The organism is Enterobacter cloacae complex sp. 397G4 (assembly GCF_050031515.1).
Lineage (GTDB): Bacteria > Pseudomonadota > Gammaproteobacteria > Enterobacterales > Enterobacteriaceae > Enterobacter > Enterobacter hormaechei_C.
The window spans coordinates 1,031,253-1,261,938 of sequence record NZ_JBLGWE010000001.1 but is presented as its reverse complement, the minus strand read 5'-3'; the positions used below and the strand labels follow the sequence as shown (position 1 = coordinate 1,261,938).

General features: G+C 55.3%; 210 protein-coding genes, 1 tRNA gene, 1 other RNA gene, 4 pseudogenes and 1 other annotated feature (2 of these 217 only partly in view). Of the genes and pseudogenes, 94 read left to right on the top strand and 122 right to left on the bottom strand.

All coding sequences use genetic code 11. The features are described from left to right. From pheP to ACQG1Y_RS05965, 5 genes and pseudogenes are all read right to left on the bottom strand, one after another. Window positions 1–885: the 5' portion of a phenylalanine transporter gene (gene pheP, locus ACQG1Y_RS05985; protein WP_047063268.1), read on the bottom strand. The gene continues 501 nt to the left of window position 1, outside the view; the window shows 885 of its 1,386 coding nt (coding positions 1–885); the start codon lies at window positions 883–885; its stop codon lies off the left edge, out of view. A 102-nt stretch (window positions 886–987) separates the two neighbouring features. Beyond that, window positions 988–2,961 (bottom strand): PhoX family protein, encoded by a 1,974-nt coding sequence (locus tag ACQG1Y_RS05980; RefSeq protein ID WP_047063267.1) that lies wholly within the window; start codon window positions 2,959–2,961, stop codon window positions 988–990. Window positions 2,962–3,088: 127 nt separating this feature from the next. Further along, window positions 3,089–5,272 (bottom strand): annotated as a pseudogene (locus tag ACQG1Y_RS05975) (TonB-dependent receptor). 200 nt (window positions 5,273–5,472) lie between these two features. Next, window positions 5,473–5,748 (bottom strand): DUF1471 family periplasmic protein YahO, encoded by a 276-nt coding sequence (gene yahO / locus ACQG1Y_RS05970; RefSeq protein ID WP_015571217.1) that lies wholly within the window; start codon window positions 5,746–5,748, stop codon window positions 5,473–5,475. A 393-nt stretch (window positions 5,749–6,141) separates the two neighbouring features. Further along, a complete protein-coding gene (locus ACQG1Y_RS05965; protein ID WP_368740676.1) occupies window positions 6,142–6,528 on the bottom strand; it encodes a S24 family peptidase in 387 nt (128 codons plus the stop codon). 95 nt (window positions 6,529–6,623) lie between these two features. Here ACQG1Y_RS05965 and ACQG1Y_RS05960 point away from each other — a divergent pair, with 95 nt between their 5' ends. The 5 genes from ACQG1Y_RS05960 to ACQG1Y_RS05940 all read left to right on the top strand — a co-directional run bounded on the left by ACQG1Y_RS05960 (window position 6,624) and on the right by ACQG1Y_RS05940 (window position 10,913). Continuing rightward, window positions 6,624–7,844: an ISL3-like element ISKox3 family transposase gene (locus tag ACQG1Y_RS05960; protein ID WP_000343760.1), complete on the top strand. Its 1,221-nt coding sequence runs from the start codon at window positions 6,624–6,626 to the stop codon at window positions 7,842–7,844. Window positions 7,845–7,973: 129 nt separating this feature from the next. Then, window positions 7,974–8,336, top strand: a complete 363-nt coding sequence (locus tag ACQG1Y_RS05955) for a GtrA family protein (protein ID WP_368740675.1) — start codon at window positions 7,974–7,976, stop codon at window positions 8,334–8,336. Beyond that, the gene (locus ACQG1Y_RS05950; protein ID WP_414234605.1) at window positions 8,333–9,250 is read left to right on the top strand and encodes a glycosyltransferase family 2 protein; all 918 of its coding nucleotides are present in this window, start codon (window positions 8,333–8,335) and stop codon (window positions 9,248–9,250) included. Before ACQG1Y_RS05955 ends, ACQG1Y_RS05950 begins: the two co-directional genes overlap by 4 nt. A gap of 3 nt (window positions 9,251–9,253) precedes the next feature. Then, the gene (locus ACQG1Y_RS05945; protein ID WP_368740674.1) at window positions 9,254–9,715 is read left to right on the top strand and encodes a hypothetical protein; all 462 of its coding nucleotides are present in this window, start codon (window positions 9,254–9,256) and stop codon (window positions 9,713–9,715) included. A gap of 124 nt (window positions 9,716–9,839) precedes the next feature. Then, window positions 9,840–10,913 carry a hypothetical protein gene (locus ACQG1Y_RS05940; RefSeq protein ID WP_368740673.1) on the top strand — a complete coding sequence of 358 codons (1,074 nt, stop codon included), beginning with the start codon at window positions 9,840–9,842 and terminating at the stop codon, window positions 10,911–10,913. Between the two features lie 47 nt (window positions 10,914–10,960). Here the strand turns inward: ACQG1Y_RS05940 and ACQG1Y_RS05935 are convergent, their stop codons facing one another. Beyond that, the gene (locus tag ACQG1Y_RS05935) at window positions 10,961–11,869 is read right to left on the bottom strand and encodes a hypothetical protein (RefSeq protein WP_426736696.1); all 909 of its coding nucleotides are present in this window, start codon (window positions 11,867–11,869) and stop codon (window positions 10,961–10,963) included. A gap of 184 nt (window positions 11,870–12,053) precedes the next feature. Beyond that, a protein-coding gene (locus tag ACQG1Y_RS05930; RefSeq protein ID WP_087451024.1) for an IS3-like element ISSen4 family transposase occupies window positions 12,054–13,174 on the bottom strand; the annotation gives its coding sequence in 2 pieces (ribosomal slippage) (window positions 12,054–12,916 and window positions 12,916–13,174; 1,122 coding nt in all). 702 nt (window positions 13,175–13,876) lie between these two features. Here ACQG1Y_RS05930 and ACQG1Y_RS05925 point away from each other — a divergent pair. Then, window positions 13,877–13,972, top strand: a pseudogene (locus ACQG1Y_RS05925) (helix-turn-helix domain-containing protein); the annotation flags it as partial. Between the two features lie 131 nt (window positions 13,973–14,103). Next, window positions 14,104–15,267: an integrase gene (locus ACQG1Y_RS05920; RefSeq protein WP_368740666.1), complete on the top strand. Its 1,164-nt coding sequence runs from the start codon at window positions 14,104–14,106 to the stop codon at window positions 15,265–15,267. Window positions 15,268–15,282: 15 nt separating this feature from the next. Here ACQG1Y_RS05920 and ACQG1Y_RS05915 read toward each other — a convergent pair. Continuing rightward, window positions 15,283–15,359, bottom strand: a tRNA-Arg gene (locus ACQG1Y_RS05915). A 303-nt stretch (window positions 15,360–15,662) separates the two neighbouring features. Between ACQG1Y_RS05915 and ACQG1Y_RS05910 the strand changes: the two genes are divergently transcribed. From ACQG1Y_RS05910 to fimZ, 3 genes are all read left to right on the top strand, one after another. Continuing rightward, window positions 15,663–16,325 (top strand): EAL domain-containing protein, encoded by a 663-nt coding sequence (locus ACQG1Y_RS05910; RefSeq protein ID WP_033486630.1) that lies wholly within the window; start codon window positions 15,663–15,665, stop codon window positions 16,323–16,325. A gap of 24 nt (window positions 16,326–16,349) precedes the next feature. Next, window positions 16,350–17,066 (top strand): helix-turn-helix transcriptional regulator, encoded by a 717-nt coding sequence (locus ACQG1Y_RS05905; RefSeq protein ID WP_017383240.1) that lies wholly within the window; start codon window positions 16,350–16,352, stop codon window positions 17,064–17,066. A gap of 809 nt (window positions 17,067–17,875) precedes the next feature. Beyond that, the gene (gene fimZ / locus ACQG1Y_RS05900) at window positions 17,876–18,508 is read left to right on the top strand and encodes a fimbria biosynthesis transcriptional regulator FimZ (RefSeq protein WP_003858901.1); all 633 of its coding nucleotides are present in this window, start codon (window positions 17,876–17,878) and stop codon (window positions 18,506–18,508) included. A 50-nt stretch (window positions 18,509–18,558) separates the two neighbouring features. Here the strand turns inward: fimZ and sfmF are convergent, their stop codons facing one another. The 6 genes from sfmF to fimA all read right to left on the bottom strand — a co-directional run bounded on the left by sfmF (window position 18,559) and on the right by fimA (window position 24,565). Next, complete coding sequence (sfmF, locus tag ACQG1Y_RS05895) at window positions 18,559–19,080, bottom strand: fimbria assembly protein (RefSeq protein WP_096205470.1); 522 nt, start codon at window positions 19,078–19,080, stop codon at window positions 18,559–18,561. Window positions 19,081–19,089: 9 nt separating this feature from the next. Beyond that, window positions 19,090–20,097 (bottom strand): type 1 fimbria D-mannose specific adhesin FimH, encoded by a 1,008-nt coding sequence (fimH, locus tag ACQG1Y_RS05890; protein WP_023296054.1) that lies wholly within the window; start codon window positions 20,095–20,097, stop codon window positions 19,090–19,092. Further along, window positions 20,090–22,648: a fimbrial biogenesis usher protein gene (locus tag ACQG1Y_RS05885; RefSeq protein WP_015571221.1), complete on the bottom strand. Its 2,559-nt coding sequence runs from the start codon at window positions 22,646–22,648 to the stop codon at window positions 20,090–20,092. Before ACQG1Y_RS05885 ends, fimH begins: the two co-directional genes overlap by 8 nt. Window positions 22,649–22,662: 14 nt before the next feature. Further along, entirely contained in the window at window positions 22,663–23,355 is a 693-nt protein-coding gene (fimC, locus tag ACQG1Y_RS05880) for a type 1 fimbria chaperone FimC (protein ID WP_015571222.1), read from the bottom strand. Window positions 23,356–23,389: 34 nt separating this feature from the next. Further along, window positions 23,390–23,932 carry a type 1 fimbrial protein subunit FimI gene (gene fimI, locus ACQG1Y_RS05875; RefSeq protein WP_017383235.1) on the bottom strand — a complete coding sequence of 181 codons (543 nt, stop codon included), beginning with the start codon at window positions 23,930–23,932 and terminating at the stop codon, window positions 23,390–23,392. Between the two features lie 69 nt (window positions 23,933–24,001). Further along, complete coding sequence (gene fimA / locus ACQG1Y_RS05870) at window positions 24,002–24,565, bottom strand: type 1 fimbrial major subunit FimA (protein ID WP_003858911.1); 564 nt, start codon at window positions 24,563–24,565, stop codon at window positions 24,002–24,004. Window positions 24,566–24,875: 310 nt separating this feature from the next. Between fimA and folD the strand changes: the two genes are divergently transcribed. From folD to ACQG1Y_RS05845, 5 genes are all read left to right on the top strand, one after another. After that, on the top strand, window positions 24,876–25,742 hold the full coding sequence (folD, locus tag ACQG1Y_RS05865; protein ID WP_006809817.1) for a bifunctional methylenetetrahydrofolate dehydrogenase/methenyltetrahydrofolate cyclohydrolase FolD: 867 nt from the start codon (window positions 24,876–24,878) through the stop codon (window positions 25,740–25,742). A 2-nt stretch (window positions 25,743–25,744) separates the two neighbouring features. Next, window positions 25,745–25,957 carry a ribosome-associated protein YbcJ gene (ybcJ, locus tag ACQG1Y_RS05860; RefSeq protein ID WP_017694378.1) on the top strand — a complete coding sequence of 71 codons (213 nt, stop codon included), beginning with the start codon at window positions 25,745–25,747 and terminating at the stop codon, window positions 25,955–25,957. Window positions 25,958–26,239: 282 nt separating this feature from the next. Then, entirely contained in the window at window positions 26,240–27,739 is a 1,500-nt protein-coding gene (locus ACQG1Y_RS05855; RefSeq protein WP_003858916.1) for a PTS transporter subunit EIIC, read from the top strand. An 83-nt stretch (window positions 27,740–27,822) separates the two neighbouring features. Then, window positions 27,823–28,839 (top strand): Mal regulon transcriptional regulator MalI, encoded by a 1,017-nt coding sequence (malI, locus tag ACQG1Y_RS05850; protein WP_023303216.1) that lies wholly within the window; start codon window positions 27,823–27,825, stop codon window positions 28,837–28,839. Window positions 28,840–28,912: 73 nt separating this feature from the next. Then, window positions 28,913–29,434 carry a metal-dependent hydrolase gene (locus ACQG1Y_RS05845; RefSeq protein WP_015571226.1) on the top strand — a complete coding sequence of 174 codons (522 nt, stop codon included), beginning with the start codon at window positions 28,913–28,915 and terminating at the stop codon, window positions 29,432–29,434. Window positions 29,435–29,525: 91 nt separating this feature from the next. Here ACQG1Y_RS05845 and cysS read toward each other — a convergent pair whose 3' ends face one another. Continuing rightward, a complete protein-coding gene (cysS, locus tag ACQG1Y_RS05840; protein WP_017383232.1) occupies window positions 29,526–30,911 on the bottom strand; it encodes a cysteine--tRNA ligase in 1,386 nt (461 codons plus the stop codon). 175 nt (window positions 30,912–31,086) lie between these two features. Between cysS and ppiB the strand changes: the two genes are divergently transcribed. The 5 genes from ppiB (at window position 31,087) to mnmH (ending at window position 35,155) form a co-directional block, all read left to right on the top strand. Continuing rightward, window positions 31,087–31,581, top strand: coding sequence for a peptidylprolyl isomerase B (ppiB, locus tag ACQG1Y_RS05835; protein ID WP_000256009.1), 495 nt, complete (start codon window positions 31,087–31,089; stop codon window positions 31,579–31,581). Window positions 31,582–31,584: 3 nt separating this feature from the next. After that, window positions 31,585–32,307 carry a UDP-2,3-diacylglucosamine diphosphatase gene (lpxH, locus tag ACQG1Y_RS05830; protein WP_017694382.1) on the top strand — a complete coding sequence of 241 codons (723 nt, stop codon included), beginning with the start codon at window positions 31,585–31,587 and terminating at the stop codon, window positions 32,305–32,307. A 119-nt stretch (window positions 32,308–32,426) separates the two neighbouring features. Further along, window positions 32,427–32,936: a 5-(carboxyamino)imidazole ribonucleotide mutase gene (purE, locus tag ACQG1Y_RS05825; RefSeq protein WP_006809824.1), complete on the top strand. Its 510-nt coding sequence runs from the start codon at window positions 32,427–32,429 to the stop codon at window positions 32,934–32,936. Continuing rightward, window positions 32,933–34,000 carry a 5-(carboxyamino)imidazole ribonucleotide synthase gene (gene purK, locus ACQG1Y_RS05820; protein ID WP_003858922.1) on the top strand — a complete coding sequence of 356 codons (1,068 nt, stop codon included), beginning with the start codon at window positions 32,933–32,935 and terminating at the stop codon, window positions 33,998–34,000. The genes purE and purK overlap by 4 nt, the downstream gene beginning before the upstream one ends. A gap of 84 nt (window positions 34,001–34,084) precedes the next feature. Continuing rightward, entirely contained in the window at window positions 34,085–35,155 is a 1,071-nt protein-coding gene (gene mnmH / locus ACQG1Y_RS05815; protein WP_015571228.1) for a tRNA 2-selenouridine(34) synthase MnmH, read from the top strand. A gap of 125 nt (window positions 35,156–35,280) precedes the next feature. Here mnmH and ACQG1Y_RS05810 read toward each other — a convergent pair whose 3' ends face one another. The 3 genes from ACQG1Y_RS05810 to ybbA all read right to left on the bottom strand — a co-directional run bounded on the left by ACQG1Y_RS05810 (window position 35,281) and on the right by ybbA (window position 39,706). Further along, complete coding sequence (locus ACQG1Y_RS05810; protein WP_017383228.1) at window positions 35,281–36,426, bottom strand: porin; 1,146 nt, start codon at window positions 36,424–36,426, stop codon at window positions 35,281–35,283. Between the two features lie 182 nt (window positions 36,427–36,608). After that, a complete protein-coding gene (gene ybbP / locus ACQG1Y_RS05805; RefSeq protein ID WP_332944081.1) occupies window positions 36,609–39,023 on the bottom strand; it encodes a putative ABC transporter permease subunit YbbP in 2,415 nt (804 codons plus the stop codon). Next, window positions 39,020–39,706: a putative ABC transporter ATP-binding protein YbbA gene (gene ybbA / locus ACQG1Y_RS05800; RefSeq protein WP_368740664.1), complete on the bottom strand. Its 687-nt coding sequence runs from the start codon at window positions 39,704–39,706 to the stop codon at window positions 39,020–39,022. Before ybbA ends, ybbP begins: the two co-directional genes overlap by 4 nt. On the opposite strand from ybbA, the gene tesA reads away from it, so the two are divergent. The 3 genes from tesA to ACQG1Y_RS05785 are packed head-to-tail and all read left to right on the top strand — an operon-like array spanning window position 39,677 to window position 42,012. Beyond that, window positions 39,677–40,309, top strand: a complete 633-nt coding sequence (tesA, locus tag ACQG1Y_RS05795) for a multifunctional acyl-CoA thioesterase I/protease I/lysophospholipase L1 (RefSeq protein WP_003858933.1) — start codon at window positions 39,677–39,679, stop codon at window positions 40,307–40,309. The two genes, ybbA and tesA, sit on opposite strands and share 30 nt — an antisense overlap. Continuing rightward, window positions 40,290–41,099 carry an SDR family oxidoreductase gene (locus ACQG1Y_RS05790; RefSeq protein ID WP_006809829.1) on the top strand — a complete coding sequence of 270 codons (810 nt, stop codon included), beginning with the start codon at window positions 40,290–40,292 and terminating at the stop codon, window positions 41,097–41,099. Before tesA ends, ACQG1Y_RS05790 begins: the two co-directional genes overlap by 20 nt. Window positions 41,100–41,157: 58 nt before the next feature. Then, window positions 41,158–42,012 carry a co-chaperone YbbN gene (locus tag ACQG1Y_RS05785; RefSeq protein WP_368740663.1) on the top strand — a complete coding sequence of 285 codons (855 nt, stop codon included), beginning with the start codon at window positions 41,158–41,160 and terminating at the stop codon, window positions 42,010–42,012. A gap of 51 nt (window positions 42,013–42,063) precedes the next feature. Here ACQG1Y_RS05785 and fetB read toward each other — a convergent pair whose 3' ends face one another. Both fetB and fetA read right to left on the bottom strand, forming a co-directional pair. Next, a complete protein-coding gene (gene fetB / locus ACQG1Y_RS05780; RefSeq protein WP_017383223.1) occupies window positions 42,064–42,846 on the bottom strand; it encodes an iron efflux ABC transporter permease subunit FetB in 783 nt (260 codons plus the stop codon). Next, window positions 42,839–43,510, bottom strand: a complete 672-nt coding sequence (gene fetA, locus ACQG1Y_RS05775; RefSeq protein ID WP_015571235.1) for an iron efflux ABC transporter ATP-binding subunit FetA — start codon at window positions 43,508–43,510, stop codon at window positions 42,839–42,841. The genes fetB and fetA overlap by 8 nt, the downstream gene beginning before the upstream one ends. A 142-nt stretch (window positions 43,511–43,652) precedes the next feature. Between fetA and ACQG1Y_RS05770 the strand changes: the two genes are divergently transcribed. From ACQG1Y_RS05770 to ACQG1Y_RS05760, 3 genes are all read left to right on the top strand, one after another. Then, a complete protein-coding gene (locus tag ACQG1Y_RS05770; RefSeq protein ID WP_015571236.1) occupies window positions 43,653–44,507 on the top strand; it encodes a hypothetical protein in 855 nt (284 codons plus the stop codon). Window positions 44,508–44,661: 154 nt separating this feature from the next. Continuing rightward, on the top strand, window positions 44,662–45,576 hold the full coding sequence (locus tag ACQG1Y_RS05765; protein ID WP_003858941.1) for an SPFH domain-containing protein: 915 nt from the start codon (window positions 44,662–44,664) through the stop codon (window positions 45,574–45,576). Next, window positions 45,573–46,025 (top strand): NfeD family protein, encoded by a 453-nt coding sequence (locus tag ACQG1Y_RS05760; protein ID WP_015571238.1) that lies wholly within the window; start codon window positions 45,573–45,575, stop codon window positions 46,023–46,025. The genes ACQG1Y_RS05765 and ACQG1Y_RS05760 overlap by 4 nt, the downstream gene beginning before the upstream one ends. Here ACQG1Y_RS05760 and cueR read toward each other — a convergent pair. Beyond that, window positions 46,022–46,432, bottom strand: coding sequence for a Cu(I)-responsive transcriptional regulator (cueR, locus tag ACQG1Y_RS05755; protein ID WP_017383222.1), 411 nt, complete (start codon window positions 46,430–46,432; stop codon window positions 46,022–46,024). The genes ACQG1Y_RS05760 and cueR overlap by 4 nt on opposite strands. A gap of 108 nt (window positions 46,433–46,540) precedes the next feature. On the opposite strand from cueR, the gene copA reads away from it, so the two are divergent. The 3 genes from copA to ybaK all read left to right on the top strand — a co-directional run bounded on the left by copA (window position 46,541) and on the right by ybaK (window position 50,562). Beyond that, the gene (copA, locus tag ACQG1Y_RS05750; RefSeq protein WP_414234650.1) at window positions 46,541–49,039 is read left to right on the top strand and encodes a copper-exporting P-type ATPase CopA; all 2,499 of its coding nucleotides are present in this window, start codon (window positions 46,541–46,543) and stop codon (window positions 49,037–49,039) included. A 50-nt stretch (window positions 49,040–49,089) separates the two neighbouring features. Then, the gene (locus ACQG1Y_RS05745; RefSeq protein WP_017383220.1) at window positions 49,090–49,884 is read left to right on the top strand and encodes a TraB/GumN family protein; all 795 of its coding nucleotides are present in this window, start codon (window positions 49,090–49,092) and stop codon (window positions 49,882–49,884) included. Between the two features lie 198 nt (window positions 49,885–50,082). Then, window positions 50,083–50,562 (top strand): Cys-tRNA(Pro)/Cys-tRNA(Cys) deacylase YbaK, encoded by a 480-nt coding sequence (gene ybaK / locus ACQG1Y_RS05740; protein WP_010428207.1) that lies wholly within the window; start codon window positions 50,083–50,085, stop codon window positions 50,560–50,562. 89 nt (window positions 50,563–50,651) lie between these two features. Here the strand turns inward: ybaK and ushA are convergent, their stop codons facing one another. Continuing rightward, window positions 50,652–52,304, bottom strand: a complete 1,653-nt coding sequence (gene ushA, locus ACQG1Y_RS05735; protein ID WP_032670451.1) for a bifunctional UDP-sugar hydrolase/5'-nucleotidase UshA — start codon at window positions 52,302–52,304, stop codon at window positions 50,652–50,654. 164 nt (window positions 52,305–52,468) lie between these two features. On the opposite strand from ushA, the gene ACQG1Y_RS05730 reads away from it, so the two are divergent. Both ACQG1Y_RS05730 and ybaL read left to right on the top strand, forming a co-directional pair. Beyond that, window positions 52,469–53,689: an MFS transporter gene (locus ACQG1Y_RS05730; RefSeq protein ID WP_015571242.1), complete on the top strand. Its 1,221-nt coding sequence runs from the start codon at window positions 52,469–52,471 to the stop codon at window positions 53,687–53,689. A gap of 232 nt (window positions 53,690–53,921) precedes the next feature. Then, the gene (gene ybaL / locus ACQG1Y_RS05725; protein ID WP_017383218.1) at window positions 53,922–55,598 is read left to right on the top strand and encodes a YbaL family putative K(+) efflux transporter; all 1,677 of its coding nucleotides are present in this window, start codon (window positions 53,922–53,924) and stop codon (window positions 55,596–55,598) included. Between the two features lie 93 nt (window positions 55,599–55,691). Here the strand turns inward: ybaL and ACQG1Y_RS05720 are convergent, their stop codons facing one another. The 9 genes from ACQG1Y_RS05720 to ACQG1Y_RS05680 all read right to left on the bottom strand — a co-directional run bounded on the left by ACQG1Y_RS05720 (window position 55,692) and on the right by ACQG1Y_RS05680 (window position 65,082). Next, window positions 55,692–56,996: an inosine/guanosine kinase gene (locus tag ACQG1Y_RS05720; protein ID WP_032104066.1), complete on the bottom strand. Its 1,305-nt coding sequence runs from the start codon at window positions 56,994–56,996 to the stop codon at window positions 55,692–55,694. Between the two features lie 62 nt (window positions 56,997–57,058). Further along, the gene (gene hemH / locus ACQG1Y_RS05715) at window positions 57,059–58,021 is read right to left on the bottom strand and encodes a ferrochelatase (RefSeq protein ID WP_017383216.1); all 963 of its coding nucleotides are present in this window, start codon (window positions 58,019–58,021) and stop codon (window positions 57,059–57,061) included. Window positions 58,022–58,145: 124 nt separating this feature from the next. Further along, window positions 58,146–58,790 carry an adenylate kinase gene (gene adk, locus ACQG1Y_RS05710; protein ID WP_368740660.1) on the bottom strand — a complete coding sequence of 215 codons (645 nt, stop codon included), beginning with the start codon at window positions 58,788–58,790 and terminating at the stop codon, window positions 58,146–58,148. A 218-nt stretch (window positions 58,791–59,008) separates the two neighbouring features. Continuing rightward, complete coding sequence (gene htpG, locus ACQG1Y_RS05705; protein ID WP_368740659.1) at window positions 59,009–60,883, bottom strand: molecular chaperone HtpG; 1,875 nt, start codon at window positions 60,881–60,883, stop codon at window positions 59,009–59,011. 110 nt (window positions 60,884–60,993) lie between these two features. Continuing rightward, window positions 60,994–61,599 (bottom strand): recombination mediator RecR, encoded by a 606-nt coding sequence (recR, locus tag ACQG1Y_RS05700; RefSeq protein WP_006809843.1) that lies wholly within the window; start codon window positions 61,597–61,599, stop codon window positions 60,994–60,996. Further along, entirely contained in the window at window positions 61,599–61,931 is a 333-nt protein-coding gene (locus ACQG1Y_RS05695) for a YbaB/EbfC family nucleoid-associated protein (protein WP_003858972.1), read from the bottom strand. Before ACQG1Y_RS05695 ends, recR begins: the two co-directional genes overlap by 1 nt. Window positions 61,932–61,984: 53 nt before the next feature. After that, the gene (gene dnaX, locus ACQG1Y_RS05690; protein ID WP_017383214.1) at window positions 61,985–63,913 is read right to left on the bottom strand and encodes a DNA polymerase III subunit gamma/tau; all 1,929 of its coding nucleotides are present in this window, start codon (window positions 63,911–63,913) and stop codon (window positions 61,985–61,987) included. Then, window positions 62,591–62,655 (bottom strand) — a sequence feature (DnaX frameshifting element). It overlaps the preceding gene by 65 nt. An 88-nt stretch (window positions 63,914–64,001) precedes the next feature. After that, window positions 64,002–64,553: an adenine phosphoribosyltransferase gene (gene apt, locus ACQG1Y_RS05685; protein ID WP_000127359.1), complete on the bottom strand. Its 552-nt coding sequence runs from the start codon at window positions 64,551–64,553 to the stop codon at window positions 64,002–64,004. 151 nt (window positions 64,554–64,704) lie between these two features. Next, complete coding sequence (locus tag ACQG1Y_RS05680) at window positions 64,705–65,082, bottom strand: DUF454 family protein (RefSeq protein WP_015571246.1); 378 nt, start codon at window positions 65,080–65,082, stop codon at window positions 64,705–64,707. Between the two features lie 50 nt (window positions 65,083–65,132). On the opposite strand from ACQG1Y_RS05680, the gene priC reads away from it, so the two are divergent. Both priC and rsmS read left to right on the top strand, forming a co-directional pair. Further along, window positions 65,133–65,660, top strand: a complete 528-nt coding sequence (gene priC, locus ACQG1Y_RS05675) for a primosomal replication protein N'' (protein ID WP_017383213.1) — start codon at window positions 65,133–65,135, stop codon at window positions 65,658–65,660. A gap of 12 nt (window positions 65,661–65,672) precedes the next feature. Beyond that, window positions 65,673–65,849, top strand: coding sequence for a pleiotropic regulatory protein RsmS (gene rsmS / locus ACQG1Y_RS05670; RefSeq protein WP_017694394.1), 177 nt, complete (start codon window positions 65,673–65,675; stop codon window positions 65,847–65,849). A gap of 1 nt (window position 65,850) precedes the next feature. Here the strand turns inward: rsmS and mscK are convergent, their stop codons facing one another. Together mscK and acrR are read right to left on the bottom strand one after the other, a co-directional pair. Continuing rightward, complete coding sequence (gene mscK / locus ACQG1Y_RS05665) at window positions 65,851–69,198, bottom strand: mechanosensitive channel MscK (protein WP_232960047.1); 3,348 nt, start codon at window positions 69,196–69,198, stop codon at window positions 65,851–65,853. A 113-nt stretch (window positions 69,199–69,311) separates the two neighbouring features. Beyond that, window positions 69,312–69,965: a multidrug efflux transporter transcriptional repressor AcrR gene (gene acrR, locus ACQG1Y_RS05660; RefSeq protein WP_015571247.1), complete on the bottom strand. Its 654-nt coding sequence runs from the start codon at window positions 69,963–69,965 to the stop codon at window positions 69,312–69,314. Window positions 69,966–70,106: 141 nt separating this feature from the next. Here acrR and acrA point away from each other — a divergent pair, with 141 nt between their 5' ends. The 6 genes from acrA to ACQG1Y_RS05630 all read left to right on the top strand — a co-directional run bounded on the left by acrA (window position 70,107) and on the right by ACQG1Y_RS05630 (window position 76,944). Then, window positions 70,107–71,300, top strand: coding sequence for a multidrug efflux RND transporter periplasmic adaptor subunit AcrA (gene acrA / locus ACQG1Y_RS05655; RefSeq protein WP_017694395.1), 1,194 nt, complete (start codon window positions 70,107–70,109; stop codon window positions 71,298–71,300). Window positions 71,301–71,322: 22 nt separating this feature from the next. Next, window positions 71,323–74,469 (top strand): multidrug efflux RND transporter permease subunit AcrB, encoded by a 3,147-nt coding sequence (gene acrB, locus ACQG1Y_RS05650; RefSeq protein ID WP_015571248.1) that lies wholly within the window; start codon window positions 71,323–71,325, stop codon window positions 74,467–74,469. 510 nt (window positions 74,470–74,979) lie between these two features. Next, window positions 74,980–75,354 carry an Hha toxicity modulator TomB gene (tomB, locus tag ACQG1Y_RS05645; protein WP_006809850.1) on the top strand — a complete coding sequence of 125 codons (375 nt, stop codon included), beginning with the start codon at window positions 74,980–74,982 and terminating at the stop codon, window positions 75,352–75,354. Between the two features lie 27 nt (window positions 75,355–75,381). After that, on the top strand, window positions 75,382–75,600 hold the full coding sequence (locus ACQG1Y_RS05640; RefSeq protein WP_015571250.1) for an HHA domain-containing protein: 219 nt from the start codon (window positions 75,382–75,384) through the stop codon (window positions 75,598–75,600). Between the two features lie 208 nt (window positions 75,601–75,808). After that, window positions 75,809–76,360: a maltose O-acetyltransferase gene (gene maa / locus ACQG1Y_RS05635; protein WP_015571251.1), complete on the top strand. Its 552-nt coding sequence runs from the start codon at window positions 75,809–75,811 to the stop codon at window positions 76,358–76,360. A gap of 116 nt (window positions 76,361–76,476) precedes the next feature. Then, complete coding sequence (locus ACQG1Y_RS05630) at window positions 76,477–76,944, top strand: YlaC family protein (RefSeq protein WP_015571252.1); 468 nt, start codon at window positions 76,477–76,479, stop codon at window positions 76,942–76,944. Here ACQG1Y_RS05630 and ACQG1Y_RS05625 read toward each other — a convergent pair. Further along, complete coding sequence (locus ACQG1Y_RS05625) at window positions 76,916–78,376, bottom strand: PLP-dependent aminotransferase family protein (RefSeq protein WP_045334455.1); 1,461 nt, start codon at window positions 78,374–78,376, stop codon at window positions 76,916–76,918. The genes ACQG1Y_RS05630 and ACQG1Y_RS05625 overlap by 29 nt on opposite strands. A 101-nt stretch (window positions 78,377–78,477) precedes the next feature. Between ACQG1Y_RS05625 and ACQG1Y_RS05620 the strand changes: the two genes are divergently transcribed. Further along, window positions 78,478–79,188, top strand: a complete 711-nt coding sequence (locus ACQG1Y_RS05620; RefSeq protein WP_032670463.1) for a GNAT family N-acetyltransferase — start codon at window positions 78,478–78,480, stop codon at window positions 79,186–79,188. On the opposite strand, the gene ykgO is transcribed toward ACQG1Y_RS05620, so the two are convergent. Together ykgO and ACQG1Y_RS05610 are read right to left on the bottom strand one after the other, a co-directional pair. Next, window positions 79,185–79,325 carry a type B 50S ribosomal protein L36 gene (ykgO, locus tag ACQG1Y_RS05615; RefSeq protein WP_003859006.1) on the bottom strand — a complete coding sequence of 47 codons (141 nt, stop codon included), beginning with the start codon at window positions 79,323–79,325 and terminating at the stop codon, window positions 79,185–79,187. The two genes, ACQG1Y_RS05620 and ykgO, sit on opposite strands and share 4 nt — an antisense overlap. A gap of 2 nt (window positions 79,326–79,327) precedes the next feature. Next, window positions 79,328–79,588 carry a type B 50S ribosomal protein L31 gene (locus ACQG1Y_RS05610; protein WP_015571255.1) on the bottom strand — a complete coding sequence of 87 codons (261 nt, stop codon included), beginning with the start codon at window positions 79,586–79,588 and terminating at the stop codon, window positions 79,328–79,330. 217 nt (window positions 79,589–79,805) lie between these two features. Here ACQG1Y_RS05610 and ACQG1Y_RS05605 point away from each other — a divergent pair, with 217 nt between their 5' ends. Continuing rightward, window positions 79,806–81,374 (top strand): EAL domain-containing protein, encoded by a 1,569-nt coding sequence (locus tag ACQG1Y_RS05605; RefSeq protein WP_045907188.1) that lies wholly within the window; start codon window positions 79,806–79,808, stop codon window positions 81,372–81,374. Here ACQG1Y_RS05605 and ACQG1Y_RS05600 read toward each other — a convergent pair. After that, window positions 81,367–81,639 carry a metal-sensing transcriptional repressor gene (locus ACQG1Y_RS05600; RefSeq protein WP_015571258.1) on the bottom strand — a complete coding sequence of 91 codons (273 nt, stop codon included), beginning with the start codon at window positions 81,637–81,639 and terminating at the stop codon, window positions 81,367–81,369. The two genes, ACQG1Y_RS05605 and ACQG1Y_RS05600, sit on opposite strands and share 8 nt — an antisense overlap. Window positions 81,640–81,773: 134 nt before the next feature. On the opposite strand from ACQG1Y_RS05600, the gene ACQG1Y_RS05595 reads away from it, so the two are divergent. Further along, window positions 81,774–82,589: a nickel/cobalt efflux protein RcnA gene (locus ACQG1Y_RS05595; protein ID WP_045907189.1), complete on the top strand. Its 816-nt coding sequence runs from the start codon at window positions 81,774–81,776 to the stop codon at window positions 82,587–82,589. A gap of 35 nt (window positions 82,590–82,624) precedes the next feature. On the opposite strand, the gene ACQG1Y_RS05590 is transcribed toward ACQG1Y_RS05595, so the two are convergent. From ACQG1Y_RS05590 to ACQG1Y_RS05580, 3 genes are all read right to left on the bottom strand, one after another. Then, window positions 82,625–85,714 carry a beta-galactosidase gene (locus ACQG1Y_RS05590; protein WP_414234651.1) on the bottom strand — a complete coding sequence of 1,030 codons (3,090 nt, stop codon included), beginning with the start codon at window positions 85,712–85,714 and terminating at the stop codon, window positions 82,625–82,627. Between the two features lie 103 nt (window positions 85,715–85,817). Next, window positions 85,818–86,888, bottom strand: a complete 1,071-nt coding sequence (locus ACQG1Y_RS05585; protein WP_017694402.1) for a LacI family DNA-binding transcriptional regulator — start codon at window positions 86,886–86,888, stop codon at window positions 85,818–85,820. A gap of 77 nt (window positions 86,889–86,965) precedes the next feature. Next, window positions 86,966–87,577, bottom strand: coding sequence for a YczE/YyaS/YitT family protein (locus ACQG1Y_RS05580; protein WP_015571261.1), 612 nt, complete (start codon window positions 87,575–87,577; stop codon window positions 86,966–86,968). A gap of 84 nt (window positions 87,578–87,661) precedes the next feature. On the opposite strand from ACQG1Y_RS05580, the gene ACQG1Y_RS05575 reads away from it, so the two are divergent. Further along, window positions 87,662–89,083, top strand: coding sequence for a PLP-dependent aminotransferase family protein (locus ACQG1Y_RS05575; protein ID WP_032671370.1), 1,422 nt, complete (start codon window positions 87,662–87,664; stop codon window positions 89,081–89,083). Window positions 89,084–89,153: 70 nt separating this feature from the next. On the opposite strand, the gene ACQG1Y_RS05570 is transcribed toward ACQG1Y_RS05575, so the two are convergent. The 3 genes from ACQG1Y_RS05570 to ffs all read right to left on the bottom strand — a co-directional run bounded on the left by ACQG1Y_RS05570 (window position 89,154) and on the right by ffs (window position 89,961). Next, on the bottom strand, window positions 89,154–89,369 hold the full coding sequence (locus ACQG1Y_RS05570) for a hypothetical protein (protein ID WP_023303197.1): 216 nt from the start codon (window positions 89,367–89,369) through the stop codon (window positions 89,154–89,156). Beyond that, complete coding sequence (locus ACQG1Y_RS05565; RefSeq protein WP_006809862.1) at window positions 89,366–89,617, bottom strand: hypothetical protein; 252 nt, start codon at window positions 89,615–89,617, stop codon at window positions 89,366–89,368. The genes ACQG1Y_RS05570 and ACQG1Y_RS05565 overlap by 4 nt, the downstream gene beginning before the upstream one ends. Window positions 89,618–89,864: 247 nt before the next feature. Beyond that, window positions 89,865–89,961, bottom strand: an RNA gene (gene ffs / locus ACQG1Y_RS05560) — signal recognition particle sRNA small type. A 170-nt stretch (window positions 89,962–90,131) separates the two neighbouring features. Here ffs and ACQG1Y_RS05555 point away from each other — a divergent pair. Next, the gene (locus ACQG1Y_RS05555; RefSeq protein WP_003859016.1) at window positions 90,132–90,443 is read left to right on the top strand and encodes an MGMT family protein; all 312 of its coding nucleotides are present in this window, start codon (window positions 90,132–90,134) and stop codon (window positions 90,441–90,443) included. Window positions 90,444–90,480: 37 nt separating this feature from the next. Here ACQG1Y_RS05555 and ACQG1Y_RS05550 read toward each other — a convergent pair whose 3' ends face one another. Continuing rightward, on the bottom strand, window positions 90,481–91,008 hold the full coding sequence (locus tag ACQG1Y_RS05550; protein WP_023296032.1) for a YbaY family lipoprotein: 528 nt from the start codon (window positions 91,006–91,008) through the stop codon (window positions 90,481–90,483). 203 nt (window positions 91,009–91,211) lie between these two features. On the opposite strand from ACQG1Y_RS05550, the gene tesB reads away from it, so the two are divergent. Beyond that, on the top strand, window positions 91,212–92,072 hold the full coding sequence (tesB, locus tag ACQG1Y_RS05545; protein WP_032652717.1) for an acyl-CoA thioesterase II: 861 nt from the start codon (window positions 91,212–91,214) through the stop codon (window positions 92,070–92,072). A gap of 95 nt (window positions 92,073–92,167) precedes the next feature. Here the strand turns inward: tesB and amtB are convergent, their stop codons facing one another. From amtB to ACQG1Y_RS05520, 5 genes are all read right to left on the bottom strand, one after another. Further along, window positions 92,168–93,454 (bottom strand): ammonium transporter AmtB, encoded by a 1,287-nt coding sequence (amtB, locus tag ACQG1Y_RS05540; protein ID WP_015571265.1) that lies wholly within the window; start codon window positions 93,452–93,454, stop codon window positions 92,168–92,170. 35 nt (window positions 93,455–93,489) lie between these two features. Next, entirely contained in the window at window positions 93,490–93,828 is a 339-nt protein-coding gene (glnK, locus tag ACQG1Y_RS05535) for a P-II family nitrogen regulator (RefSeq protein WP_006809867.1), read from the bottom strand. Between the two features lie 211 nt (window positions 93,829–94,039). Further along, complete coding sequence (locus tag ACQG1Y_RS05530; protein ID WP_023296031.1) at window positions 94,040–95,821, bottom strand: SmdB family multidrug efflux ABC transporter permease/ATP-binding protein; 1,782 nt, start codon at window positions 95,819–95,821, stop codon at window positions 94,040–94,042. Continuing rightward, the gene (locus ACQG1Y_RS05525) at window positions 95,814–97,568 is read right to left on the bottom strand and encodes a SmdA family multidrug ABC transporter permease/ATP-binding protein (protein ID WP_017383197.1); all 1,755 of its coding nucleotides are present in this window, start codon (window positions 97,566–97,568) and stop codon (window positions 95,814–95,816) included. Before ACQG1Y_RS05525 ends, ACQG1Y_RS05530 begins: the two co-directional genes overlap by 8 nt. Before the next feature lie 30 nt (window positions 97,569–97,598). Beyond that, window positions 97,599–98,057, bottom strand: coding sequence for an Lrp/AsnC family transcriptional regulator (locus ACQG1Y_RS05520; RefSeq protein ID WP_015571267.1), 459 nt, complete (start codon window positions 98,055–98,057; stop codon window positions 97,599–97,601). A 115-nt stretch (window positions 98,058–98,172) separates the two neighbouring features. Here ACQG1Y_RS05520 and ACQG1Y_RS05515 point away from each other — a divergent pair, with 115 nt between their 5' ends. After that, on the top strand, window positions 98,173–99,219 hold the full coding sequence (locus tag ACQG1Y_RS05515; protein WP_017383196.1) for a PLP-dependent cysteine synthase family protein: 1,047 nt from the start codon (window positions 98,173–98,175) through the stop codon (window positions 99,217–99,219). Window positions 99,220–99,260: 41 nt separating this feature from the next. Here ACQG1Y_RS05515 and cof read toward each other — a convergent pair whose 3' ends face one another. After that, entirely contained in the window at window positions 99,261–100,079 is an 819-nt protein-coding gene (cof, locus tag ACQG1Y_RS05510; RefSeq protein ID WP_408626897.1) for an HMP-PP phosphatase, read from the bottom strand. Between the two features lie 101 nt (window positions 100,080–100,180). On the opposite strand from cof, the gene ACQG1Y_RS05505 reads away from it, so the two are divergent. Both ACQG1Y_RS05505 and queC read left to right on the top strand, forming a co-directional pair. Next, window positions 100,181–101,881, top strand: a complete 1,701-nt coding sequence (locus ACQG1Y_RS05505) for an SgrR family transcriptional regulator (protein ID WP_426736694.1) — start codon at window positions 100,181–100,183, stop codon at window positions 101,879–101,881. Between the two features lie 66 nt (window positions 101,882–101,947). Next, entirely contained in the window at window positions 101,948–102,643 is a 696-nt protein-coding gene (gene queC / locus ACQG1Y_RS05500) for a 7-cyano-7-deazaguanine synthase QueC (RefSeq protein WP_015571271.1), read from the top strand. 3 nt (window positions 102,644–102,646) lie between these two features. Here the strand turns inward: queC and ACQG1Y_RS05495 are convergent, their stop codons facing one another. From ACQG1Y_RS05495 to ACQG1Y_RS05440, 12 genes are all read right to left on the bottom strand, one after another. Beyond that, window positions 102,647–102,976 (bottom strand): DNA-binding protein, encoded by a 330-nt coding sequence (locus tag ACQG1Y_RS05495; protein WP_414234652.1) that lies wholly within the window; start codon window positions 102,974–102,976, stop codon window positions 102,647–102,649. Next, complete coding sequence (locus ACQG1Y_RS05490; protein WP_032670484.1) at window positions 102,963–103,313, bottom strand: type II toxin-antitoxin system RelE/ParE family toxin; 351 nt, start codon at window positions 103,311–103,313, stop codon at window positions 102,963–102,965. Before ACQG1Y_RS05490 ends, ACQG1Y_RS05495 begins: the two co-directional genes overlap by 14 nt. Window positions 103,314–103,360: 47 nt before the next feature. Beyond that, the gene (locus tag ACQG1Y_RS05485; RefSeq protein WP_017694410.1) at window positions 103,361–103,759 is read right to left on the bottom strand and encodes a YbgC/FadM family acyl-CoA thioesterase; all 399 of its coding nucleotides are present in this window, start codon (window positions 103,757–103,759) and stop codon (window positions 103,361–103,363) included. Between the two features lie 97 nt (window positions 103,760–103,856). Continuing rightward, window positions 103,857–104,237: a helix-hairpin-helix domain-containing protein gene (locus ACQG1Y_RS05480; RefSeq protein ID WP_368740655.1), complete on the bottom strand. Its 381-nt coding sequence runs from the start codon at window positions 104,235–104,237 to the stop codon at window positions 103,857–103,859. A 148-nt stretch (window positions 104,238–104,385) separates the two neighbouring features. After that, window positions 104,386–106,257, bottom strand: a complete 1,872-nt coding sequence (gene ppiD, locus ACQG1Y_RS05475; RefSeq protein WP_368740654.1) for a peptidylprolyl isomerase — start codon at window positions 106,255–106,257, stop codon at window positions 104,386–104,388. 212 nt (window positions 106,258–106,469) lie between these two features. Further along, complete coding sequence (gene hupB / locus ACQG1Y_RS05470) at window positions 106,470–106,742, bottom strand: nucleoid-associated protein HU-beta (RefSeq protein WP_002444653.1); 273 nt, start codon at window positions 106,740–106,742, stop codon at window positions 106,470–106,472. A 210-nt stretch (window positions 106,743–106,952) separates the two neighbouring features. Further along, window positions 106,953–109,307, bottom strand: a complete 2,355-nt coding sequence (gene lon / locus ACQG1Y_RS05465; protein ID WP_014882775.1) for an endopeptidase La — start codon at window positions 109,305–109,307, stop codon at window positions 106,953–106,955. 184 nt (window positions 109,308–109,491) lie between these two features. Then, window positions 109,492–110,766: an ATP-dependent protease ATP-binding subunit ClpX gene (clpX, locus tag ACQG1Y_RS05460; protein WP_015571275.1), complete on the bottom strand. Its 1,275-nt coding sequence runs from the start codon at window positions 110,764–110,766 to the stop codon at window positions 109,492–109,494. A gap of 127 nt (window positions 110,767–110,893) precedes the next feature. Then, window positions 110,894–111,517, bottom strand: coding sequence for an ATP-dependent Clp endopeptidase proteolytic subunit ClpP (clpP, locus tag ACQG1Y_RS05455; protein WP_006809880.1), 624 nt, complete (start codon window positions 111,515–111,517; stop codon window positions 110,894–110,896). A gap of 260 nt (window positions 111,518–111,777) precedes the next feature. Continuing rightward, entirely contained in the window at window positions 111,778–113,076 is a 1,299-nt protein-coding gene (gene tig, locus ACQG1Y_RS05450) for a trigger factor (protein ID WP_015571277.1), read from the bottom strand. 331 nt (window positions 113,077–113,407) lie between these two features. Continuing rightward, entirely contained in the window at window positions 113,408–113,749 is a 342-nt protein-coding gene (gene bolA, locus ACQG1Y_RS05445) for a transcriptional regulator BolA (RefSeq protein WP_426737141.1), read from the bottom strand. After that, window positions 113,746–114,866, bottom strand: a protein-coding gene (locus tag ACQG1Y_RS05440; protein WP_087451024.1) for an IS3-like element ISSen4 family transposase whose coding sequence is annotated in 2 segments (ribosomal slippage) — window positions 113,746–114,608 and window positions 114,608–114,866 — 1,122 coding nt in all. Because the reading frame shifts where the segments join, the coding sequence is not laid out codon by codon here. Before ACQG1Y_RS05440 ends, bolA begins: the two co-directional genes overlap by 4 nt. Before the next feature lie 387 nt (window positions 114,867–115,253). Here ACQG1Y_RS05440 and ACQG1Y_RS05435 point away from each other — a divergent pair. The 7 genes from ACQG1Y_RS05435 (at window position 115,254) to cyoE (ending at window position 122,616) form a co-directional block, all read left to right on the top strand. Continuing rightward, window positions 115,254–115,832, top strand: coding sequence for a lipoprotein (locus ACQG1Y_RS05435; protein ID WP_003859052.1), 579 nt, complete (start codon window positions 115,254–115,256; stop codon window positions 115,830–115,832). A 45-nt stretch (window positions 115,833–115,877) separates the two neighbouring features. Then, entirely contained in the window at window positions 115,878–117,353 is a 1,476-nt protein-coding gene (ampG, locus tag ACQG1Y_RS05430; protein WP_017383190.1) for a muropeptide MFS transporter AmpG, read from the top strand. 478 nt (window positions 117,354–117,831) lie between these two features. Then, window positions 117,832–118,779: a cytochrome o ubiquinol oxidase subunit II gene (cyoA, locus tag ACQG1Y_RS05425; protein WP_006809886.1), complete on the top strand. Its 948-nt coding sequence runs from the start codon at window positions 117,832–117,834 to the stop codon at window positions 118,777–118,779. Between the two features lie 16 nt (window positions 118,780–118,795). Continuing rightward, the gene (gene cyoB, locus ACQG1Y_RS05420) at window positions 118,796–120,787 is read left to right on the top strand and encodes a cytochrome o ubiquinol oxidase subunit I (protein WP_017383189.1); all 1,992 of its coding nucleotides are present in this window, start codon (window positions 118,796–118,798) and stop codon (window positions 120,785–120,787) included. Then, window positions 120,777–121,391: a cytochrome o ubiquinol oxidase subunit III gene (locus ACQG1Y_RS05415; protein WP_003859057.1), complete on the top strand. Its 615-nt coding sequence runs from the start codon at window positions 120,777–120,779 to the stop codon at window positions 121,389–121,391. The genes cyoB and ACQG1Y_RS05415 overlap by 11 nt, the downstream gene beginning before the upstream one ends. Beyond that, a complete protein-coding gene (locus ACQG1Y_RS05410) occupies window positions 121,391–121,717 on the top strand; it encodes a cytochrome o ubiquinol oxidase subunit IV (RefSeq protein ID WP_006809888.1) in 327 nt (108 codons plus the stop codon). The genes ACQG1Y_RS05415 and ACQG1Y_RS05410 overlap by 1 nt, the downstream gene beginning before the upstream one ends. 11 nt (window positions 121,718–121,728) lie before the next feature. Then, on the top strand, window positions 121,729–122,616 hold the full coding sequence (gene cyoE, locus ACQG1Y_RS05405; protein WP_017383188.1) for a heme o synthase: 888 nt from the start codon (window positions 121,729–121,731) through the stop codon (window positions 122,614–122,616). 41 nt (window positions 122,617–122,657) lie between these two features. Here cyoE and fucU read toward each other — a convergent pair whose 3' ends face one another. Genes fucU through fucI form a run of 3 tightly spaced genes read right to left on the bottom strand, consistent with a single transcriptional unit; the run spans window position 122,658 to window position 126,310 of the window. Beyond that, entirely contained in the window at window positions 122,658–123,086 is a 429-nt protein-coding gene (gene fucU / locus ACQG1Y_RS05400; protein WP_022650472.1) for an L-fucose mutarotase, read from the bottom strand. Then, window positions 123,079–124,482, bottom strand: coding sequence for an L-fuculokinase (gene fucK, locus ACQG1Y_RS05395; RefSeq protein ID WP_058689286.1), 1,404 nt, complete (start codon window positions 124,480–124,482; stop codon window positions 123,079–123,081). Before fucK ends, fucU begins: the two co-directional genes overlap by 8 nt. A 49-nt stretch (window positions 124,483–124,531) precedes the next feature. Further along, window positions 124,532–126,310, bottom strand: a complete 1,779-nt coding sequence (gene fucI, locus ACQG1Y_RS05390; RefSeq protein WP_368740651.1) for an L-fucose isomerase — start codon at window positions 126,308–126,310, stop codon at window positions 124,532–124,534. 407 nt (window positions 126,311–126,717) lie between these two features. Between fucI and ACQG1Y_RS05385 the strand changes: the two genes are divergently transcribed. The 7 genes from ACQG1Y_RS05385 to ACQG1Y_RS05355 all read left to right on the top strand — a co-directional run bounded on the left by ACQG1Y_RS05385 (window position 126,718) and on the right by ACQG1Y_RS05355 (window position 135,010). Then, entirely contained in the window at window positions 126,718–128,217 is a 1,500-nt protein-coding gene (locus ACQG1Y_RS05385) for a sugar ABC transporter ATP-binding protein (RefSeq protein WP_017383184.1), read from the top strand. Window positions 128,218–128,219: 2 nt separating this feature from the next. Next, entirely contained in the window at window positions 128,220–129,203 is a 984-nt protein-coding gene (locus tag ACQG1Y_RS05380) for an ABC transporter permease (RefSeq protein WP_426736693.1), read from the top strand. A 46-nt stretch (window positions 129,204–129,249) separates the two neighbouring features. After that, window positions 129,250–130,200 (top strand): ABC transporter substrate-binding protein, encoded by a 951-nt coding sequence (locus ACQG1Y_RS05375; protein WP_000858088.1) that lies wholly within the window; start codon window positions 129,250–129,252, stop codon window positions 130,198–130,200. 11 nt (window positions 130,201–130,211) lie between these two features. Continuing rightward, complete coding sequence (locus tag ACQG1Y_RS05370; protein ID WP_368740679.1) at window positions 130,212–131,801, top strand: FGGY-family carbohydrate kinase; 1,590 nt, start codon at window positions 130,212–130,214, stop codon at window positions 131,799–131,801. A gap of 61 nt (window positions 131,802–131,862) precedes the next feature. After that, entirely contained in the window at window positions 131,863–132,858 is a 996-nt protein-coding gene (locus ACQG1Y_RS05365; protein ID WP_015571284.1) for a LacI family DNA-binding transcriptional regulator, read from the top strand. Between the two features lie 28 nt (window positions 132,859–132,886). Further along, window positions 132,887–133,534: an L-fuculose-phosphate aldolase gene (gene fucA, locus ACQG1Y_RS05360; RefSeq protein ID WP_017383181.1), complete on the top strand. Its 648-nt coding sequence runs from the start codon at window positions 132,887–132,889 to the stop codon at window positions 133,532–133,534. A 114-nt stretch (window positions 133,535–133,648) separates the two neighbouring features. Beyond that, a complete protein-coding gene (locus ACQG1Y_RS05355) occupies window positions 133,649–135,010 on the top strand; it encodes an MFS transporter (protein WP_017694418.1) in 1,362 nt (453 codons plus the stop codon). A gap of 32 nt (window positions 135,011–135,042) precedes the next feature. Here the strand turns inward: ACQG1Y_RS05355 and ACQG1Y_RS05350 are convergent, their stop codons facing one another. Next, the gene (locus tag ACQG1Y_RS05350) at window positions 135,043–135,534 is read right to left on the bottom strand and encodes a YajQ family cyclic di-GMP-binding protein (RefSeq protein ID WP_368740650.1); all 492 of its coding nucleotides are present in this window, start codon (window positions 135,532–135,534) and stop codon (window positions 135,043–135,045) included. A gap of 125 nt (window positions 135,535–135,659) precedes the next feature. Between ACQG1Y_RS05350 and panE the strand changes: the two genes are divergently transcribed. Then, window positions 135,660–136,571 (top strand): 2-dehydropantoate 2-reductase, encoded by a 912-nt coding sequence (gene panE, locus ACQG1Y_RS05345; protein WP_033486684.1) that lies wholly within the window; start codon window positions 135,660–135,662, stop codon window positions 136,569–136,571. Then, window positions 136,534–137,127: a protein deglycase YajL gene (yajL, locus tag ACQG1Y_RS05340; RefSeq protein ID WP_047637563.1), complete on the top strand. Its 594-nt coding sequence runs from the start codon at window positions 136,534–136,536 to the stop codon at window positions 137,125–137,127. The genes panE and yajL overlap by 38 nt, the downstream gene beginning before the upstream one ends. Window positions 137,128–137,221: 94 nt before the next feature. On the opposite strand, the gene thiI is transcribed toward yajL, so the two are convergent. Further along, window positions 137,222–138,670 carry a tRNA uracil 4-sulfurtransferase ThiI gene (thiI, locus tag ACQG1Y_RS05335; RefSeq protein WP_006809903.1) on the bottom strand — a complete coding sequence of 483 codons (1,449 nt, stop codon included), beginning with the start codon at window positions 138,668–138,670 and terminating at the stop codon, window positions 137,222–137,224. A 178-nt stretch (window positions 138,671–138,848) separates the two neighbouring features. Between thiI and xseB the strand changes: the two genes are divergently transcribed. From xseB to ACQG1Y_RS05315, 4 genes are all read left to right on the top strand, one after another. Then, window positions 138,849–139,091 carry an exodeoxyribonuclease VII small subunit gene (gene xseB, locus ACQG1Y_RS05330; protein ID WP_003859094.1) on the top strand — a complete coding sequence of 81 codons (243 nt, stop codon included), beginning with the start codon at window positions 138,849–138,851 and terminating at the stop codon, window positions 139,089–139,091. Next, the gene (gene ispA, locus ACQG1Y_RS05325) at window positions 139,092–139,991 is read left to right on the top strand and encodes a (2E,6E)-farnesyl diphosphate synthase (protein ID WP_017383172.1); all 900 of its coding nucleotides are present in this window, start codon (window positions 139,092–139,094) and stop codon (window positions 139,989–139,991) included. It begins immediately after the preceding gene. A 24-nt stretch (window positions 139,992–140,015) separates the two neighbouring features. Next, the gene (gene dxs, locus ACQG1Y_RS05320) at window positions 140,016–141,878 is read left to right on the top strand and encodes a 1-deoxy-D-xylulose-5-phosphate synthase (RefSeq protein WP_015571294.1); all 1,863 of its coding nucleotides are present in this window, start codon (window positions 140,016–140,018) and stop codon (window positions 141,876–141,878) included. A 62-nt stretch (window positions 141,879–141,940) separates the two neighbouring features. Further along, window positions 141,941–142,915 (top strand): aldo/keto reductase, encoded by a 975-nt coding sequence (locus tag ACQG1Y_RS05315; protein WP_045907206.1) that lies wholly within the window; start codon window positions 141,941–141,943, stop codon window positions 142,913–142,915. Between the two features lie 90 nt (window positions 142,916–143,005). Here ACQG1Y_RS05315 and thiL read toward each other — a convergent pair whose 3' ends face one another. The 5 genes from thiL to nrdR form a co-directional block, all read right to left on the bottom strand. Beyond that, on the bottom strand, window positions 143,006–143,977 hold the full coding sequence (thiL, locus tag ACQG1Y_RS05310) for a thiamine-phosphate kinase (RefSeq protein ID WP_017383170.1): 972 nt from the start codon (window positions 143,975–143,977) through the stop codon (window positions 143,006–143,008). A 78-nt stretch (window positions 143,978–144,055) separates the two neighbouring features. Then, the gene (nusB, locus tag ACQG1Y_RS05305; RefSeq protein WP_006809908.1) at window positions 144,056–144,475 is read right to left on the bottom strand and encodes a transcription antitermination factor NusB; all 420 of its coding nucleotides are present in this window, start codon (window positions 144,473–144,475) and stop codon (window positions 144,056–144,058) included. A 21-nt stretch (window positions 144,476–144,496) separates the two neighbouring features. After that, window positions 144,497–144,967, bottom strand: a complete 471-nt coding sequence (gene ribH, locus ACQG1Y_RS05300) for a 6,7-dimethyl-8-ribityllumazine synthase (protein ID WP_003859098.1) — start codon at window positions 144,965–144,967, stop codon at window positions 144,497–144,499. Between the two features lie 87 nt (window positions 144,968–145,054). Then, window positions 145,055–146,158: a bifunctional diaminohydroxyphosphoribosylaminopyrimidine deaminase/5-amino-6-(5-phosphoribosylamino)uracil reductase RibD gene (gene ribD / locus ACQG1Y_RS05295; RefSeq protein ID WP_368740649.1), complete on the bottom strand. Its 1,104-nt coding sequence runs from the start codon at window positions 146,156–146,158 to the stop codon at window positions 145,055–145,057. 4 nt (window positions 146,159–146,162) lie between these two features. Beyond that, window positions 146,163–146,612 (bottom strand): transcriptional regulator NrdR, encoded by a 450-nt coding sequence (gene nrdR, locus ACQG1Y_RS05290; RefSeq protein ID WP_003859099.1) that lies wholly within the window; start codon window positions 146,610–146,612, stop codon window positions 146,163–146,165. Window positions 146,613–146,764: 152 nt separating this feature from the next. Here nrdR and ACQG1Y_RS05285 point away from each other — a divergent pair, with 152 nt between their 5' ends. Both ACQG1Y_RS05285 and ACQG1Y_RS05280 read left to right on the top strand, forming a co-directional pair. Next, on the top strand, window positions 146,765–147,304 hold the full coding sequence (locus ACQG1Y_RS05285; protein ID WP_032649957.1) for a DUF3251 domain-containing protein: 540 nt from the start codon (window positions 146,765–146,767) through the stop codon (window positions 147,302–147,304). A gap of 268 nt (window positions 147,305–147,572) precedes the next feature. Beyond that, window positions 147,573–148,457, top strand: a complete 885-nt coding sequence (locus tag ACQG1Y_RS05280; protein ID WP_426736691.1) for a nucleoside-specific channel-forming protein Tsx — start codon at window positions 147,573–147,575, stop codon at window positions 148,455–148,457. An 88-nt stretch (window positions 148,458–148,545) separates the two neighbouring features. Here the strand turns inward: ACQG1Y_RS05280 and ACQG1Y_RS05275 are convergent, their stop codons facing one another. The 7 genes from ACQG1Y_RS05275 to queA all read right to left on the bottom strand — a co-directional run bounded on the left by ACQG1Y_RS05275 (window position 148,546) and on the right by queA (window position 155,204). Then, on the bottom strand, window positions 148,546–149,226 hold the full coding sequence (locus tag ACQG1Y_RS05275) for a helix-turn-helix transcriptional regulator (protein ID WP_017694425.1): 681 nt from the start codon (window positions 149,224–149,226) through the stop codon (window positions 148,546–148,548). Between the two features lie 10 nt (window positions 149,227–149,236). Further along, window positions 149,237–149,602, bottom strand: coding sequence for a VOC family protein (locus ACQG1Y_RS05270; RefSeq protein WP_017383165.1), 366 nt, complete (start codon window positions 149,600–149,602; stop codon window positions 149,237–149,239). A 138-nt stretch (window positions 149,603–149,740) separates the two neighbouring features. Next, a complete protein-coding gene (gene secF, locus ACQG1Y_RS05265) occupies window positions 149,741–150,712 on the bottom strand; it encodes a protein translocase subunit SecF (protein WP_003859105.1) in 972 nt (323 codons plus the stop codon). 10 nt (window positions 150,713–150,722) lie between these two features. Then, a complete protein-coding gene (secD, locus tag ACQG1Y_RS05260) occupies window positions 150,723–152,570 on the bottom strand; it encodes a protein translocase subunit SecD (RefSeq protein WP_017383164.1) in 1,848 nt (615 codons plus the stop codon). 27 nt (window positions 152,571–152,597) lie between these two features. Next, window positions 152,598–152,930, bottom strand: coding sequence for a preprotein translocase subunit YajC (gene yajC / locus ACQG1Y_RS05255; RefSeq protein WP_003859109.1), 333 nt, complete (start codon window positions 152,928–152,930; stop codon window positions 152,598–152,600). A 22-nt stretch (window positions 152,931–152,952) separates the two neighbouring features. Beyond that, the gene (tgt, locus tag ACQG1Y_RS05250; protein ID WP_015571303.1) at window positions 152,953–154,080 is read right to left on the bottom strand and encodes a tRNA guanosine(34) transglycosylase Tgt; all 1,128 of its coding nucleotides are present in this window, start codon (window positions 154,078–154,080) and stop codon (window positions 152,953–152,955) included. Window positions 154,081–154,133: 53 nt separating this feature from the next. Next, window positions 154,134–155,204, bottom strand: a complete 1,071-nt coding sequence (queA, locus tag ACQG1Y_RS05245; RefSeq protein WP_015571304.1) for a tRNA preQ1(34) S-adenosylmethionine ribosyltransferase-isomerase QueA — start codon at window positions 155,202–155,204, stop codon at window positions 154,134–154,136. Between the two features lie 92 nt (window positions 155,205–155,296). Between queA and acpH the strand changes: the two genes are divergently transcribed. Next, a complete protein-coding gene (gene acpH / locus ACQG1Y_RS05240; protein ID WP_015571305.1) occupies window positions 155,297–155,878 on the top strand; it encodes an ACP phosphodiesterase in 582 nt (193 codons plus the stop codon). 127 nt (window positions 155,879–156,005) lie between these two features. Further along, entirely contained in the window at window positions 156,006–156,608 is a 603-nt protein-coding gene (locus tag ACQG1Y_RS05235) for a peroxiredoxin C (protein WP_003859113.1), read from the top strand. 48 nt (window positions 156,609–156,656) lie between these two features. Here ACQG1Y_RS05235 and ACQG1Y_RS05230 read toward each other — a convergent pair. From ACQG1Y_RS05230 to phoB, 7 genes and pseudogenes are all read right to left on the bottom strand, one after another. Next, a pseudogene (locus ACQG1Y_RS05230) lies at window positions 156,657–158,036 on the bottom strand (DUF3999 domain-containing protein). Continuing rightward, window positions 158,033–160,642, bottom strand: coding sequence for a DUF2339 domain-containing protein (locus ACQG1Y_RS05225; protein ID WP_368740648.1), 2,610 nt, complete (start codon window positions 160,640–160,642; stop codon window positions 158,033–158,035). Before ACQG1Y_RS05225 ends, ACQG1Y_RS05230 begins: the two are co-directional and overlap by 4 nt. A gap of 91 nt (window positions 160,643–160,733) precedes the next feature. Continuing rightward, window positions 160,734–162,551, bottom strand: coding sequence for a maltodextrin glucosidase (gene malZ, locus ACQG1Y_RS05220; RefSeq protein WP_414234653.1), 1,818 nt, complete (start codon window positions 162,549–162,551; stop codon window positions 160,734–160,736). A gap of 163 nt (window positions 162,552–162,714) precedes the next feature. Then, a complete protein-coding gene (proY, locus tag ACQG1Y_RS05215) occupies window positions 162,715–164,088 on the bottom strand; it encodes a proline-specific permease ProY (protein ID WP_017383160.1) in 1,374 nt (457 codons plus the stop codon). 81 nt (window positions 164,089–164,169) lie between these two features. Continuing rightward, window positions 164,170–165,489 (bottom strand): branched-chain amino acid transporter carrier protein BrnQ, encoded by a 1,320-nt coding sequence (brnQ, locus tag ACQG1Y_RS05210; protein ID WP_003859118.1) that lies wholly within the window; start codon window positions 165,487–165,489, stop codon window positions 164,170–164,172. 409 nt (window positions 165,490–165,898) lie between these two features. Further along, entirely contained in the window at window positions 165,899–167,194 is a 1,296-nt protein-coding gene (gene phoR, locus ACQG1Y_RS05205; RefSeq protein ID WP_032647398.1) for a phosphate regulon sensor histidine kinase PhoR, read from the bottom strand. A gap of 21 nt (window positions 167,195–167,215) precedes the next feature. After that, window positions 167,216–167,905: a phosphate response regulator transcription factor PhoB gene (gene phoB, locus ACQG1Y_RS05200; RefSeq protein ID WP_003859122.1), complete on the bottom strand. Its 690-nt coding sequence runs from the start codon at window positions 167,903–167,905 to the stop codon at window positions 167,216–167,218. A gap of 187 nt (window positions 167,906–168,092) precedes the next feature. Here phoB and sbcD point away from each other — a divergent pair, with 187 nt between their 5' ends. Both sbcD and sbcC read left to right on the top strand, forming a co-directional pair. After that, on the top strand, window positions 168,093–169,298 hold the full coding sequence (sbcD, locus tag ACQG1Y_RS05195) for an exonuclease subunit SbcD (RefSeq protein ID WP_368740646.1): 1,206 nt from the start codon (window positions 168,093–168,095) through the stop codon (window positions 169,296–169,298). After that, window positions 169,295–172,426, top strand: a complete 3,132-nt coding sequence (gene sbcC / locus ACQG1Y_RS05190; protein ID WP_368740645.1) for an exonuclease subunit SbcC — start codon at window positions 169,295–169,297, stop codon at window positions 172,424–172,426. The genes sbcD and sbcC overlap by 4 nt, the downstream gene beginning before the upstream one ends. Window positions 172,427–172,942: 516 nt before the next feature. Here sbcC and mak read toward each other — a convergent pair. Next, window positions 172,943–173,848, bottom strand: coding sequence for a fructokinase (mak, locus tag ACQG1Y_RS05185; RefSeq protein WP_368740797.1), 906 nt, complete (start codon window positions 173,846–173,848; stop codon window positions 172,943–172,945). Between the two features lie 123 nt (window positions 173,849–173,971). Here mak and rdgC point away from each other — a divergent pair, with 123 nt between their 5' ends. Beyond that, window positions 173,972–174,886, top strand: coding sequence for a recombination-associated protein RdgC (gene rdgC, locus ACQG1Y_RS05180; RefSeq protein ID WP_368740798.1), 915 nt, complete (start codon window positions 173,972–173,974; stop codon window positions 174,884–174,886). Window positions 174,887–174,933: 47 nt separating this feature from the next. On the opposite strand, the gene ppnP is transcribed toward rdgC, so the two are convergent. The 5 genes from ppnP to ACQG1Y_RS05155 all read right to left on the bottom strand — a co-directional run bounded on the left by ppnP (window position 174,934) and on the right by ACQG1Y_RS05155 (window position 177,570). Continuing rightward, window positions 174,934–175,221, bottom strand: a complete 288-nt coding sequence (gene ppnP, locus ACQG1Y_RS05175; RefSeq protein WP_003859131.1) for a pyrimidine/purine nucleoside phosphorylase — start codon at window positions 175,219–175,221, stop codon at window positions 174,934–174,936. Between the two features lie 71 nt (window positions 175,222–175,292). After that, window positions 175,293–175,970, bottom strand: coding sequence for an AroM family protein (locus tag ACQG1Y_RS05170; RefSeq protein ID WP_368740799.1), 678 nt, complete (start codon window positions 175,968–175,970; stop codon window positions 175,293–175,295). A gap of 236 nt (window positions 175,971–176,206) precedes the next feature. Then, window positions 176,207–176,398 carry a protein YaiA gene (gene yaiA, locus ACQG1Y_RS05165; protein WP_032624771.1) on the bottom strand — a complete coding sequence of 64 codons (192 nt, stop codon included), beginning with the start codon at window positions 176,396–176,398 and terminating at the stop codon, window positions 176,207–176,209. Between the two features lie 44 nt (window positions 176,399–176,442). Next, window positions 176,443–176,967 carry a shikimate kinase AroL gene (gene aroL / locus ACQG1Y_RS05160; protein ID WP_017383154.1) on the bottom strand — a complete coding sequence of 175 codons (525 nt, stop codon included), beginning with the start codon at window positions 176,965–176,967 and terminating at the stop codon, window positions 176,443–176,445. A gap of 144 nt (window positions 176,968–177,111) precedes the next feature. Continuing rightward, window positions 177,112–177,570 (bottom strand): YaiI/YqxD family protein, encoded by a 459-nt coding sequence (locus ACQG1Y_RS05155; RefSeq protein ID WP_003859141.1) that lies wholly within the window; start codon window positions 177,568–177,570, stop codon window positions 177,112–177,114. Window positions 177,571–177,667: 97 nt separating this feature from the next. Between ACQG1Y_RS05155 and proC the strand changes: the two genes are divergently transcribed. Further along, window positions 177,668–178,477, top strand: coding sequence for a pyrroline-5-carboxylate reductase (proC, locus tag ACQG1Y_RS05150; protein WP_015571314.1), 810 nt, complete (start codon window positions 177,668–177,670; stop codon window positions 178,475–178,477). A 16-nt stretch (window positions 178,478–178,493) separates the two neighbouring features. Here the strand turns inward: proC and adrA are convergent, their stop codons facing one another. The 5 genes from adrA to ACQG1Y_RS05125 form a co-directional block, all read right to left on the bottom strand. Beyond that, entirely contained in the window at window positions 178,494–179,597 is a 1,104-nt protein-coding gene (adrA, locus tag ACQG1Y_RS05145; protein ID WP_414234655.1) for a diguanylate cyclase AdrA, read from the bottom strand. 102 nt (window positions 179,598–179,699) lie between these two features. Then, window positions 179,700–180,020 (bottom strand): phosphate starvation-inducible protein PsiF, encoded by a 321-nt coding sequence (gene psiF, locus ACQG1Y_RS05140; RefSeq protein WP_015571316.1) that lies wholly within the window; start codon window positions 180,018–180,020, stop codon window positions 179,700–179,702. A 294-nt stretch (window positions 180,021–180,314) separates the two neighbouring features. Then, the gene (iraP, locus tag ACQG1Y_RS05135) at window positions 180,315–180,575 is read right to left on the bottom strand and encodes an anti-adapter protein IraP (protein ID WP_003859148.1); all 261 of its coding nucleotides are present in this window, start codon (window positions 180,573–180,575) and stop codon (window positions 180,315–180,317) included. A gap of 208 nt (window positions 180,576–180,783) precedes the next feature. Further along, window positions 180,784–181,998 (bottom strand): multidrug efflux MFS transporter, encoded by a 1,215-nt coding sequence (locus ACQG1Y_RS05130; RefSeq protein ID WP_015571317.1) that lies wholly within the window; start codon window positions 181,996–181,998, stop codon window positions 180,784–180,786. 169 nt (window positions 181,999–182,167) lie between these two features. Further along, on the bottom strand, window positions 182,168–182,851 hold the full coding sequence (locus ACQG1Y_RS05125; protein ID WP_368740801.1) for an extensin family protein: 684 nt from the start codon (window positions 182,849–182,851) through the stop codon (window positions 182,168–182,170). Between the two features lie 103 nt (window positions 182,852–182,954). Here ACQG1Y_RS05125 and ddlA point away from each other — a divergent pair, with 103 nt between their 5' ends. Next, window positions 182,955–184,052 (top strand): D-alanine--D-alanine ligase, encoded by a 1,098-nt coding sequence (gene ddlA, locus ACQG1Y_RS05120; RefSeq protein WP_061855963.1) that lies wholly within the window; start codon window positions 182,955–182,957, stop codon window positions 184,050–184,052. Between the two features lie 3 nt (window positions 184,053–184,055). Here the strand turns inward: ddlA and ACQG1Y_RS05115 are convergent, their stop codons facing one another. Further along, on the bottom strand, window positions 184,056–184,277 hold the full coding sequence (locus tag ACQG1Y_RS05115; protein WP_015571318.1) for a DUF2754 domain-containing protein: 222 nt from the start codon (window positions 184,275–184,277) through the stop codon (window positions 184,056–184,058). Between the two features lie 248 nt (window positions 184,278–184,525). Between ACQG1Y_RS05115 and ACQG1Y_RS05110 the strand changes: the two genes are divergently transcribed. Beyond that, the gene (locus tag ACQG1Y_RS05110) at window positions 184,526–184,828 is read left to right on the top strand and encodes a DUF2755 family protein (RefSeq protein WP_003859159.1); all 303 of its coding nucleotides are present in this window, start codon (window positions 184,526–184,528) and stop codon (window positions 184,826–184,828) included. On the opposite strand, the gene ACQG1Y_RS05105 is transcribed toward ACQG1Y_RS05110, so the two are convergent. Beyond that, window positions 184,829–185,926, bottom strand: a complete 1,098-nt coding sequence (locus tag ACQG1Y_RS05105) for a DUF1615 domain-containing protein (protein WP_017383149.1) — start codon at window positions 185,924–185,926, stop codon at window positions 184,829–184,831. A gap of 12 nt (window positions 185,927–185,938) precedes the next feature. Continuing rightward, window positions 185,939–187,159, bottom strand: coding sequence for a peptide antibiotic transporter SbmA (gene sbmA / locus ACQG1Y_RS05100; protein WP_003859162.1), 1,221 nt, complete (start codon window positions 187,157–187,159; stop codon window positions 185,939–185,941). A 351-nt stretch (window positions 187,160–187,510) separates the two neighbouring features. On the opposite strand from sbmA, the gene ampH reads away from it, so the two are divergent. Further along, entirely contained in the window at window positions 187,511–188,671 is a 1,161-nt protein-coding gene (gene ampH, locus ACQG1Y_RS05095; RefSeq protein ID WP_045339045.1) for a D-alanyl-D-alanine-carboxypeptidase/endopeptidase AmpH, read from the top strand. Between the two features lie 2 nt (window positions 188,672–188,673). Here the strand turns inward: ampH and ACQG1Y_RS05090 are convergent, their stop codons facing one another. Both ACQG1Y_RS05090 and ACQG1Y_RS05085 read right to left on the bottom strand, forming a co-directional pair. Continuing rightward, complete coding sequence (locus ACQG1Y_RS05090; RefSeq protein ID WP_015571320.1) at window positions 188,674–189,300, bottom strand: helix-turn-helix domain-containing protein; 627 nt, start codon at window positions 189,298–189,300, stop codon at window positions 188,674–188,676. A gap of 88 nt (window positions 189,301–189,388) precedes the next feature. Beyond that, window positions 189,389–192,163: pseudogene (locus ACQG1Y_RS05085) on the bottom strand (autotransporter outer membrane beta-barrel domain-containing protein). Between the two features lie 452 nt (window positions 192,164–192,615). On the opposite strand from ACQG1Y_RS05085, the gene hemB reads away from it, so the two are divergent. Both hemB and ACQG1Y_RS05075 read left to right on the top strand, forming a co-directional pair. Further along, window positions 192,616–193,590 (top strand): porphobilinogen synthase, encoded by a 975-nt coding sequence (hemB, locus tag ACQG1Y_RS05080; protein WP_015571323.1) that lies wholly within the window; start codon window positions 192,616–192,618, stop codon window positions 193,588–193,590. Between the two features lie 128 nt (window positions 193,591–193,718). Continuing rightward, entirely contained in the window at window positions 193,719–195,419 is a 1,701-nt protein-coding gene (locus ACQG1Y_RS05075) for a lysophospholipid acyltransferase family protein (RefSeq protein WP_426736690.1), read from the top strand. A gap of 79 nt (window positions 195,420–195,498) precedes the next feature. Here ACQG1Y_RS05075 and tauD read toward each other — a convergent pair whose 3' ends face one another. The 4 genes from tauD to tauA are packed head-to-tail and all read right to left on the bottom strand — an operon-like array spanning window position 195,499 to window position 198,911. Next, window positions 195,499–196,350, bottom strand: a complete 852-nt coding sequence (gene tauD / locus ACQG1Y_RS05070; protein ID WP_033487708.1) for a taurine dioxygenase — start codon at window positions 196,348–196,350, stop codon at window positions 195,499–195,501. Then, the gene (tauC, locus tag ACQG1Y_RS05065) at window positions 196,347–197,174 is read right to left on the bottom strand and encodes a taurine ABC transporter permease TauC (RefSeq protein ID WP_017383144.1); all 828 of its coding nucleotides are present in this window, start codon (window positions 197,172–197,174) and stop codon (window positions 196,347–196,349) included. Before tauC ends, tauD begins: the two co-directional genes overlap by 4 nt. Then, complete coding sequence (gene tauB / locus ACQG1Y_RS05060; RefSeq protein WP_015571326.1) at window positions 197,171–197,938, bottom strand: taurine ABC transporter ATP-binding subunit; 768 nt, start codon at window positions 197,936–197,938, stop codon at window positions 197,171–197,173. Before tauB ends, tauC begins: the two co-directional genes overlap by 4 nt. 10 nt (window positions 197,939–197,948) lie before the next feature. Then, a complete protein-coding gene (tauA, locus tag ACQG1Y_RS05055; RefSeq protein WP_017383142.1) occupies window positions 197,949–198,911 on the bottom strand; it encodes a taurine ABC transporter substrate-binding protein in 963 nt (320 codons plus the stop codon). A 240-nt stretch (window positions 198,912–199,151) separates the two neighbouring features. Here tauA and ACQG1Y_RS05050 point away from each other — a divergent pair, with 240 nt between their 5' ends. The 6 genes from ACQG1Y_RS05050 to fbpC all read left to right on the top strand — a co-directional run bounded on the left by ACQG1Y_RS05050 (window position 199,152) and on the right by fbpC (window position 206,958). Continuing rightward, the gene (locus ACQG1Y_RS05050; protein WP_010427966.1) at window positions 199,152–199,781 is read left to right on the top strand and encodes a response regulator transcription factor; all 630 of its coding nucleotides are present in this window, start codon (window positions 199,152–199,154) and stop codon (window positions 199,779–199,781) included. Further along, window positions 199,781–201,322, top strand: coding sequence for an MASE1 domain-containing sensor histidine kinase (locus ACQG1Y_RS05045; RefSeq protein WP_047735174.1), 1,542 nt, complete (start codon window positions 199,781–199,783; stop codon window positions 201,320–201,322). The genes ACQG1Y_RS05050 and ACQG1Y_RS05045 overlap by 1 nt, the downstream gene beginning before the upstream one ends. Window positions 201,323–201,407: 85 nt before the next feature. Then, window positions 201,408–202,709 carry an MFS transporter family glucose-6-phosphate receptor UhpC gene (gene uhpC, locus ACQG1Y_RS05040; protein ID WP_077579992.1) on the top strand — a complete coding sequence of 434 codons (1,302 nt, stop codon included), beginning with the start codon at window positions 201,408–201,410 and terminating at the stop codon, window positions 202,707–202,709. A gap of 13 nt (window positions 202,710–202,722) precedes the next feature. After that, a complete protein-coding gene (locus ACQG1Y_RS05035; RefSeq protein ID WP_033487712.1) occupies window positions 202,723–203,754 on the top strand; it encodes an ABC transporter substrate-binding protein in 1,032 nt (343 codons plus the stop codon). Between the two features lie 74 nt (window positions 203,755–203,828). Further along, window positions 203,829–205,907: an ABC transporter permease gene (locus ACQG1Y_RS05030; RefSeq protein WP_368740802.1), complete on the top strand. Its 2,079-nt coding sequence runs from the start codon at window positions 203,829–203,831 to the stop codon at window positions 205,905–205,907. 4 nt (window positions 205,908–205,911) lie between these two features. Continuing rightward, entirely contained in the window at window positions 205,912–206,958 is a 1,047-nt protein-coding gene (fbpC, locus tag ACQG1Y_RS05025) for a ferric ABC transporter ATP-binding protein (protein ID WP_033487714.1), read from the top strand. Between the two features lie 46 nt (window positions 206,959–207,004). Here the strand turns inward: fbpC and ACQG1Y_RS05020 are convergent, their stop codons facing one another. From ACQG1Y_RS05020 to mmuP, 13 genes are all read right to left on the bottom strand, one after another. After that, window positions 207,005–207,451 carry a hypothetical protein gene (locus tag ACQG1Y_RS05020; protein ID WP_033487746.1) on the bottom strand — a complete coding sequence of 149 codons (447 nt, stop codon included), beginning with the start codon at window positions 207,449–207,451 and terminating at the stop codon, window positions 207,005–207,007. Window positions 207,452–207,684: 233 nt separating this feature from the next. After that, the gene (locus tag ACQG1Y_RS05015) at window positions 207,685–208,170 is read right to left on the bottom strand and encodes a hypothetical protein (protein WP_033487715.1); all 486 of its coding nucleotides are present in this window, start codon (window positions 208,168–208,170) and stop codon (window positions 207,685–207,687) included. After that, window positions 208,133–208,903 (bottom strand): winged helix-turn-helix domain-containing protein, encoded by a 771-nt coding sequence (locus ACQG1Y_RS05010; RefSeq protein WP_223230158.1) that lies wholly within the window; start codon window positions 208,901–208,903, stop codon window positions 208,133–208,135. Before ACQG1Y_RS05010 ends, ACQG1Y_RS05015 begins: the two co-directional genes overlap by 38 nt. 130 nt (window positions 208,904–209,033) lie before the next feature. Next, window positions 209,034–209,834, bottom strand: a complete 801-nt coding sequence (locus ACQG1Y_RS05005; RefSeq protein WP_033487717.1) for a cyclic diguanylate phosphodiesterase — start codon at window positions 209,832–209,834, stop codon at window positions 209,034–209,036. A 5-nt stretch (window positions 209,835–209,839) separates the two neighbouring features. After that, on the bottom strand, window positions 209,840–210,661 hold the full coding sequence (locus ACQG1Y_RS05000; RefSeq protein ID WP_223230159.1) for a hypothetical protein: 822 nt from the start codon (window positions 210,659–210,661) through the stop codon (window positions 209,840–209,842). Between the two features lie 43 nt (window positions 210,662–210,704). Then, window positions 210,705–211,181 (bottom strand): fimbrial protein, encoded by a 477-nt coding sequence (locus ACQG1Y_RS04995; protein WP_154123176.1) that lies wholly within the window; start codon window positions 211,179–211,181, stop codon window positions 210,705–210,707. Next, on the bottom strand, window positions 211,174–211,755 hold the full coding sequence (locus ACQG1Y_RS04990) for a fimbrial protein (protein WP_033487719.1): 582 nt from the start codon (window positions 211,753–211,755) through the stop codon (window positions 211,174–211,176). Before ACQG1Y_RS04990 ends, ACQG1Y_RS04995 begins: the two co-directional genes overlap by 8 nt. A gap of 16 nt (window positions 211,756–211,771) precedes the next feature. Further along, entirely contained in the window at window positions 211,772–212,518 is a 747-nt protein-coding gene (locus ACQG1Y_RS04985; RefSeq protein ID WP_033487720.1) for a fimbria/pilus periplasmic chaperone, read from the bottom strand. A gap of 31 nt (window positions 212,519–212,549) precedes the next feature. Beyond that, window positions 212,550–215,033, bottom strand: a complete 2,484-nt coding sequence (locus ACQG1Y_RS04980; RefSeq protein WP_426736688.1) for an outer membrane usher protein — start codon at window positions 215,031–215,033, stop codon at window positions 212,550–212,552. A gap of 1 nt (window position 215,034) precedes the next feature. Continuing rightward, window positions 215,035–215,463, bottom strand: a complete 429-nt coding sequence (locus tag ACQG1Y_RS04975; protein WP_223230160.1) for a fimbrial protein — start codon at window positions 215,461–215,463, stop codon at window positions 215,035–215,037. 211 nt (window positions 215,464–215,674) lie between these two features. Continuing rightward, window positions 215,675–216,190 carry a fimbrial protein gene (locus tag ACQG1Y_RS04970; protein ID WP_033487723.1) on the bottom strand — a complete coding sequence of 172 codons (516 nt, stop codon included), beginning with the start codon at window positions 216,188–216,190 and terminating at the stop codon, window positions 215,675–215,677. Between the two features lie 595 nt (window positions 216,191–216,785). Further along, window positions 216,786–217,718 (bottom strand): homocysteine S-methyltransferase, encoded by a 933-nt coding sequence (gene mmuM, locus ACQG1Y_RS04965; RefSeq protein WP_033487724.1) that lies wholly within the window; start codon window positions 217,716–217,718, stop codon window positions 216,786–216,788. Continuing rightward, window positions 217,705–219,105 (bottom strand): S-methylmethionine permease, encoded by a 1,401-nt coding sequence (gene mmuP, locus ACQG1Y_RS04960; RefSeq protein ID WP_023303171.1) that lies wholly within the window; start codon window positions 219,103–219,105, stop codon window positions 217,705–217,707. Before mmuP ends, mmuM begins: the two co-directional genes overlap by 14 nt. Before the next feature lie 157 nt (window positions 219,106–219,262). On the opposite strand from mmuP, the gene ACQG1Y_RS04955 reads away from it, so the two are divergent. The 7 genes from ACQG1Y_RS04955 (at window position 219,263) to ACQG1Y_RS04925 (ending at window position 227,107) form a co-directional block, all read left to right on the top strand. Next, window positions 219,263–220,372, top strand: a complete 1,110-nt coding sequence (locus ACQG1Y_RS04955; RefSeq protein ID WP_368740803.1) for an AI-2E family transporter — start codon at window positions 219,263–219,265, stop codon at window positions 220,370–220,372. A 114-nt stretch (window positions 220,373–220,486) separates the two neighbouring features. Further along, the gene (locus ACQG1Y_RS04950) at window positions 220,487–222,271 is read left to right on the top strand and encodes a diguanylate cyclase (protein WP_040117250.1); all 1,785 of its coding nucleotides are present in this window, start codon (window positions 220,487–220,489) and stop codon (window positions 222,269–222,271) included. A 380-nt stretch (window positions 222,272–222,651) separates the two neighbouring features. Continuing rightward, the gene (locus tag ACQG1Y_RS04945; RefSeq protein WP_023303170.1) at window positions 222,652–223,146 is read left to right on the top strand and encodes a molybdopterin-dependent oxidoreductase; all 495 of its coding nucleotides are present in this window, start codon (window positions 222,652–222,654) and stop codon (window positions 223,144–223,146) included. Between the two features lie 17 nt (window positions 223,147–223,163). Next, the gene (locus ACQG1Y_RS04940) at window positions 223,164–225,101 is read left to right on the top strand and encodes a putative bifunctional diguanylate cyclase/phosphodiesterase (RefSeq protein WP_063135464.1); all 1,938 of its coding nucleotides are present in this window, start codon (window positions 223,164–223,166) and stop codon (window positions 225,099–225,101) included. Between the two features lie 259 nt (window positions 225,102–225,360). Beyond that, entirely contained in the window at window positions 225,361–225,618 is a 258-nt protein-coding gene (locus ACQG1Y_RS04935; protein ID WP_003863178.1) for a YjhX family toxin, read from the top strand. Between the two features lie 10 nt (window positions 225,619–225,628). Further along, on the top strand, window positions 225,629–226,375 hold the full coding sequence (locus ACQG1Y_RS04930) for a cyclopropane-fatty-acyl-phospholipid synthase family protein (RefSeq protein ID WP_368740810.1): 747 nt from the start codon (window positions 225,629–225,631) through the stop codon (window positions 226,373–226,375). A gap of 372 nt (window positions 226,376–226,747) precedes the next feature. Further along, complete coding sequence (locus tag ACQG1Y_RS04925; protein ID WP_426736687.1) at window positions 226,748–227,107, top strand: hypothetical protein; 360 nt, start codon at window positions 226,748–226,750, stop codon at window positions 227,105–227,107. On the opposite strand, the gene ACQG1Y_RS04920 is transcribed toward ACQG1Y_RS04925, so the two are convergent. The 3 genes from ACQG1Y_RS04920 to ACQG1Y_RS04910 all read right to left on the bottom strand — a co-directional run. Beyond that, the gene (locus ACQG1Y_RS04920; protein WP_033146201.1) at window positions 227,100–227,642 is read right to left on the bottom strand and encodes a plasmid pRiA4b ORF-3 family protein; all 543 of its coding nucleotides are present in this window, start codon (window positions 227,640–227,642) and stop codon (window positions 227,100–227,102) included. The two genes, ACQG1Y_RS04925 and ACQG1Y_RS04920, sit on opposite strands and share 8 nt — an antisense overlap. Before the next feature lie 649 nt (window positions 227,643–228,291). Next, on the bottom strand, window positions 228,292–228,903 hold the full coding sequence (locus ACQG1Y_RS04915; RefSeq protein WP_426736686.1) for a hypothetical protein: 612 nt from the start codon (window positions 228,901–228,903) through the stop codon (window positions 228,292–228,294). Window positions 228,904–229,559: 656 nt separating this feature from the next. Continuing rightward, on the bottom strand, window positions 229,560–230,686 hold the end of the coding sequence (locus tag ACQG1Y_RS04910; protein ID WP_411326508.1) for a tail protein (tape measure). Its footprint extends 1,807 nt past the window's final position; the window shows 1,127 of its 2,934 coding nt (coding positions 1,808–2,934); its start codon lies beyond the right edge, outside the window; the stop codon is at window positions 229,560–229,562.

Sequence of the window (230,686 nt, the reverse complement as noted above, 5' to 3'; positions counted from 1 at the left end):
CACGTTGCTGTTCAAATCGTGGAAGATCATCACGAACGGGCTACTGTCAGATTTCACTTCTACCCACGGATAGAGCGCCAGCAGCACCACCAGCGAGCCGATATAGAACAGCAGGATACGGTACACCACCTGGTTGACCGCTTTCGGAATGCTTTTGTGCGGATCGCGCGCTTCAGCCGCGGTGATGCCAATCAGCTCCAGCCCGCCGAAGGAGAACATAATGACCGCCAGCGACAGGATCAGCCCTTTCCAGCCGGTCGCCAGAAAGCCGCCGTGCTGCCACAGGTTGTCGATGCTTGCACGCTCGCCGCCGTGACCGGAGAACAGCAGCCACAGGCCAAAGCCGATCATGCCAATAATCGCCAGCACCTTGATCAGCGCAAACCAGAACTCGGTCTCGCCATACAGGCGCACGTTCACAAGGTTAACGGCGTTAATGATGATGAAGAAGGCCGCGGCCCAAATCCACGTCGGCACGTCCGGGAGCCAGTACTGCATATAGATGCCGGCGGCGGTCAGCTCTGCCATGCCCACCAGCACGAACATCACCCAGTAGTTCCAGCCGGAGAGGAAGCCTGCGAACGGCCCCCAGTATTTATAGGCAAAGTGTGCGAAGGAGCCGGACACCGGCTCTTCAACGACCATCTCGCCGAGCTGGCGCATGATCAGGAAGGCGATAATCCCGGCGATAGCGTAACCCAGCAGAACCGCCGGGCCAGCCATTTGAATGGCGGGGCCGATGCCGAGAAACAGCCCGGTACCGATCGCGCCGCCAAGGGCAATTAACTGAATATGTCGATTTTGCAAACCACGTTGCAGCGTCGGACTCTGATCCGACGAAGCTTCAGCGCTACCATGGCCTGAAGCGGATGACGCGTCTTTCACGCCCTACCCCTGTCTCTTTTTTAGAAGGGGCACGTTTTAACACTTCATGCTGGTGGTAGCAAGCTTAACGCCGGGCCAGCGCATGCGCCCGGCGGATAAACGTCACGACCCGATGATCCCGCCGTCCGCTTTGGTAATCACCACCGTTGACGATCGCGGACGCCCGTTCGGGCTGGCGTCTGGCCAGTTGGAAACAGCGCGCGGATTGGCCGGGTCGGTAATATCATCCCCGCCCTCCCCCGGATGCTGAATGTTGATAAACAGCGTGCGGTTGTCCGGCGTAAACGCAATGCCGGTGATTTCACATCCGCGCGGCCCGGTCAGAAAACGGCGATACTCGTTGGTGCCCGGAATGGTGGCGACCATCTGGTTATTGCCCATCCCCTCGTACGCTTTCTTATTGATGGTGCTGGAGGAGACGTCGGTCTGGATCCACAGGACGCCCTGGTGATCGAACGACAACCCATCCGGGCTGCCGAATGCCGCGCCCTGCATGGAGCCTTTGGCCTTCGGATCGTCGCCGTCGGTACGCCCGGCCATAACCAGAATATCCCACTTAAAGCGTGCGGCGGCAGGATCGGCACCCTCTTCGTGCCAGTGCATGATGTGACCAAACACGTTGTTGGCGCGCGGGTTAGCGGCATCGACCGGTGCCTTCCCCTCTTTACCGCGATCGCTGTTGTTGGTGAGCGTACAGTAGACGCTGCCGCTGGCGTGCGGATCGACGGCAATCCACTCGGGACGATCCATTTTCGTTGCCCCCACCGCGTCGGCCGCCAGGCGGGTTTTGATCAGCAGATCGCCCTGGCTTTCAAACCCGTTGCTTTTATCCAGGCCATTTTGCCCGAAGATCAGCGGCAGCCAGTCGCCGCTTCCGTCCTGGTTGAACCTGGCGACGTACAGCGTGCCGGACGTCAGCAGCTGCATATTGGCTTCCCGGTTCGCGGGATCGTATTTTTTGTCGGAGACAAACTTATAGATGTACTCAAACTTCTGGTCGTCGCCCATGTAGACCACCACGCGATTATCGGCGGCGAGCGTGACGGCGGCCCCCTCATGCTTGAAGCGGCCCAGAGCGGTGTGCTTGCGCGGGGTGGAGGTCGGGTTGTAGGGATCGATCTCCACCACCCAGCCGAAACGGTTGGGTTCGTTAGGGGTTTTATCGACGCTGAACCGCTCATCCTCCTCGTTCCAGCGATAGGACTCATCGCTGTCGCTAATGCCGTAGCGTTTTTCCAGCGGATTGAGATCGGCTTTTTTCACAAAAATGTCCGACCAGTTCTCCTCGCAGGTGAGATAGGTGCCCCAAGGCGTGTGGCCGTTGGCGCAGTTCTGCATGGTGCCCAGAACGCGTTCCCCCTGCGGATCGGCGGCGGTTTTCATTAAATCCTGATGCCGCGCCGGGCCGGTAAGCTGCATCGGCGTATTGACGGTAATACGCCGGGCGAAGGAAGACGGACGCACCACCTCCCAGCCGCTGCCCGTTTTTTTCACTTCCACCACCGACACGCCCATCGCGTTCTGCCCCTTGCGGGCTTTATCGAGGCTCCAGTTCGCCGTACCGTCGGTAAACAGCATCCCGTTATCGATGTATTCATGGTTCAGCGCCAGCAGGCCATGTTCCGGGTTTTGCGCCCCCTGCGGCAGGCTAAACCACGCCATGCCATCGTGGTGCATACCCGCCTGCACAGCCTGTTCGTCTGTGGTATTGCTGGCGTCCGGCTTAAATGCCGGCATGTTGTCTTTGATTCCCGTCGGATCACCCCAGCGATAGAACGGGCGGGCAATATAGCCTTCTGGCACCCTGACCGTGTCTTCTGTGGAGACGTCGATGCTGGTAAAGCCCAGGGAAACCGCTTTTGCCAGCGCGGAAGGCTTCGATACCGCGGCAATGGCATTTTCGGGTGTGATCAGATACGGGAATGATACGGCGGCCCCCGCTACGGCCCCCATCTGGAGAAAACGGCGGCGGGAGAGGAACACCTCTGCAACCTCGGAGAATACCGGGTTAGCGCTGCGGTTACTGATATCGTCGCGATGTTCTTTTTTAAATACGGATTTGAGGGGTCTGCCCATAGCGGCTTCCTGTCATTGGCCAAGAGGTAAGGATGTGGCGACCAGTGTAAGAAGCTTTTATTACAATTTTATAACACGACAACGAAGGGATTGGGGCGTCCCTGCCCCGGATAACGAGGTGGAACGCTTAGAACTCGTAGCCAACCGAGACCTTAAAGGTACGCGGCTCGCCCTGAGTGATGTAAGTACCGGAATCGTCCACGCTTGACCAGTAGTTCTCGTTGGTCACGTTGTCGATGCCTGCCCGCACGGTCATCTGGTTTTCATTGTGGTTCACCGCGAAGCGATAGCGCATGCCCAGATCCAGCGTGGTGTAGCTGTCCAGCTTTTTGGTGTTCGCAAGATCGGCATACTGCGTGCCGGAGTGGTTAACGCGTGCGGTCGCCGTCAGGCCTTCAATCGGCTTGATATCGTACTCTGCGCCCAGCACGGCGTAGAAGCTCGGAATACCGATCGCATCGTTGCCCTGATTGACGCCGTTTTTGGTTTTGGTCAGCTCGGCCTGCAACCAGGTGGCGCTGGCATTCAGGCGCATCCCAAGCATTGGCTCGCCGAAGACGTTCAGCTCCACGCCGCGGTTACGCTGTTCTGCATCCAGGCCGTAGTGACCGCTGTCGTCAAGGATCGCCGACGGCATTTTGATCTCAAACAGCGCCAGGGAGCCGCCCACGCGGCCAAAGTCCGCCTTTACGCCCACTTCGTTCTGCTTAGAGTGCACGATACCGGTGCTCTGGCCGTAGTTAGTAGCAGTGTTCGGCGCAGTTTCACCGGGCTGTAACGCCTCGGTGTGGTTGGCGTAGAGGGAAATTTCCTCCCACGGTTTATAGACTACGCCGTAGGTTGGCATCCAGCGGCTGCCGTCGAAACCGTCCGCGTCGTTTTCCGCGCCGGTGATTTTGTTGTACCCGCGGATGACAACTTTCTGATGACGTGCGCCTGCGGTGAACAGCAGCTTGTCGTCCAGTACGCCCAGCGTATCGCTCAGCAGCCAGCCCTGGGTACGGGTGCGCCCGCTGGTCAGCGGATCGCTGTATTTCCCGCCTAAGCCGTTGAAGTTAGTGCTGTCCGGCATATCAACGCCGGTGTTGTGATAGATGTTGGTGGTCGGGTTATCTGCCGCCGCCGACATTTTCCACGCGATTTTTTCGTTTTTGGTCATCGCTGAATACCCGACGTTGACCTTGTGCGAGACAAAACCGGTGTCAAAGTTACCGCGAATGCCCGCCATGCCGCTGACGGAATCGCTGATGCGGTTGGTATCAAGGCGGCTGACCGTCGCATTACCGCTCTTATCGAGGAGCTTCGGCGCGCTGTAGATCCCTTCTTCGTGCGCGTGCTGCGCGCCGAGACCGGTATATGCCGTCCAGCTATCGGTGATGTCATACTCGCTGCGCCACATCCCGAACTCGTTTTCGATATCGCTGTAGGCCCACTTCTGCGAGAAGTTGCGATCGTTCTTCGGCGGCTCAGGCACAAAGTCCACCGCCGAGATGTTGACGCTGGTTGGGCTGCCGTGGAAGGTTTTTTTCTGGTAGCCCAGGTCCAGCGAGGTGCGGAAGCGGTCGCCTTTGTAATCCAGGCCGGTGGAGAGCAGCGTGGTGCGGCGGCGGTCGTTCGGCACGCCGGTTTCCCCTTCGCGATGCACGAGGTTCACGCGCGCGCCAAACTGGTCGTTATCGCCAAAGCGACGACCCGCATCCAGCGTGGTGCCAATCTGGGAATCCGAGGTGTAGTCAACGCCCACTTTCGCCTGCGGGGTGTCGCCCGCGTGTTAGGGCTCAAGGTTGATCATCCCGCCCACGCCGGAGCTTGCGGCGCCGTTCATCAGGGAGTTGGCCCCTTTGAAGATCTCGATACGGTCGACCATCTGGGCATCCACCACCTGACGCGGCAGCACTTCGGACAATCCGCCAAAGGTCATATCGTCGCCGTCAAACTTCAGGCCGCGAATGCGGAAGGTTTCCGCGCTGTTGCCGTAACCCTGAACAAATTGTACGCCCGCGTCGTTGGCAACCACGTCAGCAATGGTTTTTGCCTGCTGATCTTCCACCAGCTTCGAGGTGTAGCTGATGATGTTGAACGGCACGTCCATGGCGTTCTGCTGACCGAGCATACCCATGCGCCCGCCGTTCGCCACCTGGCCGTCGAGGAAGGCTGGAAGCAGCTGGTCACCACCGGGTTTGAAATCACTCCCCGCCGTGGACTGGACCACGATGGTGTCCTCTTTTTTCTCATCCGCCGCAAAAGCGGAGTGTGTAACCGCGCCGATGGCAATCGCCAGCAGCGTTTTGTGCATTGTGGTGTTGTTCATAATGAGCTCTTAACGTGCGCGCAAAAATGACCCGTTGTCGGGCCTTAAAAGTTATTAAAAGAAATGCAAATGAGAACTATACGCATTATGAATGCGTAATCAAGTGTCAACGGACATCTCTGAGCGAGAAGAGACAAGAAACAAGGCTGGCGGGAGGTATGGCGCGCAACCACCCCGAAACAGGGGTGGTTGCTAAGGCATTATTTTTTCTTGAAAATATCGGCGGTACCGTGAATTTTGTTGTTGGTGTTGCCGGAAGTCAGCACCAGAACATCAGCACCTTCTTTATCGGCTTTCTCGATCAGCTCTTTTTTCGCGTCGTCTACCGAGACTTCATTGGAAGTGCTAACCGTACCGATTTTTTCATACTGTGATTCCACTTTCTCAAACTCGTTTTTCGTCAGCAGTTCAGCCGCAAAGGTATTGGTGGTAAACAGAAATGCAGCGCCCATCAAAATAGCAGTCGTTTTTTTCATAACCTTTTTCCTTGAGATTAATCAGCAACTACGAAAAGCCCCACGAGTAAGAGTGAGGTGATATGAGCATGGTAGAGGAATAGCAAAATTGCCATAGGGTAAGAAAAATACTGTTATAACAGTCAATTGTGCTGTGAAAAATGTGCGTTAACGCTACTTTCGCGAGGGGTATTTCATGGAGAAAATCAGCAGGACGTCGCGCAGGCGGCAATCTGTGAAATTTAATGGCACGCCCTGTAGGATTCGAACCTACGACCTACGGCTTAGAAGTTCCTGGAACTACCTGAGCTAACAATAACTTACCCCATCACTACGGCGCTCACACGTCCCATCTTCGAAAAACATGCAAAGCCTTGCAAACCGATGCAAAGCTTTGTGTGTCCCATTTCTGTCTCACATAACAGGACAATCATCAAACTCACCAGAACGCGCATCGTTGATGATGTACGTAATCACCCCAAAGATTGCATCAGGGCTCGTGCCGTCTTCGTACGCCGGGATATCTTCGCGCCTGCCTGTCTGTAAATCCTCAATTTGGGGATTTGGATGATTGCGGTATCGCTTAATCCTGAGCTCACTTTCCATTCTGCATACCAGCAATGAGCCGTCGCATGGCGTAAGTGACGCATCAACGACTAGCAAGGCACCATTGAGGATTCCTTCACGGTAATGTGTCGCACCGGATCTCATGAAGTACGTAGCCGCTGGCCTGGTTATTATGCGCTTGTCTAGAGATATGCGCTCTTCAACGTAGTCTTGTGCAGGGCTAGGAAATCCCATAACCACCTCCTGTTTACTGTATGTATATGGGTCTTCCCTTGTTGTGGTGGCTGAAGGCATGATAATGGTGTATTTAATCGCCAGAGGTCACCGCCATGGACGAAAAGTCCCTCTACGCTCATATTCTCAACCTGTCCGATCCGTGGCAGGTAAAGTCCCTTTCTCTCGATGAAAATGCCGGTTCTGTTACTGTCACTATTGAGATCGCTGAAAACACCCGGCTAGCCTGTCCGACCTGCGGTAAATCCTGTTCTGTTCACGATCACCGTCATCGTAAATGGCGCCATCTTGATACCTGCCAGTTCACCACTATTGTTGAAGCCGATGTTCCACGAATTATGTGTCCGGAGCATGGCTGCCTGACGTTGCCTGTTCCGTGGGCTGGCCCCGGAAGCCGGTATACGTTGCTATTCGAATCGTTCGTTCTCTCATGGCTGAAAATCAGCACCGTTGATGCTGTCAGGAAGCAACTTAAGCTCAGTTGGAATGCGGTTGACGGCATTATGACCCGGGCAGTTAAGCGAGGTCTTGCCCGGATAAAAAAGCCATTATCCGCCCGTCATATGAATGTGGATGAGGTCGCCTTTAAAAAAGGACATCGTTACATAACGGTGATCTCCGATCGCGATGGTCGGGCGCTGGCCTTAACGGATGATCGCGGCACAGAGAGTCTTGCCGGCTATCTTCGCACGCTCACTGATGGGCAGTTGCTGGCTATCAAAACGCTCTCAATGGACATGAACGCGGGCTATATAAGAGCAGCGCGTATCCACTTACCCAGTGCGGTTGAGAAAATCGCCTTTGACCGCTTCCATGTGGCGAAGCAACTGGGCGAGGTAGTTGATAAAACCCGTCAGAATGAACATCCGCACCTCCCTGTTGAAAGCCGACACCAGGCAAAAGGAACCCGCTTCCTGTGGCAGTACAGCGATAAGTGGATGACCGAATCCCGGCAGGAAAAGCTGATGTGGCTGCGTGCACAGATGAAGCTGACGAGCCAGTGCTGGGCGCTGAAAGAGCTGGCAAAGGATATCTGGAACAGGCCATGGAGCGAGGAAAGACGGAGTGACTGGCAGAGATGGTTGGCGCTGGCGGCTAACAGTGACGTTCCCATGATGAAAAATGCCGCGAAAACGATAGGAAAAAGGCTGTACGGGATCCTGAATGCGATGCGACACAGTGTCTCAAACGGAAATGCGGAGGCACTTAACAGCAAGATCAGGCTGCTGAGGATAAAAGCCAGGGGATACCGAAACCGGGAGCGCTTTAAACTGGGGGTGATGTTCCACTACGGAAAGCTGAATATGGCGTTCTGAGCCTTCCCACCATGATCGGGGAAGACCCATGTATATACAGTATTCTAACCTTTAAAATTGATCAAGTGCTGATCAGATTGGTCTTAAGTGGTAAACTCCGCTAAATTCTAAAACAACCAAAATACTCATATGCTTAAGCTATTCTCAAAATATTTGACTGTAGGCGTGTTCAACACCGCGATTCACTGGTTTGTCTTCGCTGTTGGTGTCTATGCATTCTCTGTTAATCAGGCTACGGCAAATTTTCTGGCCTTCTCCGCTGCTGTAACATTCTCTTTCTTTGCTAATGCAGCGTTTACTTTCAAGTCAAAGCCTAAGGTGAAGGGGTATTTTCTGTTTGTTGGATTTATGGGGATAATGAGCATACTAGTTGGAAAATTGTCTGACTATTATCAGATAGCACCAGTCATTACCTTGGTTGAGTTCTCGTTGATAAGCCTGATTTGCGGTTTTTTTTATTCAAAACACATTGTATTTAGGGAAGAAAAATGAAGATTTCTCTGGTAGTTCCCGTCTTCAATGAAGAGGACGCAATTCCAATTTTCTATAAAACCGTTAGAGATTTTGAGGACCTCAAGCCATACGAAGTAGAGATAGTCTTCGTCAATGACGGTAGCAGGGATGCAACTGAGGCTATTATAAATTCAATCGCCGTTTCTGACCCATTGGTGAAGCCGTTATCCTTCACTCGCAATTTCGGCAAAGAGCCTGCGTTATTCGCCGGGCTTGACCATGCAACCGGTGATGCGATTATCCCGATAGACGTAGACTTGCAGGACCCCATAGAGGTCATCCCGCACCTTGTAGCGAAGTGGCAAGCAGGATCTGATATGGTGCTGGCTAAGCGCACAGACCGCTCAACTGATGGCCGACTTAAGCGCAAGACAGCAGAATGGTTCTACAAACTCCATAACAAAATCAGTAATCCGCAGATTGAAGAGAACGTTGGTGATTTCCGTCTGATGTCTCGTGAAGTAGTGGAAAACATCAAGCTCATGCCTGAGCGCAACCTTTTCATGAAGGGTGTATTGAGTTGGGTTGGTGGAAAAACTGATGTCGTTGAATATGCTCGTGCAGAACGCGTGGCGGGTAATTCCAAATTCCACGGCTGGAAGCTTTGGAACCTTGCCCTTGAGGGAATAACGAGCTTCTCTACTTTCCCTCTCCGGATGTGGACATATATTGGGGTGGCAGTAGCTGGAATGGCCTTCCTATACGGGGCATGGATGATCATAGATACTTTAGCTTTCGGTAATCCAGTAGATGGATACCCATCTTTGCTTGTTTCAGTCCTTTTCCTTGGTGGCGTGCAATTGATAGGCATTGGAGTGCTTGGAGAGTATGTCGGTAGAATATATATAGAGGTAAAATCAAGACCTCGATACATTATCAAAAGAAATGGGTAATTCATGGTTATGCTTATCTTTCAACGTAGATTTTTAGCTAGTGCATACTATGCTTCATTATCACTGTGCTTTATTATTCCATTTGTGTTTTTTTTATCGTGGAATAATATAGATTTTGGTGTAGATGATGAAATGGCTTTGCCGATAAGCTCTTTTCATGTTGACTCGTGCGCTTTATCAGGCAATTCTGCATTTATTTCTGGATGGGCCGTTGCAGATGGCGTAACGAACAGCCAAATAAGAGTTTATTTACTTTCTGGCTCAAATAGTAAAGTAGAGCTATTCACCTCTATGCAACGTAGACCGGATGTGAGCGCATACCTTAACAGCCCGGGAACATATGATAAGTCTGGATTCTATTCTTCCAGAATGTCACTGAAAAATGAGTTTAACTCAAAATACATTCTAATTTCACTTACTGATCTTAATGGTAAAACATATGAAGCTAAGTATGAATGCGTCTAGCATTAGGTCTGCGTTACTTTTATCTATTGTTTTCGCTTATCTGTATAGCTACGCTTCTACTATAGGCCTGTCACCAACAAATGACGACCATGTATTCCTTTCTGTTTTTAATAGCGGAAGGGTTATGGGTTTTATCTATGATAATTATCACATATGGAGTGGAAGGACAGCAATTGAACTCCTAATGGTTTCCACTATAGGATATTCTCTATTCTGGAAATTGGGGATTCCTTTATCTATAGTTTTGCTTGCATACTCTTCATGCCGCATATTAACTGCTAGACCATCAGCCACTTATATTGCTATTTTTGTTTTACTTTTCAGCCTGATCCCAGCAGCTATAAATGGAGACGCTTCTTGGTGGGTTACTGGATTTTATAATTACTTACTTCCCCTATCTGTGGCTGTGTATATTTTTTCTGTTTTATTTAAAGCTGATAGCGGTTATATTGTTAAAATCATATGCATACCGCTTGCTATATACGTTTCATACATGGAGCAGGTTGCTTTATGTCTTATTATTTGCTCTGCCATAATGACTGCATCTATGCCATCTACAAGGTGTAGATATTTTTATTTGTTGCTTACGTTAATTTCAATTAACTTTGCAATATGCATTTCTGCCCCAGGTAACATTAACAGACTGCATTTAGAAACTATTAATTGGATGCCGCTATTTGATCATTTTTCTCTGGTACAAAAGGTGTCGCTTGGATTTGATAAGGTGTATCAGTTCATTACATTCAAATACAATTATCCGCTACTCATTGCCTCATTGCTTACTGTGCTTTTAAGGCTCAAGAGGCAAATAATATCATTTCATGCTCTCCTTATGTTGATTATTGTATCCTCATTTGCCCCCCTTATGGTATATCACTCTTTGTGCGGTGGGTTGTTTTTTGAGGGTAACATTGTTGATAATGGGAATGTCTCACGATTAATTGTCTATTTTAACTATGCTTATTGCATTGTCTTTATAGTTTCTATGTTATTTCTAATCATAGATATGATGCTTGATAAAACAATATCCGGATTGCCGCTTGCCGGCATTCTGTGTGGCTTTGCATCAATTATGATTATGGGGTTTTCTCCCACCGTATACGCTTCTGGGGTTAGAGTTTACTTTGTCTTTGAGATTCTTTTGATAATTTCTTCATTGTACATGTTGAAGTGCTTTCATTTTCTCAATGAGCGGTAGGTGATGCATGTAGGCCGTTAAAGACACAATGTTAACGGCCTATATAATCATCTTATATTTGAAGCTGATGCTATAATTCTTGCTGATGCATTTGTTGTTACTGGGCCTCCTGTTCCATTTTTTGCTTCAAATTCTATAACTGATCCAACAGGTATCATTTCTTTAGTGAGGGTTACAAATCCACTATTTGAACATCCAAATACCTCAACACCATTAACTTTAACTGTGATTGCTAATACGTCCGTGGCTGGAACAGATATAGAAAGATTTAGCATGTTTAGATTGTGTATTAGCACTATGCCACCACTGCTTGTATCTCCATAATAGAAGGTGTAATCTCCAGTCGCCTCCCTGGATGAAAAGCTTAGCGGAGCAGTTCCTGTTGATGGGATTGTTACAGTGTTGACCAACATCTTGATGATTGGCTGGACGTCGTGAATCCAGTTAACATTACCGCTTCCTATTTCTGAGGAGAGCACTCCGAAACCTTTCCTGAATGCTCTGGCAGAAACATCAAAGTTAAATTTTGTTGAGATGCTATATACTATTCTGGCTGTTCGTGTGGCGCTTGTATAGAAGTTACAGGTATCATCAGCAGAAAATGTACCTTCATAGGGATCAACTCGTATTGCTATTAGCTCCCCAACACCATTTAGCATGCTCCCCTGACAGTTAGAGAATGAAACACAGCTATATTTACTATCTGAGTCTCCAACAATTCCTGAGTTGTTATCAACAGCCATCAGAAGCCCTGCACACTCAACATGTGTGCATGATACTTTAACACTCCCAAATGGATTTCCATACATTGACGAGCTCACCTGCTTGATTTGTGCAATCACACCGTCATTGTCAACGCTTGATACTGTTTCTCCAGAGGTTTGGTAAATTACGCCTCCAATAGCATTAAAAAGAGCTTTTGGGTATGTGAAATCAGTCTCTGGTTCACTTAACAAACTTCCGTTAATAGTAACTATTGCTTGCGACCCGTTTACTTCGCAAGCGCAATTGCAACGGTTGGTTTGTGCGTTGAGTTGTATCTCAGATATTTGCAGATCACTACCATCTCCAACCCTAAAAGCGCACGGAAATCTACGGAATCTTATGGTATTGACCTGCCCCCACGATTAGATACAACACTCAGTTAGTAACGTCGGAATCTTCATTCTCAGAATGACCCTTTCTCCAGCCCGCTGCAAATTCAGACGGTGTCTGATAATTCAGCGTGGAGTGCGGGCGGCATTCGTTATAATCCTGCCGCCAGTCATTAATAATTTTCCTGGCATGAACGATATCGCTGAACCAGTGCTCATTCAAACATTCATCGCGAAATCGTCCGTTAAAGCTCTCAATAAATCCGTTCTGCGTTGGCTTGCCCGGCTGGATTAAGCGCAACTCAACACCATGCTCAAAGGCCCATTGATCCAGTGCACGGCAAGTGAACTCCGGCCCCTGGTCAGTTCTTATCGTCGCCGGATAGCCTCGAAACAGTGCAATGCTGTCCAGAATACGCGTGACCTGAACGCCTGAAATCCCAAAGGCAACAGTGACCGTCAGGCATTCCTTTGTGAAATCATCGACGCAGGTAAGACACTTGATCCTGCGACCGGTGGAAAGTGCGTCCATGACGAAATCCATCGACCAGGTCAGATTGGGCGCCGCCGGACGGAGCAGCGGCAGACGTTCTGTTGCCAGCCCTTTACGACGTCTTCTGCGTTTTACGCCCAGGCCACTGAGGTGATAAAGCCGGTACACGCGCTTATGATTAACATGAAGCCCTTCACGGCGCAGCAACTGCCAAATACGACGGTAGCCAAAACGCCTGCGCTCCAGTGCCAGCTCAGTGATGCGCCCTGATAAATGCGCATCAGCAGCCGGACGGTGAGCCTCATAGCGGCAGGTCGACAGGGATAAACCTGTAAGCCTGCAGGCACGACGTTGCGACAGACCGGTCGCATCACACATCAACATCACGGCTTCCCGCTTCTGGTCTGTCGTCAGTACTTTCGCCCAAGAGCCACCTGAAGCGCCTCTTTATCCAGCATGGCTTCGGCAAGCAGCTTCTTGAGTCTGGCGTTCTCTTCCTCAAGCGACTTCAGGCGCTTAACTTCAGGCACCTCCATACCGCCATACTTCTTACGCCAGGTGTAAAACGTGGCATCGGAAATGGCATGCTTGCGGCAGAGTTCACGGGCGGGTACCCCAGCTTCGGCTTCGCGGAGAATACTGATGATCTGTTCGTCGGAAAAACGCTTCTTCATGGGGATGTCCTCATGTGGCTTATGAAGACATTACTAACATCGGGGTGTACTAATCAACGGGGAGCAGGTCACGACCATCCGAAAGTGTGGTGTAAATGGGATGACGGAAACTACTCGGTGCATCACGAACACGAACTACGCGCGGCTGCTGTTGATGAGCCTCGCGTGTATAAGAAATTAGCGTAAAATGAAACAATCAGAGGGAAACTAGACGGGGCTATTATGTGTAACTACTGCGGTGGTTCTGGAGTGGTTAATTTTGCATCCTACAGACATGTGTTATCACCATTATCTGGCATTTCTTACTGCCCATACTGCTCAACTGGAAGAGAAAATGCTGCAAAGCATAAATTACCGGAAAGGCAAGATATGCAGACAAAAAGCAATGGCATTGAGTTAATGCTCCAGAATGCGCAACGGAATTCAATAAAGTTGTGAGTTCAAACATGTTCAACAGGAGGTCGCTTAGGCGGCTTTTTTTACGCATCGACTAGACCGCCGCAATGGCGGTTTTTTATTGGAGATAGATATGACTCGTGAAGAGGCGATAGTAAAGCTCAGGGCTCTACATACAAGCTACGACCCTGAAAGTGACCATGCTGAGGCAGATAAGGTGCTTTGCGAACTTCTAACAACGCTTGGGTATGAGGATGTAGTTATTGAGTCCGACAATGTAGATAAGTGGTATGCATAGGGGTGACCATGGAATCACACAGCCTCACACTCGATGAGGCCTGTGCATTTCTCAAGATATCCAGACCTACCGCAACCAACTGGATTCGCACAGGCCGCCTTCAGGCAACACGCAAAGACCCTTCCAAACCAAAATCACCATACCTCACTACACGGCAAGCCTGCATTGCGGCGCTTCAGTCTCCGCTGCATACTGTCGGCGTGAGCGCGGGTGATGGCATTAAAGAGGAAACGAAATGTCACTCTTCCGCAGAGGTGAAATATGGTACTCATCGTACTCGCTCCCGGGCGGGAAGCGAATTAAGGAAAGCCTTGGGACTTCCGACAAGCGGCTCGCTACTGAGTTACATGACAAGCGCAAAGCTGAACTGTGGCGAGTAGACAGGCTTGGCGATTTCCCTGATGTAACGTTTGATGACGCGTGCATGCGGTGGCTTGAGGAGAAAGCCGAGAAGAAGTCACTGAAAGACGACCGCAGCCGCATGGCGTTCTGGTTGGCGCATTTCGAAGGGATTCGATTAAAGGATGTTACCGAGCAAAGGATTTACTCAGCAGTAAACAAGATGAGCAACCGCAAGCTGCTTGAAATATGGAAAATTCAGGCAGCAGCAGCGAAGAAGAATGGTCAGCCAGCACCGTTATATTCAGCCTCTCCTGTCACGACTTCCACCAAAGCCAAACACCTGGCGCTGATGAAAGCCATTCTGCGTGCGGCAGAACGTGACTGGAAGTGGCTGGAAAAGGCACCTGTGATTAAAGTGCCGGCCGTAAGGAATAAGCGGGTACGCTGGCTTGAGCATGAGGAAGCGAAGAGGCTTATTGATGAATGTCCTGAGCCACTGAAGTCGGTTGTTAAGTTTGCGCTGGCAACCGGTCTACGTCGTTCAAACATCATCAATATGGAATGGCAGCAAATCGACATGCAGCGTCGTGTTGCCTGGGTGAATCCTGAAGACAGTAAATCAAACAGAGCTATTGGTGTAGCACTGAATGATACGGCCTGTAAGGTACTACGCGATCAGATTGGCAATCATCATAAATGGGTGTTCGTCCATATGAAAGCCGGTGTTCGACCTGACGGGTCAAAGACTCCATCGGTCAGGAAGATGCGGGTTGATGACCAGAGCGCATGGAATGCTGCTTGTCGTCGTGCAGGTATTGAAGATTTTCGTTTTCACGATCTGAGGCACACCTGGGCGAGCTGGTTAATTCAGTCTGGCGTTCCGTTGTCTGTCTTGCAGGAAATGGGAGGCTGGGAAAGTATCGAAATGGTCCGTCGATATGCCCACTTAGCACCTAATCATTTAACAGAGCATGCGAAGCAAATTGACTCAATTTTTGGAGTTGATGTCCCAAATATGTCCCACATCGGAAAAGATGAGGAAGTGAAAGAGGCGTAAGTACATGATTCATAATGGCACGCCCTGTAGGATTCGAACCTACGACCTACGGCTTAGAAGGCCGTTGCTCTATCCAACTGAGCTAAGGGCGCACGGAGAAGAGTGTACTTCGCGGTGGTGAAACGCCTGGAATTATACGGTCAATGCGTAGTGAGTCAATGCCTTTTCCGCCTTCTCTGGCGATAATGACTAGCTGATTGTAAATACGGCTGTTTTTTCAACATTTATCCCTCTTTTACGGGCTGCGAAAAGGCTTAGCCGCTTTTAAGTAACGCCTGCTGTTTTCCTGTTTACTTCACCTTCACACTGTCCAGCGGTAACCCGGCCGCCTGGAGGCTGGAAGTGAACAGGACGACGGAGTGACAGCGCCAGACCAGACAGGTTTTCCCTCGTGCGTGCAGCACATCTCACACGATATTACAGGCATTAAGCTTGAACCCATTGTCGCCCTCTCATCTTCGCGCACGGTGGGGGCCGAAGTGCTCAGCGTGCTGTCGCCGCATCAGCAAAACGAAAGCTTTTTCCAGGACTGGTCCGCCGCCCGGGCGCTTATGCTGCTGGAAGCACAGATCGCCGCGTTAAAAAACCCCTTCCCCTGTGACAACCTTTTCATAAATTTGCCGATAACCGTTCTGACCATACCGGAAATGTTCCAGCGTTTACTGCAACTTAACAGCCCACCGCTGAACATTGAACTCGTGGAGCCTGCCTCGTTCTTTACACTCTCAGACCCGGCGCGTCTGAGGGTGAGTTGTGCGCTTCAGCAGTTGACCGCGCGAGGACACCGGATCTGGCTGGATGATATTGATGAAGCGTCAGGACAAGCATTTTTATCCTGCCGCCTGCCATTAAGCGGAATAAAAATCGATAAGATCGCTTTCTGGCGTTTACGTGAAACGCCGGCGCTGACACAGCTGGTCACCCTTTGTTCAAAAATCGCTGCGAATGTGCTTATTGAAGGCATTGAAACAGAACGGGACCGTACTTGCGCGCTTCATGCTGGCGCGCGCTTCGGTCAGGGATATTATTGGCCATCCTGGAGATGGCAGGAGGACTGAACGGTCATCGCCAAGAGGGAAGCTATGCGAATGACAGTGCGCCGTTACCGGCGTCGTCGGACAGGAAGTGATTCACTGGGTTCTACGCACTCGCCTTTTGCTCTCCCATTTTTTGATCGTCTCGAATATTTGAGCCAGTCAATCAACCAGACCCGCAAAACCGATGCTCCCTTTATCATTCTGGTCACACAGGATAATTTTTTCCGTTCCGGTTTACTGAGCGGGCAGTCGCCCCTGAGCAATTGCTGCGACTATTCCACGCTGGAAGCCGCCCTCAGTGATTTAAATCACTGGCCTTCATCGCGTCTGGTAATAGACATTGAGAGCCGCGCCTCGCCGCTCATCGACCTGCTGGACCGATTACGCCGCCACAGCCTGTTCGCCCCCTACCTGACACCCTACCTGCTCGTCCGCGCCGATGATTATGATGCTCGCCTGTTTTGTAAAGCGGCTGGCCCTTTTCATGTGCTTGAACGCCAGCTAACGGCGCTGGCTATGCAACAAACCTTGCTGGAAGCACCGTCACCCGCCGGCAACCGCAAAGAGTGGTTTTCACGGGATGAATGGCCGATCTTACAGGCGCTGTCGCAGGGGAGCTCCTTGCGGCAGATCGCGCAGTTACAGAACCGCCCCTACAGCCGCATTATTTACCGTCTCAGCTGCATCCTGGCGAAACTTGGGCTGAATCATCGTCATGAGTTGCTACATCTTCTCAACAACCTCTCAGATTTCACGTATTAACGTATTCAGTAACTTCTTAATTCCTAAAGACCTTTAGGAAATTACTTAGGATGCATGTTAAATTTTTGTGTTTTTTAACAAAACTTTCGATTTTATAACTATTCCTAATTCCAGCTCTTAAACCATGCGAAATGCTGCCGGTACGCTCAACGAGAGTGATTTTATCCATGCGTTAAGGTTCTGGCGCTTCAGTTAACAGGATGATAATGGTGTAAAAACAAGCGATTCACCTGTAAAAGAATGCGATGAGAGGTGAAGAAAACAGCAGATAGTACTGTTCTGTTGTTGGGAACGGCAATTTGCCAGGAGGCGTTTGAAACGGAGAGATGACGCACGAAATGGCGGATTTCAGGGATGGCAGGCAGGCGGGATGCTGGTTGTCACAGCCTGCTTGCTGTTAACATTCATTTAACATACAGTAAAATCGTTTATTTTTTGTTATTACATAAAGATGAAAGTGTGTGGTAAATGCAATATCAGGACATTTTTGCTAATTTTAAAAAGTTAGTGATTCAGATCCAGAACATAATAATCAGCAATATATGGATATTAATTTACAGGCTTTTCGGACAATACTTAAACGGTATAATAAGACGTGTTTGACACGCGAATAAGAAAAATCATTTTGCCATAACCAGCCTTATGAGATAACTGCGCTGAGGCATTGATATCACCACTACGTAAACAAGGATGCTTTCGCTCTTCCCAGGGACATTTACCGTACAAGGATCTGCGCAATTATCCTTCCGGCTTTTCGAGAGTTTTAACAAAACTCAGCATAACGCTTTTAACAATCTGAGGCATAAAAAATGAAACCGGCATCCGTTATCATTATGGACGAACACCCTATCGTCAGAATGTCGATAGAAGTCCTGCTACAGAAAAATAAAAACATCCAGGTCAAACTGAAGTCAGGCGACAGCCACGAGGTGCTTGACTGTATACGCAACCACCCCATTGACCTGGTCATTCTCGATATTGAAATGACGGGCACGGATGGGTTCGTATTACTGAAAAGAATCAGGAACTTAAATAAAGACATTAAGGTTCTTTTCCTCTCTTCGAAATCTGAAGCCTTCTACGCAGGACGCGCCATCCGCGCCGGGGCAAATGGTTTTGTCAGTAAGCGAAAAGATCTGGGGGAAATTTATAACGCGGTGGAAATGATCCTGACGGGCTATTCCTTCTTCCCCTCAGAAACATTGAGTTTTATAAACCACCTGGGCTCGCGGACGGGCGCCGCCGTGGATATGCCATTATCGAATCGTGAAGTGACGGTTCTGCGATATCTGGCGAACGGATTATCTAATAAGGAGATTGCGGATCAATTATTACTTAGCAACAAAACAATTAGCGCCCATAAGTCTAATATCTTTTCCAAGCTGGGCGTGCAAAGTATCGTTGAATTAATTGATTACGCGAAAGCGCACGAATTACTATAATCCTACCCTCTCCCTGCAACATATAACCGTTACAGGGAGAGTGGATACGATTAATTATAATTAATCATGAAAGTTGCATCGGCGTCAGCCCGTCCCGGCTGCGGGTTATCCGCCGTGGCGATATAATTGGCATAAAACGATAGTTCGGCATTTCCCTGCGCATCTACCGCCACCGTCTGGCTGGTCTGCTGCAACGCGAGGCGCGTTTTATCCCGGTCGAGGATCTCCACGGCCACGTTGCTGGCCGCGCTGGCATCATTCAGCGCCAGCAGGCTATTATCATGCCCGTCCATCTTCCCCGTAAATGTGACCGAAGCCGCCCCCGGCGGACATCCGGTCAGCTTCAGGGTGAACGGTACAGGCTGCGTCCGGCTCCCCGTTGTGCGAAGCTGTTTCGTGGGCCAGGTGCCGAGCGTGACGGTTTTATTGCTGTCGTCCCCCTCCGCCACGCAGGTAAAATCCACGATATTGCCGTAGAGCTGAATGTTAATTTCCCCAAGCGCCGTCTCTGCGTGTGCAGGGGAGCAAAGCGCAAAGAGCGCGGCGGCTAAATACCGCATTCCGTTTCGCATACCTGCTCCTTAGTCGTAGTCGACGCGTAAATAGCCGCGAGAGGTAAAACGCCCCTCGGCAGGTTTTTTACCGGTTACGCTGACGGGCCACGCGCGGATCCCCACCTGCGCCTGAGCGCTGTCGTCCAGACGGAACGGGATTTTGCTGGTCAGGTTGTTGGGCGTCAGCGGCACGCCATTACTGTTGGCAATCACAAAACCCACATCCGCGTTATCGGAAACCAGCGTACTGCCTGAAACCTTCTCCGCTTCAACACGCATCGTGAGCATGGCGTTCGCCTCGACGTTGGTGCATTTGATGCCGATGGTTTTGCTTTGCGCTGAGATCCCCTCCGGCTTATTCCCGATGCCTGCTTTACTGAACAGGGAGGCGCCGATGTCGCCGAAATCGAACTCCACCACATTCCCGGCATTAATTTCACAGCTCTGAGGTACCTGAATAGTCCCGCTGTAGCTGATGGTATAAACCGGCGTGGTGAGCGGATCCGAGGAGGTCGTGGTGACGTAAACCCGGAACATGGTCGCCCGGGGGATCACCACCATATTGATAAAGCGTCGGGTCACTTTAAGCCGGAAGACGAGGCTGGAATCCTGTACGCCAAACGGTTTGTTTTTAGACACATTCGGGTGGCTCCCCATCTGGATGTAGCTTTTGGGCGGATAAAACGTGCCAGCGTAGCTGTCGGTAATTTTCATCGCCCCGTCCAGATAGTCGTTTAGCTTCAGATACTGGTAGCCATCGCTGGTGCCCGTAACAGGGAAATCGGTAACATAGCTGCGCTTGGTGGTGTTCCCGGACGTTCCCTTAGGGCAGACGGCGTTGACGCCCACCCACTGGGACTTCTCGCTGAGCGTGACAATCTGCCCCACCTGGTTATTGGAGCTGTTAAATTTATCCGTCAGGTCGTAATACACCTCCGTCGGCACGCCATTTTCATTGACGCAGACCGTGGCGAAGGCCTCAGATAGCGGAAAAAACGCCAGCAGGGATAGCCCCAGATAATGGATTTTATTCACAGCGGATCCCCTTAAGTGTGATCGCCTGTTGCAGGCTTTGTTCTGGCAGGCTGTAGGGCGCACGACACTGGGACTGTTTCCCGTCTCCCCACTGAATCAGCAGTTCTCCGCTCAGCGGCAGCCCGCTCAGGTAAATCTGACCGTCATCTCCCACCATGCTGGTTACGCCGCTCTGCGTCTCACGCACCACCGCCCCAAACGGTACAGGCTGGTTATCACGCTTCACGGTGAGCAGCGCACGCACGCCGATGCGGGTGTCAAAACTGGCGCGCACCAGCGCACCGTTCGTCGGCACGACGCTTGAAACGTTATTTTCAATGTCGGTGTTGTTGCTCATGGTGTTGGTGTCGAGCGCCACGCGGTTGTAACGGTACACCGTGGCGTACGGCATCACCGCATAGCCACGCCAGTCTGTTTTGACGCCGGTCTGGTTTTCGACGCTCACGCCTGACGCGCCCGGCGCTTTGATCAAGACGTTGGTATCGCCCAGCGGCTGACTGAATGTGATGCCGTCTGAATGCCCTACCACGCCGCCGGAGAGCTGCCAGTTGAGGTCGTGCTGATCCCGGGCGTAGTTGTAGCCCACGCCCAGCGTGCCGTACGTCGCCTGCCAGTTAGCGCTGGCGCTGCCGCTGGCACCGTTATTGCTGGTGTGACCCTGCGTGACGCTGTAGTTCAGGTTACGATCCTGGAGCAGCGTTCCGCTGATCCCGGTCTGCCAGCTGGTATCACCGTCGCTGTTGCGGCTGGCTGAGGCCGTGGCATAGGCCCGGTCGATCGCGTTATCGCGACGGTAGCCGTGACGGGTGAACAGGCTGAACGGGACGGAGACGTTGAACGAGGCGATCCGGTCGGTTCCGTCAATGCCGACGGCCTTGTTCCACGACCAGGATAAGGCGTAGCTGACCCCTTTCACCCCGCCCGCGTAGCCAAGCTGATACCAGACGTTGGATTCGCTGGTGCCCCAGTAACTCTGCTGGCTGCCCGACACGTACACCGAGCCGTAATCGCCGAGAGACTGGGAGATATTGAGCTGGAAACGCCCTTTTTTATTCAGCGTCAGGTTGTGATAGCTCTGCACGTCCGGCACGCCGTCATCGTCCTGATCGTCGCCATACTGGTAGCCTTCCATTGTGCGCCAGGCCACATCGTCGAGGGTGTAGAAGCCTTTGGTCGAGTAGCGATAGCCCAGCAGCTGGAAGTTGGTGCCGAATCCGTTAAGGGATTTTGCGTACAGGAACCGCAGGGACTGCCCTTCATGGCGGCTGTCATCGGCAAGCTGGCTGCGGGCATGGGTGAGATCAAGTGAAACCGCCCCCCAGTCACCGAGGTTTTTACCCGCGCCAATGGCGATGGCGGTATAGCGCGAGGCCAGCTGCGTTCCGCCGTACAGCGTGTAACCGTCGGCAAGACCCGCAATCATCGTACCCTGAGTAAAGAACGGCGTGTCCTGCTCGCTGTTGCCGCTGCGATAGTCCCCTGCCACCAGATCGTATTTCCAGCGTCCTTCACGCTGGAGCAGCGGAACGGTGGAATACGGGACGGTGTAGCGCTGCTGGCTGCCGTCCTTCTCTTCCACCGTCACCTCCAGGTCACCGCTTGAGGAGGTCGGGTTAAGATCAGTTATCGCAAAAGCCCCCGGCTGCACATAGCTCTGGTAAATCACGTATCCGTTCTGGCGGATCACCACTTTGGCAGGGGTGCGGGCGATTCCGCGCACGGTAGGCGCGTAACCTTGCAGACTGTCCGGGTACATACTGTCGGACGAATAGAGGCGACCACCGCGAAAACCGACGCTGTCGAAGACATCGTTACCGGTGTTGCTGTCGCCAAGCACCAGCTCGCTTTTCAGCGGGATGATCGTACGCTGCGCCCAGGTACCAATATTTTGCCAGCTGCTGTGCCGCTGGCCGTTGCTTTCGGTATAACGCCACGCGCCGTTATTGCGTAATCGCCAGGCGCCATAGTTCAACCCGCTTTGCAGGTTCAGATAGTAGCTGTCGTCGTCGCTGCCCCGGTTGCCGGTAAAGCTGTAGTTCAGCAGCGCGGCGGGGATGCCTTCATCCCACTGTTCAGGTGGAATATACCCGCGGGCGCTGTTTTGCATCGCCACCTGAGGCAGGCTGACGTTCAGGCGCAACGAGGCGAAGTTGAACGCCGTTTCGCTGCCCGGAATAGCCGTGGTGAGCGGAACGCAGGTATCGCCCTGCACGTTGCTCAGTTCCGGGAAGGCGGCGATATTGACGCCAAAGCGATCGAGCATCGCGCGCGTAATGCACGGCGACAAACCGCCCGCGACCGGCGGCGTGTTGTCAGCTTGCTCAAACCGCACGTCCTGCGTGCCGATAAACTCATCGTTACGCCAGATATCGACGCGATAGACGCCCGGTGCCTGCTGGTGGCCTTTTTCAAAACGCGACAAATCCGCCACGTTCGCCGTGTCATCGGAGAGAAACGCCGGGTTAAAGTAGCTTTCGCCCCAGCCAGCGAGTGGCCAGAGCGTTGCCATCAGTGCCAGCGCAACCGGGCAGTAACGCCATTGAGTGTTCATCGCCCTGTCTCTGCTCACAGGCTGACGCTACGCGCCGGCGTAATGGCGCCATAGTCATTCACACTCTGCCAGGAGAGCGTGCCGCTCGCAGCGGCAGGCAGCACCTGCTGCGCCGAGCTTTTAGGAGCAACCATCAGGTTATCCAGCGTCTGGCCGCCGAGCTTCAGATTGACCAGCGTGACGTAATACGGCGAGGCATTGCTCACCTTAAGATGGTTGCCGACGCGCTCAAAGCGCAGCTGTGAGAGCGCCTCTTCCGGCGGCATCGCCAGGTTAGCCGGGCGAACAAACAGCTTGATACGTGACAGAATAGCCAGTTGCAGGACGTTGTTGCCGTCCTGATGTTTTTTGCTGACGGAGGGAATCGCTTTGACGTTCATGTAAAAGAGCGATTCGCGATCGGCAGGCAGCGCCGGGCCTGCGTAGATAATGCGCAGGGTGTTTTCGCTGGCCGGCTCGCTGACAAACAGCGGCGGCGTGACGGCAAAGGTTTTTTCCTTTTGCCCGTTGGCATTTTCTATCCACGCGTTAATTAAATAGCGCTCTTGTTTATTGCTGTTGGTGATCGCCAGCGACGTTTGTTTGGCATCGGCCGGATAAATAACGCGCGTCGCACCCAGCGCAATTCCGCCGGACGCATTCGCGCTGGCAGAAACCATCATCAAAATAAAAGCTAAAAACAGTCCAGGTTTAATCAGGGTGTTCATCACAACCGTACCTTTAATAATTAGTTCGCAGGCGTCAGGGATAAATCAACGTAAACCAGACATTCGACTGAATAGTGCCTGGTACAAGGTGTTCGGAAATTGCCCGGTAGCGGGCGCTGAAATGAAATACCAGCTCGCGGGTGTCAATGGGTAACCAGCTCACCGCCGTCGCGTTCGGGATGATCTGACGTTGCTGTTCGTCAAAAAGCGCCAGCCCGACACCACTGCTGACCGCATTTTCCCCCGGCCGCGATGTCGCCAGGAAAACCTGCGGATCTTCTGCCGGTGTCACTCCCTGGAACTGGATCCCCACGGTGCGGGAGACGTCCACGCTGCAATCCAGCAGACGTACGGTGAAAGGCACATTAACCGTGGAAAAGCTGCCGACGCCGGAAAAGGCGTTTGTGCGGTATTGCCCCATATCCACGCGCATATTCTGGCTGTCCGGGGCCACGGCGCAGCCGCCGTTAACCAGCTCTCCCCTGAGGTGTACTTTGCCGCCGTCTATGACCACGGTATGTGCGTTTACCGCTGAGGCAATCGCAAGGGCACACAGCAGTATCCCAGTCCTTGTCATCCTTCGCTCCCGGTATAGGCGATCAAAAGACCTCTTCCCTGAGGCCAGCCACATCCCTGTACTCAGGCATTACTCGTATTTCATTACGAATGTTGCGTCCGCGTTTGCCTGGCCTGGCTCGGTGGTCGCCGCCGTGGCTTTATAGCGCGCGGTGAAGTTCAGGGTGTTAGTCCCTTCAATCAGGTTCTGCGCCGCAGAGAAGGTGGCGCCGTCCGGGGTCAGCGTGGAGGATTTGCTGTCGAGGATCTCAATACCCACGCCCTTCGCGGAGTTGTCGTTGTTACCGGAGCTTACCGCCAGCAGCGTTTTGTCGGTGGCGTCGATCTGGCCGGTAAACGCGACAGCAGCGGTTTTCGCGACCGCAGGATCGCAGTCGTTCAGTTCGATGGTGAACGGAATATTGGAGGTGGTGTCACCTACTTTAGTGAATTTCGCGGTACGGTACTGGCCAAGATTAACCGTCTGCTCTGAAGAGTCAGTATTCACTGAACACGCGGCATTCACTAATTCACCTTTAAAATGCACCGTACCACCGTTTACAGATACAGGCGCTACCGGATCTTCTGCGTGAGCGGCACCCGCGACCAGGGCCAGAGTTGCAATAACAGTAGAAGCAATGTTGCTGAGTTTCATGTCTATTCCTTTAAAATGTAAATAACCCTTCCCGCGCATATTCGGGAATAAGAAATACGATCAATTAAAAAATTGAAGGCTTATTTCGGAGAGGACAAAGTAGCTCAGGAATTTATTTTGTAATATGTCAAAACGCTGTCATTTTGCCAGGTCACATCCTAATCACCTCTAAGAAATTGACCATGCCCTGAGAAGGGATTTTGCAGGCCATCGATGAAATCTCGTAAAGGGTGACTGACAGCGGCGCTCGCTTCTGACAAAATACAGGCAATCCCCCCTTTCTAACGTTACAGACGGAATCTTCTCTCTGATGGCAGCAAAGATTATTGACGGTAAAACGATTGCGCAGCAGGTGCGCTCTGAGGTTGCGGAAAAAGTGAAGGCGCGTAAAGCCGCCGGATTTCGCGCCCCCGGGCTGGCCGTTGTGCTGGTTGGCAGCAACCCGGCTTCGCAAATTTATGTCGGCAGCAAACGCAAAGCGTGTGAAGAGGTGGGGTTCGTCTCCCGCTCTTACGATCTGCCGGAAACCACCAGCGAAGCGGAACTGCTGGAACTGATCGACACCCTGAATGCCGATAAAGAGATCGACGGCATCCTGGTTCAGCTGCCGCTGCCTGCGGGCATTGACAACGTGAAGGTGCTGGAGCGCATCGCGCCGGACAAAGACGTTGACGGTTTCCATCCGTATAACGTAGGCCGCCTGTGCCAGCGCGCGCCGCGCCTGCGTCCGTGTACCCCGCGCGGCATCGTGACGCTGCTGGAGCGTTATAACATCGACACCTACGGGCTGAACGCCGTGGTGATTGGCGCCTCCAACATCGTGGGCCGCCCGATGAGCATGGAGCTGCTGCTGGCGGGCTGCACTACCACCGTTACCCACCGCTTCACTAAAAACCTGCGTCACCACGTCGAAAACGCCGATCTGCTGATCGTTGCGGTCGGCAAGCCGGGCTTTATTCCGGGCGAGTGGATCAAAGAGGGCGCAATCGTCGTGGACGTGGGTATTAACCGTCTGGAAAACGGCAAAGTGGTCGGCGACGTGGTGTATGAAGATGCCGCAGCGCGCGCATCCTATATCACTCCGGTCCCGGGCGGCGTAGGCCCGATGACGGTAGCAACACTGATTCAGAATACCTTGCAGGCGTGCGAGGAGTATCACGACGTAGAGGACGCGTAATCATGGCAACTTTTTCTTTAGGTAAACACCCGCACGTTGAGCTGTGCGATCTGCTGAAGCTGGAAGGCTGGAGCGAAAGCGGCGCGCAGGCGAAGATCGTCATCGCCGACGGGCAGGTAAAAGTAGACGGCGCGGTGGAAACCCGCAAGCGCTGCAAAATTGTCGCGGGTCAGACCGTGAGCTTTGCAGGACAGAGCGTGACCGTGACGGCCTGAGCTGTCTGATGCCCGGTGGCGCTGCGCTTACCGGGCCTACGTACTGTCTCCGTTTGTAGGCCGGGTAAGGCGAAGCCGCCACCCGGCAATTTCTCTCACAATCCCCTCACACCCATCACGGTTAATTATCGATCAACTTCAAATAATCACTATTCACTCTGGCGAAATGTGAAAATTAAGTTGCGCGATTTTCAGACTTTCCCCACGATAAGTAGAACGTTCTACTAAAACGTTCTACTTACAATAACAGCGCGAAAAAAGCGCTACTCGGGGGAAATCAGCATGAGCCTGATATCAGGGTTTGTTAAATCGCTGTCTAAGTTATCAATGATTGGTCGCGCCTTAATGCTGCCAATTTCACTGCTTCCCGCTGCGGGCCTGCTGCTGGCCTTCGGCGATAAGTTCCATCTGCCGCTGATGATGAACGCCGGCGGGGTTATCTTTGATAACCTGCCGATGCTGTTCGCCATCGGCTCTGCCGTTGGACTGGCTTCGGAATCCGGCATTGCCGCACTCTCTGCGGCGGTCTCCGTGTTTGTCACCAACATCACCATCAGCACCGTGCTGAGCATCACGCCGGAAATGGCCTCTCAGGGCGGCAAATACGCCATGGTCGTTGGCATTCCGACGTTGCAGATGGGCGTCTTTGGCGGCCTAATCTGCGGTATTCTTGCGGCCTGGTGTTACAACCGCTTCCACACCATGCAGCTGCCGGAGTTCCTCGGCTTCTTCTCCGGCAAGCGCTTTGTGGCGATTGCGACGGCGTTTCTGTCGTTCCTGCTCGGCCTGCTGCTGCCGTACGTCTGGCAGCATATTCAATCCGGGATCGACGCCCTGTCCGTGGTGGTAAACGGCGATAACCAGGCGGCCTCGACCTTTATCTTCGGGCTGGTGGAGCGCGCGTTGATCCCGCTCGGCCTGCACCATATCTGGTATCCCTCCTTCTGGTATTCGTTCGGGGATTACACTACCCAGGCGGGTCAGGTGATCCACGGTGACCAGACCATCTGGTTCAAGATGCTGGAAGAGGGAGTGAAATCCTTCAGCAGCGACACCTACCAGAACGCCGGGAAATTCATGCAGGGCGAGTTCCCGCTGATGCTGTTCGCACTGCCCGCGGCGTGTCTGGCGATGTACCACGAAGCGCACACGAAGAATAAGAAAATCGCGGCCGGTATTCTGTTCTCTGCGGCCCTCACCTGCTTCCTGACGGGCATCACCGAGCCGGTAGAGTTCACCTTTATCTTCGTGGCGCCGATCCTTTACGTCTTCAACGCCATCATGGCGGGCCTGGCGTACATGACCATGTACCTGCTGCATGCGCACATCGCCAAGTCGTTCTCGGCGGGCTTTATCGACTACCTGTCGTTCGGGATCCTGCCGTCGTTTAACGGCTATCAGACCAACTTCCTGAGCGCCATTATCATCGGCATTCCGATGGCATTGATCTACTACTTCACCTTCCGCTTCGTGATCCGTCGCTTCGACGTGAAAACGCCGGGCCGCACCGAAGTGACCGCCAGCGCGAATGACAAGTCCGATTCCGAACTTGCCACCGAAATCATCGGCCTGCTGGGCGGTGCGCAGAACATTGATTCCGTCGGCTCCTGCATCACACGTCTGCGTCTGGAAGTGGCGAAGAGCGAAGCGGTGGACCGGGACGGGCTGAACGGGCTTGGCGCGCGCGGCGTGGTGTTCGTTGGCGATAACGGAATACAGGTGATTTTCGGGGCCAGAGCACAGTTTATCGCCCAGACCATGTCCACGATGATTGGCAAATAATAAGATGCCTGAAGGAGGCGTCTCCTGTACGCTGGGGGACGCCTCTTATCTGGCTGATAATTGGGAAATTTCAGGGAGCGGTTTTGAAGAAAGTCAGCATTATTGATGTCGCAAAGCATGCGGGCGTGTCGGTTTCTACCGTTTCGCTGGTGCTGCGCCAGAAAGGGAAGATCTCAGAGGCGACGATCGGGAAGGTCAATGCCGCCATCACAACGCTGGGTTATGTTCATAACGTCGCCGCTGCCAATCTTCGCGCCAACACCTCCAACTTAATCGGCCTGATCCTGCGCGACTTCAGCGACAGCTTTTCCATCAAGGTGATGGCGAGCATCGTTCAGGAGCTGGAGAAACAGGGTTATATGGTATTTCTCGGTCAGCCGCTGAACGACGGCGAACATCTTGAGCGTACCCTGCTCTCGTTTAAGCAGCAGGGCGTGGCGGGCGTCATCTACCTGGCGTCGGACACCCGCGCCGCCTCTCTTCCGGAACACATTCGTCACTGCCCGCTGCCGCTTGTGGCGGTTTCGCAGTCGTTGCTGGAAGAGAAATGCAACCTGGTGATGCGCGATAACCGCCAGGCGGCGAACCTGGCCGCGCGTTATCTTATCGAGCGCGGGCACCGTAACATCGCCTACATTGGCGGGCGCGACGGGTGCCGTATCCGCGAGCAGCGCCTGCTTGGTTTTCGCAGCGCGATGACGCAGAGCGGCCTGGTCTGGCGTGAGGAATATTCTCCCGCCTGCACCGATGACACGCAGGCGGCGGCCATGGCGACTCGTCAGCTGCTGGAGAAGAACAACACGATTACCGCCCTGCTCTGCCATTCACCGGACGCGATGATCGGTTCAATCTCAGGTATTCACCAGGTGGGGCGCACGGTGGGTAAAGACGTGTTTTTAACCCAGCAGGTGGCGCTGATTGGTTTTGAAGATATGCTCCACGTTAATCTCACGTCGCCGTCGCTGACTTACGTTTCGTCTGCCAGCGAAGAGACCGGCCGCCAGGCGGCAGGGCTGATGATCCGCAGGCTGAAAGAGCCGGATCTGCAAACGCAGCGCATTACCCTCTCCGGGCAGCTTATCGCGCGGGAATCGGCGTAAAATCAGAATTTAGCACAGGTTTGCTGCGGCGGATCTGCTGCTATATTCCCATGATTTGCCATGGATAAATGCAATGCCTACCGTTATCACCCACGCTGCCGTACCTCTGTGTCTGGGCTTAGGGCTCGGAACCAAAGTCATCCCACCCCGCCTGCTGTTTGCCGGGATCGTCCTCGCCATGCTGCCCGATGCCGACGTACTGGCGTTTAAATTCGGTGTCGCCTACGGGAATATTTTCGGCCACCGCGGTTTCACTCATTCGCTACTGTTTGCCCTGGTGGTGCCGATACTCTGCGTGCTGGCAGGCCGACGTTGGTTCAGGGCCAGCCTGACGCGGTGCTGGCTGTTTTTAACCGTGTCATTGCTGTCGCACAGCCTGCTGGATTCAATAACGACAGGCGGGAAAGGCGTCGGCTGGCTGTGGCCCTGGTCTGATGAACGCTTCTTTGCGCCGTGGCAGGTGATCAAGGTCGCGCCGTTTGCGCTGTCACGCTACACCACGCCGTACGGGCATCAGGTAATCATTTCAGAACTGCTGTGGGTGTGGCTGCCGGGGATGGTGCTGATGGGGTTGCTGTGGTGGAGGCGGAGGTAAAAGAAAAGCCGGGTGGCGGCTACGCCTTACCCGGCCTACGGTCGTGATTTTGTAGGCCCGGTAAGCGTTAGCGCCACCGGGCGTTACGGACCTACTTACGACGCCAGGTGGTTCCCTGCGGGCCGTCTTCCAGAATAATGCCCATCTCGGTCAGACGGTTACGCGCCGCATCCGCCGCCGCCCAGTCTTTCGCCTGACGCGCTTCGAGACGTGCTTTGATCAGTGCTTCAATTTCCGCCACTTCACCGTCGTCCGCCTGCGCGCCGCTTTGCAGGAACAGGTCCGGCTCCTGCTCCAGCAGGCCGAGCACGGAAGAGAGCTTACGCAGATGAGACGCCAGCGCATTGGCCGCCGCCATATCTTCTGACTTCAGGCGGTTCACCTCACGCGCCATGTCGAACAGCACGGAGTAGGCTTCCGGGGTGTTGAAGTCGTCGTTCATGACCTCAACGAAGCGGGCCTCGAACGCCTCACCGCCTGCGGCCGGAACAGATTTATCGGTGCCGCGCAAGGCGGTATACAGACGCTCCAGCGCAGCGCGAGCCTGCTTCAGGTTCTCTTCGCTGTAGTTCAGCTGGCTGCGATAGTGGCCAGACATCAGGAAGTAGCGCACGGTTTCCGCGTCGTAATACTTCAGCACGTCGCGCACGGTGAAGAAGTTACCCAGCGATTTCGACATCTTCTCGCGGTCAACCATCACCATCCCGGAGTGCATCCAGTAGTTCACGTACTCGCCGCCGTGTGCACAGGTGGACTGCGCGATTTCGTTTTCATGGTGCGGGAACATCAGATCCGAACCGCCGCCATGGATGTCGAAATGGTTGCCCAGCTGCTTGCAGTTCATCGCGGAACATTCAATGTGCCAGCCCGGACGCCCTTCGCCCCACGGGGATGGCCAGCTCGGTTCGCCCGCTTTGGACATCTTCCACAGCACGAAGTCCATCGGATTACGCTTCACGTCCACCACGTCCACGCGCGCGCCGGCCTGGAGCTGGTCCAGATCCTGGCGGGAAAGCGCACCGTAGGTTGGGTCCGTAGGCACCGAGAACATCACGTCACCGTTGTCCGCCACATAGGCGTGACCACGCTCGATCAGCTTTTGGGTGATATCAATGATTTCATGGATATGGTGGGTCGCACGCGGTTCGCTGTCCGGGCGCAGAATATTTAAGGCATCAAAATCCTTGTGCATTTCGGCGATCATGCGATCCACCAGCGCGACAAAGCTTTCGCCATTTTCATTAGCACGTTTAATGATTTTGTCGTCGATGTCGGTGATGTTGCGCACGTACTTCAGGTTATAGCCCAGGAAGCGCAGGTAGCGTGACACCACGTCGAACGCGACAAAGGTACGGCCATGGCCGATATGACAGAGATCGTAAACCGTAATACCACACACGTACATGCCGACTTCCCCGGCATGGATAGGTTTAAATTCCTCTTTTTGGCGCGTCATTGTATTAAAGATTTTTAACATCGAAGATTCCATGTAAACACGTGTGTGGATTGTTTGTTCCTTATAATACCCATAATTCGGAGTACGGTCAGCACACAATGCAAGGTGATCGTGTCCTGTGGTTATGCTATAACAAGCCCCTATATGTGACCCGAGCACGGGTCGACGCACCACAATAACGGAACAGGATGCAAAAATGGTTACTTTCCACACTAATCATGGCGATATCGTAATCAAAACCTTTGATGACAAAGCGCCTGAAACAGTTAAAAACTTCCTGGACTACTGCCGCGAAGGTTTCTACAACAACACTATTTTCCACCGTGTGATCAACGGCTTTATGATCCAGGGCGGCGGTTTCGAGCCTGGCATGCGCCAGAAAGAGACGAAAGAAGCGATCAAAAACGAAGCGAACAACGGCCTGAAAAACACCCGTGGTACGCTGGCAATGGCCCGTACTCAGGCGCCACACTCTGCGACCGCACAGTTCTTCATCAACGTAGCGGACAACGACTTCCTGAACTTCTCTGGCGAAAGTCTGCAAGGCTGGGGCTACTGCGTATTCGCAGAAGTGGTTGAAGGGATGGACGTGGTCGACAAGATCAAAGCCGTTTCTACTGGCCGCAGCGGTATGCACCAGGACGTTCCTAAAGAAGACGTTGTGATCACAAGCGTGACCGTCAGCGAGTAATTCGTGGCGACACTCTTTATTGCGGATCTGCATCTGCAAACAGAAGAACCGGCGATAACCGCCGGTTTTCTGCGTTTTTTACGCGGTGAAGCGAAAAGCGCCGACGCGCTGTACATTCTGGGCGACCTGTTTGAGGCCTGGATAGGCGACGACGATCCGAACCCGCTGCACCGTGAGATAGCTGCGGCCATTAAAGTGCTGGTGGATTCCGGCGTCCCCTGCTATTTCATTCACGGCAACCGTGATTTCCTGATCGGCCAGCGCTACGCCCGCGAGAGCGGTATGACGCTGCTGCCGGAAGAGCAGGTGCTCAACCTCTATGGCCGCAATATTCTGATCATGCACGGCGACACGCTCTGCACTGACGATACCGGCTACCTGGCGTTTCGCGCCAAAGTTCACACCCCGTGGATCCAGAAAGTGTTCCTCGCCCTGCCGCTGTTTATCCGCAACCGCATCGCCGCCAGAATGCGCGCGGGCAGCAAGGCCGCCAACAGCAGCAAATCGATGACCATCATGGACGTCAATCCGCAGGCGGTGGTGAAGGTGATGGAGAAGCATCGCGTTCAGTGGCTGATCCACGGCCATACCCATCGTCCCGATGTGCATTCCCTTATCGCCAACGGCGAGCCCGCCCATCGCGTGGTTTTAGGCGCCTGGCACAGCGAAGGATCGATGGTCAAAGTTACGCCGGAAGGTGTCGAACTGATCGCCTTCCCGTTTTAACGCCTCCCCGTCTTTTCGCTCATTTCCCGACCACGCAACCGTTTTCCTTGCCGGTATTACATGCTATTCTCTGTGCCCTCGAAAGCAGTGTGTTCCGCACCACAGGAGTTTTAAGACGCATGTCTTCCCGCAATAATCCGGCGCGTGTCGCCATCGTGATGGGGTCCAAAAGCGACTGGGCTACCATGCAGTTCGCCGCCGAAATCTTTGAAATCCTGAATGTTCCGCACCACGTCGAAGTGGTTTCCGCGCACCGTACGCCGGATAAACTGTTCAGCTTCGCCGAAAGCGCCGAAGAGAACGGTTACGAGGTGATCATTGCCGGTGCGGGCGGCGCAGCACATCTGCCGGGCATGATTGCCGCCAAAACGCTGGTGCCGGTACTGGGTGTTCCCGTGCAAAGCGCCGCGTTAAGCGGGGTGGATAGCCTTTACTCTATTGTCCAGATGCCGCGCGGTATTCCTGTCGGTACCCTGGCGATTGGTAAAGCAGGTGCGGCAAATGCCGCTCTGCTGGCCGCGCAGATCCTGGCGACGCATGATAAAGATTTGCACCAGCGTCTGGCGGAGTGGCGTAAAGCCCAGACCGATGAGGTGCTGGATAACCCGGATCCGCGGGGTGCAGCATGAAGCAGGTTTGCGTTCTTGGTAATGGTCAGCTTGGCCGGATGCTGCGTCAGGCCGGTGAGCCGCTGGGTATTGCCGTCTGGCCCGTCGGGCTGGATGCCGAGCCGGAAGCCGTGCCGTTCCATCAGAGCGTGATCACCGCCGAAATTGAACGCTGGCCGGAAACCGCCCTGACCCGCGAGCTGGCGCGCCATAACGCCTTTGTGAACCGCGACGTCTTCCCGATCATTGCCGACCGTCTCACGCAAAAACAGCTTTTCGACAAGCTCGGCCTCGCGACCGCGCCGTGGCAGCTGCTTTCCGATAAGCGCGAGTGGGATGACGTGTTTGCGATGCTGGGAGACCTGGCGATTGTGAAGCGTCGCGTCGGCGGCTACGACGGCCGCGGGCAGTGGCGCCTGCGCGCGAACGACACCGCCGAGTTGCCGGACGACTGCTACGGCGAGTGCATTGTTGAGCAGGGCATTAACTTTAGCGGTGAAGTGTCGCTGGTTGGCGCGCGCGGGCATGACGGGCACACCGTTTTTTACCCGCTAACGCATAACCTGCATCAGGACGGGATTCTGCGCACCAGCGTCGCCTTCCCGCAGGCCAATGCTGACCAGCAGGCGCAGGCGGAAGAGATGCTCTCTGCTATTATGCATGAGCTGGGCTATGTGGGCGTGATGGCGATGGAGTGTTTCGTCACGCCGTCGGGTCTGCTGATCAACGAACTTGCGCCGCGCGTGCACAACAGCGGCCACTGGACGCAAAACGGCGCCTCCATCAGCCAGTTCGAGCTGCACCTGCGCGCCATCACCGATCTGCCGCTGCCGCAGCCGGTGGTGACCAGCCCGTCGGTGATGATCAACCTGATCGGTACCGATCTGAACTACAACTGGCTGAAGCTGCCGCTGGTGCACCTGCACTGGTACGACAAAGAGGTGCGTCCGGGGCGTAAGGTCGGCCATCTGAACCTGAACGATACCGACACGGACCGCCTGAGCGCCACGCTGGAAGCGATTGTTCCCCTGCTGCCGCCAGAATATGCGAGCGGTATTGTCTGGGCGCAGTCAAAACTGAAGTAAGTATCCCTCGCCGGGGAGTTGACCTTCCCCTTCCCCGGCGTACAATCCCCGCCCATTGCTGCTCAGTTTTCTTCTGGAACCACCATGAACGATGGAACGGACTATCGCGCGATCCTCGCGTCCGATACCCCTTTAATCGACGTTCGCGCGCCGATCGAATTTGCCCAGGGTGCGATGCCCGCCGCACTCAACCTGCCCTTAATGAACGACGACGAGCGTGCCGCCGTCGGCACCTGCTATAAACGCCAGGGTCCGGACGCCGCGCTGGCGCTCGGCCATAGCCTGGTCAACGGCGAGACGCGCGAGGCGCGCATCAGCGCCTGGCGGGAAGCCAGCCTTGCCCATCCTGAGGGCTACCTTTGCTGCGCGCGCGGTGGCCAGCGCTCACACATCTCCCAGGCCTGGCTGAAAGAGGCGGGCATCGACTACCCGCTGATCCGCGGCGGCTATAAGGCCCTGCGTCAGACGGCGATTCAGGTGACCATTGAGCAGTCGCAAAAGCCGATGGTGCTTATTGGCGGCTGCACCGGTAACGGTAAAACGCTGCTGGTTAAGCAGCATGCGCAGGGCATCGATCTGGAAGGGCTGGCGCACCATCGCGGTTCGTCGTTTGGCCGCACGCTCACGCCGCAGCTTTCCCAGGCCAGCTTTGAAAATCACCTTGCGGTTGAGCTATTGAAAAAAGACGCCGCGCGCTGGGTGCTGGAAGATGAAGGCCGGATGATTGGCTCTAACCACCTGCCGGAGTGCCTGCGAGACCGCATGGCTGAAGCGCCTGTCGTGGTGGTCGAGGATCCGTTTGAGATCCGTCTTGAGCGCCTGCGCGAAGAGTATTTCGTCCACATGTGGGCCGACTTTTCTGCCGCCTGCGGTGAAGAGGCGGGCTGGAAAGCGTACAGCGAATATCTGCATCACGGCCTGTACGCCATTCGTCGCCGTCTGGGGCTGCAACGCTTTGCGGAATTTACCGCCCTGCTGGATGCCGCGCTTGTCGAGCAACAGCGTACTGGCAGCACTGACGCGCACTTCAGCTGGCTTGTGCCGCTGCTGAAGGACTATTACGACCCGATGTACGGCTATCAGCTGGAGAAAAAGGCGGAGAAGATTGTGTATCGCGGGACGTACGAAGAAATTGCTGAGTGGCTCGATCGCTGAAAAATAAAGCCGGGTGGCGAGGTAAAAGCAAAACGGCAACCTGGGTTGCCGTTTTTAATGTTTTTTCCCTCTCCCCGTGGGAGAGGGTCAGGGTGAGGGCATCAGGCCGCACCCTACATGACAACTTAGAAGTCGTAACGCAGACGCACCAGGTTCATATCGCCCAGGTTGTCGGTGCTGGAGGTGAACACGTGTTCGTAATCCACGCGGAAACCGTAATCCAGCTGGAAGCTGATACCCACACCGTTGTCGATGCGCTGGTAGTTACGGCCATTCACGTACTCAATACGGTCGCCCATGAAGTACGGCTGGATGGATTTCACCGCATACTGACCAACCGGGAACTTGTAACCCGCAAAGTATTCAATACCCCATGCATCACCGGCGAAGTAGTCGTTAACGGACACTTTTTTGGTGGTCAGGAAGTTTTGATACCAGCCGCCGCCTGCGGAGAAGGTCCAGTTATCCGGCGTCCAGCTCAGGGCGGTACCAAGGATATTCTGGTCGTAGGATTTGCTGTCGCCGTTGTCCGGGTTACGCATGTCCGCGCGGGTGTAGTTCCACGCTGCGCCCCAGGTCAGATCGGTAGTCAGGTGATAATCGATACCCAGTGAACCGCCGCCTTTACGTTTGTAACGCAGGCCGTTGCCCGGCAGGTATTCGCTGTCTTCAAACAGGTAAGAGGCGTAGATGTCAGCATCGCCCACGGTTTTCTTGTACTTCAGCATCTGGCGTGAACGGTAAGAGCCGTCATAGTCGCCGTTGATCCCGTTACCTGGCGCCTGACCAATCATGTCGTAGTCCCAGATATCGGTTTTTGCGCCCACTACGTCATAGTACACGCTGTTCTGCTGACCGAAGGTCAGCGTACCCCAGGTGTCGCTCTTCAGACCGGTGTAGAGCATACGACGAGAGGTGTCGTGCGCGCCGTCGGCGTAGTGATGATCCCAGTTAAACTGCGCCGGAATGTTCACACCCAGCTCGTAGTAGCTGATCCAGCTGATGTCATCGAACAGGTAGTAATCCGCAGCGAAACGGAAGCGGGTGCCGCCGTCAAAGCCGTTGCGCTTGTAGCTGTTTTTGCCGTCATCACCGGTCATATTCTGGAACTGAGGACGAATACTGCCGCCAACGGTGAAGTTCAGGCGGCTCAGCGGGTTACCCGCCTGCGGATCCTGTTTCAGAAGGGTGATTTCCGCCTGAGATGCGAAAGAAGCCAATGCCACTGCTGCGCCGATCGTTGTCGCCAGCGCTGTTTTTCTTATAGTCATTCTTTTTCCTTGATAGACACGCTGCTAAATATTTAGCTGGTGAATATTAACCGGAAAAATTCGGGCTGTGTGGGCGGGTTTTTAATGTTTTGTGCTACTAAATGCAGGGGCATTAACGATTTGTGCCGTTAAGCGATGACGCACCAGCAGAAATGCCGGCGCGTCATCATCACGTCAGTAAACTAGCTGACAAACTGGCGGAATAGCGCTTTACCTTTCAACAGCCGGGTTCCGAGCCAGCCGCCGCACAGGGACAGCAGCACGGCGCCGCAGACGGGCAGCGTAAGCCACAGCCGCCAGTCGGGCTCCCACGGGAAGTCGAAGACTTTGCTCTGGAGTACCGCCAGCGCGGTTTCCGCCCCGATGGCCGCCACCAGGCCCGCCACCAGACCGAGCAGGGCAAATTCGCTCCACAGCGTGGCGCGCAGCAGCCGTTTACTGGCTCCCAGCGTGCGGTAGACCACCAGCTCCTGATGACGCTGACGCATGCCCACCTGCACCTGCGCCAGCAGCAACAGCACGCCGCAGACGGTCACCAGCACTACCATCACCTCCAGCGCGCGGCTCACCTGCTCCAGCACCTGCCCGACCTGTTTGAGGATCGCGCCGATATCCAGCAGGCTCACCGTCGGAAATTCCCGGTTAAGCTGCGTCAGCATGCCGTTGCCGTTTTCCCAGCGGAAGCTGGTGAGCCAGCTCTGGGGCTGTCCGTCCAGCGCACCCGGCGGGAAGATGAAGAAGAAGTTTGGTCGCAGGCTTTCCCAGTCCACCTTACGCAGGCTGGTAACTTTGGCGGTGAAATCCTGGGTATCACCGGTGAAGGTCACGCTGTCGCCGAGGTTCACGTTCAGCCGTGTTGCCAGCCCCTCCTCCATCGACACTTCCCCCGCTTTCGGCGGCCAGGTGCCGGCAACGATCGGGTTATGGTCCGGACGTTTCGCCTGCCAGGTCAGGTTGAGTTCGCGATTGAGCGATTCATCCTTATTTCCCTCCGTCGACTGGTCGTTGATCTGCGTCAGGCGGGCGCGCACGATCGGATAGAACGATTCCGGAATAATGTGATGCTCAGACAGGAAACCCTTCAGCGGCGTCACCTGTTCGGGAGCAATGTTGATCAGGAAATAGTTCGGGCTTTCAGGCGGAAGCTGCTGCTGCCAGCGATCCAGCAGATCCCCGCGCAGCACCAGCAGAAGCGCCAGCAGCATAAACGACAGCGAAAATGCCGAGAGCTGGCTGAGGGTAGACCACGGCTGGTGCAGCAGTCGGTTAACCGCTAACCGTATGGGGAGTGATTTAACTGTCAGCTTTCTCAGGACATTAAGCAGTATCCAGCCCACTACGCCGCACAGCAGCGCCAGCACCACCGCGCCCGCCAGCACCGCCCACAGCAGCGTACTGCCGCCCATCAGCCAGGCCAACAGCCCGACCGCCACCGCAATAATCACCGGCAGATAGAACTTCAGCGGCCAGACGCTGGCCACCACATCGCGGCGCAGCACGCGCAGCGGCTGGGTGGCGAGCAGCAGCCGGTACGGGCGTAACCCCACCAGCAGGGAGATCATCGTCATCGCGCCGATGGCCCACAGCCACGGCCAGAGGCTGGCAGGCGGTAATGCGGCGGGCAATACCGGTTTGAGCAGCACCATCAGCAGCTTTTCAAACAGCAGCCCTATCGCCCCGCCGGTCAGAGCCGACAGCGCCAGCACCATCAGCCACTGGCCGACAATCAGCTTGCGCAGCTGCGCGCGGCCCGCGCCGAGGGTTTTGAGGATCGCCACCAGATCGTAACGGCTGCGGCAGTAGTGCCCCATCGCCACGGCAACCGCCGCAATGGCAAGCAGCAAGGTTAACAGCGCCGACAGCAGCAGGAACTGCTGGGAACGTTCGAGGGATTTGCCGAGCGCCCCGTCATCCTGCTCCAGCCCGTACCAGCGGTGTTCCGGCTTGAGCTGCGGCAGGAGCCATTTTTCGTACGCCTCCAGCTGAGCAGGCGTCCCGCCAAACTTATACCGCCAGGTGACACGGCTTCCCGGCTGGACGGCGTTGGTTTTCGCCACATCAGCGGTGTTCATCAGCAGGCGCGGCGCAAGCTGGAACGGATTAAATCCAGAGTCGGGCTCCTGCACCACTTCCCCGGCAATTTTGAGTGTCGCGTCGCCGACGTCGATACTGTCGCCGGGTTTCAGGTTCAGCAGCGCCATCAGTCGCGATGCCAGCAGGACCGTACCGGCCGTCGGTTTTAGCCCCGGCGGGCTGGTTTGTAAGTCACCGTACATCGGGTAGATGTCATCCACGGCTTTTACGCTTGCAAGCTGCGGCGTGTCGCCCGCAAAGGTCATAGTCTGAAAGGTGATCTGCTCCCCTACCTTCAGCCCCTCTTTGCGCGCTTCCTCAATCCAGCCCGGCGGCACGGGGCGAGAACTTTGCAGAGCCCGGTCCCCGGCCATAAATTCCCGACTCTGCTGGCTAAGCCCTTTCTCCATACGATCGCTGACGCTACCGAGCGCCAGCACGCAGGCCACCGCCAGGCTCAACGCCAGCCAGACAATCAGCAGCGAGGGCGAGCGCCACTCGCGCCAGAACCAGCGGGCAATCATGCTTCCTCCTGAAGAATACCGTTCACCAGCCGCAGGCGGCGGTCGCAGCGGGCGGCCAGCTGCGGATCGTGGGTAACCAGAATCAGCGTGGTGCCGTGCTCGCGGTTGAGGGAAAACAGCAGATCGGCAATCTTGTCTCCGGTTTTACGGTCAAGGTTACCAGTGGGTTCATCGGCAAACAGCACTTCAGGGCGCCCGTTAAACGCCCGCGCCAGCGCCACGCGCTGCTGCTCACCGCCGGAAAGCTGTGCCGGAAGATGGTCGAGACGTTTGCCTAGCCCCAGCTGTTCCAGCAACGCCTTGGCGTGATCGCGGCTTTCACGAGTATTGTCACCACGCAGCAGGCCGGGCAGCTCAACGTTTTCCAGCGCGTTCAGCGTCGGGATCAGCATGAATGACTGAAAGACAAACCCGATATGCCGGGCACGCAGCGCGGCGCGGGCCTCTTCATCAAGCGCGTGGAGGGGCTGGCCGACCAGGTTCACTTCACCACTACTGCCATCGTCCAGACCGGCGAGAATGGCCAGCAGTGTGGACTTACCGGAACCGGATTCACCAATCAGGGCGATGGTTTCGGCACGTTTGACAACGAGTTCAACTCCGGTGAGGATGGAAAGCTCGTGTTCTCCCTGACCGACGGACTTCTTAAGACGATGAACTTCAATAATGTTTTCCGCTGGCATTTGCCCTTCCTGTTTTTGATGCTGATGACCTTCCGCGCGGCGGCTGCGGACACGTTATTGATTCTGGGCGACAGCCTGAGTGCGGGCTATCGTATGGCCGCCAGTGCGGCCTGGCCCGCCCTGCTCAATGATAAATGGCAGTCCCGGGCGTCTGTCGTGAACGGCAGCATCAGCGGCGATACGTCGCAGCAAGGCTTATCGCGCCTGCCTGCCCTGCTTAAGCAGCATCAACCGCGTTGGGTGCTGGTTGAACTGGGCGGTAATGATGGTTTGCGCGGCTTCCAGCCTCAGCAAACGGAGCAAACGCTGCGGACCATTTTGCAGACCATTAAGGCCGCCAATGCCCAGCCGCTGCTGATGCAAATTCGCCTGCCCGCCAACTACGGCCGTCGGTATAATGAGGCGTTTAGCGCGATCTATCCTAAGCTTGCCAAAGAGTTTGATATTCCGCTGCTGCCATTTTTCATGGAAGAGGTCTATCTGAAACCCCAGTGGATGCAGGATGATGGCATTCACCCCAATCGCGATGCCCAGCCGTTCATTGCCGACTGGATGGCAACCCGGCTGGCTCCTTTAGTAAAACATGACTCGTCAAACAGCTGAGAACCTGACAGGTAAAGTTATGCAAAAATCGGTCTTAATAACAGGATGTTCCAGCGGAATTGGCCTTGAAAGCGCCCTTGAACTGAAACGTCAGGGGTTTTGGGTACTGGCAGCCTGCCGCAAACCCGAGGATGTCGAACGCATGCGAGGGCTGGGATTTACCGGCATTCTGCTGGATCTCGATTCGCCAGAGAGCGTAGAGCAGGCCGCCGATGAGGTTATCGCCCTGACCAACAACCGTCTTTACGGTCTCTTCAACAATGCGGGCTACGGCGTGTACGGCCCGCTACAGACTCTCTCACGGGAACAGCTGGAGCAGCAGTTCTCCGCAAACTTTTTCGGGGCGCATCAGCTTACCATGCGCCTTCTCCCCGCCATGCTGCCGCACGGCGAAGGGCGCATCGTGATGACCTCCTCGGTCATGGGCCTGATCTCCACGCCGGGCCGCGGGGCTTACGCCGCCAGCAAATATGCGCTTGAAGCCTGGTCCGATGCGTTGCGCATGGAGCTGCGCCACAGCGGTATTAAGGTCAGCCTGATTGAACCGGGCCCGATCCGCACCCGCTTTACGGAAAACGTTAACCAGACGCAGGCGGACAAACCGGTCGAAAACCCCGGCATCGCGGCGCGTTTTACGCTTGGGCCAGAAGCCGTCGTTGCCAAAGTGCGCCACGCGTTTGAGAGCGATACCCCTAAAATGCGCTATCCGGTCACGCTGGTAACCCATGCCGTCGGCTGGTTGAAACGCCTGCTGCCGGGGCGGATGATGGACAAAATTTTGCAGGGTTGAGTTGAAGCGACGACGCTTACCCCCATGTAAAGAGTAAACCGATAAAAGAGAATGCCGCATGTCCGTACAGAATATCGTCAACATAACTGAAGCTAACCTGCAACAGACGCTCGAACAGTCAATGATTAAACCGGTGCTGTTCTACTTCTGGTCTGAACGCAGCCAACACTGCCTGCAACTGACGCCGGTCCTGGAAAGCCTTGCCGCGCAGTACAACGGTCAGTTCATTCTGGCGAAGCTGGATTGTGACGCCGAACCAATGGTGGCTTCCCAGTTTGGCCTGCGCGCGATCCCAACCGTCTACCTGTTCCAGAACGGTCAGCCGGTGGATGGCTTCCAGGGGCCGCAGCCGGAAGAGGCGATCCGCGCCCTGCTGGATAAAGTTCTGCCGCGCGAAGAAGAGCTGAAAGCGCAGGAAGCCATGGCGCTGATGCAGGAAGGTAAGTACGACGAGGCGCTGCCGCTGTTAAAAGACGCGTGGCAGCTGTCGAACCAGAACAGCCAGATTGGTCTGCTGCTGGCAGAGACCCAGATTGCGCTGCACCGCCCTGAAGACGCGGAAGCCGTGCTGAAAACGGTGCCGATGCAGGATCAGGATACCCGTTATCAGGGTCTGGTGGCGCAGATTGACCTGCTGAAACAGGCGGCCGATACCCCTGAAATTCAACAGCTTCAGCAGCAGGTTGCGGACAACCCGCAGGATGCCGCGCTGGCAAGCCAGCTGGCGCTTCAGCTTCATCAGGTGGGGCGTAACGAAGAGGCGCTGGAGCTGCTGTTTAGCCATCTTCAGAAGGACCTGGGCGCCGCAGACGGACAGGCGCGGAAGATGTTCCAAAAGATCCTGGCCGCGCTGGGTACCGGTGACGCGCTGGCGTCGAAATATCGTCGTCAGCTGTACGCGTTGCTCTACTAGTAAAAAAATGCCCGGTGGCGCTAACGCTTACCGGGCCTACAAAAGCCGATATTACCCCGTCTTTTTCAACTGCGTCACCACCAGCTGGTGGCGCGCGTTGTAAAACTTCCGATAGGTCAGGTAGCAGGCAATGATGGTGGACAGGCTCGCCGTAGAGAGCAGCATAAACGTCACCATAATCTGGTACTTAATCGCTTTTACCGGATCGATACCGGCAAAAATCAGCCCCGACATCATGCCCGGCAGGCTCACCAGACCCACCGTTTTGGCGGAATCCACCGTTGGGATCAGCGAAGAGCGAATGCTGTCGCGGATCAACCGCGCAGAGGCCACCTTCGGCGTCGCGCCCAGGCTTAGCTTCTCCTGAAGCTGCTGCTGTTCACTGCTGAACCGTTGCCCCAGATTGTTGTAGCACAACCCGACCGCCACCATCGCATTGCCCGCAATCATCCCGGAAATGGGGATCACCTGCATCGGCGTAAATTCTATCGAGCCGGAGAGTACCAGTACCGCCAGCGTTAACGCGGTCCCGGTAGTGATGGCGATCAACGACGAAATGAACGCTTTATCGATGTATTTACTGCGTTTCTGCGCGTTCCATGCCGCGTTAAAGCAGATAAACAGCACCATCAACAGGGTCAGCACGGCATGATTGACGTTGAAGATGTATTTCAGCACATAGCCGACGATGATGAGCTGAATGACCGCGCGGGCGATACTCCAAAGAATATCTTTTTCCAGCCCCAGCTTTTCCCGGTAGCTGACCACAATCGCCACCAGCACCAGGACCATCGACAGCGCCAGCGATTCGTTGGTTATGTTATGTTCACCCACGATGAGCCTCCTCCATTTTCCCGCCCTGCGGCCTGAGCGTGATGACATCATCCGCATGGGTAATTTCATTTGAATCATGCGTCACCCACAGCACGGCAATATTCTGCTCCCGGGCGTAGCGATGGATAATGTCATTGACGTTGCGCTTGTTAGCGTCATCCAGCGCGCTGGTGATTTCGTCCAGCAACAGCGCCTTCGGCAAAAATTGCAGGTTACGGATCAGCGAGACGCGCTGCTTTTCCCCTCCCGACAGTTCGGCGATCGATTTGGTCAGCGTCTCCGGCGAAAGCCCGAACCGGGTCAGATCGTCGGTAAACTTTTTCGGATCAGGCGTTTGGTTGCGGATGTGCCAGGGGAAAACCAGATTGTCGTACACCGTGTCGCCAAACAGGGACGGCGTTTGCACGCAGTATGACACCTGCTGGCGATAGCTTTCCGGTGAAAGCGTGGCGATATCTTTTCCTGCAAACAGGATGGTTCCCTCCGTTGGGCTCAGTAGCGAAGCCACGATTTTCAGGAGGGTGCTTTTGCCGCAGCCGGAGGGGCCAGTTATCAGTTTAAATTCGCCCGGAGAGAGACAAAAATCAACGTGCTGAAGGATGGTGTTATCACCCACACGAAAGCCAACATCCCTGATATCCAGAAGATTTTTTTTATTATTCATTCCGATTCCATTAACCGCTGTAATAAGAACAGCCTTTAGCATAATCCTTTCCGCTACGCAGCGCGAATAGCCTTAACCTATAGCAAGTGTTAAACTTTTTGCTCGCTAATTGTCACCTCTATAACTACAGGAAGTCAGCAACATGACACATATCTTTTATGAGTTCTCTTCCCTGAAGCCTGGTGTTCCTGATGTGGAAACATTAATGGAAGTCATCAATTCTTCTGAACTCACGCGTTTTGTCATGGGTGCAGAGGTGGTCGATTTTGTTAAGAAGGCGCTCATCGTTAACACCACAATCGGTAGCTTTAAAAACTGCTATTTTGCTTTCGATGATGGAGCGTACTTTCTCGAGTTTGACGGCAAGGGTAAATCCAGACGCTTTACTGAGGTGCCGGACTGGTTCGTTTCCCCCGCGGAATTTGCCCGCTCGCAATGGCTGATTAACCATGATCTGGCCGATGTGAAGGCGACGGCGTTTATTGACGTGCTGATGTCCTACCCGCTTAAAGAGCGCCGGGCGCACTGCAATCTGCTGTTTGGTCTGGATCTGCATAAGGTCAATGTGGTTCCGGCGCCTACAGCCCCTGCCGGAAAAATGGGCAATAAAAACGGAAAAACCACCAAGCCTCGCGTCACAGATCTCGGCTCTTTTGAGCTTTTTACCGCGTTCTTTGCGCGTATGAAAACCGCCGTCAATGCTAATGAATTCCCTACCCTACAGGTGCTGACCGGCCAGGAGGATCTTACAAAAGCGCCGCACAGCTTAAAGCAAGGGATCAGAACCTGGTTTAAGGCGATTACCGGCGATCTGCCACCGAACAACAAACGTGTCGGGGCGGGCAATGCGGTATTGTTCTGCGCTCCCGTTCGCGAGCAGATCCAGCAGATAGAGGCCATCGGCCTGGAAAAATACTATCAGGGCTTATCAAAAGCTATCGCTGACGCCGGGGATGGGTTTATCACCGACTTCAGCTATACCTGGTCTGAAAAGTAACGTTTTGCGCCCCGCATCCCGAACGGGGCGTTTTATTTCTGCCAGTCCGGTTCCCACCTCTTTACAGGGGCGAAATCCTGTTCGTTAGCCGATATACTTACGTTCAACAAATACGCAGTTTTTCTCGTTACGGCATGCAAAACAGGAGGTTTTTATGCTCATCGTTGTTCCTGTCCTTATATTCGTTGCGCTGGTTATCGTGGGCGCAGGCGTCAAAATTGTCCCGCAGGGTTACCAGTGGACTGTCGAACGCTTCGGTCGCTACACCAATACTCTTCAGCCGGGTTTAAGCCTGATCGTCCCGTTCATGGACAGAATTGGGCGTAAGATCAATATGATGGAGCAGGTGCTGGATATCCCTTCCCAGGAAGTCATCTCCAAGGATAATGCCAACGTCACCATCGATGCGGTGTGCTTTATTCAGGTGATTGATGCGCCGAAAGCGGCCTATGAGGTGAGCAACCTGGAGCTGGCGATCGTCAACCTGACCATGACCAACATCCGTACCGTGCTTGGCTCAATGGAGCTGGACGAAATGCTCTCCCAGCGCGACAGCATAAATACCCGCCTGCTGCACATTGTGGATGAAGCCACCAATCCGTGGGGGATCAAAGTGACACGCATTGAGATCCGCGACGTGCGCCCACCGGCAGAGCTGATTGCTTCCATGAACGCGCAGATGAAGGCCGAGCGTACCAAGCGTGCCTATATTCTTGAAGCCGAAGGGGTGCGTCAGGCTGAAATCCTGAAAGCGGAAGGGGAAAAACAGTCGCAGATCCTGAAAGCCGAGGGCGACCGTCAGTCTGCCTTCCTCCAGGCGGAAGCGCGTGAACGTTCGGCAGAAGCGGAAGCCCGCGCGACGCAAATGGTCTCCGAGGCGATTGCCGCCGGGGATATCCAGGCCGTGAACTACTTCGTCGCGCAAAAATATACCGATGCGCTGAAGGAGATCGGCTCCGCGAACAACAGCAAGGTGGTAATGATGCCGCTGGATGCCAGCAGTCTGATGGGATCTATCGCCGGAATTGCCGAGTTGATCAAAGACGGCGGAAACGAGCGTAAAAAATGATAGAGCTCATCGTTGCACATCCTCATGCGTTCTGGCTAAGCCTTGGCGGTTTACTGCTGGCCGCCGAGATGCTTGGCGGCAACGGTTATCTGCTGTGGAGCGGGGTTGCCGCGGTGATTACCGGGCTGGTCGTCTGGCTGCTGCCTGTCGGCTGGGAGTGGCAGGGCGCGCTGTTTGCCGTGCTGACGCTGCTGGCCGCCTGGCTGTGGTGGCGCTGGCTGAACAAACGGGTGAAGGCGCAGAAGCCGGTCGACGCGCACCTCAACCAGCGTGGGCAGCAGATCGTGGGTAGACGCTTTACGCTTGATAACGCGCTGATCAACGGACGCGGTCATATGCGCGTGGGGGACAGTTCGTGGCCGGTGGTGGCCGACGATGACCTCAGCGCCGGCACGCGGGTTGAGGTCATTGCGGTGGAAGGCATTACCCTGCGGGTTAAAGCCTGTTAGGCGTGGGTTTTACGGTGGCAGCAGCCGGAAAGATTGTCGATAATCGGGCACTCGGCGCTGTCATCTCCCGGGCAGGATTCTGCCAGCTGTAACAGTTGCTCACGCATCGCCTGTAATTCGATGATATGGCGTTCGATCTCCGCCACTTTTTCCAGCGTACGTTTTTTCACGTCGGCACTGTGGCGTTTCGGATCGTTAAACAGGTTAACCAGCTCGCCGCACTCTTCAAGGTTAAATCCTACCTGTCTTGCCTGGCGCAGTAACGTCAGTTCGTCAAGATGCAGCTGCGTATAGCTGCGGTAGCCGTTCTCACTGCGCAACGGTGGCGTCACCAGCCCTTTTTCCTCATAAAAGCGAATCGCTTTGCTGGTTAAGCCGGTTTTTTTCGCAACATCGCTGATATTCACATTTCCCCCTTGACCTTCCCCTTGATGGAAGGTTTAACCTTCATAACAATTAGCGAAAAGCAGAGTGAAGGTCAACAATTGACCAGAACATTATACGGGAGTTTTGTTATGTCTCACACTATTGACCTGACACTGGACGGCCTCTCCTGCGGCCACTGTGTCAAACGCGTTAAAGAAAGCCTGGAGCAGCGTCCTGACGTGGAAAGCGCTGAGGTGAGTATCGATCATGCCGCCGTGACCGGCAGCGCCAGCGCCGACGCGCTGATTGATACCATTAAACAGGCCGGTTACGGGGCGGAGTTAAGCCACCCAAAGGCTAAACCGCTGGCAGAGTCATCATCCCCGTCGGAAGCACTGACAGCGGCCACTCCTGAGCTTCCGGTAGCTGATGATATTGATGACAGCCAACAGCTGCTGATCAACGGCATGAGCTGCGCCAGCTGCGTCTCCCGGGTACAAAACGCCTTACAGGCGGTACCGGGCGTCGCACAGGCACGGGTAAACCTGGCGGAGCGTACTGCGCTGGTGATGGGCAGCGCCTCCGCCGCAGAGTTAGTGCAGGCCGTGGAGAAAGCGGGCTACGGGGCGGAGGCCATCGAAGATGATGCCGAGCGCCGCGAGCGCCAGCAGGAAACGGCTGTCGCCACTATGAAGCGTTTCCGCTGGCAGGCGATTGTCGCCCTGCTGGTCGGTATTCCGGTGATGGTGTGGGGCATGATGGGTGACAACATGATGGTCACCGCTGACAACCGCACCCTGTGGCTGGTGATTGGTCTGATTACCCTTGCGGTGATGGTGTTTGCTGGCGGACATTTCTATACCAGCGCCTGGAAGAGCCTGAAAAACCGCACCGCGACGATGGACACGCTGGTCGCGCTCGGTACCGGCGCGGCGTGGCTGTATTCGATGAGCGTGAACGTCTGGCCGCAGTGGTTCCCGATGGAGGCGCGCCATCTCTATTATGAAGCGAGTGCGATGATTATCGGTCTGATTAACTTAGGCCATATGCTCGAAGCCCGCGCGCGTCAGCGCTCGTCGAAAGCGCTGGAAAGATTACTCGATTTAACCCCGCCGACGGCCCGCGTGGTCACGGACGACGGGGAAAAAAGCGTTCCGCTCTCAGAGGTACAGCCGGGAATGACGCTGCGCCTGACCACCGGCGAACGCGTGCCCGTCGACGGTGAAATCACCCAGGGCGATGCCTGGCTGGATGAAGCGATGCTGACCGGCGAGCCGATACCCCAGCAGAAATCTCAGGGCGATGCGGTGCATGCGGGTACGGTGGTACAGGACGGCAGCGTACTGTTCCGCGCCAGCGCGGTCGGGAGCCATACCACGCTGTCACGCATCATTCGCATGGTCCGCCAGGCGCAGAGCAGTAAGCCGGAGATTGGTCAGCTTGCCGATAAAATCTCCGCCATTTTTGTGCCGGTGGTCGTCGGTATTGCCCTGCTGAGCGCGGCGATCTGGTATTTCTTCGGCCCGGCGCCGCAGATTGTCTACACCCTGGTGATCGCCACCACGGTGCTGATCATCGCCTGCCCTTGTGCCCTTGGCCTGGCCACGCCGATGTCGATTATCTCTGGCGTCGGACGCGCCGCCGAATTTGGCGTACTGGTCCGTGATGCTGACGCCCTGCAACGGGCAAGCACGCTGGACACCCTTGTCTTTGATAAAACCGGCACGCTCACCGAGGGCAAACCGCAGGTGGTGGCCGTCAGTACCGTTGGCTGTACGGAGACGGACGCCTTGCGCCTGGCCGCCGCGCTGGAACAAGGTTCCAGCCACCCGCTGGCGCGCGCCATCCTGGAGAAAGCCGGTGATGGCCGTCTGCCGCAGGTCAGCAACTTCCGCACCCTGCGCGGTTTAGGGGTCAGCGGTGAAGCCGAAGGCCATACGCTGCTGCTGGGCAACCAGGCACTGCTGACTGAACACGGCGTTGATACGTCCGCGCTGGACGCAGAGCTAAACGCGCAGGCCTCTCAGGGCGCGACGCCGGTTCTGCTGGCGAGGGATGGTCAGGTGGCGGCGCTGCTGGCCGTGCGCGATCCGTTACGCCAGGACAGCGTAGATGCCTTACAGCGCCTGCACCGCGCGGGCTATCGTCTGGTGATGCTGACCGGGGACAACCCGACCACCGCCAACGCCATTGCGAAAGAAGCCGGTATTGATGAGGTGATCGCGGGCGTGCTGCCGGACGGCAAAGCGGACGCCATCAAGAACCTGCAAAGTCAGGGTCGCCAGGTGGCGATGGTGGGCGACGGCATCAACGACGCCCCGGCGCTGGCGCAGGCTGACGTAGGCATTGCGATGGGCGGCGGGAGCGATGTCGCCATTGAAACCGCGGCGATCACCCTGATGCGCCACAGCCTGATGGGGGTGGCGGATGCGCTGGCGATTTCGAAAGCCACGTTGCGCAACATGAAGCAGAACCTGCTGGGGGCCTTCGTCTATAACTCGCTCGGCATTCCGATTGCCGCCGGGATTTTGTGGCCGCTGACCGGTACCCTGCTGAACCCGGTTGTTGCGGGTGCGGCGATGGCGCTCTCGTCAATTACCGTGGTGAGCAACGCTAACCGTCTGCTGCGGTTTAAACCGAAGGATTGAACCTTGTACCCGTACGCGCTAGCATGAACCTTTCCGATCATGGAGCGCGTATGGGTCTGTTTAATCGTCTAAAAACATCGTTTCGCGCCCTTTTTCCCCGCCGTTATGCCTGGCCCGGTATGGATATTTCGCTTCCGGGCGGGCAGCATCTGCACCTGGTGGGAAGCATTCATATGGGCACGCAGGACATGTCCCCCCTGCCCTCCGGCCTGATTAAACTGCTGAAGCGCGCCGACGCGCTGATCGTCGAAGCCGACATCTCCGGCCATGAATCGCCGTTTGCCGGGCTGGAAAGCGATCGCCCCCTGGCGGAACGTCTTAACGGGACGCAGCTGGCTGAGCTTACCCGTCTTGCGGATGAGACCGGCGTCTCGCTCTCAATGCTCGACACTCTGCCCCTGTGGCAAATTGCCATGGTGCTACAGGCCACCCAGGCGCAGCGCCTGGGGCTGCGCGGCGATTACGGTATCGATTATCAACTGCTGAATGCGGCAAGGGCGCGCAACCTGTCCGTCATTGAACTGGAAGGCACGGACAGCCAGATTGCGCTTCTTCGCCAGCTTCCCGATGACGGCCTGATGCTGCTGGATGATACCCTGACCCACTGGCACACCAACGCGCGTCTGCTGCAAACGATGATTGGCTGGTGGCTGGATGCGCCGCCCGCAGACGGTAAGCTGGCGTTACCGTCGACGTTCAGTGAATCGTTGTATGATGTGCTGATGAACGCGCGCAACCAGGCGTGGCGGGAGACACTATATGCCCTGCCTGCCGGTCGTTATGTTGTCGCGGTTGGCGCGTTGCATTTGTACGGAGAAGGGAATTTGCCGTCGCTGCTGAAATAAAAAAATGGCCAATATCTCTATTGGCCCGTCAAAGAGGAATTTCATCGTTTTTATTATACCGAAGTGACCTTCGGCTACGCCGATTGTCGCTCAAAGTAACCATCACTGCCAATACTATTGCGCAAGATGGTGCTATTTTTTAGACAAACGTCAGGCGTATGCTGCTGGTATGAATCGTCTGTCGTAAGAAGGATAGCCATGACTCCCGCCGTTAAATTACTCGAAAAAAACAAAATTTCTTTCCGGATCCACACCTACGATCACGATCCGAACGAAACCAACTTTGGTGATGAAGTGGTGCGCAAGCTGGGGCTGAACGCGGACCAGGTCTACAAAACGCTGCTGGTCGCGGTGAACGGCGATATGAAGCACCTCGCCGTGGCAGTGACGCCCGTCGCCGGACAGCTTGATCTGAAGAAAGTGGCCAAAGCGCTGGGAGCGAAAAAGGTCGATATGGCTGACCCGATGGTTGCGCAACGCACAACGGGTTATCTGGTTGGCGGGATCAGCCCGCTCGGCCAGAAAAAGCGTCTGCCGACGCTGATCGATGCGCCTTCGCAGGAATTTGAGACGATCTATATTTCTGGCGGCAAACGCGGGCTGGATATCGAACTGGCCGCAGGCGATCTGGCGAAAATGCTGGACGCGAAATTTGCGGATATTGCGCGCCGGGATTGAGAAAATTGCCCGGTGGCGCTGCGCTTACCAGGCCTACGATTCGAATGTAGGCCGGGTAAGGCGAAGCCGCCACCCGGCAAAAAAACGCACTACTGCCAGCTCACCTCGCCCTTCGGCTCATACGTGTTCACGTCAATCGGTGAATTTTGCTGGATAAACTGCTTCAACACTTCCGCATCAATAAACCCGGTATTTACATAGCCCGGTTTGTTATCGATATGCGGATAGCCGTCGCCGCCGGTGGCGTTAAAGCTTAACGTTGCCAGGCGGTAGGTTTTCGCCGGATCAACCGGTTCGCCTTTGATTTTGAGATCGTTAAGCTTGCCGTCCTTAGCGACGAAGCTGACGTTAGCAAACTGCGGATACGCCCCGGAATCCGGCTTCATCTGCGCCACGGCGGTCAGGTAGTCAATCACCTCCTTCCCGCTCATGTCCGCATAGACCACCACGTTGCCAAACGGCTGCACTTTGAGCACGTCTTTATAGGTGATGTCTCCGCCTTCGATGGAATCACGAATACCGCCGCCGCTCATCACGCCGAAATCCGCATTCGTGCGCGCCATCTGCGCGGCCAGCACCAGACGCCCCATGTTGGTCTGTACGAAGCGGACTTTGCTGCGGTCCCCTTCCAGTCGTCCGTTAAGCGTGCCAATCTTCACGTCCAGCTGCGCTTTCCCTTTGCTCTGGAACGGCGTCAGCAGAGAGAGCATCTGCTGGTTTTCAGCGATCTCTGGCGTGTAGAGTACCCGCTCGCTTTTGCCGTCCGGGTAGGTCACTTTCTTCTTCAGGTTGACCGGGATGAGCTGATAGTGCACCAGCTTCATCTCGCCGTTACGGAATTCGAAATCCGCGCGGCCAACGTATTTACCCCACTCGTGGGCCTGTACAATCCAGATCCCGTTCTGACGATCAGGCGCGCACGGCGTGCCGGGCACATAATCTGCCTGCTTTTTATTCTCAGAAGCCATGCAGACCGGATCCTGTGAGTGACCGCCCACAATCATCGCCAGCGAGCCCGCAGGAAGGCTGCGCGCCATCTCCACGTCGCCCGGCGCGTTAGAGCCGTGCTGACCGTTATCGTAATGCCCCATGTGGGTGGTCGCGATAATCACATCCGGTTTTTCATTCTGCTGCAACTCCTGGATCACCAGCTTCGCTTCGTCCGCCGGTTTACGGAATTCGATGTCGGTGAAAAATTCAGGATTACCAATTTTAGCCGTATCGTCGGTGGTTAAGCCGATGACCGCGATCTTCAGATCCTGACGCTTAAACAGCGCCCACGGTTTAAACAGGCGCTCGCCGGTGCTTTTCTGATAAATATTGGCGGAAAGGAACGGGAATTTGGACCACTTCTCCTGCTGGCGCAATACGCTCAGCGGATTATCAAACTCGTGGTTTCCGACCGCCATCGCGTCGTAACCAATTAAATTCATGCCGCGAAAATCAGGCTCGGCATCCTGCAAATCAGATTCCGGCACCCCGGTATTAATATCCCCGCCCGACAGCAGCAGGACGCTGCCGCCCTGGGCCGCGACCTCTTTACGAATGCCGTCCACCAGCGTTTTTTGCGCCGCCAGGCCATATTCACCGTATTCGCTGCGCCAGAAATGGCCGTGATGATCGTTAGTATGCAGAATGGTAATTTTATAGGTTTTATCTTTTTCATACGCCTGCGCGGGCAGGCTTGTCAGCCCCCATGCGGCGATGAGCGCCAGCGCGACGCCACGCTTCATTAACTTCATCTTCTCTCTCCCTGACCCATAGACAAACGCAAAAATTACAGTGACTCACAAGAATAGACAAATAAGTTTTCAGAATTGCGACTTTCTTCAAATGTCACGGACGGGTATGTTAGTCGGATAATAATTACTCCCTGCATCTCTAATAACAAATCGACGTGGTATTTATGGCAATCAGTGAATCAACCCAGCCCGTCCAGGGCGCTCCGGCGTCGCCGCCGAAATCGCGCACTTCCTTTAAAGTATTAGGCGCAATCAGTCTCTCTCATCTGCTCAACGACATGATCCAGTCGCTGATTCTGGCGATCTACCCGCTGTTGCAGTCTGAGTTCTCATTAACCTTCGTGCAGATCGGGATGATCACCCTGACCTTCCAGCTGGCCTCTTCGCTGCTACAGCCGGTGGTGGGCTACTGGACGGACAAATACCCGATGCCATGGTCGCTGCCCATTGGCATGTGCTTCACCCTGAGCGGGCTGGTGCTGCTGGCCATGGCGGGCAGCTTTGAGGCGGTACTGGTTGCCGCGGCGCTGGTGGGAACCGGTTCATCGGTGTTCCATCCGGAATCGTCCCGCGTGGCACGTATGGCCTCCGGCGGACGTCACGGGCTGGCGCAGTCTCTGTTCCAGGTGGGGGGTAACTTTGGTAGCTCCCTCGGTCCTCTGCTGGCGGCGGTAATTATCGCGCCTTACGGCAAAGGCAACGTGGCGTGGTTTGTGCTGGCCGCGCTGCTGGCGATTGTCGTCCTGGCGCAAATCAGCCGCTGGTATGCCGCGCAGCATCGCGTAAATAAGGGAAAACCTGCCGCGAAGATAACCAATCCCCTTCCGCGCAATAAGGTGATCCTTGCCGTCAGCGTGCTGCTGGTGCTGATTTTCTCGAAATATTTCTATATGGCGAGCATTAGCAGCTATTACACCTTCTATCTGATGCAAAAATTCGGATTATCAGTACAAAACGCCCAGTTCCACCTCTTTGCCTTCCTGTTTGCGGTGGCGGCAGGCACGGTGATAGGCGGCCCTGTGGGGGATAAAATTGGACGTAAATATGTGATTTGGGGCTCTATACTCGGCGTCGCGCCGTTTACGCTTGTTTTACCGTACGCAACGCTGGAATGGACCGGAATATTGACGGTGATTATTGGTTTTATTCTCGCATCGGCATTTTCAGCCATCCTGGTCTATGCGCAGGAGCTGCTGCCGGGACGTATCGGTATGGTTTCCGGTCTCTTTTTCGGTTTTGCCTTTGGCATGGGCGGCCTTGGCGCAGCCGTGTTGGGGATGGTTGCAGACCACACCAGCATCTTCCTGGTCTATAAAATCTGCGCTTTCCTGCCACTTCTGGGGATGTTGACCATATTCCTGCCTGACAATCGTCATAAAGCGTGACTTCACGGCTGCCAAAGTTAAACTTTGGCAGCCGGATAACCTGATGCCATAAGGCTTTCCTCTCCCTCCCCTCAGCAAATTTATCAAAATCTGCCTTTTTTCATGCTTATTGCCTTTTTATTGTGATTTCAACAATTATTCATAAACATAAGCGTAAAAATTGTCATAAACTATTAATCGGCTTTTTGGTATTTGCACCAAAAATGGATCACCCATCGCGAAAGGAGACGGAATGCACCACGCCACACCGCTTATCACCACCATTGTTGGTGGACTTGTGCTCGCTTTTATTCTCGGCATGATTGCCAATAAATTGCGTATTTCGCCCCTGGTAGGCTATTTACTGGCGGGCGTGCTGGCAGGGCCCTTTACGCCGGGTTTTGTCGCTGATACCAAACTGGCGCCTGAGCTGGCGGAATTGGGCGTGATCCTGCTGATGTTTGGCGTCGGACTGCATTTTTCCCTGAAGGATCTGATGGCGGTAAAGTCGATCGCCATACCGGGAGCGATCGCCCAGATAGGGGTGGCGACGCTGCTGGGCATGGCGCTTTCGGCGGTGCTGGGCTGGTCAATCATGACCGGTATCGTATTTGGGCTGTGTCTTTCAACCGCCAGTACCGTGGTGCTGCTGCGCGCGCTTGAAGAGAGACAGCTGATAGACAGCCAGCGCGGACAAATCGCGATAGGCTGGCTGATTGTTGAAGATCTGGTAATGGTGTTGACGCTGGTTCTGCTGCCTGCCGTTGCCGGGATGATGGAAAAAGAGAATATCGGCTTCGCCTCGCTGGCGCTGGATATGAGCATTACCATCGGTAAAGTCGTGGCGTTTATCGCCATCATGATGCTGGTGGGCCGCCGTCTGGTGCCGTGGATCATGTCCCGCAGCGCCGCCACGGGCTCGCGTGAACTGTTCACGCTTTCGGTCCTTGCGCTGGCGCTGGGCATTGCCTTTGGCGCCGTCGAGCTGTTTGACGTCTCCTTTGCGCTGGGCGCGTTCTTCGCCGGGATGGTGCTGAACGAGTCCGAGCTGAGCCACCGTGCCGCGCACGATACCCTGCCGCTACGTGATGCATTCGCGGTGCTGTTCTTTGTCTCCGTCGGGATGCTGTTCGACCCGCTGATCCTCATTCAGCAGCCGCTGGCCGTGCTGGGTACGCTGGCAATCATCATCTTTGGTAAGTCCGTTGCCGCCTTCTTCCTGGTACGGATGTTCGGTCACTCGCCGCGCACGGCGCTGACCATCGCCGCCAGCCTGGCGCAGATTGGCGAGTTCGCCTTTATTCTTGCTGGTCTGGGGATGGCCCTGAACCTGCTGCCACAGGCGGGGCAAAATCTGGTGCTGGCGGGGGCGATCCTCTCCATCATGCTAAACCCGGTATTGTTTGCCCTGCTGGAGAAATATCTCGAGAAGACCGAAACCCTCGAAGAGCAAACCCTGGAAGAAGCGATTGAGGAGGAGAAACAGATCCCCGTAGATATCTGCAACCACGCGCTGCTGGTCGGTTTTGGCCGCGTCGGCAGCCTGCTCGGTGAGAAGCTGATGGCCCAGGGAATTCCCCTGGTAGTGATTGAAACCTCCCGCACTCGCGTCGACGAGCTTCGCGAGCGCGGCATCCGCGCGGTGCTGGGCAACGCGGCTAACGAAGAGATTATGAATCTGGCGCATCTGGACTGCGCTCGCTGGCTGCTGCTCACTATCCCGAACGGTTACGAGGCTGGCGAGATTGTCGCCACAGCCCGTGAAAAATGCCCACATATCGAAATCATTGCCCGCGCCCATTATGATGACGAAGTGGAGTACATCACCGAGCGCGGCGCGAATCAGGTGGTGATGGGTGAGCGTGAGATTGCGAATACAATGCTGACAATGCTGACAAAACCGCCAGTTGAAGAGGCGGTGACGGGTTAAGTTTTGTGCGGCCTGATGCCCTCACCCTGGCCCTCTCCCACAGGGAGTGGGAACAAACACTAAAAACGGCAACCACAGGTTGCCGTTTTGCTTTTACCTGTCCCAATACGCCTCTTCGAGGCTGTCTTCCCGTTCCGGCAGCCCCCGCGTTAAGCGCGGTGAATGCTGGTTCAGCACCTGATAACTCACGCGGTTCGCGTACTTGCACACCTGCGCCAGCGAGGAGTAGGTCAGCCAGTTGAAGGTGTGCTTGCTGGAATTCGGCACATTGGTTTTGTGGTAGGCGTTGGCGGTGATGTCGTGCAGCAGCGCGGCCAGCGCGCCGTCGCCCGCGCCGTTGGTGTTCATGATCTTCTCGGGGCCACCCATATACGGTGCGATGTGGGAGAAGATACGCAGCGGGTTGATGCAGTCTTTATGACGCATGGCGCGGCTGAACTCGTACTGGTTAAATTCGGCGATTGCGCCCGGCAGCAGCGGGTGCTGGGTTTTCCGCTTGCTCTCTTCTTCCGTGAAGCCCGCCATATACAGCCCGACCGGCCCGGCGGTGCAGAGCACCAGATCTACCCAGTCCAGCGCCTTATCAGACGCCAGCAGCGGATCGCTTTCGCCGGTCAGCGCTTCGGCTTCTTCTTCATTCATCGCCAGAATCGAGACGTGTTCTTTCAGGAAGGCCTGCCACCACTCCGGGTTGTCGGCAATGACGAATTTGGTGCCCAGCGTCAGAACCACAGGCACGTTGTATTTCTTCGCGTACTCAATTGCCTTCATGGTTGCGTCCGGCATTGGTTCGCCCGGCTTGCAGCGCACCAGATAGGAGGTCAGTACCAGCGCAGACGCGCCCGCGATCACCTCTTCCGGGATACTTTCAGCGCGCAGCTTGTTCATATGGCCGGGGCTGATGGCAAAGGTACGCTCGCCGGAATCGCTTATCAGCGTAAAGCAGCGGCCAATCGGCCCGTCAACGCCCTGCAAATAGTTCAGATCGGTGCGGCTGGAGGTATTGCACAGGTAGCGGTAGGCATAGCCACCGATTTCGATATTGCTGCACATCACGCCAAGCAGCACCGAGCGGTCGTCTGCCAGTACGGAGTAGTTGTGCATGGTGTTGCCGATGGTGCCGCCGGCAAACTGGTGGGTGATAAGATTTTCGCGCACCAGCTCCTGATACAGCGCTTCAGCAACGTCATCCTCAATCACCAGCGAGTGCCCGGCGCTCAGACCGTAACGTGCGACAAACGCATCATCCACTTTGGCTTCAATGTCCACCAGCGTCTGATCGATACCGACCACCCAGGCAGCGCTGGTTTCGCTTTCCTGCTGAATTTGCTGTAACAGCGGATCGCGGGCATCGACGGGGAAATAGTGTTTGGACTTACGTTTACCGGGAAATTTCATGGTCTGAACTGTGCAAAGAATACGGGCCGGGAATGGTAGCACAAACCCGGCCCGTAACGCGATCAGCGGCGGGTGGTGACCAGTGACACCATCATGTCGATGTGTTCAGGGGAGTCGTTAAGCGCAGGAATGTATTCGTATTTCGTTCCGCCCGCCTCCATAAAGAACTCTTTGTTCTGGACAGCAATCTCTTCCAGCGTTTCCAGACAGTCCGCCGAGAAGCCCGGCGACATCACCTGAATGTGCTTCACGCCCTTCTCGCCCAGCATCTTAAGCGTTTCATCAGTATACGGGGTGAGCCACGGTTCACGGCCGAAGCGCGACTGGAAGGTCATCATCACCTTCTCAGGCGGCAGGCCGAGGGCGGAGACCAGCTCGCGGGTGGTATCGCGGCAACGCTGGGGGTAATCATCCCCTTCGTTCGCGAAACGCTGCGGAATACCGTGATAGGAGAGCAGCAGCAGATCCGGCTCGCCGTGTTTTTCAAACGACGCGCGCGCGCTGCTGGCAAGCGCCTGAATGTACAGCTCGTTATCGGCGTAGTCGCGGATAAAGGTGATACCCGGTATACGGCGGCGGGTCGCCAGAATGCGCGCCAGTTCGTCCCAGACGGCAGCTACCGTGGAGCACGAATACTGCGGATAAAGGGCCAGCACCACAATGTGTTCAACGCCCTGCGCCAGCAAAGAGTCGACGGCGCTTTCCAGGGACGGCTTACCGTAGCTCATGCCGAGCGCAACGGGCATGTCCGGCAGGCGGGCGGCCAGCGCCTTCTCCTGACGACGGCTGTACACCATCAGCGGCGAGCCCTCTTCCATCCACACGGACTGATAGAGCTTTGCCACACGCGGGGAACGAATCGGCAGAATGACGCCACGCAGCAGTGGCCACCACAGCAGTCTTGGGGTATCCACGACGCGCGTGTCGCTTAAAAATTGTCGCAGGTAGCGTTTGACCGCCGCTGGAGTAGGTGCTTCTGGGGTGCCCAGATTGGCAAGCAGGATGCCGGTTTTCGCCTGACTCATTCACGCCTCTTAACCATTTGATAGGCTGTCAATTGTAGCGGAAATGCGTTTAAACGAAACCCATTGCTGTAATAGGTAAGATGAGAATTTTTCTCACCCGGGGCTCCGGGTGAGAGAGGTGCGCTTAGCCGAGGATTTTTTCCAGCTCTGCACGTACGTCAGCCACGGCTTTGGTACCGTCGACTTTGGCGTATTGGGTGTTACCCGCCTGCGCTTCTTTAGAGTAGTAGCCGATCAGCGGCGCGGTCATCTGATGGTACTCCACCAGGCGTTTACGCACGGTCTCTTCCTGATCGTCTTTACGGGTGGTCAGCTCTTCGCCGGTCACGTCGTCTTTGCCTTCAACCTTAGGTGGGTTGAATTTGATGTGGTAAACGCGGCCAGAAGCAGCGTGTACGCGACGGCCAACGATACGGTCAACGATCAGCTCGTCTGGTACGTCGAACTCCAGCACGTAATCCACGTTGATGCCCGCTTCTTTCATGGCGTCAGCCTGAGGAATGGTGCGCGGGAAGCCGTCCAGCAGGAAACCGTTACGGCAGTCTTCCTGCGCAATGCGCTCTTTAACCAGCGCGATAACCAGTTCGTCGGTCACCAGTTTGCCTGCGTCCATGATGTCTTTCGCTTGTTTACCCAGCTCGGAGCCAGATTTAACAGCGGCGCGCAGCATGTCACCGGTGGAGATTTGCGGAATACCGTATTTCTCCATGATGAACTGAGCCTGAGTTCCTTTACCCGCGCCCGGAGCGCCAAGCAGAATAATACGCATTGCGAAAATCCCCTCAAAAGTCGATTCAATTTTTCAAAAAGCGCTAAACAATACCACCAGAACGGGTATGGCTCAAGGAAGGCGGGAAGGCTGAAACGGTTAACGGGGGGAGATAATTTGGCTTCGTGCGGTCTGGTGCCCTCACCCTAACCCTCTCCCACAGGGAGAGGGAACTCTTTCACCCTCTCCCTGTGGGAGAGGGCCGGGGTGAGGGAAGATTACGCCAGCAGCAGCGCATTCACACGTTTAATGAACAGGTTAGGATCTTCCAGCGTACCGCGCTCGGCCAGCAGGGACTGATCCAGCAGCAGTTCAACCCACTCCGCAAAGCGGGCGTCGTCCTGGGTATCCGCCGCGCGTTTCACCAGCGGGTGATCCGGATTAAGCTCAAAGATATATTTCACATCCGGCACGGCCTGGCCCGCCGCAGCGAACAGTTTCGCCATCTGGGTGCTCATTTCGTCCGCATCGGTGGTGACAATGGCTGGCGTATCGGTCAGACGGTGCGTGAAGCGCACCTCTTTCACGCGGTCGCCCAGCAGCGTTTTAACGCGCTCAACGAACGGCTCCAGCGCCTTCTCGGCTTCTTTCGCGCTGTCGTCCACTTCATCCGCCAGCTTATCGATAGACTCGTCGGCTTTGGCAACGGACTGGAAGGATTTACCGTCGAACTCGGTCAGGTAGTTCATCATCCACTCGTCGATGCGGTCAGACAGCAGCAGCACTTCGATGCCTTTCTTACGCAGCAGTTCCAGATGCGGGCTGCTCTTCGCTGCCGCATAGCTGTCGGCGGTGATGTAGTAGATCTTCTCCTGCCCTTCTTTCATGCGGGAGACGTACTCTTCCAGCGACACGGTCTGGGCGGAGGAGTCGTTGTGCGTAGAGGCGAAGCGCAGCAGTTTAGCGATAGCTTCCACGTTCGCAGTATCTTCCGCCGGACCTTCTTTCAGCACCAGGCCAAACTGTTTCCAGAAGGTCTGGTATTTTTCCGCATCGTCCTTCGCCAGTTTTTCCAGCATCTGCAACGCACGTTTGGTCAGGGCGTTGCGCAGGTTACGGGTGACGGTGCTGTCCTGAAGAATTTCACGGGAGACGTTCAGCGGCAGATCGTTGGAGTCTATCAGGCCACGCACAAAGCGCAGGTAGTTCGGCATGAACTGCTCGGCGTCGTCCATAATGAACACGCGCTGCACGTACAGCTTCAGGCCGTGCTTGTGATCGCGGTTCCACATGTCCCACGGCGCCTGCGCCGGAATGTACAGCAGGCTGGTGTACTCCTGTTTCCCTTCCACACGGTTGTGGCACCAGGTCAGCGGATCGGTGAAGTCGTGGGCGATGTGCTTGTAAAACTCGTTGTACTCGTCGTCTTTAATTTCAGCTTTATTACGCGTCCACAGCGCCTGCGCCTTGTTGATTTTCTCCCAGGAAACCACGGTTTCGCCGTCTTTCTCTTCCTGTTTTTCAATCTCAACCGGCAGCGCGATATGGTCGGAATATTTGCTGATGATGGAGCGTACGCGCCAGTCGTTCAGGAAATCGTCTTCGCCTTCACGCAGGTGCAGGGTGATTTCTGTGCCGCGATCCGCTTTGGTGATGTCATCAACGGTGTATTCACCTTCACCTTTAGACTCCCACAGCACGCCGTTCTCGACGCTGTCGCCCGCGGCGCGGGTGCGCACGGTGACTTTGTCCGCCACGATGAACGCCGAGTAGAAGCCTACGCCGAACTGACCGATCAGCTGGCTGTCTTTCGCCTGGTCAGAGCCCATGGACTCAAGGAACGCTTTGGTGCCGGATTTGGCGATGGTTCCGAGGTGGTCAATCACCTCGTCGCGGTTCATCCCGATGCCGTTATCGGCGATGGTCAGGGTGCGGTTCTCTTTATTAAACGAGACGCGCACGCGCAGCTCGCCGTCGCCTTCATACAGATCCGGGTTAGACAGCGCGCGGAAGCGCAGCTTGTCCGCCGCATCAGAGGCGTTGGAAATCAGCTCACGCAGGAAGATTTCTTTGTTGGAATACAGGGAATGGATCATCAGGTGCAGAAGCTGTTTTACTTCTGACTGGAAACCACGGGTTTCTTGTCCTTTCATCTAAGTCGACCTCAACAATGCCATTTAATGGGGTTGTAAAACGTTGAGTGAGAGATGGGGATAAGGGGAGGAATTTTCAAGCGGAGGCCGCGCGCGCAGCCTCCGTTTGGTCAGAAAATAATCTTGTGACGTCCGGCCAGCGAGTGTGACAGCGTGGTGCCGTCGACCATCTCCAGCTCACCGCCGACCGGCACGCCGTGGGCGATGCGGCTGGCGTCAACGCCGTACTGCGCGCACAGCTCGGCGATGTAGTTGGCGGTTGCCTCCCCTTCCACCGTCGGGTTGGTGGCGAGGATCACCTCTTTGATGGTTTCCGACTCCAGGCGCTGCTCCAGGCGATCGAGACCGATATCGTCCGGGCCGATGCCATCCAGCGGGGAGAGATGCCCCATCAGCACGAAATAGCGGCCGGAAAACTGCCCGGTTTGTTCGATGGCGTAGATGTCCGCCGGACTCTCCACCACGCAAATCTGACCGTTTTCCTGACGACGCGGGTTCGTGCAGATGTTACATACGTCCTGCTCGGTAAAGGTCCGGCAATCCGCACAGTGGCCAATTTCTGACATGGCGCGGGTCAGAGCCTGCGCCAGGCGCATCCCGCCGCTGCGGTCGCGCTGCAATAGCGTAAACGCCATACGCTGCGCCGACTTCGGGCCAACGCCCGGCAGGCAGCGCAGTGCTTCCATTAACTGCGTGAGCAGCGGACTGGTTTGCATCAGAATGGCATCTTAAAGCCCGGCGGCAGTTGCATACCGCTGGAAACAGAGGCCATTTTCTCTTTCTGGGTTTCGTCGATACGGCGAGCGGCATCGTTAAACGCGGCTGCAACCAGATCTTCCAGCATCTCTTTGTCGTCTTCGAGCAGGCTCGGGTCGATTTCAACGCGACGGCAGTTATGCGCACCGTTGATGGTCACCTTGACCAGACCGGCACCGGATTCACCCGTGACTTCCAGCTGAGCGATCTCTTCCTGCATCTTCTGCATTTTTTCCTGCATCTGCTGAGCCTGCTTCATCAGACCACCCAGACCGCCTTTTCCACCAAACATAGGCTTCTCTCTTCTTTCACGTTAAGGATTACAACCGTAAGTCAGACTCACGATCAAATGGGGCGAATACTCTCTTCATCCAGATCGGCGTCGAAGAACCGACGCAGGGTCTGGATGTTGTTATCCGCAATTATCGCCTCGCGCGCCTGCGCGAGCTTCTCTTCATAAATGGCCTGACGCCACTCGAGCGGCGTTTTCACCGCCGGATTATCATCTTCAATGATAGTCAATTCAACCGGTACACCCTGTAATGCGGTAAGCGCCTCGGCCAGCGCCTTTTGCGCGCCAGGGGAGTTGAGGTGCCGCTGGCCAGGGCGCAGGTGCAGACGCACCTGATTACCGTCCTGCTCTTTCCAGGCGTTCAGCGCGACCTGCTCCACCAGCTTCGGCAGTTGCAGTTTGCTGACCTCGGCGGCCCAGGCGTCGCGCTCGATGGACTCTTCCGCGAGCTTCGCGGATAGCTCCGGCGTTTTTTCATGCTCCAGCGCCTTTTTCAGCGCTTTTGGCGTGGCGACCACTTCCTTGACCGTTTCAACAACGGTGGTCGCCTTCCAGCGGTATGCCTCTTCTTTCGCCGGGGCTTTTTGCTCGAGCGCGGACGGTGCCGGACGCGACTGCACGCGCTCCGTTACCGAGGCCAGTCGTTCAAGCGCGGCGTTGTTCACCGGCCGCGCTCTTGCAGGCGCTGCCGGTTCACTCTTTTTTGGTTTGGTTGCTCCCTGCGCACGTTGCAACTGGCTTCGTGCGGCAAGCACCGAACTGGTGGCATCCGACAGCGGCACGTTTTGCGGCGGCGGCGATGCCGGTTGCGGTGGCACCTGCTGCGGTGACATTACCGCGGTCGGCGCAACCGGCGCAAAGGACTGCCGGGGCGTTTCCGGCTCCGGCAATGGCTTGCGCGGATGGAAGGCCAGCGCGCGCAGCAGCGTCATTTCAACGCCCATCCGGCGATCCGGTGCAAACGGCAGCTCTTTGCGGCCAATCAGCAGCGTCTGATAATAAAGCTGAACGTCAGCCGGCGGCACGGTGCGCGCAAGTTCACGCATCCGCTGTTCAATGGTCGCCATGTCCGCGCCAATGGCCGACGGAGACAGTTGCAGCATCGCCACGCGGTGCAGCAGGCTGAGCATCTCGACCAGCAGCGCTTCCCACTCAATGCCACGGGCAGCGGCGTCGTTGACGAGGGTCATTACCCGCTCACCGTTGGCGGCAATCATCGCTTCAATAAGCGACAGCGCCTGATCGTCATCCAGCGTGCCGAGCATAGTACTGACCGCGTCGGTGGAGAGTTTACCGTCACCGCTGGCAATCGCCTGATCGGTCAGGCTCAACGCATCGCGCAGGCTGCCGTCCGCGGCACGGGCCAGCAGTTGCAGCGCACGCGGCTCGTGGACAATGTTCTCTTCATCGAGGATATGCTCAAGCTGAGCGCGGATCTGCTCAACGTCGAGCGCCTTCAGATGGAATTGCAGGCAGCGCGAGAGGATCGTGACCGGCAGCTTTTGCGGATCGGTGGTCGCCAGCAGGAATTTGACATGCGCAGGCGGCTCTTCCAGCGTTTTCAGCAGGGCGTTGAAGCTGTGGCGCGACAGCATGTGCACTTCATCGATCAGATAGACCTTGAAGCGGCCGCGCGCCGGGGCGTACTGCACGTTGTCGAGCAGATCGCGGGTATCTTCCACTTTGGTGCGCGAGGCGGCGTCGATCTCAATCAGATCGACAAAACGCCCCTGCTCGATCTCACGACAGTTGTCGCACACGCCGCACGGGGTGGCGGTGATCCCGGTTTCGCAGTTCAGACCTTTTGCCAGCAGACGGGCAATAGAGGTTTTACCGACGCCGCGGGTGCCGGAAAAAAGATAGGCGTGATGGATGCGACCTAGCGACAAGCCGTTCGCCAGGGCCGTCAGCACATGTTCCTGACCGACAACGTCAGCAAAGGTTTGTGGTCGCCATTTACGGGCTAACACCTGATAACTCATGGGCAGGCTCTGCAACGCTGGAAGGTGAATTAATGGAGGGGAATGCTATCACAACCTCACCCATTGAGCGAGGTTGTGAGATACGGGATTAATGTCCCGGGAATGGCACCAGGCTGTAGCTGGTAATACCCTGTTTTTCCAGGCGCTGCTCGCCGCCGAGATCGAACAGGTTGATGATGAATGCCGCGTCGGTCACTTCCCCGCCCAGACGACGGATCAGCTTCACGGTCGCTTCGATGGTGCCGCCGGTTGCCAGCAGATCGTCCACCACCAGCACTTTGTCGCCTGGCTTGATGGCATCAACGTGAATTTCCAGCTGATCGGTGCCGTATTCCAGCTCATAGCTCTCAGCAATGGTTTCACGCGGCAGTTTGCGCGGCTTACGCACCGGCACAAACCCCACGCCCATCGCCAGCGCAACCGGTGCGCCAAACAGGAAGCCACGGGCTTCAGTACCTACTACTTTGGTGATCCCGGCGTTTTTATAACGCTCAACCAGCAGTTCAATGCTGAGGGCGTACGCTTTCGGGTCTTCCAGCAAGCTGGTGACATCGCGGAAAAGAATGCCAGGTTTTGGATAGTCCTGGATACTTTTGATGCTATTTTTCAGATATTCAAGCTGCTGTGCAGTTGCGGTCATCGGTTTGTGCCTAAATGAAACAGTGTTACTCACGGCGCGCGACGAGTCGGTCAAAGTAACAGTTGTTTAACCTTTGACCAGGCGCACCTGTGCTCGAAAACGGTCGAATTTACTGGCTGTGCGCCATAATTGCAACCGCCATGATGAGGCTTCAGTGCTTTTGTTGCTTTTCATCAACCACGGGGATCCGCCACATAAAGATCAGCAGGCAAACCAGGATCGCCAGCAGCAGAATGCGCACCCACATCATTTTCACCAGCCATAACGAGACGGCGAAGGTGATCAAGATGAAGGCAATGGCGCGCGGCTTAGCCCCGGGCGGCATGGCCCGGTGTTTTTGCCAGTGCCGCAGGTAGCCGCCAAACCACGAGCGGTACAGAAGCCAGTGGTGAAAACGCGGCGACGAGCGGGCGAAGCACCAGGCGGCCAACAGGATAAACGGGGTGGTCGGCAGCAAGGGTAAAACCACACCCAGCGTGCCCAGCACTACCGCGAGCCAGCCAATGATGATTAAAATAGTACGCTGCATAATGCGAATCGTTATCAAACTGAACGGCTACTTTACCACTGGAGAGCGCCTTGAAAACAGCACTGCTTCTTGAGAGGCTGCAAAATCAGCTGATCGCGCTGCGGGCGCAGGCCACGCCGTTGATGGGCCACGCCACGCTGAAACCGCGCTTTGACCGACAGCTCTTCCGCACCCGCAGCACCGTCATTGAGGATTATCTTGCTGAAGCGCAGACCAATCTCGACGAGCTTCGTCACGCGGTTGAGAGTGAACAGCAGGAACAGGTCGCGTGGCTTGCGGAGCATCTTACCGAGCAGATCACCGCCCTGCACCGGGAAATCGCCGCCTGGCCGTTACGGGCGTGGGACAGCGCCTCGCCGGGGCTCGGTAAATGGCAGCGCAAGCGGCTGGAGAACCAGGAGTTTGAGCGCCGTCTGTTTGAGATGAAGCGCGAGCGCGAAGCCCGCCTGAACACCAGCGAAACGCTGGAAGAGCAGCAGTTATTAATGCGTGAAATCAGCGCGCTGGAAGGCCGCATCGTCCGCTGCCGTCAGGCGCTGGATGAGATTGAACGCGTCATCGAACGCCTGACCCGTTAACAGGAGCCACTGATGTCACTGGAAAATGCCCCCGACGAGGTCAAGCTGGCCGTCGATTTAATTATGCTGCTGGAGAATCACGAGATCCCGGCGGAGACGGTGCTGAAAGCACTGGAGATTGTGCGACGAGATTTTGAGGGGAAACTTCCCCCTCACCCTACCCTCTCCCCAGAGGGGAGAGGGAAATAGATTAGGCGGGAGTAGGGTCGTCCCCCTTAATCTCGCGCTTCACTTCCGTATGCTCATCGCCTTTCTCGTTGCGCAGATGAACCTCAAGCTGGTTAAAGGCGATATTAATATCGTTTTCACGACACAGACGGTCAATGGTGCGGTTCAGCTCATCGACGGTGTAGCTGCGATCGCGCAGTTCGCGTACGTACAGGCGCAGCTCATGATCCAAAGTGCTCGGCCCGAAGGTGGTGAAGAATACCGCTGGCGCAGGATCGTGCATCACTTTTGGATGGTCAGCTGCCGCCTTCAGCAGTACCTCTTTCACCTTGTCCAGATCCGAGCCATAGGCCACCCCGAGTCGGATCACCACGCGAGTGGTGGTATCCGAGAGCGACCAGTTGATCAGACGCTCGGTCACAAACGCTTTGTTCGGGATGATCACCTCTTTACGATCGAAGTCGGTAATGGTGGTCGCACGAATGCGGATCTTGCTGACGGTCCCGGAGAAAGTACCGATGGTGACGGTATCGCCGATACGCACCGGACGTTCGAACAGGATAATCAGGCCAGAGACAAAGTTACCGAAGATCTCCTGCAAGCCGAAGCCCAGACCCACCGACAACGCCGCCGCCAGCCACTGGAGTTTATCCCACGAGACGCCCAGCGAGCCGAATACCGTCATCGCCCCGACAATAATAATGACGTAGTTCAGGATGGTGGTAATAGCGTACGACGCCCCCTGACGCAGGTTCAGCCTTGAGAGCACCAGCACTTCCAGCAGACCCGGCAGGTTGCGGATCAACGCCCAGGCAACCACTGACGACACCAGCGCAAAGAGCAGGCTGCCCATGGTGACGCTTTTCATTACCGCAGCGCCCGCTTCGGTACCGTTGTATTGCCAGAGCGTGATACTGTCGAGGTAGGCGAAGACGGTAATTAAATCAGACCAGATGGCCCAGAACATCACCGCAAACAGGGCGATCATCACCAGCATGGTAATACGCATCGTTTGCTGGTTAACCTGCTCCAGAGCAATGGTCGGCTCTTCCTGTGGCTCAGCCCCTTCGGCCCCCTCTTTCACCTGATGCTGGCGACGGGCAATAGCACGGCGGTAGGCAATGCGACGCGCCGCCACGCTCAAACCACGCAGCACGGTCTGGAACAGCAGGTTCCATACAATCACCAGATAAACCGTTTCGATCCAGCGGCCGGACAGACGCAGCGTGGTATAGAAGTAACCCGTCGCCGTCAGCACCATCAGCGCCAGAGGAATGATCGCCAGTACCGTTACGGTAGCCAGACGAAGATTGTGGGACTCTTTATCCCGCCAGCTGTCGCGGCACATTGGCCACATCAGAACGGCAATCAGCAGCAGGTTCAGCATAATCACCAGTTGCCCCAGCACGTCATCCATCAGGTGCAGCGGGGAAAGCTCCGCCACAACTGACCAGAAGTGCAGCGGCAGCAGCGCGAGGCTGATGCGCACAATCTGGCGACGCCAGTGGCTGGTGAGTTTTTCCGGCATGTTGAAGTGGCGGACGGCGACGCCATCTTTTTCCAGCACTTTCCAGCACAGACCAAACACCAGCCAGAACAGCGCCAGCTTCTTGCTGAACGCCCACAGCAGATCGCTGATATTCAGCTGCATGGTCAGCAGGATCAGGCCCACGGCGAGTATCAACAGGCAGACCGGCAGAGCACGGATCAGATCGATCAGGATCGCTTTCGGGGTGTGCAGCTGGCTGTCGTTACGCAGTTGCCCCACTTCCGAGGCCAGCTTCGCCTGGTACTGTTTCAGCCATTTCAAACGCCAGCGTATGACGCCGGCGATAAGCAGCAAAGGCAGCCCCGTCAGGAAGGCAATCATCACCGCAGGCCAGGCTTTCTCCCAGTTCACGGTAATTTTCATGCTTTTGATCTGGGATTTCAGCGTTTCCGGGAAAGATTTAAACCAGTCCCAGTCCATGGGTTTATTGCTGTTCACCCAGAAAATCTGCTGGGTCAGGATCTCCTGGAGGCTTTTAGAAACGCTCACCAGCTGCTGCTGGTTGATTTGCAGATTAATCGCCATCATCAGCTGGTTGCCGAGCTGCTTGTTAAGCTGATCGAGCAATTCGCGGCGCATGTCCACCACCTGCAACAGCGCGTCGTGAACTTCAGCGTTCACTTCACCTGAATGGCCCTCTTCCACTTTGGCAACGAAGGTATCGCTCTGAAATAGCGCATCGCGCTGCTGGTTAACGTCAAACTGTTCAAGACGCAAATCCGCAATGCGGTTGGTCATGTCTTCCAGCTCGTCGGCGGACGGCAGCGTCTGCTGTTGCTGGTAGAGAATGCGCGACAGCAGCAGGCTGCCCTTCAGGACGGCAATCTGCTCCTTGACGTTGCGCTCGGCCTGCAAAGCGCGATCCAGCCAGTTTTTGACCTTAATATTCTGCTGCACCAGCGCGCTGCCGTTTTCAGTCGCCTGAATCAGACGCTCGCTCAGTTGGTGGTTAATCTCCAGCTCCTGCTTCACCAGCGGGTTGGCCTGAATACGGGCCGTCTCGTCTGGCGAAACCGCTTCCTGCGCCGTTTTTTCAGTCAGCGTCAGGCGCTTGCTGTTCACCGCTTCCTGCAACAGCTGAAGCTGATGCTCAAGCCGGTTGATATTCGCGGTCACGTAGTCACGCTGTTTTTGCAGCGCATCCTGTAGCACCGTGTTGCCTTCCAGGCTCTTACGCTGCTGTTCAATCTCCGCGTTTAGCAGCGTCTGCTGGATGTTCAGCAGCGTTTGCTGGGTGGGACGAAGCGCCCCTTCCCCCACGGTGATGCCATTCAGACGGTTACGTATCTGCTGTAGCTGTTGCGACGCCGAGTACATGGCGTTCTGCACGCGCTCAGGCTGGGTTTGCAGCGAAACCAGCTGGCTGTTGTAGGTTGAGAGATCGGATTGCGCCGTTTGCAGATCGTCCAGCAGCTGCGCCACGCGCGACTCAAGCTGGCGCAACGACAGCGTGGCAAGCGTTTTTCGGGTTTCATCGTCGTTATCGACGTCGCTGAGCGCACTCAGCGCCTCCGTTGCCTTACGCATGTTCTCCGGCGCCTGAGCGACCTTCTGCCGTAGCTGGGCCGTTTCGGCTTTGATGCGATCGATCTTGTCCAGCGTTTCCAGGGTTTCCGTCAGATCCTGCTGAACGAGTTTTTCCTGGGCGGAGAGATCTTTTTGCTTATTCAGGGTGTCGAGTTGCGACTGAACATCAGCACGCGTGGGAATGTCACTGCCGTTGTCTGCACGGGCCCATGAAAGCGGCGCGGCTGCAAAGTAAAACAGCAGGATCAAAAACAGGGCCAGAACAGGATGTTGCGAGCGATTGATGTGCAGCATAGTTGTGAATGTGATGTGAGAAATGACCGGAAATAGTCGGGCATGAAGGATATCACGCCCGGCTGAAGCAGAATAGTACGACGGAAAGGGTCTACGATTTTTACCATGCCCGATCAGGCAGAGCGCGGGCTAAGTTTACTTTGAAGGGTCGGACAGAGCTGGCACATCTCAAGAAAAATTTCGACGTAGCTGCGCGCCTCTGATCTGAGATCGAACGACTCCGGAGCAAAAAGCCAGTTTTCCATCAGGCCGGAAATATAGCTGCGCATCAGGATCGCCGCCCGGCGGGTGAGTAATGTGGCAGGAAGCATTTTGGCCTGCATGCACTCCGTGAGGACCTGTTCGATGCGATCGTAGCTTTCCAGACACAGGTCGCGCTGCGCCTGTTGAACCACCGCCATTTCACCAACGAACTCACATTTATGGAAGATGATTTCCATCATCAGACGACGACGCTCTTCAACAACCGTCGCTTCAAGGATATATACTAGAATTTCTCTTAACACTGAGAGTGGATCGTGAGGGAATTTTGCCCGATACTCACTCTCAAGATCGCTAATGCTGGACTCTGAAAGCTCCCAGATTTCACCAAACAGATCGGACTTGTCTTTGAAATGCCAGTAAATCGCTCCCCGCGTGACGCCCGCGGCCTGAGCAATCTGTGCCAGCGAGGTTGCCGAAACACCCTGCTGTGAGAACAAACGCATTGCCACATCTAGAATGTGTTGTCGGGTTTCCAGCGCTTGTTGTTTGGTTTTTCGTGCCATACGTTGATGAATTTACAGGAGTCAGATTTACATACATTTATGAATGTATGTACCATAGCATGACGATAATATAAACGCAGCAATGGGTTTTTAGACTCAGGACCCTTGATCAATTTGAAATCGGACACTCGAGGTTTACATATGAACAAAAACAGAGGGTTAACGCCTCTGGCGGTCGTTCTGATGCTCTCAGGCAGCTTAGCGCTTACAGGATGTGACGACAAACAGGCTCAACAAGGAGCTCAGCAGGTGCCAGAAGTTGGCGTCGTGACGCTCAAATCCGAACCTCTCCAGATGACAACAGAACTACCGGGCCGCACCAGCGCCTACCGCATTGCGGAAGTGCGTCCGCAGGTGAGCGGTATCATCCTGAAACGTAACTTCACCGAAGGCGGTGATGTCAAGGCAGGCGAGTCTCTGTATCAGATTGATCCAGCAACCTATCAGGCGTCTTATGAGAGCGCTAAGGGCGATCTGGCCAAAGCCGAAGCGGCAGCCAAAATCTCGCAGCTGACGTTGAATCGTTACAAGAAACTGCTCGGCACGCAGTACATCAGCCAACAGGATTACGATTCTGCCCTGGCCGATGCACAGCAAGCCAACGCAGCCGTTGTGGCGGCGAAAGCGGCGGTAGAAACCGCGCGTATTAACCTGGCCTACACCAAAGTGACCTCCCCTATCAGCGGTCGCATTGGTAAATCAGCCGTCACCGAAGGTGCGCTGGTGCAGAACGGTCAAACCAACGCGCTGGCCACCGTGCAGCAGCTCGACCCGATCTACGTTGACGTCACCCAGTCCAGCAACGATTTCCTGCGTCTCAAACAGGAGCTGGCTAACGGCACCCTGAAACAGGAAAACGGTAAAGCCAAAGTGGAACTGGTTACCAACGACGGTATCAAGTTCTCACAGACTGGCACACTGGAATTTTCTGATGTGACCGTCGATCAGACCACCGGCTCTATCACCATCCGGGCCATTTTCCCCAATCCGGATAAAACCCTGCTGCCCGGTATGTTCGTACGCGCCCGTCTTGAGGAAGGGACTAACCCAAGCGCCATTCTGGTTCCTCAGCAAGGTGTGACCCGTACGCCACGCGGCGATGCGAGCGCACTGGTTGTGGGTGCCGATAACAAAGTCGAAACACGCAATATCACTGCAACGCAGGCGATTGGCGACAAGTGGCTGGTAACGGAAGGTCTGAAAGATGGCGATCGCGTAATTATTACTGGTTTGCAAAAAGTTCGTCCTGGTGCGCAGGTCAAAGCTCAGGAAGTGAAATCTGACGACAAACAACAAGCGTCGGCCGCTGGCCAGTCAGAACAAACCAAGTCTTAACTTAAACAGGAGCCGTTAAGACATGCCTAATTTCTTTATCGATCGCCCCATATTTGCGTGGGTGATCGCCATAATCATCATGCTGGCCGGGGGACTTGCGATCCTGAAGCTGCCTGTCGCGCAATATCCAACGATTGCGCCGCCGGCAGTGACGATCTCCGCAACCTATCCGGGCGCTGATGCCAAAACGGTGCAGGATACCGTTACGCAGGTTATCGAACAGAACATGAACGGTATCGATAACCTGATGTACATGTCCTCAAACAGTGACTCAACCGGTACGGTTCAGATCACCCTGACCTTTGAATCCGGTACGGATGCGGACATTGCACAGGTTCAGGTGCAGAACAAATTGCAGCTGGCGATGCCTCTGCTGCCGCAGGAAGTACAACAGCAGGGCGTGAGCGTCGAGAAATCGTCCAGTAGCTTCCTGATGGTTGTCGGCGTGATCAACACCAACGGCACCATGACGCAGGAGGATATTTCCGACTACGTGGGCGCCAACATGAAGGACGCCATCAGCCGTACGTCTGGTGTGGGTGACGTTCAGCTGTTCGGTTCCCAGTACGCGATGCGTATCTGGATGGATCCGAATAAACTGAACAACTTCCAGCTGACGCCGGTTGACGTGATCAGCGCAATTAAAGCGCAGAACGCCCAGGTTGCCGCCGGTCAGTTGGGTGGTACACCGCCGGTGAAAGGCCAGCAGCTTAACGCGTCGATCATCGCGCAAACGCGTCTGACCTCCGCCGATGAGTTCAGCAAAATTCTGCTGAAGGTGAATCAGGACGGTTCGCAGGTTCGCCTGCGTGACGTGGCGAAGGTTGAGCTGGGCGGTGAGAACTACGACATCATTGCGAAGTTCAACGGTAAACCGGCTTCCGGTCTGGGTATCAAACTGGCGACGGGCGCGAACGCCCTGGACACCGCGACGGCTATCCGTGCAGAACTGAAGAAGATGGAACCGTTCTTCCCGTCAGGTCTGAAAATCGTTTATCCGTATGACACCACGCCATTCGTTAAAATTTCGATTCACGAAGTGGTGAAAACCCTGGTTGAGGCGATCATTCTCGTCTTCCTGGTGATGTACTTGTTCCTGCAAAACTTCCGCGCAACGCTGATCCCAACCATCGCCGTGCCGGTTGTACTGCTCGGGACCTTCGCGGTGCTGGCGATATTTGGCTACTCGATAAACACCCTGACGATGTTCGGGATGGTGCTCGCCATCGGCCTGCTGGTGGATGACGCCATCGTGGTGGTCGAAAACGTCGAGCGTGTCATGGCGGAAGAAGGCCTGCCGCCGAAGGAAGCAACCCGTAAATCAATGGGCCAGATCCAGGGCGCGCTGGTCGGTATCGCGATGGTACTGTCTGCGGTATTTATCCCGATGGCCTTCTTTGGTGGCTCTACCGGTGCGATTTACCGTCAGTTCTCCATCACCATTGTTTCGGCGATGGCGCTGTCGGTACTGGTTGCACTGATCCTGACGCCAGCCCTGTGCGCGACGATGCTGAAGCCGATTCAGAAAGGCGGTCACGGCGAGCATAAGGGCTTCTTCGGCTGGTTCAACCGCATGTTTGATAAGAGTACGCACCACTACACCGACAGCGTGGGTAACATCCTGCGCAGCACCGGTCGTTACCTGCTGCTCTATATCATCATCGTGGTGGGGATGGCTTTCCTGTTCGTTCGTCTGCCAAGCTCGTTCCTGCCAGATGAAGACCAGGGCGTGTTCCTGAGTATGGCGCAGCTTCCGGCCGGTGCGACGCAAGAGCGTACGCAAAAGGTGCTGGATGAGATGACCGACTACTTCCTGACCAAAGAGAAAGACAACGTCGAATCCGTGTTTGCGGTTAACGGCTTTGGCTTCGCGGGTCGTGGTCAGAACACCGGTATCGCCTTCGTTTCTCTAAAAGACTGGTCTGAACGTCCGGGCGCAGAGAACAAGGTAGAAGCCATTACCGGCCGCGCGATGGGCACCTTCTCACAGATTAAAGATGCGATGGTCTTCGCCTTTAACCTGCCAGCGATTGTTGAACTGGGTACGGCGACCGGCTTCGACTTCCAGCTGATTGACCAGGGCGGTCTGGGCCACGAAAAACTGACTCAGGCGCGTAACCAGCTGTTTGGCGAGGTGGCAAAACACCCTGACCTGCTGGTGGGCGTTCGCCCTAACGGTCTGGAAGATACGCCGCAGTACAAGATCGATATCGACCAGGAAAAAGCGCAGGCGCTGGGTGTTTCCATCAGCGACATTAATACCACGCTGGGTGCAGCCTGGGGTGGCAGCTACGTCAACGACTTCATCGACCGTGGTCGCGTGAAGAAAGTCTACGTGATGTCCGAAGCGCAATACCGTATGCTGCCGAACGATATCAACAACTGGTATGTTCGCGGCAGCGATGGCCAGATGGTGCCGTTCTCCGCCTTCTCAACCTCGCGCTGGGAATACGGTTCACCGCGTCTGGAGCGTTATAACGGCTTGCCATCGATGGAAATCCTCGGTCAGGCAGCGCCGGGCCGAAGCACCGGTGAAGCCATGAACCTGATGGAAGAACTGGCCAGCAAACTGCCTGCGGGTGTCGGCTACGACTGGACCGGCATGTCCTATCAGGAACGTCTGTCCGGTAACCAGGCCCCTGCCCTGTACGCCATTTCACTGATTGTGGTGTTCCTGTGTCTGGCGGCATTGTATGAGAGCTGGTCGATTCCATTCTCCGTTATGCTGGTGGTTCCGCTGGGGGTTATCGGTGCGCTGCTTGCCGCAACGTTCCGTGGGCTGACCAACGACGTTTACTTCCAGGTGGGCCTGCTGACAACCATTGGCTTGTCGGCGAAGAACGCGATACTAATCGTCGAATTCGCCAAAGATCTGATGGAGAAAGAAGGAAAAGGCCTGATTGAAGCAACGCTGGAAGCCGTTCGTATGCGTTTGCGTCCAATCCTGATGACGTCCCTGGCATTTATCCTCGGCGTTATGCCGCTGGTTATCAGCTCCGGCGCGGGCTCCGGCGCACAGAACGCAGTAGGTACCGGCGTAATGGGTGGGATGGTAACCGCGACCGTTCTTGCGATCTTCTTCGTACCGGTGTTCTTCGTGGTTGTTCGCCGCCGCTTCAGCCGTAAGAATGAAGACGTTGAGCACAATCATTCGGTAGAACATCACTGATACCGGTTTCACATGATAAAAAGGCCGCATTTGCGGCCTTTTTCTTTTTCAGAAAAAATCATAAAATAGACCTATTGCCTTTCTATTTATTTTCCTCTTTTTTAATAAGGCCTATCATAATAGGCCGATAACTTACACCAGGAACTCAGCATTCTTTTATTATCATTTCGTGACGTAAATTATTCGGACTATTCCTAAGCAATGGAAAATATCTGAAGATATCTGGTTTCGGACTTCACATGAAACTTTGCGCTAACTCAATGAATTCTAAGGAACCGATAAAAATCGTCTTTTTTATTGATTAACGCGTTCGCTGCAAAAGGTAGATTTGCGTAAAGGCTCGAACAGTAACGATTTAATTGTAATTTTTCGTAATAGCGCGGTGAAATCTTGATCAGAGTGGCTTATAGTTAGAGTTATCAGGAACACAGCTCCCGTGTGGCTAAGCAAGTTGTATCCATCCCGACATGATGTTCGGTGAGTAAAAAATCACTCAGAAGGGGATGCGCTATGGACGAGTACTCGCCAAAAAGGCATGATATCGCGCAGTTGAAATTTCTCTGCGAATCCTTGTACCATGACTGCCTTGCCAATCTTGAAGAAAGTAACCATGGCTGGGTGAACGATCCAACGTCTGCTATCAATTTACAGCTTAACGAGCTGATCGAGCATATCGCCACCTTCGCACTTAATTATAAAATTAAGTACAATGAAGATAATAAGTTGATAGAGCAAATTGATGAATACCTGGACGACACCTTTATGTTGTTCAGCAGCTACGGCATTAACGCACAGGATTTGCAGAAATGGCGTAAATCAGGAAACCGTCTATTTCGCTGCTTCACTAATGTCAGCAGAGCTAATCCGGTTAGTCTTTCCTGTTAAAATTATTACAATTACTAAGGTGAATTTATGTCTGATAAACCATTAACAAAAGTCGATTATTTGATGCGCCTGCGACGCTGCCAGTCAATTGACACTCTCGAACGTGTTATTGAGAAAAATAAATACGAGCTGTCTGATAATGAACTGGCGGTATTTTATTCAGCTGCCGACCATCGTCTTGCTGAGCTGACCATGAATAAACTGTATGACAAGATCCCCTCTTCGGTGTGGAAATTTGTTCGTTAATCGTTGAAGAGAGACTGTAAAGGCATTACGCCCGTTGTTAAGCTGAATTTACCTTTCGAATTACGCTTCAAATGCAAACGCCAGGTTCCCGTATAAAACGTATTTATGCGCAAGAATGTTGTGACTCCCGTCACAGCCACTTTTAGGGAACGTTCCCTTTCTGGTTAATCCTCTTTACGCTGCGTAAAACGATTCCAGAGAGGTTCCCATGAGTGAAGAAAAACAGAAGATGATTGCAGGTGAATATTACCGCCCTGGCGATGACACGCTGAGGGCTGACCGTTTACGCGCGCGTCATCTTGTTCACCGCTATAACCATACCGCACCCGATGAGAAGGCCGAACGTCGCGCCTTATTAGCTGACCTGCTGGGTCAAAGCGAAGGTGCGTATATAGAGCCAAGCTTCCGCTGCGACTACGGGTATAACATCTATCTGGGCAACAATTTTTACGCTAACTTCGATTGCGTCATGCTGGACGTCTGCCCTGTACGCATTGGCGATAACTGTATGCTTGCGCCGGGAGTGCACATTTATACGGCCACGCATCCTCTGGATGCGACCGAACGTAACAGCGGGCTGGAGTACGGTAAACCGGTCACCATTGGTGATAATGTCTGGATCGGCGGACGCGCGGTGATTAATCCAGGCGTGACCATTGGCGATAATGCGGTTATCGCTTCCGGCGCGGTAGTGACCAAAGACGTGCCGGCCAATGCGGTAGTGGGCGGGAATCCGGCGAAAATCATTAAAATGATCTAAGCGCATCCTGAGTAACTGTTATGCTTTTTCCTGGCATAACTGTTACTTTCATCGCATAAACCCCTCTCATAAAATAGGCAGATCACCTGTATTTTCAACAATCATAAAGGCAAAAAATGACAGAGATACAGCGCCTGCTTACCGCCACCATCGACGATCTCAATACCCGCGAAAAGCGCGACAATCGCCCGCGCTTTAGCATCAGCTTTATTCGCAAACACCCCGGGTTGTTCGTCGCCATGTACGCCGCCTGGCTGGCAACGCTTATCGTCATGCTGAAGTCTGAAACGCTGGTCGATTCCGTCTGGCTACTGGTTGTGCTGTTCGTGGTGTTTAACGCGTTTTTCTTTTTCGACGTCAATCCGCGTTACCGGTATGAAGATATCGACGTACTCGATTTCCGCGTGTGCTACAACGGGGAGTGGTACAACACGCGTTACGTGCCGAAGGAGCTGATCGACAGCATCCTGCACTCGCCGGCCGTCGAAGCCGGGCAAAAAGAGAAGTTGCAGAAAATGGTCATCACTAAGGGCCAGCTCTCTTTTTATGATGTCTTTACCCTTTCCCGCCCCACTGCTGTGTAATGAGCGCCTGAAGACGTCGGATACCCGGCGCAAACTGCGAAGCAGAGGTATTACCGTAGCCTAAAACCAGACCGGTTTGCCCCTGCTTCGTCTCAAGGTAATACCCGCTCAGCGCAGCGGGTGCCAGCTGAAGCGCTCTCGCCTGCTCCACCAGCCGCTGGTCGTCGATACCGTCAATCGCCAGCGTCAGGTGCATTCCCCCTTCCCCGGCAAGAACACGGTGCGGCGTATGAAGCTCTGCGCTCAGCACCTCCCGCAGCTGGCGGTAACGCTTACGATAAAGGCGGCGCATGGCGGCAAGATGTCGTGCATAGTGGCCTTCCTCAATAAACAGCGCCAGGGTGCGCTGTTCAGCGCGATGCCCGCCGCGCAGCAGCGAGCCGATGGCCGGACGCGCCGCCTTCGCCAGCGCTGGCGGTAACACCATGAACCCCATCCGGAGCGATGGAAACAGCGTTTTGCTGAACGTCCCCAGATACACAACGGGCGCATTGTTGACCATTCCGAGCATCGCCGGGACGGGCTCACCGGTATAACGAAATTCGCTGTCGTAATCATCCTCAATGATCCACGCGCTGTGCTGCCGGGCCAGTTCCAGCAGCGCCAGACGCCGCCGCGCGCTGAGCACGCTTCCGCAAGGGAACTGATGCGATGGCGAGGTAAAAATCAGCGTGGGTGAAGGCGCAGACAGCCCTTCCCAGCACATCCCCTCGTCATCCACCGGTATGCCGGTCATCGCCAGGCCGGTTTTGACGAAAGCGCTTTTGGCGCCGCTATAGCCGGGATTTTCCACCCAGGCAACATCCCCCGGCTCGCTTAACAACATCGTGCACAGATTGACACCCTCCAGCGCCCCTTCGGTTATCACAATCTGGCTGGCATCGCAGTCAATGCCGCGGGACAGCGCAAGATGGCGGGCAACGGCGGCCCGCAGCGTCGGCTCGCCGGCCGGGTCGCCATACCCTAACAGGGTGCTTCCCTCCTCGCGCAGAACACGATCGTACAACCGCCGCCACAGCGGTAAGGGGAAATAGTTGATGGCAGGCGTTCCCGGCGTAAACGCCATCACCGGGGTGTCGCGCGGCACAGGCGCGGGCAGCAGGGCGACACGTTTTGTCAGCCTGACGTCCGGGTCCGGTAATGTCCGGGTAATCGTCCGAGGAGCGAATTGCCCCACCCGCGTACCCTGGCGGCTACGCAGCAAATAACCTTCGAGCGTGAGCTGGTCCAGCGCCGCATTGACGGTATTTCGGGACACCGAGATCTGCTGCGCCAGCGTTCGCGAGCCGGGCAAATGGCTGCCGGACCGGAGCCTTCCGCACAGTATGGCCTCCCGCAAAGCAAGATAGAGCGCACGCTGGAGCGTCTCTTCCCCACGTTTTTTCAGCGCAGCATGGAGCAAGGTGTAAAGCTCATCACCCGGTATATTCATCATTCCTCCTCGTGGTACCAGAAAAACATAGCCTGGTGGTTCTTTTTAAGGAACCAGCAATTCATTAATCTGGAGATCTTTTCAATGTGACGGGAATAAAGATGAATACATTCAATGAGTTTGGACAACCTGTAGGTGAAAGCCTTTTCGACTGGCAGCCTCGCCCGCACCCGTCCCGGGTGATACTTCAGGGTCGCTATTGTCGGCTTGAGCCGCTGCGCGTGGAGCATGCCCCGGCGTTGTTCTCTGCGTATTCCCTGGCCGGAGATACCCGAAGCTGGACGTGGCTGCTGCGTGAACCAGATGCCACCGCAGAGGAGTTTGCCGAATGGGTGGCGAGCGTGAGCGAATTAGCCGATCCCATCCACTTTACCGTTATCGATAACCAGACCCAGTCTCCTGTCGGGACGCTGTCCCTGATGCGGATCGATCCTAAAAACGGCGTTGTGGAAGTGGGACATGTTCACTTCTCGTCACTGTTAAGTCGCACGCCCATGTCGACAGAAGCGCAGTATCTGCTGATGCGGTACGTGTTCGATACCCTGGGCTACCGGCGTTATGAATGGAAGTGCAACAGCCTGAACGAACCCTCCCGCAAAGCGGCTCTGCGTCTGGGCTTTCAGTTTGAAGGGCGTTTTCGCCAGGCGCTGGTCATTAAAGGCCGAAACCGGGACACCGACTGGTTTTCAATTCTCGACAAAGAGTGGCCAGCGCTGGCGAGCGCGTTTGAAAGCTGGCTTGCCACCGACAATTTTACCGCCGATGGCAAACAGAAAAGCTCCCTGGAAAGCTGGCGAGAGACGCGCGTTTAGCGTCTTTTTTTACGTCCCTGCACCGCCTTAAAGCGCGGGTTAGATTTGCAGATCACGTATAAGCGTCCCTTGCGTTTGACTATCTGGCAATCCGGGTGACGCTGTTTTGCACTGCGCAATGAGTTCAGCACCTGCATGATTAGCCTCGCTTCGCATCAAGAAAGCCACCAAAACGCTTACGGAAGCGTGCCGCGCTGCCATCCGTCGAGAAGGTCTTCTGTTTCCCGGTATAAAACGGATGTGATTTAGAGGAGACATCAAGGGTAACGTAGGGATACGTTTTCCCCTCCAGCTCAATTTCACGGTCTGTCTTAATTGTTGAGCCGACTTTAAAGTATTCATTAGCCGTGGTGTCGTGAAACACAACGGTGCGATAGGTTGGATGGATATTCGGTTTCATCTCTGGCCTTCATGTATTGTTATAACATAACAAAATACTATCTGAGCTTTGCTGCAAAAACAACCCCTGTCACGCACAGCCTGTTTTTGAAAGGTTGATTCAGATACCTGCCTGAGACTGTCACATGCTATAACTATATCATTTAGCGATAAAAAACTTTTTCTTCTGGCGCGCAAACTCCAGGCCCAAGGTGGGCATATGGAAAGGATAAAGCAGCATGCGAACCCGACATCTGGTCAGCCTGGTAACAGGCATACTGATCTTCTCTGTGCTGGTCCCTGTGTGCCTCAGTATCTGGCTGGCGCATCGTCAGGCAGAGGATAAATTTGTGGACGCTCTGGACAGCTATGCCTCGCGCGTCCTGATCCGTACCGACAGAGTCGTTGCGCAGGCAAAACAGGCGCTCACGCACCTACAGACATTCCACGCCCCACCCTGCACTCCCCCGCATTTACGCGAAATGCGTCGGGTTGAATTCTCATGGCGCTATATTCAGGAAGTGATGTATATCGATAACCTGAAGCCGCTCTGCTCATCCCTTGAACAATCCAGTAATACGGCGATCTTACCGCCCCCGATGCGGATCACCGCAGACGGGTATAGCGCGTGGCTCACCTCGCAAAACGACCTCGGCATTCACCGCTATATGGCCGTTCTGGGGAAAGGACATTATCTGGTGATGGTTGATCCTGCCTCGCTTGTGGATGTTGTCCCGTTTGGTGAAATTTCGATGGATGCCGCCCTGGTGGGCAGTGAAACCCATCGGATATTTGCCAGAAGCAATATTGTCGACCCGTATATTCTTTCTGTCGTTAAGGAGCAGCAGGACGTTACGCGCGTACAATACAACGGCTCGATGTACGTGTTGAAACCTGTACCCGAACTGGGTTTTACGGTGATCGCGTGGGCGTCGTTAAAACCGCTGGCGGAATCCTGGCACCAGCAGCTGATCATCTGGCTACCGGCTGGCATCTTGCTAAGCCTGGCTGCTGCCCTTATTGTCCTGCGCATCCTCCGCCGTTTGTTATCCCCGCGTAACCGCCTGATCGACGCAATCAACAACCGGGAGATCGAGGTTTACTATCAGCCCATCGTGGCGCTGTGCAGTGGAAAACTGGTGGGTGCTGAAGCGCTGATGCGCTGGCCGCAGCCAGATGGCAGTCACCTGTCGCCCAATCTCTTTGTGCCGCTGGCTGAGCAGACGGGGCTTATTTCAACGCTGACGCAGCTGGTGGTGAATAAGGTGTTTGAGGATTTAGGCGCCTGGCTGCATCAGCATCCGGAACTGCACATTTCTGTCAACCTTGCGCCATCGGATTTAACGTCCCCCGAGCTGCCTCGCCAGCTGAGTCAGTTGCTCAACAAATGGGGCGTCCACCCGCGCCAGATCGCCCTTGAATTAACCGAGCGCGGCTTTGCCGATCCCGCCGTCAGCGTGCCTGCCATCGCTGCGTTTCGCCGCGCCGGGCACGCTATCTACATTGATGATTTTGGTACGGGTTACTCCAGCCTGAGCTATTTGCAGGATCTGGATGTTGATACCCTGAAGATTGATAAATCCTTTGTGGATGCGCTGGAGTACAAGAACGTGACTCCCCACATCATCGAAATGGCCAAATCGCTTAAACTGGCGATGGTCGCAGAAGGCATTGAAACTGAAGGGCAGATTGAATGGTTGCATCGCCACGGCGTGCAGTACGGCCAGGGCTGGTATTTCAGCAAGGCACTGCCTAAAGAGGATTTCATTCTCTGGGCCGGGCACAACCTGGAGAAGCACATTACTTAAGGTACGATTTGATCACCTGCATCACGACCCCGAGATCGGCCTCGCGCTGCGCTTCCTCTGGCTCTTTCACCACGTGATCGGTTAAATGTCCCTCAATTACTTGCATCATCATGCCGTTTACCGCGCCCCTGATCGCCGCCAGCTGCTGTAACACCTCGGCGCATTCATGATCGCTGTTGAGCATTTTTTCCAGCGCAGCGCTTTGCCCCTGAATTTTTTTCAGGCGGGTCAATAACTTCTTTTTATCACGAACTGTGTGTGACATCGCTTAGCTCCTCTTAGGTGGCGTAAAAAGCATATCACGCTCTACTCCCCCTGGGTATTTTTCTACTGGGGGGTAGTATTATACTACTGGGGGGGAGTAGTATTCTCGGCATGTTTTCCACCCCGGAATGTTCAATGAACGCTTTTTCTTCTCTTCTTCAGCAGGGTAACGCCTGGCTGTTTGTCCCCAGCGCCATCCTGCTTGGCGCGCTCCACGGCCTCGAGCCAGGCCATTCAAAAACAATGATGGCGGCTTTCATTGTGGCGATCCGCGGTACGCTGAAACAGGCTGTGTTGCTTGGGTTGTCCGCAACGCTGTCTCATACGGCGGTCGTCTGGATCATTGCGATGGCAGGATTAGGGTTTGGTCGGGGATGGGACGCAGATACATCTGAGCCCTGGTTTCAGTTGATTTCCGGGGTTCTGATCGTGTTGATCGCCCTGTGGATGGCGTGGCGAACCTGGCAGGAGAGCCAGCCGCATCACCACCATGATGATCATCATCACCATCATGATCATCACGACCACGCGCATCATCACGACCACACGTCTCCTCTGGTTGAAGAGGAGTGGCAGGATGCCCACCAGCGCGCACACGCCCAGGACATTAACCGACGCTTCAACGGTAAAGAGGTCACCACCGGGCAAATCGCGCTATTCGGCCTGACCGGTGGGCTTATCCCCTGTCCGGCCTCCATTACGGTGCTGATGATCTGCCTGCAACTGAAACATTTCGCGCTCGGCGCCACGCTGGTGTTCAGTTTCAGTATCGGACTGGCGCTCACTCTCGTCGCCTCTGGCGCAATTGCCGCATTAAGCATGAAACATGCGGCGAAGCGCTGGCCCGGCTTTAGCGCCTTTTCGCGCAAGGCGCCGTGGATCTCAGCGGCACTGATCGCGGTAGTCGGGATTTATATGAGCATTCACGGCGCAAGCGGGATCCTGAGATAAGCATTGCGGCCACGGCAGTGGCCGCACGTGTCGGCTCAGCCGTTCTGCTGCCAGCTAAACGTGTAGCGCAGCCGGAGGTTTTGCAGAATGAAGGCCGGGGCTACGCTCGGGCTCCATGAGTCGTCCCCCCCTACGCCCATGTGAAACGCATCAAGATTCAACCAGCAGCCAGCCTCTTCCCGCAGCAAATGCTGATGCGTTGTCTCATGCAGCTGCCGCTGGCTATAACGGCTCAGGGAGAAATGGAACTGTCCCTGCAACTGATGGGAGCCAAACGTCAGCTCGCGGGTGTCGCAGCGCAAACCGTTCTCCGTCGGGAAGATATACGGCGTCTGCATCTCTTCCAGCGGTAATGCCCAGCGCCCCTGCTGCGCCGCCAGTTTTCTGTCCGGATAGTTCTCCAGCGGGCCTAGCCCCAGCCAGCGCACCGTTTCCGGGATATCCGCCAGCATAACGCTCAGGCCCACGCGAGCGGGCTCAGGAATGTCAGACGCCACCGTCACCTGCACATCACCGTGCAGCACCCCGTGGTCATCAATCCGCCAGAGCTTGCAGCTGATAAACAGCGCTTTACCCTGATGCTCCCAGATGTGCTGCGTGGTCACCACCACCTCACGGGCATGCTGCTCCGCTTCACACTGGAGGAGGCGCGCGGACATCCCATACATCCCTGCCGCTTTCCAGCGTTCCACCCACGCGTTCGGATCGATGCGGGTCGCCTCGCTGACGCCAATGTCATTGTCCAGCGGCGCACGGGTGAAGTTATCCGTTAGCGGGGAACGGAGCGTTTCAGCGCCCTCGTTCCACCACTGGGTCAGGTTTCCGGTGAGACGGCTAAACTGCCAGCGCTGCTGCTGATGAGTAATATCCAGCGCTTCGTCCTGCACCGTTAGCTGCGGAGGGGTTCCGCCTGCTTTCGGTGGCGCAAGGTACAGCGGAGCCGGGAGCGGCCACTGATCCCAGGCACAACGGTGGCCGGGCGGCGACCACGGCGTGGCATGCGGCTGAACGATCTCCACGTTGAGCCAGACCTCGCCCGGCTCAGCATCAAGCTCAGGCAGCGGGATCTCAACGCGCTGCGTCTCCTGAGGCGCAACAGAAAGGGGGGTTTCGCCGGAAGCCAATACCGCACCGTCACGCGCCACTGACCATCGCAGATGCTCGTTGTCAGTATGACGGAACAGATAATCGCTCTGGATATCGACGACCAGCGGAACGGTGCTCACCAGCGTAAAGGTAAAGAACTGCTGGGCACGCTGCGCCTCGTAAAGGGCGGGGTGCGGAGTGCGATCGGGAAACACCAGCCCGTTGAGGCAGAACTGACGGTCGTTGGGCTTATCGCCAAAATCGCCGCCGTAGGCCCAGAATGCCGTGCCGTCTTCCGCTTTTTTCGTCAGCGCCTGATCGACCCAGTCCCAGACAAAGCCGCCCTGCAAACGGGGATGGCTGCGGAATGCCTGCCAGTAGCTGGCAAAGCCGCCAAAGCTGTTGCCCATCGCGTGGGCATACTCGCACAGGATCAGCGGACGGGTTTCGTCCGGCATGCCGATCCACTTTTTAATCGACCACTTTGGCACCGCCGGGAATGGCTGATCCTGATCGACGCGGGCATACATCGGGCAGACAATATCGGTAGCGGCCGTACTGGCGCCACCGCCTTCGTACTGCACCGGCCGCGTGGGATCGGCGGTTTTCAGCCAGCGGTACAGCGCATCGTGATTCGCCCCATGCCCGGACTCATTCCCCAGGGACCAGATGATGATGGACGGATGATTCCGGTCCCGCTGCACCATACGCGTTACGCGTTCGCTCATGGCAGGCAGCCAGCGCGGATCGTCCGCCAGGCGGCTCATCGGCACCATGCCGTGGGTTTCAATATTCGCCTCATCGACCACGTACAGGCCGTAGCGATCGCAAAGCGTGTACCACAGAGGATGGTTCGGATAATGCGAGCAGCGCACGGCGTTGAAGTTATGCTGCTTCATCAGTTCGATGTCGCGGCGCATGGTCGCCTCATCCATCACCTGCCCCTTCTCAGGATGATGTTCGTGACGGTTCACGCCGCGGATCAGCAGCGGTTTGCCGTTAAGCTTCAGCAGGCCGTTGCTGATTTCGACGCGTCTGAAACCGACATCGCAGGCTTCAGTCTCCAGCACGTTACCCTGCGCATCCCGAAGCGACATTGTCAGCCGATAGCATTCCGGTGTTTCAGCGCTCCACAGCGCGGGAGCGTTCACGGGGATCGCCACCGTGAGCCGTTCTGCCCAACTGCCGCGTTCGTCCACGATGGCCGATCCGGGCTGCTGCGTGGTTTGCGCGCAGGCTTCGCCGTTACGCCACAGGGTAAACGCCACCTCGCATTCGGCGTAGCGTGAGCCTTCCAGCGCAACGTCAACCCGGAGTATCGCCCGATCGCATTCGGCATTCAGATCGGTCACGATCTGATAATCGGCAATTCGCGTTTCCGGCTTGTGCAGCAGCGAGACGTCACGGAAAATGCCGCTCATCCGCCACATGTCCTGATCTTCCAGGTAGCTTCCGTCGCACCAGCGTAACACCATCACCGCCAGACGGTTCTGCCCCGGTCGCAGCACCGCGCTGAGATCGAACTCCGCAGGCAGACGGCTGTCCTGCGAATAGCCCACCCACTGGCCGTTACACCACAGATGAAAAGCTGAATTCACCCCGTCAAAAATAATGCGGGTTTGCCCGCTGCACAGCCAGGCGTCATCCATCTCAAATGTGAGCGAGTAACAACCAGTTGGGTTTTCAGCCGGAACATACGGCGGGTTCACATTTATCGGATAGGTGACGTTGGTATAGATGGGAGTGTCAAATCCCTCCATCTGCCAGTTCGACGGCACGGGCATCTCAACGGCGTCAGCCAGATCGTCCGTTACCCATGTCTCGGGAACCTGCTCTGGCGCCGGGAAAAAGTTGAATCGCCAGACGCCGTTAAGCAGACGCTTGCTCAGCGAAGGCTTATCCTCGCGGGCGAAGGTTTCATCGCGCCAGCTATGAAAAGGCGCGTGTGCGGCCAGACGATTCCACTGCGTCACGCCCGGGTTTTCCCAGTCACGACGCGCCAGCAGTGCGCTGAGGGTCAGCGGCAATGTAGAAGACATATCAACCTCTTTGCGAAGCGCTCACAATTTTAGCCAACATGCCCTGGTAAACGGTGGCGGTAAAGACTTTGATCGTCACCAGGCGAGCACGATCACAAAAGTGCTAGCTGCGCGCCAGCTTCTCCGCCAGCAGCGCCAGCGTTCTGAGCTGTTGCGCCAGATCTTCACGATCGGCCTGCTGTGCGGCGCGCGGCGCGGTGGAATGACGCACGATCAACGTAACGGGAAGTTGTTCCTGCCAGCATTCGTCGTGATGGGCAGGTGCCATCAGCCGCTCCACGCTGCGCTCACCGGCCTCGCGGAACGCCTGCCGAACGGTGGTGAGCGGAGGTGAAAACCACGCGCTGTCAGCCGTATCATCAAACCCGACAACCGAGATCTGCCCCGGTACCGCAACGCCTTTTTCCGCACAGGCGCGTAAAACGCCAAGCGCCATCTGATCGTTAGCGACGAGGATCGCCTCCGGCAGCTGCGCGCCCGCCAGGAGCTGATGCCCTTTCTCATAGCCCGAGGCCGCGCTCCAGTCGCCCTGCGCCACCGCAAACGCCTCCACGCCGGCCCGGGCCAGCGTGGTTTTCCATCCCGCCAGACGAGCCCGGGCAGAGACAGAACTTTCCGGCCCGGCGAGCAGCGCAATTCGCTGGTGCCCCAGCGAAAGCAGATGCTCTGCCCCCAGGCCAGCGCCCTGTTCGGCATTGAAAACAAGGCTGTTAACCCGAGCTGTGGGGGAAACATCGAGAAAAAGAACCGGGGTCGGCGAGGCCATTTCCTGAAGCATTTCTGCCTGTGCATCTTCCAGCGGAACGTTCACCAGCAGCGCCTCCACGCGCTGCGCCAGTAATTCCTGCAAAGCAGCCTGACACTGCGCGGGTTGCTCCACCATGGAGATGAGTACGCTAGCCCCCTGCTCCACTGCCCGGGATTTTACAGCTGAGGCGATTTGCGACGGCGCATGCAGCGCCAGATCGCTGGTCATCAGCCCCAGCGTGCGGGTACGTTTCCCGGCCAGCTGCTGCGCGCCACGGTTAGGCACATAGTGTAGCGCCGCCATGGCCTGCCGGACCTTTTCCCGCGTACGGGCAGAAACGTGTTCTGCGTCGTTAATCACCCGGGAAACGGTCTGATAGGAAACGCCCGCCACGCGGGCAACGTCATAAAGAGTGATCGCTTTCATACATTCTGGCGTCGTAAAAAGAGAAGTCTCTATTCTGACACAGTTACGCCATCATAGCCTGTGAGCGCTTCGCAAAATTAAACAATCCGCTCCGGCCGCGCGGCTTTCTGAATGCGCGGTCCCTGACGAAACCACGGCAAACAGAGCTGGATCAGCGGGCCGATGGTTAATGCATACAGTACGGTTCCAACGCCAAACGCTCCCCCGAGGAGGTAGCCGACGATCAACACGGTCACCTCGATCGCGGTACGCACGCTGCGGATCGACCAGCCCAGCCGGGCATGTATGCCGGTCATCAGACCGTCGCGCGGGCCTGCGCCAAAACCCGCGCCGATATACATCCCGGTGGCAAGGGCGTTAACCACAATGCCGGAAACCAGCAGGGTGATGCGCACGGGCAGCGAGGTGAGCTCAGGGATCAGCGCCATTGACGCATCGGCCGCCAGACCAATACAAATCACATTACTGATAGTACCCAGTCCCGGCAGCTGACGCAGCGGGATCCACAGCAGCAGCACCGCGGCCCCGGTTAAAATAATCACCGTGCCGATGCTCATCCCGGTCTGGATGGCGACGCCAAGGTGAAAGACATCCCACGGGTCGACACCCAGATCCGAACGAATAAACATCGCGGTTGAAAGCCCGTACAGGCCTAAACCGACATAAAGTTGTACCAGACGACGTACCATTTTCTCTTCTCCGAAGAACCAGGTTCCATCTTCGGTGAAAATGGCACTATGATTAATGTCCAGTTTTCAAATAGTGGACTGCATATGTCATCACGTCGTTTTGGAAGCCAGTCTCTGGTACGCCTGTTAGGGCACTGGCAGCAAGCCTCTTCCCGCACCCCGCTGTGGCGCCAACTGGCTGACGCGTTACGCCTGTTAATTCTGGATGGCAGGCTGGCGTTAAACACGCGCCTGCCCGGAGAGCGGGAACTGGCCGCCGCTCTGAGCGTAAGCCGCACCACCATCAGCAGCGCGCTGGCGCATCTGCGGGAAGAGGGATATCTGGAGAGCCGTCACGGCAGCGGTTCGCGGGCGATCCTGCCAGACCGCCGCGCCGTGCCCACGCTTTCTACTGCCAGCGCGGCGCTGGATCTCTCAACCGCCGCACTCAACGCGGGACCAGAGATCCACCAGGCCTACGCCCACGCGCTGACGGCCATCACGCCGAATCTGGCGCTGACCGGGTACGATCAGCTTGGGCTTCCGGCGCTGCGTGAAGCTATTGCCGCCCGCTACACCGCACGCGGTCTGCCCACCCGGGCAGACGAAGTGATGGTGGTGAACGGCGCCGTCAGCGGCTTCGCCCTGATCTTAAGAATGATGACCGGTCCCGGGGATCGCGTGGTGGTGGATCATCCCACCTACCCGCTGGCGATAGCCGCTATTCAGGGGGCGCTATGCCGGCCCGTGGGCGTCTCGCTGCCTGAAACGGGCTGGGATACCGACGGTTTTGCCGCAACGCTTGCCCAGACAGCCCCGCGTCTGGCCTATCTGATGCCGGATTTTCATAATCCGACCGGACGTTGCATGGATGCCGCGACGCGCCAGACCATAACCGACATCGCCGCGCAAACCCGCACCACGCTGGTGGTGGATGAAACCATGGTCGATCTCTGGTTCGATGTTCCCCCGCCGCCGCCGCTGGCCGCCTTTAACCCGGAGGCCACGGTGATAACGCTGGGTTCCGCAGGTAAAAGCTTCTGGGGTGGGCTGCGTCTCGGCTGGATCCGCGCCTCGTCACGCACTATCGCCACCCTCGCGCAAACGCGCGACACGCTGGATCTGGGCTCTCCGGTGCTGGAACAGCTGGCCACGCTGTGGCTTATCGAAAACAGTGCAACCTTCCTGCCTGCCCGGCGGCAAATGCTGGCAGAACGGCGCGACCGCTGCGGCCAGATGCTGCGGGAACATTTCCCCGAATGGCGGTTTCAGGAAGCGGAGGGAGGGCTTTCATACTGGATTGAATTACCCGGCATGCTGGCGACACAGCTGGCGGCACGCGCCGAAACGACAGGCATCATTATGGGCACCGGCACGCGTTTTGGACTATCAGGCGCGTTTGACCGCTACCTGCGTATGCCCTTCTCACTCAGTTCACCAGAACTTGAAGAGGCATTATTGCGGATCAAACCGCTGTGGCGTGCATTAAATAAAAGTGTAGCGCCAGTAAAACGGAGCCTGGTGTAAATTATTCGCCAGAAACAATAAAAATTGCTGACTGTATCGCATGCAGTCAGCAGTTTTCATGAAGAACAACTTAATGTTGAGGTGGAATCGGGAAGCCTTTCAGCGAAATAATGAAATTACCCCCTTCTTTCTTTATTTTTGCACCGGTATCACACCAGTCAGACGCAATACGAAAGAACTCATCACTTCCTACATTCCAGCCAAGACGAACATGTTTCACGTAGCCGGAACGTAACAGATTGCAGGCCTCGTTGTAGTCACTGGCAGTCGATAGTTGTTGTTTCATTTTCTCTTCTTCAGAAGTTTACGTAGTGCTTTGATTTCTTTAGGAGTAAATGGAGTTACGCTCTCTTCTTCCGTATGCTGATTATCAACATCCTCTTCCGATACTCCCGCCTCTTCTACTGCTTCAAATGCCAGCAGCAGCAGTTTCTCTGTGGTCACGCTTAAATTCTCATTATTGTCTTCCGCATAGTGGCGAAGTCTTTCTTTTAGCGCTTCATCAATTTTAACGTTTAAAACCGCAGTAACCATGATTGTCACATCCTTTCGGAACACGTGTTTAATTTGATACACGAAGATAAGTTTGTTATCCAGATATATATTTTTTAGCTTATGACAGAATAAAGGCATCGAAAAATAAAATGACAGTCTATTATTACAGGTTTATGACATTATTATTTCAGTTAAATGAAGGTTGCATTACAAAAAATACAATAGTCACATAATTTAGAAGGTTTATTCAGGGGAACGACTGGAGAGGAGCACAAATGGGTGGGGGCCCTGCCAGCAACATCCCGGCACCCACGTCGTCTGCCCTGGCTGCTTCCTTCCGGACCTGACCTGGTGAACAGAGTAGCGTTGCGGGAGAACCAACAGAGCCCCCATTGAGAGCGTTGATAACCAACGCGCTGGCGCATTATCCCTGTGGAGCACCTCAATTGCAAGCCGCTGGCAACCGGATGCTGGATTATTGCGCAAACTGCCCCGACAATCTTCTTTATCTTCGTATAACATTACCCTTCGCTGATTTCCCGCAGGAGAAACAATGGACGAACATGACACTTTCCCACAGCGAGTGTGGCAAATCGTAGCCTCGATCCCGGAAGGCTGTGTCACGACCTATGGGGAAGTCGCCCGGCTGGCGGGTTCTCCGCGCGCGGCGCGTCAGGTAGGCGGCGTGCTGAGGAGGCTACCGGAAGGAAGCACGTTACCGTGGCACCGGGTCGTCAATCGCCATGGCGCCATTTCCCTCACCGGGCCAGACTTGCAGCGCCAGCGTCAGGCTTTACTTTCAGAAGGGGTGCAGGTGTCCGGGGCAGGACAAATTGATATGCAGAAGTATCGCTGGGAGTACTGACGCCCTCTCCCGTCAACATAGAGAGGGCGAAAGAGAATTACAGCTGTGTTGGCGGTGTAGGCAGAGTCGGCTGATTGGTCTGCGTTGCAACAGGTACTTCAGTTTGCTGCACCGGTACCAGGGTCAGGTCGATTTTGGTGCCGCCTTTGTTGACCGCTTCCTGCACGGTATCGGTGATAAAGACCAGCTTATCGTTGATCGTTACCGCCGCGCTCAGGAGGATACGCGCATTAGGTTGCACGTCAGACGGGTTGTACGGCAGCACAAAGCTGAACGGCGCCTGTTTACCCTCTGTACGAACCGCGCGCTGCGCAAGCACTTTGGACGGCGCATCCGCCAGGGAAGCATCAGACAGCGTGACCGTTAAAACCGCATCCGGCGGCAGCGCAACCTTCTGTTTGATCCAGATCGTACCGGAAACATTTGGCTGCTGAATAGCTTGCTGTGAAAGGGTGTTAATCCCGTTTGCGCTTGCTGTTGGCACCGGTACATCGGCACTCTTACCAGCACAGGCGGACAACGCTACCGCAATTGCTACACCACTGAGCATAGGCACGAGTTTCATTGAAGTCTCCTTATCATCAATGCACCAGCGGGATCGATCCCATCTGATGTCGTTTTATTCACATAACGAATACAAGTGTGGCACAAATCACGGATTTATGCCTAATTTCGTCCGGATATTAAGATTATTCTACCCATCGGACCACTTTCATTTCTGGGTTATACTCAGCGTATCTTTCGCCACGGCGTTTATTGAGGACCACTATGAGTCAGGCACTGAACAATCTGCTGACATTACTGAACCTGGAAAAAATAGAAGAAGGGCTATTTCGCGGACAGAGCGAAGATTTAGGCTTACGCCAGGTTTTTGGCGGCCAGGTCGTGGGGCAAGCGCTGTATGCCGCCAAGGAGACCGTCCCGGCAGACCGTCTGGTGCACTCGTTTCACAGCTACTTTTTACGCCCCGGTGACAGCGCTAAACCGATTGTTTACGACGTGGAAGTTCTGCGTGACGGTCAAAGCTTCAGCGCCCGTCGCGTGGCGGCCATCCAGCATGGCAAACCCATCTTCTACATGACCGCCTCGTTCCAGGCGCCAGAGCCGGGCTATGAGCATCAAAAAAAGATGCCGTCTGCCCCGTCGCCGGACGATCTGAAATCGGAAACCGAAATTGCCCGCGCTCTCGCGCATCTGCTGCCGCCGCAGGTAAAAGAGAAGTTTCTGTGCGATAAACCGCTGGAGATCCGCCCGGTCGAATTTCATAACCCAATGAAGGGGCATACCGCTGAGCCCGCCCGCCAGGTGTGGATCCGCGCCAACGGCAGCGTACCCGCAGATTTACGCGTGCATCAGTACCTGCTGGGGTATGCGTCGGATTTCAACTTCCTGCCGGTTGCGCTACAGCCGCACGGTGTGGGCTTCCTCGAAAAAGGGATGCAGGTAGCCACAATTGACCATTCCATGTGGTTCCACCGTCCATTCGATATGAACGAATGGCTGCTTTACAGCGTGGAAAGTACCTCTGCGTCCAGCGCGCGCGGCTTTGTACGCGGGGAGTTTTACGCTCAGGATGGCGTGCTGGTGGCTTCTACCGTGCAGGAAGGTGTGATGCGTAATCGCGGGTGATGTAAAAAGCCCGGTGGCGCTGCGCTCACCGGGCCTGCGAATTGTGCTTTTTCAGGCCGGGTAAGGCGAAGCCGCCGCCCGGCAAGGCACTCAAATTATGCGTTATAGGCATTCTCGCCGTGGCTGTTGACGTCCAGGCCTTCGCGCTCCTGCTCTTCCGGCACGCGCAGCCCAACGGTCATATCCGCCAGCTTGTAACCGATAAAGGCCACAACACCGGACCAGACAACGGTGATCGCGATGCTTTCCAGCTGTACCAGCACCTGATGCATCATGGTCACGCCTTCTGCGTAACCCACACCGCCCAGAGATTGGGCAGCAAAGATACCGGTCATGATACAGCCGACGATGCCGCACACACCGTGTACGCCGAATACATCACACGGATCGTCAACGCGCAGAACACGTTTCAGTGCGGTAACGCCCCACAGCCCCGCCAGTCCTGCGACGATACCGATCAGCAGCGCACCGCCCACGCCCACGTAACCGCACGCTGGCGTAATACCTACCAGACCGGCAATCGCCCCGGAACAGGCACCCAGCAGCGATGGCTTGCCGCGAACGGCCCACTCGCCAAATACCCATGAGAGGATAGCGCCGGCGGTTGCCACAACGGTATTCACGAAGGCCAGCGCGGCGATTTCGTTAGCGGCGCTGGCTGAACCTGCGTTGAAGCCGAACCAGCCAAAATAGAGGATGGCGGTGCCGGTAAAGACCATCGGCAGATTGTGCGGCTTGAATGCTTCCTTCCCGAAGCCCACGCGCTTACCAATCAGGTATGCGCCTACCAGACCTGCTACCGCGGCGTTGATGTGCACAACGGTACCGCCCGCAAAGTCCAGCGCGCCATGGGAAGCCAACAGACCACCTCCCCAGACCATATGCGCAATCGGGATATAGGAGAGCGTCAGCCAGACCACCACGAAAATCAGTACCGCAGAGAAGCGGATACGCTCAGCCAGCGCGCCCACAATCAGCCCCACGGTGATGCAGGCGAATGAGCCCTGGAACGCGACATGAATATACTGATAAAAACTGCCCATCACCGCGGTCAGTTCGATATTTTTCAGCATCGCCCAGTTAACGTTGCCGAAGAAGGCGTTGCCCTCCCCGAAGGCCAGCGAGTAACCGTAAACCACCCACAGCACACACACCAGCGCGAACGTGACGGCAACCTGCGTCAGCATGGAGAGTACGTTCTTGCCGCGGATCAGGCCGCCGTAAAACAGCGCGATCCCCGGAATCGTCATGAACAGCACCAGCGCGGTGCAAATCATCATAAAGGCGTTATCGGCTTTGTCTGCCACAGCAGGTGCAGCCATTGCCAGGCCCGGCAGCAGTGCCAGCGAACCCAGACCTGTTTTCATTGTTGCTTTCTTCATTTTCTCGATCCCTATCACTGTGTGCCAGGAGTTACTTACAACGCCGCTTCGTCAGATTCGCCGGTACGGATGCGAATGACGCGCTGTAGTTCGGCAACGAAAATTTTGCCGTCGCCAATTTTTCCGGTGTAGGCTGCTTTGCTGACGACATCAATCACCTCATCAAGCTGATCGTCGGCAATCGCCACATCAATCTTCACTTTTGGCAGGAAGTTAACGCTGTATTCCGCCCCGCGATAAAGCTCGGCATGACCTTTCTGACGCCCAAAGCCTTTCACTTCGGTGACAGTCAGTCCCTGAATACCCATGGAAGACAGCGCTTCACGCACGTCTTCGAGTTTGAATGGTTTGATTACCACCGTAACCAGCTTCATATATCCCCTCCAGTCAGAATTCGGTAATGGCCGCAGCTAACACGAAAGGGATATTGCAAAGGGTGTGCCAGAAGTGAAAGGTGAGGAGGAAAGCGCCGCGGCGCGGATGCGCCGGGAAGAGGCGAAAAAAAACGCACCATGGCAGTGCAGGGTGCGTTTCAGTTTTGCACCAACGGTTAAGTCTGTTAGCGCATTGCCTTGTTATGGTGCATCAGGCGCTGAGTGACTCTTCCTCGCGCTCGCTGGCGGCCAGTTCGTCGCCTGCCAGCTGCAACTGATACATCTGCCAGTAGCGTCCTTTTGCCTCAAGCAGCGCTCTGTGCGTCCCCCGTTCAACGGCCTGGCCACGGTGCAGCACCAGAATGGTATCGGCATCGACGATGGTTGAGAGGCGGTGGGCGATTACCACCAGCGTAGTGCGATCCCGCACGGCAGCCAGCGCCTGCTGGATCGCCTGCTCGGTACCGGAGTCAATGCTTGCGGTCGCTTCATCCAGAATTAACACCTGTGGCGTCTCAATCAGCACGCGCGCCAGCGCAAGAAGTTGCTTTTGCCCGACCGAGAGATTATTGCCCTGCTCACCCAGCCGGGTATGGATCCCCTCGCTTAACCCGCGCGCCAGATCCGCAAGCTGCACCGTTTCCAGCACCTCCCATACCTGCTCAGGCGTGAAAGGTCGTCCCAGCGTCACGTTGGCATAAAAGGTATCCGCCAGTACCACCGGATCCTGCTGCACCATCGCGACGCCCTTACGTAACGCGTTGTGGCTAAGCGCGGCAAGCGGCCGTCCGTCCAGACGGATCTCCCCTTGCGTCAACGGATAGTAGCCCATCAGCAAACTGGCGAGCGTGCTTTTGCCGCTGCCGGTATGCCCAACCAGGGCGACAAAACCGCGCGACGGCACCTCGAGGTTGATATCCTGCAAGACAAGCTGGTCGTCGCGGTAGGCAAACGAGACATGATCAAACGCTATGGATCCACTTTCCAGCGGGCGTTCGTCATCGCCATAGGTCTGACGCGGCCTGTCCATCAGCTCGAATACACGTTCGCCCGCGACCACTGCCTGTTGCAGCATCGATTGCTGCGTGGTGAGTTCAATCAGCGGTTCGTTAAGGCGTCCAAGGTAGCTGATAAATGCGTACAGTACCCCCACCTCGATGGTTCCGCGCGTCGTCAGGCCAAACAGCATCAACAGCCCGCACAGCACCAGCGCAGAGAAGAGGCTCAGCAGCGGGCGTAACAGGAAGCCATCCAGCCGTAACGTCTGCATCCGCGCCATATAGTGCGAGCGGCTGGCTTCTCCCATTCGCTCGCCAAAACGCGCCTGCTGGCGAAACTGCTGGATAACGCTCATGCCGTTGATCACTTCGTTGAAGCCATCATTGATATCTGCGAGGTAAGCGCGCACGCGACGAACAATCGGCGTGCTGTAGCGCTGGTAAATTACCATCACAATCAGCACCGCCGGGAAAATAGCGATCGCCACCAGCGCCATACGCCAGTCCAGGCTGAACATCGCCACCAGCATCGCGCCAATTAACGCGGCACTGCGCAGAACCGTTGCGACAACGGTTACATAGAGGTCGCGGATCACCTCGGTGTCATTGGTGACGCGCGAAATAACCTGTCCGACCGGCTGGGTATCAAACTCGCTCAGCGGCTGGCGCAGCGCGGCATCCATCACATCCGTGCGTAGCTGCTGGACCACGCCCACGGCGGCCCGGTTAAACAGCAGCGACTGCGCATAGTGCAGCCCCGCCGCCGTCAGCTGTAGGCCGACATACGCCACGCCCAGCCCCGCCACCAGCCCCAGCGGCAGATAGTTTTTCGCCACCATATTGTCGATGAAATAGCTGATAAGCAGCGGACCGGTCACCTCCGCAATCGCGGCGATCCACAGCAACAGCACGGCGATGGAAAGCGGTTTGCGCCACGGTGAGCCATAGGCCAGCAGCCGTTTTAACGTCGGCCACATCTGTCCAAACTTACGCATCGGCGACCTCCTCATCCAGCGCGGCTTCAAGCTGTTGATAGCGGTACATATCCCGATACCATCCGGTCTGCCCGGCAAGCTGCTCATGCTGACCACGCTGAGCAATATGCCCGTGCTGAAGCACCAGAATTTCGCTGGCTTCGGTAAGGGCCGACAGACGGTGCGCGCTGATGATGACCGTGCGCCCCTCTCCCCACTGGCGAAGGTTATGCAAAATTTGATGTTCAGTACGTCCGTCAACCGCGGACAGCGCATCATCCAGTATCAGGATCTCAGCGTCCAGCAGCAGCGCGCGGGCAATAGAGATACGCTGTTTTTGTCCGCCGGAGAGCATAACGCCCCGCTCCCCCACTTCCGTGTCGTAGCCCTGCGGCAGGCGCAGAATATCCTCGTGGACGCTGGCCAGACGCGCCACGTGCTCGATCTGGTCTTGTGTCGCCGTCGGACACCCGAGCGCGATATTGTTGGCAATGGTGTCTGAAAACAAAAACGGCGTCTGGCTGACGACCGCCAGGCGGCTGCGCCAGTCATCCAGCAGCAGACGTGGCAGAGGGACGTCGTGGAAACGGATATCGCCTTCGCTCACGTCAAAATGGCGCTGAATCAGTGACAGAATGGTGCTTTTACCGGAACCCGTCGGGCCACAGATGCCCAGCATCTGACCAGGACGCAGCGTGAAACTGACGTTCTCAAGCACCGGATGTTCCGTTTGCGGGTAGATAAAGGCGCGGATATCAGCCTTGAGAATACCCGGACCTTCCGGCACCGGCTCGCTGCCATCGTTCACGACCGGCACTTCCGCCAGCATGGCGCGGATACGGCTGTAAGCGGCGCTCCCGCGTTCAACGATATTAAACATCCAGGCCAGCGCCAGCATCGGCCAGATCATCAGCCCAAGGTACATCGCAAAGCTGGTTAACTGCCCGAGGGTCATCGTGCCTTGCACCACCATCCAGCTGCCGCCGCCCACTGCCAGCAGGTTCGCCATGCCAATCGCAATATAAATTGTCGGATCGAAACGGGCATCAATACGCGCCACGCGCATGTTTTTCGCGCCGGTATCGGCGGCGTCGGCGGCAAACAGCGCGGACTGGCGGTCTTCCAGACCAAACGCTTTAATCATGCGGATGCTGGTCATGCTCTCCTGGGTGCGATCGTTCAGCGACGAGAACGCCGCCTGCGCCAGCTTAAAGCGTTCATGGAGCTGCTCGCCGTAGCGGTTAATTGCCAGCGCCATCAGCGGCATCGGCAGCAGCGCCAGCAGCGTGAGCTCCCAGCTAATTTGCGTAGACATCACAATCAGTACCGCACAGCCCATCACCAGGGAATCCACCAGCGTTAGCACCCCTTCACCGGCGGCAAACACCACGCGGTCTACATCGTTAGTGGCGCGGGCGATGAGATCCCCGGTACGGTGACGCAGATAAAACTCAGGGTGCTGGCGGCTCAGCTGGCGGTAAAAGTCCTCGCGCAGCTCAACGGCAAGCTGATAGGACGCGCCGAACAGCAGCACGCGCCAGACATAACGCAGCAGGTAAACCACCACGGCCGTCAGCACCAGCGTACCGCCCCACATCATCACCCGTGCGGCGGTGTAATGTTGTTCCGTAACGCCATCCACGACGTAACCCACCACTTTGGGCGGGATCAGTTGCAGAATGGCAATGATAATAAGCAGGGCCACCGCGCCGAGGTAGCGTTGCCACTCCCGACGAAAGTACCAGCTTAATTGGGCAAATAATCGCACGCGGTCTTTTCCTGAAGGTATTTTAAGAAGTTATTCAATGGGTAACGCTGTGGTGTATTTAATCTGTTCCATGGCGAAACTGGAGGTGACATCGGACAAGCCTGGTACGCTATTGACCAGCCGCTTGTAGAAATCATCGTAGCGCTTCATGTCTGCCACCTGAACGCGCATCAGATAGTCGTATTCCCCCGCCATGCGCCAGAAGCCGAGCACTTCGGGCATGTCGGAAACCTGGGTGACGAAGCGGCAGTACCATTCGCTACTGTGATGCTGCGTTTTTATCAGGACGAAGGCGGTCAGTCCAAGCCCCAGTTTTTCGGGATCCAGCAACGCCACGCGTCCCAGCAGAATGCCATCATCTTCCAGCTTCTTGAGGCGCTTCCAGCACGGTGTGGTGGTCAGATTAACGGCATCTGCCAGCGCCTGCAAAGAGAGGGTGCAGTCGCTTTGCAGCAAAGAAAGCAGCTTACGATCAATTTTATCTAACATAGCCACCTCGAAGAGAAAATTATTCTCCTTACATTCTATTTTAAAGGTCACATAGCAACAATTTTTTCTGTGCTTTTCGCTATGCTGGGCACAAAATGACAAACGGATAACTACGATGAATAGCACCTGGGTTAAACATGCCATCAGCGAAATAAATGCCGACTATCAGCGCTCGGCAGACACCCACTTGATCCGCCTGCCTCTGCCTGGGTTTCCCGGCATTCAGCTTTACCTGAAGGATGAAAGCACCCATCCTACCGGCAGCCTGAAGCATCGCCTGGCGCGTTCACTCTTTTTATACGGTTTATGTAACGGCTGGATCAAAGAAGGCACCACGATTATTGAATCGTCGTCCGGATCAACTGCCGTCTCCGAAGCCTACTTTGCCCGCCTGCTGGGCCTCCCGTTTATCGCCGTGATGCCCTCCTGCACGGCGAAACGTAAAGTCGAACAGATCGAATTTTACGGCGGACGCTGCCACTTTGTGGAAAGCGCCTGCGAAATCTATGCGGCCTCCGAAATGCTGGCCCGCGAACTGAATGGTCACTATATGGACCAGTTTACCTTCGCCGAGCGCGCCACCGACTGGCGCGGCAATAATAACATTGCGGACAGCATTTTCCGCCAGATGACCCACGAGCCGCATCCTGTTCCCTCTTACATTGTCATGAGCGCGGGCACGGGCGGAACCTCCGCCACCATCGGACGTTATATCCGCTGTCAGGGTTATGATACGCAGCTGATGGTGGTTGACCCGCAAAACTCGGTGTTCCTCGATTACTGGCAATCCCGCGATGCCAGCCTGCGCAGCCCCGTGGGGAGCAAGATCGAAGGGATTGGTCGCCCGCGCGTCGAACCCTCGTTCATTCCGGACGTTGTGGATGAGATGCTCCGCGTGCCGGACGCCGCCAGCGTCGCGACGGCGCACTGGCTGGAGACACAGCTTGGCCGTAAAGTCGGGGCTTCCACCGGCACCAATATGTGGGGCGCGCTACAGCTGGCCGCGAGGATGCGCGAAGAAGGCCGTACCGGCTCTGTCGTCACGCTGCTGTGTGACAGCGGGGAGCGCTACCTGGACACCTATTACAACGCAGAATGGGTGCAGGCAACTATTGGCGATGTAGAACCGTGGAAAGCGCAGATTTCGCAGCTGGTGAAATAAAAAAAAGCCAGGCTAAAGCCTGGCTTGCTGGAAGGGTCTCACTATTCGGGGGAATATGGGAGGTTATTTTTGTCCAGCCAATGCGTCAAAAAATGGGACACCGCTTCGTTACGACAGTGTCCGATAACCGGTAAATGCGGGAGCGCGGCAATAAGTTGCGGCATCGCGTTCCCCATAATCAGTCCACGACCCACGCTGCTCAGCATCTCGTGGTCGTTCATGGCGTCACCAAAGGCCATACAGTCCTGCATCGTCAGCCCCAGATGATCGCTCAGCACCGCCAGCGCAGATCCTTTGTTACAGCCCACCGGCAGCACTTCAAGGCAGTCCACCGCCGAGAAGGTCAGGTGCGCCCGGTCGCCCAGCGCCTCGTTAAGCTGAATACGCAGGCGGCAGAGATCGTCGTGATCGCCACAGAAGCAGATCTTGGTCACCTTGTGTGCCGGAATGCGGCGCAAATCGATAAGCTGATATTTAAAGCCGCTGTAAACGTGAGCGTGCAGCAAGGCCGGGATCTCACGCCCGGTAAACCAGCCTTCATCATTAAAAACATGCACGCTGGCCTGCGTATCCCAGGTGCTGTGCAGGGCAATGTCCGCCACTTCCGGATTCAGATCCTGACGGTGCAGCATATTGCCGTCGACGGAGTGAATGCGCGTCCCGTTGCCGGTGATCAGGAACGCATCGAGGGCAAATGTTCCCAGCAGATGGCGCATCTCGAGAACATGACGACCAGTGGCAAACGTCAGGGTGACTTCACGCTCGCGCAGGCGCTTAAGTGTGTTCAGGGTTTTCTCCCCTAAACGGTGATCCGGCATTAACAGCGTGCCGTCCATATCAAATGCAGCGAGCCGAGCCATAATTACTCCCGAAATGTGATGCGGTTAACTTGTGCATCAGTATTACGTGAGATATACGGAAGTAATAGTGAATAGATGATAATTATTGTTCCGGGTTTTTCATGCGCCAGCTTAATCGTCTTAACCAGTATCAGCGTCTGTGGCACCCCTCCGCCGGCGCACCGCAGCAGGTTACCATCAGTGAACTTGCCAGCCGCTGCTTTTGCAGCGAGCGACATGTTCGCACCCTGCTGCGCCAGGCGCAGGAGGCGGGCTGGCTAAGCTGGCACGCCCGCTCCGGACGAGGTAAGCGTGGGGAATTACGCTTTCACGTCACCCCGGATTCGTTGCGTAATACGATGATGGAAGAGGCCCTGAAAAGTGGACAGCAGCACAACGCGCTGGAGCTGGCCCAGCTCGCGCCTGAAGATTTGCGATCGCTGCTGCATCCGTTTATGGGCGGGCAGTGGCAGAACGATACGCCGACGCTGCGTATTCCCTACTATCGCTCGCTGGAGCCGCTTCAGCCGGGGTTTCTCCCTGGCCGGGCGGAGCAGCATCTGGCGGGACAGGTATTCTCAGGTTTGACACGTTTTAATGGTACCAGCAGTGAACCCACGGGCGATCTGGCGCATCACTGGGAAATCTCCGCTGACGGCCTGCGCTGGCATTTCTACATTCGCTCCACCCTGCACTGGCATAACGGCGATAAAATAGATACGGCACAGCTCCGGAAAAGCCTGACGGCGCTGTTATCGCAGCCCGGCATGGGCACGCTTTTCCGCAGCGTCTTACGTATCGAAACCACGCATCCGCAGTGCCTGACGTTTATTCTTCATCAACCTGACTACTGGCTGGCGCACAGGCTGGCAACCTACTGTAGCCGTCTGGCGCATCCCGATTACCCGGTGGTGGGCAGCGGTCCCTTTCGGCTGAGCGTTTTTGAGCCTGAACTGGTGCGTCTGGAAAGCCACGAGCAGTATCACCTTGGCCATCCGTTGCTTAAGGCTATCGAGTACTGGATCACGCCCCAGCTTTTTGACTACAGTCTGGGCACCAGCTGTCGCCACCCGGTGCAAATCGCCATTGGCGAGGCCGACGAGCTGGCCAGCCTGCGGCTGGTGAGTAACAGCACCAGTCTGGGTTTCTGCTACCTCACGCTGAAACAGAGCCCGCGTCTGAGCGAACTTCAGGCAAAGCGGCTGATTAATATCATTCATCTCTCAACGCTGCTGCACACGCTTCCCCTGAACGAAGGGCTCATCACCCCTACCGAGGAACTGCTTCCCGGCTGGGCGATCCCCCAATGGCCTGATTTAACCGGCGTTGCGCTGCCAGAGGCATTGACGCTCGTCTACCACCTGCCGGTTGAGCTTCACACCATGGCCAGCCAGTTAAAAGCATACCTTGCGCGGCAGGGTTGTGAACTGACCGTCATCTTTCACGACGCCAAAACGTGGGACGGGTGCCAGCAGCTTGCCGATGCAGACATCATGATGGGAGACAGACTGATTGGCGAAGCGCCAGCGTACACGCTTGAGCAGTGGCTCCGCTGCGATGCGCTCTGGCCGCATCTGCTGAGCGCACCGGCATACACCCATTTGCAGGCCACGCTGGATGCGGTGCAGACGCAGGCCGACGAACGTGACCGACACGCAGGACTTCAGGCTATCTTCAGCCGGTTAATGGAGACAGCCGCCCTGACGCCGCTCTTTAACTACCAGTATCAAATCAGCGCGCCTCCGGGCGTCAACGGCATACGCCTTAACACTCGCGGCTGGTTTGACTTCACCGAAGCCTGGCTTCCTCCCCCAAACGCGTGAAGAAGCTGGTCGCCGCTTTAGCCAGGCGTTAACATGACGCTTTTACTGTAACTGTCGAGATGATCTATGAAACGTGCCGTCGTCGTGTTCAGCGGAGGACAAGATTCCACCACCTGCCTGATTCAGGCGCTTCACCAGTATGATGAAGTGCACTGCGTCACTTTTGATTATGGTCAGCGTCATCGCGCTGAAATCGATGTCGCTCGTGAACTGGCCCTCAAACTGGGCGCCCGCGCTCATAAAGTGCTGGACGTGACGCTGTTAAATGAACTGGCCGTCAGCAGCCTCACCCGCGACAGCATTCCGGTGCCTGATTACGAACCGGATGCCAGCGGCATTCCGAACACCTTCGTACCGGGCCGCAACATTCTCTTCCTGACCCTGACGGCGATCTATGCCTACCAGGTGAAAGCCGAAGCGGTGATCACGGGCGTGTGTGAGACCGACTTCTCTGGCTACCCGGACTGCCGGGATGAATTCGTGAAAGCACTCAATCACGCCGTCGATCTGGGAATGGCAAAAGAGACCCGCTTCGAAACGCCGCTGATGTGGCTGGATAAGGCTGAAACCTGGGCCCTGGCCGACTACTGGGGCAAGCTGGATGTTGTTCGCAACGAGACCCTGACCTGCTACAACGGCATTAAAGGGGACGGCTGCGGGCAGTGTGCCGCCTGTAACCTGCGCGCGAACGGTCTGAATCATTATTTTGCGGATAAAGCGGGCGTGATGGCCGCGATGCAGAAAAAGACCGGGCTGAAATAAGGGCTACCTGACCGTGCTGTCGAACAGTTTTACACCGGCAGCACGGGTAATTTTCATCAGTGTAGTCAGCGTTGGGTTACCATTTTCGGACAGGGTGCGGTATAGCTGCTGACGTGAAAGCCCCGCTTTGGCTGAAATCTCTCCGATACCGCCGCGCGCTTCGATAACGCGTCTGAGGGCAATCAAATAGGCTGGGATCCCCTGGTCTTCGTAAATTTCATCCAGTGCAATTTGCAGATAGAGTTGCGCGTAAGAAGGATTTTCGCGCAGCATTTTGACTACAGCTTCATCATGGCTGACGGTACTTGGGAATTTTCGCTCACTTTTGCTCATTGGGTTTATCCTTTTGATGATCTTTCCAGTAGTCTATTGCCAGCATCACATCCGCTTTCTGGCTCTTTTTATCACCGCCGATCAGCAACAATAAGATTTCCCGACGCTGGACTGCAAAATAGACTCGATAACCGGGACCACAATCAACCTTCAACTCCCAGACACCCTCTCTGAGATAACGGTAATCGCCAAAATTCCCCTTCTCCGCGCGGTCGATTCGCAGAAGGATCCGAAACGCCAGCTCCGGATCCTTTCGTCTCATCTTTGCTACCCAATCCTCAAACGGTATTTTTCCGTCGCGGGTTCGGTAACGTTTAACAACGTAGTCCCTGTTCATGATTTTATCCCTGAAAACCCTTTTTGTCTTTTATAAAAGACAAAACTTTACGCGATCATCAGCTCCAGCTTTTCGCGCAACTCCCCTTCCAGCGGCAACGCTTTCTGGGTTTTGAGATCGATACAGACAAAGGTGATCAGCGCATCGGCCACCACCTGCCCCTCTGGCTCCAGCGTAACGACCTGGCTCAATACACCACTTTTGCCATTCAGTTGTTGGACCTCACTGGTCACGGTGAGCACATCCCCCAGCACAGCCGGGCGGCGGTAGTTAATGTTGATATTGACGACCACAAACGCGATGTTGTGTGCGGTCAGCCACTGGAAGCTTTCGCTGTTCTCCAGGCCGTCCCAGCGCGCCTCTTCAAGAAATTCAAGGTAGCGGGCGTTATTGACGTGCTGGTAAACATCGAGGTGATAACCACGGACTTTGATTTGTGTCTGCATAGCGCAATAGCCTTTCGTTGTTATAGGTTCAGAGGTCATAACTGGTATGACCTCTTTATCCTGGCAAATTTTTGCCGCAGTGCAAGTGATTACGCGATTACAGCGTCAGGTATGCGAGATTGCGCTCAACCAGCGCGCTGCCCATACCCGGCACCTGCTTGAGATCGTCAAGGGTTTTGAAAGGGCCATACTCTTCACGATAGCTGACGATGGCCTGCGCTTTTTTTAGACCCACACCATTCATAACGCGGGCAAGATCGTCCGCAGAGGCAGTATTGATACTGACCCGCGTACCCTCGTCCTCAATGGCTTTCGTGCTGGCCGTCGCGTTGGCTTTAACATGACCTTGTGACGTTGCATCGGCCTGGTTTTGTGCAGCCTGCGCTTTAACCGAGGGGGACGCCGCCAGCGCGCCCGCACTCATCCCGGAAGTGGCAATAGCCAGTGTAATTAACAGTGCTTTGATTCCACATTTCATGCTGTTTTCTCCTTGTTTGTTGACAGCCACGCCACGATAACCGCACGGGAAAACAGGGACAAACAACAGATTGCAGAAATGGAAAAGGCCGCGAAAGCGGCCTTTAGTTTTTGCAGAGCGTTACTAAAATCTGAGAGCAGATACGTAATTATTGCTCCTGAGTGACCACATCACCCAGTTTGATTTTGGCTTCTTTACGCAGGTTGCTCATCATCGCTTCGAAAGCAATCTGGGCATTGTTCTGGGTAATTCCCTGAACCATGGCCTTCTTCTGCGCGTCTGGCAGCGTACCGGCTTTTACTTCATCCAGCGCCAGAAGCACCACATTACCCTGCATATCGGTCGTGGTGCCATAGACAGGTTTGTCTTTCGCCGGCAGACTCAGACCAAACGCCGCCTGGCTGACAGGATCCTGACCGGTACGGCTCAGCGTTTTTGCTTCGCCAAAGCTCAGGCCAGCCGCTTTCAGCGCATCGTTCTTACCGGCTTTCAGATCGGCCAGAATTTTCTCTGCATCCAGTTTTGCCTGCTGTGCCGCTTTGTTGTGTTTGACCAGCGCCACCACCTGATCTTTCACTTCCGCCAGGGGCTTCACTGCCTCGGCTTTGTGCTCGCTGACGCGCAGTACGAACGCTCGGTCACCATCAACGGTAATGATGTCTGAGTTGCTGCCCGGCGTACCGTTCTCACCGACCAGACCACCATTGAAAATGGCATCTGAAACTGGTTTGAAGTTCAGTTCTTCCGGCAGGTTTTCGTGGCTGAACCAGCCCGTCTCAACCGCTTTAACGCCAGCAGCCTGCTCAGCACCCGCCAGTGATTCGTTGTCGTTGCTTGCGGCATCGCTCACTTTCTGTTGCAGAGCATAGAAGGCGTCCAGCGCTTTCTCCTGCTTCACTTTCGCAGCGATATCATCACGAACGTCAGCCAGCGGCTTGGTTTTCGCCGCCACAACATCGTCCAGACGCGCCACCAGGAAACCAACGGAGGATTTGATTACACCAGACAGTTGGCCTTTCTCTTTCAGGCCTGCATTTTTCAGCTCGTCCGGGGTAGTGGACTCTTCCAGCCAGCCCATATCACCGCCGTTTTTGGCAGAAATAATGTCGGTGGATTTTGCTTTCGCTAAGGTAGCGAAATCAGCGCCTTTGTTCAGCTCGTCCAGCACGGCTTTCGCTTCTGCTTCCGTTTTGCTCTGGATCACGCTGTAACGGTTACGCTGCGGCTGAGTGAACTGATCCTGATGCTGGTCGTAATAAGACTGGATCTCGGCGTCAGTCGCGTTTTCCTGCATCGCAGCTGCATCCAGCTTGATATAGCTTACGCGGAACTGTTCCGGAGAGATGAAGTTGTTCTTGTTTTGCTCGTAGTAAGCATTAACTTCAGCGTCGCTAACCTGCTGTTTCGCTGCCAGTGCGTTGACATCAATCGTCGCTTCACGCACCACGCGTTGCTGCGCCACCAGTGCCGCCAGCTCTTCAGTTTCGCCTTTCAGCATGAAATCGGTGCCCACCACCGCGTTGATCAGCTGTTGCGTGGTCAACTGGTTACGCAGCGCCTGAGCGTACTGGTCAGCCGTCATACCCATCTGGTTAACAATGCTGTTGTAACGCACGTTGTCGAACTTCCCATTAGACTGGAAAGCCTGCGTCGAGAAGATGGCTTTTTTAACCTGCTCATCGCTGATGCCCAGACCGAGGCTTTTCGCGTACTGATCCAGCAGCGCTTCGTCGATAAGGCGGTTCAGCGTCTGCTGACGCAGGCTTTTCATATAGCCTTCGTTGGCTGCAAGTTCAGAGTATTGGTCGCCCAGTTGCTGCTGCATGCGGTTACGTTCACCAGCAAAAGCGTTCTCGAACTGCCCACGGCTAATTTCCTGGCCATTCACTTTTGCGGCGTAGTTCGCGCCACCGCCGATGAGGTAACTACTCACACCGGTCAATATGAACGACACGATAATGATACCGAAAATAATCTTGAGCACGAGACTGTTAGCAGCCGTGCGTAAGCTGTCCATCATGGTGTAACAACACTCCGCTGTAGGTGACTGGTTACCTGACGCTGACGGAAAATCCTGACCGTCGCGCGTAAAGGCGTATTGTGACAAGAAAACAGGGCAATTGTCAGCCCACAACTCGCATAAACTCGCACAAATCAGGTCTGGACAAACAAAAAAGGCACATCAAACGATGCGCCCTTGTACTTTTCAGCTTCCCTGGAGCGGGAAAGCAATCAGTTTACTGCGTCTTTCAGCGCTTTACCTGCACGGAAACCCGGCACTTTAGCGGCAGCAATGGTGATCTCTTTACCGGTCTGAGGGTTGCGGCCAGTACGGGCTGCACGCTCTTTAACCGCAAAAGTACCGAAGCCTACCAGTGCAACGTCGTCCCCAGCTTGCAGAGATTCAGTAACAGAAGCAATTAAAGCATCTAAAGCACGTCCCGCTGCAGCTTTAGAAATATCAGCACCCGCAGCAATTTTGTCAATCAGTTGAGATTTATTCACTGTTCTCTTCCTCTCTTTATAATTTATATCGCACCTGAATCCTTCACAGCGCGACCGCGCAGCAGTTATATCAGTCCTGCTATGACCTTACAACACCCGTTGTTGATGGCTAACCCAATCAGCAATCTAAATTAGCTATACAAAAAAAGGCTGGCAAGTACGAAATGACTTACCAGCCTTGTTTTTATTGGCGCTCTTTGCGCGAGGTCACTATTTTGCGGTTACAACCTGCATTCCGGACGGTTCATTTTGCAGTGCGAGAGTCAGAACTTCCTCAATGCGTTTCACCGGATGGATCTGCAAATCGGCAATAACGTTGTCCGGAATCTCTTCCAGATCGCGTTTATTTTCGTAAGGGATCAATACGGTTTTGATCCCACCGCGGTGTGCCGCCAGCAGTTTTTCTTTTAACCCGCCGATAGGCAGTACCTGACCACGCAGCGTAATTTCACCGGTCATGGCCACATCAGCACGAACCGGGTTCCCTGTCAGGCAGGAAACCAGCGCCGTACACATGGCAATACCCGCGCTTGGGCCATCTTTCGGCGTCGCCCCTTCCGGAACGTGAACGTGAATGTCGCGTTTTTCGTAGAAATCCGGATTGATACCCAGTTTTTCCGCACGCGCGCGCACCACGGTCAGCGCCGCCTGGATGGACTCCTGCATCACTTCACCCAGTGAACCGGTGTAGGTCAGCTTGCCTTTGCCCGGGACACAGGCGGTTTCGATGGTCAGCAGATCGCCGCCCACTTCCGTCCATGCCAGACCGGTCACCTGACCAACGCGGTTTTCGTTGTCCGCACGACCGTAGTCGAAGCGCTGAACGCCAAGGTAAGCATGCAGATTGTCGCCGTTAATCACAATGTGCTTCAGGCTCTTATCCAGCAGCAGCTGTTTCACCGCCTTACGGCACAGCTTAGAGATCTCACGCTCGAGGCTACGAACGCCCGCTTCACGGGTGTAATAGCGAATGATGCCAATAATCGCGCTGTCCTCGACGGTCAGCTCGTTGGCTTTCAGCGCGTTACGCTCAATCTGTTTCGGCAGCAGGTGCTGCTTAGCAATGTTCAGCTTCTCATCTTCGGTATAACCGGAGAGACGGATCACTTCCATACGGTCCAGCAGCGGGGCCGGAATGTTCATAGAGTTGGAGGTCGCCACGAACATCACATCGCTCAGGTCGTAGTCCACTTCCAGGTAGTGATCGCTGAACGCCACGTTCTGTTCTGGATCAAGCACTTCCAGCAGCGCCGACGCCGGATCGCCACGCATGTCCGAAGACATTTTGTCGATCTCATCGAGCAGGAACAGCGGGTTTTTAACCCCCACTTTCGCCATCTTCTGGATCAGCTTGCCCGGCATAGAACCGATGTAGGTACGGCGGTGACCGCGGATTTCCGCTTCATCGCGTACGCCGCCCAGCGCCATACGGATATACTTACGTCCGGTCGCTTTGGCGATGGACTGGCCCAGAGAGGTTTTACCCACGCCTGGAGGCCCTACCAGGCACAGAATTGGACCTTTGATTTTGTTCACACGGCTCTGTACCGCGAGGTACTCAAGAATGCGGTCTTTCACGCGTTCCAGGCCGTAGTGGTCGGTATCGAGGATTTCCTGCGCCTGACGCAGGTCTTTTTTGACCTTGCTGCGGGCATTCCACGGAACCTGTACCATCCACTCAATATAGCCGCGCACGACGGTCGCCTCTGCCGACATCGGAGACATCATTTTCAGCTTCTGCAACTCAGCTTCGGCTTTCTCTTTCGCCTCTTTCGGCATCTTCGCCGCGTCGATCTTACGCTTCAGCGCTTCGTTTTCATCCGGCGCATCGTCCATCTCGCCGAGCTCTTTCTGAATGGCTTTCATTTGCTCGTTCAGATAGTACTCACGCTGCGATTTTTCCATCTGCTTTTTGACGCGATTGCGAATGCGCTTCTCAACCTGGAGCAGATCGATCTCAGACTCCATCATCGCCATCAGGTATTCCAGACGTTCGTTAACGTCGGACATTTCCAGCACGGACTGTTTGTCAGCCAGCTTCAGCGGCATGTGCGCAGCGATGGTATCCGCCAGACGTGCAGGATCGTCGATGCTGTTCAGCGACGTCAGCACTTCAGGTGGGATTTTCTTATTCAGCTTGATGTAGCCTTCGAACTGGCTGATCGCGGTGCGTACCAGCACTTCCTGTTCGCGCTCATCAAGTTCCGGTGAATCAAGGTACTCCGCCTTCGCAGAGAAGTGCTCGCCATCGTCTGACAGAGTGGTAATACGCGCACGCTGTAAGCCTTCCACCAGCACCTTCACGGTGCCGTCTGGCAGCTTCAGCATCTGCAAAATAGAGGCCACGGTCCCGACGGTGAAAAGATCGTTTACACCCGGCTCATCCGTTGATGCTTCCTTCTGCGCGACCAACATGATTTTTTTATCATGATCCATGGCGGCTTCGAGGCAACGGATAGATTTTTCCCGCCCTACAAATAAGGGTATGACCATGTGCGGATAAACCACCACATCGCGCAACGGCAATACGGGGATTTCAATGCGTTCAGAACGCTCAGGATTCATAGAGCTCTCTCTTAGTTTAGTGTCCGCCAGGTAAACTGGTCATGTAACTGTGCTTCACACAACCATTAACATGTAATCCAGTATATGGGGATGTTTCCCATACATTCAACGCCATGAATACGGAAAAAGTAAAGGGGAGATAAAATCCCCCCTTTTTGATTAACTGTTTGTATGAAATGGTGAATTATTCGCCAGATGCCTGCTGCGCTTCCGGTTTACCGTAAATCAGTAACGGCTTGGACTGGCCACCAATGACGGACTCGTCGATCACGACTTTTTCAACGTCTTCCATAGAAGGAAGATCGTACATCGTGTCGAGCAATGCTGCTTCTACGATAGAACGCAGGCCACGGGCACCGGTTTTACGCGCCATCGCTTTCTTGGCAATCGCGTCCAGTGCTTCGTCACGGAATTCCAGCTCAACGCCTTCCAGATTAAACAGCGCCTGATACTGCTTGGTCAGCGCGTTTTTCGGCTCTTTCAGGATCTGAATCAGCGCGTCTTCGCTCAGTTCGTTCAGGGTCGCCACAACCGGCAGACGGCCGATAAATTCCGGAATCAAACCGAATTTGATCAGATCTTCCGGTTCAACCTGCGCCAGCAGCTGGCCTTCGTTTGGTTTTTCAGACGTGGCTTTCACCGTTGCGCCAAAACCAATGCCGGAGCCGGTTTCCACACGGTGAGAGATCACTTTATCCAGGCCTGCAAACGCACCACCACAGATAAACAGGATCTTGGAGGTATCAACCTGCAAGAATTCCTGCTGCGGATGTTTACGCCCACCCTGCGGTGGAACAGCCGCAACCGTACCTTCGATCAGCTTCAGCAGCGCCTGCTGCACGCCCTCGCCCGAGACGTCACGGGTGATCGACGGGTTGTCTGATTTACGGGAGATTTTGTCGATCTCATCGATATAGACGATCCCGCGCTGGGCTTTCTGTACGTCGTAATCGCACTTCTGGAGCAGCTTCTGGATAATATTTTCAACGTCTTCACCCACATAACCGGCTTCGGTCAGGGTGGTGGCATCCGCCATGGTGAACGGAACATCCAGCAGGCGCGCCAGCGTTTCCGCCAGCAGGGTTTTACCAGAACCGGTAGGCCCGATCAGCAGAATGTTACTTTTGCCCAGCTCTACGCCATTGCTGGTATCGCCGTTACGCAGACGTTTGTAGTGGTTGTATACCGCCACCGCCAGCACTTTTTTCGCCTGCTCCTGACCAATGACATAGTCGTCAAGGTGGTGGCGAATCTCGTGTGGCGTTGGTAACGCGCTGCGCTCACGGTGCGGCGCGACTTCTTTAATCTCTTCGCGAATGATGTCGTTACATAAATCGACGCATTCGTCGCAGATATACACGGACGGCCCGGCAATCAGTTTACGCACTTCATGCTGGCTTTTGCCGCAAAAAGAGCAGTACAGCAGTTTGCCCGAACCATCTTTGCGTTTATCTGTCATGAGTCCAAACCTCTTTTTAAGTTCTATGTGCCGCACATGACGACGCAAATGCCATTCTCAGACGCAAGCTGCTTACAGGCAACGTTCCGCCCTACCTTAGTATAGCGGCACACTCGCGTCGCGGGCATCAATTACGATGGGTCAAAATGGAGTCGACTAAGCCGTACTCAACTGCCTCTGGTGCAGAGAGGAAGCGATCGCGCTCGGTATCGCGCTCGATCTGCTCGAGAGGTTGACCCGTATGCTGCGCCATAAGTTCATTCATGCGCGCTTTTACTTTCAGAATTTCTCGGGCGTGGATTTCAATATCCGTCGCCTGGCCCTGGTAACCACCCAGCGGCTGGTGAATCATCACGCGGGAGTTAGGCAGGCAGAAACGCTTACCTTTCGCCCCTGCGGTTAACAGGAAAGCACCCATGGATGCCGCCTGCCCCATACAGATGGTACTGACATCCGGCTTGATGAATTGCATGGTGTCATAAATTGACATGCCCGCCGTAATCACACCGCCTGGCGAGTTGATGTACAGGTAAATGTCTTTTTCCGGGTTTTCCGCTTCCAGGAACAGCATCTGCGCCACGATCAGGTTAGCCATATGGTCTTCCACCTGGCCGGTCAGAAAGATAACGCGTTCCTTGAGCAGACGGGAATAGATATCGAAAGAACGCTCACCGCGTGAGGTCTGTTCAATAACCATTGGCACCAGCGCCATATGGGGTGCAAAGTTATCTCGTTCGCCACTGTATGACATTTCCGTCTCCTGGTTCAAAATTGAAAACACCTGCTGTACTGATTGTAACCTTATGGACGGATTATCAGCCAGTCTCAATCATCGTGATTACATACTAATGGGGGTCGTCATGCCCTATTTCAAGCATAACAACGTTTTGTTGTAACGCTAACACTGAAAGGGCGTTTTAGCACCCTTCCAGGACTAAAGCTGTGATAAAAAAAACCCGTCGCCGGAGGGCAACGGGTTTTTTGTTCAAACTTTAAACCGTCGGGGCGAAATTACGCCTGCTGGTTCATCAGTTCGGTGAAAGAGGTCTCTTTTTCGGTCACTTTCGCTTTCGCCAGTACCGCTTCAACAGCCTGCTCTTCCAATGCGACGTTGCGCATGTTGTCCATCAGCTCTTTGTTCTTACCGTAGAACTCGATCACTTCAGATGGATCTTCGTATGCAGAAGCCATCTCCTCGATCAGGCCTTTCACACGCTCTTCGTCAGCTTTCAGCTCGTGGGTACGAATCACTTCGCCCAGCAGCAGGCCGACAACAACGCGACGTTTCGCTTGCTCTTCGAACAGCTCGCGTGGCAGTTCCATCGCTTGCTGCTGGTTGCCACCGAAGCGCTGTGCAGCCTGACGGCGCAGAACGTCGATTTCGCTGTCGATCAGGGCAGCAGGAACGTCGATGTCGTTCGCTTTCACCAGACCTTCAATCGCCTGAGACTTCACGCGATTACGTACAGCGCCGTTCAGCTCGCGCTCCATGTTTTTACGCACTTCGGTACGCAGGCCCGCAACAGAACCATCTTCCACGCCGAAACGCTTGATGAATTCTTCGGTCAGTTCTGGCAGTTCGCGCTCTTCCACTTTCTTCAGGTTGATAACGAACTTCGCTGCTTTACCTTTCAGGTTTTCAGCGTGGTATTCTTCAGGGAAGGTCACGTCAATGGTGAACTCTTCGCCCGCTTTGTGGCCTTTGATACCGTCTTCGAAGCCTGGGATCATACGACCCTGGCCCATCGCCAGTACGAAGTCAGACGCTTTACCGCCTTCGAACTCTTCGCCGTCTACAGAACCGGTGAAGTCGATGGTTACGCGGTCTTCCGCGTCAACAGCGCCTTCTTTCTCTTTCCAGTTCGCCTGCTGCTTGCGCAGGGTATCCAGCATGCCGTCAACGTCTTCGTCAGTCACGGAAACGATCGGTTTTTCAACTTCGATAGATTCCAGACCTTTCAGCTCAACTTCCGGGTACACTTCGAACTCTACGGAGTAGGTGAAGTCTTCGCCCTGCTTGTATTCACCTGGAACGTAGTTCGGCGCGCCGGCTGGATTGATTTTTTCTTTGATGATCGCGTCGATAAAGTTGCGGCTCATCAGTTCACCCAGCACATCCTGACGCACGGAAGCGCCATAACGCTGAGCAACAACATTCATTGGTACTTTGCCCTTGCGGAAGCCGTCAATACGTACTTTTTTTGCTACGTTGACCAGCTCGCTTTTCACAGCAGTTTCGATGCTGTCAGCAGCGATAGTAATCGTTACACGGCGGCCAAGGCCTTGAGTGGTTTCAACTGAAACTTGCATCTTGTTACCTCAAAAAAATCACAGTGCTCGGTCAACTCTGAATCTGTCTGTTATACCGGGATGCTCTCTTATGTGCAGATTCACATTCCCTGTCGCCAGAATCATCCCGAAGACATTCAATAAGACGCGGCATTATAGCGGCATCACTTAGGTGAGTCGAGAACGGTTGGAGCATGTTGCTGCGGCTTTTTTCACACTTTAAGGCTATTTTTAGCCTTAAAAACGCGCCATCCGCTCAAAACTCAGACAAAACAAAACGGCCCGAAGGCCGTTTTGACGAAATCTGTAAGCAACATACTGGAAAAACTCCGGCGGTTGCAAATCCGATTTATCAGGCGATGGTGCCTGCACCCCGGCAAGGCGGTGATGCGAATACCGTATCCTGTAGCCCTTCCCATTCCTTAATGGTGTAGGTATGCAGCGCCAGCGCATGTACGGTTGTGGAGAGTTCTTCCGTCAAGGTGCTGTAGATCAAGCGGTGTCGGTTCAGGAAACGTTCTCCCGTGAAGCGATCGCTGACCAGAACCACTTTAAAGTGGCTTTCAGAACCTGCCGGCACGTTATGACGATAGCTTTCGTCGACAACTTCGAGAAACACAGGGTTGAACGCTGCCCTTAATTTTTCTTCTATCTGTTCACGTGACCTGCCCCCACGATTAGATACAACACTCAGTTAGTAACGTCGGAATCTTCATTCTCAGAATGACCCTTTCTCCAGCCCGCTGCAAATTCAGACGGTGTCTGATAATTCAGCGTGGAGTGCGGGCGGCATTCGTTATAATCCTGCCGCCAGTCATTAATAATTTTCCTGGCATGAACGATATCGCTGAACCAGTGCTCATTCAAACATTCATCGCGAAATCGTCCGTTAAAGCTCTCAATAAATCCGTTCTGCGTTGGCTTGCCCGGCTGGATTAAGCGCAACTCAACACCATGCTCAAAGGCCCATTGATCCAGTGCACGGCAAGTGAACTCCGGCCCCTGGTCAGTTCTTATCGTCGCCGGATAGCCTCGAAACAGTGCAATGCTGTCCAGAATACGCGTGACCTGAACGCCTGAAATCCCAAAGGCAACAGTGACCGTCAGGCATTCCTTTGTGAAATCATCGACGCAGGTAAGACACTTGATCCTGCGACCGGTGGAAAGTGCGTCCATGACGAAATCCATCGACCAGGTCAGATTGGGCGCCGCCGGACGGAGCAGCGGCAGACGTTCTGTTGCCAGCCCTTTACGACGTCTTCTGCGTTTTACGCCCAGGCCACTGAGGTGATAAAGCCGGTACACGCGCTTATGATTAACATGAAGCCCTTCACGGCGCAGCAACTGCCAAATACGACGGTAGCCAAAACGCCTGCGCTCCAGTGCCAGCTCAGTGATGCGCCCTGATAAATGCGCATCAGCAGCCGGACGGTGAGCCTCATAGCGGCAGGTCGACAGGGATAAACCTGTAAGCCTGCAGGCACGACGTTGCGACAGACCGGTCGCATCACACATCAACATCACGGCTTCCCGCTTCTGGTCTGTCGTCAGTACTTTCGCCCAAGAGCCACCTGAAGCGCCTCTTTATCCAGCATGGCTTCGGCAAGCAGCTTCTTGAGTCTGGCGTTCTCTTCCTCAAGCGACTTCAGGCGCTTAACTTCAGGCACCTCCATACCGCCATACTTCTTACGCCAGGTGTAAAACGTGGCATCGGAAATGGCATGCTTGCGGCAGAGTTCACGGGCGGGTACCCCAGCTTCGGCTTCGCGGAGAATACTGATGATCTGTTCGTCGGAAAAACGCTTCTTCATGGGGATGTCCTCATGTGGCTTATGAAGACATTACTAACATCGGGGTGTACTAATCAACGGGGAGCAGGTCACACGTATCATCATGAAATCACTCCTCCGACAACGCTAAGGTGTCACCCATCCCTTTAAATATTAGCCGCTTTTACCGGTTCCATTACACCTTGACAACAAATATTTAGCTTTCGTCTGATTTTCTCATCCAAACGAATGAAGTTCACTATGAGGTTCATACGTTTTGTCACTTACAGGCAGAGAAAAGCGGAAAGGTGGTCAGTTTTCGGACAAGGCGATGAATTTACATGCGTTGACCACTTCCCCTGGCCGTTAGCGATGTTATGATGGCGGCAATTTTTCTCTCTTTGCTTACGATTCGTTGAGAACCCGAAAATGTTAAAAAAACTCTTCTTTCCGTTGGTAGCACTCTTTATGCTCGCCGGCTGCGCGACTCCGCCGACGACCATTGACGTTTCTCCAAAAATTACCCTGCCTCAGCAGGATCCAAGCCTGATGGGCGTCACAGTCAGCATTAATGGCGCCGATCAGCGTCAGGACCAGGCGCTGGCGAAAGTGACTCGCGACAACCAGCAGGTCACGCTGACCGCCTCCCGCGACCTGCGCTTCCTGTTGCAGGAAGTGCTGGAAAAACAGATGACCTCCCGTGGCTACATGATTGGCCCAAGCGGCGCGGTTGATCTGCAAATCATCGTGAACAACCTGTACGCTGACGTTTCCCAGGGTAACGTTCGCTACAACATTGCGACCAAAGCCGATATCGCCATCATTGCTACCGCGAAGAACGGCAATAAAATGAACAAAAACTACCGTGCAAGCTATTCCGTTGAAGGCGCATTCCAGGCCTCCAACAAAAATATCGCTGACGCGGTTAACAGTGTGCTGACTGACACCATTGCCGACATGGCACAGGACACCAGCATTCACGACTTCATCAAGCAGAACGCCCGTTAATCCTGCTGACTGACCCGGTGCTTCACCGGGTCAGTTCATAAGAACATGTCCAGTCACTACTTACGTATTTTCCAGCAACCGAAATCAGCTATTCTGCTGATCCTTGGTTTCGCCTCCGGTTTACCCCTTGCGCTCACCTCCGGCACGTTACAGGCGTGGATGACGGTTGAGAACATCGATCTTAAAACCATTGGTTTCTTCTCGCTCGTCGGCCAGGCTTACGTCTTTAAGTTCCTGTGGTCGCCGGTGATGGATCGCTATACCCCACCGTTCCTCGGGCGCCGTCGCGGCTGGTTAGTGATGACGCAGGTGCTGCTGTTGCTGGCCATTGCCGCAATGGGTTTCCTTGAGCCGTCAACACAGCTGCGCTGGATGGCCGCGCTTGCGGTGGTCATCGCCTTCTGCTCCGCTTCGCAGGACATTGTTTTTGACGCCTGGAAGACGGACGTCCTGCCAGCAGAAGAGCGTGGCGCCGGTGCGGCAATTAGCGTGCTTGGCTACCGCCTGGGTATGCTGGTTTCCGGCGGGCTGGCCCTCTGGCTTGCCGACCGCTATCTCGGCTGGCAGGGAATGTACTGGCTGATGGCCGCTCTGCTGATCCCCTGCATTATTGCCACGCTATTCGCGCCTGAACCGAGCGATGTGATTCCGGTCCCCCGCTCGCTGGAGCAGGCCGTCGCCGCACCGCTCCGCGATTTCTTTGGTCGCAATAATGCCTGGCTGATCCTGCTGCTGATTGTCCTTTATAAGCTTGGCGACGCTTTCGCCATGAGTCTGACCACCACCTTCCTGATCCGCGGCGTCGGGTTTGATGCGGGCGAAGTCGGCGTGGTGAACAAAACCCTGGGACTGTTTGCCACGATCGTCGGCGCGCTGTACGGCGGTGTATTGATGCAGCGCCTGACGCTGTTCCGCGCTCTGCTGATCTTCGGCATCCTTCAGGGCGCATCGAATGCCGGTTACTGGCTGCTGTCGATCACCGACAAGCATATGATCAGCATGGCGACGGCGGTATTCTTTGAAAACCTGTGTGGCGGTATGGGCACTGCGGCATTTGTCGCCCTGCTGATGACGCTGTGCAATAAGTCATTTTCCGCCACCCAATTTGCGCTACTGTCTGCCCTTTCTGCCGTCGGGCGCGTATACGTTGGCCCCGTCGCGGGCTGGTTTGTTGAAGCTCACGGCTGGCCGACGTTTTATCTCTTCTCGGTGGTGGCGGCGGTGCCGGGGATTTTATTGCTGCTGGTCTGTCGCCAGACGCTGGAATATACCCAGCGGACGGAACACTTCATGCCGCGCACGGAATATCAGGCTGCCTATCGGTTTGCCCTGCGTCTGCTGATGGCTGGTTGTCTTGCGCTGGTAGTGTGGCTCGCGGTACTCATCTTGAATGCGACGACCACCTTGTCGCTTCCGTTTGAAACCCAGCTGCTTGATGCAGGGGTGTTACTCGCCATTGTGGGTATCCTGACCGGTGGGATGCTGGATTTCATGTCATTGCGGAAAACGCAGATGACATGAAGTAAAAAGCGAAAGGTTATTTCCCGTTGTAATAACGACACGAAATTATAACGGCGAAATAACCGCCATCGGCAAAAAAAATATTTGTTGTTTTGTGCGGGATAGCATTCGGAAATTATTGGAGCTTATTTCGCTACGCTATTTTCCGTTAAACGATTCAGCATTCTAAAGATTGAATTTTCGTTTTTTAGTTGTCTTTTTATTGATAATTAATTGTTAATTATTTGTGTATTTTTCACAATGGTTATACCAATTGTCCCTTTTGCGGTATGCTGGGGCACCCTTTCGTTATAACGCCCGCTCCGTGCGGCTTCCCCCGGAAAACGCGACATAATTTGCAACACTTGTGACATGTGCGGCAGAACCCGGTAACACCTTCCTGACACAGGGCTAATGATGTTTACAGTAATGTAACCTTCCCGTAAAATGCCCCCACACTTTAAACGCCACCAGACTCCCGTGGAATTGAGGTCGTTAAATGAGACTCAGGAAATACAATAAAAGTTTGGGATGGTTGTCATTATTCGCAGGCACTGTATTACTCAGTGGCTGCGATTCTGCACTACTAGACCCCAAAGGACAGATTGGACTGGAACAACGTTCATTGATACTGACGGCTTTTGGCCTGATGTTGATTGTGGTTATTCCTGCCATCTTGATGGCTGTTGGTTTCGCCTGGAAGTATCGTGCGAGCAATAAAGATGCGAAGTATAGCCCTAACTGGTCACACTCCAATAAAGTGGAAGCTGTGGTCTGGACGGTACCTATTCTGATCATCCTGTTCCTTGCTGTACTGACCTGGAAAACCACTCACGCACTTGAGCCGAGCAAACCGCTGGTTCACGATGAAAAACCTATTACCATTGAAGTGGTCTCCATGGACTGGAAATGGTTCTTCATCTATCCAGAACAGGGCATTGCTACCGTGAATGAAATCGCCTTCCCGGCGAACACTCCGGTTCAGTTCAAAGTGACCTCCAACTCCGTAATGAACTCCTTCTTCATCCCACGTCTGGGCAGCCAGATTTACGCGATGGCCGGTATGCAGACTAACCTGCACCTGATCGCGAATGAAGCAGGCACCTACGACGGTATCTCCGCCAGCTATAGTGGCCCGGGCTTCTCGGGTATGAAGTTCAAAGCTATCGCTACGCCAGACCGCGCGACTTTCGACCAGTGGGTTGCAAAAGCGAAGCAGTCTCCAAACACCATGTCTGACATGGCGGCGTTCGAAAAAGTGGCTGCACCTAGCGAATACAACAAGGTGGAGTACTTCTCTAACGTGAAACCGAATCTGTTCAAAGACGTTATTGGCAAATTTATGGATCACGGCATGAGCATGGACATGACCCAGCCTGAAGGCGAGCACAACACGCACCAGGGTATGGAAGGCATGGACATGAGCCACGCGGAAACCGCTCACTAAGGGGCCGAGGAAGAAAATGTTCGGAAAATTGACACTGGATGCAGTGCCCTACCATGAACCGATTATTATGGTTACGGTGGCTGCAATTATCATTGGTGGCGCGGCCTTAGTTGGCCTGATCACTTACTTCGGTAAGTGGAGCTACCTGTGGAATGAGTGGCTGACTTCGGTTGACCACAAAAAACTCGGTATCATGTACTGCATCGTCGGTATCGTCATGTTAATTCGTGGCTTTGCGGATGCAATCATGATGCGTAGCCAGCAGGCGCTTGCGTCTGCGGGCGAAGCCGGCTTCCTGCCACCGCACCATTACGATCAGATCTTTACCGCCCACGGCGTTATCATGATCTTCTTCGTGGCGATGCCGCTGGTAATCGGTCTGATGAACGTGGTCGTTCCGCTGCAAATCGGCGCGCGCGACGTTGCGTTCCCGTTCCTGAACAACCTGAGCTTCTGGTTCACGGTTGTCGGCGTTATCCTGGTTAACCTGTCACTGGGTGTGGGCGAATTTGCTCAGACTGGCTGGCTGGCCTACCCGCCGCTGTCGGGAATTGAGTACAGTCCGGGCGTGGGCGTTGACTACTGGATTTGGGCGCTTCAGCTCTCCGGTGTCGGTACCACCCTGACCGGTATTAACTTCTTCGTGACCATCCTGAAGATGCGTGCACCAGGTATGACGATGTTCAAGATGCCAGTATTTACCTGGGCATCTCTGTGCGCCAACGTCCTGATTATCGCGTCGTTCCCAATTCTGACCGTCACCATCGCGCTGCTGACCCTGGATCGCTATCTGGGTACCCATTTCTTCACGAATGATATGGGTGGCAACATGATGATGTACATCAACCTGATTTGGGCCTGGGGTCACCCGGAAGTGTACATCCTGGTTCTGCCGGTGTTCGGTGTGTTCTCCGAAATCGCGGCAACCTTCTCGCGTAAACGCCTGTTTGGTTACACCTCTCTGGTGTGGGCAACCGTATGTATTACCGTCCTGTCGTTCATCGTCTGGCTGCACCACTTCTTCACCATGGGTGCGGGTGCCAACGTAAACGCCTTCTTCGGTATTACCACCATGATTATCGCGATCCCGACCGGGGTTAAGATCTTCAACTGGCTGTTCACCATGTACCAGGGTCGTATCGTGTTCCACTCAGCTATGCTGTGGACCATCGGCTTCATCGTGACCTTCTCCGTAGGTGGGATGACCGGCGTACTGCTGGCGGTACCAGGTGCTGACTTCGTTCTGCACAACAGTCTGTTCCTGATTGCGCACTTCCATAACGTTATCATCGGTGGCGTGGTCTTCGGCTGCTTCGCTGGTGTGACCTACTGGTGGCCAAAAGCGTTCGGTTTCACCCTGAACGAAAAATGGGGTAAACGCGCGTTCTGGTTCTGGATCATCGGCTTCTTCGTGGCGTTTATGCCGCTGTACGTGCTGGGCTTCATGGGGATGACCCGTCGTCTGAGCCAGCAGATCGATCCGCAGTTCCACCCAATGCTGATGGTTGCAGCGGGCGGCGCAGCGCTGATTGCCTGCGGTATTCTGTGCCAGCTGATTCAGTACTACGTGTCTATCCGTGACCGTAACCTGAACCGCGACCTGACCGGTGACCCGTGGGGTGGCCGTACGCTGGAGTGGGCGACCTCTTCTCCGCCTCCGTTCTATAACTTTGCCGTAGTGCCGCACATTCACGAGCGTGATGCATTCTGGGAAATGAAAGAAAAAGGTGAAGCGTACAAGCAACCTGAGCATTACGAAGAGATCCATATGCCGAAAAACAGCGCCGCGGGCATGGTTATTGCCGCTTTCGCAACGGTATTTGGTTTCGCAATGATCTGGCACATCTGGTGGATGGCGATTGTTGGCTTCGCTGGCATCGTAATCAGCTGGATTGTGAAGAGCTTTGACGAGGACGTGGACTACTACGTACCAGTCCGTGAAGTTGAAAAGCTGGAAAACCAGCATTTTGACGAGATTTCTAAAGCGGGGCTGAAAAATGGCAACTGATACTCTGGCGCACTCAACTGCCCACGCGCATGAACATGCGCACCATGATACAGGACCGACGAAAGTCTTCGGTTTCTGGATCTACCTGATGAGCGACTGCATCCTGTTCTGCTGTCTGTTCGCAACCTATGCCGTTCTGGTGAACGGCACAGCGGGCGGCCCGACCGGTAAGGACATCTTTGAACTGCCGTTCGTTCTGGTTGAAACCGCACTGCTGTTATTCAGCTCCATCACCTACGGCATGGCGGCTATCGCCATGTACAAAAACAACAAGAGCCAAGTTGTCTCCTGGCTGGCGTTGACCTGGCTGTTTGGTGCTGGCTTTATCGGGATGGAAATCTATGAATTCCATCACCTGATCATGGAAGGTTTCGGCCCGGATCGTAGCGGCTTCCTGTCAGCGTTCTTCGCGCTGGTAGGCACCCACGGTCTGCACGTGACCTCGGGTCTGATCTGGATGGCGGTGCTGATGTTCCAGATCTCCCGTCGCGGCCTGACCAGTACTAACCGTACCCGTATTATGTGCCTGAGCCTGTTCTGGCACTTCCTGGACGTGGTATGGATCTGTGTGTTCTCTGTTGTCTATCTGATGGGGGCGATGTAATGAGTCATTCTAACGATCATGGCGCTTCCCACGGCAGCGTAAAAACCTACATGACAGGTTTCATCCTGTCGATCATTCTGACGGTGATCCCGTTCTGGATGGTGATGAACGGTTCTGCATCTAAGCCGGTTATCCTGGGCGCAATCCTGGTGACCGCGGTGATTCAGATTCTGGTGCATCTGGTTTGCTTCCTGCACATGAACACCAAGTCCGATGAAGGCTGGAACATGACGGCCTTTATCTTTACCGTGATTATCATCGCTATCCTGGTAGTCGGTTCCATCTGGATTATGTGGAACCTTAACTACAACATGATGGTTCACTAAGAGCGGCGAGTATGTTTAAGCAATACCTGCAAGTCACGAAACCAGGCATCATCTTTGGCAACCTGATCTCCGTAATCGGAGGGTTCCTGCTGGCCTCTAAAGGCAGCATTGATTACACCCTCTTTATTTACACGCTGGTCGGTGTGTCACTGGTGGTTGCGTCCGGTTGTGTATTTAACAACTACATCGACATGGATATCGACAAGAAGATGGAAAGGACCAAAAATCGGGTGCTGGTTAAAGGCCTGATTGCTCCTTCCGTCTCGCTGGTGTACGCCACCTTGCTGGGTATTGCTGGCTTTATGCTGCTGTGGTTTGGTGCTAACCCGCTGGCCTGCTGGCTGGGGGTGATGGGGTTCGTGGTGTATGTGGGCGTCTACAGCCTGTATATGAAACGTCACTCCGTCTACGGCACGCTGATTGGTTCTCTCTCCGGCGCGGCGCCGCCGGTGATTGGCTACTGCGCCGTCACGAACGAGTTCGACAGCGGTGCGCTCATCTTGCTGGCTATCTTTAGCCTGTGGCAGATGCCGCACTCCTACGCCATCGCGATTTTCCGCTTTAAGGATTATCAGGCGGCGAACATTCCGGTTCTGCCGGTCGTGAAAGGCATTTCGGTTGCCAAGAACCACATCACGCTCTACATCATCGCTTTTGCCGTGGCAACGCTGATGCTCTCTCTGGGCGGTTACGCCGGATATAAATATCTGGTGGTAGCAGCTGCGGTGAGCGTATGGTGGCTCGGCATGGCCCTGCGCGGTTATAAAGTGGAAGATGACAAGGTCTGGGCACGCAAGCTGTTTGTGTTCTCGATTGTCGCCATCACCTCCCTGTCCGTGATGATGTCCGTAGACTTCATGGTGCCAGATTCACAACACCTGCTGACTTACGTCTGGTAAGAAGACTGATGTAAAAACGCCGGGTTTAGCCCGGCGTTTTTTTATGGGTACGGCGTAACCCCTTTCTTTAACAGTATATTGCCGTATTTCGCGGTCTCGCCCGTCACCACGATGGCGTACGCTTTCTGTGCCCGCGCATAAAACGCATAACGGTCAATACGCGTAATCCCCTCCCCTTCCGCCTCACCAAAGAGTGCGTTGCGATAGCGCGCTTCTACCTGTATATCGAGCGTATCCCCGTCGACAGGGGCCATCATCACCAGCGGTGGCGCATAGCTGTCCAGTTCAAACAGCGGTATCACCGCGGCCAGTAAATCGCTGATGAGCAGGCCATCTGCGCGGATCGTCTTTGGCCCCAGGCTATGCGCGGGAAAGTGAGCATCTGCAAAAATAATCTCGTCACCATGACCCATTTCTGCCAGCGTTTTCAGCAGCTCGGGTGAAATCAGAGGGGATATCGTTTTAAGCACAAGGTTGCTCCTCAGGATAGAAATAACGGTAACGATAGTGGACCCGATCGCGAGCAGCCTCAGCGCTGGCCGTTTCTCCGACGCCCCACCATCCGTACAAAGACGCCCCCAGCACGGTCGTATCAGCCTCTTCAAGAACCTTCACCGGGATCCCAAGCGCATTGGACTTGAGCTGATTCCACAGCATATTGCGGCTACCTCCCCCCACCAGCAGGAGTTCACGCGCCTTAAATTGCGCGATCGCCTCCAGCGCCAGGCATTTTTCTTGCAGATGCACCGTGAGTCCTTCCAGGGCTGCGCGGTAAAAATGGGCTGGCGTGGTGGTGAGCGTAACGCCCTGCCAGCCGGCGAGTGGAGAATCGAGCAGTTGGGTATTCATCGTGACGCCATCCGCGCCGTTCGGAATTGCCGCCGCCTGAGCCAGAATAGTGTCCCAGTCGGTACCAGGCGACCAGAACAGCGCGCGGATCCACTCCAGTACGCCAGACGCCAGATATTGCATTCCCGGATTATAAAGCCCCGTCCGGCTATCCAGTTCGCAGGTCGCACCCGGGTATTGCCCCAGTAAAGCGGTATCAACCTGCGAGGTGCGCGCCATTAAAATCTCCCAGGTACCCGAAGAGAGAACTGGCTCATTAATTCCCGCCCCGGCGCCAAAAAGGGCAAACTGCGTGTCGTGCCCGGCGGAGATCACCGGCACACCGCAAGGCAATCCGAGCCTGGATGCAGCGTCGGGCCGCAATTCACCAATCCTTTCTCCGGGGGAAACCAGCGGCGGGAAAAGGGAATGAGGCACGCCGATCTTGCTTAAGATCGTTTCACTGAAGCGCTGCTGATGCAGATCGAACATCTGACTGGTACCGGCCATCGTGAGATCGGTCGTCATCTTTCCGGTCAGGCGATGGTTGATTAGCGAGGAGATAAAAAGCCAGGCGTGAGCACGCTGTAACAGATCGGAATGGTTGTCCTGAAGCCAGCCTAGCTTATACAACGTGTTAAAACTAAACTGCCCAACGCCGGTGATCTGCTGTAGTTCTGCCGGGGAGCATGAACGGGCAATCGCTTCCATCACCGGCACGGTCCGCGGGCACTTCCAGCTGATGATCGGGTAAAGCAGTTCTCCCCGCTCATCTACCAGTGCGCCATCCACGCCAAAGGTCGTCACACTCATTCCGCACAGGTGATGCTCGCTCAGCGCTGCGCTGATTTTCTGACAACAGACGGCAAACCGTTGCATGATGGCGTCGAGCGACCACTGGTGCCAGGCCGGATTTTCAGCGGCGCTTTCGCTTTCGTTCGCCACCGTGGCGCGCGCCACAATATTCCCTTCGGGATCCAGCGCAATGGCGCGCACGTTCGTCGCGCCACAATCGAGAACCAGAAAACATTTTTTCATCGCGGTCCCCACAGGCTGCCAGCCCGCCGGAGCAGGCTGGCAGGCCGGATTAATGTTTGTATAACGGTCCGTAATTTTCACAGGCGCGGTAATCCTGCCCTTCCGGATCCATACCGTGAGCGCCCCAGGCCGTCGGCCGATAAATCAGCGCCTCCGGTACGTTATGCATGCATACAGGGATGCGCAGCATGGACGCCAGGGTGATGAAATCAGCGCCGACGTGCCCGACGGTTAATACCCCGTGGTTAGCGCCCCAGTTCGCCATCACTGAATAGACGTCGCTGAACGGGCCTTTACCGGTCAGGCGTGGGGCAAACCAGGTGGTGGGCCAGGTTGAATCGGTGCGCTTATTCAGAATGTCATGTACGTGTTCCGGCAGCTCAACACTCCAGCCTTCCGCTATCTGTAATACCGGACCCACACCCTTGATGAGGTTTACGCGGGTCATGGTAAATGGCACGCCACCCCGGGTGAGGAAGTTTGATGAGAAACCGCCCCCGCGGAAGTATTCATGCACCGCCGGACACCAGTGGGTTGCGGCCAGGCACGCGTTGGCTTCCTGCTCAGTAATGTCCCAGTGTGGTTTCAGGGTCGGTTTCCCCTCGGCGTCTTTCTGCTCCGCTGTACCGTCCAGCGCCGCCGAGCCGGAGTTGATCAGATGAATAATGCCGTGCTCAGCCCGTCCAGTGAGCTTCTGGCCGGAAACACGCTCAACCGACTCCGGCGACCAGTAGGTGCGTACATCAGCAAAAATCTGCGCGGTGCCGGTCATCAGATGCCCAAACAGCATCGCTACCCCGTTAAGGCTGTCATTTTCCGTCGCCACTACCAACGGCTGGTGAATACCGTTCCAGTCGAAAGAGCTGTTCAGCAGCGCCTCTGCGGTATCGCCATTTGGATACTGATCCGTCCAGTGGCGCTGCCCCTGGAAACCCGACGCAATGGCGTTATAGCCCAGCGATTCCTCCACGCGGCCCATCGCAGCGAGTTTAGGGTTGCCCTGCATCATGTCGCGGATGCACATCGCCATTAGCAGGCTCTCCCGCAGGATCGCGGCATTTTCCTGTTCATTGCGACGATACTGCTCTGCGTTTTTATCCTCGCCGAAACGGAAATGTGCCTTCGCCCAGCTCAGGGCCAGCTCAAGTTCTTGCTCGTCGTAAATCTTATGATCGATGCGGCGACGCAGTTCGGTCATATCCACCGCCTGCACCTTCATCCCCAGCCAGGATTCAAAGAAGTTGTGATCGACAATCGAGCCCGCGATCCCCATTGAGACACCGCCCACCGACAGATAACTTTTCCCCTTCATGCTGGCGACCGCCAGGCCCGCCCGGGCGAAGCGCAACAATTTTTCCTCAACGTCTGCCGGGATGGTCTCGTCGCCCGCATCCTGTACATCGTGGCCGTAAATGGAAAACGCCGGGATCCCTTTCTGGTTATGCGCTGCCAGCGCCGCTGCGAGGTATACCGCCCCCGGACGCTCGGTGCCATTAAAGCCCCAGATCGCTTTCGGGCGCAGCGGATCCATATCAATGGTTTCACTCCCGTAACACCAGCAGGGGGTGATGGTGATCGTCAGACCAACGTGGCACGTGCTGAACTTCTCTTCGCAAGCGGCGGATTCCGCCATTCCGGCAATGCAGCTGTCGGCAATTACGCACTCTACGGGCGTACCGCAGGGGTGGCGTAATTTTTCACTGAGTAGCGCCGCCGTGGCTTTCGCCATGTTCATGGTCTGCTCTTCCAGAGACTCGCGTACGCCCATTCGGCGGCCATCAATAACAGGTCGAATGCCAATCCGGGGTAACGCTTTTATCGTTTTCATAGCCCTTCCTCACGTTGGTTAACCTATCCGTCTCAGGGGCATAGCCGTGAAAAAGCGCCCGGGCAGCACCGTGAACGGAAAGCGGTGAAATTTGCTAACTCGAATTAGCTTAGGGTTCCCACTAAAAATGAGACAAGATAAATGTGCAGGATCTGTGAGCAGTTTCACGATGAGAGGTCAAAATTCGATCAGCGTCAGGTATTACGATTCAGCAAAAACTAAACATATCGTTTAAATTCAATTAAATAAAAAAATACCTTTGCACGACGTCACAATTTGAATACAAATGATTTGGCTAAATTATGACCCTAAAATAGCTTTTAAGGACGAAAGCTAAGTCGAGTTAGCTTAATAACTAAATCACTGTGGCTTGTGATTCATTGCCTTTCCAACACAGGAATTTTGCAATGTCAGAGACTCTTATTCAGATGACGCGCATCACCAAACGCTTTCCCGGCGTGCTGGCGCTGAATCAGGTTGATTTCGATTTACGCCGCGGCGAAGTTCATGCCCTGTTAGGTGAAAACGGTGCCGGCAAATCGACGCTGATGAAAATATTATCCGGTGTTTACCAACCCGATTCCGGTGAAATTCGCTTTGAAGGGCAATCCGTATCATTCAGCGATCCGCTAAGTGCTCAGCACGCAGGTATTACGATTATCCATCAGGAATTTAATCTCTTTCCCGATTTAACCGTGGAAGAGAATATCTTTATTGGCCGTGAATTCTGCAAAAATAGTCGCTGGCAGTTAGATAAACGCGCCCAGCGACAGGCGGTTGAGAAAATACTGCACACGCTGAATTTAAAAATCGCCCCGGACGCCCGCGTCAGTGAATTAACCGTAGCCCAGCAGCAGATGGTGGAAATTGCCAAAGCGATTTCGGTCAATGCCAAAGTGCTAATCATGGATGAACCCACCGCCGCGCTGACCGAAAGTGAAATCGAGAGTTTGTTTGACGTCACGCGGATGCTCAAGGCTCAGGGCACGGGGATAGTCTACATCTCGCACCGTCTGGAAGAATTGGCGCTGATCGCCGATCGCGCGACCGTCATGCGCGACGGACAATACATCGCCACCGTAGATTATGAAACGGTTCAGATCGGCGAGCTTATCGCCATGATGGTTGGCCGCAATCTCGATAACATCTACCCAAAACGCCCGCCGCATCAGCGCAGAGAAAAAGTGCTGGAGGTGAATGGCCTGACGCGAAATGGTGTACTGCACGACATCAACTTTACCCTCTGGCGCGGTGAGATCCTCGGCCTCGCTGGCTTAATGGGCGCAGGCCGAACGGAACTGGGCCGGGCCCTGTTTGGCGCCGATGCGATCGACGCCGGTACACTGACGCTGAACGGCACCCCCACACGGATTAAAGACGTGGCTGACGCCATTGAGAAAGGCATCAGCTATTTAACAGAAGACCGCAAAAAAGAGGGACTCGCCCTCGGCCTTTCCGTTGAGATGAACATTATGCTCGGCAATTACCCGGACTACGCCGGCGCCGCGGGTAATGTCGATGAAAAACGCTGCCGGGAGTCCAGCCAGAAACTGGTGGATGCGCTGCGAATAAAAACGCCGCATCTGGAACAGGCGGCACTGAATTTAAGCGGCGGTAATCAACAGAAGATCATTATTGCCCGCTGGGTCTGTAAAGATACCGATATTTTAATTTTTGATGAGCCAACCCGGGGAATTGATGTTGGCGCCAAGCTGGAAATTTATGAACTAATGAACCGCCTTGTCGCTAAAGGTAAATCGATCATCATGATTTCATCCGAACTGCCGGAAGTATTAGGAATGTGCGACCGCATACTTGTGATGCGCAGCGGCCACATTGCCGGCGAAATAGAGGCTGAGCACGCCACCCAGGAAAAAATCATGCAATACGCCACGCTGGAGGATTAATCATGTCCGTTACCGTTCCATCGCCGCAAAGCGGAAGTCATACGATGAAAATAAATAAAGCGCTCCTGATGCGTCTGGCGCCTCTTTTTAGCCTGGTATTGCTGGTTCTGTTTTTCAGCTTCAGCTCACCGTTCTTCTTTAATACTGAAAATATCATGACCATCGCCTTGCAAACGGCGGTGATTGGCATCATGGCCATTGGCGTAACCTTTGTGATTATTACCGCCGGGATCGACCTGTCGCTCGGATCGGTGGTGGCGTTCTCAGGGGTTGCGGTGGGCATCGCCGCCGGATTTGGTATGCCGCTGCCGGTCTGTATTCTGGCAGGCGTGCTCGCCGGCGGGCTTTGCGGCTATGTGAACGCGTTTCTGGTCACCAAAATGGCCATACCACCGTTTATTGCCACCCTCGGCTTAATGATGTCGGTACGCGGCATCAATATGGTGATGACCGATGGCCGCGCGATTTATTTTTCTGACTACCCGCAGTTCAAGCTGCTAGCGCAGGGTCGCCTGTTCGACGTCCTGCCTTACCCGGTGTTCTACCTGGTCATCGTGGCACTGATCGCCATGTGGATCCTGAAGAAAACGGTGATGGGCCGCTATATCTACGCTGTCGGCAGCAATGAAACGGCGGCACATCTTTCCGGGATTAAAGTCCAGCGCGTGAAAATTTTCGTTTACGCCTTATGCGGCCTGTTAACCGGCGTGGCCGGGGTGATCCTCGCCTCTCGTCTCAATTCAGGCCAGCCAACCGTAGGCGTGGGTTATGAGCTGGAAGCCATTGCGGCGGTAGTGATCGGCGGTACCAGTCTGATGGGCGGCGTGGGCACGATTGGCGGCACCATCATAGGCGCGTTCATTATGAGCGTGCTGAAAAACGGCCTCAATCTCATGGGCGTGTCCCAGTTCTGGCAGATGGTGGCGATGGGCGTGGTCGTCGTTGTCGCCGTCTACCTGGACACGTTACGTAAAAGAATGCGTTAGGTTCTCGATACAACAAGCCCTGCCAACCCTACAACGGAGCAAAATAATGAAAACCAGCCATATCCTGAGCGCCCTGTCGCTCGTTGCCATTCTGTCCAGCAGCGCGCTGGCAAAAGATTTAAACCTGCCGGTAGTCAGTAAAGGTTACCAGCACGAATTCTGGCAGACGGTCAAAATGGGGACGGAAGCTGCCGCAAAAGAGTTGGGTGACAAAACCAGCTACGTTGGCCCTGCCGATGAAACGCAAATCGCCGAGCAGATCCAGTTAGTCGAAAACACCATGGCACAAAAGCCAAACGGCCTGTTGCTGGCCGCGCTTGATGCAAACGCCCTTGCCCCGCTGGTCGAAACCGCCAACAGCCGGGGGATCAAAGTGGTGACCTTCGACTCGGGCGTGAACTCCGATATCCCGGCCAGCTTTGTCGCCACCAATAACCGTAAGGCGGGCGCACAGGCTGCGGATGCGCTGGCGGAGCAGGTAGGCCAGAAGGGGAAAGTGGGTATTATCGCCCACGTAGCCGGAACGACGTCCGCCATTGAGCGCTCTGAAGGATTCAGCGAGCGAATGAAAGAGAAGTACCCGAATATTCAGGTACTGCCGGTGCAATATAGCGATGGCGACCCGCAAAAAGCGATGGATAAAACCATTGATATGGTTCAGGCCAACCCGGATATCGCCGGTATTTATGCCACCAACGAAGGCTCAACCCTGGGCGTTGCGAACGCTATCGACAGCCAGAATCTGAAGGGCAAAGTGAAAGTCATCGGTTTTGACAGCACCGAAGCCATCATTAACTTCCTCAAAAACGGCGTGATTCAGGGCTTCGTGGTGCAGGACGCGTACCAGATTGGTTATCAGGGCATAAAGGCGCTGAATGCGGTGATTTCCGGACAGACGGTGGCTAAGGAAATTGATATTCCAGTGAAATATGTCAATGCGCAGAATATCAACACCCCTGAAATTGATAAACTGTTACATCCGTTTGGTAAAAAATAAGGAAGTTTATGATGAGTGACGGCTATTTCCTCGGGGTCGATGTGGGTTCAGCCAGCGTCCGTGCTGGGCTTTACTCTGCGCAAGGCGAGCGTTTGAGCTTCGCGACCCGTCCGATTTCGCAGTTTCACGCCAGCAACGCGCGCGTGGAACAGTCCTCCGCGGAGATCTGGCAGCAGGTTTGCGCGGTGGTGCGGGAAGCCGTCGACTCCTCTGGGATCTCACCCGACGCCATTCGTTCGATTGGCTTCGACGCCACCTGCTCGCTGGTCGCGCTGGATGCTGAGGGTAACGGCCTGAGCGTGTCCCCCGACAGTCCGGCTTCGCAGGACATCATTATGTGGATGGATCATCGTGCTCACGAAGAAACTGTTCGCATCAATGCCACACGCGATCCGGCCCTGTGCTACGTGGGCGGCGAGGTGAGTATTGAAATGGAACTGCCAAAACTGCTGTGGTTGCAGCGACATCATCCTGAAACATGGAATCAGGCCTGGCGCTTTTTCGACCTTGCCGATTTTCTGGTCTGGAAAGCGACGGGCCAGGACGCCGCCAGCCTGTGCACCCTCACCTGCAAATGGAACTACCTTGCGCATGAGGCGCAGTTCAGCGAATCGCTGCTCAGGGAGGTGGGGCTGGAGACCTTACTGACAAAAATTCCCGATACTATTCTGGACGTCGCTGAATGCGTCGGGAAACTCAGCCCACAGGCAGCGCAAGCTCTGGGGTTGCCCGAAGAGGTGGTTGTGGCAAGCGGCATGATCGATGCCCACGCGGGTGGCGTGGCGCTGACGGGCTCACACCCGGAGGGCACGCTGGCGCTCATCAGCGGAACCTCGAACTGCCATATGCTTGCCAGTCAGACGGAGATCCATACGCCCGGCGTCTGGGGGCCTTACTGGAGCGTCATGCTGCCGGGCTACTGGCTGACGGAAGGCGGGCAAAGTGCTGCCGGGGCGCTGGTCGACTGGACGTTGCGCGAGCACGGAGCCAGCGCAGACCTGTTTGCAAAAGCAGAAGCGGCGCAACGCCATCCGGTGGCGCTGCTCAACGACTGGGTAGCCGCGCTTGAACAGGAAGAAAAATATCCCACCCGCAACCTGCACATTCTGGCCGATCACCACGGCAACCGCTCGCCGCGTTCGCGTCCGGATGCGCGGGGCAGCGTGGTTGGTCTGACATTAGAAACCGGTGAACGTGCGCTGGCGAGGCTCTATCTGGCCACGCTACAGGCCATAGCCTATGGCACACGACATATTATGGATACCCTGAAACATCACGGGCACACCTTGTCGCGTATTGTCATTTGTGGAGGAGCCACCCATAACCGGCTCTGGCTGCGGGAGTATGCCGATGCCACGGGCTGCGATATTCATCTCTTAGCCGAAGAAGATGCCGTCACTCTCGGCGCGGCCATTTGCGGCTCTGTGGCGAGCGGTGCATGGGCAACGCTCACCGATGCCACCCGGGAAATGGTCAAAGCCGGCGACATCATCACCCGTCGGCCGGAAACCGCGGCTTTCCACAGGCAAAAATATGAGGCGTACCTGATGCTGTGGACCCAGCAGCAGGCGCTTAATCTCCTGATGCAACAGGAAATGTAATGGCAGGATGCGTATGCTTTATCAGCAGTTTTTTACGTACGTTAAGGATTGAGGCGTAGCGATGGCCAAAACAGTTGAACAGATAGCGAAGGATCTGAATTTATCCGTCACCACCGTGCGGCTGGTACTGAGCGGGAAAGCCGAACAGTATCGGATCAGCGTGAAAACACAGTCCCGAATTAATGAACACGTCGAGCGCTTCGGCTATACCCTCAACCATTCGGCGCGCAGTCTTAAGCTAAACAAAACCGAGACGCTGGGGCTCATCGTGCCCAACATCTCGAACGTGTTCTTTGCAACGCTCGCCGAGAAACTCGAACTGCGCTGCCGCCGTTCGGGCTACCAGCTGATGATCAGCTGTACTTACAACGATGTGGATTACGAAAACAAGCTGGTTAAAGCCCTGATGGCGCGCAACGTGGACGGCTTGTTTATCGTTCCCTCGACGCTGGAAAACCAGCAGCATCATTTGCGGCAGATCCAAAAACCACTGGTGCTCCTCGACCGGGATTTTGGCTTTACTGACAACGCGCTGGTTGAGAGTCATAACGAGGCCGGGGGGGATGAACTGGCCCGCAACATGCTGGCAGAGAGAAAAACGCCGCTCTGGTTCCTTGTGGGCGATACCGCACTGCCCAGTATTACGGACCGTCTGAACGGCTACTTACAGGCCCTGAAAACAGCCGGTATTCACCATCGCGAGTGGGTCATCGAAGGGCCGGACAATACGCCGGAGGGCGGATATGCCCTGATGGATTCGCTTATCGACAGCCAGGGTGTTCCGCAGGCGTTTATCGCCTCATCGTTACCCGTTCTGGAAGGGGCAATCGAAGCCCTGCGGACGCGTACCGGCACCGTGCCCCAACACATCAATATCGGCACCTTCGATGAGCACCCCATGCTGGGGTTCCTGCCTAACAGCGTCTGGTCCATGCAGCAGGATGAAGATACCTGGGCGGAAAAAGCGTTTGAACTGATGCAGCGAGCCATCGACGGCGAAGCGGTTAACGAGACGGCGAAAGTCGATATGAAGCTGGTCAAACGTTCCCGCCAGTAAAAATAAAACTGTACCCGGAGAATAAAAAATGGAACGAGCCCGATTAGCCAGAGACATTATCGACACCTGCCTTGAGATGACCCGCATGGGGTTAAATCAGGGCACCGCCGGCAATATCAGCGTTCGCTATCGCGACGGCATGCTGATTACGCCGACCGGAATTCCCTACGAGCATCTGACCGAAGAGAGTATCGTTTATGTAGATGCACAGGGGCGACACGAAGAAGATAAACTGCCCTCCAGCGAATGGCGTTTTCATCAGGTTGTGTATCAGACCCGCCCGGATGCTAACGCCGTCGTCCATAACCATGCGGTTAACTGTACCGCCGTCTCGATACTCAACCGCCCCATTCCTGCTATTCACTATATGATTGCCGCCGCCGGGGGAAACTCCATTCCCTGCGCCCCTTACGCGACCTTCGGGACGCGCGCGCTGTCAGAGCATGTCGCGGTCGCATTACGCGATCGCAAAGCGACGCTCTTACAGCACCACGGCCTGATAACCTGCGAAGAAAATCTTGAAAAGGCACTGTGGCTGGCGCAGGAGGTAGAGGTGCTGGCAAAACTCTACCTGGCCACGCTGGCGATAGTAGATCCCGTTCCGGTACTCAGTGACGATGAAATTGCCATTGTTCTTGAGAAATTCAAAAGCTACGGATTGCGCGTCGAGGCGTAATTTTTTATCCGGGGGTGCTTTTATCACACCCTCGTAATATCTCTTAAACAAACACCTATTTACCGCACTTATCACCCCGCCTAAACTATGGCCTGCTTTTTGGTAGAGGTGGTAATGAACGATTATAAAATGACGCCAGGCGAACTGCGTGCGACCTGGGGTTTAGGGACTGTTTTCTCGCTGCGGATGCTTGGCATGTTTATGGTCCTGCCCGTTCTGACCACATATGGCATGGCGTTACAGGGTGCCAGCGAAGCGCTGATTGGTCTGGCGATTGGTATCTACGGCCTGGCGCAGGCGATATTCCAGATCCCCTTTGGCCTGCTCTCCGACCGCGTAGGTCGCAAACCGCTGATTGTCGGCGGGCTGCTGGTGTTTGTACTTGGCAGCATCATCGCCGCCCTCTCCCACTCCATCTGGGGAATTATTCTTGGGCGCGCCCTGCAAGGTTCCGGGGCGATTGCCGCCGCCGTGATGGCGCTGCTGTCAGACTTAACCCGCGAGCAAAACCGCACCAAAGCCATGGCGTTTATCGGCGTCAGCTTCGGCGTCACGTTTGCCATTGCCATGGTGCTGGGGCCTGTTATCACTCATGCGCTCGGCCTGCACGCCCTGTTCTGGATGATTGCGGTGCTGGCGACCATTGGGATCGCACTCACGCTGTGGGTTGTGCCTGACAGTAAAAACCACGTCCTCAACCGTGAATCCGGGATGGTGAAAGGCTGCTTCAGCAAAGTCATCGCCGAGCCGCGCCTGCTTAAGCTGAACTTCGGCATTATGTGCCTGCACATTCTGCTGATGTCCACCTTCGTCGCCCTGCCCGGTCAACTTGCCGCAGCCGGTTTCCCGGCGGCAGAGCACTGGAAAATTTATCTGGTCACAATGCTGATCTCGTTTGTCTCCGTTGTGCCCTTCATTATTTACGCCGAAGTGAAGCGCAAAATGAAACGCGTCTTCGTGGGCTGCGTGGCGTTATTGCTGATTGCCGAGATTGTGCTGTGGGGCGCTGGCCCGCATTTCTGGGAACTGATCGCCGGCGTACAGCTGTTCTTCCTGGCGTTTAATCTGATGGAAGCCCTGCTGCCGTCGCTTATCAGCAAAGAGTCTCCGGCAGGATACAAAGGCACCGCGATGGGCATTTACTCCACCAGCCAGTTTCTCGGCGTGGCGATCGGCGGGTCGCTCGGCGGCTGGGTGGACGGTCTGTTTGACTCCCAGACCGTTTTCCTCGCCGGTGCGCTGCTGGCGATGCTCTGGCTGTTTGTTGCCAGCACCATGAAAGAGCCGCGCTATGTAAGTAGCCTGCGGGTAGAAATTCCCGATGACGTGGCAATCGGTGACGCGTTAAAACAGCGTCTGGAAGCGACAGAGGGCGTGAGCGAAGTGCTGATTGTCCCGGAAGAGCGCAGTGCGTATGTCAAAATTGACAGCAAAGTGACTAACCGCTTTGAGGTGGAGCAGGCGCTGAAGGCCTGAAAAAATGCCCGGTTTAGCCGGGCATGATTGTCTTAATCGCGGAAGTTTTTAAACTGGAATGGCTGACCGAGATCGCCGCCACGCACCAGCGCCATCACGGATTGCAGGTCATCACGGGATTTTCCGGTCACGCGGATCTCTTCACCCTGGATCTGCGCCTGCACTTTGAGCTTACTGTCTTTGATAAGCTTAACGATTTTTTTCTGTACCGCGCTCTCAATCCCCTGCTTCAGCTTCGCTTCCACAAACCAGGTTTTGCCGCTGTGAACAAAATCTTCCGGTACATCGAGTGAGGTCCCTTCAATGCCGCGCTTGAGCAGCTTGGCGCGCAGGATATCCAGCAACTGGTTGACCTGGAAATCAGACTCGCTCAGGACTTTGATCCTCTTGTTCGCGTCGTTCAGTTCAATGGTCGCCTCAACGCCACGAAAATCGAAACGTGACTCAACCTCACGGACAGCATTTTCTACGCCGTTACGCGCTTCCTGCAAATCAACTTCAGAAACAATATCGAAAGATGGCATCTTTTCTTCTCCCTTCATTTTTGTTGCGTTGCATAATACCCGCAACGAGGCATAACGAGAAGCTTAGCTGATGGCGCTATACTTAGCGTCATAGCACCTGGCGTCGTTGCAGGTGAGGAGGAACGATGAAAGTAACAGTGCTTGGATGCGGAGCCCTTGGCCAACTCTGGCTTACAGCGCTATGCAAACAGGGACACGACGTTCAGGGCTGGCTGCGAATTCCCCAGCCCTATTGCAGTGTGAACGTAATTGGTACAGACGGTTCAATTTTCAACGAGTCTTTGACGGCAAACGATCCGGAATTTCTTGCCACCAGCGATTTGCTGCTGGTCACGCTGAAGGCCTGGCAGGTCTCCGATGCGGTGAAAAGCCTGGCCGCCCAGTTACCTGAAAGCACGCCAATCCTGCTGATTCACAACGGTATGGGTACCATTGAAGAGCTAAAATCTGTCCGACAACCGCTGCTGATGGGGACAACCACCCACGCGGCACGTCGCGACGGTAACGTCATTATCCATGTTGCCAGTGGTATCACCCATATCGGTCCTGCGCGTGAACAGACCGGCGATTACAGCTATCTTGCGGATACCCTGCAAAGCACGCTGCCTGACGTCGCCTGGCACAATAACATTCGCGCGGAACTGTGGCGCAAACTGGCGGTGAACTGCGCGATCAATCCGCTGACCGCCCTGCTGGATTGCCCTAACGGTGAGCTGCGCCAGCACCCCGATCGGGTAGCGCTGATTTGCCGGGAAGTTGCCGCCGTCATTGAACGCGAAGGCTACCACACCTCAGAATCCGATTTACGTTATTATGTCGACCAGGTCATTGAGAGTACGGCAGAAAATATCTCCTCAATGTTGCAGGATATCCGGGCTATGCGGCATACCGAAATTGATTACATAACCGGTTATCTGTTAAAACGCGCCCGGGCACACGGCATTACCGTTGCGGAAAACAGCCGTCTGTTTGAGTTAGTAAAACGAAAGGAGAGTGAGTATGAGCGCATCGGCACTGGTATGCCTCGCCCCTGGTAGCGAAGAGACAGAAGCGGTCACCACCATTGATTTGCTGGTGCGTGGTGGTATTAAGGTTACTACCGCCAGCGTCGCCAGCGACGGAAGTCTGGCGATTACCTGCTCGCGTGGGGTGAAGATCCTGGCGGATGCACCGCTTGTACAGGTGGCGGACGGTGATTACGACATTATCGTTCTGCCGGGTGGTCTGAAGGGGGCTGAGTGTTTCCGCGACAGCCCACTGCTGGTTGAAACCGTTCGTCAGTTTCATCTTTCCGGGCGTATCGTCGCGGCAATCTGTGCGGCCGCGGGCACGGTACTGGTTCCGCACGACATTTTCCCCATCGGCAATATGACCGGCTTCCCTGGCCTGAAGGACACTATTCCGCAAGACCAGTGGGTGGATAAGCGCGTGGTCTGGGATCCACGCGTTAACCTGCTCACCAGCCAGGGGCCGGGCACCGCCATTGATTTTGGCCTGAAGATTATTGACCTGCTGGTCGGGCGCGAGAAGGCCTACGAAGTGGCTTCGTCGCTGGTGATGGCGGCGGGTATTTATAATTACTATGAAGAGTAGTGCATAAAAAAAGCCGGGTGGCGGCTACGCCTTACCCGGCCTACAAATGCACGGTACCGTAGGCCCGGTAAGCGAAGCGCCACCGGGCGAGAAACTACGGGCGATACACCTTCACGTTCGCAAAGCCCTGCTCACGCAGATACAGCGCCTGCAAACGGCTCATGACCCCACGTTCGCACCACAGCAGATACGTTTTGCTCTGGTCGAGATCGCCAAACTGGGTGCTCAGCTTGTAGAACGGCAGCGAAACCACCTCGACGCCTTCCACCTGCAACGGCTTGTCATCCTGCTCATCAACAGAACGGATATCCAGAATCGTATCGTTAGCACCGAAGCCGCTGACCGTCTCCACCTCAACCACTTCCTGCTCGGTCTGCTGAGCGATCTCACGGATATCGATGTTGGACGCTTCCGCCACCACTTTTTCCAGGATGCTGAAATCGAAGTTCTCTTCTTCCGCTTCGATCTTCGCCTTCACCGCTTTGATGGTTGGACTTTTTGAGATCACACCGCAATATTCCGGCATGGTGCGGGCAAAATCTTCAGTACCTATTTTACGCGCCAGATCGATGATGTGCTCTTTATCGTGAGAGATCAGCGGACGCAGGATCAGCGTATCAGACACGTTATCGATAAGACGCAGGTTAGTCAGCGTCTGGCTGGAGACCTGCCCCAGCGCTTCACCGGTGACCAGCGCCTGCACGCCGTAGCGCTCAGCCACTTTGGACGCCGCACGCACCATCATACGCTTCAGCACCACGCCCATCTGGCCGTCGTCCACTTTTTCGAGGATTTCGCCGACCACCGGCTCAAAGTTGATCGCCACAAAACGCACGCGGTGAGAGCTGCCGAAGCGGTTCCACAGGTAATGCGCCACCTGACGTACGCCGATTTCATGCGCCGCGCCGCCCAGGTTAAAGAAGCAGTAGTGCACGCGGCAGCCGCGACGCATCAGCATATAGCTGGACACGCCGGAGTCGAAACCACCGGAGATCAGCGACAGCACATCTTCCTGAGTGCCGATAGGGAAACCGCCAATACCTTCGTAACGGCCCTTGACCAGCAGCAGGCGATCGTTTTCGATCTCAAGATTAACGGTGACGTCCGGGTTAGTCAGGCGCACGCGCGCCGTTTCAACGTGCTGGTTCAGACCACCACCGACGTAGCGCTCAACCTCAATAGAGCTAAACTCATGCTTACCCCGGCGCTTCACGCGCACGCAGAACGTTTTCCCTTCGATCTGGTCGCGGTACTGCACCAACGCCTTTTCGAAGATATCGTGCATATCGGTGAAGGGAACGTCTTCCACTTCCAGAATATGGTGAATACCCGGGATACGGGTCAGCGCGTCGCGAATATCAAGACGTTTGTTTTCGTCTTTCGCGCGGACTTCTACATGGTCCCAGTGACGCACCACGGCGAGCGTTTCGTCGTAGTGTTTTAATACGTTACGAATGTTCCCGGTGAGAATTTTAATAAAGCGCAAACGCACGGATTGGCTTTTGATAGTGATTTCAGGGAACAATTTAATGATAAACTTCATGGCGGCAATGTTTCTTAGGCAAGCTTATAAAGGCTTGTAGTGGAAAATGATACAGCAGCCCACACCCGTGGCTGCATCCAGGCGCGCAAGTATACCACCATCGCGCCACTCGCGTTATTTGATAATTGCCCCGAGTCCGTTACCATGTCAGGGCGAAAAATTTAAGAGTCAATTCACTATGCCGAAGAAAAACGACGCACCGGCCAGTTTCGAAACTGCGCTGAGTGAACTGGAGCAGATCGTTACCCGTCTTGAGAGTGGCGATCTCCCGCTGGAAGACGCGCTCAACGAATTTGAACGCGGCGTGCAGCTCGCGCGCCAGGGGCAGGTAAAACTCCAGCAGGCCGAGCAGCGTGTGCAGATCCTGCTTTCCGACAGCGAAGACGCTAAAACCACGCCATTCACACCGGACGCCGAGTAAATGGATTTTTCCAACGCGCTTCAGGCGCGCGTCATCCGCGCCAACGATGCGCTGCGCCGATTCATTGAGCCGCAGCCTTTTCAGAACACTCCACTGGTTGAAGCCATGCACTATGGCGCACTCTTGGGGGGTAAACGCCTGCGTCCGTTCCTGGTGTATGCCACGGGCAATATGTTCGGTATCAGCGATAACACGCTGGACGCCCCGGCAGCCGCCGTGGAGTGTATCCACGCCTATTCGCTGATCCACGATGATTTGCCGGCCATGGACGATGACGATTTGCGTCGCGGTCAGCCAACCTGCCATATCAAATTTGGCGAAGCGAATGCCATTCTGGCGGGGGATGCGCTGCAAACCCTGGCCTTCTCCATTCTGAGCGATGCGCCGATGGTTGAGGTGAGCGATCGCGATCGTCTGGCAATGGTGTCCGAACTGGCAATGGCCAGCGGCGTCGCCGGGATGTGCGGCGGCCAGGCGCTGGATTTGGAGGCTGAAGGTCGTCAGGTTACTCTGGAACAGCTGGAGCGCATCCACCGTCACAAAACGGGCGCACTGATTCGTGCAGCCGTTCGCCTGGGCGCGCTGAGCGCGGGTGAACGCGGGCGTAAAGCCCTGCCGGTTCTGGACAGATACGCAGAAAGTATCGGTCTGGCATTCCAGGTTCAGGATGACATTCTGGATGTGGTGGGCGATACTGCAACATTGGGAAAACGTCAGGGTGCGGATCAGCAGCTTGGCAAAAGTACCTACCCCGCCCTGTTGGGCCTTGAGCATGCCCAACGTAAAGCCCGGGATCTGATAGACGATGCCCGCCGGTCGCTGAATGAGCTGGCCGCGCAATCGCTGGATACCTCGGCACTGGAAGCGCTAGCGGACTACATAATCCAGCGTGATAAATAAACTATAAATCTCGATGAGCCTTTGATGAGTTTTGATATTGCCAAATACCCGACACTGGCGTTAGTTGACTCCACTCAGGAGTTACGTCTGTTGCCGAAAGAGAGTCTGCCGAAGCTGTGTGACGAGCTGCGTCGCTACCTGCTCGACAGCGTTAGCCGCTCCAGCGGCCACTTCGCCTCCGGACTTGGCACGGTTGAGCTGACCGTGGCGTTGCATTACGTCTATAACACGCCGTTCGATCAGCTGATCTGGGATGTAGGCCACCAGGCCTATCCGCACAAAATTCTGACCGGACGTCGCGATAAAATTGGCACCATTCGCCAGAAAGGGGGCCTGCACCCGTTCCCGTGGCGCGGCGAGAGTGAATATGATGTGTTAAGCGTCGGCCACTCTTCCACCTCCATTTCTGCGGGCATTGGTATTGCCGTTGCCGCCGAAAAAGAGAATAAACAACGCCGCACCGTCTGCGTGATTGGCGACGGGGCGATCACCGCCGGGATGGCCTTTGAGGCCATGAACCACGCGGGCGATATCAAACCGGACATGCTGGTGATCCTCAACGATAACGAAATGTCGATCTCCGAGAACGTCGGCGCGCTGAATAACCATCTGGCGCAGCTTCTGTCCGGCAAGCTTTACTCCTCACTGCGTGAAGGCGGTAAAAAAGTCTTCTCCGGCGTACCGCCGATTAAAGAGCTGCTTAAGCGTACCGAAGAACACATCAAAGGCATGGTCGTGCCGGGTACGCTGTTCGAAGAGCTGGGCTTTAACTATATTGGCCCGGTGGACGGCCACGATGTGCTGGGCCTGGTGACGACGCTTAAAAACATGCGCGACCTGAAAGGCCCGCAGTTCCTGCATATCATGACCAAAAAAGGGCGTGGTTACGAACCGGCGGAAAAAGATCCGATCACCTTCCACGCGGTGCCTAAGTTCGACCATACCAGCGGTTGTCTGCCGAAAAGCAGCGGCGGGATGCCAAGCTACTCAAAAATCTTTGGCGACTGGCTGTGCGAAACGGCGGCGAAAGACAACATGCTGATGGCGGTGACGCCTGCCATGCGTGAAGGCTCCGGCATGGTGGAGTTTTCCAAAAAATACCCGGACCAGTATTTCGACGTGGCTATCGCCGAGCAGCACGCGGTAACTTTTGCTGCGGGCCTGGCGATTGGCGGCTACAAGCCGGTGGTAGCGATCTACTCTACCTTCCTGCAACGCGCCTACGATCAGGTTATCCATGACGTTGCCATTCAGAAGCTGCCGGTGCTGTTTGCTATCGATCGCGCGGGCATTGTGGGGGCTGATGGCCAGACGCACCAGGGCGCGTTTGATCTCTCCTTCCTGCGCTGCATCCCTGATATGGTGATCATGACGCCAAGCGACGAAAACGAGTGTCGTCAGATGCTGTATACCGGTTACCACTATCAGGACGGCCCCTGCGCGGTACGTTATCCACGCGGTAATGCCCTTGGCGTTGAATTACAGCCGCTGGAAAAACTGGATATCGGTAAAGGTCTGGTGAAACGCCGTGGTGAAAAAGTGGCGATCCTGAACTTTGGTACGTTGATGCCGGAAGCGGCAAAAGTCGCTGAAAACCTGAATGCGACGCTGGTCGATATGCGCTTCGTGAAGCCGCTCGATGAATCTCTGATTCTGAGCATGGCGGAAAGCCATGACGTTCTGGTCACGCTGGAAGAGAACGCCATCATGGGTGGCGCGGGTAGCGGCGTGAACGAAGTGCTTATGGCGAACCGTAAAGCCGTTCCGGTGCTTAATCTCGGCCTCCCTGACCACTTCATCCCGCAAGGCACCCAGGATGAGGCGCGCGCCGACATTGGTCTGGACGCCGCCGGTATCGAAGCTAAAATCCGCACCTGGCTGGCCTGATCCCTCCCCTTTTCTGCTCCTGCTATGCTTAAACGTATTGTTTAAACAGCAGGAGCGGAACCATGCAATACACGACATTAGGAAAAACGGACCTTAAGGTGTCCCGGCTTTGCCTGGGATGCATGACGTTTGGCGAGCCTGACCGGGGAAATCATGCCTGGACGCTGCCGGAAGAGAGCAGCCGCCCTATCATCAAGCGCGCCATTGACGGCGGCATCAACTTCTTCGATACCGCCAACAGCTACTCAGACGGCAGCAGCGAAGAGATTGTGGGCCGCGCCCTGCGAGATTTTGCCCGTCGTGATGACGTTGTGGTCGCCACTAAGGTGTACTACCCGTCAGGCGATCTGGCGGAAGGCCTTTCTCGCGCGCAGATCCTGCGTTCCATTGATGACAGCCTCAGACGCCTGAACATGGATTACGTCGACCTGCTGCAAATCCACCGCTGGGATTACAACACCCCGCTCGAAGAGACGCTTGAAGCGTTGAACGACGTTGTGAAAGCCGGTAAAGCGCGCTACATCGGCGCATCGTCCATGCATGCCTCACAGTTTGCCCAGGCGCTCGATCTCCAGGCGCAGCACGGCTGGGCGCGCTTTGTCACTATGCAGGATCACTACAACCTGATTTACCGGGAAGAAGAGCGCGAGATGCTGCCGCTCTGCTACCAGGAAGGCGTGGCGGTGATCCCGTGGAGCCCGCTGGCGCGCGGAAGGTTAACCCGTCCGTGGGGGGAAACTACCGCCCGGCTGGTATCGGATGAAGTGGGTAAAAACCTGTATGACGATACAGAAGCCAGCGATGCGTTAATTGCCGAACGCTTAGCCGGGATCGCCGACGATATCGGTGCAACGCGCGCGCAGGTGGCGCTGGCGTGGCTGCTGAGCAAGCGCGGTGTCGCCGCGCCGATTGTGGGCACGTCGCGGGAAGAACAGCTGGATGAGTTGTTGAGTGCGGTGGACTTATCGTTGACGCCGGAGCAGATTGCCGAGCTGGAGACGCCGTATCAGCAGCATCCGGTGGTAGGGTTTAAGTAAACACTTGCCGGGTGGCGCTGCGCTTACCCGGCCTACAAATAAAGTGCGATCGTAGGCCGGGTAAGGCGAAGCCGCCACCCGGCAAAACACTCACCCAAAGTGATCGTACCCTTTCCAGTCAAGCGTAACCGGGGCGCCGTCGCGGACAAACAGCAACCCTTCACTTTCCGGCATTACCTGCCCGATGCAGGTAAATTTCGCCCCCAGATGCGCTAGCGCCACATCCAGCGTCCCGCGATTCAGCTCAGGCACGGTGAAGCACAGCTCATAATCTTCTCCACCGGATAACGCCCAGCGCAGCGCCTGTTCAGGTTCGACATGGCGAAGCAGTTGCTCCGACAGCGGGAACAGATCCAGGTCAACGCGTGCGCCCACGCCGCTGGCCTTCAGGATATGGCCGAGATCGGAGATCAGCCCGTCAGACAAATCGATAGCCGAACTGGCCCGCTCGCGCAGCGCCTGACCGTGCAGAATACGCGGCGTTGGCCGCAGATGGCGCTTCACCAGATACGCCGCATCGTCAGCCTCTTCAACCGTTAAACGGTTCTGAAGGATCGCCAGCCCTGCCGCGCTGTCGCCCGGCGTACCGGTCACGTAGATCCAGTCGCCTGGTTTTGCACCCGAGCGCTTCAGCGCGCGCCCGGCAGGCACATAGCCGTGGATTGCCAGGGTCATGGACAGCGGACCGGCGGTGGTATCACCGCCAATCAGCTGCATATCGTAATAATTCAGCTGTTCAAACAGGGCATCGCTGAAGGCTTCAAGCCAGGCTTCATCCACCTCCGGCAGGGTCAGAGCCAGCGTCAGCCAGGCCGGGTCGGCGCCCATTGCCGCCAGATCGCTGACGTTCACCGCCAGCGCTTTATACGCCAGATCGGCAGGATCGATATCCGGCAGGAAATGACGCCCACACACTAAGGTGTCGGTGCTGATTGCCAGCGTCTGTTTTTCGGGAATATTGAGAAGTGCGCAGTCATCGCCAATGCCGGTTTCAACATCAAGACGAGAGGTTCTGACACGGTCGAAATAACGGGCAATCAGGGAGAATTCGCCGCATGCCATACGTTATGCCTCAGCAAATTAAATAAAAAAACCGGAGCCGCACTGCCAAAAAGGCAATGCAAGACTCCGGTTTGCGGATCACTTTTTGTGGGGACGGATCGCAGGTGCGGCTTTATCCAGCACGCCGTTAACAAACTTGTGGCTGTCTTCAGCGCCGAAGGTTTTCGCCAGTTCGATCGCTTCGTTGATGGCCACTTTGTACGGCACATCATCACGTTTAGACAGCTCAAACAGCGCGATACGCAACACTGCTTTTTCGACCTGGCCCAGCTCTTCGAGCAGACGGGACAGGTATGGCTTCATCAGACCATCGAGATACGCGCTATTAGTCGCCACTCCCGACAGCAGTTCACGGAAGTACAGAACGTCAACGTCTTTCACGTCCTGTTCTGACAGGAACTGGTATTCAACATCAGCGATGTCGTTCTGGGACAACTGCCAGGAGTAAAGTGCCTGGACGGCACATTCACGGGCGCGGCGACGAGCAGCAGGTTTCACGGAATTCCCCTTACAAAAAAATCAGGCCTTGATGGCTTTCAATACATTGATCATTTCAAGCGCGGTCAGTGCAGCTTCTGCACCTTTGTTACCGGCTTTAGTGCCAGCACGTTCGATGGCTTGTTCAATACTTTCGGTGGTCAGCACGCCGAACGCGACAGGGATTTCAGCATCCTGTGCAACGTGTGCCAGACCGTTGCTTGCACCGCCCGCAACGTATTCGAAGTGCGCAGTGCCGCCACGAATAACGGTACCCAGCGCAATCACCGCGTCGTATTTACCGGTTTTCGCCAGCGCGCCCGCTGCCAGTGGCAGTTCGTAAGCACCTGGTACCCAAACGACGGTAATGTTGTCATCTTTAACCTGGCCGATACGTTTCAGGGCGTCAACCGCACCTTCCAGCAGGCTATCGTTGATGAAGTTGTTGAAACGCGCAATGGTGATGGCGACGCGAGCGTCCGGGGTAGCTACAGCAGCTTCAATAATGTTCATACTCTTCCTTTACGGGTTCATTTGGCCCCGCAGGGGGGCGGATTTTATCATAATACTTTGCGCACTGCTTCCCTATTTCAGGAGCAATTACGCTGTCGTTAAATGGAGGCAGACATCCGGACCTACCGGACGAATCTCGCTGAATGAGAGTTGCGGCGCATCGGCCAGTTTTTCAAGGCCGGGCAGCACAAACAGGCCGCGCGCGTCATTACCTAACAGTTTAGGCGCAACGTAGACGAGAAGCTCATCCAGCAGCCCCGCCTGAAGCAGTGCGCCGGCGAGCGTCGGACCGGCTTCAACCCAGATGCTGTTGACCTGCTGTTTGCCGAGCAACATCATCAGCACCACGAGATCGAGATGCCCGTTATGTTCCGGCACCATAATGCTGCGCACGCCTTCCGGCCACTCGCGCGTATCTTCTTTGGTGCGGGCAATCCAGGTTTCACCCGGCTGCTGCACGATGCGGTGCTCCGGCGTCACGCGGTTCTGGCTATCAATAATAATGCGCAGCGGCTGACGCAGGTTCTCCTGAGGATAGAGCGCCTGGGTATCCGCATTCAGCTCTTCCCAGCGCACGGTCATGGCCGGATCGTCAGCCAGTACCGTTTCACTGCTGGTGAGAATAGCATGGCTTTGTGCGCGCAGACGTTGCACATCGCGCCTTGCCTGCGGCGAGGTGATCCACTGGCTCTCGCCGTTCGCCATCGCCGTGCGGCCATCCAGTGACGCGCCAAGCTTAAGCTGGATAAACGGGAAGCCGGTGCGCATACGCTTCAGGAAGCCTTTGTTGATGTTTTCGGCATCCTGCATCATCAGGCCGTGGCTGACGTCGATGCCTTCCTGTTGCAGACGATACAGCCCGCGGCCCGCCACCTGCGGATTAGGATCCTGCATGGCGGCGACAACGCGCGAGACGCCCGCCGCAATCAGCGCTTCACAGCACGGCGGCGTACGTCCGTGATGACTGCATGGCTCCAGCGTCACATAGGCCGTCGCGCCACGCGCTTTCTCACCCGCCATGCGCAGGGCATGCACTTCAGCATGCGGCTCGCCTGCGCGGTAGTGAAAACCTTCCCCCACGATCTCGCCATCTTTAACAATGACGCACCCGACATTGGGGTTAGGGTGAGTGGTAAACCGACCGCGCTGCGCCAGCTTCATGGCGCGCGCCATGTACATCTCATCGTGCATGGGCTTAATCCTGTAAGCGGGCGATCTCTTCGCCAAACTCTTTGATGTCTTCGAAGCTGCGGTAAACGGAGGCAAAGCGGATATAGGCGACTTTATCGAGCTTCTTCAGCTGTTCCATCACCAGATTGCCGATCATTTTGCTCGGCACTTCGCGCTCGCCTAACCCCCGCAGATAAGATTTAATATGGTTTAACGCCATTTCGACATCATCGGAGCTGACGGGCCGTTTTTCCAGCGCCTTGAGCATCCCGCTACGCAGTTTCTCTTCATTGAACGGTTCGCGCACATCGTTACTTTTTACCACGCGCGGCATTACCAGCTCTGCCACCTCAAAGGTGGTAAAACGCTCGTTGCACACCAGACACTGCCGACGACGACGCACGGAAGACCCTTCGCCTACAAGACGCGAGTCGATGACTTTGGTATCCACAGCGGAGCAAAATGGGCAATGCATACGATGTCCCTGTTATCTGGTTAACTGATTTCTATTTTACCCTGAACTGGCCCGACAACAAAGGAAGAGCTTTTTGAGACAAAGGATCTATGCCTGACGGCACTATCCTGTCTACCATTGCAGCAATCTGTGATTTCAAGGAATTAAACGCAATGACAAGACGTTACCTGAAAATAGTGCTGGTGGGGAGCCTGTTCACGCTCAGCGCCTGCGCACAGCAAAGCGAAGTCCGTGAGATGAAACAAAGCGTGAATACGCTTAACGTGGCGATGGACAAACTTAACAAAGAAACCGTGAAGATCACCCAGCAGAACGCGCTCAATGCCAAATCCAGCAATGGCGTTTATTTATTGCCAGGTGCAAACACGCCCGCGCGTCTGAACAGCCAGATTGGCACGCTAAAGATGTCTGTGGTGAATGTTGCAGCGAATGCCGATGGTACTCGAGCAACATTACGCATTCAGGGTGAGTCCAACGATCCGCTTCCCGCGTTCAGCGGCACCGTAGAGTGGGGCCAGATTCAGGGCACCACGGAGAGCTATCAGGAAGTGAACGTGAAGAATCAGCTCTTCACCGCCCCCGCCAGCACGCTGGCGCCGAGCGATGTTGATATCCCGCTCCAGCTGAGCGGACTGACCCCAGAACAGCTGGGCTTTATCCGTATTCACGACATTCAACCCGCCGCGCAATAACCCGCCCTTCTAGCGGAGCGAAATGTCACTCCGCTAACATTTACATTTCGTATGGATTGGCAACATAAATGATTGCCGCTACAATCCCGCCCGTCTAAAGTACGCAAACGTGAACGCAATCGATTACGTATGTGAGAGATATGTGAAACAACACATATTTTTGTGAGCAAGGATTCCTATAATAGGCTCCGCAGAAATACGAAATATTTAGAAACGCAATTCGCGCATTTTTCACTCCCGGAAGGGAATTTCAATCAGTGGCATGATTATGAAAAAAACATTATTCGCAGCCGGTGCAGTTCTGGCACTCTCCACCTCTTTCACTGTTAACGCAGCGGAAAACGACAAACCACAATACCTTTCCGACTGGTGGCATCAGAGCGTTAACGTTGTAGGCAGCTACCATACCCGTTTCGGACCGCAGATCCGTAACGATACCTACCTCGAGTACGAAGCATTCGCTAAAAAAGACTGGTTTGATTTCTATGGCTACATGGACGCACCGGTATTCTTCGGCGGTAATACCGACGCGAAAGGTATCTGGAACCACGGTTCCCCACTGTTCATGGAGATCGAACCCCGCTTCTCCATTGATAAACTGACCGGTACCAGTCTGGCGTTTGGTCCGTTCAAAGAGTGGTATTTCGCAAACAACTACATCTACGACATGGGTCGCAACAAGTCCGGTCGCCAGAGCACCTGGTACATGGGTCTGGGTACAGACATTGAGACTGGCCTGCCGATGAGCCTGTCCATGAACGTCTACGCAAAATACCAGTGGCAGAACTACGGCGCCGCGAACGAGAACGAGTGGGACGGCTACCGTTTCAAAGTGAAATACTTCGTGCCAATTACCCAACTGTGGGGCGGCAACCTGAGCTATATCGGCTTCACCAACATTGACTGGGGTTCAGACCTGGGCGATAACGATTTCCGCGACCTGAACGGCAGAAAAGCGCGCACTAACGACTCCATCGCGTCCAGCCACATCCTGGCGCTGAACTACGATCACTGGCACTACTCTGTTGTTGCGCGTTACTGGCACAACGGTGGCCAGTGGAACGACGACGCCAGCCTGAACTTTGGCAACGGCGACTTCAGCGTTCGCTCTACCGGTTGGGGTGGTTACCTGGTCGTGGGTTACAACTTCTAATCAGTGCGGATTCCGCCCGGTGGCGCTACGCTTACCGGGCCTACGATCCGAATGTAGGCCGGGTAAGGCGTAGCCGCCACCCGGCTTTTTACTGCCTCACCTTGCGCAAAAAATCTGCCAATGACCTGTCCGCACTTTCGCTAAACCGCCTCTCCGTCTGCACAATATTGAGGCATCGGTCGAGCCGGAAACAGCGATAGTCATCGCGCCGTTCACACCACGCCGCCAGCAGCCAGCGCTCTCCCCAGAAGAACAAGCCCAGCGGCTGAACCTCGCGCTTTGAGAGCTGCCCAGCCTCATCACGATAATGCAGTGCCAGCACGCGCTGGGCGGAAATCGCCTGATGGATCACGTCGAAACCACTACGGGAATGTGGCTGAAGGGCAATATCCGGCGCGTAAATCCGCGTCTGCTCAGCTTTGCGGCGGCTCTCTTCTGGCAGGATCGCCAGCACTTTTTCCTGGGCCGACTCCAGCTCGCGCGACAGCGATTCCCCGCCCCAGGTTTTGAGCAGGCGAATCGCCACCATCAGCGCCTCGGACTCTTTGTTGGTCAGCATCAGCGGGGGTAAATCAAAACCCGACATCAGCCGATATCCGCTTCCCGCCTCGCCTTCCACCGGCACGCCGGAGAGCGACAGGTCGCGGATATCGCGGTACACCGTGCGCTCGGACACGCCAAGCCTTTCCGCCAGATGCGCTGCCGTTGTCAGACGCCTGCCCCGAAGGATCTGCACAATCTGGAACAAACGGTCAGCGCGTCGGGTCATCGGTTTACTCTCATACCGGTTGATGGAGGCCGACGCGATTACCTTCGCTGTCGGTAAACAGGGCTATAGTGCCAATGCCTTGCGGCAGTTCCAGCGGGCCAAACACGCACTCACCGCCCGCAGAAGCAATACGATCGAGCGTGGCCGCCAGATTGTCAGTATGCAGGTAAATAATAGCGCCCTGCGAAGACGGTGTAACGCCGTCAAATTTCGCCAGCGCGCCGCCGGTGGCCGGATCTTCGTGCGGGAAAATCGCCAGATCAGCCACGTCCATCTTCTCGCGCCGCAGCGCGACCTGCATCACCGACTCATAAAATTTGATGGCGCGATCCATATCGGCGACCGGAATTTCAAACCAGTTAATAACACTTTTCATACGTCCTCCTGCCTGTTGTTAGGGTTCAGAAGGAGTCTACGACAGGGCTCCTGACAGCATACTGTCAGGAGTGTTTGTGAGATGCAGACAAAAAAAATCCCGGCCAACAGGCCGGGATTTCGATACTACATAAGACTCTTACGGCAGAATGGACGGCTGATCCGCCCCTTCTTTCTCGACTTTCTGTTGGATCAGATGCTCGCGCTTCATGCCCAGCTTCAGCGCCAGTGCGGACGCGACGTAGATAGACGAGGCCGTACCGATAGACACACCGATCAGCATGGTCAGCGAGAAGCCTTCCAGCACTGGGCCACCGAACAGGAACAGCATCAGGATCACCATCAGGGTGGTGCCGGAGGTGATCAACGTACGGTGCAACGTCTGGGTCAACGACACGTTAAAGATTTCGTACGGCGTGCCGCGACGGATCTTACGGAAGTTTTCACGAATACGGTCAGATACCACGATACTGTCGTTCAGTGAGTAACCGATAACGGACATCAGGGATGCCACAATCGTCAGGTCAATCTCAATGTGGAACAGAGACAGTATGCCCATGGTGATCACCACGTCGTGCGCCAGGGCGATAACCACGCCTGCCGCCAGTCGCCACTCAAAGCGGAAACCGACGTAAATCAGGATCGAGATCAGCGCCACCAGCAGCGCCATCGCACCGGTCTGCGCCAGGTCAGCACCAACGCTCGGGCCGACAAACTCAATACGCTTAACCGTTGCATCCTGGCTGGTCGTTTCGTTAATAACCTGGACGACCTTGCTGCCCAGCTCCTGGCTGCCGTTGGCATCGTGTACCGGCGGCATACGCACCATGATGTCGCGGCTGCTGCCAAAGTTCTGTAGCAGCGGCTCTTCAAAGCCCGCTTTTTGCAGAGACTCACGCATCTGGTCCATATCGACCGGTTTTTCCAGGGTAATTTCAATCACCGTACCACCGGTGAAATCCAGACCCCAGTTAAAGCCTTTCACGCCCATAATGACGATGGACAAGATCAGCAGAAAACCTGAAATGCCGAAGGCCCAGTAGTCCCAGCGCATAAAGTCCCAGACTTTACGGCCGTGGTTCAATTGTTCAACAGTATATTCCTGTGCCACAACGCACTCCTCAGATAGACAGCTTTTTGACGCGCTTGCCGCCGTACAGCAGGTTCACGATGGCACGGGTGCCGACAATAGCGGTAAACATCGACGTTGCGACACCGATACCGGTAGTAATCGCAAAGCCTTTGATCGCGCCAGTACCCACTGCATACAGGATAAGAACCTTAATCAGTGTTGTTACGTTCGCATCGAAGATGGAGCTGAACGCCCCTTTGTAGCCTTCTTCGATCGCCTGCTGTACAGAACGACCGTTGCTCAGCTCTTCTTTGATACGTTCGTTTATCAGTACGTTGGCGTCGACCGCCACCGCAAGGGTTAGAACGATACCCGCAATCCCCGGCATGGTCAGCGTCGCCCCCGGCAGCAGGGACATGATACCGATGATCAGCACCAGGTTGGCAATCAGCGCGGAGGTCGCAATCAGGCCGAACTTCTTATAGAAGAAGATCATGAAGATGATGGACACCGCCAGACCGGCCAGACACGCTTCCAGACCCTGTTTGATGTTCTGCATACCCAGGGTTGGACCGATGGTACGTTCTTCAACAATCTGAATTGGCGCAATCAGCGCACCGGCACGCAGCAGCAGAGAGAGCTGACGCGCTTCGTTCGGGTTGCTGATACCGGTAATACGGAAGCTGTTACCCAGACGAGACTGGATGTTGGCGATGTTAATCACCTCTTCCTCTTTCACCAGCACGGCACGGCCATTGGCGTCTTTCTTACCGCTGTCTTTGTACTCCACGAACAGGGTCGCCATCGGCTTGCCGATGTTGTCCTTGGTGAAGTTAGACATGATGTTGCCACCTGCGCTATCCAGCGAGATGTTAACCTGCGGCTGGTTGTACTCATCCTGGCTTGAAGTGGAGTCGGTGATATGGTCACCGGTCAGGATTACGCGTTTGTACAGCACAACAGGCTGGCCTTCGCGGGTCTGTTTCACTTCAGAATCGCCCGGCACACGGCCTGAAGCCGCAGCAGCCTGGTCGACATTGGAGTTAACCAGACGGAACTCCAGGGTCGCCGTCGCGCCCAGAATCTCTTTCGCACGGGCGGTATCCTGGATACCCGGCAGTTCGACCACGATACGGTCAGCACCCTGACGCTGTACCAGTGGCTCAGCCACGCCCAGCTGGTTTACACGGTTACGCAGAATGTTAATGTTCTGCTGAACGGCGTATTCACGTGCTTCACTCAGACGCGCGTCGGTCATTACCGCACGCAGCTGGTTGCTGCCCTGAGAGGTGATCACCAGATCGCGGTGACGCTGAGACAGATACGTCACAGCCTGATCGCGTGCCGCGCTGTCGCGGAACGTGATGCTCAGGCCGTAGTTATCTTCTTTACGTACGGTGGTGTACGGAATGCCCTTATCGCGCAGATCGCTGCGCAGGCTGTCGATATTCTGTTCCTGTAGCTTGCCGAGCGCGGTATCCATATCCACTTCCATCAGGAAGTGAACGCCGCCACGCAGGTCAAGACCCAGTTTCATTGGCTCTGCGTTCAGCGCAGCCAGCCAGCGTGGGGTTGCAGGAGCAAGGTTAAGCGCCACGACATACTTATCACCCAGCACGCCCATCAGCGCTTCACGTGCGCGGAGCTGCGTGTCGGTGGTGTCGAAGCGAGCAAGAATTGCGCCCTCTTCCAGTGCCACAGACTTAGCGGTAATTTTTTCTTCTTGTAACGTTTTCTGGACCTGGATCAGCGTTTGCTCACTGGCGGCGACACCGCGCGCGCCAGTGATTTGAACGGCCGGATCCTCACCATACAGGTTGGGAAGCGCGTACAGCAGGCCGACGATAATCACGACGACCAGCATGATGTACTTCCACAAAGGATAACGGTTTAACACGGCAGTTCCCTTTGGGAAAAGTTGGGATTACAGCGCCTTCATGGTGCCTTTCGGCAGAACGGCAGCTACGAAGTCACGTTTGATAACCACTTCAGTGGTGTCGTTGAGGGCGATAGCAATGTAGCCGTTTTCCGCTACTTTGGTTACGCGACCCACCAGGCCACCATTGGTCAGGACTTCATCGCCCTTCGCGATGGAGTTCATCAGGTTTTTGTGCTCTTTAGTACGCTTCTGCTGTGGACGCAGGATCATGAAGTAGAAGATCAGACCGAACACAACCAGCATCAGAATCAGAGACATCGGGCTGCCCTGCGCTGGTGCACCCGTTGCTGCTACCGCATCAGAAATAAAAAAGCTCATTCAAATTCCCTCATTATTAAAATTAATCAACGTTCAACGGTGGAACATCCCGCCCCTGACGTTGGTAGAAATCGGTCACGAAGCTCTCTAATTTACCCTCTTCGATAGCCTTACGTAAACCAGCCATTAAGCGCTGATAATAACGAAGATTATGAATGGTATTGAGACGCGCCCCCAAAATCTCGTTGCAACGATCGAGATGATGCAGATACGCGCGAGAATAATTGCGACAGGTATAGCAATCGCACTCGGAATCGAGCGGGCTGGTGTCACTCTTATGCTTCGCGTTACGGATTTTCACCACGCCATCGGTAACGAACAAATGACCGTTACGCGCGTTTCGGGTTGGCATAACGCAGTCGAACATATCAATGCCGCGACGTACGCCTTCCACCAGATCTTCTGGTTTACCCACACCCATCAGGTATCGTGGTTTATCCGCCGGGATTTGCGGGCAGACATGCTCCAGAATGCGGTGCATGTCTTCCTTCGGCTCACCCACAGCCAAACCGCCGACGGCGTAGCCATCAAAGCCTATCTCTACCAGACCTTTAACCGAGATATCGCGTAAATCTTCGTAAACGCTGCCCTGAATAATGCCGAACAGCGCATTTTTGTTTTGCAGGGCGTCAAAACGGTCGCGGCTACGCTTCGCCCAACGCAGGGACATCTCCATGGAACGCTTGGCGTAGTCCCAGTCCGCCGGGTATGGCGTACATTCGTCGAAGATCATTACGATATCGGAGCCGAGATCGTACTGAATCTCCATGGATTTTTCCGGATCGAGGAAGATTGGATCGCCGTTGATCGGGTTACGGAAGTGTACGCCCTGCTCAGTGATCTTACGGATATCGCCCAGGCTGAAGACCTGGAAACCGCCGGAGTCGGTGAGGATCGGGCCTTTCCACTGCATGAAATCGTGCAGGTCGCCGTGGAGCTTCATTATCTCCTGACCCGGACGCAGCCACAGGTGGAAGGTGTTGCCGAGGATAATCTGTGCGCCAGTGGCTTCAACTTCTTCCGGCGTCATTCCTTTTACGGTGCCGTACGTGCCCACAGGCATAAACGCGGGGGTTTCTACCACGCCGCGATCAAACACCAGACGACCGCGACGCGCGCGGCCATCGGTGGTATCGAGTTCAAATTTCATTTTTTCTCCGACGTCAGAAAAACAGTCCAACGTTGTAATACGGTGCCGCGGACTTATTCCCCGACACGCTCATTCAAAGCCTGCGGATTGTACGTGATAAACATCGCGTCACCGTAGCTAAAAAAGCGATATTTTTGTTCTACCGCAGACTTGTAGGCGTTCATCGTATGCTGATACCCCGCAAACGCGGAAACCAGCATAATCAGCGTCGATTCAGGCAGATGGAAGTTGGTCACCAGCGCATCAATGACTTTGTACTGATAGCCCGGGTAGATAAAGATCTGCGTATCGCCAAAGAACGGCTCAATCAGCTCGCTTTTCGCGGCCTGCGCAGCGCTCTCAAGGGAACGTACCGACGTTGTACCGACGGCCACGACGCGATTACCGCGCGCTTTCGCCGCCAGCACCGCATCCACAACCTCCTGTGGCACTTCGGCATACTCAGAGTGCATGATGTGGTCTTCGATGCTGTCCACGCGCACCGGCTGGAAGGTCCCCGCGCCGACGTGCAGCGTCACGAACGCCATCTCAATGCCTTTCGCGCGCAGCTTTTCCAGCAGCGGCTCATCAAAGTGCAGGCCCGCCGTTGGCGCCGCCACCGCGCCAGGCTTCTGGCTGTAGACAGTCTGATATAGCTCGCGGTCGGCCTCTTCGTCCGGGCGCTCAATATACGGCGGCAGCGGCATGTGGCCGATGGCGTTGAGGATATCGAGCACCGTGCGCTCGTCGTTGAATTCCACTTCAAATAGCGCATCGTGACGCGCGGTCATGGTCGCTTTGATGCTCTCGTCATCCCCCAGCAGCAGTTCAGCGCCCGGCTTCGGTGCTTTAGAGGCGCGAATATGTGCCAGAATACGTTTATCATCGAGCATACGTTCGACCAGCACCTCAATCTTACCGCCGCTGGCTTTACGGCCAAACAGACGCGCCGGGATCACGCGGGTATTGTTAAAGACCAGCAGATCGCCAGGGTTGAGCTTGTCGAGCAGATCGGTGAAAGTACCGTGCGTCAGCGCGCCCGTTGGCCCGTCCAGTGACAGCAAGCGACAGCTGCTACGCTCAGGCATGGGGTAGTGAGCAATCAGGGATTCAGGTAGTTCAAAGGAGAAATCGGCGACGCGCATGACGTATACTCGTGACTTAAAAACAGGCGGCATAGTCTAGTGCTCACACCCTTTTGCTGCAACAACTAGCCGCCACCGGACAACGAAAACGCATGAATTTTCTCGCTCATCTGCATCTCGCTCATCTCGCGGACAGCTCCCTCTCCGGCAATTTGCTGGCCGATTTTGTACGCGGCAACCCCGCGGAAGCGTACTCCCCTGAGGTTGTCGACGGGATTTTTATGCACCGCCGCATCGACGTGCTGACCGATAACCTGCCGGAAGTGACGGAAGCCAAAGCCTGGTTCCGCCCCGAAACCCGACGCGTGGCGCCGATCACGCTCGACGTCATGTGGGATCATTTCCTGTCGCGCCACTGGTCCCGGCTGTCGCCTGATATGTCGCTGCCTGAGTTTGTGCGCTACGCCCACGCGCAGGTGTCGATCATTTTGCCGGACTCCCCGCCGCGCTTTGTGAATCTGAATAACTATCTCTGGTCTGAACGCTGGCTGGAGCGATACCGCGAGATGGATTTCATTCAGAACGTCCTGAACGGCATGGCGAGCCGTCGACCGCGTCTGGACGCGCTGCGCGACTCATGGCATGACCTGGATGAACATTATGATGCGCTGGAAACCCGCTTCTGGCAGTTCTACCCGCGTATGATGACGCAGGCGAAAAATAAAGAACTGTGATGCCGGTATGATTGATAGGTAAAAGCTGGCGGAACGATTGTCGCCACCTCTTTGTCTTATTCCCGTACTGCCTCTATACTGGCCCGCGTTGCGTTCCAAATAACCTTAGTATCTACAGGAGAATCATATGGTTCTGGTAACTCGTCCGGCTCCGGATTTTACAGCTGCCGCCGTTCTGGGCAATGGTGAAATCGTTGAAAACTTCAACTTCAAACAGCACACCAACGGTAAAGCGACCGTTCTGTTCTTCTGGCCAATGGACTTCACTTTCGTTTGCCCGTCTGAGCTGATCGCGTTCGACAAACGTTACGAAGAATTCCAGAAGCGTGGCGTGGAAGTGGTTGGCGTCTCCTTCGACTCTGAATTTGTACACAACGCATGGCGTAACACCCCTGTCGAAAACGGCGGCATCGGTGCAGTGAAATACGCGATGGTTGCGGACATCAAACGCGAAATCCAGCAGGCTTACGGTATCGAACATCCGGACGCTGGCGTTGCACTGCGTGGTTCTTTCCTGATCGACGCGAACGGCATCGTTCGTCACCAGGTTGTGAACGATCTGCCGCTGGGTCGTAACATCGACGAAATGCTGCGCATGGTTGACGCGCTCCAGTTCCACGAAGAGCACGGTGAAGTGTGCCCGGCTCAGTGGGAAAAAGGTAAAGAAGGTATGGCGGCTTCCCCAGACGGCGTAGCTAAATACCTGTCTGAGAACGTATCCAGCCTGTAATCGGCACGGTTTACGAAAAAACCCGCGAATACGCGGGTTTTTTTTGGCTTATGCTGCGCCGTCTTTTTTTACCTCGCGCCAGATGCGCCATGCCATACCCGCAAGCACCATCACCCCCGCAATCAGTACGCCCCAGACCATCAGCGTTTTCATTCTGCTTTCCTGCTCAGCCGCAGACGTCGCGGTTAAACGCGCCTCGCCACCCAGCGGGACAGGTTCCAGCGTATCCGCCATCGGCAGGGCTGCCAGATCGTAGGTTTTACGCAGTTCGGTCGGGATCAGCATATCCGTCTCCACGCTCGCCGGTTTCGCAGCCCCGTTCCCCCACGCGAGAAGGTACGGCCCCTTCCCCTGCGCGTTAAACACCAGATCGTAGCGCACGCGTTGCCCGGTCACGCCAGGCAGGTTCTCAGGCAAACGCGCATTGAGGGTCTTGATTTTTACCGCCTCGACCAGCCCGCCAGGGAGCGGAACAGGTTCAGACGTTTTGCCGCCGAGCTGGTAGATCACCTCTTTTTTCAGCGTATGCCACCGATCCTTATCCGCCTCCCGCCAGGCTATTTCTGCCGGGAGAACACCGTCGCCATTCAGCATGAAGCCGATCGCACTCAGAGGCTACGGATGTTTCCAGCGCCACACGGCTTCGCTTTCGGATAACCGCTCCCCCTCTCCCGCCAGGCTAATGTGCTCAGATTCCGGCTGTTCAGTCGCGTTAATCGCGTTGACGCCGGTTAACGTCAGGGCAGAACGCCCCGTGTTCAGCACCAGCAGCAGATAACGATTCGCCTCAGGCGATAACACCAGATCGGTATCGATGCGGTCGAGCTTCAGGCGATCCTGTCCACTCATCACGTCCAGCAGGGGCATCTCTTCGCGCAGGGTATACCAGTTTTTCAGATCCTCGCTGTAATAGACCGATGCCGTCCCCTGCCACGAGCCCTGCGGCGTGTCCCAGAAAAGCTGGAGCTGAGAGAGCGGAACCTCCGTCGCGTTTTCCGGCAGGGTCAGCAGATAGTGCTGTCCGGCAGCCGCCGCGTGTTGCCCTTCCAGCACAATTTCCACGCCGTTTCTGGCCCGTAGCATAATTTTATCGCCGCTGTCCTCTTCTCCGCCCGGCGAGGCGTTAAGCGCAAAGAGGCGCAGCGCCGTGGTGGTCGGTGCCGGCTGCGGACGCGTCGTGGTAACCAGGCTGAACGGTACCGGCTCGCCCGACTGATTAAACACGCGCACGTCGCGCAGATCGGGCGATGTGCTCTGCTGATAAACCGCCAGCGGCAGCATGACCCGATACCACGGCGAAGAGGCAGAGGTATCAAGGGACAGGCCATAGGCATAATCCCGCGGGGATTCCGCTGGCGCGCCCTCGCTGAATGCCGGACCGGCCACGGCCAGCAGTGCCGCACAAACAACCGCGTTCATCCATTTCATTTTTCTTCTCCTGCCTTAGGCGGTAGCGGCGAGAAATAGCCCACAATCAGGACCAGGATCGCCACGCCAATAAACGCGACGGCGCGCGCCAGGCCGCCACCGCCCGCGCTGTCCACCAGCATCAGTTTGAGCATGACCACCCCCAGTAGCGCCGCACCGCCAAGCCACTGCTGACGGGAGGCGTGACGGGTGGCGCGGATCATGACCACCAGCGCGCAGAACATCCAGAACAGTGCAAAAGTGGTCTGGATAAGCCGCGAATGCCACAACGACTCCCAATTCCAGGCCACCTCGCCGTACCACGCCAGCGCGCGCAGCAATGCGCCGTTAAGCCACCAGAAACCCAGGGCCATCAGCACAACGGCGGGCCACGGACGGGACTGCGCAAACGATGCCGGATAGTAGCGATCCACTTCCCGATAAAACACCACCAGCCCCAGCAGCGCGAACGCCGCCCCTTCCTCAAGCGGGTTCACCAGCGGCAGCCATGTCTGTTGATAGACCACACCGTCCTGCAAATTGGTCACGACCAGCAATACCACCAGCGCCACAACCACAGGGATCGCGGCAAGGCAGGCGTAGAGCGCAGGCCATACCCGGAACGGCCACCCGCGACGCCGTACAGCCGCGGAGAGCGCCATAATCACCCCACCGCCAACAGCCATCGCAATGCCGCTTCCCCAGGCCGCCATGCCCCACGGCAGGGAGCGGGCAAACCAGTAAAGCTCGGCGGCTATGGCGAGTAAAATCGTCCACCCCAGCGACAGATGCAGTCCCATTGAGATGCGCGGCAGAAGTTTATCTTCGTCGCGCCGCAGCAGCATCAGGGCGGCAGGCAGCGCAATAGCCCAGGCCAGATTTGCCCAGCCGGCCGCCAGGATTTGCTGTTGCCAGATCTGATACAGCACCATCAGCAGCATCACCGGCCACAGCAGCCATTTGCTGGCATCCAGCTCCCGCCACGCCAGACGAGCGGCAGCCTGCCGCCATCCCCAGGCCGACGCCGCCGTCAGCGCCATTACGCCTGCCAGAACCGATAACTCCTGCTTCAGGAACAGCTGCGACGCGCCCAGCAGCGCCACTAACCAGAACAGCAGCCCACCGGCCAGCAATGCCCAACTGCCCGGCTGTGCGATTTTCTGCCACAGCCAGGCCGCAGCCAGCCAGCAAAGACTGAGCACTGCGAAAATAAGCAGCAGGCTCAACGAGGTGACGCCGTCCATTTGCGCCCATATCGCGCTGCCGAGCGCCAGCACCAGCAGCGCCGTCCCGCTATAGCTCATGCGCCGCTGCTGCTGTTGCACGCCCAGCCAGAGAATACCCAGCCCTTCCAGCGCCCAGGCCATCGCCGTCCAGCGCGCTGAAAGCGCCAGCGGAATGGCAAGCGTGGCAAACCCGCCGCCGATCGCCAGCGCCGCCATAACCAGTGGCCGCCCGACAGACGGATAGCGTCGCAGTGCGAGAAACGCCAGTGAGAGATAAAACGCCCCATAGCCCAGCGCGCTGAGCGCCGGGCCGTACGTCCAGTGAGACGTCATGCCATACTGCATCCCAAAACCAATCAGCGGCGGAGCAAACAGCAGTGCGCCGTCAATAATCTGTTTGCCTTTTTCCTGCGCCCGCAGCGACAGCGCCACGCTAAACACGCCAAAAATAAGCGTATTGGCAATCAGGAACAGCTGACAGATAGCATAGTCTTCCGGCTGGTAGTCGCTCAGCCCCCATACCCCGCCAACGCCAAACGTGAAGAGCAGCCCGAGCAGGTTGAGCTCGCGCCAGTGCTGCCAGATGCTGATGGCGAGAATGCCGATGGAAAGCAGGAGATAGAAGGAGAACAGCGCCACAACGCTGCCGCCTCCGGTAGACAACAGCAGCGGCGCAAGGTATCCGCCGAGGCTCGCCAGCATGGCAAGGCTCAGCGCCTTTTGCAGCACGGCCAGCCCGACGCTCGCCGCGCAAATCACCACCAGCAGCGCAAACGCCAGCGTCATCGGCAGCATTTGCCACAGCCGGAATGCGCCAAAGACGGTCAGATAAAGCACGCCGGTCGCCCCGCCCTGGAGGATCAGCGCGTAGATCCGCTGCCTGTGCCGCAGCCGCCATCCAACGGCCAGCAGAACCATGGCAAACAGCGCCGTGGCGGCAAGACGCAGCTCAAGCGGAAACAGTGAATGTTCAACGGTATAGCGCAGCAGGAAAGAGAGGCCGAGGAAGAGCAGTACAATCCCCAGTTTTGCCAGCGGATTGCCCTGCATAAACCAGCGCGTCAGCGAGGACAGGATGCCGCCAAAGGCGGAAGGCCGTTTTGCCGCCGGTACAAGCGCTGGTTCTGCTTCAGTGACGGGCGGTTCGGGACGCCAGGGATCGACAGGTGCGGTAACGGCTTCTGCCACCGACGCTGGCGTCTCCACCGGCGCGGCGGTCTGCACCGGCTCCGGCGCTTTCTCAGTGACACCGCGCTGCTCAAGCGCCTCAATGCGCTGGCGAAGCCGGGCGATCTCCTGCCGCGCCGCCGTGCTTCGGTTAAAACCTAGCACCGCGAGCACGGGTGCCACGACCAGCGCAAAAACCAGGAACAAACAGCCAAGGATGTAAAGCTCGTCCATGTTTCCACCTTCACCGTAAACGATCCGCTAAGATTGACACAAATCGTTGCATTTGCGCCATCTTAAAAGGTGAAAACCATTCTGCCTGCGCTTAGCTGCCGAACCAGACCGCAGCGGAGATCGCGGGCAGCGTGAGCACGCTCTCATGGAACGTCGCTTTACCCTCTTTGATCTTCCACGTTTTACCGGCCAGCAGCGGTGAATCTTCCAGCACCACTTCACACGCCTCGCCCCGGTTGATCGCCACCAGCACGCGCTGCTGGTTATAGACGCGGACAAACACCACTACGTTATCGTGGGCGTACATCACCTGACAGCCCCCGTAGCGCAGGGCTTGACTCTGCCTGCGCAGCGTCGCCATACGCTGGTACAGGCTGAGCAGATCCTGATCCTGTTTTTCACTCTCCCACGGGAAGGTTTTACGGCAGAACGGATCGTTATTCCCCTCCAGCCCCACTTCATCGCCATAGTAGATGCAGGGTACGCCCGGCCAGGTAAAGAGCCAGGTCACCGCCAGCGGCAGACGCGCCACATCTTTACCCAGCAATGATTTAAAGCGCGCGGTATCATGGCTGTCGAGCTGGTTAAACATCCGCAGCTGCTGCTGATGCGACAGGCCAGCGCGATAGTTTTCCATCCACGCCATGCAGGTTTCGGCGTCGATATGCTGCGGATCGTAAGAGATATCGGTGTTAGCGAGGAAACCCCACAGCGGGAAGGTGAAGCCGCGATAGTTCATCGCCGCGTCTTCTGCATCAGCCTGCAACCACTGACGCGCGTCGCCAAAGTGCTCCCCGAAGACGAACGCTTCCGACCGGGCCGCTTTTGCCGACCGGGTAATGGCGGCGACATGTTGAAGGTTATTCCGCGCCCCGCCTGATTCACCCAGCATATGCACCACGTCCAGCCGCCAGCCGTCCATGTTCCACGGCGCTTTCAGCCAGTGGCGCACGATGCTGTCGTCGTCGCCGTAGATCTCATTCACCAGCGATGGCGACTGGAAATCGAGCTTCGGCAGGCTCGGGTAGCCCAGCCAGTCCAGGGCGCGGCCATTCTCATCAAAACTGTACCAGTCACGCTGCGGTGAGTCCGGATTATGGCATGCGCCGCTCATCGACTGATTATGACGGTCAAACCACGCGTGAGAATCACCGCTGTGATTGAACACGCCATCAAGGATCAGGCGCATACCCTCTTTTTGCGTGTTGTGCCGCAGCCGCAGCAGCGCCTCGTCACCGCCAAACTGCTCGTCAACGTGGCGATAATCCTGCGTATCGTATTTGTGCACGCTTGGCGCTTTAAACACCGGGTTCAGGTACAGCGCCGTCACGCCGAGCGTTTTCAGGTACGGCAGTTTTTCGCTGATACCGTCGAGATCGCCGCCGTAAAAGGTCGATCCCCCCGCCTGGGCGGTCAGCGGCTCGTCCCATTTTTTCAGAAGGATGTCGTGACCGACCGCATGATGGTAATAAACCTTGTCCTGATCGGCGTTGCGCTTTTCGCTGCGCGCAAAGCGGTCCGGGAAAATCTGGTAAAAGACCTGATCGTTAACCCACTGCGGGCCGTTATCCGGGTGATCCACGGCAAACTGCTCCAGCCGGGCCGGAGGAAAACGGCTGAAGCCCTGCGGGGTAAACCACAGCTGCCGGTTGTTCCACAGCAGCTTGAAGCCGTAGCGGCGACGCGGCTGCCCGCTGCGCAAATCGATATTTGCCCGCCACGCCGTGACGCCCGGCTGCGGCTGGCTGCGCACTTTGTGCATTTTCAGCGACGTTTCTTCGTTATCCACTTCGGCGCGCAGGGTCACACGTTCAGGCTGATTGTCCCCTGCCAGCCAGAGCGTAATCACAAGGTTGTCTTTGTTTTGCTTAACAAATGGGGCAACCGGAAGGTGCCAGGCGTTTAACATCACGAATCCCCTTTGATGAAATTGACGTCACCTTGCCACAGGGTGATTAAAGATAGCTCATCGTGTTCGGGATTATTGGGGGAGGAGAACGGAGGAGGAGATTTTTTCCAGGGCAAAAGGGAGTGTAGGCCGGGTAAGCGCAGCGCCACCCGGCATTTTTACCTTACTGTGCTTCCGCCAGCTGACGATCGCGGCGACATTTAAACATCCAGCCCACCAGCAGCAGGACGATCCACGCGAAGCCCACGTACAGGGAAATACGGGTATCCGGGTGATAACCAATCAGGCCAATGATGAAGACCAGGAAGATGAGACCGACAATGGTCGTTGGCACGCCGCCCGGCACTTTAAACTTCAGCGCTTTGGCCTCTTCTGGCGACAGGCGGCGACGGAACGCAATCTGCGACAGCAGGATCATGATCCACACCCACACCGTCGCAAAGGTCGCCAGTGACGCAATCACCAGGAAGACGTTCTCCGGCATGATGTAATTCAGGTAAACCGAGAACAGCAGCGCCACGGTCATGACCAGCACCGTTACCCACGGGGTGCCGCGACGCGACGTTTTGGCAAACACCTTCGGCGCACTGCCCTGCTCCGCCATGCCGTGCAGCATACGACCCACGCCGAACACGTCACTGTTGATGGCCGACAGCGAGGCGGTCAGTACCACAAAGTTGAGAATGCTGGCGGCAAACGCAATGCCCATATGCTGGAAAGTCAAGACAAACGGGCTGCCGTTGGTGCCCACCTGGTTCCACGGGTAGATGGACATAATCACAAACAACGTGCCCACGTAGAACACCAGGATACGCATCGGCACCGAGTTGATGGCGCGCGGAATGGACTTCTCCGGATCTTTCGCTTCCCCGGCGGTGATGCCGATAATCTCAATACCGCCATAGGCGAACATGACCATCTGGAGCGACATGACCATCCCGAGCCAGCCGTTGCTGAAGAAGCCGCCGTTGCTCCACAGGTTATGGATGCCGGTTGGCTGCCCACCGTTGCCGATACCCCAGATGATGATGCCGAAACCGGCGAGGATCATGATGATAATGGTCGCGACCTTGAAGAAGGAGAACCAGAACTCCAGCTCGCCAAACACCTTCACGCTCATCAGGTTGACGGCGCAGATGATCAGCACCACGCTCAGTACCCAGATCCAGTGCGGCACGGCGGGGAACCAGACCCCCATATAGATGCCAAACGCCGTCACATCGGCAATGGCGACAATCAGGATTTCAAAGCAGTAGGTCCAGCCGGTGATAAACCCGGCCAGCGGGCCTAAGTTTTCTTGTGCGTAGCGGGAGAAGGAACTGGCAGAGGGGTTGTGAACCGACATCTCCCCCAGCGCACGCATGATGATATAGGCCGCCACGCCGCCGATGATGTAGGCCAGCAGAACGCTTGGACCGGCCATTTTGATGGCATCTGCCGAGCCATAAAAAAGACCGGTGCCGATAGCCGAGCCCAGCGCCATAAAGCGGATGTGGCGGGTGCTCAATCCACGTTTAAGTTTGTTAGTGCTTTCCATTAAAATCTTGCCATTCAACACGAAAAAAACAAAAAACCACGGGGCCTTAAGCCCCGTGGTTAAACAATTTGTTGCCGTTGATTAATGGGCGTTGGATGTCACCTGACGCCCTGCCGCACGGTCCCAGATAATCGCCAGAACCAGCGCTACAACGGAAGGCATCAGCCAGGCCAGGCCCTGCTCGGACAGCGGCAGACGCTGTGTCCAGGCTGGCAGGATTTCTGCAAATGCTGATGCTTTGATCCCGTCAAGGATACCAAAAATCAGGCTGATAAACATGGCCGGCGCAATAATTCGCGTCGAGTTATGCCACCACGGGCGGGTGAAGCTCAGCACCACCAGCACGATACATGGCGGATAGATCGCCGTCAGCACCGGAATTGACACCTGAATCAGGTGGCTCAGACCGAGGTTTGACACCGCCATGGAGAAGATGCCGAGGATAAACACCAGCGTGCGGTAAGAGAGCGGCAGATACTGGGCGAAGAACTCCGCGCAGGCGCAGGTCAGACCCACCGCCGTCACCAGACAGGCCAGGAAAATCAGCGCCGCCAGCAGCATGCTGCCTGCACCACCAAAGGTATGCTGCACGTAAGCATGCAGGATCGCCGCGCCGTTTGCGCTCTGATCGACCAGCGTTGCGCTATCTGAACCCAGACGGAACAGCGCCAGATACAGCAGCGTCAGGCCGACACCGGCCATCAGGCCAGCCCAGATGGTGTAGCGAGTCAGCAGGCGCGCTTCGGTCACCCCGCGGGAACGCGCGGCGTTAACGATAACGATACCAAACACCATCGCACCGAGCGTATCCATTGTCAGATAGCCGTTCACGAAACCGTTTGAGAACGCCGCGTTCTGATAAGCGTCCATCGCGGAGCTGATGGGCCCCGCAGGCCAGACGATGGCCGCAACCGCCAGCACGATCAGCGCCACAATTTTCAGCGGAGCCAGGAAGTTACCCACGGTATCCAGCAGTTTGCCGGGATAGAGAGAAACCAGAATCACGATGGCGAAGTAAATGAGGCTGTAAATAAACAGCGGCATCGCGCCGTCACCGGTCAGCGGGGCGATACCCACTTCAAAGGAGACGGTCGCCGTACGTGGGGTCGCGAACAGCGGGCCAACGGCCAGATAGCAGACGGTTGCCAGCAGAACGCCAGCCACTTTGCCAATCGGGGTGCTGAGGCTGTCCACACCGCCACCGACTTTCGCCAGCGCGATAACGGTCAGTACCGGCAGGCCCACGGCAGTAAGCAGGAAGCCAAACGCAGCCGTCCAGACGTGTTCACCCGCCTGTAAGCCAACCATTGGAGGAAAAATGATGTTACCTGCGCCAACGAACAGCGCAAATGTCATAAAGCCCAGCGCGATAATGTCACGCGATTTCAAGTGATGGGTCATAAAACCTTACTGCCTGTGGATGTGGTGTTGAATACGTTGAGATTTTCGCCATCCCTCACGGGACGATACAGCGGAAAATTTGCTCAATTTCAGCGGGATATGCTCCCGTCCTGGCGTGGCGAAGAATAGTTTTTCGATTTACCACGCAAATACAGTCGGTCTGACAGTATATGGGGGGCAATTTAAACGCTTATAACGTTTAAAGGCAAGAAGGGATCGTAAAACCAGAACAATATGCCAGCATGAAAATTCAGACCAAAATAATATGCCATGTATAAGAAAAACTCATGGCTAATCATGCGAACAAAAAAGCACCAGCCGTATAATATTCATCCGCGTTTCGCTTGACTGCAAAGCAAACGGGCCAGCAATCGCTGGCCCGTGGAAAGGTAGCCTGACACATCTGCCGTCAGGCGCTTTTTTTGGCAATTAATCGTTCCGGAATCACGAAGCTAAAGCGCGTGCCCTTACCCAGGGTGCTTTCGATATTGAGCCGGCTTTCGTGGTGGCTGACGGCATGCTTCACAATTGCCAGTCCCAGTCCGCTCCCGCCGGTCTGCCGCGAGCGCGCCTTATCCACCCGGTAGAATCGTTCGGTGAGACGCGGGAGGTGCTCGGGCCCGATCCCCGGCCCGTTGTCCTCGACGCTAAACTCAGCGCCCGCCGGGGTATGCTGCCAGCTCACCGCGATATGCGTCCCTTTCGGGGTATGATTCACGGCGTTATAGACCAGGTTTGAGATAGCGCTTCGCAGCTCATCTTCACTGCCGAGCACTTTCAGCGTGTTATCAACGTCAAAACTCAGGGTGTGCTGATTATGACTCAGCGTTTGGGCTTCGCGCTCCACCACCCGCAACATCATCGGCACATCAATGATGTCGTTTAGCGCCAGCGACGGGGCAGCCTCAATCTTTGAAAGCGTCAGCAGCTGTTTGACCAGCCCTTCCATGCGGAACGTCTGCTCCCGCATGGTATGCAGTGCTTTCTCACGCGGCGCCCCCTCAAGCGTTTGCTCCTGCATCATCTCCAGGTAGCCCTGAAGCACCGTCAACGGCGTACGCAGCTCGTGGCTGACGTTGGCAAAGAAGTTACGTCTCGCGCCCTCAAGCTGGTGCATCTGGGTAACGTCCCGCGCTACCATCAGCCACTGCCGATCGCTGTAGGGCATCACGCGGATTTCCAGATGGCGACCGTTATTGAGCTTCAGATTGTGCGGGCGCGAAAAATCCCGCTTTTTCAGATACAGCGTGAACTCGGGATAACGCAGAAGGTTCAGGATGTTCTGACCATTATCATCCGGCCAGCGCAGGCCCAGCAGCTGTTGCGCGAGGCCATTACACCAGAAGATTGTCCCTTCTTCTGTCGTCAGGATCACCGCGTCCGGCAGCGACTCCGCACCGCTACGAAAGCGTTTGATCAGGCTTCCCAGCTCACGACGGCGCTTTTTGTTACGCATCTGCATCTGGTGCAGGCCGTAGAGTAGCGGTTCCCAGCTCCCGCTTCCCGGCGGGGGTGTCATACTTCTGTCGACCCACAGCCACCAGGAGAGACGCAGTAAATTCCAGAAATGCCAGACGAGCAATCCCGTCACGGCCACCAGTAAAAACCACGGCAGATAGCCAAAGATAGCCCCCAGAATGAGGGCCGGAATACAACATAAGATCAGTTCAAAGACGAGCCTTTTCCATGACAGACGTTCCAGCACGCGTCACACTCCTGTCATTGTTCAGAAACGGGTCGAGAAACGATAACCCGTGCCGCGGACCGTCTGTACCATGCGATCGTGGCCGCTCAGTTCCAGTGCTTTACGCAGGCGGCGAATATGGACGTCAACCGTTCGGTCTTCGACATAGACGTTAGTTCCCCAGACGTTATTCAGCAACTGTTCGCGGCTGTAAACGCGCTCCGGGTGGGTCATAAAGAAGTGCAGGAGTTTAAATTCGGTCGGTCCCATATCGAGGGGATTTTCACCGGTCATGACCCGGTGTGAGGTAGGATCCAGGCTCAGCCCCTGCATCTCAATCACCTCTTCCACCGCCATCGGTGAAATACGGCGCATCACGGCTTTGATACGCGCCACCAGCTCTTTCGGGGAGAACGGTTTAGTGATGTAATCGTCCGCGCCGGTTTCCAGACCGCGCACGCGATCCTCTTCCTCGCCGCGCGCCGTCAGCATTACCACCGGGATATCGCGGGTCATCGCCTCGCGTTTGATATGCTTGATAAACTGCAATCCGGAACCGCCAGGCAGCATCCAGTCCAGCAGGATCAGATCGGGCCAGGGTTCATTCAGCTGGTTCACCGCGCTGTCATAATCTTCCGCTTCAACCGGCTGGAAGCCATTTTGTTCAAGCACGAAGCACACCATTTCACGGATCGGAGCTTCATCTTCTACGACCAGAATACGTCTCGCCATACTTTGCCCTGTCTTATCGTATTTAAGTTACAAGTCTGTAATGCGGCGTCATTATGCGTCAGATTTATGACAGATTTATGAAAAACATTACCACTATAAATAGCAAACTGTTGTTTTATTACAGCGGTTATTTTCCGTTCCCCGAACGTTTATAATCCTGCTTTCTTATTATTGCCACGGATCTTTTATGCGCATACTTCACACCTCAGACTGGCACCTGGGTCAAAATTTTTACAGCAAAAGCCGCGCCGCGGAACATGAAGCGTTCCTGAACTGGCTGCTGGAGATGGCTCAGGCTCACGAGGTGGACGCGATTATTGTGGCGGGCGACATTTTTGATACCGGATCGCCGCCGAGCTATGCGCGTGAGCTGTACAACCGTTTTGTGGTCAACCTCCAGCAAACCGGTTGTCACCTTGTGATTGTCGCCGGAAACCATGACTCGGTGGCGACGCTGAATGAATCCCGCGATATTCTGGCGTTCCTCAATACCACCGTGGTGGCCAGCGCCGGACACGCGCCGCAGATCCTGAAAAAACGCGACGGCACGCCGGGCGCAGTGCTGTGCCCAATTCCGTTTTTACGCCCGCGCGATATCGTGCAAAGCCAGGCAGGTCTGTCCGGCAGCGAAAAACAGCAGCATCTGTTGCAGGCCATCACCCGCTATTATCACCAGCAACATACGGAAGCCTGCGCCCTGCGCGGCGATCAGGCCATTCCGATCATTGCCACCGGGCACCTCACCACCGTCGGAGCCAGTAAGAGTGATGCGGTGCGCGAGATCTATATCGGTACGCTGGACGCGTTCCCGGCGCAAAACTTCCCCCCCGCCGACTACATTGCCCTCGGGCATATTCACCGGGCGCAGATCATCGGCGGCTGCGAGCATATCCGCTACTGCGGCTCGCCCATTTCGCTCAGTTTTGACGAAACGGGCAAGGCCAAATCCGCGCATCTGGTGAGCTTCACCGGAGGCAAACTCAGCGCCGTTGAGACGCTTGAGGTGCCGGTCACCCAGCCGCTGGCGGTGCTGAAAGGCGATCTGGCCGCCATTACCGCTCAGCTTGAGCAGTGGCGCGGCGCAGCGCTTAATCCCCCCGTCTGGCTCGATATCGAAATCACCACCGACGACTACCTGTACGATATGCAGCGTAAAATACAGACGCTGACGGAAGACCTTCCCGTGGAGGTGCTGCTGGTACGCCGCAGCCGCGAGCAGCGCGAGAAAATACTGCTCAACGCCCAGCGTGAAACGCTTAGCGAACTTCGGGTTGAAGAGGTGTTCGCGCGGCGGCTTGCGCATGAAGAGGTGGACGAGGCCAGACGCACCAGGCTTAACGAGCTGTTTGCCCAGACCCTGCATTCCCTCCATGACGAGGACGAAAACGCATGAAAATTCTGAGCCTGCGCCTGAAAAATCTGAATTCGCTAAAGGGTGAGTGGAAAATTGATTTCACCGCGGAGCCGTTCGCCAGCAACGGACTGTTTGCCATCACCGGCGCAACCGGCGCGGGTAAAACCACGCTGCTGGATGCCATCTGCCTGGCGCTTTACCACGAAACGCCGCGTCTTAATAAGGTCTCTCAGGCGCAAAACGACCTGATGACGCGCGATACCGCCGAATGCCTGGCGGAAGTAGAATTTGAGGTCAAAGGCGTTGCTTATCGCGCTTTCTGGAGCCAGAACCGCGCCCGCAACCAGCCGGACGGGAACTTACAGGCACCGCGCGTTGAGCTGGCCCGCTGCGAAGACGGCAAAATTCTGGCCGACAAAGTCACGGATAAGCTGGAACAAACCGCCGCGCTTACCGGGCTGGACTATGGTCGCTTTACCCGTTCGATGTTGCTCTCTCAGGGGCAGTTTGCCGCCTTCCTGAATGCTAAACCGAGCGATCGCGCAGAGCTGCTGGAAGAACTGACCGGCACGGAAATTTACGGCCAGATTTCCGCCATGGTTTTCGAAAAACACAAAGCGGCACGTAACGCGCTGGAGATGTGCGAAGCGCAGGCCGCAGGGGTTGTGCTGCTGAGCGAGGAACAGCAGCAGCACTTGCAGCAAAGTTTGCAGGCACTTACTGACGAAGAAAAAGTCCTGCTGGCACAGCAGCAAAGCCAACAGAAAGATTTTCAGTGGCTTACGCGTAACGACGAACTGATACGTGAGCAGCAGCGTGCAGCTGCTTCGCAGCAGCAGGCGCAACAGGCTCTGACGGACGCCGCGCCCCAACTGGCGAAGCTCAAGCTGGCGCAGCCCGCCGCCCAGCTACGTCCGCTATGGGAGTATCAGCAAGAGCAGACCACCCGCCTGGCGCAGACAACAGAGCGAATTGTTGAAGTAAATACTCGCTTACTCGACAGAGCAGCGCAGCGCTCGCGTATTCGCAACGGTGCACTGCGCAACCGTGAACAGTTGCAGACAGAGCACAAGGTACTGACGCAGTGGCTGACCGAACACGATCGTTTCCGTCAGTGGGGGCAGGAAATTGCCGGCTGGCGGGCGCATTTTACGCAACTGGGTCGCGATAAAAATCAGCTTGTTGCCCAGTCAGCGCGCATGGCTGAGCTTCGTCAGAAGCTGGCTGAGATGCCTGAAAGTAGGTTGACGCTGACGGCTGAGGATCTCGCGACGGCAATGGAGCAACAGGCACAGTCGCGGGCGCTCCGCCAGCGTCTGACAGCGCTTCACGCTCGCTTTCAGCCGCTGCAAAAACGGCTGCGCCAGAATGCGGAAAACGTGCAGAAAGCGCAGGCTGAGCAGGCTAAGCTCAATGAAACGCTGATCCTGCGGCGTCAGCAGTTCAAAGAGAAAAATCAGCACTATGCCGACCTGAAAGCGCTCTGTGAGCGTGAGGCGACAATCAAGGATCTTGAGAACTATCGTGCACAGCTCGAAGCGGGTAAGCCTTGCCCGCTCTGCGGTTCACGCGAACACCCGGCAGTTGTGCAGTATCAGGCGCTTGAACTGACTGACAATCAGCGCCGCCGCGACGCGCTGGAGAAAGAGGTTGCTGCGCTAAAAGAGGAAGGATTGCTGGTGCTCGCGCAGGTGAATGCGCTGACCCAGCAGATCCAGCGCGAGACAGAGGAAGCACAGGCTCTCTCTGAGGAAGAGCAAGCACTCACTAAAGAGTGGCTGGAGGTCTGCGCCTCCCTGAACATAGCGCTGAATATTCAGGATGATATTGCCCCCTGGATGAGCGAACAGGAACAGTATGAACGCCAGCTGTATCAGCTCAGCCAGCGTCTGACGCTGCAAAACCAGCTCAATGAACAGGAAGGTCAGGCGCGCCAGTACCAGCAGCAGCTGACGGCGACGCGTCAGGCGCTGGCGGCCTCGTTACAATCGCTGTCGCTTAGCGTGCCCGATGAAGGGGCTGAAAGCGCCTGGCTGAGCGCGCGCGAAAGCGAATATACCCTGTGGCAGGAAAAACAGGCCCAGCACGGTACAATTCAGGAAGGTATTAACGCCCTGATGCCCATTCTGGAGACGCTGCCGGTTACCAATGATGCAGAAGCCGACGCGGTTATCCCTGAGAACTGGCGCGGCATCCACGACGAATGCGTGTCGCTGCAAAGTCAGCTCACCACCCTACAGCAACAGGAGACGCTTGAGCGTGAACGGCTCCAGCAATCACAGGCTCAGTTCAACGCCGCGCTGACCGCGAGCTGCTTTGCCGATCGGGACGCATTTCTCTCCGCCCTGCTGGATGAAACGTCGATCCGCCAGCTTGAACAACAAAAGCAGACGCTGGAAAACCAGCTCCAGCAGGCCACGGCGCTTTCGGTGCAGGCAAGCCAGCAGCTTCAGGCGCATCAGGCACAGCGCCCCGAGGGGCTGGAAACCGATGCCGCAACGCTTAAGGCGCAGTTACACCAGCTGGCGCAACAGCTTCGGGACAACACCACGCATCAGGGGGAGATCCGCCAGCAGCTCAAACAGGACGCCGATAACCGTCTGCACCAGCAGGCGCTTATGCAGCGGATTGAGGAGGCGGCGCGTCAGGCCGACGACTGGGGCTATCTCAACGCGCTGATAGGCTCCAGCACCGGCGATAAATTCCGTAAATTCGCTCAGGGGCTGACGCTGGATAATCTGGTGTGGCTTGCCAACCAGCAGCTCAACCGTCTGCATGGCCGCTATCTGCTTCAGCGTAAAGCCAGCGACGCGCTGGAGCTGGAAGTGGTCGATACCTGGCAGGCCGATGCGGTACGCGATACCCGTACCCTTTCCGGCGGGGAGAGTTTCCTGGTCAGTCTGGCGCTGGCTTTAGCGCTTTCCGATCTGGTCAGTCACAAAACGCGCATTGACTCGCTGTTCCTGGATGAAGGATTCGGCACGCTCGACAGCGAAACGCTGGACACCGCGCTGGACGCGCTCGACGCGCTGAACGCCACCGGGAAAACTATCGGCGTGATCAGCCACGTAGAGGCAATGAAAGAGCGCATTCCGGTGCAGATCAAAGTGAAGAAGATCAACGGGCTGGGATATAGCAGGCTGGATAAGGTGTTTGCGGTGGAATAAATGGGGGGCGGTGCGGTCTGGTGCCCTCACCCTGGCCCTCTCCCTGTGGGCTGAGAGTTCCCCACAAAATAATGCCTGCACAGACGGCCCCCTCTCCCTTGAGGGAGAGGGCTGGGGTGAGGGGGAACATACGGCTCTGGTGGTCATTCCGTTCACGTTATGTTCCTTGCTACTCTGTCACGACATGAGCGGTGAACGTGCCAGGGTGGCTCAGTCGCCACCACCCTGGCGACCCGGGCTTCCGGCGGAAAATCGCCGCTTCGCGGTGCCTTCGGCTTATTCCTTCCGGCTTATCGGGGACGGGCGGAGGTAACATCCCTGTAAAGCCCGCCCTCTCGGCGCATCCCTGCGCCTCGCCCCGGCCTACAGGAAACGCCTCAGCGATTTACAGCCGGACCGAGGCATCGCTGAAAGCCCTCAGTTATTCTGAGGCAACGTTATAGCTTTTGCTTTCAAATTACTGGGGTAGCCTCTCCCCACGGGGAGAGGGCACAAACATCAAAAACGGTTTTGCGTTTATTCCGACCAGAGCCACGCCGCGCCGCGCACTCCGCTGGAATCTCCGTGGACGGCTTTGCGGATCGGCGTTTCGCACTCGCCGCCAAATACCCACTGTTTCACCAGCGTTGGCACCGTGGCGTACAGCCGGTCGACGTTGCTCATGCCGCCGCCCAGTACAATCACGTCGGGATCAAGAATATTGATCACATGCGCCAGTGACTTAGCCAGCCGCATTTCGTAGCGGCTGAGCGCCAGTTCAGCCACCGGATCCTGCTCCTCAACCAGACGCATAATCTCGTTACCTTCCAGCGGCTGACCGCTCAGACGATGATAATCGGTGGCAAACCCCGTGCCGGAAATAAAGGTCTCAATACAGCCCTGCTTGCCACAGTAGCACGGTACTTCGGCGCGGTATTTGAGTTCATCTTCATCCATCCACGGCAACGGATTGTGCCCCCACTCGCCCGCGGTGCCGTTGCCGCCAATATGCGAGCGCCCACCGAGGGCCACGCCCGCCCCGCAGCCGGTGCCGATAATGACCGCAAATACGGTCTGCGCGCCAGCCGCTGCGCCATCCACGGCCTCAGAGACCGCAAGGCAGTTAGCGTCATTCGCCAGACGCACCTCCCGGTTCAGGCGTTGGCTTAAGTCTTTATCAAACGGCTGACCGTTGAGCCAGGTGGAGTTGGCGTTTTTCACCACGCCGGTATACGGCGAAATGGAGCCAGGGATCCCCATCCCGACCGTGCCCGTCTCGCCCGTTGCCTGCTCTGCCATATCGACCAGGCGGGCAATCGTCTCTATGGTCTGGTGATAATTATCGCGCGGCGTAGGCAGACGGTGGCGAAACAGTTGCTCCCCCTGCTCGCTCAGCGCAATAACTTCTGTTTTGGTGCCGCCCAAATCAATCCCAATACGCACAAGACACTCCTCATTATTTTGATTATCAACAGAGTAGAAGCCCGCTTCCCGATTAGCAATGCAAGCGATGCGACAATTCGTTATCATGCCCGCTGATTTAACGACAAGGCCGTGGAAATTATCATGCTGTGGTTCAAAAATTTGATGGTTTACCGTCTCAGCCGCGACGTTTCGCTGCGTGCAGAAGAGATGGAAAAACAGTTAGCCGCTTACTCCTTTACCCCTTGCGGTAGCCAGGATATGGCAAAAACCGGCTGGGTTCCGCCAATGGGTTCTCAAAGCGATGCGCTGACCCACGCCAGCAGCACGGGGCAAATCATCGTTTGCGCCCGTAAAGAAGAGAAGATCCTGCCGACGCCCGTGGTTAAGCAGGCGCTTGAAGCGAAGATCTTCAAGCTGGAAGCTGAACAGGGCCGTAAGCTTAAAAAAACCGAAAAAGATTCGCTGAAGGATGAAGTGCTGCACTCGCTGCTACCGCGCGCTTTTAGCCGCTTTAGCCAGACCATGATGTGGATCGACACCGTGAACGGGCTGATCATGGTGGACTGCGCCAGCGCCAAAAAAGCGGAAGATACGCTGGCGCTGCTGCGTAAGAGCCTTGGCTCATTACCGGTGGTACCGCTGACGCTGGAAACGCCGATTGAGCTGACCCTGACCGAGTGGGTGCGCAGCGGGACTGCCGCGCAGGGCTTCCAGATCCTTGATGAAGCAGAGCTGAAAGCGCTGCTGGAAGATGGCGGCGTGATCCGCGCGAAGAAACAGGATCTGGTGAGCGACGAAATCGCCGTGCACATTGAAGCGGGCAAAGTGGTGACCAAACTGGCACTCGACTGGCAGCAGCGCATTCAGTTTGTGATGTGTGATGACGGCTCCGTGAAGCGCCTTAAGTTCTGCGATGAACTGCGCGATCAGAACGAAGATATCGACCGCGAAGATTATGCTCAGCGCTTTGACGCAGACTTTATCCTGATGACCGGCGAGCTGGCGGCGCTGATTCAGAACCTGGTGGAAGGCCTCGGCGGCGAAGCGCAGCGCTGACAGGCAAAACGCAGGCCGGGTAAGCGAATGCGCCACCCGGCATGCTTTTATTTCAGATAGCGGCACAGATAAGAGGTTGGCTCTGCAACCTGTAAATGGAACTCGCTGTGGCCCGGCACGTTGAAGACCTGCCCGGCACTATAGACTTTCCACTCCGTTTCACCCGGCAGCAGGACGTTCAGCGCGCCGCTGACCACCGTCATCTCTTCCGCTTCTGCGGTGCCAAAGGTGTATTCCCCTTCCGCCATTACGCCGACACTGGCGCGGCCAGTGCTGCTGCTGGTAAAACCAATGGATTTCACTTTACCGGAAAAGTATTCGTTACTTTGAAGCATGAACTGGCCCTTATATTTATTGAGAAAAATCCACTATAGGGGCCATGCTCATGACCTGTCACGCAAAATCATTACACCAGTAATTCTGACGCCAGGCGCGCCATCAGGACGTTAGAGAGCAGCACCGGAACATCCAGCGCCTTTTGCAGTAAATCACGATGCCGCTGATGGAAGCCCAGGCAGTCGAGCATCAGGACATCCGCCCCTCTGTCGATCAACTCCTGCCCGGCCGCAATCAGCTTCGCTTCGCTGTCCCAGAACGGGTTTGCCAGTGCGTACAGCGGGGTGTGCTCCAGCGCGGCCCACTTCACCGTCTGGTTATCCAGCAGTTCCTCAACGGGAACGATGACCCCAACCTGATGACCATCAACAATTGAGGCCACCAGCGGGGGGATAATCCGCATCGGTTCGAGCAGAATGGCATTACGCGCGCTGAGTCCTTTAACGGGTGCCGTGCTCATCAGCAAAATAACGTCATAATCCTGATTGTCGAGCACTTCGATCACGCCCTGTAGCGCGCGCTCGATTTTCTGGCGCGACACATGCGCCAGTTTACCGTCACTGAGTAACGTTGCCAGGGAATCTTCCCCCTCTCCGACCGCGTAGTCTTCCATGACCTCTTCCCGACTGAGCTTCCCTAACAGACTGAGATGCGTAATTTGTTGTTCAGAGAGATGCTCGGTTAAGAGCGGTAATACTTCGCTTACAGGCACCACACCAATCGTGAGGATCGCCAACGTCGCCTTCATTTTGATCGCCTTCCGTTACTACCACAACTGCCACACAAGTACAGGCTCACTACGCTGCACTGTTCATTTTTTCAACAAAACAGCACCAAGGGTAGCAGGGGATCTCTACACCGTAATGTAAAGATCGACTGGCCTTTCCGAATCCACCTGTAATAACTAAATATTAACTGCTGCTTAACATCAGCGATATGTTAAAAGTGTGATTCAGGCACGGTTGTAACGAATTCGGATTCCTGTCAGGACTTCTCAGGATCCTCATAGCGCCGTTTCGCATCCAGCGCTTCCTGTTCGGTTTCATGTTCGCTGATCAGCGAATCAGGTTTAGGGTGATCGGCACGCAGCTGGTACCAGGTTACGGTCTGATCGCCGTTACCTTTTTCAACGATAACGATGCGGGCTTCACGTGGATAGGGAGGTCTGGTTGGCATAGCTCATCCTTTTTTTATGTCTGAGCTATGAGTATAGACGGCTGTTAGCTGGCGCAAGCCAAACGCAGGGCGGTAATAATCTGAATCGCAACTTTCTCGGGTGACGCTGACGCATCCACAACGTGGTGTGCCGCCTCGCGGTACAGTGCATCGCGTTCGGCGAGGACGTCGCTGACCTCTTCACTCAGCGGTTTCGCGGTCAGCGCCGGGCGCTGTCCCTCTTCCGGAAACGCCTCCAGCCGCCCCACCAGCGTAGAGACCGGGGCACAGAGGTAGATCACGACACCCTTTTCGCGCATAAACTGGCGGTTATACGGTGCCAGAATAATGCCCCCACCGGTCGCGATCACGGTTGACGGCGCGGTCACCGCTTCCAGCGTGGCCGTTTCACGCGCACGAAAGCTCTCCCAACCCTCATCTTCAACGATATCGGCGATGGTCTTACCGGCATTCTCCTGGAGCCAGTGGTCAGTATCGACAAACTGACTCTGGCACAGACGCGCCAGCTCCAGACCAACGGTGGTTTTCCCACAGCCGCGAGGGCCAACTAAAAAGATGGGTGGGTTCATAACCAGGTGTTCCCCTTGCTGCCGGATAACTGAAGGCTGTAAAGAAATGATTGCAGTAGATGTTGCGCTAACTTTACTGCAAAGCGGTACGGAATAACAAGCCTGTGGAAGCCACACTGTACCACAAAACCGCCCGGAGGTGGGCTACGCCGGGCGGCGCTTCACTTCCAGCAGCCATTTATCCAGCTCGGCGGCAAACTGCTGGCGATCGCGCTGCGACAGGCTGTCCGGCCCACCGGTTTGCACGCCGCTGGAACGAAGCGTATCCATAAAATCACGCATGGTGAGCTTCTCCCGGATCGTTGCCGGCGAATAGCGTTCTCCGCGCGGGTTCAGCGCCGCCGCCCCTTTCGCCAGTACATCGGCAGCCAGCGGGATATCCGCGGTGATCACCAGATCTCCTGCGTCACACAGGCGTACTATCTCGTTATCCGCCACGTCAAACCCGGCCGGAACGCGCAGAGAACGGATGTATCTGGAGGGCGGCACGCGGATATTCTGGTTCGCCACCAGCGTCAGCGGCATCTGCACGCGCTCGGCAGCACGAAATAAAATCTCTTTGATGACATTCGGACACGCGTCCGCATCAACCCAAATCGCCATAGTCTCTCCCCATTATGATTCTGGTGACTATTGTCGCCTGCATTTCGTTGTTAAGCTATCAATGAGAGATAACAACGCATAAAAACGGAGAGACGTGATGGATAAGAAAATCGGGTTTATCGGCTGCGGAAATATGGGCAAAGCTATCCTCGGCGGACTGATTGCCAGCGGGCAGGTGCTGCCGGGGCAGATTTGGGTCTATACCCCATCCCCGGATAAAGTCGCGGCGCTGCGTGATGAGTATGGTGTCAACGCTGCCGAAAGCGCACAGGACGTGGCTCAGGTGGCGGATATTGTCTTTGGCGCCGTTAAGCCGAATATCATGATTAAAGTCCTGAGCGAGATCACCTCCAGCCTTAACAAAGAGACCCTGGTGGTATCGATTGCCGCAGGCGTGACCCTCGATCAGCTCGCCCGCGCGCTGGGCCACGACCGTAAGATTGTTCGCGCCATGCCAAACACCCCGTCGCTGGTGAATGCCGGTATGACATCCGTTACCCCGAACGCGCTGGTCACATCTGAAGACGTGGCGGATGTACTGAATATTTTCCGCTGCTTCGGCGAAGCGGAAGTGATTGCCGAACCGATGATCCACCCGGTAGTCGGCGTGAGCGGCTCTGCCCCGGCGTATGTCTTTATGTTTATCGAAGCCATGGCCGATGCCGCCGTACTGGGTGGAATGCCGCGCGCGCAGGCCTACAAATTTGCAGCGCAGGCGGTGATGGGTTCGGCCAAAATGGTGCTGGAAACGGGTAAACATCCGGGCGAACTGAAAGATATGGTGTGCTCACCGGGGGGCACAACCATTGAAGCCGTGCGCGTGCTGGAAGATCGCGGGTTCCGCTCCGCCGTGATCGAGGCGATGGAAAAATGCATGGAAAAATCAGAGAAGCTCAGTAAGTCCTGATGCGTTACGCCGGGCGTCAGGCGGCCACTTCGGTGCGGCCTCGTCCGGCATTTTTGGCTTTATAGAGGGCCACGTCCGCCGCCTTTAGCCATTCACGATAGTGGGTGAACTGCGCCCCCCAGGGGGCAACCCCAACGCTGATACACAACCTCGCCATAGGTGCTCCGTGCAGCGGCATGTTGACCAGCCGTTCGTGGACGCGCGACATCGCTGCAATCGCGCTGTCGGCAGGCGTGCCGGACATGATCACCGCGAACTCATCCCCGCCAAAACGGCCAATATAATCGCCTGAGCGCAGGGTCAGCTGAAGCTGGCGCGTGATGGCGACAATCGCTTCATCCCCCACGTCATGCCCCCAGGTGTCGTTGATCGTCTTGAAGTGATCGATATCGATGAGCAGTATCGTCGCCTGTCGATGGCTTCGACGGCAGGCCTCAAATTCGTTACGCAGCAGCGTTTCCCAGTGACGGCGATTGAACACGCCGGTCATTCCGTCGCGGGTACTCATCAGCTCAAGCCGACGCTTATGCTCTGCCAGACGGATCGCCGTGCGGTGGCTGAGCCAGGCAAACAGTATGGGATAGACCACCAGCACGGGGAGCGTCAGCCACAACGCCAGCGGTTCAGAGGTCAATACCACAGGAGTACCCATGGATTGCACGGTCAACAGGGCAGACAGGGCAAGTAGCGCGAATCCTGTCAGAAATAACCGGCATCCCCCCGATCCCATCATATTCATGCCGATCATCACGATCAGCGCCGCCGTTGGTAGCGCATTGAACCCTGTTAGCCCCATCCAGACACCGGCAATAATGGCATCGATTTTCAGATTAACAATTTCACTGATGTGGGGTTCAGCCGAACGAAAAGCCAGCTGCCAGGCCAGATGGGGCCAGACAAAGACCCAGCCCACCAGCAATAACCACCAGACGCCGGAAAGAAACTGGCTCACCAGGACGCTGGCAAGCGGAACAAATAGCGCCGCCAGAGCAACGATGCGTGCCAGCCGTATTCGCCGGGCAAATCGCAGACCGGAACGGTATGAATCATCCTGAGAAAGCTGCTGGTGCCACGCTTCCCGAATGTTCTCGTGATTGTCATAAAACTCATCATTCATCATTTTTGGGAATATTCTGAAACATTTTCCCAAATTATAGAGAGGGGGATAGCGGGGAAAGTATGAAATTTTGGGTGAGCCACAGCCGTGACTCACCCGTTAGCACTACGCCTGTTTTTTGAGGCACGCGCTCATAAACTTGCTGCGATCGTCGCCTTTCAGCATCTGCTGTGTCGCCTGGGCGTTGCACTCACGCATTTTTTGCTGCTGTGGGGTCAGGCTTTTTTCACCGGGTTTAGCCGCACCATTTTTAAGGCAGTCGCTCATGTACGTTTTACGGGCATCCCCTTTCAGGCTTTGCGATGTCGCCTGTTGGTTACAGGTCGTCATGCGCTGCTGCTGGGGCGTTAACGTTTTCTCTTCCGCGTGTGCTGAGGCGATCAGACACAGGCCAGAGAGCAGGGTAACCAGTATTGTTGTTTTCATTGCACCATCCTTTATGTGAAGTTCCACGTTAAGTCTGGCTCGTTACGGGAAAAAAACCACCCTGCGACTCTGATTTTCGCCGGGCTCTGCGGTTATTTCAGCCCTGTATCGGCACAATATTCATTAACCGGTTTCGCCGGGGGGGAGGCGGTAATTAATAACAGAAATTATGCGGTGAAAGGTGTGCTCTGTCTCAATTTAATTTTCCCTGCATAAATGTGTAAAAATAAAAACAGAGCGACGCCAGGCATCCTGCATGACAATTCTGTGACACGTCATTTCACCTCAGACAGGTTAGCTGCGAGGATGCCTTAAAAGCTTCTTTACGTATTGCTGAAGCAGCTCCGCATCTTCCGCAGGCACCTGGGAATCAGGACGCGCTTTTTCCAGCGCGCCTTCAACGTTGTCGATCAACGCCTCCTGCTCCGGTTTTGCCATCTGTCGCAGCAGCGCCGTCACAACGATTTCCAGCGCCTCGACCTGGGCAACCAGCTCTTTCGACTCTTCTTCCTTTTGGGCAAGCTTAACCAACAACTCAGCAATGAGATTTTTCATGGTGCTATTTCCTTATGTGATTTCCCCTGAAATTAACACCCTCTCTGAATAATGAAAAGCATGGATTGGCTTTATCTTATGCAAAAGTGACATCGCTGCCAAAAAAGATATTTCAGCGCGAAAGCGAAACGTTTTCCTGAAAGAAAGGCGCCGCATTTCGTTATATAAAAATGCGGCGTTCATAAGAATAAATAATATATTATCGTGTTTACCGGGCCGACTTTGCCTCAGCGATTCGCCTGCGGCGTCGCAAGGCAAAGGCCAGTTGAATAATATTCAGCAGGACCACCACCGCCGTCGCGGCAAATACCCAGCGGAAACCCGCCATCGCCGAGACCGAGGCGCCGATAAGCGGGCCCGCTACGTTGCCTAAATACATGAACGACTGGTTGTAGCCAAAAATGCGGCCGGTTACCTGGTCACTGGAATATTTCACCAGCAGCGTCTGAACAGCGGGCAGCATGGCGCCATCTGCGAAGCCAAGCAGGAAGCGCAGGATGCCGAGCTGAAGAGGTGTGGTGACGAATGACATGGCAAAGAAAAGGATCACCGCAATGATGAGCGTTGCCATCAGAATACGTGCCGTACCGATCCTGTCGCCCAGTTTCCCCAGACGCGGAGCAGACATCAGCGCCGACACGCCCGGCACCGCGGCAATCATCCCGCTCAGAAAAGCAATGTTGCTGCTGTCCGGCGCCATCGACTTGATAAACAGCGCCAGAATCGGCCCTACCGAACCGTTACAGAGCTGGATCACCATCGTCGTCACAAAGAGGCTAATCATCAGGCCAGGATAAGGCAGCGAGGCGAAAACCGCTTTTCCGCTCAAGCGTTCGGATTTACTGACAACAGGCCGCCCGCCCTCTTTAATCAGAAAAAGGGTGACCAGAAAGCTGATCGTTAGCAGGATCGCGGTAATGATAAAGACCGCACGCAGCCCGACATGGTCCGCCAGGAAGCCGCCGAGCAGCGGGCCGCCAATGACCCCGCTGATCTGGGCCGTGGAAAGCGTGCTGAGCGCCCAGCCGCTTCGCTCACGCGGTACCTGTGAGGCCACCAGCGCCATGGCATTCGGAATGTAACCGGAGGTCAGCCCCATTATCGCCCGCAGAATAAACAGCTGCCAGACGTTGGTGGCGAAGGCCTGGAGCAAAATGGCTATCGCCATCCCCAGCGAGGCGCGGAGCAGCATCAACTTGCGCCCCTTGCGATCCGCCAGGCTGCCCCACATCGGCGACACAATGGCGGAGACCAGAAACGTCACGCTGAACGTCAGGCCGGACCACATCGAGAGCGCTTCATGGGAAGTCACTCCCAGCTGCGACACATACAGCGGCAGGAAGGGCAATATCTGGCTGATAGCCAGTCCGGTGAAGAAGCAGCCGAACCAGACTGAAATGAGATTAACTTTCCAGGATTCCATAACAGAAATAGTCTTCATTTTTAGGCGAATTCGCCGACAGATTAGCAAGTTACGCGCAATGACATAGCGCCAGAGATGCGGCCTTGCAGACTTTGGTGTTTTATCTTCCCAGTCATCATATTTGTGAAATAAGTCACAATTTATCCAATTTTTGGCGGAAGATTATGCTTCATCGACATAATCCATAGTCGCGCATCCCCAGATGGAAATGGTTGGCATGGGCGGCATTATAGTCCGGCCCCAGACCGTTACCGTAATAGCCACAGCTTGCCGAGAGCAGGGCCTGTAGCCAGGGCTGCGTCTTTTCCGCTTTCCAGCCGTTCAGGACGGTAACGCGCTGTCCATTTGCCAGCCTGAAAGCGCTGATATCCAGCGCATCCGCCGTGGCATGTTCGCTGCGCCGCGCATCCGGGCGGCTGTAGATATTGCGGCAGGCGAAGCTGCCCAGATGTTCAATACGAGTAAGCTCGCTTCCGGTCCAGGTTTTGGTGAGCGGTCGGGCCTGCTGGCTGACAAACAGCGCCGAACTTAACGCCAGCGGACAACTGGCCAGAAAGCTGCTGTTCAGGCTCACCGGGCCAAAATCGCGCACGCGCACCACGTTACTCAGCGGACACTCACCGGCGCTGTCAGCGACAGCCTGGGTACGGATAAGCTGGCGTTGATTCGCCTGCGCTAACAGGCTTTCGCATGCCTGCGGTGTTAAACGTCGAAGTTTAAACTGGGTTATTTTTCCGGGCGGATCGTCAAGCGTAAGCGGCACGAAAGGATTGTAATACGGCGGCAACCAGCGGTAGCCCACCGTGGCGATCCCGGCAATAACAATAAGAATAAGCAGACCTTTTCCTTTCACGCGCCCCCCTTCAGCATCCCCAAAACATTATGGCAGAAGGCCGCGAAACCCGCCGGGCATCGTGGTATGTTATGGGCTTTTCGTCAGACTGGAAGAGAGTGAGATGGCAAAGCAGCGCGTAGGTATTGTCTTTGGGGGAAAATCGGCAGAGCACGAGGTGTCATTGCAATCGGCTAAAAATATCGTTGATGCGATTGATAAAAGCCGTTTTGACGTGGTGCTGCTGGGCATTGATAAACAGGGCCAGTGGCATGTTAACGATGCCAGCCAGTATCTGTTACACGCTGACGATCCGGCGCACATTGCCCTTAATCCTTCTGATGTCAGCGTCGCAACGGTTCCAGGCGTGGAACAGGGACAGCTTATCGATGCCGGGAACGCGCAGGCGCTGGTACAGATTGACGTAGTGTTCCCTATCGTTCACGGCACGCTGGGCGAAGACGGCTCTCTGCAAGGCATGTTGCGGATGGCGAACCTGCCGTTTGTCGGTTCCGATGTGCTGGGCTCTGCCGCCTGCATGGATAAAGACGTCACAAAACGTCTCCTGCGCGACGCCGGTCTGAATATTGCGCCGTTCGTGACGCTCACTCGCGCCAACCGCGATAAACACAGCTTCGCGCAGATCCAGGCGCAACTCGGCCTGCCGCTGTTTGTGAAACCGGCGAATCAGGGCTCGTCCGTCGGCGTCAGCAAAGTCACCAGCGAAGCGCAGTTTAACGATGCCGTTCGTCTGGCCTTTGAATTTGACCATAAGGTGGTGGTTGAGCAGGGAATTAACGGTCGTGAAATTGAGTGCGCCGTACTGGGCAACGACTTCCCGCAGGCGAGTACCTGTGGTGAAGTGGTACTGAACAGTGACTTCTATTCCTACGACACCAAATATATTGACGACAAAGGTGCCCAGGTTGTGGTTCCCGCCGCGCTCGATCCCGACGTTAACGACAAGATCCGGGCGATCGCCGTTGAAGCCTATCAGGCGCTGGGATGCTGTGGGATGGCGCGCGTCGACGTGTTTCTGACGCCGGATAACGAGGTGGTGATTAACGAAATCAACACTCTGCCGGGCTTTACCAATATCAGCATGTACCCGAAGCTGTGGCAGGCCAGCGGGATAAGCTATCCGGAACTGATCACCCGCCTGATTGAACTGGCACTGGAGCGCCACGCCGCTGACAGCGCCCTGAAAAGTTCCGTTAACTAACGCTTAGTCAGCTTTCTCTGCCGTCGTCGTCTCATCGGGACGACGGCGGATAATAAATCCCGCCAGCCAGAAACTGATTACCCAGGTTACCAGCCCAACCGCATAGGTTTGCCAGCCTTTCGCTTCAAATCCCAGCAGCCCGACAACACCGTTGAGAATAAAGATCAGCCCGATCGCAAAGGCGTAGTAATGCCAGTCACGGCGTAATTTGGAAGTGAGCTTCATGACAACTCCGGCAGAAAAAAAACTATCCTCTCACAGTTTGATAATGGCGTCTGTGGCGGATACGTAAATTCTGAAATGCAGCGCAGTTTCACTTATGTTATCAATTTGTGACGTGATGCAGAAATCGACAATCCAGGAGAAATCCTGAGCCGAATTTCCCACGATTCTGATATTGACAAATGCTATGACCTGTCACACTCACCCTGTACGACGCGTATTAAAACAGAGTGATATTATCGGGAGGTCTTATGGCAGACTTTACATTGTCGAAACCGATTTTTGGCGGAAAACAACCAAAAACCTCCACGGCGGGGAATATTGCCTATGCCCTGTTTGTTCTGTTTTGTTTCTGGGCAGGAACCCAACTGCTGAATATGCTGGTGCATGCCCCTGGCGTGTATGAGCATCTGATGCAGGTGCAGGATACAGGCCGCCCGCGCGTTGAAATCGGTTTAGGCGTGAGCACCGTATTTGGACTCATTCCCTTCCTCGCGGGCAGCATGGTTCTGGGCGTGATTGCCCTTGTCCTGCGCTGGCGCAACCGCCACTGATTACAGTCCCATACAGCGTGCCCGACGATCGTCAACGCGTTTCGCGAACCAGGCGGTCGTCAGGTTACGCGTGATCTTCGGGCTTTCCAGCTGAATGCCTGGCAGAATGGCTCTGGGTAAAGCCTTTCCACTTTTCTTCTCGGCCAGCGCAAAGACCTGCTTATACAGATCCGTTTTCTCAAACGCCAGGCTGTCGCCCTTCTCCAGCTGTCGGCGAATGTCGCTGTTGCTCATCTCCAGCTTCGTCGAGAGTTTTCGCACCGCACGTTCGGTGGTCCCGGCCTCACTGCTGCCGTAAGCAATGAGATCGCCGTCCAAAGCGAGCTTCACACCGCTGGCGCGGCTTACCGCATTCTGGAAGGCTGCATTTCGGCTGGCATACCAGCCCGCGTTAAAGTCGGCAAAGCGATACAGCGGTTTATCGTAGTTGGCCGGATAATTCAGCAGGTGATACGTCCCAAACCACAGCCCACCGCGCAGGGAGAAGACCTCCTGACGTACCGTACCGTCGATATCCCACGGATAGCCGTCGGTATGCTTTTCCGCAAATGCGATACTGACCTGCATCGGACCGCCGGTATGCACCGGATTTAGCGAGCCAAACAGCTTCTGCCCCATCGGCACCATATTGATGAAATCATCGAAAATGGCGCTAAGCTGTTTCTCGGTTTTCACCGTATCCAGCCGTTCACTGTAGCTTTTACCGTTTGGCGAGGTGATTTTAAGGGCGGTATGCACCAGGAAAACCGGGATATGCATCGATTCGGCCCGGCGGTCGATCTCCTTCCAGGCGATTTTGTTCAGGCCAGGCACTACAGGATCTGACTGATACATCGATTCCTGCTGCGCCACCGCGAGCACCGAGCAGATATTCTCCTCGGTAGGCGCGATCTTCTGACTTTTGAAGGTCGCGGCCAGCGCATCAGCCCACTCACTGCGATCCTTCACGCTGGCGGGCATTTTTTGCCGCACCACGCTCGCCACATCAACGGGCTTCTCCCCTTCTTTGAGCGGGGCAGCCCCTTTTTCGGCACAGCCCGCCAGCACGAAAGCGGCGAGTAACGTCAGCGGTAATGCACGTGGTACGGCAAATGGCATAGCAATTCCTTTTTAACCTAATGTATGGGTGACTTCCTGCACGTCCTTATCGTCCAGCTCACGCTCGAAACTGCGTAAACGTTTGTAGATGGACATCAGTTCCACCAGCGTAGTCCAGGAGCTGATCAGATACTGGAACGAACCGCGAACCTGACCAAAGACGTTGGTGATTTGGGTCATCAGACCGAGCGTAATCGTACCCGCAACGATGGACGGGAACAGCAGGAACAACCCGAAAACGTTATCAACCTGAAGATAAAGAATGCGCGCGATATTGAAATACATGTAATGGAAATAGAGGCGGAAATAGTTACGACGTACGGCGCCAAACAGCTCACGCACGGTAGGCGGTGACGCACGGTTGGCATCGTCTTCGCCATACACCAGTTCTTTACGGTAGGCCGCTTCCACGCGCTGGTTTTTAAACTCCAGCCCCGGCAGCTTGATCCCCACCACCGCCAGCAGCCCCGTTCCCATCAGCGACCAGACAATCGCAGCAATCACCAGGCCGTATGGCAGATGGCCGACAATCGGCAGCTCCGGAACGTGCGACGAGAGCGTCACCAGCACCGGCAGGAAGGCGATCAGCGTCATGATGGCGTTGATAAAGCTCACGCCCATATCTTCCAGAGTAGAGGCAAAACGCATGGTGTCTTCCTGCACACGCTGTGCGGCACCTTCGATATGCCGCAGGTGCTGCCAGTGCGCCATATAGTGTTCGTTCATCGCGGTACGCCAGCGGAACACATAGTGGCTGACGAAAAAGTTATTCATCACGCCAATCACCACGGCGATAAGGGCGATGCCGAGGAAGATCCCCACCTCATGGTAGAACTGGTTAATGGTCACTTTATGCGGCGAACTCAGCGCCGTCTGGATCAGATCGTAAAACGGCGCATACCAGGCGTTGACCGCTACGCCCACCTCCACCAGGAACCAGGTGACAAAGATGATTAACGACGTGCCGAGAATCGACCAGTATTGCCAGCGGTGAGGAGAATAGACGAACCAGAACATGGCAAAAAGCCCTACGCAGAGCACGTAATAAGCGTAGAAAAGCAGATAGCTCATGGACCAGAAGCGCGCTGCGCTAATGGGAATGTCGCCTGTTGCCCCCGTAAGACGGGTCAGCCACGCGCCGCCACCGGCCTGCCAGAAAATGACAGCCAGCAGTGCCCAAATAAATGCCGACAGGAAAAAGGGCCCCGGCTTTGGGAAAAAAGACTTAAACATTGTGCTTCCTTCTTGTTGTTATGGCTGTTGCTGTGTTCAACATATCGCCACACGAAACCTTGCCTGTGCCAGACTCCCGGCTCAGGCAAAAAAGTGAGACCTGCGGGTGAATTATTAGTTCGCTTCACAGTTTTCAGGAATTGTTTCGGTGCGTTTCATTCGCAACAGCGATCGTAGCGTCTATCATACGGTCGATGTCACAAAATGGGAGCCACGCCGCAAGTAAATTGTTCAAATTTACCCACGGTTACGTTTTTCTCGCTATCGTTATGCAAATCGGGCCATTGCCCGACGCCGATTAGTAGTATAACTACCCGTAACTTTCCTTATTCACTTGATGGATGCTTTTCGTTGAAACGTTGTCTGCTCTCTATCGCCGCGCTGTGTGCGGTGAGCCTGTCCACCGCCCAGGCAGCACAGCCTCTGACGGCCCCGGTTCTGGCCTCTGACATTGCCGATCGCTACGCGAACCTTATTTATTACGGCAGCGGTGCGACGGGAATGGCGCTGGTCGTGATCGACGGTAACCAGCGGGTGTTTCGCAGCTTCGGTGAAACACGACCGGGAAATAACGTTCGTCCGCAGCTGGATTCCGTTATCCGTGTCGCATCGATAACCAAGCTGATGACCAGCGAAATGCTGGTGAAACTGCTCGATCAGGGCGTGGTGAAACTCGACGATCCGCTCAGCAAATATGCACCGCCCGGCGCTCGCGTTCCGACATATCAGGGAACGCCGATCAGACTGGTGAATCTGGCGACCCATACCAGCGCCCTGCCGCGAGAACAGCCCGGTGGCGCTGCGCATCGCCCTGTCTTTGTCTGGCCAACCCGCGAGCAACGCTGGAACTACCTGAGCACAGCAACCCTGAAATCGGCCCCGGGCTCGCAGGCCGGCTATTCTAACCTGGCGTTTGATCTGCTGGCCGACGCTTTAGCGACGGCGTCGGGTAAGCCTTACCCTCAACTGTTTGAAGAGCAGATCACGCGTCCGCTCGGGATGAAAGATACCACTTACACCCCTTCCCCGGACCAGTGCAAGCGTCTGATGGTGGCGGAAAAAGGGGCCAGCCCGTGCAATAACACGCTGGCTGCCATTGGCAGCGGTGGCGTTTACTCTACGCCTGGCGACATGATGCGCTGGATGCAACAGTTCCTCTCATCGGATTTTTACGCGCGTAGCAATCAGGCCGACCGAATGCAGACGCTCATCTACCAGCGTGCTCAGCTACGACGCGTCATTGGCATGGATGTTCCAGGTAAAGCCGATGCCCTCGGCATGGGCTGGGTGTATATGGCGCCAAAAGATGGCCGACCTGGGATTATTCAAAAAACCGGTGGAGGTGGCGGATTCATCACCTACATGGCGATGATTCCGCAATCAAACGTAGGCGCTTTTGTGGTGGTCACCCGGTCGCCAAATACACGCTTCGTGAATATGAGTGATGGCATAAATAACCTGGTGGCCGAGCTGAGCGCCAATAAAGCGCAGGTGCTTACGGCCTCTAACTGATCTCAATAGTCCGTGGGCAAACGGTTGATACTGATCAGTTTGCCCCGGCTCATATTGATGTAGTTCCCCTGTCGCAGCGCCGCCAGAACCTCAGCAACGACCGAACGAGAAATACGAGTGCTACGCTGAATATGATTCATAACACCAATTTTTGAACGTAGCGTGTCATCCCACTCGGCCATATTGATCAGCATCGCCCGGATTTGGCTATAGGAATTATTTCCGACCAACTGCATGTCACGTTTTCCCAATAAATGGTTAAGCCATGACAGCCAGCAGAAAGCCTCTTGCCAAAGTTGCGCGTCCTGAATAAGCTGGTACGCGTCAGATGCCGGTAAATAAAATCCGGTACAAGGCGTCTGTGCCATCAAAGAATATTCAAGATAGTTTTCATTTATCCATGCGCTTAAACCGTGGATATACGGTGCCCGCGCAATACCCATAAGTAATTCGTCTGATTTACGGTGGACGGCCGTCAGGCCGGATTGTATGACAACGGTCAATGGTTCATCATCATTATTGCCGGTAGTTATTAATTGTTGTGGTTCGATCTTAAATGGGGTACCGGCGACTTCCAGACACTTTATGAGCCGGCTTAATTCAGAAAGTGGTTTCGCATTAACGTTCATGCATACCTCAAGTCATCTGTATCTGTCGGTTCTTTATTATTTTTAAAGCACATAAAAAAGCGGGGGAAAAATCCCCCGCGCTTTTCTCTTACCAGGTATATTTCACACCCAGGTTTGCTCCCCAGTTCTGGTCAACGTCGCCGCCGCCCAGATAAGTCGCATCAGTGTAAGCACTGAAGTTTTTCGTGAAGCTGAACTGAGTGCCCAGTCCCACGCGAACCGCAGAGCCTTCCACGCCGTTATCAATGCTGTCATTGTTGATATCAGCATTGTTGTCGGCATCGTCATACACGTAAGCCAGTTTGAAGTAAGGCGTTAATGCCTGCTCGCCGCCTTAGTTGAAGGTATAACCTGCATCCACGCCGAGTTCATAACGCATACTGTCGTAAGACTGACCATCGATACGCATGTCGTTGCTTAACTGGTAGTCATCACCGGACTGGAACAGGCCAGAGATCGCCGCGTAAGGCGTGACGTAGCCAGACAGGTTTGGTTTCCAGTCATAGCCCAGTTTCATCCCGAAACCAACGGCGTCAGTCGTGGTATTACCGTCAACATACTGACCGTTGCTCATGGTAGCAGAGAGGTCGTTGTTGAAGCGGGTGTAGCTCAGGGAGCTGTCGAGGAAGATGTCGTTCATGAACTTCGCCGACGCGTAGATCATCGCAGTCTGGCTGTCCTGATCGACCTGACCAGTACGATCGCTGATATCACCCTTTGCGAAACCAGCCGCACCACCGACAATCCACTTCGCGTTATTACCGTCGATCTGAGTATCCAGACCTACCATAATGCCGCTTACGTCCTGATCGTAGCTAACGGTGCCATTATCCGCGTCAAAGTTGCCGCCGAAATAGCTCACCCATGCGCCGCCGTTATCTGCCAGGCCATGACGGCTGTTGGTCAGACGGGTACCCACGGTATCCTGTTGCAGATTCCAGATGTTGGTATTAGCAGAAGGAATGCTCAGCGCCATGTTGGCGTAGTCAGTCAGCTCTTCCTGCTGGAGAACAACGGTGTCGCCCTTCTGCTGCGCCTGATAGGTGTATGCACCTAAATCAGCTTTGTTTGCCGCAGTAAAGCTGGCAGCGGTATCCGCGTTATTGTCATAGACGCGAACGATCTCTTTGTTTTCGTAGTCAGCTACGGAGCCTGCGCCGGTCGCATCGTCGATGCGCACTTTATAGTTTCCGGCAACGTCACCGTTCACCGCCAGATGGCCGTCAGAGTTCAGCGCGACAACACCATAGTCGTAGTCCGCTTTAGAGCGATCGTTGGTGATATAGCGTGCGTTGTTCAGGTCGCTGTTCAGCACATAATCACGGCTGGCAACGTTAAGCACACCACCATCGGTCAGCACCATATTGTGCGTATCAACCTGACCCAGACCCAGCGCCAGCTCTGCACCGTTGTCCACGGTAATGGTGTTGGCATACAGCTCAGCTGTCTCTTCAGTGAGTGCAGCACGGCTGTAGCTATCCAGATACAGGCTGTCGGTAGCCACACCACCGCTGTCGCCAATATTCAGGCTAGACGCATTGGTCAGGGTGATGGAATCTGCCAGCAGGCCGGAGTTTTCAACATTGACCTGAGACTGGTTGTTCACCGTCAGCGCGTCGATGTTGGAGATCTTACGGGTATCCCACTCGGAACCGTTATCCAGCGCCACGTTGAACAGGCCGCTCTGATAAACTTCTTCACCTGCAACATGACCGTTGCTGTCAAAGGTAGAATCAGGCCAGATGCTGTTTGGAGAAAGCGTGTGCCAGTCTACATCGCTGTAGCCTTCACCATACATCTGCGCCGTGCCGATGGCTTCAACGCTGGACTGCGCGGCGCCAACCCATTTACTGCCGTTGGTCAGCGTGACATCCAGCTTGTCGGTATCATCCCAGCCGTTGGTAGTTGGGTTATAGACGCCGTCATCGGTGGTATCCGTTACCGGATCGCCATTCTCGTAGAAGTTGTTATCAAAGGTGCTGGCGAAAAGGATGTCGCCGGTAATGGTAGAGTGATCGAAGGTAGCGGTGGTCTGCATAGCGTTATCAGACGCGCCAGCAACAACGATCAGCGCCGCATCATCCGCAGCCGTGGCGTTGGTTTCACCGTAGTCGCTCGGCTTCGCCGTTTGACCGTAGAAGCCACTGGTACCCAGATCGCTGTACGCACCAGAGGTCAGCACAGAATCTTTCACCACCAGCGTATCGGTAAAGATATTGCTGCTGTTAGCAACCCCTTCAACACCGTCGTATGGCGTGTTATCCAGCTCCTGATAACCCTGCGTCAGCGTGATGCCCGCGATATGGGAGTTGTTCTGAATAACGATATCAGATTCAACGTCCAGCGTGATCGCGTTACCCAGACCATAGGTGTCCAGATAATGCGTTTCAGTGGTTTCACCATTGACGACATCGTAGGCGTAATGCTCGTAGGTATCGTTGATGGTGGAGTTATCAACAGTCAGGCTAAAACGATCATACTGGGTATGAGTGGTACCGTCAGTATCCACGCCATCTGCACACGTCGTGGTCATACACTCTGACGTGATCATGCCGTTAATGGTGCTGTTAGAAATACTCAACGCGTTCGCACGGCCATTGACACCATCATCCAGATAGTATGTCGAAATAACTCCGTTTACGGTTGATTTATTGATGACTGGATAAATGTCACCATCATGTGTGGCATCTGAATAATCCCAGTCAGCATAACCATAATACCAGGGCGTGGACGCGGTATTGTCATAGCCAAAAGTATTATATGTTGTGCCGGATATATCTTTCGCATTGGCCTGAGAAGCGATAGCCAGTGTGCAGGCTAATGCAAGTTGTGATACAACCAGTTTCTTTTTCCATGTTTGCATTGGGTCATCCCTCCTCAGGGACGTAAGCAAGTTTGTCCATCAAATCATTTAGCAACATTAAATTGCGGAAGGAATTATGCAGTTTCACTTCGAAAAGGTTCAATGAATGATTCCATTAAGTCCGTATTCAGACAAATAAGCTTATAAACCCATGGGAATATCAATCATTATGAATAAATATTATAAATTCAACTGATTGCAAACTACTTTAGTTGCTTCGGCACATATAATAAAAAGCAATAAATCATTTATATTTATAATCCCGAACCAATATAGAAACCTCACCAATATTAAACACCACGCTGAACACCAGAATAAGTTTTATAATATAGACAAAATACATACAGCGAATATTAGTCGATTTCGAAAATCTAAAAGACAACTTTAGTAAAACACCGCTCCCTGCTTTCAGGTACACTATACCTCTTTGTTCCACAAACATCAGGCATACCATGACCGATTTAATTGCACGTCCCCGTCGCCTGCGCAAGTCTCCCGCACTGCGCGCCATGTTTGAAGAGACAACACTGACCTTAAACGATCTGGTGTTGCCGATTTTTGTTGAAGAAGAGATCGATGACTACAAAGCCATCGACGCGATGCCGGGCGTGATGCGCATTCCTGAAAAGCATCTGGCCCGCGAGATCGAACGCATTGCGAATGCGGGCATCCGCTCGGTAATGACGTTCGGTATCTCCCACCACACTGACGCGACCGGCAGCGATGCCTGGAAAGAAGACGGCCTCGTCGCCCGCATGTCGCGCATCTGCAAAGAGAGTGTGCCGGAGATGATCGTCATGTCCGATACCTGCTTCTGCGAATACACCTCTCATGGCCACTGTGGTGTGCTGTGCGATCACGGCGTGGACAACGATGCGACCCTGCTGAATCTGGGCAAGCAGGCGGTAGTTGCCGCCGCTGCGGGTGCGGATTTCATTGCGCCTTCTGCGGCAATGGATGGGCAGGTACAGGCGATCCGTCAGGCGCTGGACGCTGCGGGCTTCACCGACACCGCCATCATGTCCTATTCCACCAAATTTGCCTCCTCTTTCTACGGCCCGTTCCGTGAAGCAGCCGGCACGGCGCTGAAAGGCGATCGTAAAACCTATCAGATGAACCCGCTGAACCGCCGCGAAGCGATTCGTGAGTCTCTGCTGGATGAAGCCCAGGGCGCTGACTGCCTGATGGTGAAACCTGCTGGCGCATACCTGGATATCCTGCGCGACATTCGCGAACGCACCGAACTGCCGCTGGGCGCCTACCAGGTGAGCGGCGAGTACGCGATGATCAAATTCGCCGCGCAGGCGGGTGCCATCGACGAAGAGAAAGTGATCCTCGAAAGCCTGGGGGCGATCAAACGCGCGGGCGCGGATCTGATCTTCAGCTATTTCGCGCTGGATCTGGCTGAGAAGAAAATTCTGCGTTAATCCGCTTTAGCGCCGGGTAACGACTTCGCCTTACCCGGCCTGCTCTCTGCACTAATCTTCACCAAACTGCAATACAAACGACATCTCCTCCTTCTACTGTCTGGGCAAGACGGCAGGAGGAGTGATCAATGTTTAGTCTCGACAGCGTTCTTGATGACCTTTGGCCTCAGGCGAGGCCCGCACCCTGGCAAAAAAGTCTGTTAAAAAGACTGCTTCACGAAGACGAATTTCAGCAGTTTGCCGCCAGCCACCGTCACCTGAAAGGGCTGGATATGGTGGAGCAGGTTCTGGAACACCTTGATATTCACTGCTCCGTTTCCGCCCGCGACCTCGAACAAATCCCCGAACACGGCCCACTCATTGTGATAGCGAACCACCCCACCGGCACCCTGGATGGGCTGGCGCTGCTGTATGCCGTTTCCCGCGTGCGACGCGACGTGAGGGTTGTTACCAACAGGATGCTGTCCCACCTTGAGCCCCTCAGTTCATTGTTTATTCCCGTAGATAATATGGGCGGCAGAACCGCAAAAGCCTCGCTGATACAGATGGAGCAGCACCTGCAAAACGCCGGCGTGCTGATCTTCTTTCCGGCGGGCGAAGTTTCCCGCCCAACGCGCAAAGGCATCCGCGATAAAAAATGGCATCCGGGCTTTATCAAGCTGGCCGGCAAACTACGGGTGCCGCTACTCCCGGTACATATCCAGGCGCACAACAGCCTGCTGTTTTATGCCAGTACCCTGGTCTCGCCAACGGTATCCATGCTGCTGCTGATGCAACAGATGTTTCGCCGCCGTCACAGTCAGCTGCCGATCAAAATCGGCCAGCAGATTGCCTGGAATGACCGGTTTAGTTCTACCCTTTCATCGCGTGAGATGGCCGAGCAGTGTCGTCAGCACGTGATACGTCTTGGCAAGGGATTGCCTGGCGTCTTTAAAACCCAGTGCGCCATTGCCCGCCCGGAAGACAGGGCCACGCTGAAGCGCGAACTGGCGCAGGCCGAGTGTCTGGGCAAAACCAGCGATGGTAAGGCCATCTATCTTTGGCAGCGCAACGGGCAGGAAGAGGCGCCTCTGCTGCGCGAGCTGGGGCGGCTGCGCGAGATTGCCTTTCGTGCCGTGGAGGAAGGCAGCGGGAAGCGCCGGGATACGGGCAGCTACGATGATGACTATCTGCACCTCATTCTGTGGGATGACGATGACCTGGAAATTGTCGGCGCGTACCGCTTTATGCCAACGGCCATGCAGGTGGAAAAGCGCGGCGTCGAGGGGTTGTACAGTTACAGCCTGTTCCACTACGACGAAAAAATGCAGGACATACTGGAGCACGGCATTGAGCTGGGGCGCAGCTTTATACAGCCGCGCTACTGGGGGCGTCGCGGTCTGGACTATCTGTGGTCAGGCATTGGCGCCTATCTGGCACGCTATCCCCATTACCGTTACCTGTTTGGCCCGGTCTCCATCTCCGGCGGCTTACCGCCTGCCGCACGGGATCTGCTGGTGGCGTTTTATCGTCTCTGGTTTCCGGCCAGCCATCCCTTAGCCGCCTCGCGTCAACCCTACCCGGCCTCACTTCCGGACGTGCTGGCACAGTTTGGCGGAGTGGATTACGTGGATGACCTGACAAAGCTGAAATCCCTGCTCGGCAACCTGGGTTGCGGCATCCCGCCGCTCTACAAACAGTATTCCGAGCTATGCGAACCCGGCGGCGTGCAGTTTATCGATTTCGGCAGCGATCCGGCGTTCAATAACTGTATCGACGGGCTGGTGCTGGTGGATCTGTGTTATCTGAAGGCAAACCGCTATCAGCGGTATATAGAAGCACACCTCTAGCTCCGTTGCCCGGTGGCGCTGCGCTTACCGGGCCTACAATTAAACGTAGGCCGGGTAAGGCAACGCCGCCACCCGGCAATCAAGGCGCACGGTAAAACGGTTTATCCCCCAGGATCGTCGCCCGCTGCATAATCCTTCGCTGCGGCAGGTAATCCGCATTGGCGTAATGCTGCGTGACGCGGTTATCCCAGATCGCCAGATCGTTCTCCTGCCAGCGCCAGCGCACCTGGAACTCCGGTTTGGTGATGTGCGCGAACAGGAAGCCGAGCAGCGCCTCACTCTCTTTTTCCGCTACGTCCACGATACGCGTGGTAAACCCTTCATTCACAAACAGCGCCTGCTTTCCGGTCACCGGATGGGTACGCACCACCGGGTGCAGCAGCGGGGGATGTTTTGCGACCGCATCCAGCCAGCGCTGGTGCTCCTCTTCGCTTTTGCGGTACTTGTACTCCGGGAACGATTTTTTGAAGTCATGCTCCGCCCGCAGGCCGCTCAGCAGAGTCTGGAGCGGCGCGGAGAGCGCCTCAAACGCGGCAATCCCGCTGGCCCACAGCGTATCCCCACCCGTCTCCGGCAGCTGTTTTGCTGCCAGAATCGCCCCGGCTGGCGGTGTGCCGATAAAGGTAACGTCCGTGTGCCAGTTGTCATTATCGGGCGGGTTATCGTTATGGGTGTCCAGCACGATAATTTCCTCCACCCCTTCCGCATGCGGGTAGACCGGGTGGATATGCAGGTCGCCAAAACGCAGGGCCAGCGCGCGCTGCTGCTGTGGGGTAATGGCCTGTTCGCGCAGGAACACCACCTGATGACGCAGCACCGCGTGGTACAGCTGCTCAAACTGGTTATCGCTCAGCGGACGGGTTACGTCCAGGCCCGACACCTGCGCGCCAATATATGGCCCCAGCGGGGTAATGGTCAGTCGTTCACTCATTGTATTTCTCCATGCCAGGGCGTCAGGCGACGCTGTAGCGCGCGCAGTCCCAGTTCTAATCCAAAGGCAATCGCGGCGATCACCGCGATCCCTGCCAGTACCACGTCAGTCGCCAGGAACTCTCCCGCCGACTGCACCATAAACCCAAGGCCGCGCGTGGCGGCTATCAGCTCTGCCGCCACCAGCGTAGACCAGCCCACCCCAAGGCCGATGCGCAGCCCGGTCAGTATCTCCGGCAGCGCGCCTGGTAAAATGACGAACAGCAGTATCTGCGCGCGGCTGGCGCCGAGCGACTGCGCCGCACGTATGCGTACCTGCTGCGCACTTTTTACGCCAGCCAGGGCCGACATGGCTACCGGCGCAAATATCGCCAGGTATATCAGTAAGATCTTTGACGTCTCGCCGATGCCAAACCAGATCACCATCAGGGGCAGGTAAGCCAGCGGCGGGACGGGACGGTAAAGCTCTATCAGCGGGTCGAGAATGCCGCGTACCGTCGGGCTCAGTCCCATCGCGATCCCCACCGGAACGCCAATAATGACCGCCGCCAGCAGCGCCACCAGAATACGCATCAGACTGGCGCCTAAATGCTGCCAGAGCGTGGCATCCATAAAGCCCTGCGGCCCGGCGATAGTAATTAGTTTTTCCAGAACCTGGCCTGGCGGGGGCAGAAACAGCGGGCTGACCCACTGCTGCGCGGCAACCGCCCACCATACCGCCAGCAGCACCACCAGCGTGCTGAGGCTTAAGGTGAGCTGGCGAGAGAACGGCCAGCGTAAGGCAAGGCGCGTCCGCCGCGTTTTTTCACTGAAAACAATGCTCATGAGAACGCCTCCCGTTGCTCAAACACGCGGCTTAAGACGTATTCACGCTGTTCAATAAACAGCGGATCGGATTTGATGCTGCGTACCGGCTCTCCCGCCACATAGCGGCGGGCAAACTCAAGCGGCAGGCGCTCCAGCACGCGTCCCGGCCCCGGTGAGAGCAGCACCAGCTCCGTCGCCATAAACACGGCCTCTTCGATATCGTGGGTGATTAACAGCACCTGCTTGCCGGTTTCGTGCCACAGGCGCAGCAGCAGGGTTTGCATCTGCTCGCGGGTGAAGGCATCCAGCGCCCCGAAAGGTTCGTCCAGCAACAGCAGCTGTGGGTTAGCCGCCAGCGCGCGGGCGATCCCGACGCGCTGACGCTGCCCGCCTGAAAGCTGCCAGATAAAGCGTTTTTCAGCCCCCTCCAGCCCGACCTTTTTCAGCATATCGCGCGCCGTATTCAGGCGCTGTTCACGCGCTACACCTGCCAGTTGCAGACCAAACGCAACGTTTTCCTGAACGTTTCGCCACGGGAGTAATCCTTCATTCTGAAAGACCACGCCGCGCTCTGCGCCCGGCCCCGTTACCCGTTTTCCTTCCAGCTGGATCGTGCCGTGCTGATACGGTACAAACCCCGCGATCAGGTTCAGCAGCGTCGTTTTCCCGCAGCCGGACGGCCCCAGCACCACCAGCAGTTCACCGCTGTCCAGCGTCAGGTTGATCTCTTCCAGGGCGGGTTTGCCGCCGTAATCGGCAGACAGGTTTGTAATGTTCAGCATTGCAGCCCCCTTATTTCACAAAGCGATCGGTCACGAACTGGCTGTAATCCGCCGCCACCGCAGGCACTTTGCCCTGCTCTTTCAGGAACGTGGCAGTGTCGACAATCGCTTTGCTCACCGGCCCGTTCAACTGCTGGACCTGCTGCGCAGGCGTCAGATAGGTGTTGCCTTTTACCAGCCCCGGCACGTCAGCTTCCGGCACGCCGCTCAGACGTGAGAGCTTCTCCAGGTTGGCGGGATGTTTCAGCCATTCATCCGGGTTGCTGATGTATGGCTGCTGTGCGTCGATGGCGCTTTTGGCGAAGGCTTTCACCACTTCAGGGTGTTTCTCGGCAAAGTCCTTCCGTACGACCCAGACGTCAAGGGTTGGCGCGCCCCACTGCCCCACTTTTTCGGAGTCGGTCAGCACGGTGCCCTCTTTTTCCAGCTCGTTGACGGCGGGCGCCCAGACGTATGCTCCATCGATGTCGCCACGCTGCCAGGCGGCAATAATCGCCGGAGGTTGCAGGTTGATGATCTGCACCTGGCCCGGCTTAATGCCCCAGTGTTTCAGCGCTGCCAGCAGGCTGTAATGCGTGGTGGAGATAAACGGCACCGCGATGCGTTTGCCGATCAAATCTTCGGGTTTCGTGATGCTTTTCTTCACCACCAGCGCTTCGGAATTTCCGAGCTGCGACGCCAGCAGGAAGACTTCAATCGGCACCTGCTGGCTGGCGGCCACCGCCAGCGGGCTGGAGCCCAGGTTGCCAATCTGCACGTCGCCCGAGGCTAACGCCCGCACAATCGCCGCGCCGCTGTCGAACTTGCGCCAGTCGACATTCGCCCCGCTCGCTTTGGCAAAGGTGTTATCCGCCTGCGCGACTTTCGCCGGCTCAGCGGAAGTCTGATACGCGACGGTGACGTCCACCGCCTGCGCCTGAAAAGCCCACAGCGCCAGTGCGCCGAGTAATGTGATTCGCGATGAAATTGCCATAATGCCTGCTCCCCTTGTTGTTATGAGGGCAGTATTTCCGGCGCGGGAATTTTGATAAAGGAATAAAAAGGCATCGCTCATTCCGAATCGTTTTTAGAAAAAAACCGGCAAAGGATAGTTAAAAAGTGGGCTGTGGCTTTATTGCAATTTTGTTACATCGGTTACATAACCGCAGCCGCAGGATTGCCAGCCCGCCGGCAACGGGCATCATAGGTCAACGAATGAGCAAAAGGTGTCGAGATGATTAAAGTGGTGCTGGTGGACGATCACGTGGTGGTGCGTTCCGGTTTCGCCCAGCTGTTAAATCTGGAAGAGGATGTGATCGTTGAGGGCCAGTTTAGCAGCGCGGCGGAGGCGTGGCCCGCCCTGTCGCGCAACGATATCGACGTGGCGGTGATGGACGTCGCGATGCCGGACGAAAACGGTCTTAGCCTGCTCAAGCGCCTGCGCCAGCAGCGGCCGACGTTTCGCGCCATCATCCTGAGCATCTACGACACACCCGCCTTTGTACAAAGTGCCCTCGACGCGGGCGCCAGCGGCTATCTGACCAAGCGCTGCGGCCCGGAGGAGCTGGTGCAGGCCGTGCGCGCCGTCGGCATGGGCGGGCATTACCTGTGTGCTGATGCGGTAAAAGCGCTGCGCGGCGGCGAGCCGATGCCAAAAGTGCTTGAGGCGCTCACTCCGCGCGAGCGCGAAGTGTTTGAGCTGCTGGTGAAAGGCGAAAGCGTGAAGGAGATTGCCTATACGCTTTCGCTGAGCCATAAAACCGTTCATGTCCATCGCGCCAACGTGCTGGGCAAGCTTCAGTGCAGCAGCACCATCGACCTGGTGCACTTCGCGCTTGATAACCAACTGCTCACGGGCCACTGATGCGGCGCGCTGTCCGGCATCTGATCCTGTCCCTGTTCATTATGCTGGCCTGGGGAACCGGCTGGCTGATGCTGTGGACGCTGAGCTTCTACCTTACCCACAACGGCCAGCAGGCGGTGCTGTTTCTGCCGCAGGGCGTGTGGCTGGCGCTGATGATTTTACTTTCACGCCGCTACTGGCCTGCATTAATTCTCCCCCCCCTTGCCGCCATTCTGTGGCTGCACGGTGAGCAGCTCCTCACGCGTTATCTGATGCTGGCCGTGCCGCTTATCGGCATCGTCAGCGCCTGGCTGGCGCAGCAGTACTGGCATCGCTTCCCGCTCTACTGGCAGCGGCTGTCGACGCTGATTGCGGCGGTGACGGTGAATGCCCTGCTGCAAACCTTGCTCCTGTCGCCCTTTCTGGACAGCCCGGCCACGCTGCTTTTGCTCGGCTCCTTTACCGGTGGCGTACTGCTTACGCCGTTCGTCTATCTGGTCTTCGAATTTTTACGCCAGCAGCATCGTTACCACCTGCTGGGGCTGGACACCAGCAATCCGCCGCTGCGCACCTCGCTGATTATCTGGTGCAGCCTGTTTTTCATTATCGGCATTGGCACGCAGATGGTGCTCTCCCCGGCGCTGGAGCGGCTGCTGCTGATTGTCGTGTTCCTGCCCAACGTGGTGATGGCGTGGAAATTCGGCTGGCAGGGCGGTGTCCTTTCCGGGCTGCTCGGCAGCATGATGATCACCATTGCCCGCCAGGTGGGCGTCGGGTTTAGCGACCTTCTCGAACTGGAAATTTTTCTCTCTACCCAGTCGCTGCTGGGGATTGGCCTGGGGATCGCCATCAGCCGCCAGCAGCATCTGGCGATGAACCTCGAACGCTATCGCCATCGGCTTGAGAGTGAACTTCAGGCCAGACGGGCGCTGGCGGAAAAGCTGATCCATTCCGAAGAGGACACCCGCAAGCAGCTGGCGCGCGAGCTTCACGACGAAATCGGCCAGAACATCACCGCTATCCAGATCCAGTCTCAGCTGGTGAAGCGGGCGAGCGATACGCCGCTCGTCATTGAGGCCGCCGGACAGATCAACGACCTCGCGCGGCGTATTCACCACTCCACGCGCCAGCTGTTGCGCCAGCTCCGCCCACCCGTGCTGGACGAGCTGTCGCTCCAGGAGGCTCTGCACCACCTTGTCAACGAGTTCGCCTTTGCTGAACGCGGGATCCGCTGCCGTTTTGACTACCGGCTTCCCACGCCGCCGGAAAGCGAAACGCTGGTCTTTACCCTGTATCGCCTGCTCCAGGAGCTGCTCAACAACGTCTGCAAACACGCCAACGCCAGCGAAGTCACGATTTTGCTCTGCCAGCGTCACGCGCGGCTCTACCTCGAGGTGCACGATAACGGCAGCGGCATCAGCCCGCAGCAGCAGCCCGGCTTCGGCATTCAGGGCATGCGCGAACGCGTCTCGGCGCTCGGCGGCGAACTGACGCTGGAATCCCGTCTCGGGACGCGCGTAATTGTTAACCTGCCCACAAATTTGCAACAAACGCCGCGCTGACCAGGAAAAAGTCTTAGTCACTCCAGACTTTGTCTCATCCCATTTATGCCGCACTTCCCTACAGTCATCTCAAACGGAGAACGCCATGCACGCACTGTCTGCTGAAGAGGTTTCACAACGTTACCGGTCGCTGCGCCCCAGGCTGCTCCTTTGTATGGTGATTGGCTACGCCGCGTTTTACCTGACGCGAAAAAGTCTGAACACTGTTTTACCCGCGCTACAGCTGGATTTGGGGCTCAGTAAGGGCGATATCGGGCTTATCGGCTCGCTGTTTTATCTCAGCTACGGGCTGTCCAAATTCGCCGCGGGGCTCTGGCACGACAGCCACGGACAGCGCGCCTTTATGGGCATCGGGCTGCTGGCAACGGGCGTGCTGAACGTGCTGTTCAGCTTTAGCGATGCTTTCCCGCTGCTGCTGTTTATCTGGACACTGAACGGCTTCTTTCAGGGCTGGGGCTGGCCGCCCTGCGCCAGGCTGCTGACCCACTGGTATTCGCGTAACGAGCGCGGCTTCTGGTGGGGCTGCTGGAATACCTCCATCAATATCGGTGGCGCGATTATTCCGTTGATTTGCGCCGTTGCCGCCCACCGATGGGGCTGGCAGGCGGCGATGCTGACACCGGGGATCATCAGTATCGTGCTCGGCCTGTGGCTGACCACACAGCTGCGGGGCACACCGCAGGAAGAGGGTCTGCCCACGGTCGGGGAGTGGCGGAGCGATCCGCTGGAGCTGCGCCAGCAGCAGCAAAGCCCGCCGATGGGGCTATGGCAGATGTTGCGCACCACCATGCTGCAAAACCCGATGATCTGGCTGCTCGGGGCGTCGTATGTGCTGGTGTATCTCATCCGCATCGCCCTGAACGACTGGGGCAACATCTGGCTGGCAGAAAGCCACGGCGTGAACCTGCTCAGCGCCAACGCCACGGTGATGCTGTTCGAAGTGGGCGGCTTACTGGGTGCATTGTTTGCTGGATGGGGATCAGACCTGCTGTTCAGCGGCCAGCGCGCACCGATGATTTTACTGTTCACGCTGGGGCTGATGGTGTCTGTCGCCGCGCTGTGGCTGGCACCGGTGCACCACTACGCCCTGCTGGCGATGTGCTTTTTTACGGTCGGATTTTTCGTCTTCGGCCCGCAGATGCTCATTGGCCTTGCCGCCGTTGAGTGTGGACATAAACAGGCGGCAGGCTCGATTACCGGCTTTCTGGGCGTATTTGCCTATCTGGGCGCCTCGCTGGCCGGATGGCCGCTGTCGCAGGTGATTGAACGCTACGGCTGGTCGGGGATGTTCAGTTTGCTCTCGATTGCCGCCGTCCTGATGGGTTTATTACTGATGCCCTTGCTGATGGCAGGCATCACCGCTTCTCGCAGTCACATAACGTCATAAAAAGGGCTGAATAATGAAAACAACGCTTCTCTCTACCCTCATTGCTTCCGGGATCGCACTGGCTACTTTAACCGGTGCCGCACAAGCCAAAGGCCGTCTGGTGGTGTACTGCAGCGCCACCAACGAAATGTGCGAAGTCGAAACCAAAGCGTTCGGTGAAAAGTACGATGTTAAAACCTCGTTTATCCGCAACGGCTCCGGCAGCACGCTGGCGAAGGTGGATGCCGAGAAGAAAAACCCGCAGGCCGATGTCTGGTACGGCGGCACGCTCGATCCGCAGTCCCAGGCCGGTGAAATGGGGCTACTCCAGCCCTATAAATCGAAAAACCTGGAACAGATCATGGAGAAATTCCGCGATCCAGCCAAGGTGAAGGGCAACCTCTCCTCAGCGGTCTACGTCGGGATCTTAGGTTTTGGCGTCAACACCCAGCGCCTGAAAGAGAAAAACCTGCCGGTCCCCAAATGCTGGAAGGATCTGACCAAACCGGAATACAAGGGCGAGATCCAGATCGCCGATCCGCAAAGCTCCGGCACCGCCTATACCGCGCTGGCGACCTTCGTCCAGCTGTGGGGGGAAGACCAGGCCTTCGACTACCTGAAACAGCTGAACGGCAACGTATCTCAGTACACCAAATCCGGTATTGCCCCGGCGCGTAACGCCGCGCGCGGTGAAACCGCCATCGGCATCGGCTTCCTGCACGACTACTCGCTGGAAAAAGAGCAGGGTGCGCCGCTGGAGCTGATCTCTCCGTGCGAAGGCACCGGGTATGAAATTGGCGGCGTGAGCATTCTGAAGGGCGCGCGCAACGAAGAGAACGCGAAGCTGTTCGTGGACTGGGTGCTCTCGAAAGAAGCGCAGGAGCTGGCGTGGAAGAAGGGCAAGTCCTACCAAATCCTGACCAACACCACGGCGGAAACTTCGCCGAACTCGCTCAAGCTCGATGATTTGAAGCTCATCAGCTATGACATGGACAAATACGGCTCCACGGACGTGCGTAAAGCGCTAATCAATAAATGGGTCAGCGACGTGAAGATGGGTAAATAAGCTCACTACCGCGGTAATTGCCGGGTGGCGCTACGCTTACCCGGCCTACAATTTCCTTAACACCCGGAATTGCTATGTCACAGACACTCGCTCTTCATCCCGTGAAAAAACGGGATGCGGTCTTCCTTTGGGTTTTCGTTGGCTGGCTGGCCTTTGCCCTGCTGCCGAGCTGGAGCCTTGATTACGGCCTGCTGGAATCTACCGGGGATGAGATCCTCGACGCCTACGGCTGGTCGCACTTCAACATCAGCTGGCTGTGGTATCTGATGCCGAGCCTGCTGCTGGTGCGCCCGTTTAACGAAGCAAAGCGCGAGCAGCGCAGCCGCCACTACCTTGACGCGGGCTGGGCGCTGCTGTGCATGGCGTTCGTGGTCATCAGCGCCACCGTGGAAGGACGCGGTTTAGGCTATGCCACCATCGTGCTGTTTGTTGCCCTGGGCGCCATCATGACGCTGGCCCTCACCCGCCTGAAGTGGCTGGGCGGCGATCGCTTTGTCATCGGCTCGCTGATTACCATCGTGGCGCTGATCGGCATTTTTATCGTCTGGCCGAGCATCGCCATTTTCATTCCGATGTTCACCAACGACGCAGGTGAATTCGCCCCGCTGGCCTTTATGAACGTGCTGTCGCAGGCGCACATTATCCAGGTCATCATCAACTCGATTCTGCTGTCGATAGCCGTCGGGGTCGGCTGCACCTTCTTTGGCCTGGTGCTGGCGATCTACACCACGCGCATCGCTAAACGCAGCGCCATCATTGGACGTATCTTCTCGATTCTCCCCATCGTGACCCCGCCGTTTGTGGTGGGGTTGGGCGTTACGCTGATGATGGGACGCTCTGGCTATATGACGGAGCTGATGGTGGACTGGTTTGGGTTAACCAATACCAACTGGCTGTACGGCTTCACCGGCATCTGGCTGGCGCAGGTGCTGGCCTTCACGCCGATGGCCTTTATGATCCTCGACGGCGCGATCAAAACCATCCACCCGTCGCTGGAAGAGGCCTCGTACACCCTGCGCGCCAGCCGCTGGCAGACCTTTAACGGCGTCTTCGTGCCGCTGCTGAAACCGGCGCTGGCGAATGCGTTCTTAATCGTGATTGTGCAGTCGCTGGCCGACTTCAGTAACCCGCTGGTGCTGGGCGGGAACTTCGACGTGCTGGCCACGCAGATCTACTTCTACATTACCGGCTCACAGCTGGATTATCAGGCAGCGAGTACCCTTGGGGCCTTCCTGCTGCTGTTCTCGCTGCTGGTGTTCTGCATCCAGTACATGTGGATCGGCAAGCGCTCCTACGTCACCGTGTCCGGTAAATCGTACCGCGGCGACGTGCAGCCGCTGCCGGTGACGCTGGTGTGGAGCGTGATCGCCCTGCTGGCGGTGTGGATCGCCTTTAACGCCCTGCTCTACGGCAGCATTTTCTATGGCAGCTTTACCGTCAACTGGGGCGTGGATTACACCCTGACGCTGGATAACTTTATCAAGCTGTTCGGCCAGGGGATGAGCGACGGCGCGTGGCCTTCGCTGCTCGATACTCTGCTCTACGCCGGGATTGCCGCGCCGATCACCGCCGCCTTCGGACTGCTGATTGCCTGGGTTGTGGTGCGCCAGCAGTTCCGGGGTAAAAAGACCATCGAGTTCACCACCATGCTGTGCTTTGCCGTACCGGGTACCGTGGCGGGCGTGTCCTACATTCTGGCCTTTAACAGCGCGCCGGTGTACCTCACGGGCACCGCCGCCATCGTGATTATCTCCATGGTGATGCGTAACGTGCCGGTGGGCATTCGCGCCGGGATCGCGGGATTAGGGCAGATCGACAAGTCACTGGACGAGGCCTCGCTGAGCCTGCGTGCCGGAAGCCTGCGCACCATCACCCACATCCTGCTGCCGCTGCTGCGTCCGGCCATTTTATCAGCGCTGATTTACAGCTTTGTGCGCGCCATCACCACCGTCAGCGCCATTGTGTTCCTCGTCACGCCGGACACCCGCGTGGCAACGGCCTACATTCTGAACCGCGTGGAAGACGGCGAATACGGCGTGGCGATTGCCTACGGCTCGATCCTGATTGTGGTCATGCTGGCGATCATTTTCCTCTTTGACTGGCTGATCGGCGAGGCGCGTATCTCCCGTTCAAAAGCCAAAAACCAGGCGTAACACTATGACTGAGAAACATTTTGTTGAACTGCGCAACGTGACCAAACGCTTTGGCGCAAACACGGTAATTGAAAACATCAACCTGGCGATCCCGCAGGGACAAATGGTAACGCTGCTCGGCCCGTCCGGCTGCGGTAAAACCACCGTGCTGCGCCTGGTTGCCGGGCTGGAAAAACCGACCGAAGGGCAGATTTACATCGATGGTGAGGATGTGACCCACCGCTCCATTCAGCAGCGTGATATCTGTATGGTGTTCCAGTCCTACGCGCTCTTCCCGCATATGTCGCTGGGCGAGAACGTGGGCTACGGTCTGAAGATGCTGGGCGTTTCGCGCGCAGAGATAAAAACGCGGGTCAAAGAAGCCCTGGCGATGGTTGATCTTGAGGGGTTTGAAGATCGTTACGTGGATCAGATTTCTGGCGGCCAGCAGCAGCGCGTAGCGCTGGCCCGCGCTCTGATCCTCAAACCCAAAGTGTTGCTGTTCGATGAACCGCTGAGCAACCTCGATGCGAACCTCAGGCGCAGCATGCGGGACAAAATCCGCGAGCTGCAAAAGCAGTTCAACATCACCTCGCTGTACGTGACGCACGATCAAAGCGAGGCGTTTGCGGTCTCCGACACCGTGCTGGTGATGAACAAGGGCAACATTATGCAGATTGGCTCGCCTCAGGATCTCTATCGCCAGCCGGCGTCTCGCTTTATGGCGAGTTTTATGGGTGATGCCAACCTCTTCCCGGCCCGCTTCAGCGAGGATGTCGTGGAAATCCACGGCTATCGTCTGCCGCGTCCGCTGCACTTTGCTACCCAGGGCGAAGGCACCGTCGGCGTGCGTCCGGAGGCGATTACGCTCAGCCAGCACGGCGAGGCGAGCCAGCACTGCACTATCCGCCACGTCGCCTATATGGGTCCGCAGTATGAGGTGATTGTCGACTGGCACGGACAGGAGATTTTACTACAGGTGAACGCCACGCGCCTGCAGCCGGACGTGGGCGATGCGTACTATCTTGAGATCCACCCGTACGGGATGTTTGTACTGGCGGAGGCGGCTTAATGAAATGCGAAACGGTAACGCGGGTTGCCGTTTCGCGTCTTCACTTTTAATCCCGTAACCAGGTTTCGGGTAATGTATAAGATTGTTGCAGTAAGCCATGGCGAAAAATATACAGGCAGGCAAGATAAAAATGTCTGACGTTAAGCCGCTGGCAAATTTTGTCTCTGAGTCTATAGACCTGCTTTTGAGAACAACAAAACATCTTTGCCATCTCTTCGATATCCTTTCCGCACAGAAATGCGTTAATTAATGCCATCTCTTTTTCTTCTATTTTTATTTTCACCGGCTGTGACCGTTTATCCGACATTAAAACAGGAATTTTATTGATGATCATTAGCGTAATATTTTCTGGGCTGGTTTTCATGTCAACAGTGTCCCCACAGGGGTTTACGCTGAAGGGCAAGCTCGCGGGTTGATTCATACAAAGCATTATAGCCTTAGTTTGCTCAAACATAGCCGAGACAACACGCCACCCGTGCTCAAGATCGTTCATCGGCATTCTGCTGTCTACCAGGACCACACACTCACGATGAGGGGTTTCAAACAGCGTAAGATCCTGAATATGCACAAGAGAAATACACTGCTTTAACCCCTGAAAGAGATAACTATCCTGTGTTATCAGAACGTTTAATGGCATGATATTTACACCCAAATGCGTTTTACCGGCAAAAAGATTCCGGCCTCTTAGCATTAAGAGGCGGAGAGATAATTTAAAAAATAACGGCGTCAGTCTGATTTAGCGCACACTAATACCGTACGCCGCAAATCGCTGATGCTCCATACTTCACCCTGTAACTTCCGCACCTTAAATAAAAAGACCTTTTGGGCTGAAGTCAGTTTTTCTGATAAAAACTCAGGTAGTGTTTCGCTACTGTTCTTCTCTATGCCTTCTCTTTTAAATTCAGTAAAAGAGTGAGTGTTATCTCCGGAATAACGCAGTCGGGCATAGCGATCGACGATATAGCGCTGGTTGTTGTAGGTCACGATCCCATACTCGGTAATGTAGCTGAGCGCATCTGGAACGAAGTGAACGACAAGGTGGATGTTGGCAACGATCTTGTCATTATCTTTGCCCAGCTCAAGATTCATATCCGTTATGCAATCCAGCGCGCGGGTATCCTTGGGCACGTACAGCAGCGCGCCAATAAACACCAGAATCAACAGCACAGCAAGGCTAGCCCACTTTAGTCGAGACGAAGTTTTTACATTCACTAAATTCCCCTTCACTATCGACCGTACATTTTGCGACAAAGATTTCAAGAAGCTCGGTTTTCTCATGTACTCTACTGTCATCGTAAAAAATATAGGCAGGCGTTGAACACTTCGTCAGCAATTTCATCCCTTTGCCTTCAGAAAAAAAGTGTTCTACTCTCTTTGCATTCACTTTGCTGTGATAAAAGACTTTGCACTGCTGAACTTGTTTTAAAAGCGTGACATCCTCGCGTTTGTCGAAAAAATTGAGATATAAAGCGATTGCTACCCCAATAATAATGAACAACACGCCGGTCCATTTAATCAACCTGGTCTTATTTACACTGGGCTCTTTATCAGGTGTTGAAATCGCCTGCATCACCAAATAGTCTCTGGATTTTTCGTTGAACTGAAGGTTATTCAGCGCCAACTCAAAGCCTTGTTTAGGGACAGTTTTGAGCACATCATGAATTTCAAACTCTGTAAAAATCTTACGCAATATACTGATATTATTGTTCAAACTATTACTCGATGGGGTTAATCCAAAATCGCCCCATACCTTCTGCAAAAGATCCTCTCTGGTCATAAGCCGGTTATTATTTTCCAGGAGTACGAGAAGAAGTCTGCATGCCGGATTAGAAAGCACATGTTGCGTGTTTCCGTCCGACACCGTCCTTTCAGCAACGTTGAAAGAGACATTGTTGTTTATTATGAAATGCATAACACTGCCACCAGCTCCAATATTAATCCACACTCTTCATGGCTTTAATGCCGATAGCTAGTTTAGCGTATTGGGATAAAGTGACAAAATACCCATTCAATTGCGTATCTTACTGACTGGAAATTTTTACTTACGTCATGACAAATAATAACCAACGACGCTTTTATTCCCTATTTTTCATCTGGAAATGCAACCTTCTGGCGGCAAGATACTCCCGTAACTGCGATCGACTTAATGCGCAGGAAAAAAGATAGCCCTGCTGAATAACAATCCCCATATCGCGCAGCAGCTGTGATTGTTCAGGGGTTTCCACCCCTTCAGCAATGATGCCAAGACCCCGCGCTTTCGCCAGGTCCGCAACCCTCGCTGCAATGGATGTTGTCGCTTTATCAGAGGAAAGATGCTTAACGAAAAGCTGGTCAACCTTCACCCCATCCACGCTAAATTGCTCAAGGTATGCCAGATTCGAGCAGCCGGTACCAAAATCATCCAGATAGATCTCGACCCCCGCCAGCTGCAACTTCAGAAAAGCGCCCGTAACCTCAGGCGTAGGCGGTAATGGTTGTTCTTCAGTGACCTCGACCACCAGACAGTATTTTTCCAGAGGAATAGCCGCCAGAAACGAAAGCGTATCAAACACAAAACCGGGCTTCGCGACCTGAGAAGGGCTCACATTAAGCGAAAGATGAAGACCGTCAGGCAGCAATGCATCCAGTTCGTTAATATCTGCCGCAACCTGGCGCAGCAGGTGTTGCGTCATTTCTGGCAACAAGCCGTTCTCATCAAATGCGCGGATAAGCGCCAGGGGAGAGACATTTTCCTCAGAGAGTGACCAACGCATTAATATTTCCAGCCCGTACAACCGCTGGGTCCGGCTGTTAATCAGCGGCTGATAATAGGGAACGATCTCACCCATCATAAGCGCGCAGTAGAGATCGATATTGTTCAAGGGCAACGCAGTCATTGTCATCACTCCACCGTAATCAGCATCACAGTGGAGCCCGCAAACTCACCTGCCGCCACGCTGCCATTTGTATGAAGAACTGATTTCACAACGACATTTTCCTGTTCGGCGACGTCCAGAGTGAAGCCCGACGTGCCGAGCACGTTGTCATTCATATAAAGCTCGGAATAGAGACTGCCGTCGTCACGCAGCTGCACGTTGTCTGCGGAGTAGATATACAGCTTGAGCGTCTGTGATGTCGTACAGTTAATACTGACGTTTTCACTGACTTCATGCCCGTCAAGCTCCTGACGCGTCAGCGTGCCATGATCGAGGGTCAGTACGTCCTGATTGAAATCGCAGGAGCCACTGGGCTGTGGGGCAGTACCGCAAATGCTGCCTGGCAGTATGTTGTATCCTGCATATTTCTGATCGACCACGGGGCCGCTTGTCCCCATGTTGACGCCTGGCGCATAAAAAAAACCGACACACTCTTCAAAATTGACGGTACCGTTATGGTTAGTCGTACCACTGTAGGGCAGAGGAAATACTTTTTTTAACTCCTTGCCCACCTCACCGAGTGTTTCACTACTGCTTATAAAGGGATAAGCCGCAACCCCCCATCCTTGAACAACCCCCCAGCCTGATGTTCCTGAAGCATCATGCCTGTGGCTGATAAAAATGGTGCAGGCATTAAGCCCATAGCAAGGATTTGGCGTTGAGTCATTTTCATCCCAATCAGCAAGCGTGAAGTTATAGTCAAAATTAATGCTGCTATTTTGCGTAATGGAATCAATCCAGCTCCAGACAGAGGCTGAAGCGGGCTGAGTAGCAACAAGAACCAGCATAGCAAGGATCGTTCGGAGCATTATATTCATCACCGTTAACCTGTTATTGATACTGAATTTTCAGCGTGGCTGACGCGCTAAACACGCCCGTTTCCACGGTAGATGCGTCATCTTTTATCGGCGCGGCCTGCAAAACAGGCACCTCCGGCCAGGTAAACGGCATCCAGGTATTTAGCGGCATCGATTCTCCGTTCATATACAATTTGATCCCCAGCCCTTCGCGGTCGGTGGCCAGATAGTCGTCGCTAAACGAGGTGGCCGTGCCTTCAAACTGCATCTCCAGATCGTTAGAGGTCAGATCTTCACAAACCAGCGAATAGTCGATGGTTTTCATAAAGTTCTCACCGTCCAGCTGGCGCGCCTGCAGGTTGCTGCCAAAATCCACGTGAACAGTTTCACCGTTGTTGATTTCACACACCCCCTCCACGACCACGCCGGTGACGTTTACCGTCAGGGATGACCATGCCGCTGGACTGGCCTGCAACAAAGCGATAAGCAGAGCAAAACGTGAACTAGTCATAATTAAGCCTGAAGTGGATCAGCGCCTGCCATGCCCCCGCCACCAGCGGTGCAGAGGTACGTTCCGGTGCGAGATAATAAAAAAGCGTGTTGTCATCTGACTCCAGCAGCAGCGGATGCCCCTCATCGTTAAGACGAACCGAACGATGCAGCCTGTCGGTCAGGTGTAGCCCCACCCCGCTGGCTCCGCTCACGCGGACCAACCCCGGATTAAACAACTCTCCCGGTGCAACAAAGCTGACCGTGACCGAGGGCTGATCCCGGCTCCAGAGCAGATCGCCGCTCCACGCATCGCGTACTGAGGTAGGTGACGGCATACAATCCTCCAGATGGATCTCCACCCGCACCGGCGTACCCTGGTCGCCCGGTTTTTTAAGCGCCCCCGTTGCCGTCGTTCCCATGTCCACCTCCTGCCACGCGGAGTCCATCTCCAGACGGCAGGCGCTTTCCGTCAGCGCACCGCGCACGTGCAGCAGCCCATAGCTCCCATCGATCAATTCGTCCGCGGCACTTAGCGATCCTGCCAGCAGCATCAGCGCGAGCCCGCTCCCCTTTTTCCAGTACGCGATAGTCATGCCACTCTCCCGGCGGTTACTTTTTCTTTTCCTGCGGCACGGCTTTGCACTCGCTGCCGCCACAGCTGAAGATGAGCTTTGCGCGGCCACCAAAGTCGTTGACATAAGTCAGCACGGGCGCGCTGCCGAGCGCAGCAGCGGACGGTGCCAGCACTAGCTGACCTTTCGGCTCAACCATAATCGGCTTGAAGCCTGCCGCCGCTTTGCCGGTGAGCGTCGAAGACGCATTGACCAGCGAGATGTAATACGGCGTCGGGTTATTCACGCGGTATTTATCCCCTTCCCGCGCCAGAGTCAGCTGTTCCTGAAACGGCGTGGAATAATCAGCACGCTGCACTTCAATAGCGGCCGGGCGATAAAAGAGCTTGATGCGGGTCTGGAGCGCCAGCTGAAGCGTATTAGGCTTGCTGCTTTTGGGTGGGATCTCGCGCAGATTGAAATAGAACAGCGACTCCCTGTCCTGTGGCAGGCGCTGGATCCCTGCGGTGGATTGCACCTTGATCTGACTCTGCTCACCCGGTTCAATGCGCTGAACCGGCGGCAGCAGCACCAGCGGATCGGTAATTTTTTTACCCTGAGCATCTTCCACCCACCCCTGCGCCAGATACGGCAGCGTTTTGTTTTCATTGGTCAGGCGCAGGCTCACGGATTTTGCCGCGCCGTCAAAAATAACCCGGGTTCTGTCCAGCGATACGGCGGCTGTTGCCACGCCTGAAACCATCAGCGCCAGGCCCGTCAGGGCGGAAATTCGCACAATTGTCATCTTGATTAACTCATCTCGTTTTTCAGGCCGGTTATTCCGGCGAACAGGTTAAAAGCAGGTTCTCCAGCACGGCTGGCAGCGTGGCCGGCAGGTTTACCACGCAGCGGGCTTGTCCATCCCATTTGACGGTCATTTTGCCGTTTGGCTGAATGCCGCTTAGCCAGACGCTTCCTTCGTCATTCACCACCCCCGTCTCCTGGTTTTTCTCGTTCATCACCGAGGCCCCAAACGGCGGGAAGCTCCCGTCAGCCTTACGGATAAAGGCCATCGCTTTACCACCCGCAATCACGTCAAACTGCCGATAGCCGATCGCCCCTTCGGTGAGCGTGGCCTGCGAGACGGATCGGGTGACGTCAGCATTTTCATCAAGTTTGTCGACGTCAATGCGGATCGGATTGCGGTAGTAGCTGTTCACATCACCAATCACAGCCTTCCCGAATCGGTTGGTTTTCACCGAGGCGCCGAATCCCTTAACGGGCACGCCGCTGACGCCTGCGGTATCCACCAGCACGCGGCTGCCGCCCCGCGCGTTCGAGCGATGCGCTGCGCCCCCTTCGGTGGTCAGGGTCAGACCGCCGGTCACGTTCATGCCCAGCGCGGTATAGCTGCCGGACTGATAGCTGGCGTTGGTCTGCACCTGCGCGCTATCGCCCTGCCAGGTGTAGTAGCCGTACGCCGTCGGGCCGCTGCGGGAAAGGCCGCTGCTGACCTGGAAGCTATTGTGCTCATCCACCCGGCCGTAATAGCTCACGCGATGGGTGTTATCGGTGCGGTTAATTGTGGCGCCATAGCTGAGCGAGGTGCCGTTACCTATCGGTAGCGACACCGAAATGTAGGCCCCGTCATCCTTCAGGGAGTAGTACTCGCTGCGGTAGGCCGTGAGCGATACGCTCATGTTCCTGAACGGACCAAGATCGACATAGCGCGACAGCGACAGGCTTACGCGATCGTTATCCGCGCTGTTCCAGTAGGTCTGATGGCTGTAGTTGAGGTAAGCGCTCAGCCCGACATCCCGGAAGCGTTTGTTAAACGACACCTTGTATTTCTCTTTCGGGCTGTGCGACGTGCCGCTGCCGTAGCGGGTATCGAGGTACTCCGACATGCTCATAAAGTCGCGTTCGGAGAAACGGTACCCGGCAAAGGTGACCTGGCTGTCATACTCGTCGAAGGTTTTTGAGTAGCTCACCCGGTAAGAGGTACCGGACAGCGTGCCTTCAGAAGGCAATACCGCCCGCGACTGCGTTACGTCGAAGGCCAGCGCGCCGAGGATGAAGAGATCGCGCCCGATCCCCACCGACAGGGCATTGTAGTCACCACCGATCACCGAGCCGCCGTACAGCGTCCAGCCGTTGGCCACGCCCCAGGAGATTTCGCCCGAGGTGAACATCGGCCCGGTCATACTATGCCCCCACTCAGAGGGTTTACCCGCCGCCAGCTTGTAGCGCACCGCACCCGGGCGCGTCAGGTAGGGAACCGAAGCCGTCGTGACCTGAAAGACCTGCACGCTGCCGTCCAGCTCTTCCACCCTTACGTCGAGCGTGCCAGAGATGGCATCATTCAGTTCCTGAATGCGAAACGCCCCGGCGGCCACCTGCGTTTCGTGTATCACGCGTCCCTGCTGGCTGATGGTCACTTTGCCGCCCGAACGGGAGATGCCCGTCACTTCGGGCGCGTAGCCACGCAGGCTCGGCGGCAACATACTGAGATCGGAATTCAGGCTAACGCCGCTAAAGCGGAAGGTATCGAAGATATCGGAGCTGAGGTAATCTTCCCCCACCGTCAGCTTCGCTTTCAGTGAAGGAATGGCGCGGTAGAGATAGTAACGGCTAAAGGCGAAATCCTTGTCCGTCTTCCCGTCACGCTTGTTCCAGCTGGTCTGCCAGTCGGCGCGGGCGCGCCATGGTCCCAGATTGGCCCCCAGGACCCCATTCCCGCTGATATTTTGGCTGTCTGAACCGGTTTGATTCTGCTGCGCCTGAAGATTGAGGTTGTAGTCGGCAATCACACCAGGGATACCCTCATCCCAGCGCGAAGGCGGATCCCAGTTTGGCGCGGTGTACTCCAGCCACGCCTGCGGGATCGACAGATAAAGCGTGTCCTTTGCCAGGTCGACGCGCATATCCAGTCCTTCGAGGCTGGCTTTGTCCAGACACTCACCGTCGCGCAGCCAGCGAAGATCGTCCATGACGCTGGCCTTCAGGTTAAAGCGAGAGAGCTGCTCTGGCGTCAGGCAGATCAGGCTGTCCCGGCCGTTTTCACCCTCGGGATAGACCACAATCCGCTCCTCGCGCAGGATGTCTTTGTTCACCATGATGCTAAAGGTGTAGTCGCCGGGCATGACGTAGCCGCGACGCGAAAAGTGGCTAAGATCGATATTGCTCTTGTCCTGCGTGTCCAGCACGTCAGTATTAAACTGAATGTCATCGTCGGCCCCGCTTTTCGCCACCGGCACGATTAGAGCCAAAATCAGCACGCTGAGCGTTGAGCGTCGGAATGTCCGTATCGTTTTTTTCATCTCAGTTGTAATCCATTCTGAAGCGGATCAGAGACTGGTAATCCCCGGCTTTGAGCGGCTGTCCGTTGCTGACAAGCTGAAGCGAATAATTCAGGTTCATGCTGCCCGCCGTGACCTCTCTGGCGGGAAAGGCCACGCCGGGCGCGGCGATATTGCCGTCGGTATCGCGGATCGCCAGCTCAATTCCCTGTGCGTCTCCACGCACGGAAAACCGGTCTGCGCCCGTCATTGGCTCAAACGTTATCTGGTAGTACTCGGAGTCATATCTCCCGTTCCCGGGTGTCGGCAGCATCAGGCAATTAATTAAGCGAACGGTGAACGCACGTGTGGGGCCATAGCCTTTGGTGGCAATCTCCGACACGGGCGTATCGCCCATATCAATGGTTTGATCGCGGCTACCAAGATCAATTGCACAGGGTGTATAGAGCACCGCCCCCTGAATAAGGACGGCACCCTCCCCCTGATTTGCAGCGAATAAAGGCAGGCAACAACCAGACAGGAGAAAAGGGAGTGTTTTGACTATTTTTGTTGTATTCGAAAATATATAACCCATAGCAAACCCTTTTCACTTATTCAGTCGGTTTCGAATATCAGACGGCCAGCTAAGGCCGCCTGACGGGTCATCGAAATAAGGTCAGGGCTTATTCGTAGGCCAGCGTCCAGTTAGTCACAGCGGTGAAATCACCTTCGGTTGGCGCTTCTCCACCGATGATGTACGCGGAGTAGGTCAGGGTGTTGTCGCCATTAACCACGTTCTGTCCAGTCGTGGCTTCACCCAGGGTGATGGTGTTGCTGTCGCCGTCGGTCATCACGACGCCAACATCGGTTGCATTGCCGGTCACGCCCAGCACCGCTCCGTCAACGCTGGAATCCGCGCCGGAGAAGGTGGTGGTCACAGTGGTAGCGGTCTCAACAGAGCAGTTTTCCAGGTGGATGTAGAACGGAACCGGCGTAGAGGTGCCGCCGTTCGCCACTGCGGAACTGGAAACCTGGCCGAGGCTAATGGTCTGATCTTCGTCACCTGCCGCGATTGAACATGGCGCGTCGATAACGGAACCAGTGAAGGTCACAACGCCGCTACCCTGGTCTGCCTGAGCACCGAAAGCAGCCATACCAGAAGCCAGAACCAGTGCAGTAAAGAGTTTGTTCATTTTCATAAAAATCGTCCTGTAAATTAAGTGAATGACACACACAGAAGATTTTTGATGGCTGAATTTGGGCAATATGCGCCCCGCCCGAAAATTGGGCTTAATTAAATTACTCAGCAATCAAATAATCTCTTAAACATCGTCATCAGCAAATTCAGTTGAACTTACGCATATCTCCCTGCGCTTCGCTGATGCAATAAATAGTAACCCGACGATGAAAAAACAAAAGGCAAAATACCCTACAAGAACAAAAACAAAAGACATGCTTAAATAATAGGTTTAATTAGAATAATAAAAATGAATCCACCAGCAGTTAGATTTTTATACTTTATTAACCAAGAATGATAGATTATCAATCTAAAACTTAACTTTTTAACCCACAATGACAGTCATAAACACGAAACTATCAACGCGAATTTGTTGCTGGAGTATGAAAAGTAATTACATTTATTCAAAAAGAAACGAGGTCAGGGGATAATATCATTCGTGCACGAACTGATGTTATCCATTGGGGACAGGCATCTTATTTGGCCAGAAAGAAATATCGGGAAGTGTATAAAGAGAATTATTCCCGGCCTGCGTAACCGCTGACCGGGAGTCAGGATTACCGCTGTGCGTTCAGCTCCGCAATATCCTGCGGCGTGGTGCGACAGCAGCCGCCAATCAGCTTCGCACCGACATCCAGCCACTGCGGTAAATACCCCGCCAGCGTCTCGCAGGCGTCACCATGGTGATGCCAGGTTTTGCTCACCGCATCATAATGCTCGCCGGAATTCGGATAGACCACCAGCGGCAGCGACGTCAGGCTGTGCAGATGCGTCAGCGCCGCGGTGGTGTTTTCCAGCGCGATACAGTTGATCCCCAGCGCGACAACCTGCGAGTAGTTTTCCAGCGCAGAAACGACATCCCGCAGCGGCGTCCCGTCACTCAGATGCTCGCTGTCACGCAGGGTAAATGAGAACCATGCCCGGGCGCGAGGATACGCCGTCAGCAACGCCGCCAGCGCCTTAATCTCCGGGAAAGAAGGCAGCGTTTCACAGGCCAGCAGATCCGCGCCCGCATCCAGCAGCGCCTCCACGCGGGGACGGTGGAACGCGGTGAACTCTTCAGCGCGACGCACATAATCGCCGCGATATTCAGATCCATCGGCAAGGTACGCGCCGTACGGCCCTACCGACCCCGCCACCAGCAGCGTGCCCGCCTGCGCATTCTCTGCCAGGTACGCTTCCCGCGCTTTGCGTGCCAGCTCTACGCTTTTGCCAATCAACGCCCGGGATTGCGCCTCGTCCAGCCCGCGTGCGGCAAAGCCCGCAGGCGTGGCCTGATAGCTGGCGGTGATCGCCACCTGTGCCCCCGCGCGGTAATAGTCGAGGTGCACGTCCCGGATCAGCTCCGGGTTTTCCATCAGCACTTTGGCCGACCAGAGGCTGTCGGCAAGGTTACAACCGCGCGCTTCCAGCTCCGTTGCCATCGCCCCATCCAGCACGACAAACGGCTGGTTTTCAAGGAGGGCGGTAAGCGGATTATTCTGCGACATGTTCAGGCTCCTGCGTGGTCAGGTTTCGGGTCAGGTAGTACGCACCATAACACAGGGCGACAAACGGAAGCCCGCAATAAAGGGCAATACGCTGGCTGGGGTCAAACCACAGGCCGACACAGGCCACCAGGCAGAGGATAAAGCCAAGCACGGGCACCAGCGGATACCATGGCGCGCGATACTGCAACGCCGAAAGCGGCTGCCCGGACTGCACGTGACGGCGACGAAACACGAAGTGTGACGCGCAGATGCTGATCCACACCGCCACCACCGCAAAACCGGAAATGGCTGACAGGGCCACAAACACCGTATCCGGCGCAACCACGCTGGAGAACAGCGCCAGCACGCCACCCAGCATGGAAACGGAGAGCGCCGTCAGCGGCACGCCGTTTTTGTTGACGCGGGCAAAGCAGCGTGGCAGCGTTTTCTCGTTAGACAGAGACCACAGCATACGGCCAGAGGCGTACAGACCCGAGTTCGCCGCCGAGAGGATCGCCGTCAGGATCACGAAGTTAAAGATATCCGCCGCATACGGAATGCCGACCTTTTCAAACACCACCACGAACGGGCTTTTCTCCACGCCAGCCTGCTGCATCGGGATCAGCGCCGCCAGCACAAACACGGTGCCAATAAAGAAGATGATGAGCCGGGCGATGGTGGTGCGAATAGCAACCGGAATAACCTTGTGTGGGTTTTCCGTTTCTCCTGCCGCGATGCCGATAAGCTCCGTTCCGGAGAAGGCAAAGTTGACCGCCACCATGGTCATCAGGATCGGCAGACCGCCGTGCGGGAACCAGCCTTCGGCAGTAATGTTGCTCAAGCCCGGCGCCGGTGAACCGTCCTGCATCGGGATAAAACCGAAGATCGCCGCCCCGCCGAGAATAATGAAGGCGATGATGGTGATGACTTTCACCAGCGAGAACCAGAATTCCCCTTCGGCAAAGAAGCGCGTGGAAATGACGTTAAGAGCAAAAATCACCACGCAAAAGACGACGCACCACGTCCAGACGGGAACCTGCGGGAACCAGTACTGCATACAGAACCCGGCTGCGGTAAAGCTCGATCCCAGCGCCACTGTCCACGTAAGCCAGTAGAGCCACGCCACGGTATACCCTGTCGCCGGGCCGAGATAACGAGCGGCGTAGACGTGGAACGCGCCGGTTTCCGGCATCGCTACGGAAAGTTCCCCCAGGCATTGCATAACCAGCCAGACCACCAGCGCACCAATAAGATACGCCAGCAGCGTGCCCGCCGCGCCGGTTGTCGAAATGATGTATCCGGTATTGAAGAATAACCCTGTGCCGATAACGCCCCCCAGCGAGAGCATAATCAGGTGACGGGTTTTCATGGTGCGCTTAAGCTGCCCGTTTTGTTGTTCTGTTTGCATATTACCTTCTAAACGTATGGACATCTAAACATCCAAAGAAGGGTGTTATACCGCGATTGTTAACAAAAAGCCACCCGGCACGACTTCGGCGCAATTATTGGTAAATCTTTAAATCAGTTCTATAGTCGACACAGTTTCTTCTTCACCAGGACTCACTATGCGATTAAACGGACTGACCAAAGGTTTCTTTATTCTCATCCTGGCCCTTGTTACCTGGGCTTTCTTTGACGTGCTGTCTCCCTATTTCTCGGCGATTCTGTGGGCCGCGATCCTGACCATCATTTTCAACCCGGTGAAAAACAAACTGCGTACCGCGCTGGGCGATCGCAACGGGCTGGCTTCCCTCCTTACACTCGGCATTATCTGCCTGATCGTGTTTATTCCGTTGATGGTGATCCTTTCCTCGCTCGCGGTGGAACTGAACATGGTTTACACCAAGCTGCAACAGAACAACACGCAGTTCCCGGAAGTCATCGCCGGTATCTTCAATCGCCTGCCGGACTGGGCCAGCGGCTTCCTGGCGGATCACAACCTGACCAACGCCGCGCAGATTCAGAAAAAGCTTTCCGATGTCGCGTTACAGGGTGGACAGTATCTGGCGGGAAGCGCGTTCCTGATTGGTAAAGGGACGTTCGGCTTTGCTATTAGCTTCGGCATTATGCTGTACCTGCTGTTTTTCCTGCTCAAAGACGGGCCCTATCTGGTGCGCCAGATCCTCGACTCGCTGCCGCTGTCTGACTTCGCCAAACAGCACCTGTTCGCTAAGTTTGTCGGCGTCTCGCGAGCCACGGTAAAAGGTACGGCGGTCGTGGCAGTGGTTCAGGGTACGCTTGGCGGTATCGCCTTTGCCATCGTCGGTATTGACGGTAGCGTACTGTGGGGAGCGCTGATGGCGTTTCTCTCCCTGGTGCCCGCCGTCGGCTCGGCTATCGTCTGGGTTCCCGCCGCGATCTTCCTGTTTGCCACTCACCAGCTGTGGCAGGGTCTGTTCATTGTGGGCTTTTTTGTCATTATCGTCGGGCTGGTGGACAACCTTTTACGTCCGCTGCTGGTGGGCAAAGACACCAAAATGCCGGACTACCTGATACTGATCACCACGCTCGGCGGTATGGAGCTGTACGGCATAAATGGTTTTGTGATTGGGCCGCTGATTGCCGCCCTGTTTATCGCCTGCTGGAACCTCTTCTCCGGCCGCGACCACGCAGGCAACGCCGAGGAGCTGGACGCAGACTTTATCGAAGAGGGAAAAAACCCTCCGGATCTCTAACGAAACGCGTTTTGTCAGGCGGCCCTGTGCCGCCTTTTTTTTCGCGATAAATCAGGGGTTTTCTATAATCTGAAATGAACGCTCTTCCACATTTGTCGTAGAAGGATCCAACAGGTGCGAATCGCCACGATCACAAACTGGGCCTATGGTGTCACGGTGTGCCTGACCATTGCCTCCGGTATCGTCATGCTGATGGCTTCCCATGCCGACAACGTAGAGCGTCAGGCTGTTAAGCAACGACAAATTTTTGACCAGCTTACGGAAGAGATTGAAGCAGAAACCTGGATGCTCTCCGATTTAGCGCGCCTTTACGCCATCAAAAAAGAGCCCGATGTGCTGAAAGCGTACCAGGCGAAAGAAGGTGAACTGAAGAATATTGAACACAAAGTGGGACAGTTAAAAGATACGGGCGCAACGGGCGAAGAGCTGGCGCTGCTGTATGAAGGGCTGAAGATTGTTGATGGCCTACAGGATGAACAGCAGGCAGCAATTGCCAGCGTCGCCCGGGGTGAGGAACAACAGGCCATTGCGTTACTCTTCGGCAAAATCTACGAACTTGAAACGGAACGCGCCCAGAGCAAGATTGACCATTTTCGTATGCTGCTGGATAAGCGCATTATTGCCGATGTCCAGGCAGCGACCAACACGTCGAAAACGCTGCGTACCGCCTCAGAGGTGATGGTCGGCCTGACCGCCCTGCTCTTCTTATTCGTGATGGGCTTTATTCTCAAGCACCGCGTGCTGCGCCCGGTAGTGCGCCTCAGCGATGTGGTTCACCGCCTGGCCTCACAGGATTACGCCGTCGAAACGCCCAATTTCAACCAGGTCGATGAGATAGGCGATATGGCGCAGGCCATTCGCATTTTCCGCGAGAACGGGCTGGCAAGGCAGCGGCTTGAAAAAGAACGCGACGCAGACTGGGCCATCCGCGAGCTGCTCGCGCGAATGACCCAGCGCTTGCAGGGGTGCGAGAACGTCAGCGACGTGATTGAGGTGGCAGAGCTGTTTGCTCCCAACATTGCGCCGGGTATCGCCGGACGTCTGTATATCCTGGATCGAAACCCGTGGGAGATGCGCTGTGCGGCGGAATGGTTATCTCCACAGGGAGAAAAAAATGCTTTCCACCCCGATCAATGCTGGGCCATACGCCGTGGTCAGAGCCACCCACCGGTCAACGGCGAGCCGGATATCGGTTGCCAGCATCTGCCTGAATCACAAAAAGACAGCTCACTGTGCGTGCCGCTCATTGCGCAGGGGGAAGCCATTGGTTTGCTGTCGTTTCAGAACATCACGCCTGAAACGGCGCCGTCCCGCGCATATCTCGAATTAATGGCGGAAGCCCTGGGTCTGGCGCTGGCCAACCAGCGTCTGCGCGATGCCCTGCTGGAAAAAGCGCTATTCGACCCGCTCACCGGCTTGCGTAACCGTCACCACCTGGAAGATACCCTGCGCACTCAGATAGCTCAGGCAATGCGCAATGATGAGCCGGTGAGCTGCATGATGATCGACATCGATCACTTTAAAAGCATTAACGATCGCTTCGGCCATGAGGCTGGCGATCATGTGATTAAGAGCGTGGCGACAATTGTTCAGCGTGCCGTGCATGATGCAGGTCTGGCCTTCCGCTTTGGTGGCGAAGAGTTTCTGGTGCTGCTAACGGGTGCGGATGAGGAAGCGGCTCACGCCTGCGCAACGGAGATATATAACGGCGTCCATACGCTGTCGCTGCGCTATGGGCTTGCTGAAATTGGCCCGGTGGATGTGTCGATCGGGATCGCCAGTTACCCGCAGCACGCCCAAAGCGACGACCTGCTGCGCGCGGCAGATGTGGCGCTTTACCGGGCGAAAGAGCTGGGGCGCTCGCGGATCGTCAGTTTCAGTATGCTGGAGACGGGTTAACCGAAACTCAGTGCAAATGACGTCAGAGGTACGCGCACTCTCTTATTCCCTCACATTGAGGGTGCGTTATCATTCTTTGTACATATAAATCAATCTTAACGATGCCACCATTGATAAAAATGGGGGTGCGTAAATATATCAATAATCAAAGCGATCATTTTTTAAACCCGGTGGCTAATTACACTGAGTTTTTATGTTTTAAAAAACGTAAGCTCCAGCCAGAGGTCTGCAATCACGGGGCAAACAACGATTATCCATTTGATTTTAATACATTTAATGAAGTATCGTTTGCAAAAAGCCATGGCGTTCAACAAAATAGACAAACTTATAGGATAAATAACTTATAATTCTTATACTTCTGTTAAAAAGAGGAGGCCAATATGCGAATAATCCTAATGCTGTGCTGCTTTTTGGTACAAAGTTTAAGCTGGGCTGGCGAACTGCCAAAGCCTGTGGGCAAACCCATCTTAACCATTACCGGTAATATAGAAAATACGAACGAAAATGGAAAAGCCGTTTTTGATATTGCCAGCCTGGAAAAACTGGGGATGGTGAGTTTCCAGACGACCTCTCCCTGGTATAATGGCCGCACGAAGTTTGAGGGTATCCCGATGCGCAAACTCATGGAGTATGTGGGTGCTAAGGGTTCTGTTCTGAATGTGGTTGCACTCAATGATTATACTACCGTCATCCCTCTCAGCGACTTCCAGAAATACAACGCCATCCTGGCGTTAAAGGTCAATGGCGAATATATGCGCATCCGCGATAAAGGTCCGTCATTCATCGTCTACCCTTATGACAGTCTTCCTGAACTCAATAATCAGATTTATTACTCGCGATCGGCCTGGCAGGTCAGCAAAATGAAGATTGAATAGTAGTTCAGGAGAACATAATGAACAGGATACTGGTTGGTATCATTTTTTCTCTTTTTATCACTACGGGATATATAGCCTTTCTTGTCTACGACCGTCAGCAGGAGTTGCAAAAATTGACTCACTACACTGAGTCCTGGTCTGTAGCCCAACTGGTATCTGAATATTACCGATTTGAATCATGGATTGGACTGTACGCAACCGAGACTGATGACGTTACGGTAGACCAGGTTCGCATGCGCCTGGAAATCATGCTGAGCCAGAATGATTTATTGAAAGAGGGCGGCCTGGGTCGTTATATAAACAGCGCGAAAGCGCATCAGGTGCTCGCCTTACGCCTGGAAAATATACTGAACTATCTGGATGGTCACCTTGAGAAAATGAGCCGTTCAGAGTTAAAGCTCTATCTGAAAAATATGCATTTACTGGATGCACCGCTAAGCCAGCTTTCATCAACGGCTTTAACAAAAGATGTTAATACAATCAATGAAACTAACCTAAAAATACAGGTTCTATATTATATTTATTCAGCACTTTCGCTGTTACTGGTTATTTTAAGCTTCATACTGGGCTTTTTGATTATCTATCAAAATAAAAACATTCTCAAAGCACATACACAGGTTAAAACTCTGGCTGAAGAACTTCAGCTGTCCAAAGAAACCCTGCAAATCCAGAATACAAAACTGGAATACGATGTTTATCATGACTCCCTTACCGGCATGAAAAACCGTCTTTTCTTCTGGGATGATCTCAATAAACTTAATCTACAGGCTGAGGAAAAACATATTTCGGTCACGGTGATGTTATTCGATTTAGACCGGTTCAAAGAGGTGAATGATACCTACGGTCATGATGCTGGCGATTTACTGTTACGTGAGGTATCCACGCGCCTTAACGCTTTGAGCCGCTTTTCAGAGACATTTTATCGTTTGGGCGGCGACGAATTTGCGTTTCTCTCCAGTGGCTTAACCGAAGCCGCAGCCGTTTCACGCGCGCGAGAAATCAGTGATAGCATCAGCAAGCCCTATACAATTAATAATCAACTTATAAAAATAGCCACCTGTGTGGGTATTGTTTTATCGGATAACGAACGACGTTCAGATTACCTTTATAAATTTGCCGATCTGGCGCTCTATGAAGCCAAGAAAGAAGGTTCTCAGCAAATCAAAGTCTTCCGCCAGCGAATGCTACAGAAGTTGCAGGAAAGCAGAACCCTTGAAAATGATATGGCAAGAGCAATAGAGAATGATGAGTTTATTGTTTATTACCAGCCTATTGTGAATTCCATCAGCAAGGAAATTTACGGCTATGAAGCGCTTATTCGCTGGATGCACCCCGTCAAGGGGATGCTCTCCCCGGATAGCTTTATTTTCGCCGCTGAAAAAACAGGCATGATCAACGAGATAGGTAAAACTGTACTTAAACTGGCGTGTAGGGAGGCGGTCTCCTGGGCTGTTCCGGCCAGGATCTCCGTCAACGTCTCGCCTGTTCAATTGGGCAGCAAATCATTTATTAATACGGTGCAGTCCGTTCTGGCTGAGACAGGGCTCCCGGCTAACCGTCTTGAGTTAGAGGTCACAGAGTCTTCCCTCTTCAGTGACAGAAATAACCCCATTGCGATCCTCAAAAAACTACGCTCACTGGGCGTAAGAATTTCTATTGATGATTTTGGCACGGGTTATTCGTCGCTCTCCAGACTCAGCGAACTGAATTTTGATAAAATCAAGATCGATAAATCTTTTGTCAATCCGATATCTACGCAGGAAGATGCGCTTAATATTGTGAAGCTGATTACCGGTATGGCTAAAAGCCTTAATATGGGCGTCATTGCCGAGGGCGTTGAGACCGAAGAGCAGCTTGAGCGGCTTCAGGCTCTGGGTTGCGAGCTTGTGCAGGGATATCTTTTCAGCAAACCACAGCCTCAGGTCGACAGCAAAATTAAGAGCGGCCAGGAATGATCCCCTCTCCTCAGCCCGATACCAACCGGGATCACATTTTTCATCCCTGGGTATTCACTGACAATAACCAGGTGTTATCATTCACCCCGTAAATACCTATCAACTCAAACCGAGGCTTTGATGCTGGAGAATGTAATCATCCGATAATCAGCTTCCCGACCTTTCCAGGCCGGACTGATTATCAATGCGCCGAAATCGTATGCGGACACCGCTGTGTGTTTGCACGTTTTGCACATGATGATTAAACAGGTTTTCCAGTATGAATTTATCCCGTCAGGAACAACGTACCTTACACGTTCTCGCCAAAGGTGGCCGTATTGTGCACGTCCGCGATACCTCCGGCCGCGTCACCGCCGTTGAATGCTATAGCCGCGAAGGGCTACTGCTGGCTGACTGCACGCTCGCCGTTTTCAAAAAGCTCAAAACCAAAAAGCTGATCAAATCCGTTAACGGTCAGCCCTACCGCATTAACACCACCGGGCTGAACAACGTTCGCGCTCAGCCTGATAATCGTTAAGGAGAGGATGATGGATATCCCACGTATTTTTACTGTTAGCGAAAGCGAACACCGCATTCATAACCCCTTTACATCAGAGAAGTACGCGACGCTGGGCCGCGTGTTACGCATGAAGCCAGGCACACGCATTCTCGATCTCGGCAGCGGCTCGGGAGAGATGCTTTGTACCTGGGCACGTGATTACGGTATTACCGGTACCGGCATCGACATGAGCCCGCTCTTCACCGCGCAGGCCACGCGGCGCGCAGAGGAACTCGGCGTCAGCGAACGCGTCCATTTCATTCATAACGACGCGGCCGGCTACGTCGCGAATGAAAAATGTGACGTGGCGGCCTGCGTTGGCGCAACCTGGATTGCGGGGGGCGTAGCCGGGACAATGGATCTGCTGGCAAAAAGCCTCAAGCCCGGGGGAATAATGCTCATCGGCGAACCGTACTGGCGTCAGGTACCCGCGACGGCTGAGATAGCTCAGGCCTGCGGCGTCTCGTCGATTGCAGACTTTCTCACTCTGCCCGGTCTGGTTGCGTCTTTCGATCAACAGGGCTATGACCTGGTTGAAATGGTGCTGGCTGACCAGGAAGGCTGGGACAGGTACGAAGCCGCAAAATGGATGACCATGCGGCGCTGGCTGGAGGAAAACCCAGATGATGACTTCGCGCAGGAGGTTCGGGCGGAGCTGACGATAGCGCCTGAACGTCATGTGACGTACACGCGGGAGTACTTTGGCTGGGGGGTGTTTGCGTTAATGGCGCGATAACATGGCGCTGGCGGTATAGCCTTTAGGGTTATGCCGCCGATCAACTTCTTTGAGGTACAAAACGATGACGCGAAAATGTACAGCCATTAGCAACATTTGCTGCCATGGTCTGAAAACGAGATTTACTGGAATGCAGGGTAACTATTTGATTTAGATGGTGCGATAATAGGAACAATACACATAGGCGATAACCTTTGTTTTTGTTGCCTTTTTTATTGTTCATTTTTTATAGATACCCCCAAAAGTACCCCCATATCTTTTTCCGCCCCTGAAATTTGGTTGTTATTCATACAGCACATCAGGCGGTAACGCTCTCCCTTCAACCCGCTTATTGTATGATAGTGCTATCCCACAATAAGGAACCTGCCAGCCATGAGAATGACCAGCCGCAAAAAAGAGATACTCAGCTACTTTGAACCGGATAACCGCGATTGGGTAACAGGTGAGATTGGTGCGCCGCCGTTCGATGTGTCGGGTGTGGCCTACCTTCTTCATGGCATGGTGTCGTTCGATAAGCGCCACCAGCTAGAATCAACCCGGCGCACACTGGAAAGCATGGTTGCTGGTGGACTGCTGGAACGTGTGATTGTGTATGAATCGCGTCAGGTACGGCGCGGCGGTGAAACCAGCGCAACGGTCGCGCGCTACGGTTTACCCGGTCAATGTGCCGTTGTGCGCGATACTGGCGGCGCTGATAACGCAATATCAGGTGAATACATGCGGGTCAGTTAATAGCCTGCAATCTGTCGTTGATGCGGCTCAGGTCGTAAACCCGGCGTTCAATATCCAGCATCAGGAAATTGTGGATCTCGGCCTGCTCAGGATTATCAGACTCTCTGGCCTGTAATAGCAATTCATTGTAACCATGCAAGCCGCCTGAGTTTTCCGCCGGGGTGGTGCCTTTCCCACGCAGGCAGCTAATGGGCTGATTGCTCGTATCGTGTGTTTGCTTCTCCAGCACAATAAGGCAATCCCACCAGTCGCCAAAGTCATACGTGTAAACCAGCTTGTCACCCTCATTCTGGAGCGCTGCCCATAGTGGTGTGATTGCCGCATTACCCATGCTTTCATCCTCACCCCATACGCGATACTCGCTACCGGGATCACCTTTACGCCCTTTCTCGAACATATACAGGTGTTCGTCATTCCAGCCAAAAGCCAACTGGATCACCGCGTGAAGTTCACTAAAGGGGATTTGCTCTGGAACCAGCACACGCCGCCATATTGGTGGTTTGCTGTCTCGGATGGTTATCTTTAGCTGGTACATGCAAATCCTGAATAAATGCGGATCGGAAGGATAACGATACTGACGCACTCACAATTCTGTAAAGGTGAATAAAGGTAATTTGCTTAATACGCATAAGTTACATGTGGAATAATCCCATATCTACCTGCGCGGCGCTGGCTTCTTCCACTGGTAGGCAGGCGCTCGCATCATCTCCCCGAACCGTTTACGCCGGGCAATATCATCAGTGACGCTGCGCTGTATCTCTCTCTGGTCGGCTGCTGTAATGCTGTGGCCTGAATACTCCATTTCTGCGACTGTCAGGGCGGCTATTTGCTGCGGGGTCATTGTGTGGCCTCTCCGTTCTGCTGCGTACCTACTGTGTACCTACTGCCAGCCAGTGAGTAAATCACGTTTACCCTGTCGTGATGTGCGTACCCCATTTTAACCCCGATTTGCATGGTAAGCCCCTGAATTACTGCGCCTCTGTACCAAAAAAAGTTTTCTAACCTGCGGCGATGTGAAGAAAGGCTAGGCGGCGGTCCTTTGGGCCTTTGCCCACAGGGATTTGACCTCCCCCTCCCGATGATAGTTTATTGCTTGATGTGGACGGCTTGCTATATTGGCGGCGAATGCAAATTGTCGCAGAAGTCTATCCCGCTCCTTGACGCCCCGTGCGGGCGTTTTGCTTTTACAAAGTCAGGCCAATGCCTCTGGCTGCTTTCCCCGCCTTACGCTCAATCACGCCCGTGATTCTATCTACTACCGGACTGAATGCCTGCCAGTAAGCCACCTCCATTGCTGACAACTCTGCCCGCTTCCTGTCAAACGTAGCCCAGCGCATCCCCTTTGGTTTAGGGAACATGCGAATGTCATTAAACAGGTTGTTGGTAAGGTCATTGTTGCCCCATATCGCGTATCGCTGCTGGCGTATCTTCATGCGCATCCTGTCCAGTCTGTCGGCGCTCTGGCTTTTATAGTGAAGTTTCCAGCACGCCCGGCAGCCAATGTCTTTCTTGCCGATATACAGCTTTGCAGCCCGTTTCATACAGTGGGGACAAATGTACCATTCCCGCACGCCATACCCGGCCTGTGTGGTCGTGGTTCTGATTACCCGTGTAACGCCGTTGATTGTCATGGCGTAGCTGTCGGCTTGCCGGAAGGTATACAACGTTCCGCTTTCGGTCTGGGTATAAAGCTGCGTACCCGGTTCAGCATCCGCCAGCCTGCTACGCATGTTCGCAAGGAATGGCAACCCTATACGGGGCAGGTCGGTGGTATAGCTGCGCGTTCTGTCTCTCACTACGTGAATTTCCTCGCAAAATGAATACGAAATAATATGAGTATTTTAGTGCAAATCACGCATCACATCTGCGAAATGGCTCCGGTAAACTCCAGCGGTGGTGCGGGTTGAAGCCTGATTCTGAAAAGTAACCACTCTGCTTTTTTTGTTTGTCATGCAAACTGACTGGATAACGTGCGGCAATGGCATATGAGGTGGATCGCTGCGTCGTGATTTCAGTCCACCAGCTCTTTTCTGGTGAGGTACTGAGGGGGATCGGCGCATGGATGGTGCGCACGCTGAATGCGCAGTTTTGCCGCGCACCTGACTGCGCACCATGCACCGTGTTTTGGGATGGGTTAGTTAGCCAATATTGCTTTAGCCCTTTGCTGGAGAGGCATTTCTGTCGATCCCTCACCGCAATCCTTCCAGAACAATCCAAATTTCGTGAGCTTTTCGTCGCCTACCTGACTGCGTACTGCGAACCAGTGGCGCGAACCTGAATATTTTGGACGGCCTAAATCACGATCAGGCGTCTAGCCCGCCGCTGGTGCGGATCTCGATTTATTCGGAGGTCCAATCCGTCAAGAACAGTCTAATATTTTGTAGCCCTTTCATGGGGCAGGAGGCGTAAAGCAATAAAAAGCTGGCGGTAACATCCCTGCCAGCTTTTTTAACTATCTCCTTGGAGGCAATATCCCTTTCGGCCTCTGTTGGTTAAACATCTCATCCAGAGCCGCTTTTCTCCCAACTTTATACATTCGGGATTCAATCTGCCGTAAATTTTCCTCTGTAATGCCATTTGTCGTGTGAATAGTCACATTCATCTGCTGGTGAATGACTGCGCCACCGCCTCCCTGCATATCCTTGTTACTTATCACCCGTCCGTTGTCGCCCGGTATCATGTACTGGCTGCCATTGGCCGCCTGGAATATCTCAGGTTTGCCACGTTCACCGACGCGATACATTGAGCCAGCATCAACCGGCCCACCGTTATAACGCGCACCGGCTACCGCCATGCCTTTGGCTGCCAGTAGCGATCCAGCGTATGCCGTCTGACCTATAGCAGTGGCGCTCCCCATCGTTGCGATAGAAGCGCTCATTGCGGCAGGCGCCCACGCAGAAGCGGCGGCAGTAGCCTGAGCCATTGTAGATGCCAGTGATGCGGCGGCAGCGGCCTGCCCCATTAACTGGCTCTTGACCCACTCAATCCCCATTTGCACCAGGCTACCGACAACGCTGTTGAGGATTGTCGTGCCGATGTTGGCGAAGGATTCTTGCAGGCTTTGGGTGCCGTTGAGCAGCCCGGTAATGGCATTGGTCGCCCCCCCCTGGAGAGAATCGATAGCGTCAGCCATCAGCTGATTGGTCGTGCTCTGGTTGCGGTAAATCTCCCATTGCGCCGCAATGCGAGCCTGCTCATATTCGGTATTGGCCGCGTTCATCAGTTCGAGACCGCGCTGAGTGATCTGGCCCTTCTTCGTCTCAAATTGCTGGATGAGAGCCAATTCTTGCGCATGCTGGTTAGCCAATTGCTGAACCGGGTCTATTTCACCAAGAGCTGATTGCTGAGGCGTTACCGTCTGCTGGGCGCGGATTTTTGCAAGGTTAGTCTGGTGCTGCTGCTCAAGCTGCTCACTCGCCTGGTTATATTGCTGCTGAGAAAGGATGAGCTGTCCGTTTGCGTCCCTCTGGTCTTTGAGGCTATCCAGAGCGTTTCGCTGGGCATTATAACTGGCGCTCTCTTTAAGCTCCGGTATAGCGTTCTGAGCTTTAAGAGCTGCGGCTTTATCCCATGCTGCGG

Coding starts and splice junctions, on each gene's coding strand:
- ACQG1Y_RS05270 (WP_017383165.1), bottom strand. CDS start 149,602: ATGAAAAGTGTTATTAACTGGTTTGAAATTCCGGTCGCCGATATGGAT.
- ACQG1Y_RS05765 (WP_003858941.1), top strand. CDS start 44,662: ATGCTCATCGTTGTTCCTGTCCTTATATTCGTTGCGCTGGTTATCGTG.
- ACQG1Y_RS05285 (WP_032649957.1), top strand. CDS start 146,765: ATGACAAGACGTTACCTGAAAATAGTGCTGGTGGGGAGCCTGTTCACG.
- ACQG1Y_RS05980 (WP_047063267.1), bottom strand. CDS start 2,961: ATGGGCAGACCCCTCAAATCCGTATTTAAAAAAGAACATCGCGACGAT.
- ispA (WP_017383172.1), top strand. CDS start 139,092: ATGGATTTTTCCAACGCGCTTCAGGCGCGCGTCATCCGCGCCAACGAT.
- ACQG1Y_RS05030 (WP_368740802.1), top strand. CDS start 203,829: ATGTCACAGACACTCGCTCTTCATCCCGTGAAAAAACGGGATGCGGTC.
- ACQG1Y_RS05580 (WP_015571261.1), bottom strand. CDS start 87,577: ATGGTACGTCGTCTGGTACAACTTTATGTCGGTTTAGGCCTGTACGGG.
- ybcJ (WP_017694378.1), top strand. CDS start 25,745: ATGGCAACTTTTTCTTTAGGTAAACACCCGCACGTTGAGCTGTGCGAT.
- ACQG1Y_RS05410 (WP_006809888.1), top strand. CDS start 121,391: ATGAGTCATTCTAACGATCATGGCGCTTCCCACGGCAGCGTAAAAACC.
- cyoE (WP_017383188.1), top strand. CDS start 121,729: ATGTTTAAGCAATACCTGCAAGTCACGAAACCAGGCATCATCTTTGGC.
- ACQG1Y_RS05745 (WP_017383220.1), top strand. CDS start 49,090: ATGGGTCTGTTTAATCGTCTAAAAACATCGTTTCGCGCCCTTTTTCCC.
- ACQG1Y_RS05845 (WP_015571226.1), top strand. CDS start 28,913: ATGCCTACCGTTATCACCCACGCTGCCGTACCTCTGTGTCTGGGCTTA.
- ACQG1Y_RS04985 (WP_033487720.1), bottom strand. CDS start 212,518: ATGACAATTGTGCGAATTTCCGCCCTGACGGGCCTGGCGCTGATGGTT.
- apt (WP_000127359.1), bottom strand. CDS start 64,553: ATGACCGCAACTGCACAGCAGCTTGAATATCTGAAAAATAGCATCAAA.
- ACQG1Y_RS05380 (WP_426736693.1), top strand. CDS start 128,220: ATGTCCGTTACCGTTCCATCGCCGCAAAGCGGAAGTCATACGATGAAA.
- tesA (WP_003858933.1), top strand. CDS start 39,677: ATGAACTTCAATAATGTTTTCCGCTGGCATTTGCCCTTCCTGTTTTTG.
- ACQG1Y_RS05945 (WP_368740674.1), top strand. CDS start 9,254: ATGGTTATGCTTATCTTTCAACGTAGATTTTTAGCTAGTGCATACTAT.
- fucK (WP_058689286.1), bottom strand. CDS start 124,482: ATGAAAAAATGTTTTCTGGTTCTCGATTGTGGCGCGACGAACGTGCGC.
- clpP (WP_006809880.1), bottom strand. CDS start 111,517: ATGTCATACAGTGGCGAACGAGATAACTTTGCACCCCATATGGCGCTG.
- ACQG1Y_RS05730 (WP_015571242.1), top strand. CDS start 52,469: ATGGCAATCAGTGAATCAACCCAGCCCGTCCAGGGCGCTCCGGCGTCG.
- ACQG1Y_RS05275 (WP_017694425.1), bottom strand. CDS start 149,226: ATGACCCGACGCGCTGACCGTTTGTTCCAGATTGTGCAGATCCTTCGG.
- brnQ (WP_003859118.1), bottom strand. CDS start 165,489: ATGACCCATCACTTGAAATCGCGTGACATTATCGCGCTGGGCTTTATG.
- ACQG1Y_RS05810 (WP_017383228.1), bottom strand. CDS start 36,426: ATGACTATAAGAAAAACAGCGCTGGCGACAACGATCGGCGCAGCAGTG.
- adrA (WP_414234655.1), bottom strand. CDS start 179,597: ATGATGAATGATGAGTTTTATGACAATCACGAGAACATTCGGGAAGCG.
- ACQG1Y_RS05495 (WP_414234652.1), bottom strand. CDS start 102,976: ATGAGCAAAAGTGAGCGAAAATTCCCAAGTACCGTCAGCCATGATGAA.
- htpG (WP_368740659.1), bottom strand. CDS start 60,883: ATGAAAGGACAAGAAACCCGTGGTTTCCAGTCAGAAGTAAAACAGCTT.
- ppiD (WP_368740654.1), bottom strand. CDS start 106,257: ATGATGGACAGCTTACGCACGGCTGCTAACAGTCTCGTGCTCAAGATT.
- ACQG1Y_RS04945 (WP_023303170.1), top strand. CDS start 222,652: ATGCGAATAATCCTAATGCTGTGCTGCTTTTTGGTACAAAGTTTAAGC.
- ACQG1Y_RS05355 (WP_017694418.1), top strand. CDS start 133,649: ATGAACGATTATAAAATGACGCCAGGCGAACTGCGTGCGACCTGGGGT.
- proY (WP_017383160.1), bottom strand. CDS start 164,088: ATGGAAAGCACTAACAAACTTAAACGTGGATTGAGCACCCGCCACATC.
- ACQG1Y_RS04990 (WP_033487719.1), bottom strand. CDS start 211,755: ATGACTATCGCGTACTGGAAAAAGGGGAGCGGGCTCGCGCTGATGCTG.
- ACQG1Y_RS04980 (WP_426736688.1), bottom strand. CDS start 215,033: ATGAAAAAAACGATACGGACATTCCGACGCTCAACGCTCAGCGTGCTG.
- ybbA (WP_368740664.1), bottom strand. CDS start 39,706: ATGCCAGCGGAAAACATTATTGAAGTTCATCGTCTTAAGAAGTCCGTC.
- purK (WP_003858922.1), top strand. CDS start 32,933: ATGAAGCAGGTTTGCGTTCTTGGTAATGGTCAGCTTGGCCGGATGCTG.
- yajC (WP_003859109.1), bottom strand. CDS start 152,930: ATGAGCTTTTTTATTTCTGATGCGGTAGCAGCAACGGGTGCACCAGCG.
- rsmS (WP_017694394.1), top strand. CDS start 65,673: ATGTCACTGGAAAATGCCCCCGACGAGGTCAAGCTGGCCGTCGATTTA.
- ACQG1Y_RS05695 (WP_003858972.1), bottom strand. CDS start 61,931: ATGTTTGGTGGAAAAGGCGGTCTGGGTGGTCTGATGAAGCAGGCTCAG.
- ACQG1Y_RS05905 (WP_017383240.1), top strand. CDS start 16,350: ATGCGAATGACAGTGCGCCGTTACCGGCGTCGTCGGACAGGAAGTGAT.
- fimA (WP_003858911.1), bottom strand. CDS start 24,565: ATGAAACTCAGCAACATTGCTTCTACTGTTATTGCAACTCTGGCCCTG.
- fimC (WP_015571222.1), bottom strand. CDS start 23,355: ATGAACACCCTGATTAAACCTGGACTGTTTTTAGCTTTTATTTTGATG.
- cyoB (WP_017383189.1), top strand. CDS start 118,796: ATGTTCGGAAAATTGACACTGGATGCAGTGCCCTACCATGAACCGATT.
- purE (WP_006809824.1), top strand. CDS start 32,427: ATGTCTTCCCGCAATAATCCGGCGCGTGTCGCCATCGTGATGGGGTCC.
- ykgO (WP_003859006.1), bottom strand. CDS start 79,325: ATGCAGGTGCTGAACTCATTGCGCAGTGCAAAACAGCGTCACCCGGAT.
- proC (WP_015571314.1), top strand. CDS start 177,668: ATGGATAAGAAAATCGGGTTTATCGGCTGCGGAAATATGGGCAAAGCT.
- mnmH (WP_015571228.1), top strand. CDS start 34,085: ATGAACGATGGAACGGACTATCGCGCGATCCTCGCGTCCGATACCCCT.
- yahO (WP_015571217.1), bottom strand. CDS start 5,748: ATGAAAAAAACGACTGCTATTTTGATGGGCGCTGCATTTCTGTTTACC.
- nrdR (WP_003859099.1), bottom strand. CDS start 146,612: ATGCATTGCCCATTTTGCTCCGCTGTGGATACCAAAGTCATCGACTCG.
- ACQG1Y_RS05370 (WP_368740679.1), top strand. CDS start 130,212: ATGAGTGACGGCTATTTCCTCGGGGTCGATGTGGGTTCAGCCAGCGTC.
- phoB (WP_003859122.1), bottom strand. CDS start 167,905: ATGGCGAGACGTATTCTGGTCGTAGAAGATGAAGCTCCGATCCGTGAA.
- ACQG1Y_RS04940 (WP_063135464.1), top strand. CDS start 223,164: ATGAACAGGATACTGGTTGGTATCATTTTTTCTCTTTTTATCACTACG.
- ACQG1Y_RS05950 (WP_414234605.1), top strand. CDS start 8,333: ATGAAGATTTCTCTGGTAGTTCCCGTCTTCAATGAAGAGGACGCAATT.
- xseB (WP_003859094.1), top strand. CDS start 138,849: ATGCCGAAGAAAAACGACGCACCGGCCAGTTTCGAAACTGCGCTGAGT.
- ACQG1Y_RS05630 (WP_015571252.1), top strand. CDS start 76,477: ATGACAGAGATACAGCGCCTGCTTACCGCCACCATCGACGATCTCAAT.
- panE (WP_033486684.1), top strand. CDS start 135,660: ATGAAAGTAACAGTGCTTGGATGCGGAGCCCTTGGCCAACTCTGGCTT.
- tgt (WP_015571303.1), bottom strand. CDS start 154,080: ATGAAATTTGAACTCGATACCACCGATGGCCGCGCGCGTCGCGGTCGT.
- ACQG1Y_RS05570 (WP_023303197.1), bottom strand. CDS start 89,369: ATGAAACAACAACTATCGACTGCCAGTGACTACAACGAGGCCTGCAAT.
- ybaK (WP_010428207.1), top strand. CDS start 50,083: ATGACTCCCGCCGTTAAATTACTCGAAAAAAACAAAATTTCTTTCCGG.
- sbmA (WP_003859162.1), bottom strand. CDS start 187,159: ATGTTTAAGTCTTTTTTCCCAAAGCCGGGGCCCTTTTTCCTGTCGGCA.
- ampG (WP_017383190.1), top strand. CDS start 115,878: ATGTCCAGTCACTACTTACGTATTTTCCAGCAACCGAAATCAGCTATT.
- ACQG1Y_RS05565 (WP_006809862.1), bottom strand. CDS start 89,617: ATGGTTACTGCGGTTTTAAACGTTAAAATTGATGAAGCGCTAAAAGAA.
- uhpC (WP_077579992.1), top strand. CDS start 201,408: ATGCACGCACTGTCTGCTGAAGAGGTTTCACAACGTTACCGGTCGCTG.
- ACQG1Y_RS05790 (WP_006809829.1), top strand. CDS start 40,290: ATGACTCGTCAAACAGCTGAGAACCTGACAGGTAAAGTTATGCAAAAA.
- ACQG1Y_RS05965 (WP_368740676.1), bottom strand. CDS start 6,528: ATGGGATTTCCTAGCCCTGCACAAGACTACGTTGAAGAGCGCATATCT.
- copA (WP_414234650.1), top strand. CDS start 46,541: ATGTCTCACACTATTGACCTGACACTGGACGGCCTCTCCTGCGGCCAC.
- fetA (WP_015571235.1), bottom strand. CDS start 43,510: ATGAATAATAAAAAAAATCTTCTGGATATCAGGGATGTTGGCTTTCGT.
- ACQG1Y_RS05785 (WP_368740663.1), top strand. CDS start 41,158: ATGTCCGTACAGAATATCGTCAACATAACTGAAGCTAACCTGCAACAG.
- ushA (WP_032670451.1), bottom strand. CDS start 52,304: ATGAAGTTAATGAAGCGTGGCGTCGCGCTGGCGCTCATCGCCGCATGG.
- yaiA (WP_032624771.1), bottom strand. CDS start 176,398: ATGCCAACCAGACCTCCCTATCCACGTGAAGCCCGCATCGTTATCGTT.
- sbcC (WP_368740645.1), top strand. CDS start 169,295: ATGAAAATTCTGAGCCTGCGCCTGAAAAATCTGAATTCGCTAAAGGGT.
- acrB (WP_015571248.1), top strand. CDS start 71,323: ATGCCTAATTTCTTTATCGATCGCCCCATATTTGCGTGGGTGATCGCC.
- ACQG1Y_RS05770 (WP_015571236.1), top strand. CDS start 43,653: ATGACACATATCTTTTATGAGTTCTCTTCCCTGAAGCCTGGTGTTCCT.
- ACQG1Y_RS05550 (WP_023296032.1), bottom strand. CDS start 91,008: ATGAAACTCGTGCCTATGCTCAGTGGTGTAGCAATTGCGGTAGCGTTG.
- cyoA (WP_006809886.1), top strand. CDS start 117,832: ATGAGACTCAGGAAATACAATAAAAGTTTGGGATGGTTGTCATTATTC.
- ACQG1Y_RS05590 (WP_414234651.1), bottom strand. CDS start 85,714: ATGTCTTCTACATTGCCGCTGACCCTCAGCGCACTGCTGGCGCGTCGT.
- ACQG1Y_RS05035 (WP_033487712.1), top strand. CDS start 202,723: ATGAAAACAACGCTTCTCTCTACCCTCATTGCTTCCGGGATCGCACTG.
- amtB (WP_015571265.1), bottom strand. CDS start 93,454: ATGAAGAAAGCAACAATGAAAACAGGTCTGGGTTCGCTGGCACTGCTG.
- maa (WP_015571251.1), top strand. CDS start 75,809: ATGAGTGAAGAAAAACAGAAGATGATTGCAGGTGAATATTACCGCCCT.
- ACQG1Y_RS05760 (WP_015571238.1), top strand. CDS start 45,573: ATGATAGAGCTCATCGTTGCACATCCTCATGCGTTCTGGCTAAGCCTT.
- ACQG1Y_RS05940 (WP_368740673.1), top strand. CDS start 9,840: ATGGGTTTTATCTATGATAATTATCACATATGGAGTGGAAGGACAGCA.
- fucA (WP_017383181.1), top strand. CDS start 132,887: ATGGAACGAGCCCGATTAGCCAGAGACATTATCGACACCTGCCTTGAG.
- mmuM (WP_033487724.1), bottom strand. CDS start 217,718: ATGTCGCAGAATAATCCGCTTACCGCCCTCCTTGAAAACCAGCCGTTT.
- ACQG1Y_RS05605 (WP_045907188.1), top strand. CDS start 79,806: ATGCGAACCCGACATCTGGTCAGCCTGGTAACAGGCATACTGATCTTC.
- clpX (WP_015571275.1), bottom strand. CDS start 110,766: ATGACAGATAAACGCAAAGATGGTTCGGGCAAACTGCTGTACTGCTCT.
- ACQG1Y_RS05350 (WP_368740650.1), bottom strand. CDS start 135,534: ATGCCATCTTTCGATATTGTTTCTGAAGTTGATTTGCAGGAAGCGCGT.
- ACQG1Y_RS05005 (WP_033487717.1), bottom strand. CDS start 209,834: ATGACTGCGTTGCCCTTGAACAATATCGATCTCTACTGCGCGCTTATG.
- ACQG1Y_RS05505 (WP_426736694.1), top strand. CDS start 100,181: ATGCGCCAGCTTAATCGTCTTAACCAGTATCAGCGTCTGTGGCACCCC.
- ACQG1Y_RS04955 (WP_368740803.1), top strand. CDS start 219,263: ATGCGATTAAACGGACTGACCAAAGGTTTCTTTATTCTCATCCTGGCC.
- ACQG1Y_RS05050 (WP_010427966.1), top strand. CDS start 199,152: ATGATTAAAGTGGTGCTGGTGGACGATCACGTGGTGGTGCGTTCCGGT.
- ACQG1Y_RS05415 (WP_003859057.1), top strand. CDS start 120,777: ATGGCAACTGATACTCTGGCGCACTCAACTGCCCACGCGCATGAACAT.
- ACQG1Y_RS05515 (WP_017383196.1), top strand. CDS start 98,173: ATGAATAGCACCTGGGTTAAACATGCCATCAGCGAAATAAATGCCGAC.
- ACQG1Y_RS05225 (WP_368740648.1), bottom strand. CDS start 160,642: ATGGACGAGCTTTACATCCTTGGCTGTTTGTTCCTGGTTTTTGCGCTG.
- fucI (WP_368740651.1), bottom strand. CDS start 126,310: ATGAAAACGATAAAAGCGTTACCCCGGATTGGCATTCGACCTGTTATT.
- tig (WP_015571277.1), bottom strand. CDS start 113,076: ATGCAAGTTTCAGTTGAAACCACTCAAGGCCTTGGCCGCCGTGTAACG.
- tauD (WP_033487708.1), bottom strand. CDS start 196,350: ATGAGTGAACGACTGACCATTACCCCGCTGGGGCCATATATTGGCGCG.
- ACQG1Y_RS05000 (WP_223230159.1), bottom strand. CDS start 210,661: ATGCTGGTTCTTGTTGCTACTCAGCCCGCTTCAGCCTCTGTCTGGAGC.
- ACQG1Y_RS05575 (WP_032671370.1), top strand. CDS start 87,662: ATGTCATCACGTCGTTTTGGAAGCCAGTCTCTGGTACGCCTGTTAGGG.
- ACQG1Y_RS05105 (WP_017383149.1), bottom strand. CDS start 185,926: ATGCCATTTGCCGTACCACGTGCATTACCGCTGACGTTACTCGCCGCT.
- tauC (WP_017383144.1), bottom strand. CDS start 197,174: ATGAGCATTGTTTTCAGTGAAAAAACGCGGCGGACGCGCCTTGCCTTA.
- tomB (WP_006809850.1), top strand. CDS start 74,980: ATGGACGAGTACTCGCCAAAAAGGCATGATATCGCGCAGTTGAAATTT.
- malZ (WP_414234653.1), bottom strand. CDS start 162,551: ATGTTAAACGCCTGGCACCTTCCGGTTGCCCCATTTGTTAAGCAAAAC.
- ACQG1Y_RS05315 (WP_045907206.1), top strand. CDS start 141,941: ATGCAATACACGACATTAGGAAAAACGGACCTTAAGGTGTCCCGGCTT.
- sbcD (WP_368740646.1), top strand. CDS start 168,093: ATGCGCATACTTCACACCTCAGACTGGCACCTGGGTCAAAATTTTTAC.
- dxs (WP_015571294.1), top strand. CDS start 140,016: ATGAGTTTTGATATTGCCAAATACCCGACACTGGCGTTAGTTGACTCC.
- ddlA (WP_061855963.1), top strand. CDS start 182,955: ATGGCAAAGCAGCGCGTAGGTATTGTCTTTGGGGGAAAATCGGCAGAG.
- ACQG1Y_RS05115 (WP_015571318.1), bottom strand. CDS start 184,277: ATGAAGCTCACTTCCAAATTACGCCGTGACTGGCATTACTACGCCTTT.
- rdgC (WP_368740798.1), top strand. CDS start 173,972: ATGCTGTGGTTCAAAAATTTGATGGTTTACCGTCTCAGCCGCGACGTT.
- lon (WP_014882775.1), bottom strand. CDS start 109,307: ATGAATCCTGAGCGTTCTGAACGCATTGAAATCCCCGTATTGCCGTTG.
- acpH (WP_015571305.1), top strand. CDS start 155,297: ATGAATTTTCTCGCTCATCTGCATCTCGCTCATCTCGCGGACAGCTCC.
- ACQG1Y_RS05485 (WP_017694410.1), bottom strand. CDS start 103,759: ATGCAGACACAAATCAAAGTCCGTGGTTATCACCTCGATGTTTACCAG.
- ACQG1Y_RS05520 (WP_015571267.1), bottom strand. CDS start 98,057: ATGTTAGATAAAATTGATCGTAAGCTGCTTTCTTTGCTGCAAAGCGAC.
- ACQG1Y_RS05530 (WP_023296031.1), bottom strand. CDS start 95,821: ATGCGTAAGTTTGGACAGATGTGGCCGACGTTAAAACGGCTGCTGGCC.
- thiL (WP_017383170.1), bottom strand. CDS start 143,977: ATGGCATGCGGCGAATTCTCCCTGATTGCCCGTTATTTCGACCGTGTC.
- ACQG1Y_RS05640 (WP_015571250.1), top strand. CDS start 75,382: ATGTCTGATAAACCATTAACAAAAGTCGATTATTTGATGCGCCTGCGA.
- ACQG1Y_RS04925 (WP_426736687.1), top strand. CDS start 226,748: ATGAGAATGACCAGCCGCAAAAAAGAGATACTCAGCTACTTTGAACCG.
- ACQG1Y_RS05600 (WP_015571258.1), bottom strand. CDS start 81,639: ATGTCACACACAGTTCGTGATAAAAAGAAGTTATTGACCCGCCTGAAA.
- ACQG1Y_RS04930 (WP_368740810.1), top strand. CDS start 225,629: ATGGATATCCCACGTATTTTTACTGTTAGCGAAAGCGAACACCGCATT.
- queC (WP_015571271.1), top strand. CDS start 101,948: ATGAAACGTGCCGTCGTCGTGTTCAGCGGAGGACAAGATTCCACCACC.
- hemH (WP_017383216.1), bottom strand. CDS start 58,021: ATGAGTCAGGCGAAAACCGGCATCCTGCTTGCCAATCTGGGCACCCCA.
- ACQG1Y_RS05490 (WP_032670484.1), bottom strand. CDS start 103,313: ATGAACAGGGACTACGTTGTTAAACGTTACCGAACCCGCGACGGAAAA.
- recR (WP_006809843.1), bottom strand. CDS start 61,599: ATGCAAACCAGTCCGCTGCTCACGCAGTTAATGGAAGCACTGCGCTGC.
- ACQG1Y_RS05385 (WP_017383184.1), top strand. CDS start 126,718: ATGTCAGAGACTCTTATTCAGATGACGCGCATCACCAAACGCTTTCCC.
- ACQG1Y_RS05155 (WP_003859141.1), bottom strand. CDS start 177,570: ATGGCGATTTGGGTTGATGCGGACGCGTGTCCGAATGTCATCAAAGAG.
- ACQG1Y_RS05885 (WP_015571221.1), bottom strand. CDS start 22,648: ATGAACACTCAATGGCGTTACTGCCCGGTTGCGCTGGCACTGATGGCA.
- ACQG1Y_RS04970 (WP_033487723.1), bottom strand. CDS start 216,190: ATGAAAATGAACAAACTCTTTACTGCACTGGTTCTGGCTTCTGGTATG.
- ACQG1Y_RS05130 (WP_015571317.1), bottom strand. CDS start 181,998: ATGGAATCCTGGAAAGTTAATCTCATTTCAGTCTGGTTCGGCTGCTTC.
- aroL (WP_017383154.1), bottom strand. CDS start 176,967: ATGAACCCACCCATCTTTTTAGTTGGCCCTCGCGGCTGTGGGAAAACC.
- mscK (WP_232960047.1), bottom strand. CDS start 69,198: ATGCTGCACATCAATCGCTCGCAACATCCTGTTCTGGCCCTGTTTTTG.
- ACQG1Y_RS05280 (WP_426736691.1), top strand. CDS start 147,573: ATGAAAAAAACATTATTCGCAGCCGGTGCAGTTCTGGCACTCTCCACC.
- yajL (WP_047637563.1), top strand. CDS start 136,534: ATGAGCGCATCGGCACTGGTATGCCTCGCCCCTGGTAGCGAAGAGACA.
- dnaX (WP_017383214.1), bottom strand. CDS start 63,913: ATGAGTTATCAGGTGTTAGCCCGTAAATGGCGACCACAAACCTTTGCT.
- fimI (WP_017383235.1), bottom strand. CDS start 23,932: ATGACAAGGACTGGGATACTGCTGTGTGCCCTTGCGATTGCCTCAGCG.
- ACQG1Y_RS05235 (WP_003859113.1), top strand. CDS start 156,006: ATGGTTCTGGTAACTCGTCCGGCTCCGGATTTTACAGCTGCCGCCGTT.
- ACQG1Y_RS05720 (WP_032104066.1), bottom strand. CDS start 56,996: ATGAAATTTCCCGGTAAACGTAAGTCCAAACACTATTTCCCCGTCGAT.
- ACQG1Y_RS05595 (WP_045907189.1), top strand. CDS start 81,774: ATGAACGCTTTTTCTTCTCTTCTTCAGCAGGGTAACGCCTGGCTGTTT.
- ribH (WP_003859098.1), bottom strand. CDS start 144,967: ATGAACATTATTGAAGCTGCTGTAGCTACCCCGGACGCTCGCGTCGCC.
- hemB (WP_015571323.1), top strand. CDS start 192,616: ATGACCGATTTAATTGCACGTCCCCGTCGCCTGCGCAAGTCTCCCGCA.
- ACQG1Y_RS05960 (WP_000343760.1), top strand. CDS start 6,624: ATGGACGAAAAGTCCCTCTACGCTCATATTCTCAACCTGTCCGATCCG.
- ACQG1Y_RS05585 (WP_017694402.1), bottom strand. CDS start 86,888: ATGAAAGCGATCACTCTTTATGACGTTGCCCGCGTGGCGGGCGTTTCC.
- ACQG1Y_RS05110 (WP_003859159.1), top strand. CDS start 184,526: ATGGCAGACTTTACATTGTCGAAACCGATTTTTGGCGGAAAACAACCA.
- ACQG1Y_RS05075 (WP_426736690.1), top strand. CDS start 193,719: ATGTTTAGTCTCGACAGCGTTCTTGATGACCTTTGGCCTCAGGCGAGG.
- ACQG1Y_RS05620 (WP_032670463.1), top strand. CDS start 78,478: ATGAATACATTCAATGAGTTTGGACAACCTGTAGGTGAAAGCCTTTTC.
- ACQG1Y_RS05435 (WP_003859052.1), top strand. CDS start 115,254: ATGTTAAAAAAACTCTTCTTTCCGTTGGTAGCACTCTTTATGCTCGCC.
- ACQG1Y_RS05480 (WP_368740655.1), bottom strand. CDS start 104,237: ATGAAATGTGGAATCAAAGCACTGTTAATTACACTGGCTATTGCCACT.
- fimZ (WP_003858901.1), top strand. CDS start 17,876: ATGAAACCGGCATCCGTTATCATTATGGACGAACACCCTATCGTCAGA.
- fbpC (WP_033487714.1), top strand. CDS start 205,912: ATGACTGAGAAACATTTTGTTGAACTGCGCAACGTGACCAAACGCTTT.
- sfmF (WP_096205470.1), bottom strand. CDS start 19,080: ATGCGAAACGGAATGCGGTATTTAGCCGCCGCGCTCTTTGCGCTTTGC.
- ybbP (WP_332944081.1), bottom strand. CDS start 39,023: ATGATTGCCCGCTGGTTCTGGCGCGAGTGGCGCTCGCCCTCGCTGCTG.
- tesB (WP_032652717.1), top strand. CDS start 91,212: ATGAGTCAGGCACTGAACAATCTGCTGACATTACTGAACCTGGAAAAA.
- ACQG1Y_RS05920 (WP_368740666.1), top strand. CDS start 14,104: ATGTCACTCTTCCGCAGAGGTGAAATATGGTACTCATCGTACTCGCTC.
- glnK (WP_006809867.1), bottom strand. CDS start 93,828: ATGAAGCTGGTTACGGTGGTAATCAAACCATTCAAACTCGAAGACGTG.
- ACQG1Y_RS04935 (WP_003863178.1), top strand. CDS start 225,361: ATGAATTTATCCCGTCAGGAACAACGTACCTTACACGTTCTCGCCAAA.
- iraP (WP_003859148.1), bottom strand. CDS start 180,575: ATGAAAAATCTCATTGCTGAGTTGTTGGTTAAGCTTGCCCAAAAGGAA.
- ACQG1Y_RS04920 (WP_033146201.1), bottom strand. CDS start 227,642: ATGTACCAGCTAAAGATAACCATCCGAGACAGCAAACCACCAATATGG.
- cysS (WP_017383232.1), bottom strand. CDS start 30,911: ATGTTAAAAATCTTTAATACAATGACGCGCCAAAAAGAGGAATTTAAA.
- ribD (WP_368740649.1), bottom strand. CDS start 146,158: ATGCACGATGAGATGTACATGGCGCGCGCCATGAAGCTGGCGCAGCGC.
- acrR (WP_015571247.1), bottom strand. CDS start 69,965: ATGGCACGAAAAACCAAACAACAAGCGCTGGAAACCCGACAACACATT.
- ACQG1Y_RS04995 (WP_154123176.1), bottom strand. CDS start 211,181: ATGACTAGTTCACGTTTTGCTCTGCTTATCGCTTTGTTGCAGGCCAGT.
- ACQG1Y_RS05855 (WP_003858916.1), top strand. CDS start 26,240: ATGAGCCTGATATCAGGGTTTGTTAAATCGCTGTCTAAGTTATCAATG.
- queA (WP_015571304.1), bottom strand. CDS start 155,204: ATGCGCGTCGCCGATTTCTCCTTTGAACTACCTGAATCCCTGATTGCT.
- ACQG1Y_RS05955 (WP_368740675.1), top strand. CDS start 7,974: ATGCTTAAGCTATTCTCAAAATATTTGACTGTAGGCGTGTTCAACACC.
- mmuP (WP_023303171.1), bottom strand. CDS start 219,105: ATGCAAACAGAACAACAAAACGGGCAGCTTAAGCGCACCATGAAAACC.
- ybaL (WP_017383218.1), top strand. CDS start 53,922: ATGCACCACGCCACACCGCTTATCACCACCATTGTTGGTGGACTTGTG.
- tauB (WP_015571326.1), bottom strand. CDS start 197,938: ATGCTGAACATTACAAACCTGTCTGCCGATTACGGCGGCAAACCCGCC.
- ACQG1Y_RS05365 (WP_015571284.1), top strand. CDS start 131,863: ATGGCCAAAACAGTTGAACAGATAGCGAAGGATCTGAATTTATCCGTC.
- acrA (WP_017694395.1), top strand. CDS start 70,107: ATGAACAAAAACAGAGGGTTAACGCCTCTGGCGGTCGTTCTGATGCTC.
- adk (WP_368740660.1), bottom strand. CDS start 58,790: ATGCGTATTATTCTGCTTGGCGCTCCGGGCGCGGGTAAAGGAACTCAG.
- ACQG1Y_RS05045 (WP_047735174.1), top strand. CDS start 199,781: ATGCGGCGCGCTGTCCGGCATCTGATCCTGTCCCTGTTCATTATGCTG.
- ACQG1Y_RS05020 (WP_033487746.1), bottom strand. CDS start 207,451: ATGAACGATCTTGAGCACGGGTGGCGTGTTGTCTCGGCTATGTTTGAG.
- thiI (WP_006809903.1), bottom strand. CDS start 138,670: ATGAAGTTTATCATTAAATTGTTCCCTGAAATCACTATCAAAAGCCAA.
- psiF (WP_015571316.1), bottom strand. CDS start 180,020: ATGAAAACAACAATACTGGTTACCCTGCTCTCTGGCCTGTGTCTGATC.
- ACQG1Y_RS05090 (WP_015571320.1), bottom strand. CDS start 189,300: ATGAACGTTAATGCGAAACCACTTTCTGAATTAAGCCGGCTCATAAAG.
- cof (WP_408626897.1), bottom strand. CDS start 100,079: ATGGCTCGGCTCGCTGCATTTGATATGGACGGCACGCTGTTAATGCCG.
- ACQG1Y_RS05680 (WP_015571246.1), bottom strand. CDS start 65,082: ATGCAGCGTACTATTTTAATCATCATTGGCTGGCTCGCGGTAGTGCTG.
- ACQG1Y_RS05555 (WP_003859016.1), top strand. CDS start 90,132: ATGGACGAACATGACACTTTCCCACAGCGAGTGTGGCAAATCGTAGCC.
- ACQG1Y_RS05375 (WP_000858088.1), top strand. CDS start 129,250: ATGAAAACCAGCCATATCCTGAGCGCCCTGTCGCTCGTTGCCATTCTG.
- ACQG1Y_RS05625 (WP_045334455.1), bottom strand. CDS start 78,376: ATGAATATACCGGGTGATGAGCTTTACACCTTGCTCCATGCTGCGCTG.
- ppiB (WP_000256009.1), top strand. CDS start 31,087: ATGGTTACTTTCCACACTAATCATGGCGATATCGTAATCAAAACCTTT.
- ppnP (WP_003859131.1), bottom strand. CDS start 175,221: ATGCTTCAAAGTAACGAATACTTTTCCGGTAAAGTGAAATCCATTGGT.
- tauA (WP_017383142.1), bottom strand. CDS start 198,911: ATGGCAATTTCATCGCGAATCACATTACTCGGCGCACTGGCGCTGTGG.
- folD (WP_006809817.1), top strand. CDS start 24,876: ATGGCAGCAAAGATTATTGACGGTAAAACGATTGCGCAGCAGGTGCGC.
- ACQG1Y_RS05170 (WP_368740799.1), bottom strand. CDS start 175,970: ATGAAGGCGACGTTGGCGATCCTCACGATTGGTGTGGTGCCTGTAAGC.
- ACQG1Y_RS05610 (WP_015571255.1), bottom strand. CDS start 79,588: ATGAAACCGAATATCCATCCAACCTATCGCACCGTTGTGTTTCACGAC.